Origin of the sequence: Halomicrococcus pelagicus (genome assembly GCF_051917725.1) — an archaeon.
Classification (GTDB): Archaea; Halobacteriota; Halobacteria; order Halobacteriales; family Haladaptataceae; genus Halomicrococcus.
The window spans coordinates 437803-656914 of record NZ_JBQBLX010000001.1; the positions used below are offsets into that span (position 1 = coordinate 437803).

Annotated in this window: 229 protein-coding genes and 2 tRNA genes (2 of these 231 running past the window's edge); 130 read left to right on the forward strand and 101 right to left on the reverse strand. The window is 66.8% G+C overall.

Annotated elements, in window-relative coordinates:
• The 7 genes in view from ACTF4R_RS02390 to ACTF4R_RS02420 are tightly spaced (at most 2 nt apart) and all read left to right on the forward strand, a layout consistent with a single transcriptional unit that may run on beyond the window.
• Positions 1-3362: the 3' portion of a type II/IV secretion system ATPase subunit gene (locus ACTF4R_RS02390; RefSeq protein WP_440005944.1), read on the forward strand. The gene continues 133 nt to the left of window position 1, outside the view; only the last 3362 of its 3495 coding nucleotides appear in the window; the start codon falls outside the window, past its left edge; it ends in the stop codon at positions 3360-3362.
• Entirely contained in the window at positions 3359-5377 is a 2019-nt protein-coding gene (locus tag ACTF4R_RS02395) for a type II secretion system F family protein (RefSeq protein WP_440005946.1), read from the forward strand. The genes ACTF4R_RS02390 and ACTF4R_RS02395 overlap by 4 nt, the downstream gene beginning before the upstream one ends.
• 2 nt (positions 5378-5379) lie before the next feature.
• Positions 5380-5856 (forward strand): DUF7287 family protein, encoded by a 477-nt coding sequence (locus ACTF4R_RS02400; RefSeq protein ID WP_440005948.1) that lies wholly within the window; start codon positions 5380-5382, stop codon positions 5854-5856.
• Between the two features lies 1 nt (position 5857).
• Positions 5858-6445, forward strand: coding sequence for a DUF7288 family protein (locus ACTF4R_RS02405; RefSeq protein WP_440005950.1), 588 nt, complete (start codon positions 5858-5860; stop codon positions 6443-6445).
• Positions 6433-7362 (forward strand): DUF7261 family protein, encoded by a 930-nt coding sequence (locus tag ACTF4R_RS02410; RefSeq protein ID WP_440005952.1) that lies wholly within the window; start codon positions 6433-6435, stop codon positions 7360-7362. Before ACTF4R_RS02405 ends, ACTF4R_RS02410 begins: the two co-directional genes overlap by 13 nt.
• The gene (locus ACTF4R_RS02415; RefSeq protein ID WP_440005954.1) at positions 7355-7795 is read left to right on the forward strand and encodes a DUF7266 family protein; all 441 of its coding nucleotides are present in this window, start codon (positions 7355-7357) and stop codon (positions 7793-7795) included. The genes ACTF4R_RS02410 and ACTF4R_RS02415 overlap by 8 nt, the downstream gene beginning before the upstream one ends.
• On the forward strand, positions 7792-8553 hold the full coding sequence (locus ACTF4R_RS02420) for a DUF7289 family protein (protein WP_440005956.1): 762 nt from the start codon (positions 7792-7794) through the stop codon (positions 8551-8553). The genes ACTF4R_RS02415 and ACTF4R_RS02420 overlap by 4 nt, the downstream gene beginning before the upstream one ends.
• A gap of 72 nt (positions 8554-8625) precedes the next feature.
• Here ACTF4R_RS02420 and ACTF4R_RS02425 read toward each other — a convergent pair whose 3' ends face one another.
• Both ACTF4R_RS02425 and ACTF4R_RS02430 read right to left on the reverse strand, forming a co-directional pair.
• Complete coding sequence (locus ACTF4R_RS02425) at positions 8626-8949, reverse strand: EthD family reductase (RefSeq protein ID WP_440005958.1); 324 nt, start codon at positions 8947-8949, stop codon at positions 8626-8628.
• Positions 8950-8993: 44 nt separating this feature from the next.
• On the reverse strand, positions 8994-9596 hold the full coding sequence (locus ACTF4R_RS02430; RefSeq protein ID WP_440005959.1) for a YbhB/YbcL family Raf kinase inhibitor-like protein: 603 nt from the start codon (positions 9594-9596) through the stop codon (positions 8994-8996).
• Between the two features lie 154 nt (positions 9597-9750).
• Here ACTF4R_RS02430 and ACTF4R_RS02435 point away from each other — a divergent pair, with 154 nt between their 5' ends.
• Positions 9751-10608 (forward strand): HpcH/HpaI aldolase/citrate lyase family protein, encoded by an 858-nt coding sequence (locus ACTF4R_RS02435; RefSeq protein ID WP_440005961.1) that lies wholly within the window; start codon positions 9751-9753, stop codon positions 10606-10608.
• Here ACTF4R_RS02435 and gdhB read toward each other — a convergent pair whose 3' ends face one another.
• Entirely contained in the window at positions 10609-11910 is a 1302-nt protein-coding gene (gdhB, locus tag ACTF4R_RS02440) for a glutamate dehydrogenase GdhB (protein WP_440005962.1), read from the reverse strand.
• A 329-nt stretch (positions 11911-12239) separates the two neighbouring features.
• On the opposite strand from gdhB, the gene ACTF4R_RS02445 reads away from it, so the two are divergent.
• A complete protein-coding gene (locus tag ACTF4R_RS02445) occupies positions 12240-13496 on the forward strand; it encodes a Glu/Leu/Phe/Val family dehydrogenase (RefSeq protein WP_440005964.1) in 1257 nt (418 codons plus the stop codon).
• Positions 13497-13637: 141 nt separating this feature from the next.
• Entirely contained in the window at positions 13638-14177 is a 540-nt protein-coding gene (locus ACTF4R_RS02450) for a hypothetical protein (protein WP_440005965.1), read from the forward strand.
• A gap of 15 nt (positions 14178-14192) precedes the next feature.
• Here ACTF4R_RS02450 and ACTF4R_RS02455 read toward each other — a convergent pair whose 3' ends face one another.
• Together ACTF4R_RS02455 and ACTF4R_RS02460 are read right to left on the reverse strand one after the other, a co-directional pair.
• A complete protein-coding gene (locus tag ACTF4R_RS02455) occupies positions 14193-15107 on the reverse strand; it encodes an alpha/beta hydrolase (protein ID WP_440005967.1) in 915 nt (304 codons plus the stop codon).
• Positions 15108-15144: 37 nt separating this feature from the next.
• Positions 15145-15288 (reverse strand): hypothetical protein, encoded by a 144-nt coding sequence (locus ACTF4R_RS02460; protein WP_433624186.1) that lies wholly within the window; start codon positions 15286-15288, stop codon positions 15145-15147.
• A gap of 295 nt (positions 15289-15583) precedes the next feature.
• On the opposite strand from ACTF4R_RS02460, the gene ACTF4R_RS02465 reads away from it, so the two are divergent.
• Positions 15584-17146 (forward strand): S8 family serine peptidase, encoded by a 1563-nt coding sequence (locus ACTF4R_RS02465; protein ID WP_440005969.1) that lies wholly within the window; start codon positions 15584-15586, stop codon positions 17144-17146.
• An 82-nt stretch (positions 17147-17228) separates the two neighbouring features.
• Here ACTF4R_RS02465 and tgtA read toward each other — a convergent pair whose 3' ends face one another.
• From tgtA to ACTF4R_RS02480, 3 genes are all read right to left on the reverse strand, one after another.
• Positions 17229-18704: a tRNA guanosine(15) transglycosylase TgtA gene (gene tgtA, locus ACTF4R_RS02470; RefSeq protein WP_440005971.1), complete on the reverse strand. Its 1476-nt coding sequence runs from the start codon at positions 18702-18704 to the stop codon at positions 17229-17231.
• A gap of 57 nt (positions 18705-18761) precedes the next feature.
• On the reverse strand, positions 18762-19811 hold the full coding sequence (gene dph2, locus ACTF4R_RS02475; RefSeq protein WP_440005972.1) for a diphthamide biosynthesis enzyme Dph2: 1050 nt from the start codon (positions 19809-19811) through the stop codon (positions 18762-18764).
• 157 nt (positions 19812-19968) lie between these two features.
• Positions 19969-20121, reverse strand: a complete 153-nt coding sequence (locus ACTF4R_RS02480; protein ID WP_433624194.1) for an HVO_A0556 family zinc finger protein — start codon at positions 20119-20121, stop codon at positions 19969-19971.
• Positions 20122-20210: 89 nt separating this feature from the next.
• Between ACTF4R_RS02480 and msrB the strand changes: the two genes are divergently transcribed.
• The 5 genes from msrB to ACTF4R_RS02505 all read left to right on the forward strand — a co-directional run bounded on the left by msrB (position 20211) and on the right by ACTF4R_RS02505 (position 25457).
• Entirely contained in the window at positions 20211-20615 is a 405-nt protein-coding gene (gene msrB, locus ACTF4R_RS02485; protein WP_440005973.1) for a peptide-methionine (R)-S-oxide reductase MsrB, read from the forward strand.
• A 136-nt stretch (positions 20616-20751) separates the two neighbouring features.
• Positions 20752-22845, forward strand: coding sequence for a ribosome rescue protein RqcH (gene rqcH / locus ACTF4R_RS02490; RefSeq protein WP_440005974.1), 2094 nt, complete (start codon positions 20752-20754; stop codon positions 22843-22845).
• An 84-nt stretch (positions 22846-22929) separates the two neighbouring features.
• Entirely contained in the window at positions 22930-23613 is a 684-nt protein-coding gene (locus ACTF4R_RS02495; protein ID WP_440005976.1) for a helix-turn-helix domain-containing protein, read from the forward strand.
• A 35-nt stretch (positions 23614-23648) separates the two neighbouring features.
• Positions 23649-24737, forward strand: a complete 1089-nt coding sequence (locus ACTF4R_RS02500) for an mRNA surveillance protein pelota (protein WP_440005977.1) — start codon at positions 23649-23651, stop codon at positions 24735-24737.
• A 126-nt stretch (positions 24738-24863) separates the two neighbouring features.
• A complete protein-coding gene (locus ACTF4R_RS02505) occupies positions 24864-25457 on the forward strand; it encodes a hypothetical protein (protein WP_440005979.1) in 594 nt (197 codons plus the stop codon).
• Here the strand turns inward: ACTF4R_RS02505 and ACTF4R_RS02510 are convergent.
• Complete coding sequence (locus ACTF4R_RS02510; RefSeq protein ID WP_440005980.1) at positions 25454-26185, reverse strand: MBL fold metallo-hydrolase; 732 nt, start codon at positions 26183-26185, stop codon at positions 25454-25456. The genes ACTF4R_RS02505 and ACTF4R_RS02510 overlap by 4 nt on opposite strands.
• A 121-nt stretch (positions 26186-26306) precedes the next feature.
• Between ACTF4R_RS02510 and ACTF4R_RS02515 the strand changes: the two genes are divergently transcribed.
• The 5 genes from ACTF4R_RS02515 (at position 26307) to ACTF4R_RS02535 (ending at position 33269) form a co-directional block, all read left to right on the forward strand.
• The gene (locus tag ACTF4R_RS02515; RefSeq protein WP_440005982.1) at positions 26307-27122 is read left to right on the forward strand and encodes an endonuclease/exonuclease/phosphatase family protein; all 816 of its coding nucleotides are present in this window, start codon (positions 26307-26309) and stop codon (positions 27120-27122) included.
• Between the two features lie 125 nt (positions 27123-27247).
• On the forward strand, positions 27248-29989 hold the full coding sequence (locus ACTF4R_RS02520; protein WP_440005984.1) for an ATP-dependent helicase: 2742 nt from the start codon (positions 27248-27250) through the stop codon (positions 29987-29989).
• Between the two features lie 26 nt (positions 29990-30015).
• Entirely contained in the window at positions 30016-30453 is a 438-nt protein-coding gene (locus ACTF4R_RS02525) for an NUDIX domain-containing protein (protein WP_440005986.1), read from the forward strand.
• Positions 30454-30606: 153 nt separating this feature from the next.
• Entirely contained in the window at positions 30607-31554 is a 948-nt protein-coding gene (locus ACTF4R_RS02530; RefSeq protein WP_440005988.1) for an MBL fold metallo-hydrolase, read from the forward strand.
• Complete coding sequence (locus ACTF4R_RS02535; RefSeq protein WP_440005990.1) at positions 31551-33269, forward strand: adenine deaminase C-terminal domain-containing protein; 1719 nt, start codon at positions 31551-31553, stop codon at positions 33267-33269. Before ACTF4R_RS02530 ends, ACTF4R_RS02535 begins: the two co-directional genes overlap by 4 nt.
• Here the strand turns inward: ACTF4R_RS02535 and ACTF4R_RS02540 are convergent, their stop codons facing one another.
• The gene (locus ACTF4R_RS02540) at positions 33270-33509 is read right to left on the reverse strand and encodes a hypothetical protein (RefSeq protein WP_440005991.1); all 240 of its coding nucleotides are present in this window, start codon (positions 33507-33509) and stop codon (positions 33270-33272) included.
• A gap of 147 nt (positions 33510-33656) precedes the next feature.
• Between ACTF4R_RS02540 and ACTF4R_RS02545 the strand changes: the two genes are divergently transcribed.
• On the forward strand, positions 33657-33935 hold the full coding sequence (locus tag ACTF4R_RS02545; protein WP_440005993.1) for an acylphosphatase: 279 nt from the start codon (positions 33657-33659) through the stop codon (positions 33933-33935).
• Positions 33936-33987: 52 nt separating this feature from the next.
• On the opposite strand, the gene ACTF4R_RS02550 is transcribed toward ACTF4R_RS02545, so the two are convergent.
• Positions 33988-34869: a DNA-3-methyladenine glycosylase family protein gene (locus ACTF4R_RS02550; protein ID WP_440005994.1), complete on the reverse strand. Its 882-nt coding sequence runs from the start codon at positions 34867-34869 to the stop codon at positions 33988-33990.
• 185 nt (positions 34870-35054) lie between these two features.
• Here ACTF4R_RS02550 and ACTF4R_RS02555 point away from each other — a divergent pair, with 185 nt between their 5' ends.
• From ACTF4R_RS02555 to ACTF4R_RS02575, 5 genes are all read left to right on the forward strand, one after another.
• On the forward strand, positions 35055-35510 hold the full coding sequence (locus ACTF4R_RS02555) for a DUF555 domain-containing protein (protein ID WP_440005995.1): 456 nt from the start codon (positions 35055-35057) through the stop codon (positions 35508-35510).
• Positions 35511-35640: 130 nt separating this feature from the next.
• Positions 35641-36348, forward strand: coding sequence for an SDR family oxidoreductase (locus ACTF4R_RS02560; RefSeq protein ID WP_440005996.1), 708 nt, complete (start codon positions 35641-35643; stop codon positions 36346-36348).
• A gap of 143 nt (positions 36349-36491) precedes the next feature.
• Positions 36492-37883: a sodium-dependent transporter gene (locus ACTF4R_RS02565; RefSeq protein WP_440005997.1), complete on the forward strand. Its 1392-nt coding sequence runs from the start codon at positions 36492-36494 to the stop codon at positions 37881-37883.
• Positions 37884-37991: 108 nt separating this feature from the next.
• The gene (locus tag ACTF4R_RS02570; protein WP_440005999.1) at positions 37992-39296 is read left to right on the forward strand and encodes a sodium-dependent transporter; all 1305 of its coding nucleotides are present in this window, start codon (positions 37992-37994) and stop codon (positions 39294-39296) included.
• Between the two features lie 168 nt (positions 39297-39464).
• Positions 39465-40781 (forward strand): sodium-dependent transporter, encoded by a 1317-nt coding sequence (locus ACTF4R_RS02575; RefSeq protein ID WP_440006000.1) that lies wholly within the window; start codon positions 39465-39467, stop codon positions 40779-40781.
• A 127-nt stretch (positions 40782-40908) separates the two neighbouring features.
• On the opposite strand, the gene ACTF4R_RS02580 is transcribed toward ACTF4R_RS02575, so the two are convergent.
• From ACTF4R_RS02580 to ACTF4R_RS02590, 3 genes are all read right to left on the reverse strand, one after another.
• Positions 40909-41970, reverse strand: a complete 1062-nt coding sequence (locus ACTF4R_RS02580) for a phytoene/squalene synthase family protein (RefSeq protein WP_440006001.1) — start codon at positions 41968-41970, stop codon at positions 40909-40911.
• A 102-nt stretch (positions 41971-42072) separates the two neighbouring features.
• Positions 42073-43032: a DUF368 domain-containing protein gene (locus tag ACTF4R_RS02585; protein WP_440006002.1), complete on the reverse strand. Its 960-nt coding sequence runs from the start codon at positions 43030-43032 to the stop codon at positions 42073-42075.
• Between the two features lie 121 nt (positions 43033-43153).
• Positions 43154-44377, reverse strand: a complete 1224-nt coding sequence (locus ACTF4R_RS02590; protein WP_440006004.1) for an HD domain-containing protein — start codon at positions 44375-44377, stop codon at positions 43154-43156.
• A 121-nt stretch (positions 44378-44498) separates the two neighbouring features.
• On the opposite strand from ACTF4R_RS02590, the gene cofD reads away from it, so the two are divergent.
• The 6 genes from cofD (at position 44499) to asd (ending at position 48988) form a co-directional block, all read left to right on the forward strand.
• Positions 44499-45494: a 2-phospho-L-lactate transferase gene (gene cofD, locus ACTF4R_RS02595; RefSeq protein WP_440006006.1), complete on the forward strand. Its 996-nt coding sequence runs from the start codon at positions 44499-44501 to the stop codon at positions 45492-45494.
• Positions 45494-46258, forward strand: a complete 765-nt coding sequence (locus ACTF4R_RS02600) for a tRNA-dihydrouridine synthase (RefSeq protein ID WP_440006008.1) — start codon at positions 45494-45496, stop codon at positions 46256-46258. Before cofD ends, ACTF4R_RS02600 begins: the two co-directional genes overlap by 1 nt.
• Complete coding sequence (locus tag ACTF4R_RS02605) at positions 46255-47091, forward strand: triphosphoribosyl-dephospho-CoA synthase (protein WP_440006009.1); 837 nt, start codon at positions 46255-46257, stop codon at positions 47089-47091. Before ACTF4R_RS02600 ends, ACTF4R_RS02605 begins: the two co-directional genes overlap by 4 nt.
• Positions 47088-47651: a DUF447 domain-containing protein gene (locus ACTF4R_RS02610; protein WP_440006011.1), complete on the forward strand. Its 564-nt coding sequence runs from the start codon at positions 47088-47090 to the stop codon at positions 47649-47651. Before ACTF4R_RS02605 ends, ACTF4R_RS02610 begins: the two co-directional genes overlap by 4 nt.
• Positions 47652-47706: 55 nt before the next feature.
• Positions 47707-47880: a 30S ribosomal protein S17e gene (locus tag ACTF4R_RS02615; protein WP_113275648.1), complete on the forward strand. Its 174-nt coding sequence runs from the start codon at positions 47707-47709 to the stop codon at positions 47878-47880.
• A 73-nt stretch (positions 47881-47953) separates the two neighbouring features.
• Positions 47954-48988: an aspartate-semialdehyde dehydrogenase gene (asd, locus tag ACTF4R_RS02620; RefSeq protein WP_440006013.1), complete on the forward strand. Its 1035-nt coding sequence runs from the start codon at positions 47954-47956 to the stop codon at positions 48986-48988.
• Here asd and ACTF4R_RS02625 read toward each other — a convergent pair whose 3' ends face one another.
• Complete coding sequence (locus tag ACTF4R_RS02625) at positions 48989-49795, reverse strand: SDR family NAD(P)-dependent oxidoreductase (RefSeq protein WP_440006015.1); 807 nt, start codon at positions 49793-49795, stop codon at positions 48989-48991.
• A gap of 154 nt (positions 49796-49949) precedes the next feature.
• Between ACTF4R_RS02625 and ACTF4R_RS02630 the strand changes: the two genes are divergently transcribed.
• From ACTF4R_RS02630 to ACTF4R_RS02645, 4 genes are all read left to right on the forward strand, one after another.
• A complete protein-coding gene (locus ACTF4R_RS02630; RefSeq protein ID WP_440006017.1) occupies positions 49950-51050 on the forward strand; it encodes a putative sulfate/molybdate transporter in 1101 nt (366 codons plus the stop codon).
• 25 nt (positions 51051-51075) lie between these two features.
• Positions 51076-52263, forward strand: coding sequence for a lactate 2-monooxygenase (locus ACTF4R_RS02635; protein WP_440006019.1), 1188 nt, complete (start codon positions 51076-51078; stop codon positions 52261-52263).
• 99 nt (positions 52264-52362) lie between these two features.
• On the forward strand, positions 52363-53310 hold the full coding sequence (locus tag ACTF4R_RS02640) for a DUF7504 family protein (protein WP_440006021.1): 948 nt from the start codon (positions 52363-52365) through the stop codon (positions 53308-53310).
• Between the two features lie 47 nt (positions 53311-53357).
• Entirely contained in the window at positions 53358-55418 is a 2061-nt protein-coding gene (locus ACTF4R_RS02645) for a hypothetical protein (protein ID WP_440006023.1), read from the forward strand.
• On the opposite strand, the gene ACTF4R_RS02650 is transcribed toward ACTF4R_RS02645, so the two are convergent.
• Positions 55415-55555: a DUF7503 family protein gene (locus ACTF4R_RS02650; RefSeq protein ID WP_440006024.1), complete on the reverse strand. Its 141-nt coding sequence runs from the start codon at positions 55553-55555 to the stop codon at positions 55415-55417. The two genes, ACTF4R_RS02645 and ACTF4R_RS02650, sit on opposite strands and share 4 nt — an antisense overlap.
• 337 nt (positions 55556-55892) lie before the next feature.
• Between ACTF4R_RS02650 and ACTF4R_RS02655 the strand changes: the two genes are divergently transcribed.
• The 5 genes from ACTF4R_RS02655 (at position 55893) to ACTF4R_RS02675 (ending at position 63528) form a co-directional block, all read left to right on the forward strand.
• A complete protein-coding gene (locus ACTF4R_RS02655) occupies positions 55893-56306 on the forward strand; it encodes a DUF7344 domain-containing protein (protein WP_440006026.1) in 414 nt (137 codons plus the stop codon).
• Between the two features lie 114 nt (positions 56307-56420).
• The gene (locus tag ACTF4R_RS02660) at positions 56421-58163 is read left to right on the forward strand and encodes an acyl-CoA carboxylase subunit beta (RefSeq protein WP_440006027.1); all 1743 of its coding nucleotides are present in this window, start codon (positions 56421-56423) and stop codon (positions 58161-58163) included.
• Positions 58164-58309: 146 nt separating this feature from the next.
• On the forward strand, positions 58310-61522 hold the full coding sequence (locus tag ACTF4R_RS02665; RefSeq protein WP_440006029.1) for a PAS domain-containing protein: 3213 nt from the start codon (positions 58310-58312) through the stop codon (positions 61520-61522).
• Positions 61523-61664: 142 nt separating this feature from the next.
• Complete coding sequence (locus ACTF4R_RS02670) at positions 61665-62354, forward strand: helix-turn-helix domain-containing protein (RefSeq protein WP_440006031.1); 690 nt, start codon at positions 61665-61667, stop codon at positions 62352-62354.
• A gap of 829 nt (positions 62355-63183) precedes the next feature.
• Positions 63184-63528, forward strand: a complete 345-nt coding sequence (locus ACTF4R_RS02675; protein WP_440006033.1) for a DUF5658 family protein — start codon at positions 63184-63186, stop codon at positions 63526-63528.
• On the opposite strand, the gene ACTF4R_RS02680 is transcribed toward ACTF4R_RS02675, so the two are convergent.
• Complete coding sequence (locus tag ACTF4R_RS02680) at positions 63481-63981, reverse strand: DoxX family protein (protein ID WP_440006035.1); 501 nt, start codon at positions 63979-63981, stop codon at positions 63481-63483. The genes ACTF4R_RS02675 and ACTF4R_RS02680 overlap by 48 nt on opposite strands.
• A gap of 53 nt (positions 63982-64034) precedes the next feature.
• Positions 64035-64544, reverse strand: coding sequence for a MaoC family dehydratase (locus ACTF4R_RS02685; RefSeq protein WP_440006036.1), 510 nt, complete (start codon positions 64542-64544; stop codon positions 64035-64037).
• Positions 64545-64711: 167 nt separating this feature from the next.
• On the opposite strand from ACTF4R_RS02685, the gene ACTF4R_RS02690 reads away from it, so the two are divergent.
• From ACTF4R_RS02690 to ACTF4R_RS02705, 4 genes are all read left to right on the forward strand, one after another.
• Entirely contained in the window at positions 64712-66103 is a 1392-nt protein-coding gene (locus ACTF4R_RS02690; RefSeq protein WP_440006037.1) for an outer membrane protein assembly factor BamB family protein, read from the forward strand.
• A 167-nt stretch (positions 66104-66270) separates the two neighbouring features.
• Positions 66271-66435 (forward strand): HEWD family protein, encoded by a 165-nt coding sequence (locus tag ACTF4R_RS02695; protein WP_440006039.1) that lies wholly within the window; start codon positions 66271-66273, stop codon positions 66433-66435.
• A gap of 1 nt (position 66436) precedes the next feature.
• Positions 66437-66739, forward strand: a complete 303-nt coding sequence (gene cutA, locus ACTF4R_RS02700; RefSeq protein WP_440006040.1) for a divalent-cation tolerance protein CutA — start codon at positions 66437-66439, stop codon at positions 66737-66739.
• On the forward strand, positions 66739-66861 hold the full coding sequence (locus ACTF4R_RS02705; protein WP_440006041.1) for a hypothetical protein: 123 nt from the start codon (positions 66739-66741) through the stop codon (positions 66859-66861). Before cutA ends, ACTF4R_RS02705 begins: the two co-directional genes overlap by 1 nt.
• A 130-nt stretch (positions 66862-66991) precedes the next feature.
• On the opposite strand, the gene ACTF4R_RS02710 is transcribed toward ACTF4R_RS02705, so the two are convergent.
• The 3 genes from ACTF4R_RS02710 to ACTF4R_RS02720 all read right to left on the reverse strand — a co-directional run bounded on the left by ACTF4R_RS02710 (position 66992) and on the right by ACTF4R_RS02720 (position 68630).
• Positions 66992-67660, reverse strand: coding sequence for a phosphoglycolate phosphatase (locus tag ACTF4R_RS02710; protein ID WP_433624285.1), 669 nt, complete (start codon positions 67658-67660; stop codon positions 66992-66994).
• A gap of 137 nt (positions 67661-67797) precedes the next feature.
• Entirely contained in the window at positions 67798-68229 is a 432-nt protein-coding gene (locus tag ACTF4R_RS02715; protein ID WP_440006043.1) for an arsenate-mycothiol transferase ArsC, read from the reverse strand.
• On the reverse strand, positions 68226-68630 hold the full coding sequence (locus ACTF4R_RS02720) for an ArsR/SmtB family transcription factor (protein ID WP_440006045.1): 405 nt from the start codon (positions 68628-68630) through the stop codon (positions 68226-68228). Before ACTF4R_RS02720 ends, ACTF4R_RS02715 begins: the two co-directional genes overlap by 4 nt.
• A 183-nt stretch (positions 68631-68813) precedes the next feature.
• Between ACTF4R_RS02720 and ACTF4R_RS02725 the strand changes: the two genes are divergently transcribed.
• From ACTF4R_RS02725 to ACTF4R_RS02740, 4 genes are all read left to right on the forward strand, one after another.
• Positions 68814-70082, forward strand: coding sequence for an MgtC/SapB family protein (locus ACTF4R_RS02725; RefSeq protein WP_440006046.1), 1269 nt, complete (start codon positions 68814-68816; stop codon positions 70080-70082).
• A 48-nt stretch (positions 70083-70130) separates the two neighbouring features.
• On the forward strand, positions 70131-71462 hold the full coding sequence (locus tag ACTF4R_RS02730) for a class-III pyridoxal-phosphate-dependent aminotransferase (protein WP_440006048.1): 1332 nt from the start codon (positions 70131-70133) through the stop codon (positions 71460-71462).
• 40 nt (positions 71463-71502) lie between these two features.
• Positions 71503-72174, forward strand: a complete 672-nt coding sequence (locus ACTF4R_RS02735; RefSeq protein ID WP_440006050.1) for a helix-turn-helix domain-containing protein — start codon at positions 71503-71505, stop codon at positions 72172-72174.
• Positions 72175-72249: 75 nt separating this feature from the next.
• Positions 72250-72624 (forward strand): DUF7344 domain-containing protein, encoded by a 375-nt coding sequence (locus ACTF4R_RS02740; RefSeq protein WP_440006052.1) that lies wholly within the window; start codon positions 72250-72252, stop codon positions 72622-72624.
• Here ACTF4R_RS02740 and ACTF4R_RS02745 read toward each other — a convergent pair.
• Together ACTF4R_RS02745 and ACTF4R_RS02750 are read right to left on the reverse strand one after the other, a co-directional pair.
• The gene (locus ACTF4R_RS02745; RefSeq protein WP_440006053.1) at positions 72621-72962 is read right to left on the reverse strand and encodes a ribbon-helix-helix protein; all 342 of its coding nucleotides are present in this window, start codon (positions 72960-72962) and stop codon (positions 72621-72623) included. The two genes, ACTF4R_RS02740 and ACTF4R_RS02745, sit on opposite strands and share 4 nt — an antisense overlap.
• 39 nt (positions 72963-73001) lie before the next feature.
• Entirely contained in the window at positions 73002-73271 is a 270-nt protein-coding gene (locus ACTF4R_RS02750) for a hypothetical protein (protein ID WP_440006055.1), read from the reverse strand.
• 201 nt (positions 73272-73472) lie between these two features.
• Between ACTF4R_RS02750 and ACTF4R_RS02755 the strand changes: the two genes are divergently transcribed.
• The 8 genes from ACTF4R_RS02755 to ACTF4R_RS02790 all read left to right on the forward strand — a co-directional run bounded on the left by ACTF4R_RS02755 (position 73473) and on the right by ACTF4R_RS02790 (position 81469).
• A complete protein-coding gene (locus tag ACTF4R_RS02755; protein WP_440006057.1) occupies positions 73473-76190 on the forward strand; it encodes a DNA-directed DNA polymerase in 2718 nt (905 codons plus the stop codon).
• Between the two features lie 399 nt (positions 76191-76589).
• The gene (locus ACTF4R_RS02760) at positions 76590-77501 is read left to right on the forward strand and encodes an ABC transporter ATP-binding protein (RefSeq protein WP_113275674.1); all 912 of its coding nucleotides are present in this window, start codon (positions 76590-76592) and stop codon (positions 77499-77501) included.
• 9 nt (positions 77502-77510) lie between these two features.
• Positions 77511-78941 (forward strand): Fe-S cluster assembly protein SufB, encoded by a 1431-nt coding sequence (sufB, locus tag ACTF4R_RS02765; protein WP_113275675.1) that lies wholly within the window; start codon positions 77511-77513, stop codon positions 78939-78941.
• A complete protein-coding gene (gene sufD, locus ACTF4R_RS02770; protein WP_433624305.1) occupies positions 78938-80161 on the forward strand; it encodes a Fe-S cluster assembly protein SufD in 1224 nt (407 codons plus the stop codon). Before sufB ends, sufD begins: the two co-directional genes overlap by 4 nt.
• A 2-nt stretch (positions 80162-80163) precedes the next feature.
• Positions 80164-80664 (forward strand): ferritin-like domain-containing protein, encoded by a 501-nt coding sequence (locus ACTF4R_RS02775; RefSeq protein ID WP_440006060.1) that lies wholly within the window; start codon positions 80164-80166, stop codon positions 80662-80664.
• A complete protein-coding gene (locus ACTF4R_RS02780; RefSeq protein WP_433624309.1) occupies positions 80661-81089 on the forward strand; it encodes a metal-dependent transcriptional regulator in 429 nt (142 codons plus the stop codon). Before ACTF4R_RS02775 ends, ACTF4R_RS02780 begins: the two co-directional genes overlap by 4 nt.
• Before the next feature lie 78 nt (positions 81090-81167).
• Positions 81168-81271, forward strand: a tRNA-Gln gene (locus ACTF4R_RS02785).
• A gap of 69 nt (positions 81272-81340) precedes the next feature.
• On the forward strand, positions 81341-81469 hold the full coding sequence (locus ACTF4R_RS02790) for a hypothetical protein (RefSeq protein ID WP_440006062.1): 129 nt from the start codon (positions 81341-81343) through the stop codon (positions 81467-81469).
• An 87-nt stretch (positions 81470-81556) separates the two neighbouring features.
• Here the strand turns inward: ACTF4R_RS02790 and ACTF4R_RS02795 are convergent, their stop codons facing one another.
• The 3 genes from ACTF4R_RS02795 to ACTF4R_RS02805 form a co-directional block, all read right to left on the reverse strand.
• Positions 81557-82165, reverse strand: coding sequence for a DUF7344 domain-containing protein (locus ACTF4R_RS02795; protein ID WP_440006064.1), 609 nt, complete (start codon positions 82163-82165; stop codon positions 81557-81559).
• Between the two features lie 126 nt (positions 82166-82291).
• Complete coding sequence (locus tag ACTF4R_RS02800; protein WP_440006066.1) at positions 82292-83692, reverse strand: alkaline phosphatase family protein; 1401 nt, start codon at positions 83690-83692, stop codon at positions 82292-82294.
• A complete protein-coding gene (locus ACTF4R_RS02805) occupies positions 83689-84897 on the reverse strand; it encodes an inositol-3-phosphate synthase (protein WP_440006068.1) in 1209 nt (402 codons plus the stop codon). The genes ACTF4R_RS02800 and ACTF4R_RS02805 overlap by 4 nt, the downstream gene beginning before the upstream one ends.
• A 170-nt stretch (positions 84898-85067) precedes the next feature.
• Between ACTF4R_RS02805 and ACTF4R_RS02810 the strand changes: the two genes are divergently transcribed.
• The 8 genes from ACTF4R_RS02810 (at position 85068) to ACTF4R_RS02845 (ending at position 101089) form a co-directional block, all read left to right on the forward strand.
• The gene (locus ACTF4R_RS02810) at positions 85068-85868 is read left to right on the forward strand and encodes a TatD family hydrolase (RefSeq protein WP_440006069.1); all 801 of its coding nucleotides are present in this window, start codon (positions 85068-85070) and stop codon (positions 85866-85868) included.
• A 9-nt stretch (positions 85869-85877) separates the two neighbouring features.
• Entirely contained in the window at positions 85878-86705 is an 828-nt protein-coding gene (locus ACTF4R_RS02815; RefSeq protein WP_440006071.1) for a sugar phosphate isomerase/epimerase family protein, read from the forward strand.
• Entirely contained in the window at positions 86696-87646 is a 951-nt protein-coding gene (locus ACTF4R_RS02820) for a UbiA family prenyltransferase (RefSeq protein ID WP_440006073.1), read from the forward strand. Before ACTF4R_RS02815 ends, ACTF4R_RS02820 begins: the two co-directional genes overlap by 10 nt.
• Before the next feature lie 123 nt (positions 87647-87769).
• Positions 87770-88618 (forward strand): sugar phosphate isomerase/epimerase family protein, encoded by an 849-nt coding sequence (locus tag ACTF4R_RS02825; protein WP_440006075.1) that lies wholly within the window; start codon positions 87770-87772, stop codon positions 88616-88618.
• Between the two features lie 665 nt (positions 88619-89283).
• Positions 89284-96420: a malectin domain-containing carbohydrate-binding protein gene (locus tag ACTF4R_RS02830; RefSeq protein WP_440006077.1), complete on the forward strand. Its 7137-nt coding sequence runs from the start codon at positions 89284-89286 to the stop codon at positions 96418-96420.
• A gap of 333 nt (positions 96421-96753) precedes the next feature.
• Positions 96754-98457 carry a PKD domain-containing protein gene (locus ACTF4R_RS02835; protein ID WP_440006079.1) on the forward strand — a complete coding sequence of 568 codons (1704 nt, stop codon included), beginning with the start codon at positions 96754-96756 and terminating at the stop codon, positions 98455-98457.
• A gap of 30 nt (positions 98458-98487) precedes the next feature.
• Positions 98488-99288: a PGF-CTERM sorting domain-containing protein gene (locus ACTF4R_RS02840; RefSeq protein ID WP_440006081.1), complete on the forward strand. Its 801-nt coding sequence runs from the start codon at positions 98488-98490 to the stop codon at positions 99286-99288.
• Positions 99289-99829: 541 nt separating this feature from the next.
• Positions 99830-101089, forward strand: a complete 1260-nt coding sequence (locus tag ACTF4R_RS02845) for an FAD-dependent monooxygenase (protein ID WP_440006082.1) — start codon at positions 99830-99832, stop codon at positions 101087-101089.
• 216 nt (positions 101090-101305) lie between these two features.
• On the opposite strand, the gene ACTF4R_RS02850 is transcribed toward ACTF4R_RS02845, so the two are convergent.
• Positions 101306-102172, reverse strand: coding sequence for an alpha/beta fold hydrolase (locus tag ACTF4R_RS02850; RefSeq protein WP_440006084.1), 867 nt, complete (start codon positions 102170-102172; stop codon positions 101306-101308).
• A gap of 216 nt (positions 102173-102388) precedes the next feature.
• Here ACTF4R_RS02850 and ACTF4R_RS02855 point away from each other — a divergent pair, with 216 nt between their 5' ends.
• Positions 102389-102721 (forward strand): hypothetical protein, encoded by a 333-nt coding sequence (locus ACTF4R_RS02855; protein WP_440006085.1) that lies wholly within the window; start codon positions 102389-102391, stop codon positions 102719-102721.
• A 125-nt stretch (positions 102722-102846) separates the two neighbouring features.
• Positions 102847-104871, forward strand: a complete 2025-nt coding sequence (locus tag ACTF4R_RS02860; RefSeq protein WP_440006086.1) for a PAS domain-containing protein — start codon at positions 102847-102849, stop codon at positions 104869-104871.
• Positions 104872-105020: 149 nt separating this feature from the next.
• Here the strand turns inward: ACTF4R_RS02860 and ACTF4R_RS02865 are convergent, their stop codons facing one another.
• A complete protein-coding gene (locus ACTF4R_RS02865; protein WP_440006087.1) occupies positions 105021-105632 on the reverse strand; it encodes a hypothetical protein in 612 nt (203 codons plus the stop codon).
• Between the two features lie 290 nt (positions 105633-105922).
• Positions 105923-106399, reverse strand: a complete 477-nt coding sequence (locus ACTF4R_RS02870; protein ID WP_440006088.1) for a hypothetical protein — start codon at positions 106397-106399, stop codon at positions 105923-105925.
• A gap of 391 nt (positions 106400-106790) precedes the next feature.
• On the opposite strand from ACTF4R_RS02870, the gene ACTF4R_RS02875 reads away from it, so the two are divergent.
• Together ACTF4R_RS02875 and ACTF4R_RS02880 are read left to right on the forward strand one after the other, a co-directional pair.
• Positions 106791-107537, forward strand: a complete 747-nt coding sequence (locus tag ACTF4R_RS02875) for an alanyl-tRNA editing protein (RefSeq protein ID WP_440006090.1) — start codon at positions 106791-106793, stop codon at positions 107535-107537.
• Between the two features lie 156 nt (positions 107538-107693).
• Positions 107694-108401 (forward strand): HD domain-containing protein, encoded by a 708-nt coding sequence (locus tag ACTF4R_RS02880; RefSeq protein ID WP_433624323.1) that lies wholly within the window; start codon positions 107694-107696, stop codon positions 108399-108401.
• 62 nt (positions 108402-108463) lie between these two features.
• On the opposite strand, the gene ACTF4R_RS02885 is transcribed toward ACTF4R_RS02880, so the two are convergent.
• The 5 genes from ACTF4R_RS02885 to ACTF4R_RS02905 form a co-directional block, all read right to left on the reverse strand.
• Positions 108464-109123, reverse strand: coding sequence for a LysE family translocator (locus ACTF4R_RS02885; protein ID WP_440006092.1), 660 nt, complete (start codon positions 109121-109123; stop codon positions 108464-108466).
• 43 nt (positions 109124-109166) lie between these two features.
• Positions 109167-109880 (reverse strand): TMEM165/GDT1 family protein, encoded by a 714-nt coding sequence (locus ACTF4R_RS02890; protein WP_440006094.1) that lies wholly within the window; start codon positions 109878-109880, stop codon positions 109167-109169.
• Positions 109881-110570, reverse strand: coding sequence for a metal-dependent transcriptional regulator (locus ACTF4R_RS02895; protein ID WP_440006096.1), 690 nt, complete (start codon positions 110568-110570; stop codon positions 109881-109883).
• A gap of 72 nt (positions 110571-110642) precedes the next feature.
• Complete coding sequence (locus ACTF4R_RS02900) at positions 110643-111068, reverse strand: FAD synthase family protein (RefSeq protein ID WP_440006098.1); 426 nt, start codon at positions 111066-111068, stop codon at positions 110643-110645.
• Positions 111065-111550, reverse strand: a complete 486-nt coding sequence (locus ACTF4R_RS02905; RefSeq protein WP_440006100.1) for a JAB/MPN domain protein-containing protein — start codon at positions 111548-111550, stop codon at positions 111065-111067. The genes ACTF4R_RS02900 and ACTF4R_RS02905 overlap by 4 nt, the downstream gene beginning before the upstream one ends.
• A gap of 153 nt (positions 111551-111703) precedes the next feature.
• Here ACTF4R_RS02905 and ACTF4R_RS02910 point away from each other — a divergent pair, with 153 nt between their 5' ends.
• Entirely contained in the window at positions 111704-113614 is a 1911-nt protein-coding gene (locus tag ACTF4R_RS02910; RefSeq protein WP_440006102.1) for a Hef-associated nuclease, read from the forward strand.
• 2 nt (positions 113615-113616) lie between these two features.
• On the opposite strand, the gene ACTF4R_RS02915 is transcribed toward ACTF4R_RS02910, so the two are convergent.
• Positions 113617-115254, reverse strand: a complete 1638-nt coding sequence (locus ACTF4R_RS02915) for a phospholipase D-like domain-containing protein (RefSeq protein WP_440006104.1) — start codon at positions 115252-115254, stop codon at positions 113617-113619.
• Between the two features lie 148 nt (positions 115255-115402).
• Here ACTF4R_RS02915 and ACTF4R_RS02920 point away from each other — a divergent pair, with 148 nt between their 5' ends.
• Positions 115403-115657 carry a hypothetical protein gene (locus tag ACTF4R_RS02920; RefSeq protein WP_433624342.1) on the forward strand — a complete coding sequence of 85 codons (255 nt, stop codon included), beginning with the start codon at positions 115403-115405 and terminating at the stop codon, positions 115655-115657.
• On the opposite strand, the gene ACTF4R_RS02925 is transcribed toward ACTF4R_RS02920, so the two are convergent.
• The 8 genes from ACTF4R_RS02925 to tfe all read right to left on the reverse strand — a co-directional run bounded on the left by ACTF4R_RS02925 (position 115642) and on the right by tfe (position 121625).
• Positions 115642-115794, reverse strand: coding sequence for a DUF7837 family putative zinc-binding protein (locus tag ACTF4R_RS02925; RefSeq protein WP_433624344.1), 153 nt, complete (start codon positions 115792-115794; stop codon positions 115642-115644). The two genes, ACTF4R_RS02920 and ACTF4R_RS02925, sit on opposite strands and share 16 nt — an antisense overlap.
• A gap of 73 nt (positions 115795-115867) precedes the next feature.
• Positions 115868-117187, reverse strand: coding sequence for a HEAT repeat domain-containing protein (locus tag ACTF4R_RS02930; RefSeq protein WP_440006107.1), 1320 nt, complete (start codon positions 117185-117187; stop codon positions 115868-115870).
• A gap of 131 nt (positions 117188-117318) precedes the next feature.
• Complete coding sequence (locus ACTF4R_RS02935; protein WP_440006109.1) at positions 117319-118014, reverse strand: protein sorting system archaetidylserine synthase; 696 nt, start codon at positions 118012-118014, stop codon at positions 117319-117321.
• A 126-nt stretch (positions 118015-118140) separates the two neighbouring features.
• Positions 118141-118563, reverse strand: coding sequence for a DUF7528 family protein (locus ACTF4R_RS02940; protein ID WP_440006670.1), 423 nt, complete (start codon positions 118561-118563; stop codon positions 118141-118143).
• A gap of 340 nt (positions 118564-118903) precedes the next feature.
• Positions 118904-119596: a competence/damage-inducible protein A gene (locus ACTF4R_RS02945; protein WP_440006111.1), complete on the reverse strand. Its 693-nt coding sequence runs from the start codon at positions 119594-119596 to the stop codon at positions 118904-118906.
• Between the two features lie 57 nt (positions 119597-119653).
• Positions 119654-120427: a DUF5803 family protein gene (locus tag ACTF4R_RS02950; RefSeq protein WP_440006113.1), complete on the reverse strand. Its 774-nt coding sequence runs from the start codon at positions 120425-120427 to the stop codon at positions 119654-119656.
• Positions 120424-121098, reverse strand: coding sequence for a DUF2110 family protein (locus ACTF4R_RS02955; RefSeq protein WP_113275708.1), 675 nt, complete (start codon positions 121096-121098; stop codon positions 120424-120426). The genes ACTF4R_RS02950 and ACTF4R_RS02955 overlap by 4 nt, the downstream gene beginning before the upstream one ends.
• The gene (tfe, locus tag ACTF4R_RS02960) at positions 121098-121625 is read right to left on the reverse strand and encodes a transcription factor E (RefSeq protein ID WP_113275709.1); all 528 of its coding nucleotides are present in this window, start codon (positions 121623-121625) and stop codon (positions 121098-121100) included. Before tfe ends, ACTF4R_RS02955 begins: the two co-directional genes overlap by 1 nt.
• Positions 121626-121939: 314 nt before the next feature.
• Here tfe and ACTF4R_RS02965 point away from each other — a divergent pair, with 314 nt between their 5' ends.
• From ACTF4R_RS02965 to ACTF4R_RS02975, 3 genes are all read left to right on the forward strand, one after another.
• The gene (locus tag ACTF4R_RS02965; RefSeq protein ID WP_433624359.1) at positions 121940-122113 is read left to right on the forward strand and encodes a hypothetical protein; all 174 of its coding nucleotides are present in this window, start codon (positions 121940-121942) and stop codon (positions 122111-122113) included.
• A 73-nt stretch (positions 122114-122186) separates the two neighbouring features.
• Complete coding sequence (gene psmB, locus ACTF4R_RS02970) at positions 122187-122921, forward strand: archaeal proteasome endopeptidase complex subunit beta (protein WP_440006115.1); 735 nt, start codon at positions 122187-122189, stop codon at positions 122919-122921.
• A gap of 93 nt (positions 122922-123014) precedes the next feature.
• On the forward strand, positions 123015-123224 hold the full coding sequence (locus ACTF4R_RS02975; RefSeq protein ID WP_113275711.1) for a ribbon-helix-helix domain-containing protein: 210 nt from the start codon (positions 123015-123017) through the stop codon (positions 123222-123224).
• On the opposite strand, the gene ACTF4R_RS02980 is transcribed toward ACTF4R_RS02975, so the two are convergent.
• On the reverse strand, positions 123216-123626 hold the full coding sequence (locus ACTF4R_RS02980; RefSeq protein ID WP_113275712.1) for a JAB/MPN domain protein-containing protein: 411 nt from the start codon (positions 123624-123626) through the stop codon (positions 123216-123218). The two genes, ACTF4R_RS02975 and ACTF4R_RS02980, sit on opposite strands and share 9 nt — an antisense overlap.
• Before the next feature lie 173 nt (positions 123627-123799).
• Between ACTF4R_RS02980 and ACTF4R_RS02985 the strand changes: the two genes are divergently transcribed.
• Entirely contained in the window at positions 123800-123931 is a 132-nt protein-coding gene (locus ACTF4R_RS02985; RefSeq protein WP_440006118.1) for a DUF7503 family protein, read from the forward strand.
• Positions 123932-123934: 3 nt separating this feature from the next.
• On the opposite strand, the gene ACTF4R_RS02990 is transcribed toward ACTF4R_RS02985, so the two are convergent.
• Positions 123935-125998 (reverse strand): hypothetical protein, encoded by a 2064-nt coding sequence (locus ACTF4R_RS02990; protein ID WP_440006119.1) that lies wholly within the window; start codon positions 125996-125998, stop codon positions 123935-123937.
• Positions 125999-126100: 102 nt separating this feature from the next.
• Entirely contained in the window at positions 126101-126778 is a 678-nt protein-coding gene (locus tag ACTF4R_RS02995) for an MBL fold metallo-hydrolase (protein WP_440006121.1), read from the reverse strand.
• A gap of 175 nt (positions 126779-126953) precedes the next feature.
• Between ACTF4R_RS02995 and ACTF4R_RS03000 the strand changes: the two genes are divergently transcribed.
• Positions 126954-127967 carry an amidohydrolase family protein gene (locus ACTF4R_RS03000; RefSeq protein WP_440006123.1) on the forward strand — a complete coding sequence of 338 codons (1014 nt, stop codon included), beginning with the start codon at positions 126954-126956 and terminating at the stop codon, positions 127965-127967.
• Positions 127968-128109: 142 nt separating this feature from the next.
• Positions 128110-128601 (forward strand): universal stress protein, encoded by a 492-nt coding sequence (locus ACTF4R_RS03005; protein ID WP_433624730.1) that lies wholly within the window; start codon positions 128110-128112, stop codon positions 128599-128601.
• A 3-nt stretch (positions 128602-128604) separates the two neighbouring features.
• Here ACTF4R_RS03005 and ACTF4R_RS03010 read toward each other — a convergent pair whose 3' ends face one another.
• Together ACTF4R_RS03010 and ACTF4R_RS03015 are read right to left on the reverse strand one after the other, a co-directional pair.
• Complete coding sequence (locus ACTF4R_RS03010) at positions 128605-129567, reverse strand: biotin--[acetyl-CoA-carboxylase] ligase (protein ID WP_440006125.1); 963 nt, start codon at positions 129565-129567, stop codon at positions 128605-128607.
• A gap of 45 nt (positions 129568-129612) precedes the next feature.
• Positions 129613-129948, reverse strand: a complete 336-nt coding sequence (locus ACTF4R_RS03015; protein WP_440006126.1) for a DUF7344 domain-containing protein — start codon at positions 129946-129948, stop codon at positions 129613-129615.
• Positions 129949-130119: 171 nt separating this feature from the next.
• Between ACTF4R_RS03015 and ACTF4R_RS03020 the strand changes: the two genes are divergently transcribed.
• On the forward strand, positions 130120-130836 hold the full coding sequence (locus ACTF4R_RS03020; protein WP_440006128.1) for a class I SAM-dependent methyltransferase: 717 nt from the start codon (positions 130120-130122) through the stop codon (positions 130834-130836).
• A gap of 6 nt (positions 130837-130842) precedes the next feature.
• Here ACTF4R_RS03020 and ACTF4R_RS03025 read toward each other — a convergent pair whose 3' ends face one another.
• Positions 130843-132678: an acetyl-CoA carboxylase biotin carboxylase subunit gene (locus ACTF4R_RS03025; protein ID WP_440006130.1), complete on the reverse strand. Its 1836-nt coding sequence runs from the start codon at positions 132676-132678 to the stop codon at positions 130843-130845.
• A gap of 423 nt (positions 132679-133101) precedes the next feature.
• Here ACTF4R_RS03025 and ACTF4R_RS03030 point away from each other — a divergent pair, with 423 nt between their 5' ends.
• Positions 133102-133923, forward strand: a complete 822-nt coding sequence (locus tag ACTF4R_RS03030) for a class I SAM-dependent methyltransferase (RefSeq protein ID WP_440006132.1) — start codon at positions 133102-133104, stop codon at positions 133921-133923.
• 34 nt (positions 133924-133957) lie between these two features.
• Here the strand turns inward: ACTF4R_RS03030 and ACTF4R_RS03035 are convergent, their stop codons facing one another.
• The 5 genes from ACTF4R_RS03035 to ACTF4R_RS03055 form a co-directional block, all read right to left on the reverse strand.
• On the reverse strand, positions 133958-134659 hold the full coding sequence (locus tag ACTF4R_RS03035; RefSeq protein WP_440006133.1) for a glycerophosphodiester phosphodiesterase: 702 nt from the start codon (positions 134657-134659) through the stop codon (positions 133958-133960).
• A gap of 40 nt (positions 134660-134699) precedes the next feature.
• Positions 134700-135395 (reverse strand): NTP transferase domain-containing protein, encoded by a 696-nt coding sequence (locus ACTF4R_RS03040; protein WP_440006135.1) that lies wholly within the window; start codon positions 135393-135395, stop codon positions 134700-134702.
• A complete protein-coding gene (locus tag ACTF4R_RS03045) occupies positions 135383-136375 on the reverse strand; it encodes a CDP-glycerol glycerophosphotransferase family protein (protein ID WP_440006137.1) in 993 nt (330 codons plus the stop codon). The genes ACTF4R_RS03040 and ACTF4R_RS03045 overlap by 13 nt, the downstream gene beginning before the upstream one ends.
• A gap of 179 nt (positions 136376-136554) precedes the next feature.
• A complete protein-coding gene (locus ACTF4R_RS03050) occupies positions 136555-136824 on the reverse strand; it encodes a DUF8022 family protein (protein WP_440006138.1) in 270 nt (89 codons plus the stop codon).
• Positions 136805-138349 (reverse strand): acyl-CoA carboxylase subunit beta, encoded by a 1545-nt coding sequence (locus ACTF4R_RS03055; protein ID WP_440006673.1) that lies wholly within the window; start codon positions 138347-138349, stop codon positions 136805-136807. Before ACTF4R_RS03055 ends, ACTF4R_RS03050 begins: the two co-directional genes overlap by 20 nt.
• Positions 138350-138572: 223 nt before the next feature.
• On the opposite strand from ACTF4R_RS03055, the gene ACTF4R_RS03060 reads away from it, so the two are divergent.
• Together ACTF4R_RS03060 and ACTF4R_RS03065 are read left to right on the forward strand one after the other, a co-directional pair.
• Positions 138573-139754 (forward strand): redox-regulated ATPase YchF, encoded by a 1182-nt coding sequence (locus ACTF4R_RS03060; RefSeq protein WP_440006140.1) that lies wholly within the window; start codon positions 138573-138575, stop codon positions 139752-139754.
• A gap of 118 nt (positions 139755-139872) precedes the next feature.
• Positions 139873-140424: a hypothetical protein gene (locus tag ACTF4R_RS03065; protein WP_440006141.1), complete on the forward strand. Its 552-nt coding sequence runs from the start codon at positions 139873-139875 to the stop codon at positions 140422-140424.
• Positions 140425-140472: 48 nt separating this feature from the next.
• Here the strand turns inward: ACTF4R_RS03065 and ACTF4R_RS03070 are convergent, their stop codons facing one another.
• From ACTF4R_RS03070 to ACTF4R_RS03090, 5 genes are all read right to left on the reverse strand, one after another.
• The gene (locus tag ACTF4R_RS03070; protein ID WP_440006142.1) at positions 140473-141366 is read right to left on the reverse strand and encodes an alpha/beta fold hydrolase; all 894 of its coding nucleotides are present in this window, start codon (positions 141364-141366) and stop codon (positions 140473-140475) included.
• Between the two features lie 74 nt (positions 141367-141440).
• Positions 141441-142292 carry a UbiA family prenyltransferase gene (locus tag ACTF4R_RS03075; RefSeq protein ID WP_440006144.1) on the reverse strand — a complete coding sequence of 284 codons (852 nt, stop codon included), beginning with the start codon at positions 142290-142292 and terminating at the stop codon, positions 141441-141443.
• Positions 142293-142358: 66 nt separating this feature from the next.
• Positions 142359-143480 carry a pyridoxal phosphate-dependent aminotransferase gene (locus ACTF4R_RS03080; protein ID WP_440006145.1) on the reverse strand — a complete coding sequence of 374 codons (1122 nt, stop codon included), beginning with the start codon at positions 143478-143480 and terminating at the stop codon, positions 142359-142361.
• Positions 143481-143550: 70 nt separating this feature from the next.
• Positions 143551-143709, reverse strand: coding sequence for a hypothetical protein (locus ACTF4R_RS03085; protein WP_440006147.1), 159 nt, complete (start codon positions 143707-143709; stop codon positions 143551-143553).
• 48 nt (positions 143710-143757) lie between these two features.
• The gene (locus tag ACTF4R_RS03090) at positions 143758-144504 is read right to left on the reverse strand and encodes a proteasome assembly chaperone family protein (RefSeq protein WP_440006148.1); all 747 of its coding nucleotides are present in this window, start codon (positions 144502-144504) and stop codon (positions 143758-143760) included.
• 114 nt (positions 144505-144618) lie between these two features.
• Here ACTF4R_RS03090 and ACTF4R_RS03095 point away from each other — a divergent pair, with 114 nt between their 5' ends.
• Positions 144619-145524 (forward strand): NOL1/NOP2/sun family putative RNA methylase, encoded by a 906-nt coding sequence (locus ACTF4R_RS03095; RefSeq protein ID WP_440006150.1) that lies wholly within the window; start codon positions 144619-144621, stop codon positions 145522-145524.
• Positions 145521-146030: a DUF7122 family protein gene (locus ACTF4R_RS03100; protein ID WP_440006152.1), complete on the forward strand. Its 510-nt coding sequence runs from the start codon at positions 145521-145523 to the stop codon at positions 146028-146030. The genes ACTF4R_RS03095 and ACTF4R_RS03100 overlap by 4 nt, the downstream gene beginning before the upstream one ends.
• On the opposite strand, the gene ACTF4R_RS03105 is transcribed toward ACTF4R_RS03100, so the two are convergent.
• On the reverse strand, positions 146027-147529 hold the full coding sequence (locus tag ACTF4R_RS03105) for a DUF790 family protein (RefSeq protein WP_440006154.1): 1503 nt from the start codon (positions 147527-147529) through the stop codon (positions 146027-146029). The two genes, ACTF4R_RS03100 and ACTF4R_RS03105, sit on opposite strands and share 4 nt — an antisense overlap.
• Positions 147530-147605: 76 nt before the next feature.
• Between ACTF4R_RS03105 and ACTF4R_RS03110 the strand changes: the two genes are divergently transcribed.
• Positions 147606-147998 carry a hypothetical protein gene (locus ACTF4R_RS03110; RefSeq protein ID WP_440006155.1) on the forward strand — a complete coding sequence of 131 codons (393 nt, stop codon included), beginning with the start codon at positions 147606-147608 and terminating at the stop codon, positions 147996-147998.
• Between the two features lie 42 nt (positions 147999-148040).
• On the opposite strand, the gene ACTF4R_RS03115 is transcribed toward ACTF4R_RS03110, so the two are convergent.
• Positions 148041-149411 carry a DEAD/DEAH box helicase family protein gene (locus ACTF4R_RS03115; RefSeq protein WP_440006157.1) on the reverse strand — a complete coding sequence of 457 codons (1371 nt, stop codon included), beginning with the start codon at positions 149409-149411 and terminating at the stop codon, positions 148041-148043.
• 24 nt (positions 149412-149435) lie between these two features.
• Positions 149436-150194, reverse strand: coding sequence for a DUF2797 domain-containing protein (locus tag ACTF4R_RS03120; protein WP_440006158.1), 759 nt, complete (start codon positions 150192-150194; stop codon positions 149436-149438).
• A 495-nt stretch (positions 150195-150689) separates the two neighbouring features.
• Between ACTF4R_RS03120 and ACTF4R_RS03125 the strand changes: the two genes are divergently transcribed.
• The 3 genes from ACTF4R_RS03125 to ACTF4R_RS03135 all read left to right on the forward strand — a co-directional run bounded on the left by ACTF4R_RS03125 (position 150690) and on the right by ACTF4R_RS03135 (position 154932).
• Positions 150690-151850, forward strand: a complete 1161-nt coding sequence (locus ACTF4R_RS03125; RefSeq protein ID WP_440006160.1) for a S8 family peptidase — start codon at positions 150690-150692, stop codon at positions 151848-151850.
• A gap of 112 nt (positions 151851-151962) precedes the next feature.
• Positions 151963-153165 carry a S8 family peptidase gene (locus ACTF4R_RS03130; protein ID WP_440006162.1) on the forward strand — a complete coding sequence of 401 codons (1203 nt, stop codon included), beginning with the start codon at positions 151963-151965 and terminating at the stop codon, positions 153163-153165.
• Positions 153166-153270: 105 nt separating this feature from the next.
• On the forward strand, positions 153271-154932 hold the full coding sequence (locus tag ACTF4R_RS03135; RefSeq protein ID WP_440006164.1) for a tRNA uridine(34) 5-carboxymethylaminomethyl modification radical SAM/GNAT enzyme Elp3: 1662 nt from the start codon (positions 153271-153273) through the stop codon (positions 154930-154932).
• Positions 154933-155095: 163 nt separating this feature from the next.
• Here ACTF4R_RS03135 and ACTF4R_RS03140 read toward each other — a convergent pair whose 3' ends face one another.
• The 6 genes from ACTF4R_RS03140 to ACTF4R_RS03165 form a co-directional block, all read right to left on the reverse strand.
• Positions 155096-157198: a DHH family phosphoesterase gene (locus ACTF4R_RS03140; RefSeq protein WP_440006166.1), complete on the reverse strand. Its 2103-nt coding sequence runs from the start codon at positions 157196-157198 to the stop codon at positions 155096-155098.
• 165 nt (positions 157199-157363) lie between these two features.
• On the reverse strand, positions 157364-157531 hold the full coding sequence (locus ACTF4R_RS03145) for a hypothetical protein (RefSeq protein ID WP_433624428.1): 168 nt from the start codon (positions 157529-157531) through the stop codon (positions 157364-157366).
• Positions 157532-157623: 92 nt separating this feature from the next.
• On the reverse strand, positions 157624-157866 hold the full coding sequence (locus ACTF4R_RS03150; RefSeq protein WP_440006169.1) for a DUF8028 family protein: 243 nt from the start codon (positions 157864-157866) through the stop codon (positions 157624-157626).
• Between the two features lie 112 nt (positions 157867-157978).
• Positions 157979-158242 (reverse strand): hypothetical protein, encoded by a 264-nt coding sequence (locus ACTF4R_RS03155; RefSeq protein WP_440006171.1) that lies wholly within the window; start codon positions 158240-158242, stop codon positions 157979-157981.
• Between the two features lie 27 nt (positions 158243-158269).
• Positions 158270-158881 carry a YIP1 family protein gene (locus ACTF4R_RS03160; RefSeq protein ID WP_440006173.1) on the reverse strand — a complete coding sequence of 204 codons (612 nt, stop codon included), beginning with the start codon at positions 158879-158881 and terminating at the stop codon, positions 158270-158272.
• 7 nt (positions 158882-158888) lie between these two features.
• On the reverse strand, positions 158889-159476 hold the full coding sequence (locus ACTF4R_RS03165; protein WP_433624436.1) for a thymidine kinase: 588 nt from the start codon (positions 159474-159476) through the stop codon (positions 158889-158891).
• Between the two features lie 186 nt (positions 159477-159662).
• Between ACTF4R_RS03165 and ACTF4R_RS03170 the strand changes: the two genes are divergently transcribed.
• Positions 159663-159899 (forward strand): ribbon-helix-helix domain-containing protein, encoded by a 237-nt coding sequence (locus ACTF4R_RS03170; RefSeq protein ID WP_440006175.1) that lies wholly within the window; start codon positions 159663-159665, stop codon positions 159897-159899.
• 87 nt (positions 159900-159986) lie between these two features.
• Here the strand turns inward: ACTF4R_RS03170 and ACTF4R_RS03175 are convergent, their stop codons facing one another.
• The 3 genes from ACTF4R_RS03175 to ACTF4R_RS03185 all read right to left on the reverse strand — a co-directional run bounded on the left by ACTF4R_RS03175 (position 159987) and on the right by ACTF4R_RS03185 (position 161908).
• Entirely contained in the window at positions 159987-160283 is a 297-nt protein-coding gene (locus ACTF4R_RS03175; RefSeq protein WP_440006176.1) for a hypothetical protein, read from the reverse strand.
• Between the two features lie 66 nt (positions 160284-160349).
• Positions 160350-160931 carry an NADPH-dependent FMN reductase gene (locus ACTF4R_RS03180; RefSeq protein ID WP_440006177.1) on the reverse strand — a complete coding sequence of 194 codons (582 nt, stop codon included), beginning with the start codon at positions 160929-160931 and terminating at the stop codon, positions 160350-160352.
• A 53-nt stretch (positions 160932-160984) separates the two neighbouring features.
• Positions 160985-161908 carry an HhH-GPD family protein gene (locus tag ACTF4R_RS03185; protein ID WP_440006178.1) on the reverse strand — a complete coding sequence of 308 codons (924 nt, stop codon included), beginning with the start codon at positions 161906-161908 and terminating at the stop codon, positions 160985-160987.
• A gap of 169 nt (positions 161909-162077) precedes the next feature.
• Between ACTF4R_RS03185 and ACTF4R_RS03190 the strand changes: the two genes are divergently transcribed.
• Positions 162078-162443 carry a DUF7522 family protein gene (locus ACTF4R_RS03190; protein ID WP_440006180.1) on the forward strand — a complete coding sequence of 122 codons (366 nt, stop codon included), beginning with the start codon at positions 162078-162080 and terminating at the stop codon, positions 162441-162443.
• A gap of 10 nt (positions 162444-162453) precedes the next feature.
• On the opposite strand, the gene ACTF4R_RS03195 is transcribed toward ACTF4R_RS03190, so the two are convergent.
• Both ACTF4R_RS03195 and ACTF4R_RS03200 read right to left on the reverse strand, forming a co-directional pair.
• The gene (locus ACTF4R_RS03195) at positions 162454-162906 is read right to left on the reverse strand and encodes a hypothetical protein (protein ID WP_440006181.1); all 453 of its coding nucleotides are present in this window, start codon (positions 162904-162906) and stop codon (positions 162454-162456) included.
• 79 nt (positions 162907-162985) lie between these two features.
• Positions 162986-163417, reverse strand: coding sequence for a DUF8147 domain-containing protein (locus ACTF4R_RS03200; protein ID WP_440006183.1), 432 nt, complete (start codon positions 163415-163417; stop codon positions 162986-162988).
• Between the two features lie 144 nt (positions 163418-163561).
• Here ACTF4R_RS03200 and ACTF4R_RS03205 point away from each other — a divergent pair, with 144 nt between their 5' ends.
• The 5 genes from ACTF4R_RS03205 to ACTF4R_RS03225 all read left to right on the forward strand — a co-directional run bounded on the left by ACTF4R_RS03205 (position 163562) and on the right by ACTF4R_RS03225 (position 168886).
• On the forward strand, positions 163562-164218 hold the full coding sequence (locus ACTF4R_RS03205) for a helix-turn-helix domain-containing protein (RefSeq protein WP_440006185.1): 657 nt from the start codon (positions 163562-163564) through the stop codon (positions 164216-164218).
• A gap of 122 nt (positions 164219-164340) precedes the next feature.
• Positions 164341-165009: a helix-turn-helix domain-containing protein gene (locus tag ACTF4R_RS03210; protein ID WP_440006187.1), complete on the forward strand. Its 669-nt coding sequence runs from the start codon at positions 164341-164343 to the stop codon at positions 165007-165009.
• Positions 165010-165118: 109 nt separating this feature from the next.
• A complete protein-coding gene (locus ACTF4R_RS03215) occupies positions 165119-165907 on the forward strand; it encodes an SDR family NAD(P)-dependent oxidoreductase (protein WP_440006189.1) in 789 nt (262 codons plus the stop codon).
• Between the two features lie 511 nt (positions 165908-166418).
• Positions 166419-168140 carry a hypothetical protein gene (locus ACTF4R_RS03220; protein ID WP_440006191.1) on the forward strand — a complete coding sequence of 574 codons (1722 nt, stop codon included), beginning with the start codon at positions 166419-166421 and terminating at the stop codon, positions 168138-168140.
• Complete coding sequence (locus tag ACTF4R_RS03225) at positions 168140-168886, forward strand: hypothetical protein (protein ID WP_440006193.1); 747 nt, start codon at positions 168140-168142, stop codon at positions 168884-168886. Before ACTF4R_RS03220 ends, ACTF4R_RS03225 begins: the two co-directional genes overlap by 1 nt.
• 176 nt (positions 168887-169062) lie before the next feature.
• Here ACTF4R_RS03225 and ACTF4R_RS03230 read toward each other — a convergent pair.
• Positions 169063-169134, reverse strand: a tRNA-Ala gene (locus tag ACTF4R_RS03230).
• A 305-nt stretch (positions 169135-169439) separates the two neighbouring features.
• Between ACTF4R_RS03230 and ACTF4R_RS03235 the strand changes: the two genes are divergently transcribed.
• From ACTF4R_RS03235 to ACTF4R_RS03250, 4 genes are read left to right on the forward strand one after another with little or no spacing between them, the layout of a single operon-like run.
• Positions 169440-169904 carry a 30S ribosomal protein S15 gene (locus ACTF4R_RS03235; protein ID WP_113275758.1) on the forward strand — a complete coding sequence of 155 codons (465 nt, stop codon included), beginning with the start codon at positions 169440-169442 and terminating at the stop codon, positions 169902-169904.
• Positions 169905-171062 (forward strand): exonuclease RecJ, encoded by a 1158-nt coding sequence (locus ACTF4R_RS03240; protein WP_440006195.1) that lies wholly within the window; start codon positions 169905-169907, stop codon positions 171060-171062.
• Entirely contained in the window at positions 171059-171307 is a 249-nt protein-coding gene (locus tag ACTF4R_RS03245; protein ID WP_440006197.1) for a KEOPS complex subunit Pcc1, read from the forward strand. The genes ACTF4R_RS03240 and ACTF4R_RS03245 overlap by 4 nt, the downstream gene beginning before the upstream one ends.
• Entirely contained in the window at positions 171300-171935 is a 636-nt protein-coding gene (locus ACTF4R_RS03250) for a 30S ribosomal protein S3ae (RefSeq protein WP_113275761.1), read from the forward strand. The genes ACTF4R_RS03245 and ACTF4R_RS03250 overlap by 8 nt, the downstream gene beginning before the upstream one ends.
• Positions 171936-171985: 50 nt before the next feature.
• On the opposite strand, the gene ACTF4R_RS03255 is transcribed toward ACTF4R_RS03250, so the two are convergent.
• Together ACTF4R_RS03255 and ACTF4R_RS03260 are read right to left on the reverse strand one after the other, a co-directional pair.
• Positions 171986-172420, reverse strand: coding sequence for a plastocyanin/azurin family copper-binding protein (locus tag ACTF4R_RS03255; protein WP_440006199.1), 435 nt, complete (start codon positions 172418-172420; stop codon positions 171986-171988).
• 64 nt (positions 172421-172484) lie between these two features.
• On the reverse strand, positions 172485-174032 hold the full coding sequence (locus ACTF4R_RS03260; RefSeq protein ID WP_440006201.1) for a glutamate-cysteine ligase family protein: 1548 nt from the start codon (positions 174030-174032) through the stop codon (positions 172485-172487).
• Positions 174033-174144: 112 nt separating this feature from the next.
• On the opposite strand from ACTF4R_RS03260, the gene ACTF4R_RS03265 reads away from it, so the two are divergent.
• Positions 174145-174423: a helix-turn-helix transcriptional regulator gene (locus ACTF4R_RS03265; protein ID WP_440006203.1), complete on the forward strand. Its 279-nt coding sequence runs from the start codon at positions 174145-174147 to the stop codon at positions 174421-174423.
• Between the two features lie 28 nt (positions 174424-174451).
• On the opposite strand, the gene ACTF4R_RS03270 is transcribed toward ACTF4R_RS03265, so the two are convergent.
• The 3 genes from ACTF4R_RS03270 to ACTF4R_RS03280 all read right to left on the reverse strand — a co-directional run bounded on the left by ACTF4R_RS03270 (position 174452) and on the right by ACTF4R_RS03280 (position 176413).
• Positions 174452-175594, reverse strand: a complete 1143-nt coding sequence (locus ACTF4R_RS03270; protein ID WP_440006205.1) for an acyl-CoA dehydrogenase — start codon at positions 175592-175594, stop codon at positions 174452-174454.
• An 83-nt stretch (positions 175595-175677) separates the two neighbouring features.
• Positions 175678-175935, reverse strand: coding sequence for a hypothetical protein (locus ACTF4R_RS03275; protein ID WP_440006207.1), 258 nt, complete (start codon positions 175933-175935; stop codon positions 175678-175680).
• Positions 175936-176011: 76 nt separating this feature from the next.
• Positions 176012-176413 (reverse strand): YlbF/YmcA family competence regulator, encoded by a 402-nt coding sequence (locus ACTF4R_RS03280; RefSeq protein ID WP_113275767.1) that lies wholly within the window; start codon positions 176411-176413, stop codon positions 176012-176014.
• Between the two features lie 117 nt (positions 176414-176530).
• Between ACTF4R_RS03280 and ACTF4R_RS03285 the strand changes: the two genes are divergently transcribed.
• Positions 176531-176863: a BsuPI-related putative proteinase inhibitor gene (locus tag ACTF4R_RS03285; protein WP_440006208.1), complete on the forward strand. Its 333-nt coding sequence runs from the start codon at positions 176531-176533 to the stop codon at positions 176861-176863.
• A gap of 6 nt (positions 176864-176869) precedes the next feature.
• Here ACTF4R_RS03285 and ACTF4R_RS03290 read toward each other — a convergent pair whose 3' ends face one another.
• Entirely contained in the window at positions 176870-177799 is a 930-nt protein-coding gene (locus ACTF4R_RS03290; RefSeq protein ID WP_440006210.1) for an NAD-dependent epimerase/dehydratase family protein, read from the reverse strand.
• A 166-nt stretch (positions 177800-177965) separates the two neighbouring features.
• On the opposite strand from ACTF4R_RS03290, the gene ACTF4R_RS03295 reads away from it, so the two are divergent.
• From ACTF4R_RS03295 to ACTF4R_RS03320, 6 genes are all read left to right on the forward strand, one after another.
• Positions 177966-179591: a Na+/H+ antiporter NhaC family protein gene (locus ACTF4R_RS03295; RefSeq protein WP_440006211.1), complete on the forward strand. Its 1626-nt coding sequence runs from the start codon at positions 177966-177968 to the stop codon at positions 179589-179591.
• A 41-nt stretch (positions 179592-179632) separates the two neighbouring features.
• Positions 179633-180175, forward strand: coding sequence for a tRNA (cytidine(56)-2'-O)-methyltransferase (locus tag ACTF4R_RS03300; protein ID WP_113275771.1), 543 nt, complete (start codon positions 179633-179635; stop codon positions 180173-180175).
• 209 nt (positions 180176-180384) lie between these two features.
• Positions 180385-183705, forward strand: a complete 3321-nt coding sequence (locus ACTF4R_RS03305; protein WP_440006214.1) for a PAS domain S-box protein — start codon at positions 180385-180387, stop codon at positions 183703-183705.
• A 117-nt stretch (positions 183706-183822) separates the two neighbouring features.
• On the forward strand, positions 183823-184302 hold the full coding sequence (locus ACTF4R_RS03310; RefSeq protein ID WP_440006216.1) for an Rpp14/Pop5 family protein: 480 nt from the start codon (positions 183823-183825) through the stop codon (positions 184300-184302).
• 4 nt (positions 184303-184306) lie between these two features.
• Complete coding sequence (gene psmA, locus ACTF4R_RS03315; protein WP_433624491.1) at positions 184307-185050, forward strand: archaeal proteasome endopeptidase complex subunit alpha; 744 nt, start codon at positions 184307-184309, stop codon at positions 185048-185050.
• A gap of 199 nt (positions 185051-185249) precedes the next feature.
• Complete coding sequence (locus tag ACTF4R_RS03320; protein ID WP_433624493.1) at positions 185250-185975, forward strand: ribosome assembly factor SBDS; 726 nt, start codon at positions 185250-185252, stop codon at positions 185973-185975.
• 102 nt (positions 185976-186077) lie between these two features.
• On the opposite strand, the gene ACTF4R_RS03325 is transcribed toward ACTF4R_RS03320, so the two are convergent.
• From ACTF4R_RS03325 to grxC, 3 genes are all read right to left on the reverse strand, one after another.
• Positions 186078-186317: a PRC-barrel domain containing protein gene (locus ACTF4R_RS03325; protein ID WP_440006219.1), complete on the reverse strand. Its 240-nt coding sequence runs from the start codon at positions 186315-186317 to the stop codon at positions 186078-186080.
• A 131-nt stretch (positions 186318-186448) separates the two neighbouring features.
• Positions 186449-186736 (reverse strand): DUF7545 family protein, encoded by a 288-nt coding sequence (locus ACTF4R_RS03330; RefSeq protein WP_433624497.1) that lies wholly within the window; start codon positions 186734-186736, stop codon positions 186449-186451.
• A gap of 52 nt (positions 186737-186788) precedes the next feature.
• The gene (gene grxC, locus ACTF4R_RS03335) at positions 186789-188123 is read right to left on the reverse strand and encodes a glutaredoxin 3 (protein ID WP_440006222.1); all 1335 of its coding nucleotides are present in this window, start codon (positions 188121-188123) and stop codon (positions 186789-186791) included.
• Positions 188124-188279: 156 nt separating this feature from the next.
• Here grxC and ACTF4R_RS03340 point away from each other — a divergent pair, with 156 nt between their 5' ends.
• The 5 genes from ACTF4R_RS03340 (at position 188280) to ACTF4R_RS03360 (ending at position 189943) form a co-directional block, all read left to right on the forward strand.
• Positions 188280-188564: a DUF357 domain-containing protein gene (locus tag ACTF4R_RS03340; protein WP_440006224.1), complete on the forward strand. Its 285-nt coding sequence runs from the start codon at positions 188280-188282 to the stop codon at positions 188562-188564.
• 83 nt (positions 188565-188647) lie between these two features.
• A complete protein-coding gene (locus tag ACTF4R_RS03345) occupies positions 188648-188923 on the forward strand; it encodes a winged helix-turn-helix domain-containing protein (protein WP_440006226.1) in 276 nt (91 codons plus the stop codon).
• A 55-nt stretch (positions 188924-188978) separates the two neighbouring features.
• Entirely contained in the window at positions 188979-189284 is a 306-nt protein-coding gene (locus ACTF4R_RS03350) for a DUF8036 family membrane protein (protein ID WP_113275780.1), read from the forward strand.
• A gap of 177 nt (positions 189285-189461) precedes the next feature.
• Positions 189462-189656, forward strand: coding sequence for a cold-shock protein (locus ACTF4R_RS03355; protein ID WP_113275781.1), 195 nt, complete (start codon positions 189462-189464; stop codon positions 189654-189656).
• A gap of 107 nt (positions 189657-189763) precedes the next feature.
• The gene (locus tag ACTF4R_RS03360) at positions 189764-189943 is read left to right on the forward strand and encodes a DUF7836 family putative zinc-binding protein (RefSeq protein WP_433624507.1); all 180 of its coding nucleotides are present in this window, start codon (positions 189764-189766) and stop codon (positions 189941-189943) included.
• Here ACTF4R_RS03360 and ACTF4R_RS03365 read toward each other — a convergent pair whose 3' ends face one another.
• On the reverse strand, positions 189944-190351 hold the full coding sequence (locus ACTF4R_RS03365) for a translation initiation factor IF-2 subunit beta (RefSeq protein WP_433624509.1): 408 nt from the start codon (positions 190349-190351) through the stop codon (positions 189944-189946).
• A gap of 147 nt (positions 190352-190498) precedes the next feature.
• Between ACTF4R_RS03365 and ACTF4R_RS03370 the strand changes: the two genes are divergently transcribed.
• Together ACTF4R_RS03370 and ACTF4R_RS03375 are read left to right on the forward strand one after the other, a co-directional pair.
• Positions 190499-190735, forward strand: a complete 237-nt coding sequence (locus tag ACTF4R_RS03370) for a UPF0058 family protein (RefSeq protein WP_113275784.1) — start codon at positions 190499-190501, stop codon at positions 190733-190735.
• Between the two features lie 274 nt (positions 190736-191009).
• On the forward strand, positions 191010-191609 hold the full coding sequence (locus ACTF4R_RS03375; RefSeq protein ID WP_440006229.1) for an archaellin/type IV pilin N-terminal domain-containing protein: 600 nt from the start codon (positions 191010-191012) through the stop codon (positions 191607-191609).
• Positions 191610-191616: 7 nt separating this feature from the next.
• Here ACTF4R_RS03375 and ACTF4R_RS03380 read toward each other — a convergent pair whose 3' ends face one another.
• The 4 genes from ACTF4R_RS03380 to ACTF4R_RS03395 form a co-directional block, all read right to left on the reverse strand.
• Entirely contained in the window at positions 191617-192432 is an 816-nt protein-coding gene (locus ACTF4R_RS03380; protein WP_440006231.1) for a nitrilase-related carbon-nitrogen hydrolase, read from the reverse strand.
• Positions 192429-192854 (reverse strand): SRPBCC family protein, encoded by a 426-nt coding sequence (locus ACTF4R_RS03385; protein ID WP_440006233.1) that lies wholly within the window; start codon positions 192852-192854, stop codon positions 192429-192431. Before ACTF4R_RS03385 ends, ACTF4R_RS03380 begins: the two co-directional genes overlap by 4 nt.
• A 38-nt stretch (positions 192855-192892) precedes the next feature.
• Complete coding sequence (locus tag ACTF4R_RS03390) at positions 192893-193117, reverse strand: DUF7123 family protein (protein ID WP_433624517.1); 225 nt, start codon at positions 193115-193117, stop codon at positions 192893-192895.
• A 67-nt stretch (positions 193118-193184) separates the two neighbouring features.
• Positions 193185-193373 carry a DUF7525 family protein gene (locus ACTF4R_RS03395; RefSeq protein ID WP_113275789.1) on the reverse strand — a complete coding sequence of 63 codons (189 nt, stop codon included), beginning with the start codon at positions 193371-193373 and terminating at the stop codon, positions 193185-193187.
• 107 nt (positions 193374-193480) lie between these two features.
• Here ACTF4R_RS03395 and ACTF4R_RS03400 point away from each other — a divergent pair, with 107 nt between their 5' ends.
• From ACTF4R_RS03400 to ACTF4R_RS03410, 3 genes are all read left to right on the forward strand, one after another.
• Entirely contained in the window at positions 193481-194674 is a 1194-nt protein-coding gene (locus ACTF4R_RS03400) for an LEA/WHy family protein (RefSeq protein ID WP_440006235.1), read from the forward strand.
• Between the two features lie 64 nt (positions 194675-194738).
• A complete protein-coding gene (locus ACTF4R_RS03405) occupies positions 194739-195803 on the forward strand; it encodes an ATP-NAD kinase family protein (RefSeq protein WP_440006237.1) in 1065 nt (354 codons plus the stop codon).
• A 91-nt stretch (positions 195804-195894) separates the two neighbouring features.
• Positions 195895-196923: a PhoU domain-containing protein gene (locus ACTF4R_RS03410; protein WP_440006238.1), complete on the forward strand. Its 1029-nt coding sequence runs from the start codon at positions 195895-195897 to the stop codon at positions 196921-196923.
• A 194-nt stretch (positions 196924-197117) separates the two neighbouring features.
• Here the strand turns inward: ACTF4R_RS03410 and pan1 are convergent, their stop codons facing one another.
• On the reverse strand, positions 197118-198332 hold the full coding sequence (pan1, locus tag ACTF4R_RS03415) for a proteasome-activating nucleotidase Pan1 (RefSeq protein WP_440006240.1): 1215 nt from the start codon (positions 198330-198332) through the stop codon (positions 197118-197120).
• A 197-nt stretch (positions 198333-198529) separates the two neighbouring features.
• Between pan1 and ACTF4R_RS03420 the strand changes: the two genes are divergently transcribed.
• Positions 198530-198808 (forward strand): MarR family transcriptional regulator, encoded by a 279-nt coding sequence (locus tag ACTF4R_RS03420; RefSeq protein ID WP_113275794.1) that lies wholly within the window; start codon positions 198530-198532, stop codon positions 198806-198808.
• Between the two features lie 141 nt (positions 198809-198949).
• The gene (locus tag ACTF4R_RS03425; RefSeq protein ID WP_440006242.1) at positions 198950-199243 is read left to right on the forward strand and encodes a DUF7966 family protein; all 294 of its coding nucleotides are present in this window, start codon (positions 198950-198952) and stop codon (positions 199241-199243) included.
• Here the strand turns inward: ACTF4R_RS03425 and ACTF4R_RS03430 are convergent.
• Together ACTF4R_RS03430 and ACTF4R_RS03435 are read right to left on the reverse strand one after the other, a co-directional pair.
• The gene (locus ACTF4R_RS03430; protein WP_440006243.1) at positions 199221-200303 is read right to left on the reverse strand and encodes an SDR family oxidoreductase; all 1083 of its coding nucleotides are present in this window, start codon (positions 200301-200303) and stop codon (positions 199221-199223) included. The two genes, ACTF4R_RS03425 and ACTF4R_RS03430, sit on opposite strands and share 23 nt — an antisense overlap.
• Before the next feature lie 3 nt (positions 200304-200306).
• Entirely contained in the window at positions 200307-201899 is a 1593-nt protein-coding gene (locus ACTF4R_RS03435) for a succinic semialdehyde dehydrogenase (protein ID WP_440006244.1), read from the reverse strand.
• Positions 201900-201961: 62 nt separating this feature from the next.
• Here ACTF4R_RS03435 and mre11 point away from each other — a divergent pair, with 62 nt between their 5' ends.
• The 3 genes from mre11 (at position 201962) to ACTF4R_RS03450 (ending at position 206533) form a co-directional block, all read left to right on the forward strand.
• Complete coding sequence (gene mre11, locus ACTF4R_RS03440; RefSeq protein ID WP_440006245.1) at positions 201962-203359, forward strand: DNA double-strand break repair protein Mre11; 1398 nt, start codon at positions 201962-201964, stop codon at positions 203357-203359.
• Positions 203356-206028 carry a DNA double-strand break repair ATPase Rad50 gene (gene rad50 / locus ACTF4R_RS03445; protein WP_440006246.1) on the forward strand — a complete coding sequence of 891 codons (2673 nt, stop codon included), beginning with the start codon at positions 203356-203358 and terminating at the stop codon, positions 206026-206028. Before mre11 ends, rad50 begins: the two co-directional genes overlap by 4 nt.
• An 82-nt stretch (positions 206029-206110) precedes the next feature.
• Entirely contained in the window at positions 206111-206533 is a 423-nt protein-coding gene (locus ACTF4R_RS03450) for a universal stress protein (protein WP_113275800.1), read from the forward strand.
• A gap of 91 nt (positions 206534-206624) precedes the next feature.
• Here ACTF4R_RS03450 and ACTF4R_RS03455 read toward each other — a convergent pair whose 3' ends face one another.
• From ACTF4R_RS03455 to ACTF4R_RS03465, 3 genes are all read right to left on the reverse strand, one after another.
• Entirely contained in the window at positions 206625-207083 is a 459-nt protein-coding gene (locus ACTF4R_RS03455) for a DUF7346 family protein (protein WP_440006247.1), read from the reverse strand.
• A gap of 70 nt (positions 207084-207153) precedes the next feature.
• Complete coding sequence (locus ACTF4R_RS03460) at positions 207154-207516, reverse strand: DUF7322 domain-containing protein (protein ID WP_440006248.1); 363 nt, start codon at positions 207514-207516, stop codon at positions 207154-207156.
• A 47-nt stretch (positions 207517-207563) separates the two neighbouring features.
• Positions 207564-207749 (reverse strand): DUF7331 family protein, encoded by a 186-nt coding sequence (locus ACTF4R_RS03465; protein WP_113275803.1) that lies wholly within the window; start codon positions 207747-207749, stop codon positions 207564-207566.
• 300 nt (positions 207750-208049) lie between these two features.
• Here ACTF4R_RS03465 and ACTF4R_RS03470 point away from each other — a divergent pair, with 300 nt between their 5' ends.
• Positions 208050-208478: a hypothetical protein gene (locus ACTF4R_RS03470; protein WP_440006249.1), complete on the forward strand. Its 429-nt coding sequence runs from the start codon at positions 208050-208052 to the stop codon at positions 208476-208478.
• Between the two features lies 1 nt (position 208479).
• The gene (locus tag ACTF4R_RS03475) at positions 208480-209436 is read left to right on the forward strand and encodes an alpha/beta fold hydrolase (protein WP_440006251.1); all 957 of its coding nucleotides are present in this window, start codon (positions 208480-208482) and stop codon (positions 209434-209436) included.
• 102 nt (positions 209437-209538) lie between these two features.
• Here ACTF4R_RS03475 and ACTF4R_RS03480 read toward each other — a convergent pair whose 3' ends face one another.
• From ACTF4R_RS03480 to ACTF4R_RS03495, 4 genes are read right to left on the reverse strand one after another with little or no spacing between them, the layout of a single operon-like run.
• Positions 209539-210159: a class I SAM-dependent methyltransferase gene (locus tag ACTF4R_RS03480; protein ID WP_440006253.1), complete on the reverse strand. Its 621-nt coding sequence runs from the start codon at positions 210157-210159 to the stop codon at positions 209539-209541.
• Entirely contained in the window at positions 210143-210853 is a 711-nt protein-coding gene (locus tag ACTF4R_RS03485) for an RNase P subunit p30 family protein (RefSeq protein WP_440006254.1), read from the reverse strand. The genes ACTF4R_RS03480 and ACTF4R_RS03485 overlap by 17 nt, the downstream gene beginning before the upstream one ends.
• 51 nt (positions 210854-210904) lie before the next feature.
• Positions 210905-211531, reverse strand: a complete 627-nt coding sequence (locus tag ACTF4R_RS03490) for an RAD55 family ATPase (RefSeq protein WP_113275808.1) — start codon at positions 211529-211531, stop codon at positions 210905-210907.
• Positions 211532-211554: 23 nt separating this feature from the next.
• Positions 211555-212235: a MinD/ParA family ATP-binding protein gene (locus tag ACTF4R_RS03495; RefSeq protein WP_440006256.1), complete on the reverse strand. Its 681-nt coding sequence runs from the start codon at positions 212233-212235 to the stop codon at positions 211555-211557.
• Positions 212236-212424: 189 nt separating this feature from the next.
• Between ACTF4R_RS03495 and pyrB the strand changes: the two genes are divergently transcribed.
• The 3 genes from pyrB (at position 212425) to ACTF4R_RS03510 (ending at position 214585) form a co-directional block, all read left to right on the forward strand.
• Complete coding sequence (gene pyrB / locus ACTF4R_RS03500) at positions 212425-213339, forward strand: aspartate carbamoyltransferase (protein WP_440006258.1); 915 nt, start codon at positions 212425-212427, stop codon at positions 213337-213339.
• Positions 213332-213793, forward strand: coding sequence for an aspartate carbamoyltransferase regulatory subunit (gene pyrI, locus ACTF4R_RS03505; RefSeq protein ID WP_113275811.1), 462 nt, complete (start codon positions 213332-213334; stop codon positions 213791-213793). The genes pyrB and pyrI overlap by 8 nt, the downstream gene beginning before the upstream one ends.
• Before the next feature lie 81 nt (positions 213794-213874).
• On the forward strand, positions 213875-214585 hold the full coding sequence (locus ACTF4R_RS03510; RefSeq protein WP_440006260.1) for a hypothetical protein: 711 nt from the start codon (positions 213875-213877) through the stop codon (positions 214583-214585).
• 70 nt (positions 214586-214655) lie between these two features.
• Here the strand turns inward: ACTF4R_RS03510 and ACTF4R_RS03515 are convergent, their stop codons facing one another.
• Entirely contained in the window at positions 214656-214934 is a 279-nt protein-coding gene (locus tag ACTF4R_RS03515) for a ribonuclease P protein component 4 (RefSeq protein WP_433624562.1), read from the reverse strand.
• A 269-nt stretch (positions 214935-215203) separates the two neighbouring features.
• Here ACTF4R_RS03515 and ACTF4R_RS03520 point away from each other — a divergent pair, with 269 nt between their 5' ends.
• Positions 215204-216199, forward strand: a complete 996-nt coding sequence (locus ACTF4R_RS03520; RefSeq protein WP_440006261.1) for a glycosyltransferase family 4 protein — start codon at positions 215204-215206, stop codon at positions 216197-216199.
• Positions 216200-216287: 88 nt separating this feature from the next.
• The gene (locus ACTF4R_RS03525; protein ID WP_440006262.1) at positions 216288-217394 is read left to right on the forward strand and encodes a glycosyltransferase; all 1107 of its coding nucleotides are present in this window, start codon (positions 216288-216290) and stop codon (positions 217392-217394) included.
• Between the two features lie 62 nt (positions 217395-217456).
• On the opposite strand, the gene ACTF4R_RS03530 is transcribed toward ACTF4R_RS03525, so the two are convergent.
• The gene (locus tag ACTF4R_RS03530) at positions 217457-218272 is read right to left on the reverse strand and encodes an HD domain-containing protein (RefSeq protein ID WP_440006264.1); all 816 of its coding nucleotides are present in this window, start codon (positions 218270-218272) and stop codon (positions 217457-217459) included.
• A 388-nt stretch (positions 218273-218660) separates the two neighbouring features.
• Here ACTF4R_RS03530 and ACTF4R_RS03535 point away from each other — a divergent pair, with 388 nt between their 5' ends.
• On the forward strand, positions 218661-218909 hold the full coding sequence (locus tag ACTF4R_RS03535; protein ID WP_433624570.1) for a DUF7989 family protein: 249 nt from the start codon (positions 218661-218663) through the stop codon (positions 218907-218909).
• Positions 218910-219048: 139 nt separating this feature from the next.
• On the opposite strand, the gene ACTF4R_RS03540 is transcribed toward ACTF4R_RS03535, so the two are convergent.
• A protein-coding gene (locus ACTF4R_RS03540) for a DUF7563 family protein (protein ID WP_433624572.1) crosses the window boundary here: on the reverse strand, positions 219049-219112 show its final stretch. 170 nt of this gene lie beyond the right edge of the window; the window shows 64 of its 234 coding nt (coding positions 171-234); the start codon falls outside the window, past its right edge; the stop codon is at positions 219049-219051.

Here is a 219112-nt window from a genome sequence, read left to right on the forward strand (position 1 = left end):
TCCACGAGGACGGCGGTCCCCCGACCGACTGGCGCGGGCGACCGAAACCGTTCGACCCCGAGGAGTACCTCCAGTTCGACCCCGAGGAGACGCGCGAACGCGTCGAGACGGCGGCGACGGAGGCGACAGCGCTCGCGTCGCACTTCGAAGCGTTCCTCGACCCCGAGGAGACGCCGGTCGCGCTGGGGGAGTATCTCTGGGAACATTTCCGCTACGAGTACTACTACGACGAGGACCGCGAGAAACCGAACGAGCGGCCGACCGACGAGGACGGCGAGGTGGTCGCGTTCGACCCCGAAGAGTGGCTCGGATTTCCGGAGGGGGACCTCCCCGACCGACTGTTCCGGGGCGGGTTCGCGGCCGACCGCGCGAGCGGACGGTTCGAGGAGTTCCTCGACCCGGCAACGACGCCGGTCATCGTCGGCGAGTACCGGTGGGAGCATTTCAAGTACGAGTACTACTACGAGGACACGGACGTCACCGCGCCGGAGCGCCCGCGCGACGAGGAGGGCGACGTCGTCGACTTCGAGAAGGAGGAGTGGCTCGGCTTCGAGGAGGACGACCTTCCGGACCTGCTCGCGGAGGGGGCCGCGAAGGCCGAGGAACTGCTCGCGGTGGAGGACGAGCGCACCCTCGACGTGCCCGAGGACCTCGACGAGGACGCCTTCTTCTCGACCGTCGAGGGGCACACGACGCTGGTCAACCGCTACGACCTGGAGAAGACGGTCGCGCTGCCGAAGAAGCAGCACTTCCGCGAGGTGGACCGCTACTGGGTGAACAAGCCCTACTCGTTCGTCGTCATCTTCCACTCCGAGAAGGAGAACGAGACGAAGTACTACGTCGTCGAGCCGTACCGGACGCCCATCGAGGCGGACCTGCTGGAGTTCCTGACTGGGAAGCTCCGCACGTCGATAAAGTACGCCAGCGACGACGTGGTCGTCGAGGCGGACGAGGAGGCCCGGGAAGAGGTCATCGAGCGCGAGACGCGCCGCCTGCTCGACCGCTACGACCTCTACTCGGAGGGCGACGACGACGTCGCGGAACTGCTCACCGAGACGCTCGAAAAATACGACCGAGCGCGGGAGACCTGGCGACGCTACGCGGACGAGACGGAGCAGTACGCCGACGAAGCGCGACGGTACGCCGGTGCGGCGCGCGCGGAGACGAACGACGCGCTCGCTACCGTCCGCGACCGGGTCGGACCGTACCTCGACCGCGACGGGACGGCGGACGCCGACGAGGGTGAGGACGGCGAGGAGGAATCGGACGCGACGGCCTCGGACGAGTCCGTCGCCCCGGCGGACGACGAAGGGACGGCGGCGACCGTCGCGGCCGAAGTCGAAGGGGAGGAAAACGAGGGAGACGAGGACGAAGAGGGCGAAGACGACGGCAGTCCGGCCGACGTCGAGGAGCGCGCGGAGACGGGCGAGGACTCTCCGTCGAGCGTCGACGACGGGTCGGGGCGCTGGGACGAACTCCGGGCGCAGTGGGCCGACTTCCGCGCGGACGAGAGTGTCCGAGCCAGGATTCGCGGACGCGTCGAGACGCTGATAGCGGAACACGAGGCCGACGACGACGGCGGTCTGGACGGCATCGCGGCCCGGCCGGAACCCGCGCTGATAGCGGAGGACTCGGACGACCTGACGGAGTACCAGGTCGAGAAGCTGCTGTACCTGCTCACCCGGAACTTCATCGGATACGAGCGCATCGACGGCATCAAACACGACATCAACGTCGAGGACATCTCCTGCGACGGGTACAACTCGCCCGTCTTCGTCTACCACACGGACTACGAGCAGGTCATCACGAACGTCCACCACGGCGAGACGGAACTCGACGACTTCGTGGTCAAGATGGCCCAGCGCTCCGGGAAAGGCATCAGCAAGCGCCAGCCGCAGGTGGACGCCACCCTGCCGGACGGCTCCCGGGCGCAGTTGACGCTCGGCCGGGAGGTCAGCGACCACGGGACGAACTACACCATCCGCCAGTTCAAGGACGTCCCGTTCACCCCAATCGACCTCGTGAACTGGAACACGTTCTCGCTGAAGGAGATGGCGTTCCTCTGGCTGGCCATCGAGAACCACAAGTCGCTCATCTTCGCCGGCGGGACCGCCTCGGGGAAGACGACCAGCCTGAACGCCGTCTCGCTGTTCATCCCGAGCAACACGAAGATAGTCTCCATCGAGGACACCCGCGAGGTCGAACTCCCCCAGCGCAACTGGATCGCCTCGGTCACCCGACCGTCGTTCTCCGACGACGGTCGGGGCGACGTGGACGAGTTCGACCTGCTGGAGGCGGCGCTCCGCCAGCGCCCCGACTACATCGTGATGGGCGAGATTCGCGGCGAGGAGGGTCGCACCCTCTTCCAGGTCATGTCGACGGGACACACGACCTACACGACCTTCCACGCCGACACCGTCGGCGAGGTGCTCAAGCGGTTCACCACCGAACCCATCAACGTCAGCAAGACGCTGTTCACCGCGCTCGACCTGGTCTCCATCCAGACCCAGACGCGGGTGCAGGGGAGCAAGGTGCGGCGCACGAAGTCGCTCACCGAGATCAACCACTACGACACGGAGAACGACGAGATCAACGTCCAGGACGTGTTCCAGTGGCGCGCCGAGGACGACGAACACGAGCAGATGTCGGGGTCGAACACGCTGGAAGAGATACAGTTCGACCGCGGCTGGGACAAGCAGCGTCTCGACGAGGAGATACTCAAGCGCCGGACCATCCTCGCGTACCTCATCCGCAACGGCCTGAACGAGTACCGGCAGGTCGCCGCGACCGTCCAGGCGTTCATCAACGACCCGGACACCATCCTCGCGCTGGTCGCCTCCGACCGGCTGGAGGAGAGCCTCGCCGACCTGCGGGAGATGGAGAGCGTCCACATCGACATCGAGCCGGAGAAAGAGGAGATGGTTCCGCGACCGGACCCAGACGACGACGTGTACGACCTCGCGGGCGACATCCTGTCGGAGGCCGAGGACCGCCTGTTCGACCGCTACGCCGACGTGGACGTCGACGAGGACGGCCTCGCCGTCGCGCTCGCGGAAGCCGCCGAACCGGACGACCCGGGAGACGGCGCGTCGTCGTCCCCCGCGACGGACGAGTCGGGCCCCGTGGAGGCGCTGGACGACGGCCTCCTCGACGGCGGAACCGCGGACGGGCCGGACGAGTGGAGCACCGACGCGGGCGGCTCGCCGGTCGACGCGACGGACGGAGCGGACGGCGCGCTGGCCGACGACGCGTCGGACGAGGACGACGTCCTGACCGACGCCGACGGCGAGTCGAGTAAGTCCGACGAGGCGGTCGGCTTCGGCGAGTTCGAGGAGGCGTCGTTCGAGGAGGACGACGGATGAGCCTCGGGTCGGCCCGCAGCGCGGAGACGAGCGTCGACGCGCTCGCCGACGCCTTCTACCCGCTGTACGACCGCCTGTTCGACGAGGACAGCGACTTCGTCGCCGACCTGGAGGCGAAGCTGGCGGCGGCGCGGATGGCGGACACGGCCGAACTGTACCTCTCGCGCGGGCTCGCGGTCGGGGCGCTCGTCGGCCTCGCGCTGTGGCTGGTCGGGATAGTGATGGGCTACGTCCTCTTCGTCACGGGCGTCGTCGACGTGGGCGTCCTGCTGGGCGTGCCCGTCTCCGGGTCGACCGCCGAACTGCTGAACGCGCTGAAGGTGCCGATGCTGGTCGTGACGACCGGCGTCGTCTTCGGCGCGGTCGGGTTCGGCCTCGGGTTCGCCGGCGTGGTCGCCGTCCCCTACAGCCGGGCGTCCGCGCGACGGCGCGAGATAAACATGCTGCTGCCGGACGCCGTCTCGTTCATGTACGCCCTCTCCGTGGGCGGGCTGAACCAGCTCGAGATTCTGGAGGCGATGGCGAAGGCCGACGACACGTACGGCGAGGTGGCTCGCGAGTTCCAGAGCATCGTCCAGGAGACGGAGTACTTCGACACGGACTACCGCACCGCCATCCGAAAGCGGTCGCTGGAGACGCCCAGCGACGAACTCGGTCAGTTTCTCACCGACATGCTCTCCATCGTCAACAGCGGCGGGGACATGACCGGCTTCCTCGACGACAAGAAGGACAAACACATGCGGACGGCCCAGCAGGAGCAGGAACGGACGCTCGAAACGCTGGAGCTGTTCGGCGAGATGTACATGACCCTCTCGCTGTTCCCGCTGTTGCTCATCATCATTCTCGTCATCATGAGCATGATGGGCGACGCCAAGACGAGGCTGCTGTACGGGACCGTCTACGGCCTCATCCCGTTGACCGGCGTCGGGTTCCTCGTCCTCGTCTCGACGGTGAAACGGGACGACCCCGGCGACGGGTATCTCGACCCGGACGACGGCGGGGAGCGTTCGGAGACGGCGGGGCCGGGCCTGCTCCACCTCGGACTGGTCGAGGAGTACGTCGGCGAGTTCGCCGTGTTCGACCGCATCAAGACCCGCGAGGGGACGCACGTGACCGTGGCGTTGCTGAAGCGCCCGCACGTCTTCTTCCGTGACAACCCGCTGTACGTGCTCGGGCTGACGGTGCCCGCGTCGGCGGTGCTCGTCACGAGCGCGGTGTGGACCGGCACGGTCCCGTCGTCGTTCGACGGCGTCCTCGCGAAGCCCATCTGGACGACGTTCGTCTACGTCTACGTCCCGCTGTACGTCAACGGCCTGCCGCTCGCGGTGTTCCGCGAGTGGAACGTCCGGTCGCGCCGGACCGTGACGGCGAAGCTCTCGGACAACCTCCGGAAGCTGTCGAGCGCGAACGACACGGGCCTCACCCTGCTGGAGTCCGTTCGTACGGTCGCGGACACCTCCTCGGGGAAACTCGCCGACGAGTTCGACGAGATTCACGCGAAGGTCGAGTACGGCACGAGCATGCGGGAGGCGTTCGTCGAGTTCAACAACCGGTACCACATCCCGCGGCTCGCCCGGACGGTGAAACTCATCAGCAAGGCACAGGAGGCGTCCAGCCAGATAACGGCCGTCCTCTCGACCGCGGCGCAGGCCAGCGAGAACCAGGACGACATCGAGCGCGAGCGAAAGTCGCGCGCCCGGATGCAGGTCGTCATCATCGTGATGACCTACCTCACACTGCTGGCGGTGATGGCCATCCTGAAGGTGAAGTTCCTCGACGTGATGGCCGGACTGTCCAGTCAGGCGTCGAGCGCGGGCGGGGGAGCCCAGGGGATGGAGTTCGGGACGAGCATCGACACGAACACGCTTGCGGCCCTGTTCTTCCACGCCGTCACGCTGCAGGCCATCCTCTCGGGGTTCATCGCGGGCTACATCCGGGACGCCGACCTGCTGTCGGGCGTGAAGTTCGCGGTCGTCCTCCCGACCGTCGCGCTGGCGGTGTTCGCGTTCATCTGACCATGCACGGGAAAACGAACCACCGACGCGGCCAGACGACGATAGACTTCCTCGTCGGCGCGAGCGTCTTCCTGCTGACCGTGGGATTCGTCTTCGCCTCGCTCTCCGGCATCTTCGCACCGTTCACGGGGACCGAGGCGTCGGACACGCTCGCGGCCGACCGGGGAGCGGCCACCCTCGTCGAGGACGCCCTCGCGCGCCCCGGGCAACCCGGCGTCCTGAACGCCACCTGCACCCGACAGTTCTTCGACGAAAGCCTCGCCGGCGCGTGCAGCGTCGACGACCTGGACGAAGGGATGGGCATCGACGCCCCGGACCAGGTCAACGTCACGGTCGAGGAGGACGGCTCCGTCCGCAACCTCTCCGGGAGCGAGCTACGTGCAGGCCCGCCGGTTCCCGACCGGGGCAGCGTCGTCGTCGCGCGACGGCTCGTCTTGCTGGACGGCGAGGAGAGCGACCTCTACGTGAGGACGTGGTAAGATGGACAGGGCGATGGCACACACGCTGGAGGCGTTCACGGCCGCACTGCTCGTGGTCAGCGGCGTCGTCTTCGCGCTCCAGGCGACGGCGGTGACGCCGCTGACCGCGAGCACGTCGAACCAGCACGTCGAGAACCAGCAGCAGGCGACCGCCGCGGACCTGCTCGCCGCCAGCGACGCCGAGGGGAGCCTTCGGACGGCAGTGCTGTACTGGAACGCGAGCGGCGACCGCTTCGCCGGAGCGAGCGAGGAGGGTTACCAGAACGGCGGGCCGCCGAACGCGTTCGGTGCGGCCCTGAACGAGACGTTCGGCAACCTGACCACCGGCGGTGGCCGGGTCGCCTACGACGTGTTCGTCGACTACCGGACGCCCGGCGGCGACACGCGCCGGCAGACGATGGTGTACATGGGGTCGCCGAGCGACAACGCGGTCGTCGCCACGCGGACGGTCGCGGTGTTCGACGGGGACGAACGCACCGCGCCCGGCGCGAACGGCACCGTCGCCGACGGCTTCTACGCGCCCGACGCCGCCCCGAACGCGACGCTGTACAACGTCCTGGAGGTGCACGTGGTCGTATGGAAGATGTGAGAGACGCCGACAGGGGACAGCTCATCCTCGTGACGGGGCTGGCCGTCGCGGTGGTGCTCGTGTCGCTCGTCCTGCTGCTCAACACGGTCGTCTACACGGAGAACCTCGCGACCCGCGGCGCGGACGTCGGCGGCCGCGACGCCGTCGCCTTCCGGAACGACGTCGAGTCCGGCGCGGCGCGGGTCGTCGTCACGGAGAACGCGAACGACTACGCGGACGCCGGGAACGCGAGCGAGAACGTCACGGCCGGGATTCGACGGTACGCGCGCCTGCTCGAGAGCGGCTACCTCGAACGCGGGACGCTGGCGACCGTCTCGAACGTCTCGGTGACGAACGGGACGCGGCTCGTCCACGCGAACGACTCCCGGGCGTTCACCAACGCGAGCAGCGAGGCCAACTGGACGCTGGCGACGGACGTTGGCGAGCGCGAACTCCGGCGGTTCCGGGTCGCGGTCGACCGCGGGCGTCTCGCGTCCTCCTCCTCGGACGCCTTCCAGGTCGTCGCGGACGACGGCGACGACGAGTGGCGGGCGTCCGTCTACCGGAACGGGAGCAACGTCACGGTCGACACGAGTTCGGGCACCTGCTCGGTCGACGCCGCGTCGGCGACGGTCGACCTCACGGCGGGGACGCTCGCGAACCGAACCTGCGGGTTCGCGTTCGCCGAGGGCGTCGACGGCGAGTACGCGGTCCGGTACGTTCACGGCGACCAAGCGAACGGGACCTACTCGCTCGTCGTGCGGAACGAATCCTCGGACTCGACCGTGCAGCGAGCGAACTTCACCGGTCTGACGACGGGTCAGTCGCCGTACTACGCTCGGGCCGTCTACAGCGCCACGTTCGACGTGCGCTACGAGACGCCGCGGCTGACGTACGCGACCGAGGTCCGGGTCGCCCCGGGTGAGCGCGATGAGTGACCGCGCCGTCTCCGTCACGGTGAACTACGCGCTCAACCTGGCCGTGGCGGCGGTCGTCCTCGCCGGCGTGCTCACCGCCACGGCCGGCGTGGTCGTCGACCACCGGGAGGGGGCCGGTCGCTCGGAACTGCGCGTCGTCGGCCAGCGCCTCGCCGCCGACATCGAAACCGCCGACCGGCTGGCGAACGCGGGCGGCGAGACGGTGGTGGTCACGTCGCCGCTCCCGGACCGCGTCGCGGGCGTCAGCTACACCGTCGAGGTCGAGGGGTCGACGCTCGTCCTCGACGCGAACTTCCGGGACGTGTCGGTCGAGGTGCCGTACCGGACGAACCACACCGTCGCGGCGACGACCGTTTCCGGCGGCGAACTGCGCGTCGTGCTCGCGCCCGACGCGGACGGCGACGGCCAGCGGAACCTGGAGGTGCGCCAGTGAGCCGTTCCACGAACGCGGACCGGGCGGCCACCGAGACGCTGGGATTCGTGTTCGCGTTCGTCCTCGTGACCGCGACGGTCGGCGTGGTGTACGCCGCGGGTATCGGCGGCCTGCACGACGCACAGCAGTTCGAGCAGGTGAACAACGCCCAGCGCGGGTTCGACGTCTTCGCGGAGAACGTCGAGGACGTGCGCCGCGAGGGCGCGCCGAGTCGCGCGACCGAACTCCGCCTCGGCGGCGCGACACTGGGCTACGGCGACCCCGTCACCGTCAGGGTGCAGGCGAACGACAGCGACACCGCCGCGAACGAGACGTTCGCGATGCAGCCCCAGCCGGTGGTCTACTCCGGCGTCGAGGACAGCGAGGTCGTCTACGTCGCCGGCGCGGTGTTCCGTACGGACGGCGACCGCAGCGTGATGGTGCGGGACCCCGGCTACCTGTTCGACCCCCGTCGGACGGCCGTCCCGTTCCTCGTCACCTACCCGCGCGGCGGGAGCCACAGCGTCAGCGGCGACTCGACGGTGCTGGTCGTCGCCCACCGACAGTCCACCGGGTTCGACCGCTTCCGCGCCGGTCCGGGTGCCGACGTCGAGATGAACGTCACCGTCGAATCGCCCCGGGCCGAGGCGTGGCGGCGCTACTTCGAGCGGAAGGGCCTGAACGTGACCCGTGCGAACGGCACCGTCGTCAGCGCCGAGTACGTGACGAAGCGGGTCTACGTCCCCGAGACCGTCGTCGAGTTCGAACTCCAGCGGTAGCCCGTCGGACGCCGGTCGGTCCCGGCGGTATCGACGGGCCGTTCCGGCAGCGAGAGAAGTGGCGTCGCGCGGCTAGTCGAGTTCGTCGAGCTGGACCGTCTTGTCGACGACGAGCGTCGGTCCCTCGTCCATGTTCACGAACTCCGCGGCGTCCTCCTGGACGCGTCGGCCGACGTCCGAATCGAACGCCGCCTTCATGTCGACGGTGGAGTCGAAGTACAGTTCCAGCAGGCCGTCGTAGCCCGCCTTCTCGGGGTCGTTCGGCACCGAGGTGACGTACTTCCGGAGTCCGGGGAGCTCTTTCGCGAGTTCGGAGTGCTCGCCGAGCCAGTAGTCGACGAACTCCTCGTGGCTCGTGCCGTCCTTGCGCACCAGCAGGTCGACCATCTTTATCATGGCGTTCGAACGCGCGACCCCGGGGAACTTCGCCCTGTCGATAGCTACCGTCCGAACTCGCCCGTGAACCGCTCGGTCCCGAGCGCGAGGACCTCCAGTTCGTCGAGCAGCGGGTTCCGCGACGCACCGGCACCGATCCGGGGTCGCCGTTCGAGCACGTAGAGGGTGAACCGGTAGGTGTGCGGGTCGCTCCCCTTCGGCGGGCAGGGACCGCGGTAGCCAATCTCGCCGAAGTCGTTCTCGCCCTGCTTCGCGCCGCCCAGGTCCTCCACCGCCTCGGTCGTCGGGACGTCCTTCGGAATCGTCGTCGTGTCCGGCGGGACGTCCCAGAGCAGCCAGTGGGTGAAGACGCCGGAGGGGGCGTCGGGGTCGTCGACGACGACGGCCAGCGACTCCGCCTCCCCCGTCACGCCCCCGATTTCGAGCCGCGGCGAGCGGTCCGCGCCCGCGCAGGTGTACTCCTTCGGAATCGTTCCGCCGTCCTCGAACGCCGGCGTGCCGAACCGCGTCGAACTCGTCGTCGTGGTCGCGGTCCCCGGCGGTTTGTCTGTCTCCCCGCCGAACTCCTCGGCGCACCCGGCCATCGTCGTCGCTCCGCCGGACGCGAGCGCTACCGCCGCCCGGACGAACCCCCGTCTCCCGAGCATCTCCGGGAATACGGACCGAGCGCCCTTAGAGGTTACAGCCCCGCCGGCCGAGCGTCCCCGCGCGACAGAAAGCGGACTGGGCGGACGACGGCCGGTCCGACGCGAGCGTCGCGGTTCGCCCACCGTTAAACCCTCGCGGCACGTCGCCCCGGACATGCCACGACGAAGCGTGCTGTTCACGCCGGGCGACCGCCCGGAGATGCTGCGGAAGGCACCGGACGCGGGCGCGGACGTCGTCGTCTTCGACCTCGAAGACGCCGTCGCGCCCGGACGGAAGGCGGAGGCCCGCGAGGCGGTGCGGGCGGTGCTTTCGGACCCGGAGTTCGACCCCGATTGTGAGGTCTGCGTGCGGGTCAACCCGACCGGGGTCGCTGCCGACGACGACCTCCGCGGAGTCGCCGTCGCCGACGCGGCCGCGACGCTGGACTCGGTGATGCTCCCCAAGACCGCCTCGGCCGACGAGGTGACGACGCTGGCGCGCCTGCTCGACGAACACGACTGCGACGTGCCCGTGCTCGCGCTGGTCGAGACCGCGGCGGGCGTCCTGAACGCCGCCGACGTCGCGGCGGTCGACGCGACCGACGCGCTCGTGTTCGGCGCGGAGGACCTCTCGGCGGACGTCGGGGCGACCCGAACCCGCGAGGGAACCGAGGTCCTGTACGCCCGCGAGCACGTCGTGTTGGCCGCCAGCGCGGCCGGCGTGGACGCTATCGACACGGTGTACACCGACATCGAGGACGCGGACGGACTCCGCGAGGAGACGACGTTCGCCGTCGAACTCGGCTACGACGGCAAGATGGCCATCCATCCCGCACAGGTCGACCCGATCAACGAGGCGTTCACGCCGTCCGCGGAGCGCGTCGAGTGGGCCGAGCGGGTGCTGGAAGCGAAGGCGGAGGCGGACGCCGAGGACCGGGGCGTCTTCCGGGTCGACGGCGAGATGATAGACGCGCCGCTGGTCGCACAGGCGGAACGGATACTGGAGTACGCTCGCGCCGCCGACGAGCGGTAGCTACGGCCAGAGGCCGCGGGTGCTCTTCGCCTCCGCGATGCGGGACAGCGCGACGATGTAGGCGGCGTCGCGCCAGCTCACGTCGCGCGCCTCGACCTCCGCGCGAACGTCGTTCCACGCGGACAGCATGTGGGATTCGAGTTCGTCGTTGACGCGTTCGAGCGACCACTGGCGGCGGTTGATGTCCTGCAGCCACTCGAAGTACGAGACGGTGACGCCGCCCGCGTTCGCCAGGATGTCCGGGACGACCTGGACGCCCCGCTCCTGGAGGATGGAGTCGGCGGCGAACGTGGTCGGGCCGTTCGCGCCCTCGACCACGACGTCGGCCTCGACGTCGGCCGCGTTGTCGGCCGTGATGACGTTCCCGACGGCGGCCGGCACGAGCACGTCCACGTCGAGTTCGAGAATCTTCTCGTTCGAGAGTTTCTGCGGGACGTCGTGGGTCATCACCGCTTCGGGCTCCTCCTCGTGGGACGGGACGGAGTGGGTGTCGAGCCCGTCGGGGTCGTAGATAGCGCCGTTGACGTCGCTGACGGCGACGACGTTCGCGCCCCAGTCGTCGAGCAGGCGGGCGGCGTTCGCGCCGACGCTGCCGAACCCCTGGACCGCGACCGTCGTCTCCTCGAGGTCGTAGTCGTAGTAGTCGGCCGCCTCGCGGGCGATGATGGCCACGCTCCGACCGGGGGCTTCGTCGCGGCCCTCGCTGCCGCCGACGACGGGCGGCTTGCCGGTGACGACGCCCGGAATCGTCTCGCCCTCCTGCATCGAGTAGGCGTCCATGAACCACGCCATCGTCTGGGCGTCGGTGCCCATGTCCGGCGCGGGGATGTCCTTCTTCGGACCGATGAACGGCCGAAGTTCCTCCGCGAACCGCCGCGTGAGCTTCTCCTTCTCGTCGCTACTCAGGCTCTTGGGGTCGACGACGACGCCGCCCTTGCCGCCGCCGAACGGCAGGTCCATCACGGCGCACTTCCAGGTCATCCACATCGACAGGCCGACGCACTCCTCCTCGCTCACGTGCGGGTGGAAGCGCAGGCCACCCTTGTACGGACCGCGCACGTCGTCGTGCTGGGCGCGGTAGCCCGTGAAGACCTCGACCTCGCCGTCGTCGCGCTCCAGCGGAACCGCGACCCGGTGGACCTTCGTCGGGTGTTTCAGCCGCTCGATGACGCCGGAATCGACGTCGAGGTGGGCAGCCGCGTGTTCGAGCTGTCGGCGCGCGGTTTCGAGCGCGGACTCCGGCTCCTCCGTTTTCTCGTCGCTCTCCTTCGGCTCCGTGTTTTCGACTGTTCCTGAAGACATGGTGGCGTGTGGTGTCGCTATCCCCAGATGCGCGGGGCGTCGCGGCGCGAGACACCGACCCGACGGTCCGGTGCGTGACGGTCGAACCGTACCCCCACCGAACCCGCGTCGGCGTTTCGCTGCATCGTGTGTGGGGGTCCGTGTACGAGCATAAAATATTAATGATATGGACGAGAATAAGGGCCTTATACACAATTATACATCGAGCGTGGTGTGGGGGAGAATGGAGAGGAGTGCGGCGTCCAGAAACCTGTTGGTTTTCTTCTAGCACTACGTAAAAATTACGCTTTTCCAGTAAGTTTACGGCTGTCGCCCGATTCCTTCGGACCATGGCGGAGCAAGCGAACCCATTCGAAAGCCTACAGGAGCAGATAGACGACGCGTCGGAGTACGTCGACGCCGACGCCGACGTGCTCGAACGGCTCAAGCGTCCGGAGCGGGTGCTGGAGACGAACCTCTCGGTAGAGATGGACGACGGGTCCGTCGAGGTGTTCAAGGCCTTCCGCTCCCAGTTCAACGGCGACCGCGGCCCGTACAAGGGCGGTATCCGCTACCATCCGGGCGTCAACCGCGACGAGGTGAAGGCGCTCTCGGGGTGGATGGTGTACAAGTGCGCGGTCGTCGGCATCCCCTACGGCGGCGGGAAGGGTGGCATCGTCATCGACCCCGACGACTACAGCGAGAACGAACTGGAGCGTATCACCCGGTCGTTCGCCAAGGAGCTACGGCCGTTCATCGGCGTGGACCGGGACGTCCCCGCGCCCGACGTGAACACCGGCCAGCGGGAGATGAACTGGATCAAAGACACCTACGAGACGCTGGAGAACACGACCGCGCCCGGCGTCATCACGGGGAAGGCGATCGAGTCCGGCGGGAGCGCGGGTCGCGTCGAGGCGACCGGCCGCTCGACGGTGATAACCGCCCGCGAGGCGTTCGACTACCTGGGAGAGGAGATAGACGGCGCGTCGGTCGCCGTCCAGGGCTACGGGAACGCCGGCTGGATAGCGGCCAAACTCGTCGACGAACTCGGCGCGAACGTCGTCGCCGTCTCGGACTCCAGCGGTGCTATCTACCGCGGCGACGGCTTCGACCCCCGGGACGTGAAAGACCACAAGAACGAGACCGGCAGCGTCTCCGGCTACCACGGTGCGGACGAGGAGCTGAGCAACGAGGAACTGCTCACGCTCGACGTCGACCTGCTCGTGCCGGCCGCCCTGGAGAACGCCATCGACGGCGACCTCGCGACGGACGTGGACGCCGACGTCATCGTCGAGGCCGCGAACGGCCCGCTCACGCCCGAGGCCGACGACGTGCTCGCCGAGTCGGACACGTACGTCTTCCCGGACATCCTGGCGAACGCGGGCGGCGTCACCGTCTCGTACTTCGAGTGGGTCCAGAACCGCCAGCGCTTCTACTGGTCCGAGGAACGCGTCAACGAGGAACTGGAGGGCATCATCACCACCGCCTTCGACGACCTCACGGACGCCTACGAGGAGAACGACCTGCCGAACTTCCGCACGGCGGCGTACGTCGTGGCCATCGAGCGCGTCCTCGACTCCTACGAGGAGTCCGGCAACTGGCCCTGAGCGGTCGGCGGCAGTACCCTCGTTTTCGGCGCGCTCGACGCGTCATCCGCTGGTTCCGCTCGCTCGAACGGTGTCTCCATCCCCGGCCCAACCAGCACACGCAACGACAGGGCTTTTCTTTTACTTCTGCGTACGATGACCGTGACCAGTGAAGACGTACTCGACGCGTTCCGTGAGGCCGACGATCCGGTCCTGACGACGCCCGAAGTCAGCGACGCAGCGCCGGTCCGTCGGGTAGCGTCACGACTCGAGGAACTCGCCGAATCCGGCATCCTGGCGCGCAAGACGGTCGGGGACGGCGAAACGGTGTGGTGGCTGCCCGGGCACACGGAGACGCCGGGCAACACCGACCCCGGTGTCCACGACGGTGACCAGCAGAACGCCGAGGATGGGCTCCCGCGACCCGTCGAGACCGCGATTCAGGGTCTGGACCTGCCCGACGAGGACACGGAGGCGTGTCGGACGGACGTGTACGCCGCCTGCCTGTCGGTGTACCGCGACGGGCCGGTGAGTACCGACGACCTCCGCAGGGAACTCGACGAGCCGGACCGCTGGGAGAAGTGCGTGCGCTCCGCGCTCGAGGAACTACCGTTCGTCCACCACGACGGGAATGGCTGGCGGTTCGAGGCCGAGACGGCGGCCGACTGGTCGAACGGCGAACCGGACGAGGGGTCGGCGTAAGGTTCGGGGGGACGCTCAGTCCAGGATTCGTTCGTCGAGGAACGACGACTCGTAGGCGACCACCTCGTCGAACGCCGTTCCGTACACGTCGAAGTGGTCGATGGGGAGCGAGACGAGCGTCGCGTCGGCGAACTCGTCGGCGGCAGACTCCACCGACGACGACGGGACGATGGCGTCGTCGCGGCCCGCTACGAGCAAGACGGGACAGGACACCTCCTCGGCGCTCGTCACCGGTCGATAGAAGGGAACGTCGAGGAGCACGCGCGCCGGAACGTCGTTGTCCCAGACCGGCGGGTCCGGGACGATGTCGAGCATGCCCCGTTTCGCTCCCGGCGCGTTCATCACCGCGAACTCGTCCGGGTCGGCGACGACGGGGACGCGGTACGGCGAGCGGAACGTGTACTTCCGGAGCGTGTCGCGGACCCCGGCGGCCACTCCCTTCAGCGCGTGTCCGACGCCGGCCGCCTTCGTCACGGCGCGACCGTCGAGGAGGGGTACCTGCGCGACGACGGCCGCGATGCGGTGGTCGCCCGCAGCGGCCTCGACGACGTGCCCGCCGCTGAACGAGGTCCCCCAGAGCGCTATCTGCCCGCGGTCGACGCCGTCGAGGCGACGAACGTGGTCGATGGCGGCCTCCCAGTCGGCGATCTGCTTCTCGGGGTCGACGAGACCCCGGGGTTCGCCGTCGCTGTTGCCGAAGCCGCGGTAGTCGAAGAGAAACACCGCGTAGCCGCGGGCGACGAACGCCTCGGCGTACGCTTCCAGGCCGAAGGTGCGTTCGCCCGCGAAGCCGTGGGCCATGACGACCACCGGCGGTCTCGACGCCCCCTCCGGCGTGTACAGCCATCCGGCACAGCGGGTGCCGTCGCTCTCGAAGTCGGCGTCCGTTCTCGCGTATCGTAGGTGTGATAGCCGGCTCCCCGTCTGCATCGTCCGGACGGACGCCCGCCACGGACTTAAAACCGCGTCAGAACTCGGCGAACGAGAGTTCGTCTCGCTCGCCGGTCACGGCGCGCATCATACACCCTCGGCACACCCACACCTCGTCCGTCCGGGAGACGAGTCTGGTCCCGTTGTCCTTCCGCTTCTCACAGATCTCACAGATTCGCATACTCCCTACTCGACAACCGTGACTTTCAATCTCCCGCCCGTTCGGAGCGAACGCCGCGTAGAGCCGCCACGCCGTCGACAGAACTACCACCTTCCGTATACGTGCGCTCGGTCGTTTCGGAACTTTCTATCTCCGTCCGTTCAGCGCCGACAATCGTCATAAGTCGCGCAAAAGTTGCGAACCCTCCACTTCTGTTCTACTTGTTATCTACTTATTCACTCTTTCGACCCAACAGATTTCAATACTATGGAACATTAAAATTTATATTATATAAGGTCAGTTGTTAATCTGCCGCATGGCAGACGACAACACTCGATTCGACCGACGTACATTCCTGAAAACGACTGGCGCTGTCGGGGCCGCCGCGGCGCTCGGCGGCGTCACGGCCGCGACCCCGGGCCGCGAACCGGGGCCCAAGGAGGACGAAGTCCTGGTCGGCGTGTCGGCCGGTGCCGGCGACGTCGAGAAGACCGTCGCCCAGCACGTTCCCGGCAACGCCGAAGTCGTCCACAAGAACGAGAAGCTCCGGTACGTCGCGGTGAAGTTCCCCGGAAACGAGACCGCCCGGGAGAACTTCATCGACGCCGTAACGAAGAAAGAGGGCATCAAGTACGCAGAGAAGAACGAGACGCTCGAGACCCAGTACACGCCGAGCGACCCCAAGTTCGACCAGCAGTACGCGCCCCAGCAGGTCAAGTCCGACCAGGCCTGGGACACGACGCTCGGCGACTCCAGCGTCCTCATCGCCGTCGTCGACACCGGCGCTCAGTACACCCATCCCGACCTCGAGGGTAACTACCAGTCCGACCCCGGGTACGACTTCGTCGACAACGACTCCGACCCGGCACCGGACGTCCCGTCCGACGAGTACCACGGCACGCACGTCTCCGGCTGTGCCGCGGCCGTCGTCGACAACGGCACCGGCGTCTCCGGGCAGGGCAACTCCTCGCTCATCAACGGCCGCGCGCTCGACGAGAACGGCTCGGGCTCGACGTCCGACATCGCCGACGCCGTCGAGTGGGCCGCCGACCAGGGCGCGGACGTCATCAACATGTCCCTCGGCGGCGGCGGCTACACGGACACGATGAAGAACGCCGTCTCCTACGCCTACGACAACGGCAGTCTGCTCGTCTGTGCGGCGGGCAACGACGGTACGAGCAGCGTGAGCTACCCGGCGGCCTACAGCGAGTGCATGGCCATCTCCGCGGTCGACTCCAGCGAGAACCTCGCTTCGTTCTCTAACTACGGGAGCGAAATCGAACTCTGTGCGCCCGGCGTGGACGTCCTCTCGACCACCACGGAGACCCGCGGCAGCTACGAGAAGCTGTCGGGCACCTCCATGGCGACGCCCGTCACGTCCGGCGTCGCCGGCCTGACGCTCGCCAAGTGGAGCCTCACCAACGCCGAACTCCGCAGCCACCTCAAGAACACGGCCGAGGACGTCGGCCTCTCCAGCGACCAGCAGGGCAGCGGCCAGGTCGACGCCTACGCTGCGGTCACCACCGACCCGTCCAGCGGCGGCGGCGGTGGCGACGGCGAGTCGACGAGCACGACGGTCTCCGATTCGCTCGAGGGCTACTGGGACTACGACGACTGGACGTGGGCGTGGGAGTACAGCGACCCGAGCAAGGTCGAAGTCGTCCTCGACGGCCCGAGCGACGCCGACTTCGACCTCTACATCAACACGGGCACGACGACGAACGCCTCCCCGAGCAACTACGACTACGCCTCGACCAGCACGAACAGCCAGGAGAGCATCACCATCGACAACCCCGACGACTCGACGGACATGCAGATAGACGTGGACTCCTACAGCGGGTCGGGCAGCTACGACCTGACCATCACGGAGTACAAGTAACCGCACCGTTCGATTGGTCCCCCTCCTCCGCGCGTCGAATCGGTGACCAGTGGCGACGCCGCGCGTCGCTCGCCGACAGCGGTCAGTACTCCTCGCTCAGGTCCAGCACGTCCACCTCGTCGGGGACCAGCGCTACCGCCGACGCCGGCCAGTCGTGGTGGGCGAGCGTGAACGAACAGTCGGGGTTCTCGTCGACGAGTCGGGCGACGCCGCGGGCCGCCTGCTCGTATCCGCGGGCGTCCATCCGCTCCGGCGTCTCGGCGGTCAGGGGGTAGGTCTCGGAGAGCGCCCGCGGGAACGGGCCGAACGGCGCGACGACGCGCCAGGACTCGTCGAAGTTGTCGCTGGGACTGCCCTCGGTCAGCAACACCTCGCCCTCGGGGTCGAGGCGCGAGAGTCGCTCGTGGTGGCGCACCACTTCGGGCCGCGTCGCGCTCTCCCCGGAGAGGTAGAAGAAGGAACTCTTCGAGGCGGGGTCGGACCGTTCGAGCTGACCGGCGTGGTCGGCGAGCGCGCGGTAGCCGTCGAGCATCGCGGGGTGGGCGCGGGCGCGGTTCTCGACCAGTTCGAGCAGGTTGCCGGACCGGAGCGCCTGCTTGACGGTGCGCATCTCCTCGAAGGTGACGTGGAGGTTGTGCTCGGCGAGGAGGCGCTCGCGCTCCTCGTTCCCGCGCTGCCGGAGGTCGTCGGGCGTGCGCTCGGCGCAGACGGGACACGAGCAGGGGAAGTAATCGAGGTCCGCGAGGTGTTCGGTCCCCCGGACCGTGAGGTAGCGGTCGTCGCGGGCGTAGAGGGCGTAGGCCGCCGAGTCGAAGAGGTCACAGCCCATCGCCACCGCCAGGGCGAACATCATCGGGTGGCCCGCGCCGAACAGGTGCACCGGCGCGTCCGCGCCCAGTCCCCGCTTCGCGGCGGCGACCACGTCCACCATGTCGGCGTAGCGGTACTCGTTCATCAGCGGGACGACCGCGCCGACCGGGAACACGTCGAGGTTCGTCGCCTCGGCGTGGCGGCCGGCCGCCTCGCGGAGGTCGGCGTACGTCGAGCCCTGGACCGGCGCGTTGACCAGCATCTCGCCCACGTCGACGTTCTCGGCGATTTCGAGTCGCTCCTGAGTCGTCGCGAGGTCCGACTCGGCCCGCTCGCGCGGGGCGTCCGGCGGCGTCGGGATGTCGACCGGCGTTCCGATGTCCGACCCCACCTCGTGCTGGAACCGGAGTATCTCCTCGGTCGTCACGTCGATTTCGCCGTACTCCGCGAGCTGGAACGACCCGGAGTCGGTCATGATGGCACCGTCGAACTCGAGCAGGTCGTGGAGGCCGCGGTCGAGGGCCGCCTCGCGGAAGTCGTCGCTGCCGTAGAGGATGTAGGAGTTGGTGATGAGAATCTCCGCGCCGAACTCGGATTCGAGACGCGCGGGCTCGACCGTGCGGACGTGCGGGTTGACGACCGGCAGGAGGGCAGGTGTCTCGACTGTCACGCCCGCCCGGGGCACGGTCAACTCGCCGATGCGCCCCGCGGCGTCCTGGTCGCGGATTTCGAAAGCGTCGCGTTCCATCACTCCGCGATAGCCGGACCAGGGGGGTAAGAATTGCGCTGTCGAGTCGGTGGAGGGTTACCAGGTGCCGTGGAAGGTGTCGAAGCTCAGTTCGTCGAGCGGCTTCTCGCCGATGGCGATCTCGTACTCGCCAGGGGTGAGCATCGGCTTGTGGAACTGCGGGCCGTCGTCGGTCGTGATGCGGGGACAGCCCGTGTTGACGAACGCGTCCATGTCGAAGTTCCGCAGGCGGTCGGGGGTTACCTCGTCCATCGTGATGAGGTAGGCGTCGTCGTTGTCGTCGACGATGTCCTGGGCCACCTCCCAGCGACCCTGGCCGATCTTCGTACAGAAGATGACGCCCCACTTCTCGGCGTCCATCGCCTTGTGGACCGAGGCGTAGCGCTGCTTCATGAACTGCTCCGTGTCCGCGACGGTCACGACGTTGTTGACGGGGTCGGCGATGACCACCGACTTGTCGGGGTGCTCCATCGCGAGACCGAGCGGGTGGAACTTCCCGCCGCCGACGTACAGCACCTGGTCGGCGTCGATGTCGGCGCTGGCGTAGTTGCAGCCGAGCACCTGCCCCTCGTGGGTGAGGCGGTCGTCGCCCCGGCGGGTGTGGACGTCGAATCCGCGGTCGTCGAGCCACGTCTTCATGTCCTCGAACTGGTTCATGTGCTGGGCGGTCGTGACGAGACCGACGCCGGGATTCTCGTCGGGGTCGTCGAGTTCCTCGGTGGCCTCCTCCATGATGGGGAAGACGTCCACGTTCGAGAACAGCGGGACGTAGATGACCTTGTCCGTGTTCTTCATCGGCGAGTGGCCGAAGTGGACGAACACGTCTGTCCGCTTCATCAGGTAGGTGTCGAGGTCGCAGGCGCCGTAACAGGGCTGGCCCGACATCATGACGGTCACGTCGTCGCCCAGCAGTTCCCGCAGGTCGTCTGCGACCTTCGGGCCGCGGCGCTTCAGTCCCTCGGGGAACTGCAGGCCGACGGTCTCCGCGTCGCGCTCCTCGACCGCCGAGACGATGCGGTCGAGTTCGTAGTCCCACTCCCGGTCGTGGCGTAGCGACATCCCCGTCTTCCGTAGGTCCCCCTCGCTGTACTCGCTCTGCTGGCTCATTGGAGCGTCGTAGCCGTCACGGACGGTTAACTCCCGCGGTTCGGGAGCGACCGCCGTGCGACTCGCTCCCGGTCGACGGACGACGCTCCGACGGGGGTGCCCGCCCCCGGCAGAGAGAATCACGAAGAAAGAAGAGTCGGGGACCGCGGCGAGCGCGCTACCAGATCTGGACGGCGGGCGTCTCGCAGGACTGACAGACCGCGGCCCTGTTGCCCTTGTAGGTGTCTCGCTCGAGCCGTCCGTCCTCGCACCACTGACACTGTCGACCTTCGAGGCGTCGAATGACGCTCGACTTCGTCGTCGAACTCATATCGCCCAGAACGTCACCGCCGACCCTCATCAACTTGCTGGCCTCCGCGTCGGAGGGTTCAATCCGCTCCGGCACGTATCTCCGCCGAGATGGGACAGTCAGACACCGAACTGCCCGACAGCGACGCCGAGTGGCGCGAGATTCTCTCCGAGGAGGAGTACCGCGTCCTCCGGGAGCAGGGTACCGAACCGCGGTTCAGCGGCGAGCACCTGGATCGGAAAGAGGACGGCGCGTACGTCTGTGCCGGCTGCGGGGCGAAACTGTTCGACTCGGAGACGAAGTACGAGTCCAGCTGCGGCTGGCCGAGCTTCTACGACGCCGACGACGCGAAAGTCGAACTGCGCCCCGACCACAGCCACGGGATGGAGCGGACGGAGGTCGTCTGCACGAACTGCGGCGGTCACCTCGGGCACGTCTTCGACGACGGCCCCGACCCGACCGGGAAACGCTACTGCATCAACTCGGTCGCGCTCGACTTCGAGGACGAGGAGTAACCGTACCGGGGCAGCCGACGAGGGCGAGCGCGGCCGGTTCCGTCGCGGCCGCGTAGCTCGAAACACCGTTCCGGCGGATCGTCCTGCCGTCGCGCCGAACGACACGCATTTCCGGTCGCCCCGAGAAATCGCCGGTATGGACGAAAAGCAGGAACTCTCCAGCATCGACCTCGCCGCCGTCGTGCGAGAGCTGGGAGCCTACGAGGGGGCGAAGGTCGACAAGGCCTACCTCTACGGCGACGACCTGTTGCGCCTGAAGATGCGGGACTTCGACGAGGGTCGCGTCGAACTGCTCGTGGAGGTCGGCGACGTGAAACGGGCGCACGCCGCCGCGCCCGAGCACGTCCCGGCCGCGCCGGGACGACCGCCGAACTTCGCCAAGATGCTGCGGAACCGGCTGTCGGGTGCGGACTTCGCCGGCGTCGAACAGTTCGAGTTCGACCGCATCCTCCAGTTCCACTTCAAGCGACAGGACGGCGACACCACCATCGTCGCCGAACTGTTCGGCCAGGGCAACGTCGCCGTACTCGACGAGAACGACGAGGTGGTCGACTCGCTGGACACGGTGCGGCTGAAGTCCCGGACGGTCGCTCCCGGGTCGCAGTACGAGTTCCCCGACTCGCGACTGAACCCCCTGACCATCGACTACGAGCCGTTCGCGGCGAAGATGGACGAGTCGGACACCGACCTCGTCCGGACGCTGGCGACGCAGCTGAACTTCGGCGGACTCTACGCCGAGGAGGTCTGCACGCGGGCCGGCGTCGAGAAGGAGACGGCGATTTCGGACGCCGACGAGGAGCAGTACGAGAAGCTGTACGACGCGGTCCAGCGGTTGAAGGAGCCGCTCGAGACGGGGCGGTTCGACCCGCGGGTGTACTACGAGGACGACCGTCGCGTGGACGTGACGCCGTTCCCGCTGGAGGAGTACGCCGACCTCGACTCGGAGTCGTTCGACTCGTTCAACGCCGCCGTCGACGACTACTTCACGAACCTCGACCTGACCGAGGACGAGGAGGAAACCGAGCGCCAGCGCCCGGACTTCGAGGCCCAGATAGAGAAACAGAAGCGCATCATCGAGCAACAGCAGGGAGCCATCGAGGGGTTCGAGGAGCAGGCAGAACGGGAGCGCGAGAAGGCCGAACTGCTGTACGGCAACTACGGCCTCGTCGACGAGATCCTGTCGACGGTCCGGCAGGCCCGCGAGCGGGACACCCCCTGGCAGGACATCGAGGAGCGGTTCGCCGAGGGAGCCGAGCAGGGCATCCCCGAGGCGGAAGCGGTGCAGGGCGTCGACGAGCGCGAGGGGACGGTCACGGTCGAGATAGAGGGGACGGACGTCGAACTCGACCCGGAGGCCGGCGTCGAGAAGAACGCCGACCGACTCTACACCGAGGCCAAACGCGTCGAGGAGAAGAAGGAGGGCGCGCAGGCCGCCATCGAGGACACGCGCGAGGAACTGGAGGCGGTCAAGCAGCGCCGCGAGGAGTGGGAGGCCGAACCGGACGAGACGGACGAGGAGGGCGGCGAGGAGCGGGAGGTCGACTGGCTGTCGCGGTCGTCCATCCCGATACGCGACCAGGAGCAGTGGTATGACCGGTTCCGCTGGTTCCGCACCAGCGACGGCTTCCTCGTCATCGGCGGCCGGAACGCGGACCAGAACGAGGAGATCGTCCAGAAGTACATGGACCGCCACGACCGGTTCTTCCACGCGCAGGCCCACGGCGGCCCGGTGACCGTGCTGAAGACTTCGGACCCGAGCGAACCGGCGCAGGACGTGGACGTGCCCGAAGAGAGCGAGCGGGAGGCCGCCCAGTTCGCCGTCTCCTACTCGTCGGTGTGGAAGGACGGTCGCTTCTCCGGGGACGCGTACACCGTCTCGCCGGACCAGGTGAGCAAGACGCCGGAGAGCGGCGAGTACCTGGAGAAAGGCGGGTTCGCCATCCGCGGCGACCGTAACTACTTCCGGGACGTCCCGGTCGGCGTCGCGGTGGGCATCATGGTCGAACCGCACACCCGCGTCCTCGGCGGACCGCCGTCGGCCGTCGTTCCGCGGACGGAGACGCACGTCGAGGTCGAACCGGGCCAGTACGCACAGAACGACATCGCCAAGCGTCTCTACCGGGAGTTCCGCGAGCGGTTCGCCGACACCTCCTTCGTCCGGAAGGTGGCGAGTCCCGACCGCATCCAGGAGTTCCTGCCGGCGGGCGGGAGTCGCAAGGTCGAGGAGTGAGCGTCGCCCGGCCTCGCCCGCGTCGCGAACGCCGGGAGAGCCGGCCAGTTTCTATTTAGGTCAATATTCGCATACCATCGCTCGATGGCGAAAGTTTCGGTGGAACGGTCACCGACGAGGGCCGACGTACGGGTTCCCGCGGAGACGTTCGCACTGGCGGAGACGTTCGACGAGGAACCGGAGGCGACGTTCGAGATGGCGCACGTCGCCGCCAACGGAAGCGACCGTCCGATGCCGTTCCTCCGCGTGCTGCGCGGCGAGTCCCTGACCGAACTGCTCGGGAAGGATTCGAGCGTCGACGACGCCACGGTGCTGTCGGACTGCGGACAGTGCGACCTGCTCTACGTCACGTGGAGCGACGACGTCTGTAGCGTGCTCGACACGTTGCTGGGTCGCGACGCGTCGATGCTGGCCGCGACCGGACGCGACGCCGAGTGGGAGTTCGAACTCTTCTTCCCCACTCGGGCCGCGATGTCGTCGGCGTACGACGACTGGGAGGCGGCAGGACTGTCGGTGACTGTCGAGACGATTCACGGCCGGGCGAACGCGCTCGGAGCGGCGCAGGGCGGTCTCACGGACGACCAGTACGAGACGCTCCGGGCCGCCGTCGACCGGAACTACTACGACGTGCCGCGCGGTGCGACGACGGAGGAACTCGCGGAGGAACTCGGCGTCTCCCACCAGGCCATCTCCGAACGGCTGCGACGCGGTCACGAGAACGTGGTCCAGGAGGCGGTCGACGACGACCGGGCCGAAGGTCGCGAATAGCAGGGCACTTACCGGGCGGGACCGGACGTTCGGCCATGCAAGTGAAAGACCGGACGTCCCTCGACGGGGAGCGCGAGCGCATCACGCTCGTCCCGGAGAGCCTGGACGACCTCTGGCATCTCACCTACCTGCTGGAGCCGGGCGACCGCGTGTCGGGGGACACGACGCGGCGCATCCAGCGCGACGACGACAAGACCCGCGACACGGGCGGCGAGCGCGAGCACATGCACGTCACCATCGACGTCGAGAGCGTCGAGTTCCACAAGTTCGCCAACCGGGTACGGGTCGGCGGGGTCATCACCGACTGCTCCCGGGAGGACCAGCTCGGGTTCCACCACACGCTCAACGTCGAGGAGCGCGACGAGTTGAGCGTCGAGAAGCGCTGGAAGCGCGACCAGCTCGACCGCCTGGAGGACGCCGTGGAGGCGACCGACTCGCCCGACGTGGCCATCGCCACCGTCGAGGAGGGCGAGGCCCACGTCCACACCGTCGCCCAGTACGGCACCGAGGAGTACGCCTCGCTGACGGGAACGACGGGGAAGGGCGAGTACGCACGCGGCCGCGACGAACTGTTCGACGAACTCGGCGCGGTGCTCTCGCGGCTCGACGTGGACGCCATCGTCCTCGCCGGGCCGGGATTCACGAAGCAGGACGCCGAGGACTACGTCACCGAGGAGTACCCCGACCTCGCCGACCACATCACGATGGTCGACACCAGCGCCGTCGGGGACCGGGGCGTCCACGAGGTGCTGAAACGCGGCGCGGTCGCCGAGGTCCAGGAGGAGACCCGCATCGCCGAGGAGGCCGAACTCATCGACGAACTCACGAAGCGCATCGGCGACGGCGCGAAGGTCGCGTACGGCATCGAGGAGGTCGCGGAGGCCGCGGAGTTCGGCGCGGTCGAGACGCTGCTCGTCCTCGACGAGAAACTGCGCACCGAACGCGGCGCGACCGGCGAGGAGGCGTCCGGCGAGGGCGAGTGGAGCGTGGACGTGAACGAGGTCATCAGGAGCGTCGAACAGCAGGGCGGCGAGGTAACCGTCTTCTCCGGCGAGTTCGCCCCCGGCGAGCAACTGCGGAACCTCGGCGGCATCGCGGCGCTCCTGCGCTATCGGCTGCAGTGAGCCACGGTCGATTCCACAGACCGCCGTCGAGGGTCCCCCCTCCCGACCCCGTCGGTGGACGCGCCGGCCACGTTCGCGTTTTCCGCGGCGAGAACGCTTAAGCGACGGCCTCCCGAACTTCCGGGAGTGCTGTCGTTTTACCTGCTGGCCAGGCTGGGCATCGTCGCCGGTTACTACCTGCTCCGACTCGTCCCCGTCGTCGGTATGCGGCTCTCGGACGACTACGAGAACCGGATGTTCGGGCCGCTCGTCGACGACGTGTCGGTCGCAGACGTGCGAGCGTCGTCGGCGAGCGACCTGCCGACGAACGAACAGGGAGGGGACGACCGCTCGCCGACCGACGTCGTCGTCGCGGTGACGCTCGACAACGACAGTAGCCTCGACGCCCGGGTCGCGGGCGGCCACCTCCGTCTGGGGCTCGCCGAGACGGGCGCGACCTGCCACAACTTCGTCTGGACCGAGGAGTTCGACGAGCCGCCGGCGAACGTTGCGGCCTCGAAGGTCGACGCCGAGGGCGACGGGACGCTCCGGCTCGAGTGTCGCGTCCACGACCTCCCCCCGGACGCCGACCTGTGGCTCGACGGCGAACTCGTCCTCCAGCGCCTCCTGACGGTCCGGGACCGCGAGCTACCGCTCGGGAAGGCGAGCTTCGGGATAGAGGGCGAATCGACGTCCGTCGACCGGACGGCGGGAGCGCCGGAGCCCCCCGCTGCACGTTAGATGTCGACCGACAGGAGGTCCTCCGCGAAGCGCACGTCGCCGTCGTAGCGCTCGCCGATGGAGCCGACCATCTCCTCGTGATTGCCGTCCGTGTGCGGGTAGAGGTGGGTGAGGTAGACCCGGCCGACGTCCGCGCCGGACAGCGCCTCTCCCAGTTTCGCCGGCGTCGGGTGGTTCGACACGTCGACGCCGTCGGGGAACGAGCAGTCGTGGGCGAGCACGGCACAGCCGTCGGCGAAGTTCGCCAGCCCCTCGAACGCCTCGCTGTCGCCGCTGAACGTGAACCGGTCGCCGAACCGGTAGGCGAGGCAGGGCATCGAGTGGCGCGTCTCGTACCCCTCGACGTCGAATCCGGCGACCTCGAACTCGTGCGCGCCGACCTCGCGCACCTGGAGGTCGACGCGGTCCCGGAGGTAGTCGTGGACCGCGAGCAGGTCGTCGAGCAGGGATTTCGTCCCTTCGGGGCCGACGACTTCGAGGCGTTCCTCGCCGGCCAGCCAGCGCGCCTTCAGCAGGGGGAGGAGGTCGGCGACGTGGTCGAGGTGGTGGTGCGTCAACAGGACCGTCGAGACGTTCTCGTACCCGACGCCGGCCTGCTGAAGGCGGTGGAGGACGCCGCTCCCGCAGTCGACCAGCAGGCGGCGGTCCTCGTCCGAGAGCAGGATGCCCGTCTGGAACCGCTCGCCGGTCGGCATCGCGCTACCAGTACCGAGGAACGTGACTCGCATGTGCGTATCCCCGTCCGGACCGCCGAAAACGGCTTCGGTCGCCCGGTGAAGGTAACTGCCTGGACGCGAACGCTTCGAACGAGAACGCGATGAAGCGAACGGATTCGACGGAGGGTTCGACGTGACCGTGGGGACGGACGGCGGCGACGAGACCGCCGACGGCGTGAGCAGTGGCGCCCCCGGACGGACGACGGCGTTCCGCGTCGCGACGTTCAACGTCCGGTACGACGAACCCGAGGACGGGCGAGACGCGTGGCCGAACCGGCGGGAGCGGGCAGTCGAACTGCTCTCGACCCTCGACGCCGACCTCCTCGGACTGCAGGAGGCGCTGCCGGCGCAGTTCGACTACCTCCGCCGGCACCTCCCGGAGTACGAGTGGTTCGGCGTCGGTCGACGCGGCGGGGACGAGGGCGAGCACGTTCCGGTCGCGTACCGCCCGGACCGGTTCGACCGGGTCGACGCCGGCGCGTTCTGGCTCTCGGAGACGCCCGACGAACCGAGCGTCGGGTGGGACGGTCGCTGTCCCCGCGTCGTCACCTGGGTCGACCTCGAACTGGACGGCCGGCCGCTCCGCTTTCTCAGCGTGCATCTCGACCACGCGGGGGCGGTGGCGCGGCGCGAGGGCGCGGCCTCGGTCGCGGCCCACGTCGCCGCCCTCGACGACCCCGCGGTCGTCGTCGGCGACTGCAACGCTCCGCCGGGGTCGGGCGTCCTCGACCGGTTGACGGCGGGAGAGTTGCGGTCCGCCAGGGACGTCGCAGCGAGCGTCTCCGGCCCGGAGGGGACGTTCCACGGGTTCACCGGGACGCCCGGGGAGCGAATCGACTACGTCCTCCCGACCGCCACGTTCGACGTCGAGACCGCTCTGACGGTCGAGACGGACGCTCCCCACCCCTCCGACCACTTCCCCGTCGTCGCCGACGTGCGGCGGACGTGACGCCGGTGCTGCCGTCGGCGTCGACGGTCGACGACCGGGCGGACGACGGCGGACACCGGGCCGTTCGTTTCACTTTCACTCCGGGGACACAATCCTCTTGTTCGCCGGCTTCCAACGGCAAATCGATGGATGGGAGAGCGCTGCTGGCGCGCGAGGGGTTCGACTTCGCCGAGGACGTCACCCTCCGCGACGAGGAGACGCTGGCGCTGCTCGAACCCGCGGTCAGGGAGTGGTGGGTCGAGCAGTTCGGCGAGTACGTCCCCGAGAACGGCGGCTTCTTCACGCCGCCCCAGCGCGAGGCGATTCCGCTCGTCCACGAGGGCGAGAACGCGCTCGTCGCCTCGCCGACGGGGTCGGGCAAGACCCTCGCCTCCTTCACCGCCATCCTCAACGAACTGTTCCGGCGCGAGCGCGAGGACGGCCTCGACAACTCCGTCTACTGCCTCTACGTCTCGCCGCTGAAGTCGCTCGCAAACGACATCCACCGGAACCTCGAACGACCGCTGTCGGGCATCCGCGAGCGGATGGACGAACGCGGCGAGGAGGTCAGCGAGGTGCGCCACGCCATCCGCCACGGCGACACGGAGGACAGCGAGCGCCAGCGGATGCTGAAAGAGACGCCCCACGTCCTCAACACGACGCCGGAGACGCTGGCCATCCTGCTGAACTCGCCGAAGTTCCGCGAGAAGCTCCGGACCGTCGAGTACGTCGTCGTCGACGAGATTCACAGCCTCGCGGACGGCAAGCGCGGCACCCACCTCTCGGTCAGCCTCGAACGACTGGAGGACGTCGCCGAGACGTCGCCGACCCGCATCGGCTGTTCCGCGACGGTCGAACCGCTCACGGACATCGCGGAGTTCCTCGTCGGCCGCGAGTCGCCGGGCGGCCCCAGCCGTGAGTACGAGATAGTGGACACCCGGTTCGTCCGGGAGTTCGACCTGGAACTGCAGTGTCCGACCGACGACCTCGTCCACACGCCGCGGGACGTGGTCCAGGACCGGTTCTACGAGGGGCTGGACGAACTGATCGGAGAGCACACGAACACGCTCGTGTTCACGAACACGCGGTCGGGAGCCGAACGCGTCCTCCAGAACCTCCGGGACCGCTTCGAGACCTACGACGAGGACAACTCGGGCTGTCACCACGGTAGCCTCTCGAAGGAGGCCCGCCAGGAGGTCGAGGAACGACTGAAGGCCGGCACGCTCGACGTGGTGACCACCTCGACGAGCCTCGAACTCGGCATCGACATGCCCCACGTCGACCTCGTGGTGCAGGTCGGCAGTCCGAAGTCGGTCGCCTCGCTGCTCCAGCGCGTCGGCCGCGCCGGTCACCGACTCGGCCAGACCGTCACGGGCCGGGTCGTCGCGCTCGACCGCGACGAACTCGTGGAGTGCGCCGTGATGCTGAAGAAGGCCGAGGAAGGGTTCGTCGACCGCGTGTTCGTCCCGGAGAACGCCCAGGACGTCGCGGCCCAGCACGTCTACGGCATGGCCATCAACGAGGTGCGCCGCGAGGCGGACGTGCGAGCGACGCTCCGGCGAGCGTACCCCTACCGGAACTACTCCGACGAGGAGTGGGAGTCGCTGATGCGCTATCTCACCGCCGACTACGAGGGACTGGAGGAGAAGAACGTCTACGCGAAGGTGTGGCGCGACGAGAACGACCCGCCGGACGGCGAGCACCACTACGAGGAGTTCCCGGTCGGCGAACCGCTGGTCGGCAAGCGCGGCCGCCTCGCGCGGGTCATCTACATGACGAACATCGGCACCATCCCCGACTCGTTCTCCTGCGACGTGTTCACTCGCGCGGACGACGAGTGGGTGGGCGACTTGGACGAGAACTACCTCGACACCCTGGAGAAAGGCGACGTGTTCGTCCTCGGGGGTCAGCACTTCGAATTCCGCTACCGGCGCGGGTCGAAGGTGTACGTCGACCGCACGAGCGCCCGGCCGACCGTCCCCTCGTGGTTCTCCGAGCGCCTGCCCCTCTCCTACGACCTCGGACGCGCCATCCTCGACTTCCAGGGCGAACTGCTGGCGCGCCTGACCGACCGCGGCAAGCCCGCGGTCCGGGTGTGGCTCCGGGAGTTCCCGCTGGACGAGAACAGCGTGCGAGCCATCACCCGCACGTTCGACGAGCAGGTCCGGTACGCGGGGGCGGAGAGCGTCAGCACCGCCGAACGCATCGCCGTCGAGGTGGAACTGGACCGCGACGAGTACGAGCGCCACTACTACGTCCACTCGAACTACGGCCGGAAGTTCAACGACGGCCTCTCCCGGGTCGTCGCCTACCGCTGTGCCAACGCCGCCAACACCAACGTCTCCGTCGCCGTCGCGGACAACGGCTTCACCGTCTCGATGCCCCTCAACAGGAAGGTCGACGTCGCGCGCATCCTCCGCGACGTCTCGCCAGACGAGGTGCGAAGCGACCTCCGGGCGTCGCTCGACGGCACCGAACTGCTCCAGCGGTACTTCCGCATCAACGCGACGCGGTCGCTGATGATACTCAAACGCTACAAGGGGTACGAGAAGTCCGCGAGCGAACAGCAGGTGTCGAGCGAGATGCTGCTCGGGTTCGCCCAGGACTTAGAGGAGTTCGCCGTCATCGAGGAGACGTACCGCGAGATAATCGAGGACAAACTCGCCGTCTCGGCCGTCGAGGACGTGCTCGCGGACGTTCAGTCCGGCGACGTCGATGTCGTCCAGAAGCGGGTCGACTCGCCGACGCCCCGGGCGTTCGGTCTCGCCACGCTGATGGCCAGCGACGTGGTGCTCGCCGAGGACGAGAGCGCCGTCCTCCAGGAGTTCCACCAGCGCGTCCTGAACGAGATAGAGGGAGAGGGCGACGCGCTCGTCGAGTCAGATTGAAATATTCGGGCAGGAGATAGTTCTCCGTGAATCAACGCTACGTCGTCAACGTCGAGGCGGCGGTCGTCCGGGACGGCGAGTTCCTGGTCGCGCGCCGCGCCGAGAACGAGGACCACGCCGCCGGGACGCTCTCGTTCGTCGGCGGTACGGTCGAGGGAATCGAGGAAGCAGAGGACGCTCTCGAACGCACCGCCCGCCGGGAGGTGCGCGAGGAGGTCGGGGTCGAGGTCGGCGAACTGCGCTACGTCGAGAGCGGGGCGTTCCTCGCCGACGGCGACCCCTGCGTGAACGTCGTCTTTCTCGGTCGTCACGAGTCCGGGACGGCCCGCCCCCGCGAACCGGAGGAGGTCGCCGAGGTGTTCTGGCTCACCGCCGACGAGGTGGTCGACCACCCGGACGCGCCGCCGTGGACCGAGGCGAGCGTCGAACGGGCCGAGCAGCGCCGGGCCGACCTCGGCTGGTAGTCTTCGGCCCGCGGGCGACCGGGAGGCGTCGACGACCGCCGGCTCGGGCGTCGCCGGAAGGGTCCCGTCCCGTAGCCGACGCTGGATTTCCACCCTCGGCGTCGAGCGAGACGCTTCAAAAACTGTTTTACAGCGCGGGAAGAAACGGTGCGTATGTTCACGCGGCTTTCGATTCCGACGCCGTTCGAGGTCGGACCAGTGAACGCCTATCTCGCGGGGCGGACGCTGGTCGACCCGGGGCCGGGGAGCGAGGAAGCATGGGCGACGCTGCTCGACGCGCTGGAAGAGCGGGAACTCGGCCCGACGGACGTCGAGCGAGTGCTCGTCACCCATCCCCACCCGGACCACTTCGGCCTCGCCGCGCGGCTTCGGGAAGCAGGGGCACGCGTCGTCGCCAGTCCCGGCACAGCGGAGATCATCCGGGACTTCGCCGCTCGACTGGAGTACGAACAGGAGTACTTCGTCGACTTCTTCGACCGGAACGGGATGGCTCGCACGACCGCGCAGACGGTGACCGACCTGCCGTCGGCGTACCTCTCGGTCGCGCCCGGCGTCGAGACGGACCGCGAACTCGACGACGGGGAGGTCATCGAGGTCCACGACAGCGCCGTGACGGCCGAGGCGGTACAGGGCCACGCCCACGGCGAGACCGCGTTCACGTTCGAGGACGACGGCGAGTCGACGGCCATCGTCGGCGACCACGTCCTCCCCGACATCACCCCGAACCCGCTGCTCCAGCCGCCCGCCAGCGGTGACCGCCCGCGCGTCCTCCCGGCGTACAACCGCTCGCTGGAACGGCTGCGCGAGCGCGGGTTCGACCGCCTGCTGCCGGGCCACCGCGAGATCATCGACGAGCCGACGAAGCGCATCGACGAGATACTCTCCGCCCACGAGGAGCGCACGCGAGAGGTTCGGGAACTCGTCGACGGCCCGACGACCGCGTTCGACGTGATGGAGGGGCTGTTCGGCGACCTGCCCGCGACAGAGCAGTTCCCCGCCATGAGCGAGGCGGTCGGTCATCTCGACGTGCTGGAGGAGCGCGGCGACGTCGAGCGGCGCAAGCAGGGCGGCGTCTACGTCTACGAAGAGGTGGCAGCGTGAACGACCTGCAACCCGTCGCGCTCGGCGAGGAAAACGCCGACCTCGTCGTCCGGGGCGGTCGCGTCCTCGTGCCGGAACTCGGGGAGTTCCAGGCCCGCGACGTCGCCGTCCAGAACAACCGGGTGGCAGCGCTGCCGGAGGACGCCGACGACGTCGTCGGCGAGGAGACCGAAGTCGTCAACGCCCGGGACCGCGTCGTCGCGCCGGGGTTCATCGACGCGCACACGCATCTCGACCTCCACCAGACGTTCGAGAACGCGTACCACTACGCCCTGGAGAGCGGCACGACGACCGTCGTCTCGGAGGTAACCGGATTCGGTCCCGCGTTCGGCGCGGAAGGCGTCGAAGAGCTACTGGCCGCGACCTCCTACCTGCCCATTCGGGTGGCGGCGACGGTGCCGCCACAGCCGACCATCGACACGTTCGAACCCGCCCGAGAGGACCCCGACGAACTCGCCGACTTGCTCGGCGACTCCCGCATCGTCGGCGTCGGCGAGACCGACTGGATTCACGCGGTCGGCCGGGACACGCCCGCGGAGCGGCTGTACGAGCGGGCGGCCCGCGAGGGCAAGACCGTCACCGGCCACGGTGCGGGCTGCTCGGACGAGAAACTCCAGGCGTTCGCCTCCATCGTCGACGACGACCACGAGGCCATCTCCGGCGAGGGAATCGTCGAGCGCGTCGCGAACGGCATCCACGCCATCGGGCGGTACGGCTCCATCCGCGACGACGTAGAGGCCGTCGGCGACGCCTACGAGGAGGTCGGCGCGAGCGAACTGTCGCTGTCGACCGACGGGATGTGGCCGCGGGAACTCGTTCGCGAGGGGTACATGGACGTCGTCGTCCGGCGAGCCATCGAGGAGGGCGTCGCGCCCGCCGACGCACTCCGGATGGCGACGCTGAACCCCGCCCGCCACTTCGGGCTGGCCGACCGCGGCTCGCTCGCGCCGGGTAACCTCGCAGACATCGTCGTCATCGACGACCTCGAATCGGTCAACGTCACGACGGTCGTGGCGGACGGCGAGGTCGTCTACGACAACAACGAGACGACGGTCGCGCCCCGCGCCTACGAGTACCCCGACCGGTTCTACGACAGCGTCGACGTGAGCACCGACCCCGGCCAGTTCCGGGTGCCCGCGAACGCCGCCGACGACGGCGCGGTCAGGGCAATCGAACACGACCACGGCCTCGTCTCGCTGGCGACGACCGTCGAACCGCCCCGCGAGGGCGACGACCTCGTCGCCGACCCCGAGTCCGGCCTCCTCAAGGCGGTCCTGCTCGACCGCCACCCGGACGGCGACGGCACCGGATTCGCCGGCTTCCTGACGGGGTTCGGCGCGTTCGAGGGCGCGATGGCGACCAGCGTCGTCTGGGAGGTGCCGGGCGTGCTCGCGGTCGGCAGCGGCGAAGACCTCCGGACCGCCGTCGCCCACGTCAACGAGATGGGCGGCGGCTGGGCGGTCGTCGACGACGGCGAGGTGGTCGCCGAACTGCCGGCGCGCGTCGCCGGCGTCTGCTCGGACCTCGAAGTCGAGGAGACGGCGAAGCTGTACGACGCCGTCGCGAGCGCGCTCCGGACGCTCGGCGCGACGGCCGACCGGCCGATGCTCGCGCTCCAGACGCTCACGTTCCCCGGCGTCCCGGCGCTGAAGATGTCGTTCTCGGGCTACGCCGACGTCTTCGCCCGCGAGACGGTCGGACTGACGCCCGAGTAGCTACTCCTCGCTCCCGTCGCTTCCGGATTCTTCGGTCGGCGTCTCGCTGGCCCCGTGGCTGTGCTCCCGGATGGTCCGTATCTGCTCGTACGGGAAGAAGTTCCGCCCTCCGTCCCGTGCCAGCCAGACCCCGGTTTCGTAGAACTCCACGTCGTGGCCCTCGACCGGCGAGACGATGTTCCGGTCGCCGTCGCCGCGTTCGGTCGGCACGAGGTAGACGTCGTACACTTTCTCCCCCATGGAGCGCGGTACGTCGAACGACGCCAAAACGGTGCTGGCTCGACCCCCGTCGGTCTGCGGCGTCCGTCCTGCGAGTCCGTCGCCGGCGTCGGAAGCGGTGGGCCGACCGCCCCCGGTCTTTTGGCGTTCGCGTGCGAAGCCCAGCGCATGACGGACCGGACCAGAGCGCACGTGTTCGTCTCCGGGACGGTACAGGGCGTCTACTACCGCGCGAACACCCGCGACGCGGCGAGAGAGCGGGGCGTCGACGGCTGGGTGCAGAATCTCTCGGACGGCCGCGTCGAGGCCGTCTTCGAGGGTTCCGAGGACGCTGTCGACGAGCTGGTCCAGTGGTGCGAGACCGGCAGTCCCGCCGCCGACGTCGAGGACGTCGAGGTGGAGTACGGCGACCCCGAGGGCGAGGACGGGTTCCGAATCCGTCGCTGACTCCACTCCGTCGACCGGCGAGTCCCCGACGGTTCCTCCGGGGCCGCCGCCGTCAGTTCCGCAGGTAGTGGAAGACGTAGGTCTGGGCGTAGCCGGCGTACTGGCCGCCGAACCGCTCGCGGATTGCGCGCGACGTCTCGGCGTACGACCCGCGCGCGCAGTCCGGGTAGTGTTCCTCGATTGCGGACCGAATCCACGTGTCCAGCGGGACGGCTTCGAGGTAGTCGAGCGAGAAGAGGAGGACGCAGTCGGCCACCTTGTCGCCGACGCCGACGAACTGCTTCAGCGCGTCGCGGGCGTCCTCGTATGGCAGTCCGCGCGCGTCGTCCGCGGTCGTCTCGCCGGAGGCGACCAGTTCCGCGGTTCGCCGGACGTACGGCGCGCGGTAGCCGAGGCCGAGGTCCCGCAGTTCGGATTCGGTCGCGGCGGCGAGCTGGTCCGGCGTCGGGAACGCGTGGTACGTCTCGCCGTCGAACGCGACCGCGTCGCCGTACTCGCGGGCCAGCGCGGTCTGCATGTCGTAGATGCGTTTCACGCGCATCTGTGCCGAGCAGATGAACGAGACGAGACAGGGGAAGAAGGGGTCGCGGACGAGACGCATCCCCGAGTAGGCGTCGAAGGCGGCGTCGACCAGCGAGTCGTCGGGCGTCGCGTCGACGATCGCCGCGAGGTCGTCGTCGAGGCGCAGCAGGTCGAACAGGAGCGGTTCGGCGTCGGTCGTCGCCTCCCACTCGACGACGCCGTCGCGCTGGCGGGCGCGCACTACCTCGCCGTCGACGGTGGCGTAGTACCACGCCGACCCGCCGTACGCGCCCGTCGTCTCGTACATTCGGCCGTCTTCGCGCCGCCAGACGTAGCTCTGGCCGCTCTCGACTGTCGACTGGAGGTCGAACCCGCCCGGCAGGTCGGCGACGGGAATGGAACCGGAAGCCATCGCTCTCCGAGAGACGCCGGACGGGAGCAAGTCTTTCGCTTCGGACGAGACGCCGACATAATGCGAGTGCTTCTCTCACACCCCTCGTAACGCCGTACGGCGGACGTGAGACGCCCGATTTCGACCGGCGAGTCGAATCGAGGGCCAAACTTCATACTGTTGGCGATACAACACCCGGTGGGACCATGAACTGCAGAGTCGTCGTCGAGGCCGCGATTCCGGTGTACGACGTGGAGACGCCGGACGAGGCGGTGCGGATCGCCATCTCCAAGACTGGCGAGTTGCTGAACCCGGACCTGAACTACGTCGAGATCAACATGGGCGAGCGCACCTCGCCGTCCGGCGAGGAACTCCCGCCGGCGTTCATCGCCGCGGACGAGGCGCTCGTCGCGCTCGAACTCGAGATGACGGTGTTCAACGTCGAACGGGAAGAGCACGCCTCCCGCATCGCGCGCAAGGAGATCGGCCAGCGCCTCGAGAACATCCCGCTGTCGGTCCTCGAAGTCGAGATCATCGAGGAGGACGAAACCGAGGACGAAACCGAAGACGAGAGCGAGGAGTCGGTCGACGAGTCCGACGCCTCCGACGAGTCCTCGGACGAGGACGACGTTCTCCCCGAGTTCGAAGACCTCATCGAGTGACCGCCGAGCGGACGGCCGCGGTCCGGGTCGCAGTCGTACGGGGACAGGGGTTTCCGTCTCTCTCCTGCAGTTCGAAGTGACGGCGTCTGTGGACGTGCGATTTTATCAGGCGAGCGGTCGAGGTACCCCCATGAGCGTCAGCTTCGACTTCGACGGACGGGTCGCGCTCGTCACGGGCGCGAGCGGCGCGCTCGGCAGCGCCGCGTGCGAGGCGTTCGCCGACGCGGGTGCGACCGTCTGTGCGACCGACGTGGTGGAACCGGGAGACGAGGACGCGCTGCTCGACCCGGAGACGGTCGACTTCTACCAGGGTGACCTCACCGACGAGTCGGAGGTCGAGGCGGTCGTCGAGCGAGTGGTCGACGACCACGGCGGCGTCGACGCGCTGGCGAACGTCGCCGGCACCTGGAAGGGTGGGTCGCCCGTCGAGAAGACGGACGTGGCGACGTTCGACCTCCTGTTCGACGTGAACCTGAAGACGGCGTTCCTCGCCAGCAAGCACGCCCTGCCGCACCTCCGAGAGCGTTCGGGAGCCATCGTCTCCGTCAGCGCGCGCTCCTCGCTCCGGGGCGGCGAGGGCGACGGACCCTACCGGGCGTCCAAGGCCGGCGTCCGCCTGCTCACGGAGACGCTCGCCGAGGAGAACGAGGGCGAGGTGCGGGCGAACGCCGTCATGCCGAGCGTCATCGACACCCCGGCGAACCGCGAGATGATGCCGGACGCCGACCACGAGACGTGGGTGGACCCGGCCGACATCGCCGAGGTGATGCTGTTCCTCTGCAGCGACGCGGCGAGCGTGACCAGCGGCGCGGCGGTGCCGGTGTACGGGGAGGCCTGACCCGGCCGCGCGACCCCGGCGGCGTCGCTCGATTCCTGCGTAGGTATCTTTCGGCCCGATACGGATAATCGATAGCGAACGATTCCTCCGGATAATAAATACCGAGTAGCTTATGAATCGAGGTTAGGAAGGCCCGAGCACACATGACACAGCGAGAGACGTGGACGACGCGACTGGGATTCATCCTCGCCGCGGTCGGTAGCGCAGTCGGACTCGGTAACATCTGGGGGTTCCCGTTCCAGGCCGGCAGGAACGGCGGTGCGGCGTTCCTGCTCGTCTATCTGGTCGTCGTGTTACTCGTCGGCCTGCCGGCGATGCTGATGGAGTTCGTCGTCGGACGACGGAGCAAGAAGAACCCGGTCGACGCGTTCCGGGAACTCGGCTATGGTAACTGGACGTTCGCAGGCGCGCTGACCGCGTTCATCGCCTTCTGGATACTCTCGTTCTACAGCGTCGTCGGTGGCTGGGTCATTCGCTACCTCGTCGGGAGCCTGACCGGCGCGTACTTCGGCGGAACCGAAGTCGGGAACTACTTCCTGAGCATCGCGATGGGCCCGGACGCCGTGGCGTTCCACGCGCTCTTCATGCTGCTGTCCGTCGGCATCGTCGCGCTGGGCGTCTCCGACGGCATCGAGCGGGCGACCAAACTGATGGTGCCGAGCGTCGTCGTCCTGCTCGTCGGCATCGCAGTCTGGGCTGCGACGCTGAGCAACGCGGGTGCAGGGTACGACTTCTACCTCTCGCCGGACCTCGGAGAAGTCCAGTGGGGCACGGTCATCCCGTACGCCGTCGGGCAGGCGTTCTTCACGCTGTCGCTCGGGATGGGTGCGATGATAACGTACGCGTCGTATCTCGGCGAAGACGACAGTCTGCCGGCTGACGGGGGTATCATCGCCGTGCTGAACACGCTCGTCGGCGTGCTCGCCGGTCTCGTCGTCTTCCCGGTCCTGTTCCACTACGACCCGAACATCGACCTCTCGGGTGCCGGCGGCTCCGGCACGGCGTTCACGACGCTGAGCAGCGCGTTCGCGGGCCTGGGTGGCGCCGGACGGGTGCTCGCGTCCGTGTTCTTCTTCGTCCTGCTCATCGCCGCGCTGTCCAGTTCCATCAGCCTCCTCGAGGTCGTAACCTCTTACGTCCTCGACAACACCGACTACGAGCGGTCGAGCGTCTCCGTCGGGGCCGGGTCGGCCGTCTTCCTGTTCGGCCTGCCGGCCGCGCTCGGACTGAACTGGCTCGGCCTGCAGAACGCCAGCGGCATCGATACGCTCACCTGGTACAACGACATCGCGTACAACCTCCTGTTACCGCTCTCGGTCCTCGCCGTCGCGGTGTTCGTCGGCTGGGTGTACGGCCGGGACGCGCTCGACGAGATACGCCGGGGTTCGGAGACCGGCAACTGGTTCTCCGTGACCTGGCTCTGGTTCGTCCGCCTGGTCGTCCCTGCCGGCATCCTCTTCACGCTCGTCCTCGGCGTCCAGACGTTGCTCGTGAACGCGCAGGTGCTCGCCGGTCCCGTGTTCGAGTTCGGCTGAGAGCCCGGCGTCGGCCGCGGTCGAGACGTTCTTCCATACAGGGACTATCGGGACGGATGATAGTAATCGCATTTTTTATAAGCTAGTCTTCGGTTGGGACGGATACGCATGGCACAACGTGAAACGTGGGCGTCCAGGGTCGGATTCATCCTGGCCGCCGTCGGTAGCGCAGTCGGCCTCGGAAACATCTGGCGGTTCCCGTACATGACTGCGGAGTACGGTGGCGCGGCGTTCCTGGTCGTGTACCTCATCGCCGCGTTCGGCATCGGACTTCCGGCGATGCTCGCGGAGTTCGCCATCGGACGGAAGGCGAAGAAGAACGTCATCAACGCCTTCGAGGGCATCGGATATCCAGCGTGGCAGATAATCGGCTTGCTCGGGCTGGTAACGGGGTTCTGGATACTGTCGTACTACAGCGTCGTCGGCGGCTGGGTCATCCAGTACGTCATCGGCACGGTCCAGGGCGCGTACTTCGGTAACCCCGAGGCGTACTTCGGGAGCATCTCGACCGGCACGTCGACCATCGTCTTCCACGCCGTCTTCATGGCGCTGACCGTCGGCATCGTCGCGCTCGGCGTCGAGGACGGTATCGAGGCCGCGACGAAGCTGATGGTCCCGTCCATCCTCGTCATCCTCGCCGGCCTGGCCGTCTGGGGCTCGACCCTCCCCGGCGCGATGGAGGGCTTCGAGTACTTCCTCAACCCGAACTTCGACGCGCTCATGTCGAACCTCGACACCATCATCCCGTTCGCGGTCGGGCAGGCGTTCTTCTCGCTGTCGCTCGGGATGGGCGTGATGATAACGTACGCGTCGTACCTCGGCAAGGACGACAACCTCGGCATGGACGGTAGCCTCATCGTCATCCTGAACACGTCCGTCGGCGTGCTCGCCGGCCTCGTCGTCTTCCCGCTCCTGTACGCGCAGGGCGTCGACCCGGGCAGCGCCGGTGCCGGCGCAGTGTTCATCAGCATGGCGACCGCGTTCGCGGAGCTTCCGGGAGGGACCATCATCGGGCTGATATTCTTCCTCGTCGTCCTCGTGGCGGCGCTGTCGTCGGCGATCAGCCTGCTGGAGGTCGTCGTCTCCTACGCGGTCGACAACTACGCCATCAGTCGCCTACCGGCCACCGCCGCGCTCGGCCTGGTCATCTTCCTGCTGGGCCTCCCGAGCGCGATGAGCCTCGACACCTTCGGGCTGTACGACACCGTCGCCAACAGCCTGCTGCTGCCGCTCGGCGTGACGCTCATCGTCACGTTCGTCGGCTGGGTGTTCGCCGGTGGAGCCATCGAGGAACTCCGGCAGGGCACCGACGGTCTCGGGTCGCTCGGGCCGGCGTGGCTGTGGCACGTCCGCACCGTGGTCCTGATCGCCGTCGTCGGAACGCTCGCGCTGAGTTTCATGGAGTTCCTGTAGGGTCGTCCGTCCGGGCGCGACCCTGGCGACGATTCCTAGCCGAATGCGAATTTTTCCTGCCGTATTGAATTGAATAGTAACTCTCCTGTCCCGTTCGCCGACGTTGTGCCGAGTTGACGGTTTTCAATCCCGAAACCCTCTTGGTTCGGCAGCGAGCGACAGGATGACATGACACGCGAATCGTGGACCACTCGACTCGGTTTCATCCTCGCCGCCGTCGGGAGCGCGGTGGGACTCGGTAATCTCTGGCGATTCCCCTGGATGACGGCGGAGAACGGCGGGAGCGCCTTTCTCGTCGTCTATCTCGGCATCATCCTGTTAGTCGGCGTTCCCGGACTGCTCGCGGAGTTCGTCATCGGTCGCCGTTCCAAGCGCAATCCGGCCGGCGCGCTCTACCGGCTCTCCAACGGCTCCGGCTCGTGGGGTATCGTCGGCCTGCTCGGTGTGTTCACCGCACTCGTCCTCCTCTCGTTCTACAGCGTCGTCGGCGGCTGGATACTCCGGTACGTCGGCGCGAGCGTCACCGGCGCGTACTTCGGCAACCCCGGCTACTTCGACGCCATCAGCTTCGGGGCCGAGGCGGCGGCGTTCCACGTCGCCTTCCTCGGACTGACTTCCCTCATCGTCGTCGGCGGCGTCCGGAGCGGCATCGAGAAGGCGACGACGGTGATGACGCCGCTCATCGTCGTCATGCTGGCCGCGCTGGCGGTCTGGGCCATCTCGCAGTCCGGAGCCGACGCCGGCCTCGCGTTCTACCTCGACTTCGACGCCGACTACCTGCAGGCCAATCCCATTTCGGTGCTCCAGGCCGCGGCCGGTCAGGCCCTCTTCACCCTCTCGCTCGGCGTCGGAACGATGATAACGTACGCCTCCTACCTCGGCGAGGACAACAGCCTCGCGTTCGACGGGAGCGTCATCGCCATCCTCAACACGGGCGTGGGCGTGCTCGCCGGCCTCGTCGTCTTCCCCCTGCTGTTCGCGCTCCAGGGCGGTCTCTCGGAGACGGCGGCGGGCGGCGGTCCGGGCGCGCTGTTCGTCAGCGTCGCGAGCGCCTTCCAGCAGGTTCCGTTCGGTCAACTGCTGGCGGTCGGCTTCTTCGGCGTCGTCCTCCTGGCGGCCCTCTCCAGTTCCATCAGCATGCTGGAGATACCGGTCGCCTACCTCGTCGACGAACACGACGTCTCGCGGCGGTCGGCCACGCTCGGCCTCGCCGGACTGATCCTCGTGACGGGAACCGTCTGCGCGCTCAACCCCGACCTGTTCACGACGGTCTCCGGCCCCGTGGTCGACACCCTGCTCACCGCCGGGCTGGCGGGCTTCCTCGTGTTCGCCGGCTGGGTGCTCGGCGGCGACGCGCTCGCGGAGTACGGCACCGGGTCGGGCCGGATAGCGCGGGCGCTCGGCGTTCCCTGGCTCTGGAGCATCCGTACCGTCCTGCCCGTGTTCCTCCTCGTGACGCTCGGGCTGAGCCTCGGACTGGTGTGATTCGCATCGGGACGACCGACCGTCCGTACGTTCAGACGGACCCACCCGTCGAGAACCGGTCGGCGGGAACGCGGTCGTCGCTTTCCGGTGAAGAGAGCGTCGGCAGTGGCTCACGTTCGACGGCGACTCAGGCCCGGTGGAACGGCGTCTCGGCGACCGTCGCACGGAGGTCCGCGATCGCCTCGCGCTCGACGCCGTCGGAGAGGGCGACCATCAGGGCGTGGACCTCCTCGCGGTCGACCTTGATTCCCTCGCGGCGCAGGGCGTCGCCCGGTCGGTCCTGAACCTCCCTGAGCGTCCCGACCGCGAGCAGGAACGGGATGACCCACGCGACGAGGCGGTTGCCCTTCGTCTCCGGCATCGCCTCCAGGTACGCGAGGGCGTCGTCGGCGTAGCTCTCGGCGCGTTCTGCCGTGCGCTCCACGACCGCGGCGACCGCCTCGGCGTGCTCGGGGTCACAGAGGTCGTCCTGTGGGACGCCGTGGGCCTCCAGCCACGACGCCGGGAGATAGACGTTGTTCTCCTCGTGGTAGTCGGCGTGTACGTCCTTGGCGACGTTGACGAGTTGCAGGAGGAGCGCGAACGACTCGGCCGTCTCGCGCATGCGCGCGACCTGCTCGCGGTCGGCGTCGCGAGAGACCAGGTTCGTCACGAGTTCGCCGACGGTCCCGGCGACGTAGTAGCAGTACTCTTCGAGTTCCTCGACGGTCCCGATGCGGAGACCACCGGCGTCGCTGTGCTCGTCGACGAACGTCGCCATCCCACCGACGAGTTCCCGGACCGGGGGGCGGACGGCGCTACGAACCGACGCCGGGCGCGTTTCGAACGTGGCGACGATTCGCGGCGCGTTGGCGACGACGTCCCAGTCGTCGCCGCCGTCGTCCGGAATCCACTCTTCGACGTCGGTCGAGAAGTCGGTAGCGTCGGTCGGATCGTCGGGGTCGAGCACCCGCGCGTACAGTCGGAGCAACTCGGCCTGTTCGTCCGGCGGAACGTGGCCCGCGTCCTCGATAGTGTCGGCGACTCTGCAGAGGAGGTATCCGACGCCGATAGCGTCTGCCATGGGCGCTTCCAGTAGATCGATGGTGATAGCGAACGTCCGTGAGACCCCCTGAACCGCGTCGTGACACCAGTCGAGGTCGGCGCGGTGAGCGTCGTCGAACGTCGTGGTTGATGTTCGTCCGTCCATTCGTGAGACCAAACCGCCATTTCCTTCGACGGGTTAGGATAAAACATCTGGGGCTAACGACTCCGATGTCAGTCGATGCGAACGTCCCCGGAGTCGACGCCGTCAGTAGTTCAGGTCGTCGGTGTAGTAGTCGAGGGCGAGGACGGCGAAGACCCCGACGAGAGCGGCGACGACGATGGCGGCGACGGTCGGCCCGGTCCAGCCGTCGATCAGTCCCGGATGGTCGTACGTGCCGTTCACCACGCTCGCGACCTGCTGTGCGGGGTAGCGCAGCGCGCCGACCATCAGGCTGACGAGGAAGGCGAGCGTGGCGAATCGGTAGTGCTCCAGCGCCCACGAGACGACGCGCGAGACGGTGAGGAGGCCGATTACGGCCCCGACCATGAACGTCGTGACGGGCGTCCCCAGTTCGACCACGTGCGCGAAACTCCCGCCCCCGACGAGGTCCAGCACCGCGTTCAGGAACTCGTGGAGCGTCCCCGAGAGGTACGTGTACAGACCGAACAGCATCAGCAGGAGCGCTCCCGACACGCCCGGCAGTATCATCGCACAGATGGCGATGGCACCGCCGAAGAAGACCAGCACCAGCGAGGGGGACGCGGCCTGCGTCTCGGACGCGCCGGCGACGAGGAAGGCGAGGGCGAACCCGGCGACGGCGGCGCCGATGCGGAGCGGCGTCGTTATCGCCACCTCCCGGTAGAGGACGACGGCGGACGCGAGGACGAGGCCGAAGAAGAACGCGAACATCAGCGCCGGGACCGTCTCGTCGGCGTAGTCGACCAGTCCGGTCACCGTCACCACGGCCGTGACGATGCCCGTGCCGAGCGCGAGCAGAAATCCGACGTCCATCTCCTTCAGTATCGCCCACGCCTCGGCGCGGGCGTCGGCGTCGTAGAACTGGAGGAGCGACGAGACGAGGCGGGGGTCGAACGAAGCGATGGCGGAGATGAGGCGTTCGTAGATACCCGTGATGAGCGCGATAGTGCCGCCGGAGACGCCCGGAACGGCGTCGGCAGCGCCCATGCACAGTCCCTTCAGGTAGACGGACAACCAGGCACGCATTGGCCCGGCGTTTCCGGGCCAGTCAAAAAACCGTTCCCATCTCCCGGTCGCGTCGGTGTCGTCGCTCATCGGCGCGGGAGTACGCCCGGCGTCGCTATCAGCCTTCGGCCCGATGGAGCGCTTACTCGAAGTCGTCGAGCGTCGTCCGCTGTCCGGTTCGCACCTTGCTGACGAGCGCGCCCTCCGTGTCGAGGCCCAGTACGCGCTCGGTGGCGGCGCCGACCGCCCCGGTCTCGTCGGCGGGGGCGTACGCGCCGAGCCGCCACTGGTCGTGCTGGACCTGCTGGAGCGCGCGGACGAGCGTCGACTGGCGGGCGAGCGGACGGACCTCCCCGTTGACGATGACCCGCGAGGACGACTCCTTCATGCCGGGGCGGCCCGGCACGTCGAGGACGACGTGTTCGGGGTCGACGCCCGCGTCCGCGGCGACGTCGCGCTCGAACTCCCGGATGGTCTCGTGGTCGGCGTCTACCACCTCGTCCGGCACGTCGTCCATCTCCGCCCAAACTGCGCGCTTGTAGAGGTCCCGCTGGGAGAGGCGACGGGCGTACTCGGTCGTGTCGGGGTTGGTCCGGAGCGCGACGAGCAGGTCGTGGTCGTCCATCCGGCGCAGGTCGTCGGCAGTCACGTCGGGCGCGTCGAGCAGGCGCTCGCTCGCGCGCTGGACCATCGCCTTGCTGATGCGGGTGACGTGGTGGGTGTACACGGTCGGATTCATCAGCGCGCGGGCGACGAGCAGGCTCTCTGCGGTCTGGACGTTGCCCTCCGCGAGGACGAGTTCGCCGTCGATGAACGTCAGTTCGTGGACCAGCCGTTCGTGGTCGATTGTGCCGTAGGGGACGCCGGTGTGGTGGGCGTCCCGGACGAGGTAGTCCATCCGGTCGACGTCGAGTTCGCCCGAGACGAGTTGGCCGAGTTCGCCCTCGCCGGCGATGAGGCCGGCGATGGCGTCCGGGTCGAGGTCGTGGTCGCGGAGCACGCCGCCGACCGTCGAGTCGACCAGCAGGTCCGCGACGTCGTCGTGGTACTTGCCCGTGTGCCGGTAGACGAGCTCCTCGATGGTGTGGCTGTACGGGCTGTGGCCCACGTCGTGCAGTATCGCGGCGGCGCGCACCCGCTCGGCCTGGACGCCCTCGATGCCCAGGTTGTCGAGCGCCTGGCAGGCGAGGTGGTAGACGCCGAGGCTGTGCTCGAAGCGCGTGTGGTTCGCGGAGGGGTAGACGAGACGGGCCGTCCCGAGCTGTTTGATGTGGCGCAACCGCTGTACTGCGGGCGTGTCGAGTAAGTCCCGGGCCACGCCCTCGACCTGGATGTGGTCGTGGACGCTGTCCTTGATTGTCTTCATTGTGAGTGATTTGGACCGTCCTGGTATAAAAACTGAAGGACGAGCGAGAAGCGACGTTCGTCGGGCGAACCGGACGACGAGGAGCGCAAGCGTTTACACGCCCGAACGCGCACCTCGACGTATGACGACGTTTCTCTCGGGGGGTACGGGCACCCCCAAGCTGCTCGACGGCGCGGGCGACATCTTCTCGCCCGCCGAGACGACCGTGGTCGGCAACACGGGCGACGACGTGGAACTCGGCGGCCTGCTCGTCTGCCCTGACGTCGACACCGTCCTCTTCCAGCAGGCCGGCGAACTCGACCGGGAGACGTGGTGGGGCATCGCCGACGACACGACGGCGACCCACCACGAACTCCGTCGGCTCGCCGAGTCGGCCGACCTGGCGGGCGGGCCGCGCTACCTGCCCGACGAGCGCCAGACAGCGGGCCGCCGAATCTCGCGCTGGCGGCGCTTCTCCGGCGTCGCGGAGTTCATGGAGATCGGCGACCGCGACCGCGCGGTCCACGTGACCCGGACCGGACTGCTCGACGAGGGACGCACGCTCACGGAGACCACCCGAACGCTGGCGGACGCGTTCGACGTGCCGCTCGACCTCGTGCCGATGAGCGACGACCCGGTGGCGAGCATCGTCCACACGCCCGAGGGGCCGATGCACTTCCAGGAGTTCTGGGTCGCCCGACGCGGCGACCCCGAGGTCGTGGACGTGGAGTTCCGCGGCGCGGACGAGGCCGAGCCGGCGCCACCGGTGCTCGACGCGCTCCGCGGCGAGACGGTCGTCGTCGGGCCCTCGAACCCGGTGACGAGCATCGGGCCGATGCTCGCCGTCGACGGCGTCCGCGAGGCGCTCGACGACGCGACGGTGGTCGCCGTCTCGCCGTTCGTCGAGGACCGCGTGTTCTCCGGCCCCGCGGCGGAGCTGATGGCGGCGGTGGGCTACGACCCGAGCACGGCCGGCGTCGCCGCGGCCTACCCGTTCGCGGACGCGTTCGTGCTGGACGACGCCGACGGAACGGACCTGGACCGGCCCGTCGTCCGCACCGACACCGAGATGAACGACGCCGAGGACGGCGGCCGGGTCGCGCGAGCGGTCGCCGACGCCCTCGCGGAGGTGGCGTGATGTTCGACCCCAGGGTCGCCGCCGCCAGCCTCAGCGGCGAGTCGGACGCCGAGTGGGCGCACGCCGCCGAAGCGCACGTCGGCGCGGCGTTCCTCGGCGGCATCGCGCTCGACGACCCGACGCGGGCGGCGGCCCGCGAACTCGTCGCCCGCGACCGCGAGGAGTTCCTGCCCGACGACCCCGTGGCGTTCGTCGACCGCCAGCTGGGGGCGCTCGACGACGCACCGCTCCGCCCCGGATTCAACGTCCGCGCGGCGTCGCCGGAACCGGTCGGGGCGGTCGCCGCGGTCTGTCGGCGTCACGGCGCGATGCTGGAGGTCAACGCCCACTGCCGCCAGGACGAGATGTGCGCCGCGGGCGCCGGGGAGGCGCTGCTCCGGGACCCCGACCGCCTCTGCGGACAGGTCCGGGCGGCCGCCGACGCCGGCGCGACGGTGAGCGTGAAGGTCAGGACGGAGGTCGCGGACGTCGACCTCCCCGAACTCGCCGGACGCGTCGCGGCGGCCGGCGCGGACGCCGTCCACGTGGACGCGATGGACTCCGAGGCGGTCGTCGCCGACGTGGTGGCCGCCGTCCCGGACGACTGCTTCGTCGTCGCGAACAACGGCGTCCGGGACGCCGCGACAGTCCGAGAGTACCTCGATTACGGCGCGGACGCCGTCAGCGTCGGTCGGCCGAGCGACGACCCCGCCGTGCTCGAACGGGTCCGGCGGGCGACGGCGGAGTGGTTCCAGGGCGAGGAGCGGACGGAGGCGCGACCGTGACGCCCGCCGAGAACGCCCAGCTCGCGCTCCTGCTGGAGGTCTCCGGGACGCCCAAACCGGGGAACGTGGACCGCGAGCGCGACCTGCCGGACCTCCGGTTCGAGCACTTCCTCGCGGGCGCGGTCGGCGCTGGCGCGGGCCTCCGGGCCGCCGAGTCGGGCGCGCCGGTGGGCGAGGCGTTCGAGCGCGCCGTGGCCGGGATGAGCCGGCAGGAGGGCGACAACACCCAGTTCGGCGCGCTGCTGTTGGTCGTACCGCTCGTGAGCGCCGCGAGCGAACGCGGGGCGGTGACGCCGGACGCCGCGACGGCGGTGGTGGAGGCGACGACGGTCGACGACACGGCGAACTTCTACCGGGCGTTCGAGCACGTGGACGTGTTCGTCGACGACCCGCCGGAGGACGCCGCGGACCTCGACGTGCGCCGCGGCGCGGACGCGGTGCCGGCGGTCGAGGAGCGCGGGACGACCCTGGCCGAGGTGATGGCGCTCTCCGCGCCGGAGGACGGGGTCGCCCGCGAGTGGACGACGGGGTTCGCGCGCACCTTCGACGGAGCGGAGCGTCTCGCGGAACTCGACGGCCCGCTCTCGGACCGGACGGCCCGGCTCTTCCTCGAACTGCTCGCCGACGAACCGGACACCCTCGTCGCGAAGCAAGCGGGCGAGGAGGCCGCCGAGCGCGTCAGCGAGCGAGCGGCGGCCGCCCTCGTCGGGGAGACGGACCCCGGGGAGCTCGCGGACGAACTCGTCGCGGAGGGCCTGAATCCGGGGACGACCGCCGACGTCGTCGCGGCGGCGCTGTTCGTCGCGCTGGAGCGCGGGGAGGTTTCGGTGTGACCGACTGGCCCGTCGACCTCCGCGGGGTCACCGAGTCCGTCGTCACCACGCTCGGACCGAACGGGCTGTGGAACGTCGCGGCGCTCGGACTCCACGCCGGCGACCCCGTGACCGCCCGGACGTGGGGCAACACCCGGACCCGGCGGAACTTCCACCGGCAGGGCGGCGGCGTCGTCCAGTTCGTGTCCGACGCCGTCGTCTTCGCCGACGCGGCGCTCGCCATCCGCGAGGAGCCGGAACCGGTGCTCGACGCCGCGGACGCGTGGGTCGAGGTCGAGGTGGAGCGGGTGGACTCGGGAGAGTCCGGCGACGCTCGCTGGGAGGAGTGGGAGCTTCGTCCCGTCGAATCGCGGGTCGAGCGCGAGACGGTGCCGACGACGAACCGGGGGTTCTACGCCGTAATCGAGGCGACCGTCGCGGCCTCCCGGCTGGACGTTCCGACGTACGACGCGGCGGAACTCCGGTCGCGGCTGGCGTACTTCGAGTCGGTGGTCGAGACCTGCGGCGGCGAGCGCGAGCGCGAGGCGTTCGAGCGGGTCCGAGAGTACGCCGACTGGTAGTCCCCGACGGAGCCGAACGAATGCATTTAAGGGTGACAGCGAGCAAACGACCGGTATGGCGATAAAACCGGACTACGTCAAGAAGACCGGGACCATCCTCCTGGAGCGATACCCGGACGCGTTCACGACGGACTTCGAACAGAACAAAGACAGCGTACAGAAGCTGACGAACATCGACTCGAAGGGCGTTCGCAACCGCATCGCCGGGTACGTCACCCGGAAGAAGTAGGGTTTTTCGCGACGGCGGCAGTTTCTGAGCGCGTCGAAAGCTACTTGCACGGACGTAGGTTAGACGTTCGCACATGAGTGTACGAGTCGGTATTCTCGGCGGTACGGGAGCGGTCGGACAGCGGTTCGTTCAGCTACTCGACGGCCACTCCGAGTTCGAACTGGCGACGATAACGGCGAGCGAGAACAGCGCCGGCAAACCGTACAGCGAGGCGGCCAAGTGGCGCGTCGACTCGCCCATCCCGGACGACGTCGGCGACCTCACGGTGCGCGCGACCGAACCCGAGGCGGTGCCGGACGACCTCGACCTCCTCTTCTCTTCGCTGCCCTCCGGCGTGGCCGCCGACGTCGAACCGGCGTTCGCCGAGGCGGGGTACGTCATCTCCTCGAACTCCTCGAACGCGCGGATGGCCGACGACGTCCCGCTCGTCATCCCGGAGGTCAACCACGGCCACTTAGACCTCATCGAGGTCCAGCGCGACGAGCGCGGCTGGGACGGTGCGCTCGTGAAGAACCCGAACTGCTCGACCATCGCGATGGTCCCGACGCTCTCGACGCTCGACCAGTTCGGCCTCGACCGCGTCCACGTCGCCACCCTCCAGGCCGTCTCGGGCGCGGGCTACTCCGGCGTCACGTCGATGGAGATACTCGACAACGTCGTGCCCCACATCGGCGGCGAGGAGGAGAAGATGGAGACCGAGACGCGAAAGCTCCTCGGGAGCTTCGACGGGACCGGCGTCGACCTCCACGACGTCGCGGTGTCGGCCTCCTGCAACCGCGTACCCACGCTCGACGGTCACCTGGAGAACGTCTGGGCCGAGACGAACCGGGACGTCGGTCCGACGGACGTCGAGGAGGCGTTCCGCGACGCGCCGACGCTCGACCTGCCGAGCGCGCCCGACCCGCTCATCGAGGTGTTCGACGACGAGTCGCGCCCCCAGCCGCGGCTCGACCGCACGCTCGGCGGCGGCATGGCGGTCGCCGCGGGCGGGGTTCAGGACACGCCGAGCGGGGTCCAGTACAACTGTCTCGCGCACAACACCATTCGCGGTGCCGCGGGCGCGAGCCTGCTCAACGGCGAACTGCTGGCCGAGGACGGCTGGCTCTGATCAGACGTCCGGCGACTCCATGACGTCGGGGACGCCGGCCGCTGTTATCGTCTCGCCGACGAGATAGGAGGCGGCGGGGCTGGCGAGGAACTGGACGACGTCGGCTATCTCCTCGCTGGTCCCCACGCGGCGCTCCACGTCGTCGCGCTCGATGTCGTCGGCGCTGATGCCCATCTGTGATTCGAGGCCGGGCGTGGCGACGAACCCCGGCGCGACGCAGTTCACCCGGACGCCGTCGCCCGCCCACTCGTAGGCGAGCGACCGGGTCAGGTTGACGACGCCGGCCTTCGCCGCGCCGTAGTGGCTCATGTACGGCGCGCCGTCCTGACCCGCCACGCTCGCGAGGTTGACCACCGCGCCGCCGCCCTCCTTCAGGTGCTCGCCGGCCGACTGCGTGCAGTGGTACGTGCCGGTGAGGTTGATGTCGACGACGCGCTGCCAGCCGTTCGGGGTGAGGTCGTCGAACCCGGCCATGAAACTCGCGCCGGCGTTGTTGACGAGCACGTCCACGCCCCCGAACTCCTCGACCGTCGCCTCGACGAGTGCGTCGACGGCGTCGCGGTCGGTCACGTCGCACTCGACCGCCAGCGCGCGCCCCGGGCGGTCGCTCTCCTCGATGCCGTCGGCGACGGGGTCGACGTTGCCCTGCTCGCGCGAGCAGACGACCACGTCCGCGCCGCCGGCCGCGAACTGTTCGGCGACGACGCGGCCGATGCCGCTCGACGCGCCGGTCACGATGACGCGCTCGCCCTCGACCGAGAAGCGGTTCGGCGACTCGCTGCCTGCCTCCGTATCACTCTCGTCCATGGGTGACACTACTCGAACCGACAGGAAAGTTCTTGTCGTCGCAGCGAAACTCGAACCGGCCGGCGATGTAACCGTACCCGGTTTCGAAATCCGGAGTCGGAGCCCGGTTTCGGTTACTGAGTAAACCTTTGGTAGTTGCGTCCGTTCCGCCGGCATGGCCGTCGAAGTGTCGTACGGCGAGGAGCGTCGGTTCGAACTCTCGGTCGGGGAAGTGACCGGGGCGGTCGGTGACTCCGTGACGGTGTTGCCCGTGGTGGTCGCCGTCGCCGCGCTCACCGACCTCCGACTGCCGGTCCTGTTGCTCGGGTTCGCCGCCTTCCAGGTCGTCTGGGGGTTGCGGTACGGCGTTCCCGTCTCCGTCGAACCGATGAAGGCGCTCGCGGGGCTCGTAATCGCCGGCACGCTCACGGCCGGCGAACTGCTGTCGGCGGGGCTCGTCGCTGGCGGCGTCCTGCTCGCGCTGGGCACGACGGGCGCGGTCGGGCGGCTGACGGACGCGGTCGGCGAACCGGTCGTCCGCGGCGTGCAGGTGAGCGTCGCGCTGTTGCTCGCGCGGACGGGACTCGACCTCGGCGTCGCGGCCCCCGCGACCGCGGCGGCCGCCGTCGGCGTCGCCGGCCTCGCGGTCGCGCTGGGTCACCGCCGCGCCAGCGCGCTCGCCGTGCTCACCCTCGGCGTCGTCGTCGCGGCCGTCGACGTGGGGGTTCCGACGCCCGGCGTTCCGTCGCTCTCCGCCGGCGTCCCGCTGTTCGCGGGCGGCGTGGCGGTCGCGCTCACGGACGACGCGCTCGCCGCGACCGCCGGCCAGCTCGCGATGACGGTCGGCAACGCCGCGGTGGCCACGTCGCTGCTCCTCTCGGACCTGTACGACGCCGACGTCTCGCCGGACGACCTGGCGACCAGCATGGGCGCGATGAACCTCCTCGCCGTCCCCTTCGGCGCGATGCCGATGTGCCACGGGAGCGGCGGCGTCGCCGGGAAGCACGCCTTCGGCGCGCGCAGCGCCGGCGCGAACCTGGTCCTCGGCCTGCTGTACGCGGTGGCGGCGCTGTTCGCGGCCGACCTCGTGGCCGCCTTCCCGCTCGCCGTGCTCGGCGTCGTCCTCGCGCTGGTCGCGGTCGAACTCGGACGGGCCGGGCTGGCCACGGACGACCGCTGGCTCGCCGTCGGCGTCGGCGCGCTCGGCCTCGTCACGAACGTCGGCGTGGCGTTCCTCGCCGGCACCGCGGCGTACCAGCTCCGGAGAAAGCTATAATTCCTGTCAGGTGGTCGCACCAGTCATGGACGACCCATCCGAACCGTTCGGTCCGGACCGCCAGAACGAGGTGTACGCCGCGGGAATGCTCGCCGACCAGACGCCCGACCTTCCCGCCTCGCCCGGAGAACTCGCCGACCTCGCCCGCGAGGCGCTGTCGCCGGAGGCGTACGCCTACCTCGCGGGCGGCGCTGGCGACGAGAGCACCGCCCGCGAGAACCGCCGGGCGTTCGACCGCTGGCGCATCGTCCCGCGGATGCTCCGCGACGTCGCGGAGCGGGACCTCTCCGTCGAACTGTTCGATAGCGAACTCCCCGTCCCGGTGCTGCTCGCCCCCATCGGCGTCCAGTCCATCGTCCACGAGGAGGGCGAACTCGCGACGGCGCGCGCCGCCGCCGACCTCGACGTGCCGGTCGTGTTGAGTTCCGCGTCCTCGGAGACGATGGAGGACGTGGCCGGCGAACTCGGCGACACGACGGCCTGGTTCCAGCTCTACTGGAGCGCCGACCGGGACGTGACCGCGAGCTTCCTCCGGCGGGCCGAGGAGGCGGGGTACGAGGCCGTCGTCGTCACCGTGGACACGCCGATGATGGGGTGGCGCGAACGCGACGTCGACCGGGCCTACCTTCCGTTCCTCGACGGCGAGGGCGTGGCGAACTACTTCTCCGACCCCGCCTTCCGCGACGCGCTCGACGCGCCGCCCGAAGAGGACGAAACCGCCGCCGTTTGGCACTTCACGGAGATATTCGGCGACCCGTCGCTGACGTGGGACGACCTGGACTGGCTCCGAGAGCAGACGGACCTCCCCGTCGTGCTGAAAGGCATCCTGCACCCCGCGGACGCCCGCGAGGCGCTCGACCGCGGCGTCGATGGCGTCGTCGTCTCGAACCACGGCGGTCGCCAGGTCGACGGCGCTATCGGCGCGCTGGAGGCCCTGCCGGGCGTCGTCGACGCGGTGGACGGCCGGGTTCCCGTCCTCTTCGACAGCGGCGTCCGTCGCGGCGCGGACGCGTTCCGGGCCATCGCGCTCGGCGCGGACGCCGTCCTGCTCGGCCGCCCCTACGCCTACGGCCTGGCGGTCGACGGGGAGAACGGCGTTCGTTCCGTGCTCGCGAACTTCCTCGCGGACCTCGACCTGACGCTCGCGCTCTCGGGGTACGACGCCGTGGCGGACGTGGACCGCTCTGCCGTCGTCGATACCCGGGAGCGGTGATACTGGAGGCTTCGCGTGTGGTATGTTCACTCCTGACCCAATGTTTCAAATAATCAGTGCGTTTTATACGTGACTGGGTGTTACGGGAAGTGAAAACCAATGAACCGGGACGAGGACACGGTCGACCGGACGGCTTCCGACGGCGTCCGGAAGGTCCGGAAGAGACGTTCGGACGAGGGCGGTCGAATGCTCGGGACGCTCGTCGTCGAGGCCGTCGCGGAGTCTGCGGGGGTGACGCCTCCCGAGCTGGACACGAGTCTCTACGACGTGATAGACCCCGACGCGCTCGACGCCCTGTTCGCCTCGCGGCGGAACGGGGCCGAGCGAACGGACGGTCAGGTGACGTTCTCGATACACGGCCACTACGCGACCGTCTCCGCCGACGGCGTCGTGGAGGTCGAGTCGGAACTCGCCCGGATAAAGCGCACCGGCGGGAACCTCCTCCTCACCGGCCAGGTTCCGGACGAGGTCCTCGAGGACGCGACAGTCCGATTGCTCGGTCGCGCCGGGGACCACGAACGGGTCGTCGCGCTCCACGACCGGAACGTGGGGACCGCCTACGACCGACTCGACCGCGCGGGCGCGTCGGCCGCCGGCGGGCACGTTCTCGACTACCAGGCCGAGGCCCGGTCGACGACCGCCGCGACGGCGTCGGGGACCGACTACCGGGTGACCGACGTCGACGGCGACCTCGCCGACTTCGGCGCGGCAATCGAGGAGACGCTACGGCGGATCGACTTCGAACGACGCGGACTCGCCCCGGGCGAACTCCGGTTCTGCTTCGACTCCCTCCGACCGGTCGTCGACGACGATGACGACCGCGACGTCGAACCGTTCCTGAGCGACTGTTTCGACGCCGTCGAGGACCTCTCCGGGCTGGGGTGCTACGTCCTCCCGATGGCGCGTCGCTCCGAGGCGGTGGCCGACATCGAATCCCTGTTCGACGCGACCGTCGAACTTCGCGTCGGCGAGGCCGGGCCGGAACAGCGCTGGTACCTCCAGGACACCGAGTTCACCACGGACTGGTTCGCTCTCGACGAACGCTGAACGGTGCTGCGAGACGGTCGACGAGGACGCGGCGCGGGGAGTTCAGTATGAAACCGAGATTCACTACCACCGAGCGGCCGGGCCTGGAACTGTTCGACCCGGTCCAGGACCGACGGTTCGAACTCGAGACGTCGTCGCCGGTCGATCCGACGCCGGTCGGGACCGGCCGCTTCCGGTTCCCCGTCGACGCGGCGGTCGAGGTCGCCGTCGACCGGCTCGTCCTCCCGTACGTCGTCGAGACCTACGTCCGCGACCCCGACGGATCGCCGCTGGTCGAAGCCGAACACTACGCGTACGAAGAGTTACCGCCGGACGAGTACTGCCTCGAGTTGCACGCGCCCATCAAGACGTTCGTCCGGGTCGACGGCGAGGTGACCGTCGCGTCGTCCGTCGACCGCATGGAGTTCGACTTCGGCGAGGAGACCACCGTCCGCGTCGGCGCGCGCTCCTACCACGAACGCCCGGCGGCGACGGTGAGGACGACCGCCGACCCCGAGGACTTGATGGCGGCGGTGTCGACGTTCGGGTCGGCGCTGAAGACGACGAGTCCCGAACGGTCGTTCCCGACGCTCCGGGGGCATCCCCCGACGGTCGAACTCGGCGACGACCTGGCGATTCCGGACGGACTCGACTCCCCCGACACCGGCGTCCACATCGAGGTGCCCGCGGACCGACAGTCCGTCTACGCCGTCAGCACGCTCGCGTACTACCTCGGGGCCGACGTTCGACCCGGGGAGCGACCCCGGATCGTCACCGACGACGGGTTCGAACACTCGCTCCGCACGGACCGTGGATTCGACGCGGAGGTGGCGCGCGTTCTCCAGCAGGTGTTCCTCCTGGACTGTCTGACCCGGACGGAGGGACTGTACCCGGTCGACCTCCACGAGCGTCAGGCGGTCGAGGACGACGTGTCCCTGTCGTTTCCGGACCTGTACGACGCCCCCTCGGCGGAGCGACTCGCGGCCTACCTCTCGGTCCCGTTCGACGCCGTCCGGGACGCCGTGCCGACGTGGCGACTGGCGGCGCACGTGACGCCGGACGCCGAGAACGCGACGCTGCTTCCGTACCTCGTCGACGACCTCGCGGTCGTCCGACGCGCCGACGCGCAGGGTCGACGGCGAGCGCGCTCGTCGACGCCGTCCTACGTCGACGAGTTCGTCCGGTCGGTGGACCGGGGCCGGCGAGCGGAGCGCGACGAACCGTACGTCTCGCCGCCCGAGACCGACGCGCTCGAACAGGCGTGGCTCGGCGACGGCCGCGTGTTCGGCGCCAACGAACTCCGGCGGGCCGCGTTCGAACACCGCGACCGAGCGACGACCGCGGACGACATCGACATCGACATCGTCTGTAACGACGAGCGGATGCGCGAGGAGGTCGAAGACGGTGCGCTCTACGGCGACCGCGACGACCTCCCGTTCGACGTCACCGTTCACGCGAACTGCTCGACGGGGACGCTCGCCGAACTGCTCGCGTCCGAGACGGACTTCCTCCACTACGTCGGTCACGTCGAGGCAGGAGGGTTCGTCTGTCCGGACGGCGTGCTCGACGCCGAGAGCCTCGACCGAACCGGCGCGAGGACGTTCTTCCTGAACGGCTGTAACTCCTACCGGCAGGGCGTCAGCCTCGTCGAGAACGGCAGCATCGGTGGCATCGTCACGCACGGCGACGTCGGGAACGGCGGGGCGACCGCGGTCGGACGACTCGTCGCGCGCCTGCTCAACGCCGGCTTCTCGCTCCGGTCGGCGCTGGCGGTCGTCCGGGAGCGGCGCATCGTCGCCAACCAGTACACGGTCGTCGGCGACGGCGGCGTCGAGGTGGCACAGAACGAGAGCGGCATCCCCGTCTTCTATCGCGTCCGCTCGACCGACGCGGACGGCGAGTACGGCGTCAGAATCGACACGTATCCGACGTCAGAGCGAGGGATGGGGTCGCTGTACATCCCGTACATCGGCGACGTGGAGACGCACTTCATCGCCGGGGGACCGCTCCCCGAGTTCCGTATCGGAGCCGACGAACTCGGCTACTACCTCCAGATGGAACAGTTCCCCGTCGTGCTCGACGGGAGCTTTTGCTGGTCGACCGACCTCGGCGTCGACGACCTGCGTTAGGGACCCGAGTTCACGCCGCCGACGGCGGCGGCCGCGTTTCCGGCTTCGAGCAACAGCAGGGCGAGCGTGAACGCGACGCCCATCATCCGCGGATTCTCTGCGTAGTACTTCCGTAACCGTTCGTTTTCGTCGGACATTGCAGGCGCTTCTCGTCTCGCCCTCATCTTATGTTTATCTTAAGAGTATAGCGAGGAAACCAATTGGTCTTTGCCACTTCTCGGCGAAGATTATCGAGTCGCTACCGGAAACGCGGCGAGGGTACGCCGTCGTTACCCGAAGGCGAACGAGCGATTACCCGGCGACAGAGCGAACGGGAGTTGCGGTGGCGAACGACCGTCGGCGACAACGAGGGATTTCGAGAGGAAACGGCTCCTTGACGGACGGTTCGTCGCCCACTACGATCCGGCTTCACGGATAGCCGGCCGACAACGTGTCTCAGTCTTTTGTACGTGGACGGCCTACCGTCGCCGGCAGATGTCAGGGGACGAACGCGGAGCCGGGGGATTCGAGCTGCTGGTGCGCGAGCAGGGGTCGGTGACGTCCGTCGACGACGTGCTCCGCCGGTCCGACGGCTGCTCGGTCGAGACGGTCGTGGACGTGCTCGCTCACCGGCGGCGACGGTACGTCCTCTATCACCTCCGCGAGCACGGTACGGCCGTCGCCGAGTCGCTCGCCGACCACATCGCCGAACGGGAGCGCGACGGGTCGACCGTCACGCCGGACCCGGCCCGTCGCCAACATCTCCGTACGGAACTGCTCCACACGCATTTGCCGAAACTGGACGACGCCGGCGCGATAACCTTCGAGCGGACCGGGGAGTTCGTCGAGTACGACGCGTCCGAGACGCTCGAACTGTTCGTGGAACTCGCGGCGCGAGCCGAAGCGTGACTCGGGAACGGTGACCGACCGGCCCGGGGACGGGGGGTCGGTTCGCACGCGCGAGCGACCAGGCCGTGGTCTAAAATGGAAAACGGTTTGAAATCGCTCCACGGACTGCCAGGCATGAAGGTACGCATCGCCGAGGGGGCGACCGAGGAGGAGGCCTCGGCAATCGCCAGCGCGCTCTCCCGGCACGTCGGCGACGAGGTAGAGGTGTTCGTCGGTGACGCCGACGAACCGGCGGCGACCTGGCGCGAACCGGCCGGCACGTCGGCCAGCGACGGGACGAACGCGACGGTCGGCGGAGCGGCCGAGGACGACCTCGGTCCGACCGAGCGCGAGGAACGGCTCTGGGAGGAGATAGAGGAGATAGAACTGGGCGGCCCGGAGAAGTACAAAGAACGCCTGGAGGAACAGGGGAAGCTGTTCGTCCGCGACCGTCTCGACCTCTGGTTCGGGGACGACGGACTGAAGTTCGAGGACGGCAAGTTCGCCGAGTTCGACGCCGACGACCGGTTGCCGGCGGACGGCCTGCTCACGGGCGCGGCGGAGTTCGAGGGCCGCGACGTCCACTTCATGGCGAACGACTTCACCGTGAAGGCCGGTTCGATGGCCAGCAATGGCGTCGAGAAGTTCCTCCGGATGCAACAGCGCGCGCTCCAGAGCGGCAACCCCGTCCTCTACCTGATGGACTCCTCCGGGGGACGCATCGACCAGCAGACCGGCTTCTTCGCCAACCGCGAGGGCATCGGGAAGTACTACTACAACCACTCGATGCTGTCGGGGCGCGTCCCGCAGATCTGCGTGCTCTACGGCCCCTGCATCGCGGGGGCGGCCTACACCCCCGTGTTCGCCGACTTCACCGTGATGGTCGAGGAGATGTCCGCGATGGCCATCGCCAGCCCGCGGATGGTCCAGATGGTCACCGGCGAGGACATCGACATGCAGGACCTCGGCGGCGCGGGGATGCACGCGGAACACTCCGGGAGCGCGGACCTCGTGGCCCGCGACGAGGAGCACGCCCGGCAGCTCGTGGCGGACCTCGTCACGTACCTCCCCGACAAGGCCCACGAGAAACCGCCCCGGAGCGAGCCGAGCGCCCCCGCGAAGTCGCCGGAGGGCATCGACGGCGTCGTACCCCAGAACCCGAACCGCGCCTACGACATGACCGACCTGATTGAGCGCGTGGTCGACGCCGATTCGTACTTCGAGCTCCAGTCGGAGTACGGAACGGAGATCATCACCGCGTTCGCGCGCATCGACGGCCGGCCAGTCGGCATCGTCGCCAACCAGCCCGCCCAGCGCTCGGGGGCCATCTTCCCGGACGCCGCGGAGAAGGCCGCGGAGTTCATCTGGAAGTGCGACGCGTTCGAGATTCCGCTGCTCTATCTCACCGACACGCCCGGCTTCATGGCGGGGTCGCAGGTCGAGAAGGACGCCATCCTGGAGAAGGGCAAGAAGATGATCTACGCCACCTCCTCGGCGACGGTGCCCAAGCAGTGCGTCGTCGTCCGGAAGGCGTACGGCGCGGGCATCTACGCCATGTCGGGGCCGGCCTACGACCCCCAGAGCACCATCGCGCTCCCCTCCGGCGAGATAGCCATCATGGGCCCCGAAGCGGCCATCAACGCGGTCTACGCGAACAAGCTGAACGACATCGAGGACGAGGAGGAACGCAAGCAGCGCGAGCAGGAACTCCGCGAGGAGTACCGCGAGGACATCGACGTCCACCGGATGGCCAGCGAGACCGTCATCGACGAGATCGTCCCGCCGTCGACGCTGCGCGACGAACTCGAGGCGCGCTTCGAGTTCTACGCCGACCTCGACAAGGACCTGCCGGACAAGAAGCACGGGACGATTCTGTAACGCGAATCCTCGACCGCACGGCCGTTCGTGAACGGCCGGCGATACGGTCGGAACTTCCGGGAGCGGTCTTCCGGACCGACCGGCCGGCAGACACTACGACCTGTCGCCCAACGGATTTTTACCCCCCACAGACGGAAAAAGGGCCAATGAGTTCCGGCCAGATTACTGCCGACGAGGTGCTCGCCGTCTGGGAGAACGCGGGAGCGACTCGTGAACCGCTGACGGCGGGCGAAATCGCGGAGGAACTCGGGTGTTCCTCTCGCACCGCCGCGAACAAACTCGACGAACTGGTCGAGCGCGGTGACCTCGGAAGCAAGACGGTCGGTGAACAGGGCCGCGTGTGGTGGCGGCCCGCCGACCGAGACTCGTCCGCCGACGATGCGCCCGCTCGCAATCGCTCCGACGACGTTCTCGAAACCTCGGCCGTCACGCTCGAAGGCTCCCCCTCCGACGCCACCGAGCACGAGCGCCTCGAAACCGAACTCGCGGAGGTGTTCGGGCGGATTTCGGACGCGTTCTACGCGCTCGATACCCGGTGGCAGTTCACGCACGTCAACGAGCGAGCGGAGGAACTGATCGACTACCAGGACGAAGGACTCGTCGGCAAGAACTTCTGGGAGGTGTTCGAGTGGGCGACCGACTCGAAACTCGGCGAGGAGTACCGGATCGCGATGGAGACCCAGGAGCCGACCTCCTTCGAGTTCTACTATCCCGAACCGCTCGAGGCGTGGTACGAGGTCCACGCCTACCCCTCCGAGACGGGGCTCTCCGTCTACTTCCGGGACATCACCGACCGCAAGGAGCGCGAACGGGAACTCGAGGAGTACAGGTCCCGCTACCAGAGCCTCGTCGAAAACTTCCCGAACGGTGCCGTGGCGCTGGTGAACGAAGACCTCCGCTACGTCACCTTCGGTGGCACGCCGGAAGGCGTCGTGGACGTGACGAGAGCGGATCTCGAAGGAGCCTCCCTTCGCGACGCGTTGCCACAGGAACTGGCAGACGTCGTCGTCCCGCGGTACGAAGCCGCCCTCGACGGCGAAACCGCTACGTTCGAGGCCACCGTCGGCGACAGGGTCTACCAGTTCCACTTCGCCCCAGTTCCCGACGACGACGGCGACGTGTTCGCCGCGCTCGGAATGTCACAGGACGTCACCGAGCGCAAGCGCCTCGAAACCGAACTCGAGGAGAGCGAGCGCCGCTACCGCACCCTGGCGGAGTACTTCCCGAACGGCATCGTGACGCTGTTCGACCACGACTTCGAGTACACGCTGGCGGCCGGTCGAGGGTTCGACGACATCCCCGTCGACCCCGAGGACGTGGAGGGAGAGCCGTTCCGAGAGGTGTGGGACGAGGACACCGCCGACGCGCTCGAACCCGCGTTCCAGGCCGCGCTCGACGGCGACCAGCGCTCGGTCGAACTCGAGTACGCTGGGCGCGAGTGGATCGTCCACGCGGTCCCCATCACCGACGAGCGGGGCGACGTGTTCGCCGGCATGACCATGGCCCAGGACATCACCGAGCAGAAAGAGCGCGAGCGCTACCTGCGCGACGCCAAGTCGCAGCTGGAGGCGGCGACGGAGGCTGGTGCGGTCGGGACGTGGGAGTGGCACATTCCCGAGGACGAGATGATCACGGACGCGTCGTTCGCCAGGACGTTCGGAATCGACCCGGACGCCGCCCGCGAGGGCGTCTCGCTCGACCGCTACATCTCGGCCATCCACGAGGACGACCGCGAGCGCGTGGAACGGGAAATCGAAGAAGCCATCGAGTCCTGCGGGGAGTACGAGGCGGAGTACCGCGTCTGGAACGCCGACGACGAGCTGCGTTGGGTCGTGGCCCGCGGCCACGTCGAGTGCGACGAGGACGGCGACCCGGTCACGTTCCCCGGCGCGCTCGCCGACATCACGGAACGGAAGGAAGCCGAGCGGGAACTCGAAGAGCACAGGAGACAGCTCGAAACGCTGTTCGAGGTGCTTCCGGTCGGCATCCTGGTCGGGGACGAGGACGGCCAGGTCGTCGAAGCGAACGACACCGCGAAGGATATCTGGGGCGTCGACTCGTTCGACGCGGACGACATCGGTGACTACGATCTCTACTCGGGGTGGTGGGCGGACACGGGCGAGCCGGTTTCCCCCGAGGAGTGGACGCTCGCCCGGGTGGTCCGGGGCGAGGTGGTGACCGACCCCGACATCTACGAAATCGAGACGGCCGACGGAGAGCGCAGGACCATCATGGCACACGGGATGCCGATTCGGGACGCGAGCGGCAGGGTCGTCCGCGGCGTCGCCACGCTGACGGACATCACCGAACGCCGGGAGAACCAGCGCCTGCTCGAGGAGTCCGAGCGCCGGTACCGGACGCTCGCCGAGCACTTCCCGAACGGTGCGGTCGGCATGTACGACCGCGACCTCCGGTACACGTTGACCCAGGGCGCCGTTCTGGGCGACGCGCTGCCCGACAGGGAGGGTCTCGAAGGCAGGAGGATGCCGGACGTGTTCCCCGCTGACACCGTCGACGACCTCGAACCGCTGTTCCGGGCGGCGGTCGAGGACGGACGGACCGACAGCACCACGACCGAGTTCGGTGGCCGAAACTGGCGGGTCTGGGCGACGCCCCTGCGCGACGCCGACGGCGATATCTTCGCCGGGCTGAGCTTCGCTCAGGACATCACCGAACGGGTCGAGCGCGAGCAGCGACTCGAGGAGACGGTCGAGAAACTCGAACAGTCGAACGAGCGCCTGGAGAGCTTCGCCAGCATGCTCGCCCACGAGCTCCGCAATCCCGTCACCATCGGCCAGATGTACTGTCACGAACTGCCGGACGAGGCCAACTCGGACGCGGTCGAGCACGTCAGGGAAGCGTTCGACCGCGTCGACGCCATGATCGACGTCATGCTGGCGTTGACGCGGGGCCACGAGGCGGTCGGCGAGCGAACCACCGTCTCGCTCGCGAACGTGGCGCGGGAAGCGTGGGACCAAGTCGAGACACCCGACGCGACGGTCGACATCGACGTCGACCGGACGATTCAGGCCGACGAGACGTACATTCGCCACCTGTTCCAGAATCTCTTCGAGAACGCCGTCGAACACGGAGGAGCAGACGTCGACGTCACGGTCGGCGAACTCCCGACCGGCTTCTACGTGGCCGACGACGGCCCCGGCATCCCGGCCGACGACCGTGACGCCGTGTTCGAAGCCGGATTCACGACGGCAGCCGAGAAAGGCGGTACCGGAGTAGGGCTGGCGTTCGTCCAGAAGCTGACCGAGGTGTACGGGTGGGAGTCCCGGGCGACCGAGAGCGCGGCCGGCGGGTCCCGGTTCGAGTTCACGAACGTAGACGAGGACGCACCGCGGGACTGAGCAGGTCACCCCTCCCGGGCCGTCGACCCTCGACCACGTTCACCGTGCGTGACGCACCGATTTACCGGCCGGCTTGGATGTCACCCGGTTAATCAGAAATAGACAGAAAAGGGTATAGAGAGCCCACTGTTCATTGGTCCTGATGGCAGGGACAATCGTCGAAGTGGAAATCCCGTCCGAGCAGTTCGCGCTCGAACAGACGTTGCAGCGCCTGGAGACGGTCCGGTTCGACGTCGAGCAGTTGGTCGCGTCGAAGGAGGATTTGATACTGCCGTTCGTCTGGGTGAGGACCGGGAAGCGCGACGAGATCGAAGACGCGTTCGGGGACGACGACACCGTCGACGACTTCCAGCTCGTCGCGGAGTTCGACGACGAGTACCTGTACCAACTCGAATGGAGCACGCGCATCGAAGTCCTCGTCAACATACTGGTCAAGCAGAAGGGAACCGTGCTCGCGGCATCCGGAAAGGGCGACAAGTGGAACCTTCGACTCCTGTTCGGCGACCGAGACGCGATTACGGAAACGAACGAGTACTGCGTGGAGAAAGGAATCGACCTCGAAGTTCAGAACATAAAGTCCCTCTCGGGGCACGAAGAGGGACGGTTCGGGCTCTCGCAGGAACAGCGAGACGCCCTGCAGCTCGCGTCCGACCGGGGCTACTATTCGGTGCCGCGAGAGACGAGCGCGGAAGAACTCGCCGGGGAACTTGGAATCTCCCACCAGGCGCTCTCCGAGCGACTCCGGCGGGCACACGACGCTCTCGTGACGAACACGGTAGTTCTCGGCCACGGACCGACGGCGTCGTCGACGGACGGCACCGCTGCCGATTAATCGACAGTCGGCCTTCGAAGCGATTCCGGTAGCAGCGCCGGCTTCATCGCCCTCGAAGCTTCTCCCCTCCCGTTTGTGGGACTCTTCGACTCGACGCTCCGGAGCGGGGACGTTGCTACGGGCTACGAGGACCTTTCGGTGGAGGTCGGCCGACCACGGTCCCGCCGAACGGGATTCCGGACCAACCTAACCCGATTCCGCCAGCGTAATCCCGGAGTGCGTTCGTCGTGGTCGCGGTTTACACCCGTCAGGGACGTAAGAACTAACTCGCTCCGAACCATGGTTATTGTTGGCATGGTGCAAACCAAGTCACCGTTGAAACTCCGGTTGTTTCTGTTGTTCCAGCTGCTGCTCTGGATAGTCGTCCTCTTCTTCGGGTGGATGATCGCGAGTATCGTGTTCTAGACCACCCGGCGTCGCACTCCCTTCCTGCGAGCAGACGTCGAAGGTATCCGGCTCCGACCGTCGTTCCGTACGGAGTCGTGGTGTTTTACTCATCGGTCTTCGGTGGGCTTCGGGAGAACTACCACTGGACACTCCACCGTCGACGGGGGAGACAGTATCCGCGCGCGCCTCGCCCCCGGGCAACACCGTCGTCTCTAGTCGTCGCCCCGCCGACGGTACGCGGCAGGTTCGTCGACCCTGGTCGAGCGTTACGGCCGACGGAGACGGTTCGGTGCGCGGCGACGCCGACCGACGCCGTCTCCGGCGCGAAACGGGGGACCCATCTGCGGATTTAGAGGGTGCCTAACGGCCGACAAGCCGGTTTATAATAAAGCCCGTTAGGGTCGTCGGTGGGGACGACGCGGGCCGCCCGCGTGACACACCCATGAGTCACCGACGACCCTCGACCGTTCGTCTCGGAGGCGCGGCGTGGCCCGACGTCGGACGCGTCGAGCGCATCCTCTGGCTAATCGCTGCACTCACACTCGCGGGCGACCTCCTCACCACGTACGCCGGCCTCCGCGCCGGCATGGTGGAGTCCAACCCGGTCGCGCGCTCCGCCATCGCCCAGTTCGGGTTCGTGGCGCTCTTCGGCATCAAGGCGTTCGCGGTCGGCGTCGGCGTCGCCTGTCGACCGCTGTTGCCCAGCGAGTACACGGCCGTCGTTCCCGCTGGCCTCGCGCTACCGTGGGCGGTCGCGACGCTGCTCAACCTCTCGCTGTTCCTCTGAGTCGTCGCGACGGGGGCGCTCCGACGACGGGCCGCTCCGGCCCTCCCTCTCGCTCACACTCTCGAACAGCACGGCCCACGCGAGCGCCGTCAGGCCGACGTCCCGGACGAGAACGTCCACGAAGGGGGCGTCGACGGTGAGCGCGGCGAGCGCGAGATACGCGACGGTCGCGGTGAGCGAGACGGCGACGACCGCCGCGGCGAACGCCGTGTGGCGGTCGACGAGGATTGCGAGGCCGAATCCGACCTCGAGCACGCCGTTCGCGAGCATGAACGACTGGGGAGAGACGACTAGCCACGGCGCGAGCCAGTCGACGACGTAGGCGGCCCAGGCGTCCGGCGCGAACAGTTTGTGAACCCCCGCCAGCAGTATCGTCAGGCCGAGGCCGACGCGCGCCACGGTAGTCGGGTCTGGCGCGCGCCGCGAGAGTTCCCGTTCGAGGCGTCCGAACACGGGGACGCTTCGTCCCCCGGGCACGAAACGGATGCGGTTCCGGTCGACGCTCGCTACTCGCCGTCCGCGTGTTCGCGTTTCAGCGACAGCACCGTCCGGTCGAACTCACAGACCAGCGTCTCGTCCCCGTCGTCGGACTCGTCCGACGAGCCGCCGCTCCCCGAGGACCCGTTCACCGTGAACGCCTCGACGTGCATCGTGACGACGCCGCGCTCGCCGTCGCTCGTCTCGCGCTTGTCGGTGACGGTCGACTGGGCGCGGATGGTGTCGCCGTGGAACACCGGGTTCGGGTGTTCGACGTCGTCGTACGAGAGGTTCGCGACGATAGTGCCGTCGGTCGTGTCCGGGATAGAGAGTCCGACTGCGAGGCTCATCGTGTAGAGGCCGTTGACGAGGCGCTCGCCGAACTCGGTGTCCGCGGCGAACTCGGCGTCGAGATGCAGCGGCTGCTGGTTCATCGTCATGTCGCAGAACTGCTGGTTGTCGCTCTCGCTGATGGTCCGACGCTTGCCGTGTTCGATGGTCTCGCCCACCTCGAACTCCTCGTAGTACAGACCCGTCATGAGCCGAACTGCGACACCGGCCGGAAAAATCCTGTCGGTCTGGAGCGAACAGTTCCGACCGTTGCGCGCCAGTAAGGTGTCGATACCGGCGGCTAACCGGTCCATAACAAAGTGGCAAGTATTCGAATAATCGGTCAATCAGACCGTAATCAGGTCTGTAACTACACATGAACGGGGACGACACAGAGGACACGACGGCGCGAGCGAGTGATTTCCAACCGACAGATGCCGAACGGACCGGAGACTCGAACGACAGTGATAGCGAGTTCGACACGAAGGCGGTCGCGGAGTTCCAGTTCGACCAGGTGACGCGACGCGGCGACGAACGCGTCGCCCGCAGCGTCGAGTGGTCGTTCGAGCGTAGCGAGGCGAGCGACGGTTCGGGCCACCTCGCGTCCGACGGGGGCGTGGAGAGAAACGACGCGGACGAGGGAACGACGACGACCGGGGCGGACGACGTCGCGTCGCCGTCGACCGAGGAGTTCACGCCGGGACCGCGGCGACGGTCGACGACCGGTGACGCCGGAATCGGGACCCAACGCGGGGGAGCGAGCGACGCGACGAACGAGCGCGGCGGGGACGTGACCGGTCGGGCGGCCGGACGGGTCCGCGCGACGTGGCGCACGCGGGTCGGCGGTCCGGTCGGGACGCCGCCGGTGGTCCGGGACCGGACCGTGTACGCCGGTACGGGGGACGGCAACACCGTCGCACTCGACAGGCGCGACGGCGTGAGCGAGTGGCTGTTCGAGACGCCGACCGCCGTGGGACCGACCGCGGTGACCGGCGCGGTGGTGTACGTCGGGGACCGCGACGGCGTCCTCCACGCGCTCGATGCGAGCAGCGGAGTCGAGCTGTGGCGGTTCGAGACGGACGCCGGCGTCGACGTCGCGCCAGTCCCCGTCGGTGACGACGTGTACGTGGCGAGCCGCGACGGCCGGGTGTCGGTTCTCGACGCCGCGAACGGCGACCGCCGCCGGTCGTTCCGCACCGTCGCCCGCGCGGTGAGTTCGCTCACGGTCGCGGACGACGCGGTGTACGTGACGGGACTCGACGGCGGTCTGTACGCCCACGAGTTCGACGGCACCGAACGGTTCCGCTTCCGGCCCTCGCTGGCGGTCGCGGCCGCGCCAGCGGTCGCGGACGGCGTCGCCTACGTCGGCACGGTGGACGGCGACCGCGTGTTCGCCGTCGACACGGCGACCGGGGACGCGTACTGGGAGCACCGCACCGGGGCCGGCGTCTGGTCGTCGCCGGTGTTCGCCGGCGACGCGGTGTACGCGACGAGCACGGACGGGTCGGCCTACGCCCTCGACGCTCGCTCGGGGTCGGTCCGGTGGCGGGTCGCGACGGACGCCCGCATCTGGGGCCGGCCGGCGGTCACCGACGAGGCGGTGTACGTCGCCAACGACGACGGCCTGACGTTCGCATTCGACCGCGCGACCGGACGAACGCGCTGGCGGTTCCTGGCGCAGGACGGCGTCGTCGCCGGTCCCGCGGTCGGCCGTCACGCGGCGTACGTCGGCGACGTCTCCGGGACGGTGTCGGCAATTCCGCTGTGAGCCGTACCGGTTCGAACCGCCGCGCCGGCGTCCTCGTTCGCACCGTCGGCTTCGGCCATCGGTCCTCCCTCTCGTGCGACGGTAGTGACGTTGTCATGCCCCGCTCGCGCGTGACCGTCGGGACAGGGAAGGCAAGTTAAGTGGATTCGACGCCACGTTTCGAACCGATGGTCGAACTGAACGTACCGAAACGTCGACGGTGTCTGCGCTGCGGCCGCGAGGAGGAGTTCGACGAGTCCGTTCACGGCTGGGTCGTCTCCTCGTCGGCGGGCGAAACGTACTGCATCCACGATTGGGACATCAACGGCACCCACAATCCCATCGCCGAGTGAGATGCCGACCGCGTACGTCACCGCGCCGCCGGACGCGGCCACCGACATCGCGGAGTTGCTCGTCGAGGAGCGCCTCGCGGCCTGCGTCAACCGGTTCCCCTGCCGGTCCGTCTACCGCTGGGACGGCGACGTCCACCGCGACGAGGAGGTGGTCCTGCTCGCGAAGACGACCGACGAGCGCTGGGAGGACCTCGTCGCCCGCATCGAGGACGCACATCCCTACGACGTCCCCTGCGTCGAGCGCTTCGACGAGAGCGCGACGCTCGACTCGTTCGACGACTGGGTGGACGCGGAGGTGGCGTGATGGACGAGAGAGGCCCCTGGGCGCTCGCACTGGGCGTCCTCGGCGTCGGCGTCGCCGCGTTCGCCAACGAGGTTCGACGGCGGCGGCGCGCGGACGACGAGGACGAGAACGGAGACGAGTAGCCCGGAGTCGACCCCGTTTCAGTACAGGACGGCGAGCGCGACGGCGCTGTAGGGGACGACGCTCGACAGAAAATTACGGCCCGGCGCCGAGTACGGAGAAGGGTCGGTTCGCCCGGAGGGAGTTCGCGGACTACTCCCGCAACGCTTCCAGCACGGCGAGCGTCCCCTCGGCGTACGACCCCTCGACTACGGTGTCGGCGGCCTGGCGCGCCTTGTCGTCGGCGTTCGCCACGGCGTAGGACTCCCCGGCGACGCCGAACGTCGACACGTCGTTCTCCGAGTCGCCGACGGCGACGAACTCCCCAGGGTCGCGGTCGAGCAGGCGCGCGACCGACTTCAGCCCCTGCCCCTTGCTCACGTCGGGCGGCTTGACGTGGTAGGCGTACCCCGTGTCGACGACCTCCAGACCGTGCTCGCTGGCGAGTTCCTCCAGCGGGCCGAGCGGCTGGTCGCGCCGGACCGCTATCTCGGTCTCCCGCCAGCGGTTCGTCAGGTCGGACCGCCCCCAGCCGAGGTCGTGGCCCGCCGCACGGTACTCCTCGGCGACCGCGCGAGCCGCCTCGCCGTCGCCGTTCACCGTCACCTCGTCGCGCGCGAGGACGATACCGCCGTTCTCCGCGATGACGTTCTGCGGGAGTCCGAGGAAGTGCGCGAGCGCCACCGGGTAGGGGAACGCCTTCCCCGTGGCGACGACGACGGGAGCGTCCCAGTCGGGGAGCAGGTCGAAAAATCGGGGGTCGATCGAGTCGTCGCGCCGGGTCATCGTGCCGTCGATGTCGAGGACGAGCGGCGGGTCCATGCCCGCTCGTTCGGACGAGCGATATTTAGTCTCCCCGACTCCCCGAACCGGGAACGGCGTTCCGGTCGTCGGAGGGCGGTCGAGCGGCGGGGACGACGTCGTTCGCCGCCGGGGAGGAAGCCGGTCGAGAGGAAGAGTCAGTCCGTCTCTTCCGACTGGAGTTCGTCGAACAGCGCGACGACGCGGGAGGCTATCTCGTCGCGGATCTCCCTGACCTCGTCGACGCTCTCGCCGTGGGGGTCGTCCAGGTCCCAGTCGCGGTTCTCGCCGCTCCACGTGGCCGGACACACGTCGGACGCCGAACACCCCATCGTCAGCACGTAGTCACACTCCTGCAACTCCGCCGGCGTCATCTCCCGTGGTTCGCGGTCGGAGAGGTCGATTCCCTCCTCGGCCATCGCCTCTACGACCTCGTCGTGGACCGAGTCCGCGGGGCGAGTCCCCCCGGAGCGGATTTCGAGAGTTTCGAGGCCGCGCCTCTCGCGTTCGCGCTCGGCGAACGCGGTGGCCATCTGGCTCCGTCCGGCGTTCTGCACGCAGACGAACGCGACCGTCGACGGTTCGCTCACGCGTCGCTCCCTCCGTCGTCGCGCGTGTCGTCCAGGGCGGCGAGCAGCGCCTCGGCGCGCTCGGTCGTCGCGTAGTAGCGCCACTTGCCGTCCTTCCGGCGCTCGACGAGTCCCGCCTCGGTCAGGTCCGACAGCGCGTGGCTCAGCGCGCTGTCGCCCACGTCCACGAGCGGGGCGAGTTCGCAGACGCAGAGGTCGCCGTCGGCCGCGGCGAGCAGGCGAGCGACGCGGTACCGGGTGTCGTTCGACAGCGCCGACAGGGCTCGCGTGTCGGCGGTGCTGTCGGGGACGGCGTCGGTGAGCGCCGTCAACTCCTCGCGGCGCTGCTCGACGTCCTCGTCGCAGCATTCGCCGAGTCGGTCGGCGAGGAGTCGTCGCAGCGTTCCGTCGGTTGTCGACATCGATGCGACGGTTGAACAACTGTTCAGATAACGGTTCCGATGCGGTCGCCCCCGGCGCGCGACTCGCTCCGGGAGAACACCGTCCGCTCCCGCCGTCGGCGGACCCGTCCGGGACGGTTCGGGACGGTGTCGGAGATGTCACGGCCGCTAGTCTTTAATCGAATGGGGGCAGTAGTTCGAACAGTGCCGGGAATCGAAGACGTACTCGTGTCGGCCTCGCTCGACAGCGACGTCGTTCGCGTCATACTCGCGGGCGCACTCGGACTGTTCCTCGGACTGGAGCGCGAGTGGTCACAGAAGTCCGCGGGCATACGGACGTTCACGCTCATCAGTCTGCTCGGCGCGGCGTTCACCATCGTCGACCGGGACGTCCTCCTGTTTCTCGGTGGCCTGCTCGTCATCGTCCAGGGCGTCCTGCTCGCGGTCCAGGGGCTGGTGGCCGAGGAGAACGACGGACTGTCGCTGACCACCTCCGTCTCGATGCTCGTCACCTTCGGCGTCGGCGTCCTCGTCGCCGAGGGGTACATCCTCGTCGGCGTCACCGTCGCGGTGGTGTCGTCGCTGCTGCTCGTGCTGAAGCGCGAACTCCACACGTTCGCGTGGGGGCTCTCCCGGGAGGAACTGCGTTCGGCCGCCGAGTTCGCCATCCTGGCGTTCGTCATCTACCCGCTGCTTCCGCCGGGAGACGTGCCGGTCCTGGACGTCACGGTCAGTCCGCGACTCGTCTGGCTAATGGTCGTCACCGTCGCCGGCATCGGCATCGCCAACTACGCGCTCGTCCGGAACTACGGGGGACGCGGCATCGCAGTCACGGGATTCTTCGGCGGTCTGGCGTCCTCGACGGCGGTCGTCGGGACGATGCTCGACCACGTCCGCCAGCGTCCGCAGGCCGCCTCCTACGGCGTGGCGGCCATCCTGCTCGCCGACGCCGCGATGGCGGCCCGGAACCTCGCCATCGCCATCGCGTTCACGCTCGGCAGTTCGAAGGAACCGCTGTACGGCGCGACCATCCCGCTGGGCGTCATCATCGTCGGCAGCGTCGCCATCGCCGCCTACACCGCGGACTGGTCCGAGCAGGTCGACATCGACCTCGAGAGTCCGTTCTCGCTGCGCAACGTGCTGGGGTTCGGACTCATCTTCCTGCTCGTCGTCGTGGGAGGTGCTGTCGCGAAGGCCCAGTTCGGACAGACGGGGTTCTACGTCACCGCCCTCCTCTCCGGACTGGTCTCCAGTGCGGGCGTGACCGCCTCGGCAGTCACCCTCTACAGCGGTGGCAACCTGGACCAGGGGACGGCCGTGCTCGGCATCATGCTCGCCACCGCGTCGAGCATCGCCGTCAAGGCCGCGTTGACCGCGTCCGCACCCGACCGCCAGTTCGCCTACCGGGTCACCGTCTGGAGCACCGTGCTACTCGTCGGGGCCGGCGCAGCTGCCATCGTGGCAGCGTACTAACCGATTTGTAACGAATTTTTTAAAACACGGTCTTCCGTACGGCGGTGCATGGACCGACATTCCGCAGAGCCCCAGGTCCGAGAGATACCGAGCGAGAAAGCAAAGCGATGGGTCGAGTACCATCACCAGTTCTCCGCTCCGAGCACCTACGTCTACGAGTTCGTCTGGGACATCACCGACGAGGCCGAAGGCCCGTTCTGTACGGACGTGGACGGCAACGTCCTCATGGACTTCACGAGTCACGTCGCCTCCGCACCGCTGGGGTACAACAACCCGAAGATAGTCGACAAACTCCGCGAGTTCGACCTCGTCGACCCCACCAAGATAGCCGGCCAGGACTTCTACACGTCGGGCGGCTGGCCGCCCGAAGACCCCGAGTTTCCCGGTCCAGCCCAGTTGATGGACCGGCTGACCGACGTGACGAGCCAGTACGACATGGACACCGTCTTCCTCAGCAACTCGGGCGCGGAGGCCGTCGAGAACGCCATCAAGATCTGTTACCAGAGCGGCGGCCACCGGGCGTTCACGTTCGACGGCGCGTTCCACGGTCGCACGCTCGGCGCGCTCTCGCTCAACCGCTCGAAGCGCGCTCATCGGAAGGGGTATCCCGAGATTCCCGGCGTCGTCAGCGTCCCCTACTGCTCCTGCGACGACGTCTGCGAGTGCGGTTGGAAGACCAACGGGCCGGGCGGCAACCCCATCGCGGACAAACTCGACCCCGAACAGGGCGTCATCGACCCCGAGGAGGTCGCGTTCCTCATCCTCGAATCGGTCCAGGGCGAGGGGGGCTACCGCGTCCCGAACGAGGAGTTCGTCCGGGACCTCGCCGACATCCGGGAGCGCTTCGACGTGAACGTCGTCGTCGACGAGATACAGGCCGGTATGGGCCGGACGGGCGAGATGTGGGGCGTCGACCACCTCGACCTCGAACCGGACGTCATCACGAGCGCCAAGGGACTCCGCGTCGGCGCGACCATCTCGCGGTCGGACGTGTTCCCCGAGGAGACGGGACGGCTCTCCTCGACGTGGGGAGCGGGCGACGTCGTTTCGTCGCTCCAGGGAGCGCTCACCCTCGACGCCATCGAGGAACACGACCTGCTCGGCAACGCCGTCGAACGGGGCCGGCAGGCCCGCGAGAGGATTGCGGACGCCGACCCTGCGAACGTCGTCGACGTGCGGGGTCGCGGCCTGCTGATTGCGCTGGAGTTCGACACCAAAGAGCGTCGCGAGGCCGTCGTCGAGGCGGCGCTGAAACGGGGCCTGCTCACGCTGGGTTGTGGCTACAAGACGCTGCGCGTACTCCCGCCGCTCGACGTGACCGAGCGCGAAATCGACCTCGGTATGGACCTGCTGTTCGACGCCATCGAGGACGTCGCGTAGGGGCGAGATACGTTTACGTTTCGGGAACGAAACGCACGCGATGAGCGTCATCGTGGAACTTACCATCTCGAGCCAGGAGTTCCTGCTCGGGACCGCCCTGGGAATACCGGGCCGGACTCGCGTCGAACTCGAACGAGTCGTCCCGGCCTCTCCCGACGTCCTGCCGTTCTTCTGGGTCATCTCCGACGATCCGTCGGCCTTCGAGGAGTTCGAGCGTCACGTCTCCGAGACGGAGGAAGTGAACGACCTCGTCGCGCTCGACCGGCTCGACGATCGGGTACTGTACCGCGCGAAGTGGGGCAAAGCGGTCGAGAGTCTCGTGCAGGGCATCGCGGAGTCCGGTGCGACGATTCTCGAGGCGCGGGGCAACGACGAGTGGTACTTCCGGCTCCGGTTCGCGGACCACGGCGACCTGTCGGTGTTCGACACCTACTGCGACGAACACGGCCTCGATTACCGACTCGACCGGGTCAGCACCGAGAGCGCCACGCACGACGAGTCGTACGAGTTCGACCTGACCGACGAGCAACGAGAGGCGCTCGTGATGGCCGTCGAGCGCGGCTACTTCGACGTGCCGCGGGAGGTCACGCTGGACGAACTCGCCGACGAACTCGACATCACTCAACAGGCGATGTCGGAACGTCTGCGACGCGGCGAGCAGACCGTAATGCGCACGGCGCTGTCCGAAGCCGACGGCGATACGCTGGCGTGATTCCTACCGAGCCCTCAAAAAACGGTTGTAAAAACAGGCACCGTAGATACCCCCCGAGAGTTACTGCTTTCACATGTGAAAGTTGACCACAACTCGAACGCCGGAGTGCGACCGAGCGACGGTTCCGACGGCGAACACGAACTCTCCGAGTGGGTCGCCAACGGGGAGGCGGTCGGCCTCGACGCGCTGCTCGACGTGCCCGAGGGAATCCTCGACGTGCTGGCGGAGCAGCGGCGGCGAATCGTCCTCCGGAAGTTACGCGAGGGGGACGGTCGGGCCACCGTAGCGGAACTCGCCGGAGCGGTCGCGGACGACGACGATTCGTGTCCGAGCGTCGAACTGGCGGCGGCGTCGCTCCACCACACCCACGTGCCGAAACTGGTCGACGCCGGATTCGTCGAGTGGCGTCGGGGCGGCGAAGCGATTTCGCTCGCCGTCGACCTCGATTAGAACTGGTAGCGTCGGTTGTCGTCGCCGTCCAGGCCCGTCGAGGCTCCCGTCGCGTTCACGCCGCCGGCCATCTCCTCGTAGGTCATCCCCGAGAGGTACTCGTCGTAGGTCACGTCGTAGGTGCTGCGGAGGTGGAAGTCGAGGTTGCCGGTGTCGACGGTCGACTGGAACAGCATGTGGACCGCGCGTCGAACGAGTTCGTCGGTGTCGTCGACGTCGAGGGCGGCCCCGAGCATCGCGAGTTCGTTTCTCGTCTGCCGGTCGAGTTCGACCGACAGTTCGTCGTCGAGATCCGCGTACGCAGCCTCCACGTCGTCGTTCAGGTCGTCCAGGCTCATGCCCCAGACGTCGGGCGACGACCGGATACCGCTTTCGCTCTAGAACTCGCGTTCACACACCCGGCAGGCGTCGCGGCTGACGTAGTTTCGCGTGTCGCAGTGCGGACAGACGATGTACTGGTCGGTGTCTCGCGAAAGTGCGGCGTCGTCGGTGTCGCGTCGGTGGAGCGCCGTTCCGATGCCGGCGAGGACGAACCCACAACCGAGGACGAACCAGACGAGCGGACTTCGTGCGAAAACGAGCGAAGCGAGGGGGGCGACGAGAATAACGACGCCGACGAGTAACAGCGTGGAGGGCCGCACGCGCATGTTCCCGGAAGTTACCACGATGATGGTATAAGCGTTCATGTTGCCCGCGGCCGTGCTATTGGTTCACGCTTGCGGGGCGGCGTGCTCGGGGGTCGCCGGTCGCACGAGGGCCACCTCCCTGTCCGACGAGGTGTTCGACGCTCCCGTCGCTCGCCCGTCTCGAGCGGGAGGTTTTTATCGGGAAGCGCCAAAATCACCGACATGACTCAATCCGGGCTCGACGACTTCGGGGAAGGGGACGCCGACGAGCGCCCCGCCGAGGAGGCGCGAGCCATCGCGGGCCGGGACGGCCAGACGGCCGACGCCCACGCACACGTCGACGTCGACACCGACTGGCTCCCCGACGCGCAAGGCACGCTCGAACTCGCGGTGACCCAGGTCGACTACACCGTCGAGGGCAGCAACGGCGACGAGACGCCCATCGTCCACGTCTTCGGCCGCACGCGCGACGACGACCTCGAACACGTCCGCGTCGTCGGCTTCCGGCCGTACTTCTACGCGCCGACCGACACGCTGGACGACGACAAACTCGACGACGACCGCATCACGGGCTACGAGGAGACCGACGACGACGACGGCGACCCCTACCGGAGCATCCGCGGGCAGCGGCTGACGAAGATATTCGGCCAGACGCCGCGCGACGTCGGGAACATCCGCGACCAGTTCGACCACTACGAGGCGGACATCCTCTTCCCCAACCGCTTTCTCATCGACAAGGACATCAACAGCGGCGTGCGCCTCCCGGAGCGTCGCCGCGAGGACGGTGACCTCGTCGTCCGACACGAGGAAGTAGCGCCCGCGGACGTCGAGGCGGACCTCCGCGTTCACACGTTCGACCTCGAGGTCGACGACCGCTCGGGGTTCCCCGAGGAGGGCGAGGAGCCGATAATCTGTCTCACGAGCCACGACAACTACAGCGACGAGTACGTCGCCTGGCTCTACGACGCGCCCGAGGCCACGGACGTCGCGCCCGAGGAACTCGCCGACTACGACCCGCTCCAGGAGGGTTCGGCGATAGACGTCCGCGTCTTCGACGAGGAGGAGGCGATGCTCGCGGCGTACCTCGACTACCTCGACGCGACCGACCCCGACCTGTTCACCGGCTGGAACGTCGACGACTTCGACATGCCGTACCTCATCGACCGCCTCGACGAACTCGCCGGTCGGCACCACGACCACGACCTCGACTCCGACCGCCTCTCGCGCGTGGACGAGGTGTGGCGCAGCGACTGGGGCGGTCCCACCGTCAAGGGCCGGGTGGTCTTCGACCTGCTGTACGCCTACAAGCGCACGCAGTTCAGCGAACTCGAATCGTACCGCCTCGACGCTGTCGGGGAGACGGAACTCGGCGTCGGCAAGGAGCGGTATCCCGGCGACATCGGCGACCTCTGGGAGCAGGACCCCGAGCGCCTGCTGGAGTACAACGTCAGGGACGTCGAGATCTGCGTCGAACTCGACCGCAAACAGGAGATAGTCGCGTTCTGGGAGGAGGTCGCCGCCTTCGTCGGCTGCAAGCTGGAGGACGCGACGACGCCCGGCGACGCGGTGGACGTCTACGTCCTCCACAAGGCCCACGGCGAGTTCGCGCTCCCGTCGAAGGGCCAGGTCGACAGCGAGGATTACGAGGGCGGTGCGGTGTTCGACCCCATCACGGGAGTCAGAGAGAACGTCACCGTCCTCGACCTGAAGTCGCTGTACCCGATGTCGATGGCGACGATCAACGCCAGTCCGGAGACGAAGGTCGACCCCGACGAGTACGACGGCGACACCTACCGCGCGCCGAACGGGACCCACTTCCGGAAGGACCGGAACGGCATCATCCGGGAGATAATCGACGAGACGCTCTCCGAGCGCGAGGAGAAGAAGGCGCTCCGGAACGAGCACGAACCGGAGACCGCGGAGTACGAGATATTCGACCGACAGCAGGCGGCGGTGAAGGTCATCATGAACAGCCTCTACGGCGTCCTGGGCTGGGAACGATTCCGCCTCTACGACAAGGAGATGGGAGCGGCCATCACCGCGACCGGACGGGAGGTCATCGAGTTCACCGAGACGGCGGCCCGCGAAGTGGGGTACGACGTGGCGTACGGCGACACCGACTCGGTCATGCTCGAACTGGGGAGCGAGTTCTCGAAGGAGGAGGCCATCGAGCAGTCGTTCGAGATAGAGGACCACATCAACGACCGGTACGACGAGTTCGCCCGGGAGGACCTGAACGCTGACGAGCACCGCTTCCAGATCGAGTTCGAGAAGCTCTACCGGCGGTTCTTCCAGGCGGGCAAGAAGAAACGCTACGCGGGCCACATCGTCTGGAAGGAGGGCAAGGACGTCGACGACATCGACATCACGGGCTTCGAGTACAAGCGCAGCGACATCGCACCTATCACGAAGGAGGTCCAGCGCGACGTCATCGAGATGATCGTCACCGGCGAGGACCTGGACGACGTGAAAGAGTACGTCCACGACATCATCGAGGACTTCCAGGCCGGAAACGTCGACCTGGACGACGTCGCGGTCCCGGGCGGCATCGGCAAGCGCCTCGACGACTACGACACCGACACCGCGCAGGTCCGGGGCGCGAAGTACGCCAACCTCCTGCTGGGGACGAACATCCAGCGCGGGAGCAAGCCGAAGCGTCTCTACCTGAAGAAGGTCCACCCCTCCTTCTTCGAGCGGGTGGAGAGCGAACGGGACTTCGACCCGCAGGCCGACCCCCTGTACCGCGAGTTCAAGAAGGACCCGGACGTCATCTGCTTCGAGTACGCGGACCAGATTCCCGACGAGTTCGAAATCGACTGGGACAAGATGCTCGAGAAGACGCTCAGGGGCCCGATTGCCCGCGTGCTGGAAGCGCTCGACATCTCCTGGGAGGAGGTAAAGAGCGGCCAGGAGCAGACCGGCCTGGGCAGTTTCACGTGAGCGCTCCGGCCCATCTCCGGTGAGGTCGGTGCGTGGCGTTTCCGGCCAGGTCAGCCCGGGCCATTTCACGGGAGGTCGGTCCGTCCCTTTGTCTTCGCGCGCGAAAGTATTACGTACAGAATACGAACGAAGACGGAGTGAGGTACTCGAGCACGGGAGGAACTCGGAGAACAGGAAACCGGTCGATTCCGGGCCGGAGAAGGGGAACGGGAGGGGTTCAGGGCGGGACCGTGAAGCCGCCTCTGACTGCCTCGAACGGGTTTGCCGGGAGTGATGGTACCACGCCGGATTTCACCCTTCGGAAAAGAATTTTCCCGTTCTGGAAACCGATTGCAGACGCTTGCGAAACTGTTATGGGACGACCGCCCCTTCATCAAAACGACTTAGGTGAACCTAACGATGGCAACACTGGAACTCAAAAACGTCCACGCGGAGGTCGTGGAGGAAGACGAGAAGATTCTCAACGGAGTGGACCTGGAGGTCCGCTCGGGCGAGATTCACGCGCTGATGGGACCGAACGGAAGCGGGAAGTCGACGACGGCGAAGATCGTCGCCGGCCATCCCGCCTACGAAGTAACAGAAGGGGAGGTACTCGTCCACCTCGACGACGAGGACTTCGACGACGAGATTCCGGAGGACAAGCGAACCTGGAATCTGCTGGAGATGGAGCCGAACGAGCGCGCGGCGCTCGGCGTCTTCCTCGGCTTCCAGTACCCCGCAGAGATAGAGGGGGTCACGATGGCGAACTTCCTCCGGACCGCGCTCAACGCCAAGCTCGAAGAGCGCGAAGAGCTGTTCGAGGACGAAGACGAGGCCGCCGAAGCGGACGAGGAAGAAGACGACGAGGGCTACGAGACGAGCCCGATGGAAGGTCCCGCCGACGAGGGCGAGGTCGGCGTCGCCGAGTTCCAGCAGATCCTCCAGGAGAAGATGGAACAGCTCGACATGGACGAGAAGTTCGCCCAGCGCTATCTGAACGCCGGCTTCTCCGGCGGGGAGAAGAAACAGAACGAGGTGCTGCAGGCCGCGATTCTCGAACCGTCCATCGCGGTGCTCGACGAGATCGACTCCGGTCTCGACATCGACCGCCTGCAGGACGTCTCGAAAGGCATCAACGCCCTGCGCGACGAGCAGGGGACCGGCATCCTTCAGATCACGCACTACCAGCGCATCCTCGACTACGTCGAACCCGACCACGTCCACGTGATGCTCGACGGTGAGGTCGCCATGAGCGGCGGTGCCGAACTCGCCGAGAAGCTCGAGGACAAGGGTTACGACTGGGTGCGCGACGAAGTCTACCAGACCGCATAAAGTGATATCATGAGCTCCGACCAGGATCATCTCAAAGAGACAGACACCGAGGAACGATTCGCGTTCAAGAAAGAAGAACAGGCCGCGGTCAGGTCCGACAAGGGACTGACCGAAGAGGTCGTCCGCCTCATCAGTGAGGACAAGGACGAACCCGAATGGATGCTCGAGCGCCGCCTTCGCGCGCTGGAGCACTACCAGAACATGCCCCTGCCGACGGACTGGCCCGGCCAGCCCGACCTCACGGAACTGGACATCGAGGAGATCGTCCCCTACATCCGTCCCGACGTCGACAAGCGCGAGGGAGCGGACAGCTGGGACGACCTCCCCGAGGACATCCAGGACACGTTCGAGAAACTGGGCATCCCGGAGGCCGAACGGAAGGCACTCTCCGGCGTCGGCGCCCAGTACGAGTCCGAGGTCGTCTACCAGAACATGCAGGAGCAGTGGGAGGAGAAAGGCGTGGTCTTCTGCAACATGGACGAGGCCGTCCAGGAGCACGAAGACCTCGTGAAGGAGTACTTCATGACCTCCTGCGTGCCGCCGTCGGACAACAAGTTCGCGGCGCTTCACGGCGCGGTGTGGTCCGGCGGGTCGTTCGTCTACGTGCCCGAGGACGTCACCGTCGAGATGCCCGTGCAGGCGTACTTCCGGATGAACTCCGAGGGCATGGGCCAGTTCGAGCACACCCTCATCATCGCCGAAGAGGGGAGCGAGGTCCACTACATCGAGGGCTGTTCCGCGCCGAAGTACGGCAGCCACAACCTCCACTCCGGCGGCGTCGAGGTGTTCGTCGGCGAGGACGCCCACGTCCAGTACTCGACCGTGCAGAACTGGTCGAAGAACACCTACAACCTCAACACCAAGCGCGCGCTCGTCGAGGCCGGCGGCCGCATGGAGTGGGTCTCGGGCAGCATGGGGTCGAAGGCCACCATGCTGTACCCCTGCTCCGTGCTGAAGGGTCGCGGCGCGTCCACGAACAACATCACCATCGCGTTCGCGGGCGAGGGCCAGAACATCGACACCGGCGCGAAGGTGTACCACAACGCGCCGAAGACGAACTCCACCATCGAGTCCAAGTCCATCAGCAAGGACGGCGGCCGCACCAACTACCGCGGTCTCGTCCACATCAGCGACGGTGCGGTGGACTCCTCGACCAGCGTCGAGTGTGACGCGCTGATGTTCGACAACGAGAGCACGTCGGACACCATGCCGTACATGGAGATCAACGAGGACCGCGTCGACGTCGCCCACGAGGCGACCGTCGGGAAGATCGGCGACGAGGACGTGTTCTACCTCCAGAGTCGCGGTCTCGACGACGACGACGCGAAGCAGATGATCGTCTCCGGGTTCATCGAGCCCATCACGGAGGAACTGCCCATCGAGTACGCGGTCGAACTGAACCGCCTCATCGAACTCGAAATGGAGGGGAGCCTCGGATGAGCACGCAGGTGCATCGCTCCATCTCCGAAGAGACCGTCCGCCAGATCTCCGACGAACTCGACGAGCCGGAATGGCTGCTGGAGACGCGACTGGACGCGCTGGCGGCGCTCGAGGAACTCGACATGCCCGACGTCATCCGGACGCCGGGCCGCGACTGGACGAACCTCCACGCGCTCGACTTCGAGAGCTTCGTCGATCCGTTGAACGCGGCCGAGGAGAAAGACCAGGTCGGCCCCGACGAGGCCGAGGTGCTGTCCATCGCGGACGCCGTCGACGAGCACGAAGACCTCGTTCGCGAGCACTTCGGCTCGGTCGTCGACCCGCAGGAGAACTACCTGACGGCGCTGTCGACCGCGCTCTTCAGCACTGGGACGGTCGTCTACGTCCCGGAGGGCGTCGACGCGGAGGACGTCACCATCCGGACGACGATGAACAGCCAGTCGCTTTTCAACTACACGCTCGTCGTCACCGAACGGTCGAGTTCGGTGACCATCCTCGAACGGCAGTCGACCGGCGAAAGCGAAGCCGCCGGAGTCGAGGGAGAGCGCTACTACAGCGGCCTCGTCGAAGTCGTCGCGGGCGAGAACAGCCACGTCCAGTACGGCTCCCTGCAGGAACTCGACGACGAGACGTACAACTACACGCTCAAGCGCGGTAGCGCCGACGACTACGCAACGGTCAACTGGATCGAGGGCAACCTCGGCTCGCGGCTCACGAAGTCGAGCGTCGAGACCGAACTCGACGGCGAGTCGTCCGAGACCAAGACCGTTGGCGCGTTCTTCGGCCACGACGACCAGCACTTCGACATCGCCGCGCGCGTGTGGCACAACGCTGCCCACACGACCGCCGACCTCATCACCCGAGGCGTCCTCGACGACACCGCCCGTTCCGTGTACGAGGGCGTCCAGGACGTCGGCAGCGACGCGTGGGACACCAGCTCCTACCAGCGCGAGAACACGCTGATGCTGAGCGACGGCAGCGAGGCCGACGCCTCCCCCAAGCTCATCATCAACAACCACGACACCGAAGCCAGCCACTCCGCGACCGTCGGCCAGATCGACTCGGAGGACCTGTTCTACATGACCTCCCGGGGCGTCGACGACGAGAGCGCGAGAAACATGCTCGTCGAAGGGTTCTTCGTCCCCGTCCTCGAGGAAGTCGAGGTCGAGGAACTCGAAGAGGACCTGGAGACGAAGATCGGCGAACGACTGCGGGCCTGAGGATGTCGGTCGGCGAACGCGTCTCGTCGAACCGCCAACTCGCCCGCCTGCTCCAGATAGGCGTGGTGCTCGAAGAGGTCGTCGAGGCGCGGGCCGCCCGCCACTACGAGTCACTTTCTTCGGCGGAGCGCGACGAACTGCGCGAGGACGTCCGCGAACTACTGACGGAAGCGCGCGAGGAGTCCGCGGAGCACCGCGAGCGTCTCGAAACGCTCGTCGACGAACTCGACGCGGAGTCGGTACCGTTCGAGGAGATAGAGTCGCTGGTCGAGGCCACCTACGCCCAGACGGGACCGGAGGACTTCGACGGCGTCCTCTACGACCAGCTCCACGGCGAGGAGACGGCCTACAAGTTCTACGACGACCTCATCGACGCCATCGAAGCCAGCGACGCGCAGTTCGCGCTCGACCGTGAAGAGCTACTCGCTACGTTGAAAGCGATTCGGGAGGAAGAGGCCGAGGGCGTCGAGGAAGTGACCGAGGTCATGGAGGCCCGAGAATGAACACTGCAGACCAGTATCTGAAGGCGATCTACCTCGTACAGCAGATGGAGAACGGGCCAGCCTCGACCGGCGCACTGGCCGACCGGCTCGACGTGAGTCCGGCCAGCGTCAACGAGATGATCGGCAAACTACAGGACCGTGGCCTCGCCGACCACGAGAAGTACAAGGGGGTCTCGCTGACCGACGAGGGTATCGAGCAGGCCCACGAGGCGCTCCAGACCTACTGCATCATCGAGCGCTTCCTCCACAACGTCCTCGAGGTCGAGGAGTTCCCGAGCGAGGCGAAGGCGCTCGAGAGCGTCATCGACGACACCGTCGCGGAGCGACTCGACACGATCATCGACCGCGAACCACAGTGCCCGGACTGCTTCGACGCCCGGGCCGACATGTGCGCCGAACTGGTCCGAGAAGGCGAAGCCGACTAGTACGGGTCCTTCTCGGGGCTTTCGATTGCGATACGTTCAAGTGTCTCATCGCGTTAGAATCGGGTGACGTCCCACGGAAGTCCCGTGGTGTAGCGGCCAATCATATGGGCCTTTGGACGTAACGGGTTACGAGTCGTTACGGGAGCAAGCCCATGACGGCGGTTCGAATCCGCCCGGGACTATACTAATTTTTATCATAGTCCGACGTTTATTAATTGAGGTAGCCACCTCTCAACCGGAGGTGCCGCCGCATGACGGAGTCCTGCCCACACTGCGACTCCCCCATCCTACAGGCGGTCGTTACCGGCCCCACCGTTGCCGAGGTCGTTCCCTGCGGGTGTCTCCTTCCTCCCCAGCAGGTCACCGGGGGTGAGCACTGATGGGTGCACAGAAGCCGTGCCCGCAGTGTGACGCCGTCTCGGGTCGCTGCTACCGCCGTGCAAAGATGGCCCCTGGTCGGATTCGTGTCACCAAGTCTCGCCCCGTAGTTCGGGGGGGCATTCGCGTTCGCCGAGGCGCTCATTCCGCTGGTAGTAGACGTTGACTGTGGCCGAGAAAAACACTGCTGCAGAAATGAATGCCATCCACGCGACGGCAGGAAGTCGCGAAATCAGCGTCGCGTCGAACCAGACCGCGGCAGTGAGTCCGAAACAGACTGCTCCTAACCCCAGATAATACTCGCTCCACGGGATGTCGCGATCGGGGACGACTTCGAGGTACACGTCGAGTTGTTCCGCTTCGTCAGTGAGTTCGGCCATGCCGGTACGTGGCCTGTACTCGATGATTCCCTGGTCCGCGAGTTTCGGGAGATGAATCTGCTGAAGCGAGTTGTACACTCTTTTTCGTTGTGTGGAAGTGACTGCTTCCGTTGGTATTCCGTTCTCCCATGCAGCCACCTGATCGGCGATGTCAGCGATGGAGAGGGACTCTTCGCGCTTCAGATAGTGAAGTGCGTATCGGCGCCGCCGGTTTCGGAGCAGGTGGAACGCGTCGTCACGCGAGAGTGATTGGCTTTCCTTTTCCCGTTGCTCAGTGAGTGATTGTGCTGTTCCATTGTTGACCCCCGTCTGACGCATGTCCGACTATACTGACAACTACACTATATATAAGAGTAACTTATATTTTAATCGGTGGAATCTTGGAATACATGATTTCCATCATTGAGCGAACCGCGTCAGCGGTGAGCGAGGAAAGCGGGAAAATCACGGAGACCGTGTCGGAGCGAACAGCGAAGTCGCGTCGAAATCTAACCGTGGACTACTCTCGATGCCAAGGAGGTCGAGGATGGTAGGAGCGACTGCACGTGCATCGATCGAATCGTCCAGGTAGCTGTCCGGCGCAGCGGGTCCACCAAGTCCGTAGAAGGCCAACGATTCGTCGTCGACTCGTCCGTGCGATCCACGTATCTTCGAAGGAGTGAGTGAGACGAGGCCCGATTCACCGACGAACAATTCGCACGGGTCGTACCCCGGTTTCGCGTGGATGTCCATGTCAGTCGCGTACTGTGGAGCGTCATCGTGGTCCTCCCACCAATAGTACTGGAACCAGGCGTTCGAGTCAGCGACAAGCACGAGCTCACCGGTATTTGGATGGTCGACCTGATGGTCGTCTTTACCCGATTCATCCAGCACCTGCTCGACACCTTCCAGCCCGGCAAGCATTTCACGAACCTCAGGAAGCACGTCAGCAGTGATGTACACGTGAGCGACCTGATGATCGACCATCGCGAACGCGTCGGACTGGGGAAGGTCCACCTCTTCGCCGCCGTCACCATCGTCACAGACCGAGAGAAAGCCAGCGTCGCGGAGGGCACGGTTGGGGAAGACAGGGGTATCGACACGGTGAAAGCCGTACTCGCTGACAGCATTCACGACGGTTTCGTCCCAGCGGTCGTCCTCGCGGAGAAAGTCGAGGAACGTCCCGACCGTCCTGTCGACCGTTTCGAGCGCGTCGTCGAATTCCGGGGTGTCCGGGCCGTATCGCTGCGCGTCGTAGTCCAGGTGGGGAACGTACACCCAGAGCAAGTCAGGGTCGTGCCGCTCGATCGCCTCGCGGGCGGCAGTCAGAATCCACTCGCTGCTACGTTCGTTGGCTCCTGGTCCCCAGTAGTGATGAAGCGGGAAATGACCGTATTCAGCTTCTAGCTCGTCGTAGAACTCATCTGGATTGGTCCAACAATTCATTTCTAGTAGGTTGTTGTCCTCGTCCTCAATTGGCGAAGGTGTCACCGCTACGTCGGCGTCTGTCCCGATGAGGTGCTGAAAGAACAATACCCCCGTGGTCACTCCAGCATCGCTCACAGCATCCCAGATGTGGGTGCGGTCACCACGATCGCGCTCCCAGAATGCGACCGTATCGGCATCACGGTCGTACTCACCGTTCGCTACGTCGCCGTGACTCTCCGGCGACTGCCCGGTCGCTAGCGTCGTCTGGACCGGCACCGTGACCGCTGGGAACGGCGGCCGGAGGTCAGTCGTCAACTCTTCGCTGAAGAACTCGGTCAGATTCGGTGTACGTCCAGTCCCGAGATGGTCGCGCTGCAAACCGACGATATCTAAGACGATGACGCGGCCAGCCGTACTCGGCGGGTCAGACCTGGTCATCCGAGTACCACCTCGGGCGCGTGCCGTTCGACATACTCGTCGAGGAGTTCGAACTGTCGGGAGAGGTCGTGTTCGTCGACGCCGAGTGGGGCCTTGAAAAACGACGCGAGCTGCGGCTGGAGCCCTGCCTCGTCATGCTCGTCGGCGTGTGCGAGCAGGCGAACGAGGTCCAACACGAGCGGTGCGGCGAGCGCCGAATCCGAGCCCTCCCACGTGAACTGCATCGTCATCTCGGTGTTGAGAAAGCCCTCGAAGTGAATGTAGTCCCATGCCGTCTTCCAGTCGTTTAATGAGGGGGTGTAGTCGATACGCACCCGATTGTGACCGATGTCCGGCAGAATTGAGCTGAGCACGCCACCCTTGCTTTCCAGTTTCCCTGCCTTGTTGTGGTCGTCCTCGAGGACTTTTCCGTCAGCGTTGCCGAGGATGTTGTGACCTTCCCACGACTGGACGTGGAGATTGCGTCCGCCGAACATGGGGGCGAGTGCTGACTTGACGAGCGTTTCTCCTGTCTTGGCGTCTCGCCCCATGTGAGGCACGTTTTGCTCCCGGGCGAGTTCCCGGAGTCCGCCGAGCGCTGAGCCTGTACTCGGCGTGAAGTTGACGTACGGATGGCCGTCCACGAGCGCGGCGTAGGCGTACAGCGCGCTCGCAGGGAGATCGCGATCGTCGTCGTCGATTGCGCGTTCGACTGCCTCGCGCGTCTCGTAGCGATCGGGGTCCTCTAGTGGTGGCTCGGTCGAGGCAACGTTGACCACTACCATACGGGTGAGGTCGTGGTCCTGTTCGAACGATGCGTAGTCGGCTCGTATTCGGTCGACGACGTCACCAATGGCAAGTTGGGCTTCGAGCGGTTCTTCGTCCGTGAGGTCGTCCACTGCAGTGCCACAGTTGACTGCTGTTCCGGTCTCGACTCGGTCGTCGATACGGCGGAGATCGTCCGCTACTGCATCGACGGTGGCTGGGTCGGGGACGCCGTTTGCAGAGAGTCGCTGCGCCGTTTCGAGGAGTCCGGTTTCTCGGACGTCGTGGCCGCCGAAAACGAACTCGTCGACGGCTGGAAGCGCTAGTCGCGAGTACTGGTCGCGGGCCGTCACCAGGCCGGTCGTGTCTATCTCGTCGCGTGCCAGAGCGCATGCGCCGACCATCGTCGTGGTCGCCACGTTGCCGCGTGCTCCAATCAGCCAAACTCCTGTCTGTGTCATCGGTGTGACTTTGCCTAACTATCAACTTTATTATCGTATACATAACATTATACTTCGCGCCCGAAAGCGGAGGCAGAAACCGTTCTTCTTCCGCATGTCGGGTGGCATCAGCACTGATAACACAGCTACCTTATTCATAATAAAGTATAAACTACAATATTTCAAACTCGATGCGCGTAATCGACCCCCACATGCACATGGTATCGCGGTCAAGTGACGACTACGAACGCGCCCGACGGGCAGGCATCGACTGCTGCATCGAACCAGCGTTCTGGAGCGGAACCGACAAGCAACACGCGGGCTCGTTCTTCGACTACTTCGAACACCTCATCGACTTCGAGACCGAGCGCGCCGACCGGGCCGCCGGAATGGACCACTACGTCACCATCGCCCTCGAACCGAAGGAAGCCAACTATCCGGAGATGGCCGAGACGGTGATGGAACGGCTCCCCGAGTACCTCGACCGCGAAAACGTCGTCGGCGTCGGCGAAATCGGTCTCGATCGGGGGACCGAGGAGGAAGAGTACGCATTCCGCAAGCAACTCCGGATGGCCGAAGAGCGCGAACTGCCCGTCATCGTCCACACCCCACACGAAAACAAGCCGGAAGGGACCGAGCGACTCGTCGAGATGATTCAGGAGGAGGACGTCACCGAAGAACGAATCATCATCGACCACAACACCGAAGACACCATCGACACCTCGCTTCGGACCGACTGCTGGCTCGGATTCACCCTCTATCCCGGCAAGATAGAAGACGAGACGGCCATCGACCTGCTGGAGGAGTACGGCACCGACAAGATGATTCTCAACAGCGCCGCTGACTGGGACCCCTCCGACCCCCTCGCCGTGCCGAAGGCCCGCGACAAGATGCTCGACCGTGGATGGGACCGCGAGGAGGTTCGCAAGGTCGTCTTCGACAATCCCTACGCGTTCTTCGACCAGTCGCCGAACTTCGACTACGAGCGCTGAGACCTGCCCATGCAATTTGCTTTTTCAGCCAACGCGTTCCACGAGTACAGCCCCGTCGAGACCATCGAGACCCTGGCCGCTATCGGGTACGACGGCGTCGAACTCCTGTTCGGCGGCTCCCACCTCCATCCCTCTGACACCGACGAGGACGACATTGCCGCAGTCACGAACGCACTCGACGACACTGGGCTCGACATCAGTAACTGCAACGCATTCATGATGTCGGCGGAGGACTTCCAACACCCTTCGTACATCGAGGCAGACCCCCAGTACCGCGAGCGACGCGTCGACTACACGCGTCAGGCACTCGAACTGGCGGCTGCGTTCGATGCAGACTCTATCTCCATCCAACCGGGCGGACCCATCCCCGACGGAAAGTCGTACGCGTGGGGTGTCGAGACGTTCACCGAGAGCCTGCAGACGGTCGTCCCGACGGCTGAACAGGTGGGCGTAGACATTTTGATCGAACCCGAGCCGGACTTGCTCATCGAGACTGCCGACCAGTATCTCGACATCGCGCACCGGATCGACTCCACGGCGGTCGGCTGCAACTTCGACGCTGGCCACCTCTTCTGTGTCGGTGAAGATCCCGTCCGTGCCGTCGAGAAACTCAGCGGCTCCACCCCGCACTACCACCTCGAAGATATCCCTGCCGACCGCACGCACGAACACACGCAGTTAGGCGACGGTGCGATGAACATTGACGGCTTCTTGGAGGCCGTCGAGGACACGGGCTACGATGGGTTCGTCACCGTCGAACTCTACCCGTACCAGGAGACCGCTGCCGAAACCGCCCGCGACGCGTACGCCTATCTCGACGAACACGGGTGGATCTGACTGTGGCGCTTTCCCAGCCCGGTACGCGCGGTGTGCGAGACACCGCAGCCGCGTACGCCGCGCTGGTCCGCGTCCCTAATCTCTTCACCGCACCCCCCGACGTGATAGCCGGAGCGGCCCTCGCCGTTACCGCCGGCGCACACCTCTCGACTACAGCCGTCACTGGCGTGGCCGTCGTGTCGATGCTACTCTACGCTGGCGGGACCACCCTCAACGATTATTTCGACGCGCCGGTCGACGCGACCGAGCGACCGGAACGGCCAATCCCCGCCGGCCACGTTGCGAGGCCGGTCGCTGGCATCCTCGGTGTTACCTTCCTCGTCGGTGCCGTCCTCACCGCCGCCATCATCGCCGGGACGGATGCCGGCATCGCCGCTGGCGCGGTCGCACTCGCCGTCGTAGTGTATGATGGGATTCTGAAAGGCGGACCGGCGGGCTTTCTCGCGATGGGCATAGCACGAGGGTTGAACGTCCTGCTCGGGACGACAGCCACGACCGCATCACTTTCGTCGTTGCCCTCGTGGACGCTTGCGATTCCAGTCGTCGTCACCGCGTATATCGCCGGCGTCACGTACGTGGCCGCCGCGGAGGCGACCGGTGTTGACCGGCGGGCTGTGGTGGTCGCAGGCGTCGGCGCGGCTACCGCAGGACTGGGTGCAGTGGCACTACTCGTAACCGTCGGATTCGATGCCGACTCGGTCGCGCTCCTCGTCGCGATCGCGCTCGCCGGCGGGTTTCTGCTCGTGACGGGCCGAGCACTCCGACGTGCCTACCGAGACCCGTCACCGGAGACGGTCGGACCAGTGGTCGGGACGTGCGTGCTGGCGCTCGTCGTCTTCGACGCGGCAGTCGCAGGCATCGCAGGGCTCGGCTGGACACTGACAGCAGTCGCGTTCCTCGTCCCTGCAACCCTGCTCTCGCGATTCTTCGACATATCATGACACCGAACTATAACACATGCAACTGACCCACGCCACCCCTCGAACGAGGACACGATCACCGACGGTGTATCGAGAGCGAACCCCACTCCAGAGCCCCACCGAGGGGCGTTCCAGCAATCACTCATGGTCGAATTAGCCTTCTCCACGAACGCCTACACCAAGTACACACTGCCAGAGGCTGTCCACCGAATCGCCGACCACGGCTACACTGGAGTCGAACTCCTCGGCGACGAGCCTCACGCCTACTTTCCGGCGTTCGATGACGAGGACGTCCACGCGGTGTGCGATGCCCTGGATGCGACCGGCCTGTCGGTGTCGAACATCAATGCCAACACGGCAATGGGCTACTACGACGACGCACCGCCCTCAGCGTTCTTCGAACCGAGCATCATCACCGACGAGGACGAAGACCGGGCGTGGCGGATTACGTACACGAAGCGAGCCATCGATCTTGCCGCGGCGGTCGGATCGCCGGCCGTCTGTCTCGCCACGGGACGTCCCCTTCCAGGCAATCCGCCCGAACGAGCCCACGAGTACCTCCGTGACTCCCTCCACGAGATTCTCGACTACGCAGAGGCACGCGGCGTCGACGTCGGGATCGAGTTCGAGCCGGAACTACTCGTCGAATGTACCGACGAGGTGCTCGACCTCATCGACGACGTCGGACGTGAATCGCTGGGTGTCAATCTCGATATCGGTCATGCAGCCGTGTACGGAGAAGACCTTACCGAGACGATCCATCGGAGTGCAGGCCACATCACCGGGATTCACCTGGAAGACATCGTGGGCGGACGACGAGGGAACCACTACCACCGTATCCCGGGCGAAGGAGATCTCGACTTCCGCGCAGTGTTCGACGCGCTAGACGACATCAACTACGAGGGGTTCGTCACACTCGAACTGTACACGTATCCCGACGAGCCGGACTATGCCGCCGAACGGGCCTACGAGGAACTCACGCGGTACAGTTGAGGACTTCCCGGGTCGCTTCGCCCGGAAGACTCGTTTTCCGTACGCGACGACGGACAGCCGCAGTCGACCGTGGACGAGGGAGCACACGTCTCCGTTTCAGGCGCAGGAGGGGTCGAGTACGCCGATAGAAGCGCGCCCAGTGGATGCGAGAGGGACGAGAACGATGGCGACTGCCAAGACGGTCGCGGCTGCGAACCTCTCACGCCAGATGTGACAGGGTTGGAACCAGTCTGTCGAAGACAAACAATTTTCCAGGTTATCTATCGGAATAAATTACTTATCTTGGCGGAGGTCTGGTTGGTCGATGACTTTGTTCCGTCTGCCGATTTGGTGGTCGAGTAACCGCTCCCTAGGGGCGACGTAAGATACGTTTGTGACACGTTCTGGTGCGTTCAGACTCTCACCTACCTGATTCATAATAATATGGGTAGGGGTTGGGTCACTGTTCGATGGCGTCGCAGCGACCGTTAGGACTCGCTAGCCAGACGGTACAGTCGGCTAGGCTGGCGTTTACCGCTGCCGTTCGATCGGCTAGCCCAGCCGTACGTGCGAGTGATGCGGGGGCACGAGTCCAGTGGTCGTCGACGCCAGCAGACGAGCATGAGAGTAACTATACCACAGCAGGCAGGGACAGGATGAACAGAACACGGAGAACAACACAGCTCTTGGCAGTCGTCTTCTCGGTACTGCTGGTGACGTCGGTCGCTAGCGTTGGCCTCCTGTCGAGTGTCGGAGGAGCGCAAGCACAACCAGTCGACAGTAGCGACGTACTGTATCGAGCGAACGCCGGTGGGAGCTTCACGACGGCCGACGGAGGGCAGTGGAGTTCACTCACTGACTATAAGGTCGCGGGCGAGGACCAAACCTCGACCCACGGCCAGCCGAGTACGATACATAGCTCGGTACCAGCCGGAACACCCGACCAGATCTGGGAGACGGAACGATGGGACCCCTCGAACGGCGAGGAGATGCAGTACGAGTTCTCCGTCCAGTCGGGCCAGCAGGTGGAGGTCCGACTCTACTTCTACGACGGGTACTCCGGCACCAGCAGCGTCGGTGACCGGGTCTTCGACGTGAGCGTCGAGGACCAGACCGTCGAGAACTTCGACATCATCGAACAGTACGGGGACGACACGGGCGCGATGAAGTCCTTCACCGTCACGAGCGACGGGACGATCGACGTCGACTTCGCCCACGTCACCGAGAACCCCCAGATCAACGCCATCGAGATCGTCTCGACGGAGCCACAGCCGGACACGCTCGGCGGTCCGTCGAGCGTCGACTTCGGTACGGTCGTCACCGACAACAGTGAGACCAAGACGGTCACCGTGACGAATCTCGGCGGTGACGGTGACCCCAGCATCGACGTCACTGACGTCTCCATGACCGGTGGCGACGCGAGCGCGTTCTCGGCAGGGTCGCCGTCGCAGACGACGCTCGCACCCGGCGAGTCAGCGGACATTCCGGTGACGTTCTCGCCCACGGACGCACAGGCCAAGGCCGCGACGATGGAGGTCACTCACTCGGGGAGCAACTCCCCACTCTCGATCGACCTCTCCGGAGAGGGCGCAAGTAGCGTCCCAGTTGGATTCAGCAAGTCCACTCTCCAGGGCTTCAGCGCCGGTAACCCGACGGCCATCGACTTCGGTCCCGACGGGCGCGCCTACGTGTCCACGCAGGGTGGAACGGTCTACGCGCTGAACGTCACCCGGACCGGCGAGAACAGCTACCAGGTCGTCAACGAGGTCGAGATCGACGCGATCAAACAGATTCCGAACCACGACGACAACGGCGACTACAATCCCGGCGAGAGCAACCGTCAGGTCACCGGTCTGACCGTCGGCGGGACCGCTGACCAACCGATCGTGTACGTCTCCTCGTCGGATCCGTCGATCGACGTCGGGGAAGACGACGACGATACCGACACCAACTCGGGGACGATCTCGCGGTTGACGATAACGCCGGGAGGCGACGGCGTGCTCCAGAGCGGCGAAATCGACCACGACGTGATGGTCATGGGGCTGCCGCGCTCGGAGGAGAACCACGCCACCAACGGACTAGACCTCTCCGGCGACGGGGACACGCTGTACGCCGCACAGGGCGGCAACACGAACAAGGGCGCGCCGGGCAACAACTTCGGCCACACGCCCGAGTTCGCCCTCTCGGCGGCCATCCTCGAGATCGACCTCGCGCAGATCGAGAGCAACTACCAGGCGAAGAACCTCCAGACCTACGACCCGCAGGGGAGTAGTCAGTCCTACCCGGACCTGGAGTTCTACTACGCCATCCCGACGATTCAGAACGACGACGCCACGGACGGCGACGACCTGCCGTTCGGAGGCAACGACGGGATTAACATGGCGAAGATCGTCGAGGGCGGCCCGGTCCAGGTCTACTCGCCCGGCTACCGGAACCCCTACGACCTGGTCGTGACGGAGAGCGGCCAGCTCTACGCCGCGGACCACGGCCCGAACGGGGGCTGGGGCGGCCAGCCCGTCGACGCGAACGGCAACATCGTCGCGGAGGAAGCTACCAACCACCCCAACGAGGACGGTAGCTTCTCGACGAGCGACCAGCTCGTCAAGGTCGACGAAGGCGACTACGGCGGGCACGCCGCTCCCATCCGCGCCAACCCAACGGGAGCGGACATTTACGATGCGGACGGGAACGTGATCTTCGACATCACGGAATCGAACTCTCCCGTCCCGTCGAGCATGGTCAACCCAATCGAGAGTGACTACATCCCGCCGACGAGCGGGTCGCCCGACCCGGGCGCCCCCGCTGGAAGCGCCAACACGATGGTCGACGAGAGCGGTGACCCCGTCCTCTTCGGCCCGACTGGTGCCACCGACGAGTACACCGCCTCGAACTTCGGCGGCGCGATGGAGGGCGACCTCCTGCAGGTCGAACTCGGTGGGTCGATCGATCGAGTCGAGCTGAGCGCCGACGGATCGACGGTCACGAACGTCGAGACCATCTTCAACACCGGTGGGCCGCTCGGACTCGATGCAGTCGGTGACGACGGACCGTTCCCCGGTACCGTCTGGACCGCCAACCACGGCGGGAACGACGTCACCGTCTTCGAGCCGAACGACTACGACGACAGCGGTGACGGCGGAGACCAGTGTACCGGTGCCGACGATCCGTCGCTCGACGAGGACGGCGACGGCTACGACAACGCCGACGAGATCGACGCGGGGACCGACCCCTGCTCCTCGGCGTCCACGCCCGCGGACTTCGACGACGACGGAACCTCGAACGTCAACGACCCTGACGACGACAACGACGGGCTCGACGACACCGAGGATCCGTTCGCGGTCGATCCGGCCAACGGCGTCGATACGACTCTCCCGGTCCAGCACGACCTCTCGGAACTGTCCGTGTTCGAGCAGGGCTGGACGGGCCTGATGACGAACGGACAGGACGACTACCAGGACCTCTACGACCCGACACAGATGACGGTCGGCGGTGCGGCCGAGGTCCTGACGGTCGAAGAGGTTCCGCCGGGCGACGCTCACGCGAGTACGAACACCCAGCAGTACGGGTTCCAGTTCGGCGTGAACGCGCCCGACGATCCGTTCACCGTGCACACGACGGTGAACGGCCTCCCTGCAAACCCCGAGAACTACCAGTCGCTGGGAGTGTACGTCGGCACCGGCGATCAGGACAACTACCTGAAGCTGGTGTCGGCCGCGAACGGCGGCACCGGTGGTATCGAGTTCGCCAAGGAGGTCGACGGAACGTTCACGCATCCGGGACCGAACATGGTAGATGACTCGAACGTCACTGGTCCCGACACGAATACGGATCTCTACCTGACCGTCGATCCGACGACGGATCCGAACCCGGACAACGGGCAGGACGAGGTCGCCGTCACTGCAGCGTATGCAGTCGACGGCAGTGAGAAGACCGAGGTGGCGACCGGAGCGATTCCGGCCTCGTGGCTCGACAGCTCGGACGGCTCGGGCCTTGCGGTCGGCGTCATCTCGACCTCCAACGGCGCGAGTTCGACGTTCTCCGCGACGTGGACGGACATCTCGGTCGAGTACGTGACCCCGCCCGCGAACCAGCCACCGGTGGCTGACGCGGGCGCGGACAGCACCGTCGACGAGGGCCAGCAGGTCACGCTCGACGCCTCCGGCAGCAGCGACCCGGACGGCGACCAGCTCGGCTACACGTGGACCCAGACGGCCGGTCCCGACGTCAGCCTGAGCGTGAACGACGGCGAACAGACGACGTTCACCGCACCCGAGGTCGACTCGGAGACGACGCTCACCTTCCAGGTCAGCGTCTCCGACGGAACCGCCTCGGACACGGACACCGTGAACGTCACCGTGCAGGACACGGACGCCGGCGACATGACCATCGCCGAGGCGGTCGCCAGCCAGAACCCCGACGGCGACGACGCGAAGATCGACTTCCAGGAGATCCAGACGGCGATCAACTGGTGGCAGACCGACGCCGAGGTTCCGAACACCGACGGCGAAACGATCGACTTCCAGGAGATCCAGCGTCTGAATACCCTCTGGCAGACCGACGCCACCGTCGGCGACGGTAGCGGTGGCGGCGACCAGTCGACCGGCTCGGCGCTGGTCGAGATCACGCCCGACTCGGGACTCGAGGCAACCACCTATGGTCAGGGTTCGTACCAGGTCACCAACACCGGCGAGAAGAACATCACATCGGTGTCGTTCGACCTGAGTTCGGCAACGCTGCCGGACATGGTGTTCGACCCGCAGGGCACCGCCGGTGACCCGACTGGTGAAGGACTCAACATCGTCGACGAGGGCGGTACCGGAATCGTCACCCAGCCAGGGACCGGCGAGGCGTTCTCCCAGCCGCACAACGGGCAGAACGCCGACGACGGTTACGACGTGATGACCGTCGAGTTCGACGACTTCCAGGCCGGTGAGACCGCCACCTTCTGGGCCGACAACGACCCGACCAGCATCAAAGGTGCCACGGTCGGGTCCCAGGAGGCCGGTCCCGTCTCGGGACTCGAACTCGCGCGGGCGACGGTGACGGTTACCTACGCGGACGGCACGACTCAGACCACCCAGCTGATGGGTGACGGCAGCGACGGCGGCGCGACCGCCGTCGTCGACAGTAGCGAGTCCTCCGCGCCGACCATCGGCGCGCAGGACGTGTCGCTCGACGGGAGCGTCCTCGACGACTACCACAGCGGGGCGACGGTCTCCGAGGCCGGCCAGACCATCACGGTTACCGGCGAACCTGGCGAGACGGTCACTCTCGTGCGCGTCGAGGGTGAACTCACGCTCCAGAACGTCCCGCAGCCGTACAACGACATCGAGGACCTCGAAGCCAACGACGCCGAGGCCGTCGAGTACTACACGGTCACGCTCGACTCGAACGGCGAGGCTGCGGTCCCGGTCACGCTGACCAACACCACGTCCGACGGCGACGCCAACGCCGGCTACAACTACTTCGTGGCCGCGCACGGCACGCCCTCGGGCGACGGCGACATGGGCCTCGCCTCCAACGTCGTGGTGCTGAAGTACGACGAGAGCGCCGGCGACGGCGACACCGGCCAGCCCGGTGACGTCGTCTTCGCGGTCAACGCCGGCGGCTCGGAGTACACCGCCACCGACGGGACGGTCTACCAGGCCGACACCAACTTCGACGGCGGCTCGACGTACAGCGTCTCGGAGCCCATCGAGAACACGACCGACGACGCGCTGTACCAGACCGAACGGTACGGCGGCTCGTTCGGCTACGACGTCCCGGTTTCCGAGAACGGAACGTACGAGGTCACCCTGCAGTTCGCGGAGATCTACCAGGGCGTCTCGCCGAACGACAGCCCCGATTCGTCGGGGCCCACTGACGGCACCAACGAGAACGACCGGCTCTTCAACGCGTCCATCGAGGGCCAGCAGGTCCTGACGAACTACGACATCTTCGCGGAGGTCGGCCCGCTCACCGCGACCGACAAGACGTTCACCACGGAGGTCACTGACGGCACGCTGAACGTCGACTTCAGCGTCGTCAACGACAACGCGAAGATAAGCGCGATCACGGTCACGAAGGTCGACGACGGCTCCGGTGGCTCGAACACCGCGCCGACGATCGACGCCATCGCGGATCAGACGGTCACCGAGGGCGACTCGACGACCGTCCCGGTCACCGCATCCGACGCCGACGGCGACAGCGTGTCGCTGTCGGTGAACGGTCCGGACTTCGTGAGCCTCTCGAACGGCGAGCTGACGATCGCTCCGCAGTCCGGTGACGCGGGCACGTACACGGTCGAGGTCGTCGCCGACGACGGCACGACCACGACGACCGAGTCGTTCCAGCTCACCGTCGAGGAAGCGGCCTCGGGCGGCTCCGGATCCGCCGACTTCGCGGTCAACGCGGACAGCGGCGTCGACGCGAGCACCTACGGCGGTGGCTCGTTCGAGATAACCAACACCGGCGACAAGCAGATCTCGTCGGTCACCTACGACCTGAGTTCGGCGACGTTCCCCGACGTAGTGTTCGACCCGCAGGGGACCGCCGGCGACGCGGGGTCGAAGGGCTTCACGCCCGACAGCGGCGAGAGCGCGGTCGACCCCTCGGGGTCGTTCGCAGCGCCGCACAACGGACAGAATGGCGACGACGGCTACGACGAACTGGCCGTCGACTTCGGCGACTTCGACACCGGCGAGACGTTCGCCTTCTCGACGGACATCGACCCGACCAGCATCAAGAACGCCCAGGGGACGGGCGCGGCAGGCTCCGTCTCCGGGCTGGAGCTGTCGGGCGCGACGGTGACCGTCGAGTACGCCGACGGCAGCACGCAGACGACGCAACTGTTCGGCGACGGCAGTGCCGGTGGCTCGCAGGCCACCGCGAAGGCCGACGTCGCGACCGCGCCGACGCTCGGGGCCGACGGCATCTCGCTCGATTCGAGTGCCCTCGACTCCCAGCACAGCGCGGCGACGGTCTCCGAGGCCGGACAGACCATCACGGTCTCCGGTCCGGCCGACGCGACCGTGCAGCTCCTCCACGTGGAGGGGCAGCTCGAACTCGCCAACCAGGCAGACGGCTACGACCTCGAGGAGTACGAGGCGAACACGGCCAACACCGTCGACTATCAGACGGTTCAGCTCGACAGTAACGGGCAGGCCACGGTCGACGTCACCCTCGCCAACACGTCGAGCAGCGGCGTCGAGGGCGGCTTCAACCACTTCGTCGCGGCCGTGCAGGACGGCAGCGGCGACACCGGCGCGACCTCGAACGCGGTCGTGCTGAAGTACGACCAGAACGCCGGCTCGTCGAGCGCGCAGGCCCTTCACCGGGTGAACGTGGGCGAGAGCGCGACCGTCTCGGCCACCGACGACGGTCCTGACTGGACTGGCGTCGCGGACACCAGTTCGCAGTACCTCGAATCGGTCGGCAGTACCAACGCCGGAAACTACTGTGACGGCGACGAGATTACGCCCGACAGCACGGTTCCTTCGTCAACGCCCGACGCAGTATGGGGCTGTGAGCGCTACGGAGAGATGACGTGGGAGTTCTCGGTGGATTCCGGCCAGGAGGCCGAGGTGCGACTCTACCTCGGCAACTCGTTCCCCGGCGCGAGCGAGGAAGGAGACCGTCAGTTCAACGTCTCTATCGAGGGCCAGCAGGTGCTGACCCAGTACGACCCGGTGGCCGACGTCGGCCACGCGACCGGGACGATGAAGAGCTTCACCGTCACCGACGACGGGGACGGGAGCATCACGGTCACCTTCGAGAAGGGGGCGGTCGAGAACCCCGAGGTCCGAGCCATCGAGATCGTCGAAACGGAGGACAGTTCGCAGTAGCGACGCTCGACCACTCGGACCGATGAGCGGGAATTCCGCATCTGCCGTCGTTGGCCGCCCGGGGTCGACCAGCGGGGTCGGCCGCTGCAGCGCCAACGGGGGCAGCGAGCGGACGCGGGCCGATGACGGCCCAGGTCCGACCTGGAACGTCAGTGGTCGGCGTCGACCGGCGCTCTTCGGGGGTAACCAAGCACACCGAATCGCGCCGGTTCGGCCGACCTCCCACGGCTCGAGGCCCCACTTCCCGTCCGTCGAGGCACCGGGGCTTGCCAGTCTCGGCCAGCGCATCGCGCGATAACCAACCCAACGAACCCAGTAATTCCAAAACACAGAATGAAAGACACAGCGCAGAAACGGCTCAGACAGACAACCGCCGCGCTCGCGGCACTCATGCTCGTCCTGTCGGTCCTCGGACCGGTCGGGACGATCGCGGCCGCCCCGGGCGTATCGGTCTCGAACTCGCCGTCGACGACGACGGCGACACCCGGCGAGACAGTAACGATTACGACGACAGTCAGCGCCTCCGACATCAACGGGCAGGGACTACAAGTGTTCCTCCCGGCAGGGTGGCAAGGGACGGTGACCGACGCCGACGGTGGCGCAGCGAAGCCACCGGCCGGGAGTGCGAACGTCCTGGAGGTCATCTGGCTCAGTACCGGTGACTACGAGGTCACCTACGAGGTGCAAGTCCCGGACGACGCCACGCCGGGCGACTACACCGTCACCGCCGAGGGCTCGGGAATCGACCCCGGTAACGTCGACGACCCGGACGACGACACCCGTCTCGTCGACTCGGCTCAGACCACCATTACGGTCGAGGATCCCACGGCCAACACCCCGCCCACGGCTGATGCGGGCGACGACCAGACGGTCGACGAAGGTACCTCGGTCCAGCTGGACGCCTCCGGCAGCAGCGACCCGGACGGCGACGCGCTGAGCTACTCGTGGACCCAGACCGCTGGTCCCGCGGTGAGCCTCTCGGACACCTCGTCGGCGACGCCGACGTTCACCGCGCCGGACGTCGATGCCGAGACGACGCTCACCTTCGAAGTGGAGGTCTCCGACGGGAACGGCGGCACCGCCACCGATACTGTCTCGGTCACCGTCGAGCCCGTCGCCCCGCCGAACCAGTCGCCGACGGCAGCGTTCAGCGGCCCGTCGAACGCCCAGACCGGGGAACAGGTGACTTTCGACGCCTCGGCGTCGACCGACCCCGACGGCTCCATCGCGAGCTACGAGTGGGACTTCGGCGACGGCACCACCGCCACCGGCGAGTCAGTGGTGCACACCTTCGACTCTGCGGGCGAGTACGAGGTGACGCTCACCGTCACGGACGACGACGGGGCGACGACCACGACCACGAAGACTGTCACGGTCGAGGAATCGCAGCCCACCCCCGGACCGTCGACCGCAGTGAGCCTCGCGCCGAGCGAGGACCTGGTCGGCGTCGACCAGAACAGTTCGTTCGACCTGATGGTCGAGAGCGCCGACGGCGGTGTCGGCACCTACAGCATCACGGTCGAACTTTCCAACCCGAGCGTCGCGACCATCGAAGACGTCCAGCTGAACGGCGCGAACGACGCCTTCACCGACGTTCAGATCGCCGACGACGGTTCCTCGGTGACGATCGAAGCGGTGGCCGTCGACACGAACGACACTGGAAGCGTCTCGCTCGGCACCATCACGGTGCAAGGTACCGCCGAAGGGGAGAGCGACCTGTCCCTTACGGTCAACAGCCTCGGCACTGAGAGTGGTGAAAAGTATGCCGTGACTGAGGTCACCGGCGCGTCGATCACCGTCTCCGAACTCGTGGTCGGCGACTCGCAGAACCCGGCACAGGATCTCGACGGCGACGGCGTCTACGAGGACGTCAACGGTGACGGAACGGTCGACGTCGCTGACGTCCAGACGCTGTGGGCGAACCGCAACGGGGCAACCGTGACCGGCTCGCCCGAGGCGTTCGACTTCAACGGCGACGGCACGTTCGACCTCCTCGACATCCAGACGCTGTACTACCAGATCCAGGAGAGCGCCTAACGCTCCACCACCACACTACAAGGACCAACAATGGAGGTGAAATCACTTCGCGCGGTGTTCGCGACCGAGGGATGGTATGCCATCCTCGCCATCGTCCTTCTGCTCGTCGCCCCTGTCGCTATAGCGAACGCGGCTGAGACGTCGACAGTGACACTCGACGCTACGAACGCTCGAGTCGACGCCTCGGAAACCACGACGGTCGATATCGTCGCTAACGATATCACCGGCGGCGTCGGTGCATACAGTCTGTCAGTCGAACTCACCGACCCGAGCGTTGCAACGATCACGAACGTCGAGTTCGCTGGCGACCCGAAATATAAGACGGTCGAGATCGCAAACGACGGCTCACGTGCAACGATCAGAGCCGCAGTGGCGAACACGACGGACTCCGGAAGCGCGAAAATCGTCTCGGTGACCGTCCGTGGTGACGACGACGGGTCGACGAACATCGACCTCGCAGTGTCAGTGCTTACGGACGAAGACGGCTCGAAGTACGCGACGGAGACGAACGGTGCGTCACTCACGGTGTTCCAGGCCGATGACGACGAGAGCGATGACGATGACGATACCTCGGACGACGAGGACACGACGACTACGACGACCACGGATGGCGAGGACGATGACGAGACGACGACTGACGGGACGGACGAGCCGACCTCGAGCGACGAGACGACCACGTCGACCACGGACGACGAGAACCAGCCATCCACGACGTCCACCTCGTCTCCGGCACCCACGACGAACAACGACGGCCAGCCCGGTTTCGGCGTCGTGATTGCGCTCGTCGCGCTCCTCGCTGCAGCACATCTCGTCACTCGACGAGCCTCGTAACACTCCCAATCAAGATTTTTCTTCGGCGGTCCGTGCCGACACGGGCGTCGGTCACGCGTCAGTCGACAGTTGCAGACGAGAGCGACGGAGCTCCCACACTACCGCCACTCGTGTCGAGCAGGTACTCGCCAGTGGATTCCCCGCTCCCTCCTTGCTCGATATTGGCTGCCGAATCGAAGCCTGCGTTCCTCGTCGGTGTCAAGTCCCCATTCTGGCACGGGTTCTCTCCGTAGCAGCCGTTTTTGCCCCGACTACTTGCAGTCGCGGCCATCGAGCCAGCTACTCTCGCAGTACTGCTTCTCGATCGTCCCGTCCACGAACCTGACTGATCGCCCACGCCAGTCCGAACACCGCCACAGCAGTCAGAAGGTGTTTGAGCAACGAATCCTCCCTCTCAGCGTTCTCCGTCGGTACCATCAGTTACTGTTCGATCCCTACACGGATACGTTGCACCACCCGATAGCCAGGCTGTCGGGGTGATACAGAGCCGACGCTATCGTGACGAAGTGAGCTATAACTGCCTGGTACACGAGGGAGACGTATGCCCGACCGAACTGAAGTCGCGGACGTCATCGTCGTTGGCTGCGGACCTGGCGGCGCTGTCCTCGCGTACCTCCTCGCGCGGAGCGGCGTCGACGTCGCGCTCGTCGAGCGAGCCAGGACCTTCGAGCGCGAATACCGGGGGTTCGGGTGGAATCCGGGCGTCATTCGTCTGTTCGACGAGATGGACGTCCTCGACGACGTTCTCGCGCTCGCCCACGAGACCGTCACCGAGGGCACGTTCTCGCTCTACGGCGAGCAGGTCACCGTGCTCGATTTCGACCTGCTCGACACCGACTATCCGTACGCGCTCATGATGGAGCAGCCGGCGCTCCTGGAGTGTCTCGTCGAGCACGCCAGCACGTACGACGGCTTCGCGTTCCACCCCGCCACGACCGTTACTGACCTCCAAGTCGACGACTCGGGCGCGGTTCGTGGAGCGGAGGCCCACGACCGCGAGGCCGCCGAGGACGTCAGGTTCGAGGCGCGTGCCGTGGTGGGTGCCGACGGCCGGTACTCGACCGTCCGCAAGCGTGCGGGCATCGACCCTGGATTGTTCGAGTCACCCATCGATCTCGTGTGGTTCAAGCTCCCGCAGGGCGCCGTCGACGCCAGCACCCAGGGCCACATCGACCGCGACGGCGTCCTCGTGTACTTCGGGCTGGGCGCCGGCGACCTCCAGGTCGGCTACCTCGTCCGGGACGACGAGTGGTCCGGCGTCCGAGAGGCGGGATTCGGTGCGTTCCTCCGGCGGGTCGCCGCCATCAATCCGGAGCTGGCAGCGGCCATCGACGCGCACCTGGACGGGTTCCAAGAGACGACGTTGCTGGACGTCGCACCCGGCGTCGCGGACACGTGGACCCGGGACGGGCTCGTGCTTTTGGGCGACGCCGCCCACACTGCGAGCCCCATCGGCGCACAGGGCAATCCTCTCGCCGTCGAGGACGCCGTCGTCGCCCACGATGTCCTCGTCGACGCGCTCACGTACACGGAGGGGACTCTATCCGACGAGACGCTTCGGGACTTCGAGCGTCGACGCCGGCCGACCGTCGAGCGCGTCATCTCGCTCCAGCGGCGCGCCGCGGACAACCTACGGTTCTGGCTCGACTACGGTCGGTACGTCCCGGCGTGGCTCGTCCGGGGATCGGCGGCGGCCTTCGACTGGCTGGCCCCGCACTCGCGGCTGATTCGGGGCGCGGTCGAATCGTTCGCGCTCGGCGATCAGTCCGTTTCTGTCGCCCGGTCACACTTCACGGACTGATGCCAGCCGAGCAGTGGGAGTATCGCTGGCTACCGTAACTCTGCCCCAGCCTCAGTGACGGGCGTCCCCGTTTCTCACGTCCCGAGGACGAGATGACTCGAGTCTTCGTGGTCCGAGCCTGCTTCTCGCGGTACTCTCCACCGGGAGTCAGTGCGAGAGGTATCGTGGGAGTTCTCGGGCCGACCCGGGTGACGTCTCCGAGTCGAAGGAGACCCATCACTGCCCTCCGGATTCGACGCTTCCATCGGGAACGTCCGACCCTCCGTCCGCGTGGATTCGTGCGAGGAACGTCTGGACAGCGGCGGTGAAGTAGTCGGGATTGTCGAGGTTCGAGGCGTGGCCGGCGTCCGGCACTTCGTCGACCTCCACGTCCGAGACGTGGGCCGCCAGCTCCGCTGCGTGGCGCTTGACGAACGGGAGTTCGTTCTCGCCGTACAGGACCAGCGTCGGAACCGTAATCGCCGAGAGATCGACCGACAGTTCGTGAAACCGGGTCATCGACCGAATCACCTTCGCGAACTCGTCGGTGGCCATCTTCGGTCCCGTTTCGCGGAGTCGTTCTATCTTCTCGTAATCGCCGCTGGAGCCCCCGAAGAGTCGCTCTGTCAGCCACACGTTGGCCTTCTCGACCCGTTCGTATCCGACGAGTCGAACTGGTGGAACGAAGCCGTTCATCACCAGCCGGCGCAGGAACCACTCGCCGCGAGTGAGGATTCTCGGCGTGAACGTGTCGGCGAGTATCAGCCCAGCGATGCTCTCGGGATACGTCGCTGCGTACTTCAGTGCGATCGCCCCGCCCATGGAGAGGCCACAGAGAACCGGTCGGTCGAGACCGAGTGCAGTGACGAGAGCGTGGAGGTCCTCGACAAAGAGGTCCATCGTGTACTCGGGTTCGGTCGAGCCACCCGTCCGACCGTGCCCGCGGACGTCGTAGACTATCGTCGCGTAGTCGTCGCTGAGCGCGTCCACCTGCTGTTTCCACATCGTCCGGTCGACGATGGAGGCGTGGACGAACACCAGCGGCGGGCCCTCGCCACGTCGCTCGTAGTACGTCTCGATGTCGTTCGTCTGGACCGTCGGCATGTGGTCTCTAGAAGCGCTCGATGGGGATGAACTCACGGACGGAGGGTCGTTCACGGGACACTCCGCTTCTCCGGGACCCCCTCGCTCGGTACCAGAGCGTTAGATTTGCCCTCACCGGCTCGGGCGGCTAGCTGTCACTCTCGTTGGAACCTCCGCAACCTTTATTTCTCTTCTTAGAAATATTTTTTAATACGGAACTCGTGCGTTCGCGCATCTGTGATAGAGGTTGGGGCAGACGGGACCGTCGGACAGTCGACTCCTGTCTTCTCCGTGCGACCGGCGCACGGAACCTGTCACAGAGGACCTCCGTTCCGCATCATCGACCACCGCACTATGACACACCCAAACGCCAGAGTCGACGACGGAACACCCCCAACGGGAGAACGAACGAAAGCCCTCGAACATATCGTCGACGCTCTGGACGCTGACGAGATGGACGAGACGAACTATCACCTTCGGGAAGCGCTCCAGTTACTCACGATAGAGGAGCATTCTCGGGAGAGGCCCCTCGAAGAGGACGGCGTAGCGTCCGGGGAGACGTCCCCCTGAAGGGAGGAGCCGGTGGGAGAACCCACACCGAGTTTTGGAGCATCCGTATCGAGTATCTACAGGTAAGATTATGACGAAAGTGCCGTTGGCGGAACCGTTATCACAGCCGATTACCTATGGCGACCATGACCTCCTCGGGCCCGTCTCGGGACATCTACGCCCAAACGCTGGCCGTCTTCGACCGACCCTCTCACGCGCACGAGCCGCTCACGACTACGGAAGTCGCGGAGGCACTCGACTGCACGCGGCGAACGGTCTACAAACGGCTGGACAAACTCGTCGACCGCGGTGACTTGCACACCAAGAAGGTAGGTTCCAGCGCGCGAGTCTGGTGGCGAGCGTCCGCAGACGCCGGCCATACGACGAACGACACTGGAGGGGGCACCGAAGGGGCTCTCCAGACGGAACGCGAGCGCTTCGGAGCGCTCGTACAGGCGGTCGAGGAGTACGCAATTTTCATGCTCGACCCCGACGGGCACATCCGAAGCTGGAACAGTGGCGCCGAACGCCTGAAAGGCTACACCGAAGACGAAATCCTCGGCAAGCACTTAGCGACGTTCTACACCGACGAGGACTGTGAGGCGGGCGTACCGCAAACGAACCTCGCGACCGCCGCCGAGGAGGGAGTGGTCGAGGACGAGGGATGGCGCGTTCGCAAGGACGGCACGACGTTCTGGGCGAACGCCACGATCACGGCTATCCGCGACGACGACGGCACGTTGCTGGGGTACGCGAAGGTGACCCGCGACATGACCGAGCGGCGCGAGCGCGAGCGCCAACTCCGCCGCGAGCGCGACAAACTGGAGGAAGACCTCAACGAGGTGTTCGAACGGACCACCGACGGCGTCGTGGCGATCGACGACGAGTGGCAGGTAACGTACGTGAACGAGCACGCAGAGGACCTCATCGGTCGTTCCGCGGACGAACTGGTCGGCAAAGGACTCTCGGAGCAGCTCCCGGAGGGACCCTTCCGGAATCTGCTCCACGACCAGTACCAGGAGGCGATGGAGACCCAGGAACCGGCGAACTTCGAGATGTATTCGGACCTCGTCGAGGGATGGGTCGAAGTTCACGCCTACCCCTCGCCGTCCGGTCTGTCGATCTACTTCCGGGATATCACTCGTCGTAAAGAGTACGAACAGGAGCTAGAGCAGTACCAGCGAATCGTCGAAACGGTCGACGACGGCATCTACGCGGTCGATTCGGACGCACAGTTCGTACTGGTCAACGACGCGTTCTGTGAGCTGACGGGCTACGACCGCGAGGAGTTGCTGGAAGGACACGCAACGATGATTCACGGGGAAGAAATCACTCCCAGCGCTTCCGAACTGGCCGACGAGGTGGCAGCGGGCGAGCGCGACGCGGCGACCCTCGAACTGAGTATCCACAGAAAAGACGGTGAGACGGTGCCAGTAGAGAGTCGACTGGGTCCGTTTCCGTTAGCTGACGAGAGCGGTCGGTGTGGGGTGATTCGAGATATCTCCGATCGCGTCGAACGCGAACGCGAACTCGAACAACAGAACGAGCGCCTGGAGAGTTTCGCCAGCATGCTCGCCCACGAACTCCGGAACCCCCTCACCATCGGCCAGATGTACACTCAGAACCTGCCAGCCGATACAGCGCCAGAGGCGGTAGACTACATCACGGAAGCGTTCGACCGTATCGAAGACACCATCGATATCCTGTTGGCACTGACCAAGGGCCGCGAGGCGGTCGGTGGGAATAGCGAAGTCGAACTCGCGGACACCGCGCATGCGGCGTGGGAGGAAGTGGATGCACCCAGGGCGACGGTAGCGGTGGAGATAGACGGCAGGATACAGGCGGACGGAACGTACATTCAGCATCTGTTCCGGAACATGTTCGAGAACGCCGTCGAACACGGCGGGGCGGACGTCAGCGTGACGGTCGGCGAGTTACCGACCGGATTCTACGTGGCGGACGACGGAAGTGGAATCTCCGTCGAGGACACCGAGGCCGTGTTCAAGCCCGGCTTCACCACGGCGGCCGAACTGGGCGGAACCGGGTTAGGGCTGGCGTTCGTCCGGGAGATGGCCGACGTGTACGGGTGGACGTGTACAGTAACCGAAAGCGACGCCGGCGGTGCACGATTCGAGTTCAGAAACGTCGACCGCAGCGGCGGGAGTCGCTAGTCGGTCGCTCCCGGGAGAGGTACGGACACCATCGTCCGCAACGGGGCAGTGACGAAACGGGATGCGACGTGCCCTGAATCGACCGTCTCCATCGGCCGTTCCCGGACGTCTTTCGCCGACACGGCCGCAGCGACGAACCGGGGAAACGGTCACTTCGAACCGTACTCGATGGTTCCGTTCCAGACGTCGTACTTGTCGTCGTACTTCTTGTCCTCTTCGAGCAGCAACACCTGCACCTTCAGGGTGCCGGAGTCGAACTGGCTGAGGGCGTCCGGCAGCACTTCGAGCGTGTACGTGCCGCTTTTCTTCTGCTCCCAGCGAACGTCCTTCCTGGTGATCCACGTACCGTTTATCTTGACCATGAAGTAGGGTTCGCCGTCGCTCTCGGGGTCGACGTTGTTCATCAGCGTGTCCGCGGTGACCCGGACGTCGAAATCGCTGTATCCGCCACCGCTGGCGTTCTTCTTGTCGACGAACTCGACGCTGGAGATGCGGTCGGAGAGCCTGTTTTGGAAGGGCGTCCGCGGCTCCGTCGGGCGTATCCACATCTCTGTCGTCTGCGTCGTGGTCGTCGTGCTCGTCGTCGAGGCGACGGTGGTAGTGGTCGGCGTCGAAGTACTCGTCGGCGTCGGAGTGGAGTTCGTGGTCGTTGCGGTGGTGGACGTCGCGTCCGTCCCGTCAGTCGAGCCGCCGAAGCCGGTGCAGCCGGCGAGCAGCACGGCGAAGACGAGCACGACAGCTGTGAGACGTTGGCTGTTCACAACCGATGATTGACCGAGAACAAGGTAACCCTTAGGATTGGTCAACGAGCCGATAATGACTCGACGGCCGTCTCGTCCTGTCGAGACAGCCGCTACGCTGTCTTGCGTTTCGTAAGCCGTCGTGAATTTCTCGGGAGAGAACGGGGCGCTTACTCCCGGTCGTACCGCCAGTCGGACAGACGAACCGGGCGACGCCGCACTGCCCGTCTTCGAACTCGCTTCGCCGTTCCCGGCGGCAGTCCGCCCCGGATTACGGCTCGAATCGAGAGTTCGTCGGCGTCGAAACGGCTTCAGAGACGGTCGCGTCCGCTACGGCGGGACGAACGACCGCTGGACGCGACGCCGTCCAGTTTCTCGAGTGCGGCGCGGTAGTATCGGCGAACGTCGAACCCCCTGCCCTGTCCGCCAGTCCCGTTCCGACGCGTGCCGCGGTTCGACCGCGCCCGTTTCTGGCGAGTGCCGCGACTCGAACGCGAGTCGCCGCGCGAGCGGGATTGTCCCGGGTCCGTCTCGGTTCCCAGAACTTCCCGAACTTCGTCGGGCACGAACGCCTTCTCCGGTGATAGCGCGCGTGACAGCGTCAGCATCAGCAGTGCGAGAACGACGAGGTAGTACCCGACCGTCGTGACGATGTTCGCGGAGAAGAACGCCACGTAGATGCCGTTGATGAAGAAGAACAGTCCTGTGATCTGGAGCCCCCTGTTCAGATAGTCGAATGTCGAATCTGCCGCGGGCCTGCCAAGCCCGTCGAAGCTTCTTGTACTCATCTCCCCAACCAGTCCTTCGAAGCCCGACGTAATGAAGTTCAGTCAGACACGCTTTCTCAGCTAGACCAGTCAAGATTCCGTACTATGATTCTTCGTTACAGGAAATATATAGAAAGAGGTGTTAGATATATATTTACTGCGTCAGTCCTGTGCCGTCGACGGTCCCTCTGTCACGTACGACCCGGACGGGGCCAGACGGAGGTGCCGGGGCGAGTCCGGCGAACGACCAACCGACGGCCGACGCTCGCGGCAGTGACGGACACGCGGCCGCCGGACCCGTACTGGTCCGGTTCGCCAGGCCGCAGAGCGCAGCGTCGACGACGGTCGCCGGCGAACGGAGATGGTTACCGCCAGCCAATCGATTAAGGCGCTCGACGGCCTCTGTTCGACCGTGACGGAACAGCGCTATCTCCCCGACGAAGACGACGTGACGGAGTTCGAAGCGACGGTCGAGGACGCGACCGAGGAGTACGTCGTCCTCGACGGCACGTACTTCTACCCGGAGGGCGGCGGTCAGCCGACCGACCGCGGCGTGCTCGCCTGGGACGGGGGCGCGGCGGACGTCGTGGCGGTCCGGAAGAACCACGGGGACGTCCGCCACTACGTCGAGAACGTCGACGGCGACCTGCCCGAACCGGGAGCGACCGTCGAGGGACGAATCGACGAGGAACGCCGCCAGGCTCACCGACGGATGCACACCGCCCAGCACGTCGTCTCGCGGGTCGTACTGGACGAGTACGGCGCGGAGACGGCGGGAAACCAGATTCACGAAGACCGGTCGCGCATCGACTTCGAGCCCGCGGACTTCTCCGACGAGGACGTCCGAGCCATCGAGCGCGCGACGAACGAGGCTATCGAACGCGACCTCGCGGTTACGAAGGCCGAACATCCCCGCGAGGAGGTCGAGGAGCGCGTCGACGAGGGCCGTTCGCTCCTCCACCTCATCCCGGACCACGTCGACCCGCTCCGTGTGGTCGCGGTCGAGGAGTTCGACTACTGTCCCTGCGGCGGGACTCACGTCGACAGCCTCGGCGAAATCGGTCGCGTCAAAATCACGAATCGGGAGTCGAAGGGGCGGGACACCGAGCGCATCGAGTTCGAACTGCGAGCGTCGGAGACCGCCGAGGCTAGCGAGTGAAGGTACCGTAATTTACCTGTTTCTCCCTGAACGAAACGAAGCGTTCTCCAGTCCGAGCGAAAACGCGCTGTGACGTCTCCTCGTCGTAACGCTAAAGAGCGAATCGTCCGTTTGTATCAGTAATGAGTACGTACGTCGAACAGCGGAGGTGGTTCTGTGGGTGTCGAAATTAAGGGCTCGCCGGTTTCTGACCAGCAGTTCGAGGAGATGAAGGAGTTCGTCTACGAGTATCTGGCCGCGAGCGTCCAGAACGAGGACGGCGGCGGTCGAATGCGGTGGTACCCCTGGCACTCTGCGGACTACCGGTACAATCACATCATCAACGTCGTCGACCTTGCAGAGACCATCGCGGAGCGGGAGGGCGCGGACGTCGACGTGGCGCGCGTCGCGGCGCTGTTCCACGACATCGCCAAACTCGACGCCGACCAGGACGTCCACGCAGAGGAGGGCGCCCGGGTGGCCCGCGAGTATCTCGAATCCCACGGCGAGTTTCCCGAGTCGTTCGTCGAGGAGGTCTGCAAGGCGGTCGAGGACCACTCCTACCAGGGTGACCTCGACAGCCTCTCGAAGGAGACCCAGTGTCTCATCGAGGCGGACATGCTGGACAAGGTAGGGGCGAACGGCACCGCCCTGATGCTGCTCCGGATGGGCTACGAGGCCCGCACGCACATGGCGGCCGCGGAGATGGTCGACCGGGTGCTCGAACGCGGCAAGGACGCCGCGAGCCGGGTCCAGAGCGACACCGCGAGCGACATCGCCCATCGCCGGCTCAAGCGCGTGAAGTGGTTCCGAGAGTGGCTCCTCGACGAAGTGCCCGAGATGGACGACGAGGAGACGGGTCCCCCGCGAGGCCACGGTCCGTAGGGCACGTCGGCGCTCGTGGCTCCGCCGCAGGGGAAGACCGCTTCGGTTTCTCGGACGCGCCGTTAGGCCAGCGTCGTCGCCGCGTCGAAGAGGAAGGACAGGCCGGCCAGCGCCAGTACCACCGCGCTGAGGTACGCGACGGCGGGGGCGAAGGAGTCCACGCGACGGCCGGCGGCGACCAGCGCGGCGGGGAAGCCGGCGATCCAGAGCGCGATACCGCCGAAGAAGCCGACGACGATGACCGGGCTGCCGGTCGTCACGGTGAGCGCGTCGCCGACGACCCCCGAGAGCAGGTCGTAGCTCCGTTCGTTCAGCAGGCCGACGCCCGCCGTGAGCCACCAGATTATCTGGTAGGGGTTCGTGATGGCCAGCGCGAACGCCTTCCGGAACCCCCTGGTATCGTCCGCGTCGCTTTCCGCGGTGAACGTTCGATTCGCGTCCCGCGCCGCGCCGTAGGCGAAGTACAGCATGAGCAGGCCGCCGACGCCGACCATCACCCCGCGCACCACCGGTGCCTCGCGGACGACGGCGACGACCCCGGCCAGTGCGAGGACGAAGAAGCAGGCGTCCGCCGTCATCGCACCGAGACCGGCGCGGAACCCGGAGTTCCAGCCGCGGAGGACGCTCTCTTCGGCGATGACGGCGTTCATCGGTCCGGGCGGTGCGGCCAGCGAGAGACCCAGGGCCGCGCCAGCCACTGCAGAGACGACGACGTCGAGCACGGTCGACGTTCGTCGCGGGACGGGAAAACTATCTCGAATCCGGTCAGACGGCGGCCGCCCCGAGTCGCGCCACGGTACGGACGGCCGTCTCCCAGACGGAGAAGCCGAACGCGAGCTGGACGAGGAAGTCGGCGGCGAAGAAGAAGAACAACGCCGCCGAGAAGAGGTGTGCCTTCCGCATGTCCACCCTGTGCGAGAACGTGTGGAAGAAGTAGGCGTTCGCGATGCTCACGGGGATGATGGCGAACATCTCGCCTAGCCAGATGGCGCCGTGAGCGCCGTACTGTGCGGCCAGGCCGATGGTGACCAGTTGCGTCTTGTCGCCGAACTCGCCGAACATCATCATCGCGAAGATGGGGACGAACGCGCCGTATCCATCGGACTCCGCGAGGTCGCTGTCCCGGAACCGTTCCGGAACGAACCCCGAGAGATTCGTTGCGCCGCCGCCGTCCGTCTCCGCGACTCCGTCGGACGTCTCCCCCTCGGGCATCGATTTGAGTAGCAACACGCCGAACAGGACGAACAGGCTCGCGGTGAGAGCGTCGAGGTAGATGCCGGGGAGTACGCGGGTGAGTGCTCCGCCGACGTACACCTCGACGGCCGTCCACAGCGCGAACGCGCTGCCGGCGGCGCTCACGACCAGCCACGGCCTGTATCGGGTCGAGAGACCGGCGATGATGAACTGTACCTTCTCGCCGGGCAACACCGCCAGCTGGGCCACGAAGGCTACTGCGACGACCTCCAGCCAGGTGGCCATCTACGCTACCTCCTCTGTGACCGCCCGGACGCGTATCGAACGGGCGACGCTCTCCGGGAGGCTCTGTTCGTCCCCGGCGTCGGCTTCGTCGCTCGCGATTCGGACGGTCACCATACCGAACGGCGCGACGTCCACGACCTCCAGTTCCGTCCCGGGCGAGATGCCGGCCCGGTCGAGATAGCGGAGTTCCTCCTCGTCGCGGTCGCTGACGCGAGCGACGACGACCCGGTCGTCGGTCTCGTGGTCGCTCAGCGGGGTCGTGTCGTCCGCCTCGATGGGGGCGAGGTCCGCGCCCGGGATGGGGTCGCCGTGCGGGTCGACCTCCGGTTCTCCGAGGACCTCGGCGACCCGGCGCTCGAACTCCTCGCTGATGTGGTGTTCGAGACGGTCGGCCTCCTCGTGGACTTCGCTCCACGAGTAGTCCAGATGTTCGGTCAGGTAGGCTTCGAGCAGGCGGTGGTGGCGTACGACCTCCAGCGCGACCGTCTCCCCCTCGTCGGTCAGTTCGACGCCCTTGTACTTCTCGCGTTCGAGCAGGCCGCGGTCCGTCAGCTTCTCCACCATGCTGGTGACGGTCGGCGGCGTCACGTCGAGGTAGTCCGCGATGTCCGAGGTCGCCACCGGGCCGTCGCTCTCCTCCTGGAGCGTGTAGATCGCCTTCAGGTAGTCCTCCATCACGTCGCTGAGCATTCGGTGACGGATTTTGGCACCTCTAATCCTTCAGTTTGTCGGGTACCCGAGAAAGGTTTCGGGGCGACGCCGTCAGCACCGGTCGTCGCAGATGCGGTCGATGATGTCGCCGGTCGAGAGCAGTTCGTCCTCGTGAGCGTCGCGCGGCGACGCGCGGCGAACGTTGCAGTCGACGCCGCGACTCGCCAGTTCCGCCTCGATGGCCTCCTCGTCGTGGTGCTGGTCGTACCCCAGCGCGATGACGTCCGGGTCGAGTTCCTCGATGGGGACGAAGATGTCCTCGCGGTGGCCGACGCGCGCGTGGTCGACCATCTCCAGCGCGGCGACCATGTCCCGACGCTGCCGGTTCGAGAGGATCGGCGGGTCCTTGTGGGTGACGTTCTCCCCGCGAGCGACGATGACCGACAGGCGGTCACCCATCGCCGCGGCGTCCCGGAGGTAGTGTGCGTGCCCTGGATGGAGGATGTCGAAGGTCCCCTGGGCGATGACGTGTGTCATTCCTGAAGCTCCGCGTCGATGTCTTCCTGGGTGAAGTCGAAGAATCCCTCGTCTTCCGGGAGCGCGACGTCCAGCACGTCGAGCTTCCGTCGGTCGCCGTTCCGGTCGAACGCGCGCCAGCTATCGCGGTCGTACGGCGCGCCGATGATGACGTGGACGTCGCCCCTGCCGAAGGTCCGGAGGTCGGCGTCGCTCGGGCGGAGCACGCCGTTCGGATGCGAGTGGACGGAGCCGACCGTCTGCACGTCGTTGGGGATGGTGCTCGACTTGACGGTCGCGCTCACGCTGTTCGACTCCGTCCCCGGCATGACGAGCACGTCGGTGATGACCGTCCCCTCGCGGTCGAGGCCGAGCGTCGACGCCGACTCGCCCCGGAAGAACCCCATGTACTCGTCCGGATGAGCGTCGCGCGACGCTTCGAGAGCGAACTCCAGCGCCCCCTCGGCGATCCCCAGTATCTCGTTCGACCGGAACAGCCGCATGGGTTACAGTTCGACCGGACGCGTTCTAAACGTTGCGAACCGCCGCCCCGGAATCGCGACGCTCGCGGACGGCAACCGGAGACGCTCGAATCGCCGACGCCCGGGTCGAAGTTGCAAAGCGTTAAAAATAGCCACCCCGAAAACACGGACAACATGACTACCTCCGATGACGGTCCCGCCGACGGGTCCGACACGCCCGTCGTGTACGACCTCGACGCGGACTGCACTCTCTCCGACGTTTCCGAGGGGAACCGATACCACGCCGAGGTCAACGGCGTCGTCGACTACGGCGTCTTCGTCGACATCTCCGATTCCGTCTCCGGTCTCGTCCACGAATCGAACCTCTCCGGGCAGTTCGACGTCGGCGACGAACTCGTCGTCGAACTCGTCGAGATCCGCGAAAACGGCGACCTGAGCTTCGACACCGCCGACCTCGACGAGTACGAGACGGTCCCGGTCGCCCACGATTACGAGGTGTCCGACACGGGTGCGCTCGCCGAACGCGTCGGCGAGTCCGTTCACGTCGAGGGCGAAGTCGTCCAGATAAAACAGACCGGCGGACCCACCATCTTCCACGTCAGCGACGAAACCGGCGTGGTCCCCTGCGCCGCGTTCGAAGAGGCGGGCGTCCGCGCCCACCCCGACATCGACATCGGCGACCTCGTCCACATCACCGGCGTCGTCGAAGAGCGCGAGGAGTCGCTGCAGGTCGAGGTGAACTCGCTCGACCGCCTCGAAGGCGACGACGCAGCGGACGTGCGCCAGCGCCTCGACGAGGCGCTAGAACAGCGGGCCGAACCGCACGACGTCGAACCCCTCGTCGAGTGGCCCGCGCTCGAGCAGATGTTCCCGGACCTCCGGGAGATCGCCAAACAGCTCCGACGAACCGTCCTCGAGAGCCGCCCGATTCGTGTCCGTCACCACGCCGACGGCGACGGGATGTGTGCGTCGATCCCCGTCGAACTCGCGCTCCGGAAGTTCATCGAGCAGACTCACCAGGACCCGGACGCGAAGCGTCACCTCTTCAAGCGCCTGCCGAGCAAGGCGCCGTTCTACGAGATGGAGGACGTCACCCGCGACCTCAACTTCGCGCTCGAAGACCAGGCCCGGCACGGTCAGAAGCTCCCGCTCCTCCTGATGCTCGACAACGGGAGTACGGCGGAGGACGTCCCCGCGTACGAGAACCTCGCTCACTACGACATCCCGATTCTCGTCGTCGACCACCACCACCCCGACCCCGAGGCCGTCGAACCGTACGTCGACGGCCACGTCAACCCGTACCTGTACGACGAGGACTACCGCATCACGACGGGGATGATGTGCGTCGAACTCGCGCGGATGATAGCGCCGGAGATAACGGACGACCTCCGCCACGTCCCCGCCGTCGCCGGCATCTCCGACCGGTCGAAGGCCGACGCGATGACCGACTACGTCGACCTCGCCAAGTCGGAGGGGTACGAGGAGTCGTTCCTCAACGACGTCGGCGAGGCGCTCGACTACGAGGCGTTCTGGCTGAAGTACGACGCCGGCCGGAACCTCATCAACGACGTGCTCAACGTCGGCTGTGACGACGAGTCGCGCCACCGGGAACTCGTCTCGTTCCTCGCGGACCGCGCCCGCGAGGACGTCGACGAGCAACTCGACGCCGCCATGCCGCACGTCGAACACGAGCGCCTGGCCAGCGAAGCCCACCTCTATCGCGTCGACGTCGAGAACCACGCCTATCGGTTCACCTACCCGCCGCCGGGCAAGACGACCGGCGAGATCCACGACCGGAAAGTCGAGGAGACCGGCGAACCGGTCATCACCATCGGCTACGGGCCGGACTTCGCGGTCCTCCGGAGTGACGGCGTCCGCCTCGACATCCCGGAGATGGTGTCGGAACTCAACGACGAGATCGTCGGCGGCGGCGTCAGCGGCGGCGGCCACCTCGTCGTCGGTTCCATCAAGTTCGTGCAGGGGATGCGCGAGCAGGTGCTCGACGCGCTCGTCGAGAAGATGGCCGACGCGGAACTCGACGAGGACCTCCAGAGCACGACCGTCGGCCACGAGAGCGACGACTAGCGCTACCGCTCCGTCGGGGCGAACCGAATTTCCTTCCGCGCTACCCAGACCGCTCCAGCGACGCCGACTGCCACCGCCGCGGCGAGACCGACCGGTAACCGCGACCCGCCACCGCTGGCTCGCCAGTCGGCGTCGAACACGCGGGCGTAGTAACTCGCCGCTTCCTCGCCGTGCAGGACGACCGCAACTTCGCGGTTCCGTCGAGCGGAGTGGTTGTTCCAGTTGAGGCTCCCGACGACGACGTGTTCGCCGTCAACGACCAGACCCTTCGCGTGGACCTTTCGATAGCCTCGCGGGTCGGCGAGCCTCGCGGTCAGCGGGAGTCCCTCCTCGTTCGCACGCTCGTTCAGCCACTCGACGAGTCGACGGTTCTCCTCCTCGACGTACCACGCGCTGCCGAGCAGGACACGGACCTCGACGCCGCGGCGAGCGGCCGAAAGCGTCGCTCGCACGAACGGCTGGCGGGGTCCGCCGGCGGTCATCTGCTGGACGCGGACGGAGTCGTTCGCCGAGCGCAACAGCGAGACGACCCCCGACTCCGCGTTGTCCGGCGCGGTCAGCACGCTCACCGACCGAACGGGGACGCTCCGCGGGCGAAACCGCGACGGATAGGTACCGTTGGCGGGCTCTGCGGGCTGGAACGACCGGCCCCGCCGGAACCGCTTCCACGGGCGGGTGTCGCGCCAGCCGGCGTCCGCGCGGAACACCTCCGCGAGTTCCGCCGCGGTCGCGTCGCTCCGGACGACGACTCCCCAGCCACGACTGGCGCGGCCGCCCGTCCCCGCTGGCTTCCAGTTCTCGGTCAGGACGAGCGCGCGGTCGTCGACGACTGCGTACTTCGCGTGGTGGAACTCGTAGCGGGCGCGCTCGCCTCCGATGACCTCGACGGGGACCCCCCGGCGGGTGATGAAGTCGAGTACGCTCGCCTCTCGTCGGGACATACCGCCGACGGGACCGTCGTCGACGAGTACCCGGACGTCGACGCCGCGCTCGCGGGCGGCCACCAGCGCGCGGGCCACGCGGCGCGAGGTGAACGAGTAGCCCGCGAGCAGGATTCGCTCGTCCGCGCCGCGGATGGTCTCGACCGGGACTCCCGGCGCGTCGGGGAGGACGAACGCGCGAGCGCGCCGGGCATCGGTCCTGACAGCCGCCCGGTCGGTCGCCCCGAGCGGCCGCCACTCGCCGGCGTCGGGACGCCACTGTGCGCCTTCGGTCGCGTCGGGATAGGTCACGGCGTCGACCGCCCGCCCGTCGCCGCTCGCCCGACGGAGGCGGACCGTCTCGCCGCCGTTAGCAAGCGAGAGGTCGTCGGCGAGCCCGAACGCCCGGTAGTCGGTCAGGTTCCGCGTTCGCGCCGGCGCGGTCGAGAACGCGATTCGGCCGCTCGTGCGTCGCTCGCTCCCGCGAGAGAGGTTCGCGGTGGTTTCGCCGTCCGAGAGCGCCCACCGAGAGAGGTTCACCTCGCGAGGAAAGGAGACGACGACGAACTCCCCGGCGTCTTCGGTCGCGACCGGGTCCGGATAGACGGCGACGATCTCCGGGGTCGCCGGCGCCGTCACGCCGGGAGCCACGCCGACGGGGAGGGCCATCGCGAGGCCGACGGCGACGACGAGACCGACGGACGCGGGGAGACGGGACACGGTCCGGAGTGGTCCCGGCCTCCGGTATAAACGTTCGTCCGTCAGCGGGGGTTCGGGATCGTTTACGACCGTTCTGAGGGCTGGTCTCTCCGGTTGTTTCCATCGGCTTACCGGTGGCTTTTTGCCGGAGACGTTCGCTCTCCCGGATATGGTCGCAATTCACGTCGTACTGGAACTGGCCGGGTACGCGCTGGGGGCGCTCGGTTCCGTTCTCGTCTTCTTCGAGTTCTTCCAGGTTCCGAACTACGTAGAGTACGACCCGGAGTTCAACGACTACACGGTCGACATCTCGCCGATGGAAGTGACCGAGCACACCTGGATCGGCCGCGTCGGCGCGTTCCTGGTGGCCGTCGCGTTCGCACTGGAGTTTCTGGCCGCGATACTCGCTCACGGCCTGGGGTGAACGATTCCCCGGCAGTCGGGACACTCGGCGAACTGCTCCGGTCCTTCGGTCGTCTCGTACTCTATGAGCAGGTAGCCACCGGGAATCGTCTCTCCACACTCTGGGCACGTTCCCAACGTCGCCGATTTGGTCGCCATTTCCTCGACTCCGCGAGAGAGTAGCGGAGCGAGGGTCTTCGTTATTGACCGGTTAGAACGTAGTAATGACTGCTTACCGGGCGTTGGCCTTCTGCGCTTCCGACTGGACGAGGTACGAGCGGTCGTCCGCGTACTCCGCCGCGGCCTCGCGGGCGTTCTCCGTTCCGATCTGGTTGAGCGCCCAGGCGGCGCTGGCGCGCACCGTGTCCGACTCGTCGTTCGCGAGCGTGTCGGCGAGCGGGTCGATCGCGCGCGTGTCGCCGATGCGGCCGAGTGCGCGGGCGGCGTGGCTGCGAACGCTCTCGTCGTCGGCCACGAGCTGGTCGGCGACCGCCTGGGTGGCCTCGTCGCTGCCGATTTCGCCGAGCGCCTTCAGCACCGTCTTCGCCATGCCGGGGTCGGCGTCGGCGTACTCGACGATGTCGTCGACCGCCTCGGCGCTGCCGATCTTGCCGACGATGCGGATGGCGTCCTTGTCCCGGCGCTCCGCGCGTTCGAGCATCGCGTCGAGCGACTCCTCGGACCCCATGCGTTCGAGCGCGTCGAGGCAGTGACGCTCCATGAAGTTCGACTGGAGGCGGTCGAGCGCGAGCAGAACCATGTCGACGCGGCCGCGCTTCTCCCAGACCTTCAGCGCGTGCCACTCCGGCGGGAAGTCCTTGCGGTGGTCGAGCACGTCGTAGTACCCCTCGGCTTCCAGCTGTTCGCGGGTTTCGAGGTCGCTCCACTCCTGGGCGCTGTCGACCGACTCCTGGAGCGACGTCGTCGCCTCGACGAGCTCGGTGATGGTCTCGGTGTCGTCGTCGGGGTGGAGGTCGGCGTCCTCGATGGCCGACGCGGCGTTATCGAGCACTTCCGCGAGGTCGTCGGTGTTGCGGGAGACGGTGACGACGAAGTCCGCGCCGAGAACCTCCTGGACGCGTTCCGCGAACTCGCCGACGGCGTCCGCGAGATCGCTGCGGCCCTCGTCGGTCCAGCGGGTGTCCGCGATGGTCGATTTCACGTCCTCGACGTCCTCGACGACGTTCTCCGCGTACGGACCGCGCTTCTCTTCGATGCCCGAGCTCAAGTCCTCGATGCGGGCCTCCAGTTTCTCGCGGGGGTCCTCGGCCTCCTCCTCGTCCTCTTCGTCTTCGTCCGGTTCCGGGAGGTCGGCCGACTCCAGCCGCTCTCTCACGTCGTCGAGTTCGGCTTCGACGACGTCCAGTTCGGCCTCGGTCTCGGCCGCGTCGAGGTCGGCCTCGATAGCGTCGAGCTCCGCGTCGATGCTCTCCGCGGTCGAGCCTCCCTGGCCGGCCGGCGCTACCTCCTCTTCCGCCTGTTCCTGCTCCGCATCGTCGACCCGTTCGTCCTCCGCCTGCTCCCGCTCCTCGGTATCCTCTTCGTCGCTCATGCGCGCACCCCCGACGACGATGTCACTCGGTTCATATAGTCGAAATTCGGGGCGTACCCATCAAGAGCGTTTCCCTTCTGTCGTGCGACGTGGTGGCGACCGTCGGCGGTTCGCGGGCGAAGCGCCACCGATTACGCCGGACGGCTCGCGGTGGTCGTCCGCCAGTAGAAGTGCGGACCGAGCAGGAGATACGCCAGCGCGAGCGTCAGCAGCGCGTAGGGGAACGTGCGACCCAGAAAGTCCGGAATCAGCACGGCCAGCGAGTGGACGACGCCCATGATGAGTGCGTCGCGGGCCAGCAGGTCGGGGTACGTTATCGTCGACACCATCAGCACCGTGAGGACGTACGCGAGGACGACGAGCGCGAGCGGGTCGGTGACCCCCACGAGCACGCCCGCGCTCAGGACGACCGACGCGAGCGTCGTCGGGACGCCCTCCGTCACGTCGTCGTCGGTGTCGTAGGCCGTGTAGAGTCCGAGTCGGACGATGGCAGCACCGACGAACAGCGCCGCCCCGAGCACCGCGACGGCCCCGCGCGGCGTGTAAAGTCCCCACGACTCGGCCACGACGGCGACGACCAGCGTCGCGGGCGCGACGCCGAAGGAGGCGACGTCGGCCAGCGAGTCGAGGTACGGCCCCGCCGCCGAGCTACCGACGTGGCGCGCGAGCACGCCGTCGAGGCCGTCCGCGACGGCCGCCAGCAGGACGAGCCGCGCGGCCAGTTCCGGGTTCGCGTCCGCCACCACGACGGCGAGGAAGCCGACGGCGGCGTTCGAGACGGTCACCGCGTCCGCCAGCGAGAGCCGTCCCACGAACCGGGGTTGCATACTCGCCGGGTGACGAGCGGCGGTCTTACGTTTTTTGCAATCCGCGTGGCTTCTTCCGGCGCGTAGTCGCCGTCACCGCCGCTAGTCGTCGGGAACGTCCGGAAAGGTCGGTCCGAGTGGCGAAGGTCAGTCGGCGCCCACCTCCGCGGGCGGTCCGTCGGAGCCGTCGACGTCGCTCGACGCGGACGCCTTCACCGCGGTCAGCGGGTTCTGGGAGCCGATCCGGCAGTCGAACGTCGGATGCTCGGCGAAGTGACGCACCAGCAGGTGTCGCCGCGACCCCGTGATGCCCGTCCGGCCGACGTCCTCGGCGGTGAACTCCTCCGGCAGGCGCTCGAACAGCCGTCGCAGGCCGTCGAACGTCTCGAACACCTTGGCGTTGCCCGAGGAGTCTGCACCCCGGCGCGACACCTCGTAACTTCCGTCCTCGCGGTGTGTGCCCGCCGTCCGGAAGAACTCGCGACGCTCCGTCAGCGCGTCGCCGACGGCGTCCTGCAGAGCCGTGGCTTCCTGTCGGGTCAGTTCGTATTCGACGTCGTCGATAGTCAGTACGACCGATTCACCGTCTCGCTGTACCGATGCGGCGCGCTCGTCATCCGAGAAGAACGCGACCAGGAGACTGGGTACTCCGTGGCATGCTTCTCACTCCCGTCTCCGGCGTAAAAACTCTGTCGACGCGACGAGAGGTCGACGGTCGCGCCCGGACGAGTTCTCAAAAGTTAAGAGAGCAGGCCGACAACCGCCGACCATGATTCCACTCGCGGAGACGTTCCCCACGAACGCGGCAGGTATCGTCGTCGGCGTCGTCGGTATCGCGATGGTCGCTGCCTGGCTGGCCTATCTCTACCGGTAGCCGGGACGTACCGTCGTTCGACCGACGTCACGGCTGCTACTGCTCGACGGCGTCGACGCGCTCGCGCAGCCACGCCGCCGCGTCCTCGACCTCGTCCTCGTCCGGACCCTGTATCGTCACGCTGACGTGATCGCCAGGGTAGCTTCCGACGGTCACGTCGAATCGCTCGCGCAGCCCGTCGATGCGGTCCAGCAGCGCACTCTCCGGTTCGTCCGCGTCGACGATGCGCCGGTGGCGCGGCTCGCCCGAGAACTCGTCGGCGACGTGGTCGAACATCGCCTTCATCTCCTCGGGGACCCCCGGAAGGACGTAGACGCCCTCTATCTCCGCGCCGGGCGCGACGCCCGCCTCGTTCGGGAGCAGACGCGCCCCTCTGGGCAGGTGGGTCGTCCCCGGCACGAGGTCGGCGTGTTCGTAGTCGCTGTACTCTTCGACCCAGGCAACGGCCTCGGGGTGTTCCTCGACCGGGACGCCGACCGCCGCGGCGACGCCCTCCATCGTCAGGTCGTCGTGCGTCGGACCGAGGCCGCCGGTGACGAGGACGGCGTCGTACTCCGCGAGCGCCTCGTTGACCTCGCGGGCGACGTCGGCGACGCGGTCCGGGACGACGACGACCCGCTCGACCGAGACCCCGCGCTCCGACAGCCGTTCGCCCAGCCACGCGGCGTTCGTGTTCACGGTGTCGCCGGAAAGAATCTCGTCCCCGACGGTGACCAGCGCGACTCGCATACCCGCAGTTGGGTTCCCGAGCGGAAAAGCCCTATCGCATCCCGGCGGAAAACGGTTCTACTGCATCCCCGGCGGCGGGCCGCCGTCGCCGATGTCGTCGTCGGACACGTCCACGTTCAGTCCCATCTCCTCGCGTTTCTCCTCCAGCCTCCGTATCTGGAACCGGAAGTACGCCAGCCCGAGCAGGGCGACGACGCCGGCGACGCCGACGATGCCCGTGAAGATGGTCTCGTCGCGCGCCAGATAGAACCGGACGGTGATGGAGTTGGCGTTCACCGGTTCGTCCCACACCAGGTGTACCCTGTCGTCGGTCCGGTGCTGTTCGTGGTTGTCCGGACTGACGTCGCTGAGCAGGAAGTTGTCCACGCGCATCCCCTTCGGAAGGACGACCTCGTAGGTCCGGTCGTCGACGTACGTGGGGACGCTGAACGTCTTCCCGCGTCGCGGTGCCGTGTACGCCAGCTTCCCCCGTTTCGCCGGCGGCTCGATTATCGTCTTCTTCTTCGTCTTCTTCACCTCGATGTGTTTCGCCCCGACGACGGTGCCGTTCCGATAGCGAAACTTGACCGACGCTATCTCGACCGGCTGTTTGCCGCCCAGCGACTCGTGCTGGTACACTTCGAGCGAGGACTTCCCGTTCATCTCGTAGATGGACCGGTAGTTACCGCTGGTGACGTTGAACGTGACGGACTGCGACGTATCCCAGTCGTAGGCGGCGTCGTCGTTCAAGCGGTCTTGACTGATCTGTCCGGGGCCGAGCACGGACGAACAGCCGGCGCTGGCGGCCATCATCCCCAGGAGCCCGAACGCGAACAGCAGCCGTCGATTCATGGAATGACGCAACGAAGTTCGGCCGGGAGGTACTCGCCGATGCTGGCGAGCAGCCCCGGCGGGTCGGTGTCTTCCTTGCAGACGATGCTCTGTTCCAGGAGACCGAGTCGTTCGACGGTGACGATGTCCTGTGCGTGACCGGCGCGGTTGACGGTCGCGCGCGCCTCGCCGCGCGTCGTGCTGTTGACGTTCACGCGACCCGCGCCGCGCGTCCAGTCGAACAGGCGGTCGCGCTCCTCGTCGGCGAGTCGGGCCGGCGCGTCCTCGCCGCCCGCCACGAACCGCAGGGGGAGGTGCTGGACGAGACCGAACCGCTCGACGATCTGCTCCGGCGTGCCGGGACCGAGGCCGAGTTCGTCGGCCGGCACTCGCACGTCCTGGCCGGCGTCGAGGACGATTCCATCGTCGTCCCACGATTCGAGCGTCCCGACGTACGTCTCGCCGGCGTCGAGTTCCGGCGTTATCTCGCCCCACTCCTCACGGAGGAGGTTGCGCGCTACCACCGCGTCCTCGCCGTCGACGGTGACGGAGACGAAGCCGTCGTGGCGTACGCCCACGTCGTACTCGACGTCGAGGTCCCCGATGGCGTTGTCGACGAGCGAGGCGAGCGCGTCGCGTGAACGTCGTTCGGCTTCGCCGCTGACGTACAGTTTGGTGGCCAGGACGACCATTATGCCTCGAGTTCCTGGACGTTGAGTTCCTCTTCGAGTGCAGAGATGCGGTCGTCCATCGAGTCGACGAGCCGAGCGTTCTCCATCGATTCGAGCGGTGACCCGCACTCGGGACACTCGAAACCGAAGTCCATCGCCTCGCCGAACTCGAAGCGAAGCGAACAGACTTCACAGAGGTAGAACTCGTGGGTGCGCTCGTACTCCCGACGCTGTCTCAGTGCGTCTAGCAGTCGGTACATCTCCTCCTCCAGGTTCTCCGGAATCTTGTCGTACTCGAACGTCCAGAGGTAGGTCAGCCATCCCGAGTCCTCGTCGCGCAGCCGGCGATAGCTGGCGAGGTCGTTCTCGTAGAGGATGAACAGCGCCCGGCGGACGTCGTTGAGTTCGAGGTCGAGTTCCTCGGCGAGTTCCTCGTCGGTGACCTCGCCGTCCGGCGGTGCGGCGGCGACCGGCATCCCCTTCGGCCCGACCAGTTCGTGGAGATACTTCTGAATCACCGGATCGCTCAGCAGGTCCTCGAAAGCCATTGATACGTTAAACGGGGGCGTTCAACCGTTTAAAACCATCGGGAGACGGTCGAACCGATTCTGTCAGATACGCGAGCGCCGCGCCCGAACTGCGCACGAGAGATTGATTATCCTCATAACTTACGCGTACAACCGGCGTTGGAAACCCCGTGCCTACGGTTTCGCCCCGTCGAACTCCCACGGAGTTGACCGTACTGCAAGCGCAGTTGAACCGCACGACTGCGCGGCCCCGAAACGTGATGTAAATTCATTATGTAAACTTTATTTCAACAATGCTTTTATACTACGATGGCCCAGCGACGGGCGAGGTTCCGATGATCGCATTCGTTCGACGCGCGATGCTGTTCGCCCTGTACCAGATGAGCATCCTGACCGGTATCGTCCTGCTTCCGGTCGCCCTGTTCGCCCGGCAGCTCGGGGTCCCCTTCCCGATCCACAGGGTCGTGGAGCGGCTCCAGGACGCCTACGAGGCCACGGAGACGGCGTAAGGACGACCCCCACGCTCCACGACGGGGTCGTGAAGGGTTGGTTTTATCAGTGCTGGCGGACTACGTTCGCCCAATGCGTACGCCAATGCACGGTTCCGAATTCTCGCGCAATATGGACCGCCTCGACGGCGGCGAAACGAGCCCCTACGAGCCCCAGATAGGATCGCTCCCGGAGAACAACTTCTCGAAGGACGACCTCGAGAACGTCAACAAGACCGGAACGACCACCATCGGCCTGGCGACGGACGAGGGCGTCGTCATGGCGACGGACATGCGCGCCAGTCTCGGCGGTCGGTTCGTCTCCAACAAGAACGTCCAGAAGGTCGAGCAGATTCATCCGAACGCGGCCCTGACGATGGCCGGGTCCGTGGGCGGTGCGCAGTCGTTCATCCAGACGATGCGCATCGAGTCGAACCTCTACGAGACGCGGCGCGGCGAACACATGAGCATGCAGGCGCTCTCGACGCTCGCCGGCAACCTCCTCCGCGGCGGCCCCTTCTTCATCGTCTCGCCCATCCTCGGCGGCCTCGACGAGGATGGTCACCACGTCTACAGCATCGACCCCGCCGGCGGCGTCATGTCCGACGACTACACCGTGACGGGCAGCGGGATGCAGCTCGCCTACGGCGTCCTCGAACAGGAGTACACCGAGGGCCTGAGCAACGAGGAAGGGAAGCAGATCGCCGCCCACGGCATCAAGAGCGCCGTCGAGCGCGACACCGGCAGCGGTGACGGCGTCTTCCTCGCCGAGATAACCGAGGAAGGCGTCGAGATTCAGGGTCACAAGGACTTCGACGACGTCCTGTAGTTCTCGGATTTCTCCTTCCGTCCGTCCGGAGTCACCGTCGAGCGACCGGACCGCTTGGAAAGGTCTAACCGGCCGGCGGCCCTCCGTTCAGTCATGACGGACTACACCACGGTTTCCATTCCGAAGGACCTCGCCGACCGCGTCGAAGACACCATCGAGGGGACGAGCTTCTCCAGCACGAGCGACCTCGTGCGCTTTCTCCTGCGAAGCATCGTCATCCAGCACCAGAAGCAGGGGAAACTCACCGACGCCGAGTTCGACGAGATAACCGATCAGCTCGAAGAGCTGGGCTACCTAGAGTAGCTCGGTCGGCGGTTCGGCGTCGACGCGGGACAGCGACTGACGGCGGCCGGAACGGTCGAACGCGGCGACGGAGTCGTCGTCCCAGGGCGGCACGGCGACGATGACGGTCTCGTGCAGGTCGTCGCTGCGCGTGACCTCGAGGGGGCCCTGCGGGTGGGAGACGAACCGACCCTGCGTCTGCCCGGCCGGAATCGAGAGGTCGATGCCGAACACGGCGGTGACCGATCCGCCCGCGTCCGGCGGATAGAAGTGGGTGAAAACGGGCGTCTCCGGCGACAGATCCACGTCGCCGCTGAGGTCGCCCGCGGGCGTGACCGCGAGCGAGATCGTCACCTTCTCCGGTTCGGCTTCGGCCGCCAGCTCCAGCAGCGCCTCTACCAGTCCCTGGGTTACGTACACCACGCCCGTGGTTCGTGTCGCCCAAACAAAACACCGTCGCTCGCGGCGACCCTGTAGAGGCCGGGGAGAGCAGACGTTGCTCCCCCTCGATATCGTCACGATGGTATTTTAACGTATTTATATGTCGAAATAGTTTAAAAAATTTGATAATAATGGCGGTGTTTCATACGAACACGATGGCAGAAAACGACCTGACCTCGTACCTCGAAGAGAATCCCCGAATGATCGGCGCGATGTTCACGATGCTGCTGCTGCTCTCGCAAGCGGGGAACACTGTGGGCATGCTTGTAGGGCCTGCGGGACCGTAATTTTCAAAATTCCGCTAGCTCGTCACTCCAAACGAACGTCCCATCAAACAGTAAGGGTATCGTGTCGAGTGCAAACAGATTCTGCAGTCTCGCCTTGTTCTGGGTAAACGACTTCAGTGGCCCAGAAGAAAGGAAATACTCATCCTCACAACCAATCTTCGGTGTTACTAATCTTCCCAGTCCTCCCTGGCTCGAGACGAAACTACGCGGAGTAAGCTCGAACTGATTTCCACTCTTTGATTCTATTTCGAGGAGAACGGGCACGGCATTTTCAGTCTGAATAATGTCGACGTTCCCGTCGCCGACGACCAGGTACTGGCCGCCGACGAGACTGCGGTCGCGCGCGACGTTCAGCGCGGCCCGGAGCGGGAAGCCGCGATTCAGCAGCCGCGACATCGCCTTGCCGACCCGGACCGCGCCGCTGTTGACGACGTCGTTCAGCGTGACGACGCCGCCGATGGCGCCGGATTCGATGAGCGCGACGCCCTGGTCGTAGGACTGGCAGGCGTTGAGGAAGAACGCCTCGACGCCGACCGAGTCGAGCGACCGGGCGTCGAGGTAGCCGTCGGCGCAGTCGAACCCGTTCTCGTCGATGTGGCCGATGTAGTGGAAGAACTGCGTCTCGCGGGCGAGCGCGTCGCGCAGTTCGCCGGTCGTGAGGTCGCTGCGAACGGTGACGTCGAACGGCAGTTCCTCGCGGGAGCCGTACACCTCGTCCGCGAGGGTTCGCTCCTCGTCCATCTTGCTGTCGTTGCAGACGACGGTAATGTCGATCTCGCCGTCGCTCGACGTCCGTTCGAGACGGTTGCGGAACGCCTCCGCGATGGCCTTGTTCGCCCCGACCGGGGCGTCGTCGCCGACCCACAGTTGCTCCTGGGCGTCGGTCAGGTCCGGTTCGACCAGCGACCGGTCCGGGGCGCTCGACTCCGTGACGCTCCGGGTGAACTCGCCGTTCCGAACGAACTCGTCGGTGGCCGACAGCTGGACGTTCGACGCGGACCGCTCGGACGCCGCGGGGGTCCGGACGACCGCGAGGTCGTCGACGACGAACGGCAGCGTCTCGACGTTCCCCGGCTCCGGCGCGACGTGGGCGGCCAGTTGCCACTCGGGGACGTGCTCTTCGAGCAGCGCGTACGGGACCTCGAGGTACGCTGCCAGCCGCTCAGCGAGCGAGGCGTCGTAGAGGTCGGCGAAGTCGATGTCCACGAGCGGTTCGACCTGCCGGCGTTCGTGGAGGTCGACGGGGTAGTACCCCTCCGTCCGGGTGACGCAGTCGAGCAGGAAGGTTCCCTTGAGGACGCGCTCGACCTCCGCCTCGAACCCGCGCGTCGTCCGAAGCGAGTGGTCGACCCCGTCGGCGACGATGCGAGGGGTGGTCCCCGGAACGAGGTCCGCGCCGAGGTAGTACGCGAGCGGCGCGGCGGGGTAGACGTAGGAGGGGTCAGGCGGAAGTTCGATGCGGACGCCGGTGTCGGGGGAGTCGAGTCCGTCCGGAATCGCCAGGTCGTCGCCGAGTTCGACCGTCGGGGGATGCCCCCGGAGCGTCGGGAACGACCGTTCGGGACTCGTCGTCTTCAGCGCCGACCCGAACGTCGACACCGCCGCCATCAAGTCCTCGGGGTCAGCGGTCGTCCTCACCGTCGCCGCCGGGCGTCGATGGTGTGACCGCGCGCCGACGAACATCTCGGTCTCGCCGTCGAACGCGAGTTCGACGCGGTCGAACGTCGCCGAGACGGAGAGCGAACTCTCGACCCGCAGGTAGAGTTTCACTGGCGTGCAGAGTTCGACGCTGTACGTCCCGGCGGGCAGTTCGCGGCTCGTGCCACACTCGGCGCTCGCGACCATCTCACCGTTCGCGTCCCGGACGTACACCGCTGCAGCCGTCGGGAGGGTTACGGCCGCGGTCCTGACCGCAACTGCGTCGTCGACGGGGAAGCAGAACGCGTCGGCGTCCGCGGACGAGGGCCGGACGACGTCGGGCGTCGCCAGCGAGGCGGTCCGTCGCTCTACCGGGTCGACGACCTCCAGTCCTGGGGGGTCCTCACGGAATCCGAACGAAAGCGTCACGCTCTCACCTCCTCGCTCCGAGACGTCGGGTCCCGGCGCACGGAGTTCATGCCTCGTCCGTGGTAGCGTATCGCCAAAAAAGTATCGTCGTTCTGAGATGCGCTACAGCGGCGAGAGCTGGCGGACGATGTCGGCGTACAGTTGCGCCGAGCGCTGTCGGGATTCACGCACGGCTTCGGCGAGCGCGCCGGTCGCGTCGTCGAACACGCCGTCGCCGTGACCGACGAGGATTCGCTCGGGCGTCAGCCCGCGAAGTTCGTCCGGCGGGAACAGGCGGAGCATCGGGTGGACGCCGAGGCGCTCGTGCTCGGTCAGGAAGTACGACGCGGTGCCGACGACGTCGCCGACGACCAGCGTTCCCGTGGACTCGTCGTACAGCGCGGCCTCCTGCCATGCCGGGTTGTCGACCAGTTTCAGGACGCGGAGGCCGGTGTCCGCGAGGGTGTCCTCGAAGCGCCGTATCGCGACGTCCGGTCCGGGGCTCCGACGGACCCACGTCGGAAGGTAGAGGGGGACGTCGTGGCGGCGCGCGACCGCCTCGGCGTCGCGCATGTGCCGGCCGAGCAACACGACCACGCCCGCCACGTCGCCGAACTCCGCGAACAGGTCGTCGACCCCCGGAGCGTCGACGGGGTCGACCACCCACACGTCGTCGTCGACCGCGAGCGCGTGGCTGGCACGCTGCATCTTCTCCCCGGGGTGGGCGAGCCAGCCGACTCCGCCGTCCCATCTGTCTATCTCCTCGAAGTCGGTCGCAGGCGTGGTCTCCTTGAGTCCCATACTGACATTCGCGTCGCGGAGTGCATAAATCGACGGGGCGACCGCGCCGATTCGAGGACGCGAGGCGTCGGTGCGGTCGCCTTCGCGTGCGTCGCCGGTCGGGGGGAGACGCCAGCCCCCTCCCGAGAAGGCGTCAATGGTGAGTTTCAAGTCCCGGTGCTGACAACCTCCACGCATGTTTCTGGAGGGTACGATACTGCGCGGCCCGCGGTTCGACCCAGTCGAGGGTCGCGTCGTCGTCGAGGACGGGGAGATAGCGGCCATCGAGGAGGCGACGGTCGATTCCGACGACGTCGTCCTCCCGGCGTTCGTCAACGCGCACACGCACGTCGGCGACTCCATCGCCAAGGAGGCCGGGGAGGGACTCTCGCTGGAGGAACTGGTCGCGCCGCCGGACGGCCTGAAACACCGGCTGCTCCGGTCGACCCCGCGCGAGGAGAAGATAGCGGCGATGCGGCGGTCGGCGCAGTTCATGCAATCGACCGGTACCGCGTCGTTCCTCGAGTTCCGCGAGGGGGGCGTCGAGGGCGTCTACGCGCTACGGGAGGCCGTCGACGGTCTCGACGTCGACCCGGTCATCCTCGGGCGGGAGACCGTGGACGCGATGGAGGCGGCCGAGGGGTTCGGCGCGAGCGGTGCGAACGACGGCGACTTCTCGCGCGAACGCTCGGCGACCGAACGCGCCGGGAAACTCTTCGGCATCCACGCCGGCGAAGCGGACGCGAGCGACGTCAACCCGGCGCTGGACCTCTCGCCGGACTTCCTCGTCCACGTCGTCCACCCGGAGCCGCTCCACCTAGACCGCATCGAGGACAGCGAGGTTCCGGTGGTCGTCTGTCCGCGCTCGAACCTCGTCACCGACGTCGGACTGCCGCCCGTGCGGGACCTGCTCGACAGGACGACGGTCGCGCTGGGCACCGACAACGTGATGTTGAACAGCCCGTCGATGTTCCGCGAGATGGAGTTCACGGCGAAGCTCACGGACGCCTCGGCCCGCGAGGTGCTTCGCATGGCGACGCTGAACGGTGCGCGCGTCGCCGGTCTCGACTGCGGCGTCGTCGAGGAGGGTCGGGACGCGAAACTGCTCGTTCTCGACGGCGATTCGGACAACCTCGCGGGCTACCGGAACGTGGTCCGGGCGGTCGTCCGCCGGGCGGGGGCCGACGACGTGAAAGACGTCGTCCTCTGAGCCGGCGGTCTCCGTCCGTCCCCCGAACTCCCGCCGTTCTCCACTCGCCCCCGTTCGTACCGTCTCGCCGACGGTGGGCCTCGCGCTGTCCTTTCGGGAAAGGGTTAAGCGGCCCCGTCCCGTGACATGCGATAACGTGTCTATGTACGACCGCATCCTCGTGCCGACGGACGGTTCCGCGGAGACGCGACGCGTCGTCGAACACGCCGCCGAACTGGCCGAGGTACACGACGCGGAACTGCGCGGACTGTACGTCGTCAACACGGCGACGTTCGCGGGACTCCCGATGGAGACCTCGTGGGAGGACGTCAACGAGGTGTTGCGCGAGGAGGGCGAGTCGGCGCTCGCGGACGTCGAGGAGTTCGCCGAACCGTACGACGTGCCCGTCAGCACTGACGTCGTCGAGGGACCGCCGAACAAGGAGATAGTCCGTCACGCCGAACGCGAGGCCTGCGACCTCGTCGTGATGGGGACGCACGGACGGGGCGGCATCGACCGACTCCTGCTCGGCAGCGTCGCAGAACGCGTCGTCCGCTCGTGCTCCGTTCCCGTGATGACCGTCCGGGTCGGCGACGAGGACGAGGAAGAACCGCCGACCGCCGACAGCGTCGGCGAGATGAAGGGAAGTTCGTAGGGCCTACGCGGGCCGCAGGTGTTCGCAGTCGCCCGCGTGGACGTGGACCCGACCCTCGTCGGTCTCGACCACCAGTGCGCCCGGGACTGTCACGTCCACGGCGTTGCCTTCGACCGTTCCGGCAGGAGTCTCGACGCGGACGCGCTGCCCGAGCGTCGCCGCGTACTCGCGCCACGCCGGCAGTACCGCGTCGGGGTCGGCACGCAACTCGTCGAACGTCTCCAGCAGTCGCTGGACGAAGACGCGTCGTTCGACCGGCCCCGACTCCTCCTGGACGCTCGTCGCCTCCGCCGGCAGGCGTTCGCCGGGGACGTTCGCGTTCACGCCGACGCCGACGACCGCCCACGAGACGCGGTCCGCCTCGCCCTCCATCTCGGTGAGGATACCGGCCAGTTTCCGGCCGACGCGCGCCGACGAGTCGCCGTCACCGTCGCCGCCGTCCGCCGGCACGACGACGTCGTTCGGCCACTTTATCTCCGCGGGAACGCCGGCCTCTCGGGCGGCGCGGGTCACGGCGACCGCCGCGGCGAGCGTCAACAGCGGCGCGTGGGACGGCGGGACGTCAGGTCGCACGAGCAGGCTCAGCCAGACGCCGCCGCTCGGACCGACCCACTCGCGGTCGAGTCGTCCGCGGCCGCCGGTCTGCTCGTCGGCCAGCACGACCACGTCGGATTCGCTCGTCGCGGCGAGTTCGCGCGCACGGTCGTTCGTGCTCGCGATGGCGTCGTGGTACTCGACGTCGAAGGGCGCTTCCAGTCCGTACTCGACCGTGGAACCGCCGAACTCCGGAACTGCGGCGAGTTCGTAGCCAGCGTCGCTGCTGTGAATCTCGAATCCAGCGTCGCGGAGCGCCTCGACGTGTTTCCAGACGGCGTTCCGCGAGACGTCGAAGCGGTCGGCGAGGTCCGGGCCGGCGACCGGTCCCTCCGCCAGGGCATCGAGGACGGCGCGGCGCGTCTCGTTCATGGAAACCCCTTCGCACACGCTCACCAAGAATGGTCCGCTCCTCGATTACGTTCGCCCTTCGTACCGGCGGGCCGCTTCGAGCGAGCGTCGCACGAGCGGCAACTCTCCGTCGAGCGCGACGGTGTCGGCGTCGCGTTCGAACGCGACGATTCCCGCGTCGGCGAGACGAGGAAGGTCCACGTGAACGAGTTCGGTCCGGACCCGCAGGCGGTCGGTCCGCCGGGGGCCGTCCACGAGTTCGTCCGCGAGTTCCCCGACCGTCGCTCGCCGCTCCTCGAAGAGGTGTTCGAGCAGCACTCGCCGTCGTCGTGCGGCGAGCGCGTCCATGGCGTCGTCGACCGATACCCCACTTGCGTCGTTGTGAACAGTGCAGCGTGTCATGGTTGCGTCGTCGCACGAACGAAACCCGCCAGGGTGAACGCTCCTTCGCGGGTTCACGTGCGACGAACGGTGGGCAATTGGCAACGGGAGGGATTGTCCGTTGTGCCGAACCAGTTGGGCCGACCGGAGTGAAAGATAGAAGCGCCTGGCCTGCGAGCGTCGACGCGAACGATGTCCGATACCGTACGAACGGCGATAGCGGACCTTCCCGTCGAGGACGCCGTCTGCCTGGAGGCCGGCGCGGGCGCGGGCAACGCTTCCGTCGCGCTCGCCGACGCCGGGGCCGAGCGCGTCTACGCCGTGACCGACGACGCCGACCACGCCGACCGCACTCGCGAGCGCGTCGACCCCGGTCGCGTCTCGGTCCTGACCGCCGACCTCGCCGCGACGCCGCTTCCCGACGACAGCGTGGACGTCGTCACCGCGCACGCGCTCGTCAACGTCGTCTCCCCCGAGACGCTGGGACCGATTCTCGCCGAACTCGCCCGGGTCGCCAGGTCAGGCGCGTGGCTGGTCGTCGACGACTACGACCCCGTTCCCGAGACGTCGGCGGCCGCGCCCGTCGCCGACCTCTTCGACGTCGAGAACGCCGCTAGCCGACTCGCGACCGGCGACCCGGCGCTGACCTTCTACCCCGAGTCCCTGGTCCGACGGCTCTGTGCCGGCTACGGCTGGCGGCCGACCCGGACGGAGACGCTGCTCGACCCCGTACCCTGGACGCCGGACCTGCTGTCCGCCCACGTGGACCTCGTTCGCGAGCACGCAGCGGAACTCCCGGCCGACCTCGGGGACGCCCTCGTCGCGCGAGCCGAAGCCGCCGAGGAGCGGGCGGGAGACGGCGTCGACACGGGACGGATGTACAGCGTCGCCTTTCGCCGAGAAGAGTAGTGTCCGTCAGTCGACGAGGACGAGCGTGTCGCCCATGTCGACGCTGTCGCCCTCGCCGATGGCGACCTGCGTGACGGTGCCGCCGCGGGAGGCGACCACGTCGTTCTCCATCTTCATCGCCTCCAGCACGCAGACCACGTCGCCGGACGAAATCTCGTCGCCCTCCTCGACCTTCACGTCGAGGATGGTGCCCTGCATCTCGGCGGTGATCTGCTCGCCCTCGCCCTCGACGACGGACTCGCCGCCGTCGTCGCTACCGCCCGCGGGCTGCGGTTTCTGGCCGCCGCCGGAGCCGGAGCCGGACCCGCCGGCCGGGATGGCCGCCGCGCCGCGCTGTTCGAGGTTCACCTCGAAGCGCTTGCCGTTGACCTCGACGGTGAACTCCTGTTCGACGACCTCCTCGTCGTCGCCGGTGGATTCGGTCTCCGTCCCCCACTTCTCCTGGGCGTCGACGAGACGCTGGTTGTCGAGGTGGTGGTCGAGGTACTTCGTCGTGTGCTTGCCCGCGACGAACCGCTCGTCGTCGAGCATCAGCCGGTGGAACGGGATGATGGTCGGGATGCCCTCGATGTCGTACTCGGCGAGCGCGCGCCGCGAGCGGGCGATACACTCCTCGCGGTCCGACGCGTGGACGATGAGCTTCGCAACCATCGAGTCGTAGTCGGTCACGAGGTCGTCGCCCTGCCGGAGCGCGTCGTCGACGCGGACGCCGATGCCGCCCGGCGGGTCGTAGGTCGTCAGCTCCCCGCCGGTCGCGGGCGAGAAGTCGTCGGCGGCGTTCTCCGCGTTGATGCGGAACTCTATCGCGTGGCCCTCCAGGTCGACGTCGTCCTGGTCGAAGTCGAACGCCTCGCCGGCGGCGACCCGAATCTGCCACTTCACGATGTCGATGTCCGTGAGCTCCTCCGTGACCGTGTGTTCGACCTGGATGCGCGTGTTCACTTCGAGGAAGTAGAAGTTCGCGTCCGGGCCGAGCAGTTCGCCGTCCTCGCGGTCCTCCTCCTCGACGAGGAACTCGAAGGTCCCGGCGTTGCGGTAGCCCGCGGCGTCGGCACCGCGCCGGGCCGCCTCGGCGATTCGCTCGCGAAGTTCGTCGGAGAGCGCGGGCGACGGCCCCTCCTCGACGACCTTCTGGTGGCGGCGCTGCAGCGAGCAGTCGCGCTCGCCGAGGTGGCGGACGTTGCCGTGGTGGTCCGCGATGATCTGGACCTCGATGTGCCGGGGGTTCTCGAGGTAGCGTTCGAGGTAGACGTTGTCGTTGTCGAAGTACGCCTCGCCCTCGCGCTTGGCGGATTCGAGCTGGTCGTCGGCCTCCTCGGGACCGCGCACGACCTTCATCCCGCGGCCGCCGCCGCCACCTTCGGCCTTGATGGCGATGGGGTAGCCGTGTTCGTCGCCGAACTCCGTCACTTCCTCGGGGTCCTCGACGGGGTCGGTCGTGCCGGGCACGATGGGCACGTCGGCCTCCTGCATCGTCTTGCGGGCGTGGGTCTTCTCGCCGAGTTGCTCCATCGAGTCGGCCGAGGGGCCGATCCACTGCACGCCCTCGGTCTCCTCGACCTTGCCCGCGAACTCCGCGTTCTCCGCGAGGAAGCCGTAGCCGGGGTGGATGGCGTCGGCGTCGGCCTTCTTCGCGGCGTCGATGACCGCCTCGTGGTCGAGGTACGAGTCCGCGGCGCGCGCCGGTCCGACGTTGTACGCCTCGTCGGCGTACCGGACGTGGCCGGCGTTGCGGTCGGCCTCGCTGTACACCGCGACAGTGTCGATACCGAGCTCTCGGCACGCTCGCATCACGCGCACCGCGATCTCCCCGCGATTTGCGACGAGAACCTTATCGAACATTCTTGCGGGTGAATATTCGGGTGGGTAACCTCATTCTATCGGTTCTCGATTGCGTCAACCACTCGTTGAACCGCCGTTGACGGCACGATACGCGGCGGAGAAACGACCGGGCGTCGTCGGCAGTTCGGCCGCCCCGGCCGCCAGCGCACGAGCGAAACCGTTATTGCCACGTAGACTGACACGTCTGTCGTGCAGCGTACCGCTCCACCCCGCGCTCGGTTCCCGAATCCGGGACCAGCGACTGCTTTCGTCGGGTGGAGCCTCGATTCTGCCGGTGGAACGGCGTCGGGGTGAAACCCGGCGATTCGGACCGCTCGCTCGCCAGCAGACCGTCTCCACCACGACAACGATGCAGTTACACACGCGATACGAACGACGCACCGACAGCGAAACGACTCGTGAGACCCTCGCGGGGGCGCGACGATGACGGACATGGACCCCCGTCGCTACTACGACGAGTTCGGGGAGAGTGAGTGGGAGCGTCTCGACCGCGACCCCGTCACTCGCATGGAGTTCGAGAACACGACCGACTACCTCGACCGATACCTGCCCGACTCGGGTCACGTCCTCGACGCCGGTGGCGCTGCGGGCCGGTACTCGCTCTGGCTCGCCGAGCGCGGCCACGACGTGACGCTCGTCGACCTCTCGGCCGAACAGGTGGCGCTCGCACGCGAGAAGGCCACGAAGCGCGGCCTCGCCGACCGCGTGACGGCGGAGCGGGGCGACGTGCGCGACCTCGAATTCGAGGACGAACGCTTCGACGCGGTCTGCTGTCTCGGCGGCCCCCTCTCGCACGTCGTCGACGACGACGAACGCGCGACGGCCGTGGCCGAACTCCGGCGGGTCGCCCGCTCCGGTCGTCCCGTCTTCGTCTCCGTCATCGGCCGACTCGCCGCGCTCCGGGACGTGGTCAAGTTCGCCCTCGACGGCTCGCACGGCCTGCTCGTGCCCGTCGCCGCCGACGGCAAGTACACCGAAGAGCGGGTCGCGGAACTGGGCGACGGCGAGGGCTGGGCGGAGTGCCATCTCTTCCGCGCCGAGGAGTTCGAGCGCGAACTGGCGGCGGCGGGACTGGAGGTCGAGCGCCTCGTCGGCCTGGAGAACGTCGCCTCGCGGATGAACGAAGAGCTGTCGGCGGCCGACGAGGAGGCCGTCGAGGACGTCCGCGAGGTCGTCAGGACGCTCCGGGAGGACCGCACCGCCGTCGACTGGTCCGAACACATGCTGGCCGTCTGCCGGGCGTAGTCCCGGTCTTCGCGTCGTAGACCGACCCCCGGACTCAGTCCGCGGCCATCGCCTCGACTTCCGCGCGCTCGCCCGTCAGCGTCCAGCTATCGGCTGTCGCGCCGTCCACGTTCGCCTCCTGGAGCGCCTCGACGGTCGCGGCGTCGTCGACGCCCCAGGCGACGACGTCCATCCCGACTTCCTGCGCGCGCTCGACAACGTCGGTCTCCAGACACAGCGTAGCGTGCGGGTGGAGGTAGTCGCAGTCGAGCGCAAGAGCGGTGTCGAGACCGGTCTCGACGCCGACGGCCTGTCCGAACAGGTAGCCCAGCGGGGCGCAGGGGTCGTGGTCGCGGACCTCGGTCAGCACCTCCGGACGGAAGGAGGTGAACCGCGCGTCGACGCGAGCGTCGGCGACGGTCGCCACCGCGTCCGCGGCGACGCCGGCCTGCTTCAGTTCGACCTGCGCTCCGACGTCCGGCGGAATCGCGGCCAGCGCTTCCGAGAGGAGCGGAATCCGTTCGCCTGAGTCGAGCACCTCGAGTTCCCGGAGGCGAGTCCAGTCCATCCCGGCGACGGAGCCGCGTCCGTCGGTCACCCGGCCTACCGTCTCGTCGTGGAAGACGACGAGTTCGCCGGACCGGCACTGCCGCACGTCCAGTTCCACGGCCGGTAGACGTCGAGAAGAGCGTTCGACCGCGCGAATCGTGTTCTCGGGATACTCCTCGGCACACCCACGATGGGCGATAATCTCCATTCGTTGCCGGTGGAACGGGACGCTTGCCGTATAAGCCTTCCTAAGACTTTCCGGCGTCCTGCTCGACCTGACGGACCAGGGGAAGCCGCTCTCGTGCGGCCTCGAGGTCGGACGGACGGTTGATCTCGATGTGGGCGTCCGGCTGGACGAACACGCGCTTGGTCGGGGTCTCGGGATAGAGATGGGGGTACCAGCCAGTGCGGTTGCCGGCGAGCACGTCAGTCGCCGCGTCGTGATGGCGGCGACTGACGATGCCGATGCCGGCGTGGCGGTGACCGCGAATCTCGCCGTAGTCGACGACGTTGCCCGCGTCGTCGCCCCGGATGGCGGTGTGTTCCTCCTGTACGCCCGGGAGACACCCCACGACGTTGTACTCGCCGTCGAGTTCCTCGTAGCGTCGAATCAGCCGGTCGAGCACCGACGGCGCGACGAGCACGTCGCCGTTTAGCACGAGCACGTCGTCGTCGACGCGTTCGAGCGCGCGACGGAGCGACTCGGCGTTGTCGTACTCGTCCCACCGGTCGAGCACCAGCGCGTCCGCCGACGAGAGGTGGTCGCGGACGGTCGTGGCCTCGTAGCCGAGGACGACCGTGATGCCGTCGACGCGGTCGGCGAGCGTCTCGCGCTGGCGGTCGTACAGCGTCCGCCCCGAGACCTCGAGGAACGCCTTCGGCGCGTCGTCGGTCACCTCGTTCATCCGACTGCCCCGACCCGCCGCCAGTATCACTCCGTGCATGCCGTCACCTCCCGTGCGGCGCGCTCGCCGGCAGAGCCGTCCATCGGGATGCCGAGGTCCGACCGGACGGCGGCCTCGCGCTCGGCCACCCGGTCGGAGTAGCCGCGCTCGTAGAGGTCGTCGACGGTCCCGAGGTCGAGGTCGTCGACGGCCGTCACGTGCCCTATCCCGGGTACCTCGCCGTCATCGGACGCGAGGTCGGTGAACTGGACGAGCGGCCGTTCGGTGTGGAGCCACTCGGTCACGATGCCCGAGTAGTCCGAGAGCAGCAGGTCCGACGCCAGCACGCTCTCGCGGGGCGTCTCGGCCTCGTCGAAGACCACGTTCGGCAGGTCCGCGATGCGCTCCCGACACTCGGTGGTCAGTGACTTCCCGGGGTCCTCCCTTCGGTCCATCGGGTGGGGCCGGAACAGGAGTTCGTACTCCGTGTCGGCGAACAGGTCGAGGACCGCCTCGGCCGTGTCGAGGTACGACCCGCCGCCGTAGTTGTGGTTGGTCGGCGCGTACAGCACGCGCCGCTCGCGGGGCGGGTCGGCCGCCACGAGGTCGTCGGCCTCGGGGATGCCGACCACCGACACGTCGACGTCCGCCGGGTACGCCTCCTCGTACCGCCGCGCCCACCGCTCTCCGGGCGCGAGTGCGACGTCCACCGCGTCGCTGGTCGTCGAAGTGGTCGTCTCGATCTCCCCCCGTCCGATGGACGCGCCGTGTCGGGCGTGGACCAGCGGATACTCCTCGTGGAACGTCGCGTCCTCGATGCGGAACCGGTGGTTGTACACCACCACGTCCGGGTCGACCTCGCGGACGTGGCGGTCGACGTCGGATACGTCGTCTACCTCGACCTCGGGAATCCGTTCGCAACAACCGACGGCTTCGGACCTGACCGCGACGTAGGCCGATTCGGCGTCGACGTGTCGGTCTATCGCCTCGAACGTCTTCCGCATGAATTCGCGCTCGATGACGTACAGTACTTTAGTCATGAAGAACACCCCCACGCGCTCCCAGAGTGAAACGAAATCTACCGGTGGTCGTCCGGATATCGACTGACGAGTCCCACGACCGTCTCCCGAGAGCGAGTAGTTGTTCGCTAGTAGTACGTTCTCGTATTTAGAGATGATTGCCAGACTGTAGACAGAACCGCAGGCCGGAGGCGATGCGGTTAGAAGCGACTGGAGCGTCCGGCCGCGCTCCAGGGGTCGGTCGGCGCGTCGGTGGGGACGCGCACGTCGCGGTTCTGCAGGCGCGCGACCTTCCCCGCGAATCCCCAGCGCTTGCCCTCCCAGTCGGTCCCCGTCTCCTCGCTGGCCGCGGCCGCCGCGGCGCGCGCGCTGAGGTGCGCGCTCACGGCGGCGGCGATGGCCGCCGCCTCCGCCTCGGTGGCGTCGTCGAGGATCGACAGGTCGACGTCCTCAGAGCGGGATGTTGCCATGCTTCTTCTCCGGCTGGGACTCGCGTTTCGTTTCGAGCATCTCCAGGTCCTTCACGAGCCGCGGGCGGGTGTCCTGCGGTTCGATGACGTCGTCGACGAACCCGCGGTCCGCCGCGGTGTAGGGGTTCGCGAACTGGTCGCGGTACTCGTCGATGAGTTCGTCCCGGCGCTCGTCGGGGTCCTGGGCCGCGTCGAGTTCGTCGCTGTAGAGGACGTTCACCGCTCCCTTCGGCCCCATCACGGCGATTTCCGCGGTCGGCCACGCGTAGTTCACGTCCGCGCCGATGTGCTTGGAGGCCATCACGTCGTACGCGCCGCCGTACGCCTTCCGCGTGATGACGGTCAGTAGCGGGACCGTCGCCTCGGAGAACGCGTACAGCAGCTTCGCGCCGTGGCGGATGATGCCGCCGTGCTCCTGGTCCGTGCCGGGCATGAAGCCGGGCACGTCGACGAAGGTGACGATGGGGATGTTGAACGAGTCGCAGAACCGGACGAACCGCGAGCCCTTCTCCGACGCTTCGATGTCGAGCGTGCCGGCGTTCACCCGTGGCTGGTTGGCGACGACGCCCACCGAGCGACCGTCGAGCCGACCGAATCCGACGACGAGGTTCTTGGCGTACCCCTCCTGGACCTCGAAGAAGGAGTCCTCGTCGACGACGCCCTCGACGACCCGCGTCATGTCGTAGGGCTTCTTCGGCTGGTCGGGCACGACCGACTTCAGTTCCTCGTCGCGGCGGTCGGGGTCGTCCCAGGGCTCTACCCTCGGCGGGTCCTCGACGTTGTTCTGCGGGAGGTAGGAGAGCAGACGTCGAATGTCGTCGAGCGCCTCCTTCTCGCCGTCCTCGGCGAAGTGCGCGACGCCGCTCTCGGAGTTGTGGGTCGTCGCCCCGCCGAGTTCCTCGAAGGTGACCTCCTCGCCCGTGACGGTCTCGATGACGTCCGGGCCGGTGATGAACATGTGGCTCGTGTCCTTCACCATGAAGATGAAGTCCGTGATGGCCGGCGAGTAGACCGCGCCGCCGGCGCACGGCCCCATGATGGCCGAAATCTGGGGGATGACGCCGCTGGCCTGCTGGTTGCGGTGGAAGATGTCGGCGTAGCCCGCGAGCGAGGCGACGCCCTCCTGGATGCGCGCCCCGGCGGAGTCGTTCAGGCCGACGACCGGCGCGCCGACCTCCATCGCCTTGTCCATCACTTTGCAGACCTTCTCGGCGAACACCTCGCCGAGCGACCCGCCGAAGACGGTGAAGTCGTGGGCGAACACGAACACGGTCCGGCCGTTGACCTCGCCGTACCCCGTGACGACGCCGTCGCCGTACGCCTGCTTTTCCTCCATCCCGAAGTTGTGGCTCCGGTGGGTCCGAAGCTGGTCGAACTCGTTGAAGCTGTCGTCGTCGAGGAAGTAGTCGATGCGCTCGCGCGCCGTCATCTTCCCCTTCTCGTGTTGCTTCTCGATGCGGTCCTCGCCGCCACCTTTCTCGGCTTCCGCGCGCTTCTCTCGCAGGTCGTCGATGCTGTCGTCCATCGTCATGGTCTGGCGTCCCTCCGATGGGTTCTCATTGGGCGTTTGCAGTACGAGTGGCGGGAAAAGGTTTCCTAAACCGTCACTCCGGGTGGTACGGCGGAGATTCGGCGTTCTCGCCGGGCGTTCGCTCGTTCCCGGACTCTCGTCGGCGTCCGGCACCGCCACCGCGACCCGGACCCGGAGAACCGAAAGGCAGTTCCCCGCAACGGCGGTACCACCACGCATGATTTCCATCGCGCTGGCGGGCAAGCCCAACGCGGGCAAATCCACCTTCTACAAGGCGGCGACGATGGCCGACGTGGACGTGGCGAACTACCCGTTCACCACCATCGACGCCAATCGCGGGGTGAGTTCGGTGCGCACGGACTGTCCCTGCCTCGAACGCGACGAGCGCTGCGGCAACGAGGCCTGCCACGACGGCAAGCGATACGTTCCCGTCGAGTTGCTCGACGTGGCCGGCCTCGTCCCGGGCGCACACGAGGGCCGCGGTCTGGGCAACCAGTTCCTCGACGAACTGACGAACGCGGACGCCATCCTCAACGTCGTCGACGCCTCCGGCGGGACGAACGAGGAGGGCGAACCGGTCGAGGTCGGGAGCCACGACCCCGTCGAGGAGGTCGATTTCATCGAGGAGGAGATGAACATGTGGCTCGCGGGCATAATCGAACGCAACTGGGAGACCGTCGAGCGCCAGAGCCGGTCTCCGGGGTTCGACATCGACGACGCGCTGGCGGAGATGCTGACGGGGTTCGGCGCGACGGAGGCCGACGTGGCGGCCAGCCTCCGCGAACTGGAGTACCCCGACAATCCCCGCGACTGGACCGACGAACACCGCGAGGCGCTCGCGCGCGACGTGCGCGCACGGACGAAACCGATAATCCTCGTGGCGAACAAGGCCGACGTCGCTCCGGAGGAGAACGTCGAGCGCCTCCGGGAGACGGGCAAGCCGGTCGTCCCGGCGACCGCGGAGGGAGAACTCGCCCTCCGGCAGGCGGTCGAGGCGGGCGTGGTCGACTACGACCCCGGCGACGACGACTTCGATATCGTCGGCGACGTGAGCGACGAACAGGAGCAGGGCCTCGAACGAATCCGGGCGGTCATGCAGGAGTGGGGCGGCACGGGCGTCCAGCAGTCGCTGAACGAGGCCGTCTACGACCTCCTCGACCAGATTACGGCGTACCCCGTCCAGAACGAGTCGAAGTGGACCGACGGCCAGGGCAACGTCCTCCCGGACGCCAACCTGCTACCCCGGGGGTCGACGCCGAGGGACCTCGCGTACGCCGTCCACAGCGACATCGGCGACGGCTACCTCCACGCGGTCAACGCGAAGACGGACCGCGAGATAAGCGACTCCTACGAACTCGAAGAGGGAGACGTCGTCAAGATAGTCAGCACGGCCAAGTGACGCGGCGCCGGCCGCCGCGTACCCCTGCCGTACGTATCCCGGTACTGCTCGGTACCGCCGCGCACCTCTCGGAAACCTTACGGGGTGCTTTTGCGATTCGGCGTCGCAGTAGCGTGCCATGACATCCGTCGACACTGACCTCGTCGATGACCTGGCCCACCACGACGAGTACCTCACCCTGAGAGACCTCGTCCGATACCTCGAACGCCACCATCCAGTCGAGGGGCCGGGCGTCCCCCGCGACCTGGTCGAAGCCTACGCCGAGGAACTCGACTACGACGTAGACCGCGTGCGGACATCGTTCGAAGACCGCCTGACCGGCTCGCAGACGTGGCAACCGGGCGACCGAATCTACGAGGTCGACGACGACGACGACGTCAGCATCTACCCGGCCTCGTGGCACGAGCGACTCGCGGACACCACGGACCTCTCGGAGTTCGTGGAGGTCATGCTCGAGAGCGTGAAATCGCCGGCGGGAGTGACGGTCCAGCGAGAGCAGCTCGGCGTCTCCCAGAGCGCGCTGAAGACGGCCGTCGAAATCATCGCCGAGATGGACCGGGACGACGTCACGCAGCTCCTGCGGGACCAGCGCGTCGAGGGAAGCGTCGTGCTGTACGCGTTCCAGAACCCCGAGGAAGTCGTCCGACTGCCGGAAGAGTCCACCCGGTGACCCGCGCGTCGCGCGTCGTTCGCGACGGTACCCGGGACGCCGGCAGTCTCATTCCGCGGTCCGCAAGAACCCCGTCAGCAGCTCGTTCACGCGCTCCGGTCGGTCGTTCTGTACCCAGTGGCTCGCGTCCGGCAGGCGTTCGACTCGCAGGTCGGGCACCCACCGGTCCAGGCCCTCCGTCAACTCGGTACCGAGCGCGGGGTCCCGTTCGCCCCAGACAAGCAGCGTCGGTACGGCGACGGTGGGCGACTCGCGGCGGCCGCCGAGGAGCGCGCCGACCTCGCGTCGCACCTCGTCGCGGAACGCCGCACGGTAGTAGTTGATCGTGGCCCCGAGCGCGCCGGGCCGGCAGGCGGCCTCGCGGTAGCGCCGGAGGTCGCGTTCGTCGAAGGCGTCGGGGTTCGCCGCACTGCCGCGGAGCATCTCCGGAACCGCGGCGCAGTCGCGCGAACCGAGCAGGGCCTCCGGCAGCCACGGAACCTGGAAGGCGAACATGTACCACGACCGGCGCAACTGCTCGGGCGTGCGGACGACCTCCCGGAACCGGCCGGGGTGGGGTGCGTTCAGCGCTCCGAGTCGGTCGACTCGTTCGGGGTAGCGGATGGCGACTTCCCAGGCGACGACGCCGCCCCAGTCGTGGCCGACGACGTGGGCCGCGTCCGAACCGAAGTGGTCCAGCAGGCCGACGACGTCGCCGACGAGTTCGTCCATGCCATAAGCGGAGACGCCGTGGGGTTTCTCGGAGGCGTTGTACCCCCGCATGTCCGGCGCGACGACGTGGAATCCGGCGTCGGCGAGCGCGGGCAACTGGTCGCGCCACGAGTACCAGAACTCCGGGAACCCGTGGAGGAGGACGACGAGCGGGTCGTCGGCGTCGCCAGCCTCGACGTAGTGGAGGCGGATGCCGTCGACCGACGCTTCGCGGTGAGTCCAGGCGGCCATACCGACACCGAAGGACGTTCGACGGTTAAGCGTTGACGCCGCTCTCCCCCGGTCCGGGACGTGGCGTTCCCGCCTCAGGAGAGCGGCCGGAACCAGACCGCGAAGAGCAACAGCGCGAGGAAGACGTACGACCCGCGGACGAGCAGCATCGTCGCCAGTTCCGGGTCGGCCCGGCGGGCGACGACCGCCACGGCGGCGAACCCCAGCACTGCGAGCATCGTACTCGGCGGGAACACAGCCGCGAGGGCGAACGCCACGACCGCGACGAGCGCGAGCGCCATGAGGGCGTACGCCGTCGTGCGCGCTCGCTCCCGGCCGAGCGCGACCGCGACGGTCCGCTTCTGGATGGACCGGTCGTACTCGAAGTCCTGTGCGTCGTCGATGACCTTCACGCCCGACAGCAGCACGAGGAAGACGGCGGCGAACGCGACCGCCACGGGGGAGAGCGCACCGGCCTGGACGTAGTAGCCCCCGGCGATCGCCAGCGCGATGCCGAGCGGATAGCCCGACGTGGCGGTGACGGGGTTCGTGTCCAGTTGCGGCGCGTGGAAGTAGCCGATGAACCAGGTAGGCAGCGTGAGAGCCACGCCCCCGGGGTTCGCGAGCACCCACAGCGCGGCGAGGCAGGCGAAGAACAGGGTGGTCGCGCCGACCAGCGCGAGGACGCAACCGCGTCGGGTCAGCGGGTGGTCGTCGTCCTCGCCGCGGCCGTAGAAGTCGACGTAGCCGTCCTTGACGTGCGCCGTGTAGACGGCGCTGAAGATGGCGACCGAGTGGACGAGTCCGACGAGGAGCGACGTCTCGCCGGCGAGAAATGCACCGAACCACGAGCAGGCGACCGGCGGGAGCATGAAGACGGGATGCACCTGCGAGGCCAGCGCCTGGAGGGCGGACGACGTACCACTGCTCCGCCGGGAGATGGACATACGGACGTGTAACGGGCGCGACGGAAATAAAGTCTCAGGCGGACGCGATGGGCACCGCGGGCGGACTCAGCGAACCGCGCTCGCCGCCGCGTCCATCGCTTCCAGCGCCGCCTTTATCTGCTCCGTGTCGTTCGCGTAGGAGATGCGAGCGTAGCCCGCGCCGCGCTCGCCGAACGCCTCGCCGGGGACGACGATGACGTCGCGGTCGAGCACCTCGTCCACCCATCCCTCGGGCACCTTCGGCATCGCGTAGAACGCGCCGGAGGGCGTCGGCGTCTCCAGGCCGGCGTCGGCGAGGCCGTCGAGCAGCACGTCGCGACGCCGCTCGAACGCGTCGACCATCTCGTCGACGCAGCCCTGCGGTCCCGAGAGCGCGGCCTCGGCGGCGTACTGCGCCGGGGCGCTCGCGCACGCCTGGACGTACTGGTGGACCCGGAGCATGCGCTCGGTGCGGCGCTCGCTGGCGGCGACCCAGCCGAGTCGCCAGCCGGTCATCGAGTAGGCCTTCGAGCAGGCGTTCACGACGACGACGTTGTCCGTCTCGGCGAACTGCATCGGCGAGTAGTGCTCGCCGTCGAAGACGATGTGCTCGTACACCTCGTCGCTGATGCAGAGCACGTCGTGCTCGTCGGCGATGCGCGCGAACTCCCGCATGTCTTCCTCGCTCTGGACGGCACCGGTCGGGTTCGCCGGGCTGTTGACGACGAACGCGGCGGTGTCGTCCGTGATGGCGTCCTCGACCGTCGCGGGGTCGAGCGTGAGGTCCTCCCGGAGCGCGACGGGGTTCGGCTCGCCGCCCGCTATCCTCGTCAGGGCGTCGTAGGAGACGAAGCCGGGGTCCGGAAAGACGACCTCCTGGCCGGGGTCGACGTGCGCCTCCATCGCCAGGTGGAGCGCCTCGCTGCCGCCCGCGGTGGCGATGACGTTCTCGGGCGGGACGGCGATGTCGTTGTCGCGGTCGTGTTTGGCGCTGATGGCCTCGCGGAGCGCACGGGTGCCCTTGTTCTCCGTGTAGGCGTCCGCCTCTCCCGCCTCGATGGCTTCCCTGGCCGCCTCCCGGGCGTGGCTCGGCGTCGGAAAGTCGGGCTGGCCGATGCCGAGGTTGATGGCGTCCTCGCCCGCCGCCTCGAACACTTCTCGAATACCGCTTATGGAAACCGCTTCGACCCTGTCCGAAAAGCCTGTCATACGTCCCCGACGACGTAGCCACGGGGGATAATTGTTCGTGTGTGGTTCGGGAACGCACCGCTCGGCAGCGTCAGTCCTCGGTCCCCTCGACGGCGGCGCGGAGGTCGTTCAGCCGGTCGTCGAGCATCGACAGCGCGGCGTCGGCGTCCACGTACCCCTGGTCGTACTCGTCGTACACCGCGTCGGCGTCCTGCAGGAACTGCTCCACGGCGTCTTCGAAGTCGGTCATACCCGAAGGGAGGGGTTTCGCGGGGAAAAGTGCGCCGTCTCGCGCTCGTCACTGGAACATCTGCAGCGGTTGCGCCTGCGAACTCTCGTCGGTGTCGGCCTGCTGCATGCGCTGGGCGAGCTGCTCTTTCTGCTCTCGAATCTCCTCGGCGCGCTCGACCAGGTCGTCGGTCGGCACGTCGATGTCGGTGAGACGGGAGATGCCGTCCTCGATGAGCACCCGGGCCGCCTCGGGGTCGGGGAACCGCGGGTCGCTCTGGACGATGAGGCCGACCGCGTCGAGGTCGGCGTCGGCCGCGTCTGCGAGCAGCGCGCCAGTTGGGCCGCCGACCGCGCCGGCCTCCGGCGGCGTGCCGATGTCGTGTTCTTCGAGCAGGTCGCCGCCCGCGCCAGTGGCGACGCCGTACAGGTCCGGCACCTGTCCGGCCTCCTTCTGGTGGGGCAGACCGCTCATGAACAGCGGCGTGGCGTCGTGGTTCAGCATCCAGCTGACGGCGCAGTCGGCGAACTGCGGCGCTGTGTCGGCCGAGACGGGGACGTCGCTCTTCAGCGCCACGAGGTCGCGTTCCTCGTCGGCGTAGAGGCGCACGGGCGGTTGCAGTCTGCGGTCCCCCTCGTCGTAGACGGCGATGCGAGGCAGCCCCTCGCAGTCGAAGCTGGCGTAGTAGGTCATCTCGCACTTCTCGACGATGTGGTCGGTCGCTATCTTGCCGACCAGACCGAGGCCGGGCAGGCCTTCGACGAGCGTCGGCGAGTCCAACTCCACGTCCTCGGCGACGATGGTAACGCCACTCATGGTTCGAGATACGGTGCGTGACCGCATAAAACCGGGGTGTGTATTGGCAGGCTAGAATCCGGACCGAGCCTCCTTCCGAAACCCACAAGCGGCTCTCGACCACACGTCGGGTCGATGGACGTACTGGAGCGGTACGAACCGATAATCGACGACTTCGAGGCGTTCCGTGCAGTCTGCGAGCGCCCGCTGCCGTCCGTCGTCCGGGTGAACACCATCAAGGCCACCCCGGAGCGGGTTCGGCGGGCGTTCGACGAAGCGGGGGTCGAGTGGGAGGGTCGCGAGTGGAACGACGCGGTGCTCGAAATCGACGCGAGTCCGGGGACGACGTGGCCCTCTTTCCACGGCTGGAGCCACGGCCAGGAGGAGGTGTCGGCCATCCCACCCGTCGCGCTCGACCCGGACCCCGGCCAGCGCGTGCTCGACGCCTGCGCCGCGCCCGGGGGGAAGACGACCCAGCTCGCCGCGCTGATGGACGACGAGGGACTCGTGGTGGCCAACGACAACAACCTCGGTCGTCTGTCCGCGCTCCGGTTCAACACCGAGCGCCTCGGCGTCACCGCCGCGGCGGTCACGAACCAGGACGCCCGGAACTTCTCGCTGAAGGAGTTCCCCTTCGAGACGTTCGACGCCGCGCTCGTGGACGCCCCCTGCTCCTGCGAGGGGACGATACGGAAGAACCCCACGACGCTCGACGACTGGAGCGAAGGCCACGTCCGCAGCGTCGCCGGCGTCCAGAAGGGCATCCTCCGGCGGGCGATACAGGCCACCCGCGAGGGCGGCGAGGTCGTCTACGCGACCTGCACGTTCGCCCCCGAGGAGAACGAGGCCGTGGTCGACCACGTGCTCGACGCGGAGGACTGCCGACTCGTCGAGTTCGACGTCGGTCTCGACTCCGCCCCGGGCGTCACGGAGTGGAACGGCGAGGAGTACGACGAGAGCGTCCGGAAGGCCCGGCGGTACTACCCGCACCACAACGACACGGGCGGGTTCTTCTGTGCCAAACTGGAGGTGGGCGCGTGAGCGACCCCACGAACGACGGCCAGCAGTTCGACCGCCTGCCGGCGACGAGCGACGAACGGCGTGTCGAGGGTCGCGCAACTCGCCGGGAGGTGCTCGACTGGTGGGACGAGCGGTTCGGCATCGGCCCCGAGACGTTCGAGAACTACTCGTTCTGGGAGAAGGGCAAGGGCAAGATATGGATTCTCCGGGGCGACCTCGACTCGCCGGTTCGCGTCGAGGCGCTGGGGATGACGTTCCTGCGCACGCGCCAGGAGCACTGGAAGCCGACGACGAACGCCGTCCAGCGGTTCGGTCGGGACGCGACGAGAAACGTCGTCGAACTCGACCGCGACGCCGCACGGCGGTTCGCCCGCGGCGAGGACCAGGAGCTGGAGTGGGACGGCGACTGGGGCTACGTCGTCGCCGCGCACGAACTCGCGGGTGCGACAGAACCGCTCGGCGTGGGGCTCTACCTGCGGGGGGAACTGCAGTCGCTCGTCCCCAGCGGTCGCCAGCGGGACATCTAATCCTTCTCGCGCACCGTCCCGCCGCCCAGGCCCTCCCACTCGACGGCGTAGCCGAGTTCGGCGAGGAGCGCGCTGGCGTCGTCGATGCCGCGCTCGGCGAGCAGGGTCTCGACCTCGGAGAACGCCATTCCATCCTCCAGTTCGTCGGCGAGCGCATCGAGCAGCGCGGGCCGGACCAGCGTCCGACCGACGCGCTCGTGGTCGGGGAAGGTCTTGTCCTCGACGGCCGCCTCGCTCACGCCGTACTCCGCGGCGAGGTCGGCGACGGTCGTGGCGTCGTCGTCCGGGACGAGTTCCGCCGGGAGGTCGGCGGCGCTTTCGGCGACCAGTTCGTCCTCGTACCGGCGCAGCGCGTCGCGCACGTCCTTCACTCGAATCGTCCCGGAGTAGGGAATCGCGCGGTGGTCGCGGGCCGCTATCTCCTCGCCGACGCCGAGGCTCTCGTCGACGGCGACCAGCAGTCGCTCGTCCGTCGCGTCGAGCTGGGAGAGCTTCTTCTCGACGTACTCGGGCGTCCAGAAGCCCATCACCTCGAAGAAGACGCGGAACTCCCCGTGGGGCCAGTCGAACGCGAAGTCCGGAATCATCACGCGCGCCCCGGCTTCCAGCGGTTCGGGTTCGCGCACCAGTTCCCAGTCGAGGTCGAGCGCCTCGAACCGGGCGGCGAAGTCGGCCTCGACGCCGCTGTCGAACGAGACGCCCGCGACCGGTTCCGTGGCCGGCACGCGGACCGGGTCGGCCTCGGAGAGGACGAGTTCGCGCTCGGTGCCGTAGTCGTCGACCGTCGCCACGAGTCGCCACTCCGCCGCCTTCGCGACGGTCCGGAGCAGGCGCGCGAACCGGGTGCCGTAGCGCCGGGTCGAGCGGAACAGGGCGTCCGGCCCGGTCACGACCACCTCGCGGCCGTCCCCGGTCTTCCGTATCTCGTACATCAGCCGCAGGCGCTTGACCGCCGAGACCAGCGCCTTCGGGTCGGACGTCCGAACGCGGAGTACGGTGGCGTCGAACAGCGCCGTCTGGGCCAGCGAGAGGTTGTACTGGGCGACGAGTTCCTCGGGGTCCCAGCGGGACTCGAAGTCGGCGAGCACCTGGCGCTCGTCGAGGTCGGCGTACAGCGAGTCTTCGAGGTCGTCCGGAGACGCGTCGAGGCGGTCGGCGGCCCGCCGCAGTGCGGTCGTTCGGTCGCTCTCGGTGACGACGCCGACCGCCTCCGCGGCCTCGAAGGTCACGCGCCGGGCCCGCTCCGGCGGGACGGCAGACCGCGTCTCGAACGTCGCCTCGCGTTCGAGGAGTTTGGCGAACCCCCGGACGAGTTTGAAATCCTCGGCGTCGGACTCCAGGTCGGCGAGCGCCGCGTCCAGCGCCGACTGCGGCTCGTCGACGTGGCCCTGGTAGGTGCCGAGGACGCGGGCGGCCAGCGGACGGTGTCCGCGGTCGGCGAACTGGGGGTGGTAGCCGCCGCCGGCGCGCGACACCCGGAGCAGGTCCTTCGTCAGCACGGCGGACGGTAGGGACGGCGACTACAAAAGCAATCTGAATGAGAAGATTCATTCCGACCGAATCTCAGGGTAGGGTATGCGCCGACGCGACGCCCTCCAACGGCTCGGTCTCGTCGCCGTCCTCGGGTCGACTGGCGGCTGTGCCGCCATCCTCGAAGGCGGACAAGAGAAGAAATCCGGCGACGACGATCCGAAGCGCTCGGGAAGTCTCGAAACGATGAAGATTCTGGGACCGCGCAAAGGCGAGAACGACAATCTCGTCGTCGCGGCCGAGATCAAGAACCACGGCGAGAAGAAGTCCTCCGCCACGCTCGACGTCACCGTCGAGATAGACGACACGGTTCACAACAGGGACTACCAGGTGACGGTGCCGGGTGGCGAGCGGAAGGAGGTCGAGGTTCCCCTGGAGGTCAAGTACGCCAAGTACGAGAACGCGGACAAGCGAAGCATCAGCCTGGACCTGCAGTAGTCGCCCCCCGCCGGACCTCTCCCCACCGCCCGCCGTCTCCGTCTATCGCCGCCGTTCCGCGACCCGTTCTTCCGCCGTCTCCTCGCTCACGACCTCGTACAGCAGCGCCCGGCCGCCGTCCGTCTTCGGCCGGAGGACGCGTCCGAGCCGCTGGGTGAACTCGCGTTCGCTCCCGCTGCCGGAGAGGAGGACGGCGACGTTGGCGTCCGGCACGTCGACGCCCTCGTCCAGGACGTTCGAGGTGACCACCCGGGAGTACTCCCCCCGCCGGAACCGCTCCAGAATCTCGCGGCGCTCGGCGGTCGGCGTCTGGTGGGTGATGGCGGGGAGGAGGAACCGCTCGGAGAGCCGGTAGACGAGGTCGTTGTGCGCCGTGAAGACGATGACGCGGTCCTCGCGGTGGCTGTCCAGTATCTCCGCGAGCGTCTCGACCTTCCCCTCGCTGTTCATCATGAGGTCCCGGGCCCGCTGCTTGGCGAGGAGCGCCTCCCGGGCCTCGGGGTCGCTGCCGGAGCGCTTGACGAGTTCCTGGTAGTCGCTGCCGCTCCGCATCCGGATGTCCGAGCGCGCGAGGTAGTCCGTGAACACCTCCTGTTCGGCCTCGTACCGCTCGCGCTCCTTTTCGGTGAGTTCGACCGTCAGGCGCTTGACGTCGTACGGAGCGAGGTGGTCGCCGGCCAGTTCGTCGGCGTCGATGGCGTACACCTTCGGTCCGACGAGGTCGGCGACCACCTCGTGGGCACCGTCCGGGCGCTCGAACGTCGCGGTGAGTCCCATCCGCGCCGGGGCGGCGAGCAGGCGCGCTATCTCGCGATACCCCTCGCCGCCGAGGTGGTGGACCTCGTCGAAGACGACGAGACCGAACCGGTCGCCCACGTCGTCCGCCCGGAGGTACGCCGAGTCGTACGTCGCGACCGTCAACGGTTCGACGCGCTGTTCGCCACCGCCCATCTGACCCACCGGCACGTCGAACTCGGCTTCGAATTCGCGTCGCCACTGGTCGAGCAGGTCGAGCGTCGGGACGACGACGAGCGTCGCCGTTCCGAGGCGCTCGATGGCCTTCACGCCGATGACGGTCTTGCCGCTCCCGGTCGGCAGTTCGAGCACTCCACGGCGTGGACGCCGCGTCCCGTCGGCGTCGTCCTCCCACGCCGCGAGCGCGTCCGCCTGGTACTCCCGGAGTTCGTAGTCCGAGCGGAGGTCCGGGAGGTCGGGCGCGTCGAGCACGCGGTCGTCGAAGGCGATGCCGTTCCCACGGAGGGCGTCGCGGAGGGCGGCGTACCGAAATGCAGGAGCGCGGTAGGTCTTCGAGCGCGGGTCCGGGTCGACGAACGGCAGGTCCTCGATGGGGAGGTCGCGCTCCGCCTCGACCCGGACCGTGCCGCCCTCGAAGGCGAGTGTCACGTCGGCCACGTCGGAGAATCGACGTCGCGCGGCCTAAAAGGTGCCGAGGCTGGCCTGGAGGCTGCGGTCGGTCGCACCCGCCCGGAGTTCGTACCCCACGAGGTCGCGCATGTCGACGGCGTAGGTGGTGCCCGCGCGTTCGAGCACGAGGACCCGTCCCTGCGTGCCGACGACGGTGCCGCTGGCGAGCGTCTCCGCGACCGGTCGCGCGTCCAGGTCGAGGCCGTAGTCGAAGGCGAACGTGTCGAGGGGGGAGAAGTCGGCGAGCGCGTCGGCCCACGCGTCGTCGTCCACGTCGCGGTGGAGGGTCGCCACCTTGTCCGGTACGCGCACGCGGTCCGGAAATCGGTCGGCCAGGTCGGACTCTATCTCGCGGGCGACGCGACCGTTCGTGACGGTCCGGAGGTGGGCCGCCCGGTCGGCCCCCTGCTCGCGGAGGCGCGTGTCGAGTCGCCACTCGCGGGTGACGCCGACCTTGAACGTCGTCGGGGCGAACGCCGCGAGGTAGACGGCGTGGTCCTCGTGACAGTCCATCTCGTCTTTGAGGCAGGTGCCGGTACAGCGCGCACAGACCCACGTGCTGGCGTGGGCGTCGCAGTAGGGCGCGTCCGGTCGGTCGCAGGCGACATGGTCGTCGTCCCCGAGCGTCCCCGCACAGTGGCGCTCGCCGAGCGTGTACGACAGTTCGGTGCCGGAGTCCAGTCGCTCGCGGGAGAGCGTCCTCGCGTCGCTCACGAGCAGGGCTGGCGACCGCTCGTCCGCCGCACCGGTGTCGTACCCGACGATTTGCACGCCTCCCGGTAGGCGGCCGCGGGTAAAAAACGGTCCGCTCCCGGCGTCCCGGTGCCTTTCGACTCCGCGTCGGGATGAACGCCAGTTGAAATTGAACGCTACCGAGATAGTTGAATCAAATGAGAACGTTTTAATAAAGCGCCGTCGTCGCTGCCGACCGTGGTTTTCGATAACGAGGGCCGCGGCCGAGACGTCGACGAGGCGAGCGTCAGTTACGACGGCGAGAAGGGGGTGCGACGCGGCGCTGGCGGTGGTCGCGGTCGACCACGAGGACGTGCTGTTCGGCCAGTAGACGTCGCGCTCCGGGCGGTCGACTCGCCGGTCGGTCAGGATGTGGCAGTCGCAAACGACGACGAAGTCCGAACGCTCGGTGCCTCTCGTCCACGGGTCGAGCGACCTACGCCGACGACCGGCATCGTATTCTAGTTCATATAATAAAAATAACAAGTTTTCAAAGGAAATTTTAAGTCGGTGCGATATATTGTATCTATTGGCATGGTAGAGAAAGCCAATGGTGTTTCCCGGCGGAACGTACTGAAACTGGCAGGCGGGTCGCTGGCGACGGCGACCGCTAGCGGACTCGCGGCGGCCAAGCCCGACGACACCGTCGAGGTGAACGTCGGATTCAGCAACGAACGGGGACTCTCGGCCGCGCGGAACGAGGCGGACGACGTCGTTCGAGAGTTCGACTCCATCGACGTCGTGACGATTCGCGCTGCGAAGCGGGCGGCGACCGCGCTGGAGAACAACCCGAACGTCCGCTACGTCGAAGAGAACGGGACGATGCACGCGCTCGCGGAGACCGAACCGTGGGGCATCGACCGCGTCGACGCCGACGTCGCTCACCGCAACGGCGAGACCGGCAACGGTGCCGACATCGCCATCCTCGACACCGGCATCGACTCCGACCACCCGGACCTGCAGGCCAACCTCGGCGCGGGGAAGGCGTTCGTCAAGTGCAAGGGCGGCCCGAAGAAGTGCCGGTACAGCTGGGACGACGACAACGACCACGGCACCCACTGCGCCGGCATCGCGGACGCCGACGACAACAGCGAGGGCGTCGTCGGCGTCTCGACGGAGGCGACCCTCCACGCCGTGAAGGTACTCGACAAGAACGGTAGCGGGTCGTACTCGGACATCGCGGCCGGTATCGAGTACGTCGCCGACCAGGGGTGGGACGTCGGCTCGATGAGCCTGGGTGGCAGCTCCGGGTCGCAGGCGCTCAAAGACGCCGTCCAGTACGCCCAGGACAAGGGCGTGTTCCTCGTCGCGGCGGCCGGCAACGACGGCCCGTGTACGGACTGCGTCGGTTATCCCGCCGCGTACTCCGAGGTCGTGGCTGTCAGCTCGACCGACAGCAGCGACGCGCTCTCCGGCTTCTCCTCGACCGGTCCGGAGGTCGAGATAGCCGCGCCGGGGACGGACATCTACTCGACGATTCCCGGCGGTTACGACACGTTCTCCGGCACGTCGATGGCGTGCCCGCACGTCGCGGGTGCCGCCGGCCAGCTGATGGCCGACGGTGCCACCAACTCCGACGCCCGGAGCACGCTCAAGAACAACGCCGAGGACATCGGTCTCGCGTCGAACGAGTCCGGGTCGGGCCTGCTCGACGTGGCGGCGGCGCTCGGACTCGACTCCAGCGACGACACGTAGTTAGAGACGTTCTCCGGCCAGATAGGCCTTTATTTCTGCATTGAGCAGATTCATATATTATCTAGAATCTTGAGATAAATTTTTACTGTAAGAGTTCATTGTGGCGAGTGGCATGGTGAAGAAAGCCAATGATGTTTCGCGGCGGAACGTACTGAAACTGGCAGGCGGGTCGCTGGCAGCGGCCAGCGCGAGCGGACTCGCGGCGGCCAAGCCCGACGACACCGTCGAGGTGAACGTCGGATTCGCCAACGAGCGTGGTCGCGCTGCGGCACGGAAGCAGGCGAACGACGTGGTGCGAGAGTTCGACTCCATCGACGTCGTGACGATTCGCGCTGCGAAGCGGGCGGCGACCGAACTGGAGAACAACCCGAACGTCCGCTACGTCGAAGAGAACGGGACGATGCAGGCCCTCGGCGAGACGCTGCCGTGGGGCATCGACCGGGTGGACGCCGAGGTCGCCCACGCCAACGGCGAACTCGGTTCGGGGGCGGACGTCGCCATCATCGACACCGGCATCGACGACGACCATCCCGACCTCCAGGACTATCTCGGTTCGGGCAAGGCGTTCGTCGAGTGCGGCTCCGGCGGTCTGACGGGTAGTTGTTCGTTCTCCGGCAACAGCAACGCCTGTAACTACGCGTGGTCCGACGACAACGACCACGGCACCCACTGCGCCGGCATCGCGGCCGCCGACGACAACAGCGAGGGCGTCGTCGGCGTCGGCCCCGACATCACCCTGCACGCGGTGAAGGTGCTGGACTGCGGCGGCAGCGGGTCGTACTCGGACATCGCGGCCGGTATCGAGTACGTCGCCGACCAGGGGTGGGACGTCGGCTCGCTGAGCCTCGGCGGCTCCGCCTCCCAGACCGTCCAGGACGCCGTCGAGTACGCCTACAACAAGGGCGTCTCGCTCGTCGCGGCGGCCGGCAACGACGGCCAGTGTACGGACTGCGTCGGCTACCCCGCCGCCTACCCCGAGACCATCGCGGTGGCGTCCTCGAACCAGAGCGACCAGCAGTCCAGCTTCTCCAGCCAGGGTCCCGAAGTCGACGTCATCGCGCCCGGCACCGACATCTACTCGACGGTACCCAGCGGCTACGACACCTTCTCGGGGACGTCGATGGCGACGCCGCACGTCGCCGGGGCCGTCGGCCAGCTGATGTCGAACGGTTCGTCGGCCCGCGACGCGGAGGACACGATTCTGAGCACGGCCAAGGACCTGGGCCTCTCCAGCAACGTCCAGGGCCAGGGGCTGCTCGACGTGGCCGCCGCACTGGGGCTGGACTCCAGCGACGACACCACCAGCAACAACTGACGAGACGCCGTCTCCGCGAACCTTCCGATTACCCTGCGCTTTTTGCACTCCGACTGTCCTCCGTAGACGACACGCTTATCCGCCGGAACCGACGAACAACGACCAATGAGCACCGAGTCGCCGGACCCGACCGAAACGGAGGCGTTCGAGCAGGTCTGTTCGGAGCTGGTCGAGCGCATCCTCGCCGGGGAGATCGACCGCGACGAGGTCGAGAGCGCGAAGCTGGAGGTCTGTTCGGAACACTCGGCACCGAAGGTGCCGAAGAACTCCGAACTGCTGGACTTCGCTCCGAACGAGCGCCGCGAGGAGCTGGAGGCGGTACTCCGGCGCAAGCCCGTCCGGACCGCCTCCGGCGTCTCGCCCGTCGCCGTGATGACCAGCCCCCACCAGTGCCCGCACGGCAAGTGTCTCTACTGCCCGGGCGGTCCCGGCTCCGAGTTCTCCTCCTCGCAGAGCTACACCGGCCACGAGCCGGCCGCGGCGCGCGGCGAGCAGAACGACTACGACCCCTACGGGCAGGTGACGCTGCGGCTGGAACAGCTCCGGGAGATCGGCCACCCCGTCGACAAGGTCGAACTCATCCTGATGGGCGGGACGATGACCGCCCGGAGCCACGACTACCAGGAGTGGTTCGTCAAGCGCTGCCTCGAGGCGATGAACGACTACGACGTCGGCAAGGAGCCCGACCCCGCCGAGGGCGAGAGCTTCGCCCAGGACCCCGACGAGTACGAGTTCTCGTACCTCGAAGACGTCGTCGCCGAGAACGAGACGGGCGACGTCCGCAACATCGGGACGACGTTCGAGACGAAGCCCGACTGGTGCGACCCCGAGCAGATAGACCGGATGCTCGACCTCGGCGGTACCAAGGTCGAGGTCGGCGTCCAGACCACCTACGAGCGCATCAACCGCGAGATGCACCGCGGCCACGGCGTCCAGGCCTCCATCGACGCGAACCGGCGCCTCCGGGACGCCGCGTTCAAGGTCGGCTTCCACATGATGCCCGGCCAGCCCGGGATGAGCCAGGAGATGTGTCTCGAGGACTTCCGGCGGCTGTTCGAGGAGGAGAAGTGGCGACCGGACTACCTCAAGATCTACCCCACGCTCGTCGTCCGCGGCACCGCCACCTACGACTGGTGGCACAAGGGTGAGTTCGAGCCGCTCCAGAACGACGAAGCCGCCGAACTCGTCGCAGAGATCAAGTCGATGATTCCGAGGTACACCCGCCTCCAGCGCGTCCAGCGCGACATCCCCGCGGACTTCATCGACGCCGGCGTCTGGAAGTCCAACCTCCGCCAGCTCGCGCGCCAGCGGATGGACGACCACGGCTGGACCTGCGACTGCATCCGCTGCCGGGAGGCCGGGATGAACGACGAGGAGCCCGAGAACGTCGAACTCGACGTGATGACCTACGAGGCGGCGGGCGGCACGGAACATTTCATCTCGTTCGAGGACTTCGACCGCGACCTCCTCGTCGGCTTCTGTCGGCTCCGGTTCCCGGGGAACCCCGTGCGCCGCGAACTCGACGACGCCGCGCTCGTTCGCGAACTCCACGTGTACGGCAGCGAGGTGTCGGTCGGGGACGAGGGCGAGGCCGCCCAGCACCAGCACCGCGGCTACGGCCGCCGGCTGATGGAGACGGCCGAGGAACTCGCCGCCGACGCCGGCTTCGACAAACTGAGCGTCATCTCCGGCATCGGCGCGCGAGAGTACTACCGCCAGAAGCTCGGCTACCACCAGGACGGCCCGTACGTCAGCAAGCGACTCTGAACCGCTCCGAGAGCGAGGGCGTCTGCCGCGGACGCGACGCTGTACCGCCCCCGACGATTCCCTCCTCTGCGACTGCTCTCGGAGCCCTCGGCACGTCGATACAGCAGTTCGCAGCGCTACGCCAGTAGTTCGAAAGAAGCGTCGAGCCGCATCGACCGCGTCGTCAGTTCGAGTCGTTCAGGTACTCGCTGACGGCCTCGACGACGGCGTCGAGAGCCTCGTCGCGCTCGCCGGCGAGGAACTCGAGTTTACCGTCGCGGGTGCCGACGGGAACGATGCCGGCTTCGGGCGCCTGTTCGCGGGCCGTCTCGGCGACCTCGCGGACGTTGACGCCCTCGTTGCTCCGGACGTGGACCTCGTCGGTGGCGATGCCGAGCGTGACGTTCTGGCCGGTCGGCTGGCCGGACAAGTTGCGGTGGTGGACCGCGTCGAGCAGGACCGACTCCGGCGGGAAGTCGAAGCGGTGCGTGTACGCGTCCGTGTCGAGGATGGTGAACGTGACGCCGTTCGCGCCGCGGATGGTGAGGTTCGGTTCGACCGTGTCGAGTTCGTCCTCGAGCTTCGTGCGGAACTGCTCGCTGACGTGCTCGGCGAGGTCGCGCTTCTCGTGCTCGAACAGCAGGTCGGTGATGAGTTCGCGCTTGTCCTCGTAGGACTGGTAGTACGCCTCCAGCGCGACGGCCTCCCGGAGCGCGGTGACGTGGTCCTCGTCGTAGCCCGCGTCTTCGGCGAGGTCGACGTACCGGTCGGGGGCACCCCACCAGTAACTCACGGCGGGCAGGTGGGCCACGTCCTCGCGGACGTCGGGGTTGACGTGGGCTGCGACGTTCGCACCCAGGACGCCCGCGGTCACCCCGTCGCCGTCGTCGCCGACGTGGGGGTTGACGACCGCGTCGGCCGTCTCGGCGACGCCCTCGTCGGGGTAGTGGGTGTCGACGACTGCGTGGGGTGCGCCGTACACGTCCAGCAGTTCGAGGCCGTCGCCGGACTCGAGCGTGCTGCCGGCGTCGACGAGCACGAAGAGGGGGAGTTTCTCGTCGTGGCGCTCGCGGTTGTCCAGCATCGTCGTCACGTCCTTCGTCGCGTCCTCCATGTCGTAGTGGCCGTCCTCCAGCGGACGCCGGTCGAAGTAGTGGTACTCGGCGTCGCTGCGGGCGTGTTCGTCCCGGACGAGGGGGAGGACCGCGCGTTCGAGGGCAGCGCCGGCGGCGTACCCCTCGGCACTCGCGTTGTGCCGGACGATGACGGGGCGGGACTCCATAACCGCGCGCCGGACGAGACCGGCGGCGTCGCGGATGGACTCCTGGAGCGGTTCGACGGCGGGGTCGTCGGCGAACAGGCCGACGTCCGCGGGGCGGGCCTCGCTGGCCAGCGCCTCCTCCAGACGTTCTCGGACCGTCGTTTCCTCGTCGCCGGCGAGGGCGTCGAGGCGCTCGGTCTCGACCTGGAGTTCGTTGTTCCGGAGTTCGACCTCGCCGACGAGCCGTATCACGTCGCCGGTGTCGACTTCGGGATAGGCGCGGACGCCGGCTTCCTTGAACGCCGCGCAGTCGACGGCGGCCGTCTCGTCGCGCACCTCGAACACCGTCGGGCCGGCGGTCTGGCTCGCGCCGACGACCTCGCCCTCGATGCGAACCCGGTCGCCGACCCGCTCGGAGAGCGAGTCGATGTCGGCGCGTTCCGGGAGTTCGACCGCTTCGTCGTCCGCTCGCTCGTCGTCCGCCGACTCGTCGGTCGGCGCTTCGTCCACGTCCTCGTCCGTCGAGCCCGTCTCTGGGGCGGTCATCTTGCCGACCGCGGAGCCTGAGCCGTCGGTGGTCGCGGTGGTGTCGGGTTCGTCGTCGGTCGTCTCGCTCTCGGCGGTCGAGTCGTCGTCCGACTCATCGTCGTCGGGCAGGTACGTGCTGTCGGCGTCCTGGACGAGTTTGCCGCGGAACTCCCGCTCGGACTGTCGGATGGACCAGCCGAGGTCGACGTTGCCGTTGTCACGGATGCCGATGACCTCGACGAACACCGTGTCGCCCGGCTCCCAGTCGAGAGCGTCGAGACGACGGTCGAGTTCGCTCTTGTGGAGGAGGCCGGTGACTTCGTCGCCGACGTCGATGAAGACGCCGAAGTCGGCGAACCCGTCGACCGTACCTCTGTAGTATCGCCCGCGGGTGAGTTCGTCGGGGTTACTTCCTTCGAATTCGAAGAGGACGTCCTGCTCGTGGCTCTTGCAGATGGGGCCGTCGGCAGGCGTCCCGCAGATGACGCAGTTACCCATTTATACACGAATCCAATAGGCCCGGCCTAAAACGGTTGTCGAAATCTGACGGGAGCGCCGACGGGCCGCCGGAGTCGTCGCTCGATCACCGCCGCCGCCGCTACTGCCCGTCATCGGGGTTTTCAGGCCATTTCGACGGTTCCGCGCTCGACGGAGGGACTCCCGTCAGTAGTAGTAGAACGAGAACTCGTCACCGCAGTCGGGACAGTTCACCAGGCGGCCCTTCAGCCGGTCGTCGTCCAGACCGGGGACCTCGTCGCGACCGGTCGGAAGCGTCACGGTCCCGGAGCGGCCGCAGTGGGGACAGCCGACGGTCGGCGCTGCTTTCGACATGGTCGTCTCTGGGACAGTCGTACGTATAGTTATAGTTCGGCTAGCGGACGAGAATCGAGGCGAAGGAGGGCCGTTAACGGCTTATCAGACGGTTAAGTCCCGCCGTCGTGGCGGTGGCCGAGCAGGAGCGCGACGACGTTGAGCGCGAGCAACAGGAGAAACGTCTGGAGCTGGCTGGACGATTGGAGACCGGTGGCGAGCAACGGAACGTACATGAACGGGAGCGCGATGGCGGCCCAGAATCCGACGAACCGGACGGGTGCAGGCACCGAGCGCGTCGTCTCGGCGTCGTCCCCGTCGTCGTCCCCGTCCATCGTGTCGGTGATAGTCGACATACTCCGTACGCGAAGAGACGGTCTCCCGCGCCTTCATTATTGAGTGGTTAAAACGGTTAGAAGTAACTAACGCGGCGTCAGGTGCTCCGGAACGGCTATCGGTCGGGACGACCTACTCGAAGACCGGACTGTCGTCTTCCAGGTTCTCGATGTCGGCGGCGACCTTCCGAACCTGCTCGGGGAACAGCGCGACCTGCACCTCGTTGCCCTCGTCGTCCTCGAACACCAGTTTCACGCGCTTGTCGCCGAATTCGCGCGCTTCGGCCGTCTCCACGTCGAACAGCTTCGCCGTCCCGGTCTTGTTCGACGGGCCGACGTTCCGGATCGCGCCGTCTTTCAGTTCCACCATGAAGTCGTCGACGAGCAGGTTGAGCATACCGGCGATACGGACCGGATACTTTAATCACCACGGGACCGCCGCCGCGAGGGACGGGATGACGGTCCGCCACGCGGCCTCACCGCCGAAGCCGTAGGCGAACACGAGCGCCGCCGGGAGCGCGCCGGCCGCCACCGCGCGCGCGAACGACGTATCATGCACCTCCCACACGCCGACGACGAGCAGGACCGACCCGTAGGCCGCACAGAGGAGTCGTATCTCCGGCACCGGAACGCCGGCGAACAGGCAGGGGGCTGTCGAGTAGCCGATGACCTGCACCGTCTCGCTGACGCCCGCGCGGTCCGGGACGAGCGCCATCAACAGCAGCGTCTGTAACGCCGCCGTCAGGTGGAGGGCGGCGGGTGCGACGAACAGCCCCACGAGCGCGAGGACGAACAGCGCCGACAGCAGCGGCCCGCCGGCCAGTTCCGGCACGTCGACGTCGCCGACCGCGATGCGGGTCGCCGCCGCGACGACCGTCACGGCCACGCCGAACACCAGCCCCGGAGCCTGGTCGCCGGGCGCGACGCCAGTGCGGAAGAACCGCCGCGGGCGGACCAGCACTTCGACCCACGCGCGAGCGACCGCCACCGGACCGCGGTCCCGCCCGCCCCGCGGATTCTCGACCCACTGGGTCATACGCGAACTAGTCGGTCCGGAGGGTATGACAGTTCCGACATCGCGCCTCGTAGGACTCCTCCGCGCCGACGAGGATGGTCGGGTCGTCGACGTGGGCGGGTTCGCCGTCGATGAGTCGCTGGTTGCGCGTCGCCGGTTCGCCACACTCCGCACAGATCGCCTGGTACTTCTCGACGTACTCGGCCAGCGCGACGAGCTGGGGCAGGGGTTCGAACGGTTCGCCCCGGAACGTCTGGTCCGTTCCGGAGACGACGACCCGGCGACCGTCGTCAGCGAGGAAGTCGCAGACGGAGACGAGTTCGTCGGAGAAGAAGTTCGCCTCGTCGACGGCCACTACCTCCTCGCCGTTCAGCGCGTCGGCGATGTCCCAGACGCCGTCGCCCTCCGGTTCGACGACCGTCGCCTCCCACGACCGGCCGTTGTGCGTGCCGACCGTATCCTCGCCGTATCGGTCGTCCAGGTCCGGCTTGAACACGGCGACCGACTGGCCGGCTATCTCCGCGCGCCGGAGTCGCCGGAGCAGCTCCTCGGTCTTCCCGGAGAACATGCAACCGGTGACGACCTCGACCCACCCGCTGTTCGTTATCTTGTGCATACTCGAGTGGCGCACAGGACTCCGCCAAAAGGATTGCCGATTCGAGGCGAGCGCAGCCGTCGGGGTCTCGGGGGCCCGGGACGAACCGACCTCGTCCGCCCGCCGTCGAGGCGTCCCGGGGGCACAGTCGGTCCCGCCGACCGCGACCCCAACATTCACACCCCCGAACCGCCAACGTCACTGCGTATGTCCAAGATAGAGGTGACCCTTCCCGACCGGATCAACGACGACATCGACCGCCTCGTCGAACAGGGCGAGTTCGTGAATCGGGAGCAGGCCGTCGAAGAACTGCTCTCGATGGGCGTCTCGACCTACAACGTGACCGAAGAGACGACGACGGAGGACGAGGAACTGTTCACGCAGACCGTCGACGACCAGGACCCCGCGATGCAGGACGAGCCGAACGACGACTACGGGTTCTGAACCGCGAGTCCCGACCGTCGGCGTCGTCCGGCGCTCTCGGGGGCCGCGGCGGGACGCGATTTCGTGCGGCGCCGCCGGCCGCCCGAATCAGGCGGTGAACTGCTCCAGGGCCTCGAACACCTTCCGGCCCTTCCGCGTCGCCAGCTCCGACGGCGGCGCGGTCCGATACGCCAGCTCGGCTTCCGTCTCGTCCGACTCGGGGCGGTCCCCGACGACTGCGACGAGCATCCCGCGCGTCGTGCGGAGCTTGATACCGTCCTCCGTCTCCGTCGCACTGAGTCCCTTCAACGACCGCTGTACGCGGTCGCGAGCGTCTGCCGCGTCTATCGTGAGCGCGACCGCGGCGAACTCCGGTCGCTCCCGTACCGTTTCGAGTTCGATCATGGCTGACTGTCGACGAGGCGACGTGGGTAGGTCGACGCGATTCGTGAAAACCGTGTGGGGTGGTACCTACTCCTGGGCCCCGACGTTCTCGGTGCTCTCGAACGTCGCGGGGCAGGGTTCTATCTTCGCGTAGCGGACGGTCTGCTGGCCGAGCGTGACGACCCGGTCCCGGAGTTCCTCGTCCACGAACTCACCGCCCGAGACCGTGCTGTGCGAGCGCGGCACGGCGGCCTCGTAGGGCAGCACCCAGGCGTCGAGCGCCCGGCAGACCGACCGCAGGTGGTCCATCGCGGTGACGGGGAAGCGACCGCCGGACACCGCGAGCAGACTCACCGTCTTGTTCTCGAACTCGTCGAAGCCGCAGTAGTCCAGCGCGGTCTTCAGCACCGACGAGTAGGAGCCGTGGTACATCGGCGTCCCGAGGACGACGGCGTCGGCCTCGCGCACCCGCCTCGTGAGTTCCGGAGCGTCGCCCGCCTCGTCCTCGTCGGCGTCGAACAGCGGGAGGTCGAACTCCCGGAGGTCGAGCAGTTCTGCGGTCCCGCCCGCTTCCTCGACGCCCGCGGCGGCGTGTTCCAGTGCGGTTCGCGTGACGCTGGCGTCCCGGAGACTGCCGCAGATAGCGACGACGTGTGGCTGGTTCGGCATGGGTGGACGTGTGGGCGGTAGCCGAATATAGCTTGTCGCACGGCGTTCCGCGCCTACCGCCGGAGTCGCGCGACGGTCGCGCTCTCGCCGTCGTCCTCGCGTCGCTCGACCTCGACGAGGCCGTCCCGTTCGAGGTCCGCGAGGAGGTCCCGGAGCCACTCGGCCCCGCTGTCGCCGCCGTAGTCGACCCGGACGCGCGGTCCGAGCTTCGAGAGCGGGAGTTCGTCGTACTCCTTCAGCGCGGAGACGACGCGCCCGCGGAACTGCCGGCGACTCCCTTCGAAGGAGGGCTGGGTCGGCACGTCCGGCGCGGTGAAATCGCCCGTCTCGTAGGCGTGACACCACTCGCGCCACGGACAGGCGGCCTCGTCGCAGGCGGGCGTCTTCTCGCAGGCGACGCCGCCGAGTTCCATGACGGCGTTGTTCCACACCCGCGACTCGCCGCCGGGCATCAGTTCGCCCGCCGCCGCCTCGAACGCCGCGTCGTCGTCCGGCACGTCGAACGCACGGTAGAGCACGCGCTTGACGTTCGTGTCGACGACGGCGTCGCCCGCGTTGAACGCGAAGGAGGCGACGGCGTTGGCCGTGTAGGGACCGACGCCCTGCAGGTTCTGCAGTTCCTCGGGCGTCTCCGGAAACTCGCCGTCGTACTCCGAGACGACCTGCCCGGCGGCCTCGTGGAGATACTTCGCGCGGTTGTTGTACCCCAGCGAGTGGTCGGTCCAGAAGCCGACCACGTCGGCCCGGTCTGCGGCGGCGAGAGCCTCGACGGTCGGCCAGCGGTCGAGGAACGCCTCCCAGGCGGTGACGACCCGCCCCAGTTGGGTCTGCTGGCTCATCACCTCCGAGACGAGAATCTCGTAGGGGTCGTCGGTCTCGCGCCACGGGAACGCGCGGTGGTCGTCCTCGTACCACGAGACCAGCGCCGTCCGCACCGCGTCGCGGTCGTCCGGGAGCGACCAGTCCGCTTCGGTCATCGTCGGCGTTACGGACGGGACCGGTTTACGGATAGCGGTTCGACCGCGCTCGCCGCGAGCCGAGCGGTCGTCCGACCGGAACTGCGGGGGTGGTCGGCGGCGCGCCAGCGCGTGCGGCGTTGCTCCCCCGTCAAAACTATGAACGTCCCCGTCCCTGTTCCGGACGACCGTGGACGAAACTCGGGAGGAGTTCGTCGACGAACTGCGGTCGCGAGTCGGGCCGGCACTGCGCGGCGTCACCATCTACGACGACGGCGAGTACCGGTCGCTCTACGAGCGCGACGACGTCGAGGGACGGTACGAGTCGGCCGACCTGCGGCGGCTCCACCGCGAGTCGCTGCTGGGCGACGGGGCCCGCGAGGACGCCGAGAACGTGCTCCGAACCGGTCGCCTCAACGTCGCAATCTACGCGTTCGACCAGGCGGTGTTGCTCCAGTTCCCCGCCGAACCGGGCGCGCTGTTCGTCCACTTCGACGACGAGGCGGTGCCGCTGCTCGCCGTGGTCGAACAGTGTTCGGAGTGGCTCGACCGGTAGTCCGCCGCCCTCACCACGACCCCCCGAATCCTCCGTCGGGCAGTCGTTCGAGGAGAACGCGGTAGAACGGCTCGAACCCGCAGTAGCCGCTCGGAGCCGGGACGCAGACGGAGACGTTCGTGATTCGGTAGAGACCGTCCGGGAGGTCCCGTTCGGTCGCCCAGAGGATGCTGCGTCGCGTTCGACCGGCGCGGTATCGCACGAACAGGTATCGGTAGAGCGTCGCTCGCTCGCCGAAGCAGTCCGGCTTCGTCGGCCCGAACGTTCCCCGAACCCGCACGAGCAGTAGCACGTCGTCGACGTTCGGGTCGGGTCCGGAGGTGGTCACGTCGCAGGTATACGCGAACGCCCGTCGCGGCGTCCCGGCGTTCGTCTCGCCCGCGGCGACTCCCGGGGCCGCGAGTCCGCTCCCCGCGGCGGCTATCCGCCGGAGGACGGTTCGACGCGTGGGCGTGTCCGTCATCGGTTCCTCCGTCGCCGTTCGGACGCGGTACGGTCGACGAAGTATTAGCGATTGGGGGCCAGCCGACCGGCGAGAACCGTCACCGCGGCGCGACCGTTCCGGAACGACCGGCGTAGCTCGCACCGACCGCGGCACCGACCGCGGCCGCAATCAGTCCCACGGGGAGACCACCGAACAGCATCGCGGTGGCCAGCGGGACCGAGGCGAGGCCCAGCGCGTACGCGACGACGGGAGCGGTGACGACGAACGCAGCAGTGCCGACGACGAGCGCGCCGAGCGCGGCGACGGTGCGCGGCGAGGGCTCGCCGTATCGGGCCTGCTGTTCCCGGTAGGAGAGACCGACGTACGTCAGTCCGGTGGCGAGGACGCCCGCGACGAGCGCGACGGGGAGAGAGACCAACAGCGCCGGCCAGACGTACGGGGTGAGCAGTTCCGTGGCGACGACGAGGCCGACCAGGAACCCGACGGCCCCGACCAGCAGAGAGACGAAAGCCCTCGCGTAGGTGTTCATACGAGTACTGACGGGACCTGAAACAATATACCCGTCGGCTGGTTCTCTCGCGGCGAGAACCGCGAGGGGCCGGTGGATTATTGAACGCGACCGAGAGTGTCCTACGCATGCAGATTACGGTAGTGGCTCACACTGGTAGCGAGTATGAGCGTCGTCGCTGAACTCTTCGTCTCCGCAGACGACTTCGTGCTGGCCGACGGTCTGCGGGCGGCCCCCGAGATGGTCCTCGAGTGCGAACTCCTCGTTCCGATACGGAATCGAGAGGTTCCGTACGTCTGGGCGGAGGGCGGCGACCACGCAGCGTTCGTCGACGCGGCGAGAGACGACCCGACCGTCGAGCGCATCGAGCAGACCGCCGAACTCCAGGACGGCGCTCTCTACAGGATCTGCTGGTCCGACAACGACCTCTTTCGTGCGATAGACGGCGGTGACGCGACGATTCTCCAGGCGAAGGGGGCCGCCGACCAGTGGTTCCTCAAGGTCCGCTCCGATTCCCGGGCGTCGCTGCGGCGGTTCCAGGAGCACTGTCACGAACGGGGCATCGACTTCGAGTTGGAGCGACTCGTTCGTCTCACCGAACCCAAGATGGGACAGTACGACGTGACGCCGAAACAACGGGAGGCCATCCTCACGGCGCTCGAACTGGGGTACTTCGACACCCCGCGTACGGGAACCCTCGAAGACGTCGCGGCGGAACTGGAGATATCGAATCGCGCCGCCTCCGAGCGGTTGCGCCGCGGCCTCACCAACCTGGTCACGAACACCCTCTCGATCGGACGTCCTTCGAATTTCGACGCCTAATCTTCCGACCCTGTAAATAACAGATGCGTTCTATAAATAATTTCATAGAGCCTTAGTCGTTATAAATGCCTTCGTCTCACGAAGGGTCGATTCTATCCCCGCGATTCGAGTCATTACCGGTAATGCGCGGGACGAAAGCAGAGATGCAGGTATCGGCCGAAGAGTTCGCACTGGGGGAAACGGTACGGGAGCTTCCGGAGCTGTCGGTCGAGATCGAGCGGGTCGTCGCGCACGGCGGCGAGTGGGCGATGCCGTTCGCGTGGATGTTCGGTCACGAACAGGACGCGGTCGCGGCGACACTGGCCGACGACCCCAGTGTCGACGGGTTCGACCTGGTCGCGACGGTCGGGGACGAACAGTTCTATCGGGTGGAGTGGAGCGAGGAGGTCGAATCGTTCGTCGAAAACGCGACCGCCGAGGGAATCGTCCTGGACGTCTGGGCGACCGAGCAGCAGTGGAACTTCCGCGTGCTGTTTCCCGACCGGGAGTCGTTGTCCAGGACCTACGACCAGTGCCGGGACGCAGGATGGGGACTCGCCATCTCGACCATCTCCCCGTTCTGCGACGCTCGACAGAGTCGCTTCGGACTGACGGACGAACAGCAGCGCACGCTCGCGCTCGCGCTCCAGAGCGGCTACTACGACGTCCCGCGGGACGCCGACACCATGGTTCTCGCGGACGAACTCGGTATCTCCCACCAGGCGGTCTCCGAGCGGATGCGACGCGCCCACGAGACGCTGGTCGAGAACACGCTCTCCTCCGGCCGGGGCTTCGACGCGCCCGTCATGTGACGGCAGCGCGGCGGACGGGCGGCGTCGCTCACCGCGGTCCCACCGCACGCGCTCGGACCCGCGCGCGGACGGGGGACTTTACGACTGGAGCGCCAACTGCCGGAGAGACATGGCAACGCTGAACCCCGACTTCGCGGACCGGACGGTCGTCGTCACCGGCGGTAGCTCCGGCATCGGCCGGGCCGTCGCGCTGGCGTTCGGCGACGCCGGTGCGACCGTCGTCGTCGCCGACGTGCGCGAGGAGGCGAAAGACCCCGACGCCGCCGCACCGACGCACGAGGCCATCGCGGACGCCGGCGGGACCGCCGAGTACGTCGAAACCGACGTGTCCGACCCGCAGGACGTGGAGACGGTCGTCGCGGCCGCCCGGGAGTTCGGCGGCGTGGACGTGATGGTGAACAACGCCGGAATCTACACCAAGCGGCGGTTCCGCGAGGTGACGCCCGAGGAGTTCGACGACCTCTGGCGGGTCAACGCCAGGGGCACCTTCTTCGGCACGCAGATAGCCGCGAACGACATGATAGAGCGCGGCGAACCGGGCGTCGTCGTCAACACCTCCTCGGACACCCAGGGCCGGGCGGCGTGGGACCACGGCCACTACGCCGCCACCAAGGGCGCTGTCCGGATGGTGACCCGGAGCGCGGCGCTCGAACTCGCCCAGCACGGCGTGCGCGTCAACGCCGTCGCCCCCGGCCCCGTGGCGACCGAGATACGCGAGGGCTGGGCCGAGGAGGCCGAGGCGATGGGTCCCGACCCCGACGCGGAGACCCCCGGTCTCCCCCTTCGCGCCGGGACCCCCGACGAACTGGCCGGGGCGTACCTCTTCCTGGCGAGCGACGAGGCGTCGTACGTGACCGGCGAGACCGTCTGGGTCGACGGCGGCGGGCACATAGATTGAGACCGGGATTGGCGGGGCCAGCGTGCGTCGTCGGTCGACGGTTCACGGTCCACGGTCCACGGTCGCCCGGCGCTCCTCTCGCGCTCTCGGTTTCCCGCTCTTCGAGGGTTCCGGACCGTCCTTATCAAGAGCGGATATCTGAACGGGAAAGTTGTCCACTCTCCGCTGCGATAGTCCGATAGAGAGTGGCGATTCACCGGTGAGCAACACGATTCTGGAGAAGCTGCGGTCGGTCACGATGTGTCCGGGCTGTAACTACGTGACGACGGACGACGCCTGTCCGAAGTGCCTTCGGACGCTGCGGAGCGGAGAGCGGTAGCGGAGTTTTCGTTGGTCGACGTCTAACCGTCCTGCTGTATTCATTCTTGTCTGACAGCACTACGCTCACCCCTAGTAGAATGCAAATTCGCACACCTACACCGATATGGCCTTCCGATACGATGATATCAGTATGCACTACACCCATCTACAAATGATGACATTAATGACAGTGTAGATTTCACTTGTTTTCATGGCAGAAAACGAACCCCTCAATAGTGATCCATCCGATTTGGACTCTGCTTCTATTTTCTACCGCCCTGTACAATCCAAGGAAAGACTCCGAGAACCTGATGAACAGGTTATAAACTCACCTTCCGAATTGCGTGATGTACAGGAGCTTCTAAGATATATACAGGATAAGAAGCTCAACTACCCAATGCCGGTTTCAGATTCAAAAATGTCTGAGATAACTGGTGATAGAGTTAGAAAAATATTTGAGAGTCAGGCAGAAAACCACTTTGTCACTGATATTTTGGGCCTATTTTGTTCAAATCTTGAAGGCCGTCAGAAATCACAAGACAAATTCGCGATGCTCATCTACCTGAATGATCGATATCTTCTGGCTCACGCTAAAGCCGAGCGTGGGATGTCACTAAGGGAATCTGTGGGTGAAGATGATGTTAGGCAGATTGAATTGATTAAGCGATTCCTTGACGTAGACAATATTTTGAGTGCTGCTCTTTTTGAAAAGAATGTCGATGAGATTGTTTTCTCGCATTTCACAGACTCGGGTTCGGATTCGTTTCGGGAATTCCTTGGTGTCAATGAGCACCGTCTGAACTACCGTAGAAAAACAATACAGATTGTATGTTATTACCGGAGTCGCCGTGAATATAGCTGTAAATTTGAATTCACTACTGATGAATTTAGTGACAAATGGCTCCGTGACAATGAAATAGAATTTAGCGGTGATAAATTACGCTTCCAATCAGATGGAGGAGATAGATCACATGAGATTAAAGAAATACGATGGGGGAATACTACCTATGATTCAGTTGAAAGGTTTAAAAGCGAATTCAAAGAGGAAACTCTTGGACTGAATGTTGATAAGGATAAATACGAAACCTTGCATAGCTTCCCAGATGGAGGCGCTGAAAAGCTATCTGTATTTGATGCAGCCAAGGTAGTAGACCGCCGTAGACAAATAATTATTCACAAGGAGGATGGATCTACGGAAGCATTAAATAAGAATAATACTCCTGATAACTTGCATGTTCTCTACGCAAGTAGTAATATCCTTCTGGACTCCGGATTTGCTGACGATATTTTCGCCGATATTATCAATAAGAACGATGTGAAAATTTACCATGCCTCCGAGCATCCTGCCGCCCGAGCACTGAGCCTCGGGAGTATAACTTTCCTCAACATTGAGGACGAAAAGATATCTCCTGAGATGAGTAAATTTCTTGAAGAGACGTATAGTCATGCGGTGAACCGAGCAGGAGAAACGGTTAGAAAGTGCCTACTTAATTCAATGTTCCACGTTCTTCGAGAGCAAGTCAAACCATCTATTGGGAATGCGTTTGGACAGATTATAAATATTTATACAGGAAATCCTGCCAATGGCGCAACTGTAAGTACCAAAGAGAATGAAGCCGGCAATCTTGTCGAATATAAAAATAAGATTCATCTGGAAGGGGAAGATCCTGCTGAGGACATCTTTGAAGAAATCAAGACAGAGCAAAGGAAAGGAATTCATACGAAGGTATTTATGTGGGGTTTTACTGAACAGAACCGAGAAGTCGATGGTTTCTCATCGCAATCATGGAATGACGATAGAATATCTGGAATTGAAAAAGCGGTCTTGAGTAGGTTGTCCGATGAGGGACTTGGTCATAAAGAGTTCATGATGCAGCCGGTTCCGCTTGATAATAGGGGAGATCGAATGGCTATTACGGGGGTGTTCTTCTAATGGTGGGATTTAGTGCAAACGTTGGTAAAATCTCACGAGCATTCAAATCGGTCAATGCTCTTGTTGACACCGTTCCAGTAGTATTTGGAAATGAGAGCCTTGAAATTGATTCAGTTGACGAATTAAATATAGGGGCCGTAAGTCTCTCGCTTAACGAGGGAGCATTTCATTCATATGATGGTAATGGAACAGAAGTACACCTTGACATCGAACAGATTTGCCAATTGCTATCAAAATTCGATAGAGGGAGCCAAGCTACGATAAAATGCGATGTGGACAAATCACTTGTCAGCCTATTAGTAAGTGGTTATGAATTTGAACTCGCTACTATTCACCCTGACAGTGTACGCGGTGGGAGAAAAGCCGGGAAGGTAGATCCACCAGCTGAAGTTACTATTGAAGCCCAGGAGATACAGAAAGCTATGAGATTAGGAGATATGTTTTCTGAGGAGATTATAATGGGTATCGATGATAGTCGTGAAGTATTTTACATTAACTCTAAAGGAGATTCAGGTAATATGGCAGTCTCATATAACAGTGGAGATGATGAAATCACGTTTATAGAAAACGAGAGAGCACATGGTGTTTTTTCGCATTCGTACCTATATGAGATGACTAAGATGATTCCAGGAAACGAAGAAATATCACTAAAACTCGGTGAGGAATATCCAGCAAAGATTGAATTCAACTTCGCTGATGACGATGGTGAAATCGCTTATGGGTTGGCACCCCGTATTGTAGAGTGATATCGTAGTAACGAATATTATCAGCCAACTCTATTTTATGAAGAAATCGCATAGTACGTCAATCGTTTAGAGAGCGGTCAGTAATGGACTCGCCGGGAGTCACGCGAGCATCGCGAGCGTGACGTCGGCGAGGAAACGAACGACTGCCGGGAGCGAAGCGACCGGCAGGAAGTGAGTGGACTCGCCGGGATTTGAACCCGGGGCCTCTCCCATGCCAAGGGAGTGATCTACCACTGATCTACGAGCCCTCGTCCGCACTCCTTCTTTCCGGGGCGGTACTGATAAACCTCTCGAAATTCGGCCGCCCCGGTCCGGTTTCACGAACCGGGCGTCGACGACGAAGCCCACCGGCCTCGAACGGAATAGCAACCATTTAACTACCTCGACCGATTCCTACCGGACACGGGAACGGCACAGCCGCAAATCTGACTCGTCGCGCGACTCTCATTGCGCGGCTTGGGATTGCGGACGTGCAAGCGAGACCACCGTCTCGCGTTCGGCGCACCCCGCGCCGACTTCACGCAGCGGCTAGTGCAGTTCCTATCCTCGAACGATGGCACGAATGCACACGAGACGCCGTGGGTCGTCCGGTTCGGACCGACCTACGGACGACGAACCACCGGAGTGGAGCGACGTCGACGCGGACGACGTAGAAGAGCGCGTCGTCGAACTCGCGGAGCAGGGCCACAGCCCCAGCCAGATCGGGCTGAAGCTCCGCGACGAAGGCGTGACCGGCACCCCCGTGCCGGACGTGAAAGCGGTCACCGGCAAGAAAGTGACCGAGATTCTGGAGGAGAACGAGGCGGAACCCGACCTGCCCGAAGACCTCCGGAACCTGCTGAAGCGGGCCGTCCGCCTGCGCGAGCACATGGACGAGCACCCGCTCGACGCCCAGAACAAGCGCGCGCTCCAGAACACCCAGTCGAAGGTCCGTCGCCTGATTAGCTACTACCAGGGCGACGAGATCGACGAGGACTTCACGTACTCCTACGAGAAGGCCAAGGAACTGCTCGAATAGATGTCCACCGCCGGTCGAACCACCCCAGAGGACGACCCCGCCGCGAGCGAGGTAGCTGCGGCGCTGCGCGAGACCGCCTTCGTGCGACTGCTCGCGCGCGCCGACGGCGAGGCGCTGGCGGCGACCGGTCTCCTCGCCCGCGCGTGCTCCGACGCCGGCATCCCGTTCCAGGCGAGCGCGTCGCGGTTCCCCGAGGCGCGGTCCGGGCCGAGCGACGACTCGGACGGTTCGACGGACGAACTCGTCGTGACCGTCGGCGCGGCGGGCGGCGACGTGGTGCTCGCGGACGCGCCGACCGTCACCGCCCACGACGCGGCGGCGGAACTCGGCGCGTCGCCGGACCCGGTGCTCGCGCTGGCGGGCGTCGTCGCGGCCGGGCGAACCCCCGGCGCCGGCGACGACGCGCACCTGCTCGACGCCGCCGAGGCTCGCCTCGCGCGGCGACCGGGCGTCGCCGTCCCGACGAACGACCTCGCGGACGGCCTGGCGCACTCGACGCTCCTGCACGCCGGCTTCTCCGGCGACAGCGGCGCGGTGCAGGCCGACCTCGCGGAACTCGGTCTCCCCGCCGAACTCGACGGGGAGGCCCACCGCCGGGTGGCCTCGCTGGTCGCGCTCGCGGTCGCCGGCTCCGAGTCGGCGACCCCCCGAGCGGCCGAGGCGGTCGAGCGCGCGCTCCGCCCGTACGAACTCGCGGACGCGCCGTTCGCGACGCTCGGCGGGTACGCGGACGTGCTCGACGCGGTCGCACGCGAGCGGCCGGGAACGGCCGTCGCGCTGGCGCTCGGTCACGACGCTCGCACGTCGGCGCTCGACGCGTGGCGCGACCACGCGTCCGCGGCGCACGCGAGCCTGCGCGAAGCGACGACGGGTCGGTACGACGGCCTGTTCGTCGCCCGCACCGACGACGCGCCCGTCGAGACCGCGGCCAGACTGCTCCGGGACTTCCGGTCGCCGGAGCCGACGGCGCTCGTCGTCACGTCCGGGGAAGCGGCAGCGGCGGCCGCGCCGACCGACGACGAACGCGACCTCGGCGCGACGATGCGCGAGGCCGCGAGCGCGGTCGGCGGCGACGGCACCGGCACCGCACGGCGGGGGTACGCACGGTTCGACGCGGCGGCGAAGGAGTTCCTGACGGCGTTCCGGGAGGCACTATGAGCGGGAAACGACGCGCGACGCTCCGGACGGAGTTGGCGGACGCCGACGCCGTCGCGGCGGCGCTCGCGCCGGACAACACGCCGGAGATGTCGACCCGTGTGGAGGACGGGACGGTCGTCACGACGATCGAACGCGAGACGACCGGCGGCCTCCAGTCGACCGTCGACGACTACGTCGTGAACCTCTCGGTGGCGACCCAGGTCGTACAGACAGCCGAACGATTCCACGATACCAACCATGAGTGAACGATCAGTCTCCAAGCAAGCGACGGAGAAGCGGTGGTACACCGTGCACGCTCCCGAACAGTTCGACCGGGAGGAGCTCGGTGACACCCCCGCTGACGAACCGAACAAGGTGCTCGGACGCACCATCGAAACGACGCTCGGCGATCTCACCAACGACGCCAGCGAGAACAACACCAAGCTGACCTTCAAGATCGAAGACGTCGGCAGCGACGCGGCGTACACGGAGTTCGTCAAGCACGAACTCACCCGCGACTACCTGCGCAGTCTCGTCCGCCGCGGCGCGTCGAAGGTCGAGGCGTACGTCACGGTGCTGACAACGGACGACTACCGCGTCCAGATTCAGCCCGTGGCGTTCACGACGAAGAAGGCCGACCACAGCCAGGAGAAGGCCATCCGGCGACAGATGATCGACATGGTCCGAGAGGCCGGCGAGGAGCGCACCTTCGACGACCTCATCGACAGCATCGTCGAGGGCCGCCTCTCCAGCGCCATCTACGGCGAGGCCAAGACCATCTACCCGCTGCGCCGCGTCGAGATACAGAAGACGACGCTCGAAGCGCGTCCCGAGGAGGTCGCCGCCGAAGAGGAGACGGCCGTCGACGTGGACGAAGAAGAAGTCGAAGTCTGAACTGCGGCGGACGTCGTTTTTTCGCGGACCGGTGCCGACGAGCGACGGCGTTACTCTTCGACGATTATCTTGCCGGACATCCCGCTGGGCTCGTGTGGGACGCAGAAGTAGGCGTAGGTGCCGGGCACGTCGAAGGTGTACCCGTAGGTGTTGTTCTGCTGGACGGTGCCGCCGTAGCCGTCCACCCACGCGTCCCGGGCGGCCTGCTCGGAGTCGAACCCGCCGGAGGCGAAGTAGTCGGCCGACTCCGGAATCGCGTTCTCGTAGGCGGTGACGGTGTGGCGGCGCATGCCGGTGTTCTTCCAGACCACCGTCTCGCCGACCCGTATCGTCAGCTCGCGGGGCTTGAAGAAGCTCGACCCCATGCCGACGTCGAAGTTACCGTCCTCGGAACTCGGCGACCCCGCGCTCAGTATTCCGGCACAGCCCGACAGACTCGCGGCTCCCGCGGCCGCCGCCCCGGCCAGGAACGCTCGGCGGTTCATACCCGAGTCTCGGTGTGCCGGGCGTATATGTCTCTCGAAACGGGGGAGTCGCGAGGCGACGCGCTCACACCTCGGTCGTCCCGCGACCGACCCAGTCTGCGAAGCTCCCCTCCAGCAGCGTCTCCGACTGGTGGTCGATGTAGCTGCGCTGCACGTCGGAGATGGCGTCCGCGAAGCTCTCGCCGTCCTCGACGCGTCGTTTCACCTCGCGGTGCTTCCAGCCTGCGGGCGTGACGGCGTGGCGGGCGCGCTGGCGGAGCGGCCAGAGGTACTTCGCCGCCTCCTCTTCGGAGAGCCCCCGCGACGTGAGTCCGTCTTTCGCGTGGGCGAAGAGGTCGGTGAATATCTCTTCGGAGTCCGTCGTCTCCGCGCCGTTGTTGGCGATCCAGTAGAGGTCGGCGTCCAGTCCCTCCCGCATCGCCTCGTAGAAGTTGTCCCGGGCGATGACCCAGTCGAGGTGGCGAACGGGGTGTTCGCGTCGGAACGTACTCTCCAGCAGACCGGCGAACGCCGCCTGGAACGCGATGGCGTCCCGGACCGTCGGCTGGGCGGCGATGGGCCGGAACTCGATGCGGGCGTTGGCGGACGAGCGCGTCGCCCCGCCGAACACCGGTCGCACCCAGCGCCAGTACGTGCCGTGTTTCAGCCGGAAGTGGGCGAACTCGTCGTCGAAGCGGTCGGCGGGCGACACCGGCATCGGCACGATGGTCTCGTCGGCGGCGATGCCGTCGACGGCGTCTTCGACGGTGTCGAACTCGTCGGGGAACCGGACCTTCGCGGGCGTGTCGCCGGGCGCGTTCAGCACCGACTCGAAGACGGAGATGCGGTTCGACATCCACGCGTCGGCGAGAATCTCCTCGGGAGGCGCGTCGTCGTAGAGGTCCGGCGGGAAGAACGGCGAGTTCACGCCGAGCGCCAGCAGCGGGGCCGCGATGCGGATGGCGTACCGGAAGTACGTCGGCAGGTCGTGGGCGTGGGGAACCTGGTAGTGGGGCTGGATGGAGGTGATGAGGCTCTCCGGCATGACGGTGTCCGCCGACAGCGAGACGTGCGGCGCGTCGAGTTGCATCCCCGCCGGAGCGGTGCTGTCCTCGCCCGCGGTGTTGGCCATCGCGTGGTAGCGCACCGAGTCGCTCATGTTCGAGGCGATGCGAACGCCGTCGTCGTCGACGCTGTCGGTGAGGTAGCTGCGGGCGGTCTCGCCCTCCGGCGGGATGGTCCACATGCCGTCGCTGACCAGCACCATCCCCTCGGCGTTGGTCCGGTTCTCCGCCGCGGCGAGGCGCGCTTTCACCTCGGCCTCCTGTGCGGCCAGCCCGTAGCTGTTCAGCGGCTGCGGGCTCGTCGACATCTCGGCGTTGTGCAGGCCGAGTTCCTTCTCGAACCCGATGAGTTCGAGCAGTCGTCGGGGGACCCGAGAGAGCGCTCGCGTCTCCGCGTCGACCGCGTAGAACTCGTACTCGAACCCGACGATGGCCTGCGGGTTGTCGAAGACGCCGTCCGCGAGTCCGCGCTTGATGACCTCGGCCTCCTCCTCGACTCGACGCTGGAATCCGTCCGCGTCGACGTCCAGCACCGTCTCTACGCTCGAAGCGAGGTCATCGTCGGTCATACCCGGCCAATCGTAGTCCAGCCGTTTCAATCTACGGACTCCGGGACGGCTATCCGCGGCTCCGTCGGGCGAAACCAGAACTGACGTGGCGGACGAGTCCCTTCGCCCGCCCATGACGCGGTACCACCAGAGCGGCACGCGCCGCGACGCCTGTGCCCTGCTGTACGAGGCCGGCGAACTCCCCGGACAGAAACTGAAGACGAAGATAGAGTCCCACTACGACGCCCGGTTCGACCCAGAGCGGTTCTACGCGCTGCTGGAGAAGCTAGAGCGGAGCGGTCACGTCGAGCGGCGCGAGGCCGAACTGAAGGACCTGTACTCGCTGACCGACGCGGGCGAGCGTGCGCTGCTGGACCACTACGACTGGCTCGGCGAACGAATCGAGGAGTGAACGCCGCCGGACGGGTCGGGGCGTCGTCTCAGTCCAGCAGTTCGTTGGCGATGGTGTTGCGGAGGACCTCGCTCGTGCCCTCGTATATCTCGTTGAGCTTCGCGTCGCGGTAGTACCGCTCCACGTCGAAGTCCGTCGTGTACCCGTAGCCGCCGTGTATCTGGATGCCCTCGTTGGCGACCTCGCGGCTGATCTCGGACGCGAACAGCTTCGCCTGGGCGGCCTGCTTGATGTAGTCCTCGCCGCGCATCTTCCGGTCGGCGGCGCGGTGCATCAGCATCTTCGCGGCCTGTATCTTCGTGTCCATGTCGGCCAGCTTGTGCTGGATGGTCTGGAACTCGCTGATGGGCTGGTCGAACTGCTCGCGGTCCTGGGCGTACGTCAGGGAGTCTTCGAGCGCCGCCCGTGCGAGACCGATGGAGCGGGCGGCGATGGTGATGCGTCCGCCGTTGAGCGTCTTCAGCGCGTGGACGAACCCGCGACCCTCCTCGCCGAGCAGACGGTCCTCCGGAATGCGCATGTCCGAGAAGCGCAGTTCCGCGGTCGGACAGCCCTTGTCGCCGAGCTTGTGTTCGGTCCCCTCGACGTGGAAGCCGTCGTCCTCCTCGGGTCGAACGACGAACGAGGAGATGCCGCGGTTGCCCGCGTCGGGGTCGGTCTTGGCGAAGACGGTGACGGTGTCGGCGACCGACCCGTTCGAGATCCAGAGCTTCCCACCGTTCAGGACGTACTCGTCGCCCTCTTTCTCCGCGGTGGTCTCCATCGCCGGCACGTCGCTACCGGCACCGGGTTCCGAGAGCGCGAACGCTCCCACGTCCTCGCCCCGGTTCAGCGGCGTGAGGTACTCCCGTTTCTGGTCCTCGTCGCCGAACGCGTACAGCATGTTGCCCGCGAGGCTGGTGTGGGCGGCGACGATGGTGCCGAGGCCACCGCTCCCACGCGAAATCTCTTCGAGGCCGATAGCGTAGGAGTGGTAGTCCAGTCCGGCACCGCCGTACTCCTCGGGGAACGGCATGCCCATCAGTCCGAGGTCCGCCATCTGGTCGACGAGGTCCGCGGGGAACTCGTCGCTCTCGTCGATCTCCGCGGCGCGGGGTTTGATCTCCTCGTCGGCGAACTCCGCGACCATGTTCCGAATCTGCTTCTGCTCTGCGGAGAGGCTGAAATCCATGCACGAAATTTCGGGTAGTCAATCCTTTACTTTTCCCATCGCGGTCGCTCCGCCTCCGGACTCGGTCGTCAGTCCGACCTCGTTCAGAGCAGCTTCTTCCGGACGTCGTTGAGCGTGAGCGCGCCCTGGACGGCGTACGACAGCCCCTTGTGCCTGGGCGCGACGGACGCCGCACCGAGCAGTATCAGAGCGCGCGTCGTGTTGCCCTTCTTGAGCGCGTAGGCGGCCTGGACGACCAGCGAGACGACGTTGAGCCGGTCGAACGACTTTATTCGGACCGGAGAGGTCGACAGTAGCATCCTCGCGCCGGCTTTCGCCACGCCGAGTAGTGTTCGGAGCATCAACAGGTAAAGGGTGCTCTCGCGTGTAAGGATTCGGCTTGAGTGCGAAAGCTCGACCGAGAAGAGGAGTCGGCGGTTACTCGTCTTCGCAACAGCCGCCGGCCTGCTGACCGAAGTCGACCGCCAGCGGTGCCGAGATGGCCTCGTTCAGCTGCTCCAGCCTCGTCTCGAGTTCCTCCTGGGCGTCGAGGTACTCCTCCATGACGGGCAGGGCGTGGAGATGCTCCTGGGCCTCCTGGACTCGCTGGACGTCCTCCTGGGTCGCCTCGCCCGTCTGGCGAGCGAGCATGAACTCCTGGCGGAGCTGTTCGAACTCCTTGATGCGCTCCTGGGCCTCCTCGTCGGCCTCGACGGCCTCCTTGGTCTCCTCGAACCGCCGGTACTCGGGCGTCCGGGTGATGGCTTCGCCGAGTTCGGTCGCCATCTCCTCGACCGACTGCGATTCGTCGCCAGCCTCCGCCTGTGCGTCGATGCTCATGGACGGGGTTTCGGACCGGACGGGTTTCAACCTGCCGGACCACCTCGGGGTTGCCCGTTCCGCGTCGCGGGTCGCCCGGTCCCAAATTTTTCGTCGCGGCGCGGCGAAGCTATCCCCATGACGCTAGAAACCGACGTCACCGCGACGCCGACGGGCGACGCGGTCGCGTTCGAACTCACAGTCCGAAACGCCGGCGACGACCCCGTCGAGCTGACGTTCCGGAGCAGTCTCACGGCCGACTTTGCGGTGCTGGACGACGACGAGGAGCGGTGGCGGGCCAGCGAGGGCCGGATGTTCACGCAGGCGCTCCAGTCCGAGACCGTCGAGGCGGGCGGGGAACGTACCTATCGCGGCGGGTGGTCGGAGGCGGAGCCGGGCGAGTACACCGTGGTCGCGACGCTGAACACGGTCGACGACCGGGGCGAGGCGAGAACCGACTTCTCGGTGTGAGCGGTCTCAGCGCAGTTCGTTGTACAGTTGCCGTGTCGCCTTCCGGACGGCCTCGTCGCTGCTCGTCGGCGGCTCCCAGCCGAGCGCGGCGAGCTTCTCGATGGAGAGGCGCATCTTCGGCACGTCGCCCGTCCAGCCGCGGTCGCCGCCGGTGTACTCGTACTCGGGGTCGACGCCCATCTCCTCGCTCACGATGTCGGCGATGGCGGTGACCGACGTGGTCGTGCGCGTGCCGAGGTTGTACGTGTTGAGGTCGTCCTCGGCGCGTTCGACGACGTGACACATCGCGTCGACGCAGTCCTCGACGTGCATGTAGGACTTCTCCTGGCGGCCGTCGCCGAGGATGGTCAGCGACTCGGGGTCGGCGAGCAGCTTCTCGATGAAGTCCGGGACGACGTTGCCGCGCTGGTGCGGTCCCACGATGTTGGCGAACCGGTACATCCACACCGTGAAGTCGTGCGAGTGTGCGTACGTCGAGACGATGCCCTCGTCGGCGAGCTTGCTGGCTCCGTAGATGCTGATGGGTTCGAGCGGCGCGTAGTCCTCCGGCGTCGGGCGCGGTGCCTCGCCGTACACCGTCGAGGAGGAGGTGAAGCCGAGGTTCGTGACGCCGACCTCGTCCATGCGTTCGACGACGTTGTACGTCATCGCGCCGTTCTCCTCGAACAGCTGACGGGGGTTCTCGTAGTTCGTGTCGGTGTAGGCGGCGAAGTGGAAGACCGCGTCGAGGTCCTCGGTGACGACCTCGGCGACGTCGTCGGGGTCGGTCATGTCGGCCTGCACGAACTCGACGCCGTCGGGCACCCGCTCGCGGTCGCCCTTCGAGAGGTCGTCGGCGACGACGACGTGGTTGTCCGCGGCGAGTCGCTTCGCGAGGTGGGAACCGACGAGGCCCGCACCGCCGGTTACGAGCACTCGCTTTTCGGAGAGCTCCATGCGTCGTAGTTGCGAGCAGCGGCGGCATGTGCGTTCCGGTCCTCGTTCGCTCCTCACGACTCTGTACAGTCGTGGAAAATTATTTCGCATCGCTATAAATTATGGTGCTTATATTCCATCTTAGTGGCCAATAATGTTTATGACGTACCGTTGCCGGTGTCAGAGTATGGCGAGCGAAACATACGGAATAATCAGTCTGTTTCCGGCGCTGTTAGCCATCATCCTGACGCTCGTTTCGCGGCAGGCGCTCCTGTCGCTGTTCGCCGGTATCTGGATCGGCGCGACGATACTGGTCGGCTGGAATCCGGTCGCTGGCGCGGCCCGGAGCTTGGAGTTCGTCGTAACGAACGTCACCGCAACGTTCAACGTGAAACTGTTGCTGTTCACGTTCCTCATCGGCGCGATGCTGGGGATGATATTCCTCTCCGGCGGGATGAAGTCGGTGGCGGACGCCATCGTGAAACGCGTGAAGACGAGCCGGCAGGCCCAGCTGGGGACCTCCGTCCTCGGCATGCTGATATTCTTCGACTCCTACGCCAGCACGATGATATCCGGGTCGGTGATGCGTCCGGTCACCGACCGCTTCGACGTGAGCCGCGAGAAGCTGGCGTACATCCTCGACTCGACGACCGCACCGACCGCGAGCATCGCCGTGGTGTCGACGTGGCTCGGGTTCGAGGTCGGCCTCATCCAGCAGCAGTTCAACGCATTAGGCGTCCAGCGGAACGCCTTCCTCGTGTTCATCGAGTCCATCCCGTTCCGGTTCTACAGCCTGTTCGCGCTCGTGCTGGTGTTCACCGTCGTGCTCTCCGACTGGAACTTCGGCCCCATGGAGAAGGCCGAGCGCCGCGCACGGAACGAGGGGAAGCTGCTGCGCGACGACGCCAACCCCCTGATGGAGACGCAGGCGGGCGACATCGAGACGCCGGACCACGTCGACCCGCGCTGGTGGTACTTCGCCTCGCCCATCGTGGTGCTCGTCGCGGTCACGCTCTTCGGCCTCTGGTTCACCGGCGGCGGCGTCGCGAAGACGACCCAGGCGCTGGCCGGTGCCGGAGGGATGTTCGACTCTATCGACGCCCTCTTCGGCTCCTACGCCGACGCGCTGAAGAACGCGAACACGGCGAACGCCATCCTCTGGGCGTCGTTCGCCGGCTGTGCGACCATCCTCGCCATCCTCGTCGCCCACGCCCGCATCGAACTCGACGACGTGAGCGACTCCATCTTCGAGGGGTTCAAGATGGTCATGTTCCCCATCGCCATCCTCTCGCTGGCCTGGAGCATCGGTTCCGTCAGCGAGGCGCTCGGCGTCGGTCCGTACGTCGTCAGCGTCTCGAAGGGTATCATCACCGCGGAGCTACTGCCCGCCGTCGTCTTCCTCAGCGCGGCCGTCATCAGCTTCTGCATCGGGACCTCCTGGGGGACGATGGGCATCCTGTTCCCCGTCGCGGTCCCGCTCGCGCACACCATCGGAACGCCGCTCGCGATGGCCATCGGTGCCATCCTGACGGGGTCGCTGTTCGGCGACCACTGCTCGCCCATCAGCGACACGACGGTGCTGTCGAGCATGTTCGCGGCGAGCGACCACGTCGACCACGTCAACACCCAGATTCCCTACGCGGTACTGGCTGCGGGGGTGGCGACGCTGGCGTTCCTCGTCAGCGGCTACACGGGCGTGTCCGTCGGCGTGGTCCTCACCGTCGGCGTCGGCCTGCTGGTCGGGGCGACCTACGTCCTCTCCGAGCACGTCGGCGCGACCGAGCAGATGAACGTGGCCGAGGCCTTCGAGTAGGATTCGAAACCCCCTAACCCGCCCGTCGCCCACCTCGACGTATGCAAGACGAACCGGAGGTCGCCGTCGTCCGACTGGGCCACCGCCCGGGACGCGACGAGCGGATGACGACCCACGTCGGACTGACGGCGCGGGCGCTCGGGGCCGACCGCGTCGTCCTCCCGGACAACGCGGCGAAGTCGCGGGACACCATCGAGGACATCACGGAGCGGTTCGGCGGTCCCTTCTCGGTCGAACTCTCGGGCAGCCAGAAGGCGCTCGTTCGCGACTGGGACGGAACGGTCGTCCACCTGACGATGTACGGCGAGCGCGTCCAGGACGTCCAGGACGAGATACGGGCGGCCCACGGGGACGAACCGCTGCTCGCGGTGGTCGGCGCGGAGAAGGTCCCGTTCGACGTGTACGAGGCCGCGGACTACAACGTCGGCGTGACGAACCAGCCCCACTCCGAGGTCGCGGGGCTGGCGGTGTTCCTCGACCGACTGTTCGAGGGCCGGGAACTCGACCGGGAGTGGGTCGGCGCGCGCCAGCGCGTCGTCCCCGAGGAGACCGGGAAGACGGTTCGTCCGGTCGACGAGGAGTGACCCCGCGAGCGGTCGCTCCCGGTGGAGGGCCCCGCAGGTAGACCGTATCGGAGCCCCGAAGCGAAGACGGGTTGCGCCGGTCGCGACGAACACGGAGCCTGACCGCGGCGATTGCGAACGCTTCCTCACCTGCGCGAGCTTCGGGGACCGGGCAGTGGATTTCCTTGGAAGGAAAAGGTTATTTTCCCCCCAAACATTTTCGAATATCAATGAACTCGGAACGTGTCACGCTCGCTGACACGCTTGCAGTCTTCGAACGAGCGGGGGACGCAAACGAACCCAGGACGGCGAGCGAAATCGCGGACGAACTGGAGTGTACCCGACGGACCGCCTACAACAAACTCGACGAACTCGACGAGCGTGGCGACGTCCGAAGCAAGAAGGTGGGGGCTCGAAGCCGCGTGTGGTGGATCGAGTCCGATTCGTCCGACCGGGAACTTCGGCGCGAGCGCGACCTCATCGAGCGGATTCTCGACACCAGTCCCGTCGGCATCGCCGTCCTTACCCCCGATGGAACGATCACCCACGCGAACGAACGGGCGGAAACGCTCCTCGATATCACCTACGACGAGGAGACGGACACGTACGCGAACGCGATAGACCGTCCGGTCTACGACGCCGATGGAGACCTGCTTCCCCCCGAACGGCGTCCGTTCGCCCGCACCGCCGAGACGGGCCAGCCAGTGTACGACGAAGAGGTACAGGTCGAAACGTCCGCTGGGGACCGCCGCTGGCTCTCGGTCAACGTAACGCCGATGTTCGACGAGGACGGCGGTGTCGACCGGATAATCGCAGCCGGCAAGGACGTCACGAGCCTCAAGACGCAGGCCCGCCAGCTCGAACGCCAGCGCGACGAACTGGAGGCGGAACTCGCGGAGGTGTTAGAGCGAATCGACGACGGCTTCTTCGCTCTCGACAGCGAGTTCCGGTTCACCTACGTGAACGACCGCGCGGAAGAGCTCCTGGACTGCCCGAAGTCGGAAGCGCTCGGCCGCGACATCAGGGAGGTCATCCCCATCACCGAAACCGCCGAGACGGCCTTCACCGAGGCTCTCGAGACGCAGGACCCGGTCACCTTCGAGGACTACTACGACCCGCTCGACGCGTGGTTCGAGAACCAGGTGTCGCCCTCCGAAACCGGCATCTCCCTCTACTACCGGGACATCTCCGACCAGAAACGCCGCGAACGGCAACTCGAACGCTACGAGACCATCGTCGAGACGGTCCAAGACGGCATCTACGTCCTGAACGACGACATGGAGTTCTCGATGGTCAACACCGCCCTGACCGAGATGACCGGCTACGACCGCGAGGAACTCCTCGGCACGCCGGCCGGGGAAATCACCGACGACGTGTGGGAGACGGTCGAGAAACGGGAGGCCGAGATACGGTCCGGAGACCGCTCTTCGGCGACCGTCGAGGTCGACGTCGAGACCAGGGACGGCGACACCTTCTCGGCGGAGGCGACGTGGGTCCCTCGCTCGACCGACGACGGCTACGAGCGAGTCGGCGTGGTCCGGGACGTCACCGAACGCAAGGAACGCGAACGGGAGCTTCAGAACCGCGTCGAGCAACAGCGAGCGCTTTCCGAGTTCTCCCGGTACGCGCTCGAAGACCGGTCGCTCGACGACCTGTTCGACGAGGCGGTCGAACTCGTCGCCGACACGCTCGACCACGACTACTGCAAGGTGCTGGAACTGTTCCCCGAGGACGGCGAACTCCTGCTTCGAAACGGCGTCGGGTGGCGCGACGACATCGTGGGGTCGGCGACGGTCGTCGACGACCGCGCCTCGCAGGCGGGCTACACTCTCGTGTCCGAGGGGCCGGTGGTGGTCGAGGACCTCGAAACCGAGGACCGTTTTTCGGGCCCAGAGCTGCTCACCTCCCACGACGTGAAAGGCGGTATCAGTACGATAATCGGTACGCCAGACGACCCGTGGGGCATCCTCGGTACGCACGACACGGACGAATGGGCGTACACCGACCACGACGTGCAGTTCGTCCAGCGCACCGCCCACATCCTCTACACGGCCATCCGGCGGCGCGAGCGCGAACAACAGCTCGAACGCTACGAGACCATCGTCGAGACGGTCGAAGACGGCGTGTACGCGCTCGACTCCGACGAGCGATTCGTGATGGTCAACGAGGCGTTCCTCGACATGACCGGCTACGAGCGCGAGGAACTGCTGGGCCGACACGCCTCGCTCGTCCACACCGACGAGATAAACGAGCGGGCTGCCGCGATGAGCGATGCGGTCACCGACGAACTGGGAAGCGCCACGCTGGAGGTCGACCTCCGGTCCAAAGACGGCGGAACGATTCCGGTCGAGAGCCGATTCGGCCCGTACCGGTACGGCAGCGAGGAGTTCGCACGGACCGGCGTCGTCCGGGACATCACGGAGCGCAGGCAACTCGAGGAGACGCTCACCGCGCTCTACGTCTCGGCGCGCGAGCTGCTCGGTGCCAAGACGAAAGACGAGGTCGCCGAGATCGCCGTCGAGACCGTCACCGACATCCTCGACCTCTCGGGCGTCGTCACGTACCTGTACGACGAGGAAGCAGGTCGCCTGTATCCGGCGGCGCAGTCCAGCGAGTCCGGGTTCATGCGCGAGGAACTCCCGGCGGTTCCGCCAGACGATTCGAGCATCACCGGTCACGTCTACGCGACGGGCGACTCACGACGGTTCGACGACGTCACCGACTCGTCGTACCTGCAGGCCAACGCCACGGAGATGCGTGCCGGCGTCTTCGCCTCGATGGGCGACCACGGCGTCATCGTCGTCGGCTCACGAGCGGTCGGCGGGTTCGACGAACGGACACAGCGGCTCGTCGACCTGCTGGCGGCGAACGCCGAGGCAGCGTTCGACGCGGTCGAACGCGAGCACGAACTCGCATCGCAGAACGAACGCCTCGACGGGTTCGCGAGCATGCTCGCCCACGAACTCCGGAACCCCCTCACCATCGGCCAGATGTACTGCCACGAGCTTCCGGCGGAGGTGGATTCCGAGACGGTCGACTACATCGCGGAAGCGTTCGACCGCATCGAGAACATGATCGACGTCATGCTCGTGTTGACGCAGGGCCGCGAAGCGGTGGACGACCAGAGCCGCGTGCGACTCGCGGAGATGGCACGGGACGCGTGGGACGACGTCGACACGACCGACGCGACGCTAGACGTGTCGGTGGACGACGTGATACGGGCGGACGAGACGTACATCCGACACCTGTTCAGTAATCTCTTCGAGAACGCGGTCGAACACGGTGGGCCGGACGTCACGGTCACGGTCGGCGAGATGCCGACCGGGTTCTACGTGGCGGACACCGGGAGCGGGATTCCGCCGGGGGAGCGAGACGCCGTGTTCGAGGCCGGATACACGACGGCCGCGAAGTACGGGGGGACCGGACTGGGGCTGGCGTTCGTCCGGGAACTGGCCGAGGTGTACGGGTGGGAGTGCGCGGTGACCGAGAGCGACGCTGGCGGGGCGCGGTTCGAGTTCACGAACGTCGACCGGGACCCGGAGCGAAGCTGACCGATTCACGTCGCTTCGTTAGAACGCCACTCGCGCCGACGACCGGGAATCGAGACGGACCGACAGGTTCGGGAGCGCACCATTCAAGCCCGCGCCGCGCCAACTGCCGACCAGACGATGAAACACCTCCCGAAACATCTGCGGCCGCGCTGGCGCTACCTCGCGGTCGGCATCAAAGCGTGGCCCGACGCCGACCTGGACCGCCGGTCGTTCCAGCGGAGCGTCTGGTTCGCGGCCCAGAACCTGCTGGGCGACGCCGGCAGCGCCGACGCGGACCTGAGCCTCCTCTCCTTCGAGTTCGGGGACGGTGAAGGAGAAGCGCTGGTCCGCGCCCGTCGCGGTCACGCCGAGCGCGCCCGTGCGGCGCTGGCCTGCATCGACGAGGTGAACGGCGACCCCGTAGGGGTGTTCGTACGGGGCATAAGCGGTACGGTACGGGGTTGTGAAGAAAAGTATTTAGGTCGTCGCAGGGAACTTTCGGGGGAGAGAAGCGTCGTGTTTGCGGACGCTGAACGGGCCGCCGTCGAACGGGACGGTCTAATCGACGTACGGCTCGACGGAGCGTTCGCGGGCGCGACGGAACTCGATTTCGAGTGATACTATGCAGGGACAAGCCCAACAGCAAGCGTACGACCGAGGGATTACGATCTTCTCGCCGGACGGCCGACTCTACCAGGTCGAGTACGCCCGCGAGGCGGTCAAGCGAGGCACGCCGTGTATCGGCGTCCGAACGAACGACGGCGTCGTCCTCACGGTGGACAAGTACATCCGTTCACAGCTGATGGAACGCGAGAGCATCGAGAAGCTCCACAAGGTCGACGACCACATCGGCATCGCCAGCGCGGGGCACGTCGCCGACGCTCGTCAGCTCATCGACTTCGCGCGCCAGCAGGCCCAGGTCAACCGCCTGCGCTACGGTGAACCCGTCGGCGTCGAGACGCTGACCAAGCAGGTCACCGACCACATGCAGCAGTACACGCAGGTCGGTGGCGCACGACCGTTCGGTGCGGCGCTGCTCATCGGCGGCATCGACGACGGCGAACCCCGCCTCTACGAGACGGACCCGAGCGGCACGCCGAACGAGTGGAAGGCGAACGCCATCGGTGCCGACCGCAGCGACATCCAGGACTACCTCGAGGAGAACTACACCGACGACCTGGACCTCGACGGCGGCATCACGCTCTCGCTCGAAGCGCTCGCCCAGAGCAAGGACGAGGAACTCGACCCCGAGGGCTTCTCCGTCGCGACCATCGACGTCGAGACGGAGCGCTACGAGCGCATCGAGACGGACGAACTCGAAACGTACGTGCAGGAACTCGACTCGTTCGACGAAGACGAAGAGTAGGGCGTCCCTCTTTTCGCCTGCGTTTCCCTTCGCCGCCGAGCGTTCGGTCCGTTCCGGCCCGCCCACGTCGCGAATCGTTTCTCCGGGACCGACGTCGATTCGACGGCGGACGCCGGTCCGCCGGGGGTGGGGTACCGTCCGGGTTCGAACTCCCCTCTCGCGGGAAACACCTTTTACGCGGGCGGAACTATCGTCGGGTATGATTTCACTTGAGGAAGCCGTAACCGCTCGCCTCGAATCTCACGGCGAGCGATTCGAGGTGCTCGTCGACCCCGACGCAGCGCTCGCCATCAAGCGCGGCGAGTTCGAGGGAGAACTAGAGGACGTCATCGCCGCCGAGGACGTGTTCGAGAACGCCAGCCGCGGCGACCGCCCGGCCGAGTCTGACCTCGAGGAGGTGTTCGGTACCACCGAGCCGCTGGAGATAATCCCCCAGGTCATCGAGGAGGGGGAGATTCAGATAACGGCCGAGCAGCGCGAGGAGATGCAGGAGCAGAAACACAAACAGCTCGTCGACCGCATCACGCGCAACGCGGTCAACCCGCAGATGGACAACGCGCCGCATCCGCCCGAGCGCATCGAGACCGCGCTCGAGGAGGCCGGATTCACCGTCGACCCGATGGAACCCGTGAACCAGCAGGTCGACGACGCGCTCGAGGCGCTCCGGCCGGTCATCCCCATCCGGTTCGAGGAGGTGACGGTCGCGGTGCAGGTGCCTGCCGACTACGCCGGCAGCGCGCAGGCGCGCATCCGACAGTTCGGCGAACTCGAACGCGAGGAGTGGCAGAACGACGGCTCGTGGGTCGGCGTGCTCACGTTCCCCGCGGGGATGCAAAACGAGTTCTACGACCTGGTCAACGAACACACGAGCGGCGAGGCGGAGACCCGCATCATCAAGGACGAGGACGACCTGAAAACGCGCTGAGTTCTCCCGACCCTTCCCCGCCGGGACGAGCGGTTCGACGGAGACGGGCCGAGAGCGGTCAGCCGGGAACGCGACGGTGCTCGCATCCGAACTCGCGCGACGTTACACGCGTTCGATACGAATCTCGTCGTCGGTCACGCCGTCGATCTGCTCGTCCTGAATCGGATACGTGTCGTCGTCGATGTCGCCCCAGCCGAGCTTGGACTTCACCTTGTCGGTGATTCCGGGGTCCGGTTCGACGTACGCCTGTCCGTGGCGAACCTCGGAGACTATTCCAACTTCGTCGCCGTCGTCGTCGACGACGGTTTTACCCTCGTCGTCGTCAGTGAATTCTACGCTCATTGCAGCCTTATATAGGACGGGCTACCTCGTGTCGGAACAGGCTGCACATGCAGGACGTTTTTCAGTCGTCCGTCGACGGCGACCGCGCTGGCGCTACGGTGCCCGGAGAGAGAACGAGAACTGCGTCGGCGTCAGTGAGAGTGGCCGGTCGCCTGCTCGAACGTGATGCCGAGTCGCTGCTCGAACTGTTCGCGAGCCTGTTCTTCGATGGCCGCCACCTCGGGGTCCGGTTCGCCCTCCGCGTGGTGGACCGCGCCGTGGACCTGCTGGACGAAGGAGATGAGCGCCATGTCGCCGACGACCGTCGGGCCGCTCTCGTCTTCTTCCTGGAGCAGTTCGACCAGACCGGGCGGGAGTTCGAGGTCGTCGGTCTCGCCGTCCGGTCCTTCGATGGTGTAGGTGACAGTGTCGTCTGTCATGCACCCAGGTTCGACGTCCGGACGTAAGGGTCTGTGGTTACCGACGTGGCGTTCAGTCGTCGGAGGCCGTCACGCCCTCCTGGGCGGCGCTCGTCCCGCCGACGTCGGCGGTTTCGAGGTACTCGTCGGCGTCGATGGCCGCCTTACAGCCCATGCCGGCCGCGGTGACCGCCTGCTGGTAGTGGAAGTCGACGACGTCGCCCGCGCCGAAGATGCCCGGCGCGTCCGTCTCGGTCTGGCCGCCGCCCTTGCCGCCGTGCGTGATGATGTACCCCTCCGCGTCGAGTTCGACGTCGGTGTCCTCGAGGTAGCCCGTGTTCGGCGTGTGGCCGATGGCGAGGAACACCGCGCCCGCGTCGAAGTCGAACGTCTCGGTCTCCGGGTCGTCCGGCTTCTCGGAGGGGTAGCCCTCCGGATGCCGGACCATCGTCACGTGGTCGACGCCCTCCTCGGGCGTGCCGTGAATCTCGGTGACCTCGGTGTTCTTCATGATCTCTATCTCGTCCTCGTCGACCTTCTCCTGGACGCGCTCCTCCCAGTAGTCCTCCGCGCGGAACTCCTCGCGGCGGTGGACGAGATACACCTTCTCTGCGAACTTCGTGAGGAAGGTCGCCTCCTCGAAGGCGGCGTCGCCGCCCCCGACGACGACCATCTCCTCTCCGCGGAAGAACGCGCCGTCACAGGTCGCACAGGTCGAGACGCCGTAGCCCATCAGTTCGTCCTCTCCCGGGATAGAGAGGGTGCGTGCGCTCGCCCCGCTGGCCGCGATGAGCGCGTCGGTGGTGTACACGTCGCCGTTCGACAGTTCCACGCGGAACGGCCGCGAGTCGTCGTCGACGTCCTCGACGATTCCGTTCTTGACCTCCGCGCCGAACCGCTCGGCCTGCTCCTGCATGTTGTTGATGAGGTCCGGACCGCTGATGCCGTCCGGGAATCCCGGGTAGTTCTCCACGTCGGTCGTCAGCGTCAGCTGACCGCCGGGTTCGTCGCCCTGGAGCACGAGGGGGTCGTTGTTCGCTCGCGCGGCGTAGATGGCTGCGGTTAGCCCCGCGATGCCGCTCCCCGAGACTATCAGTCGCCGGTGTTCGGGACTGCTCTCCTCCTCACCGCCATCCGCCAGGGCGAGGTTCAGTTTCTCGTCCAGTTCGCCCGTCTCGTCCAGCGCCTTCGTGTCGTCGAACCCGCCGACGAGTTCGTCGTCGACGAACACCTCGGGAGCCGTCTTGCGACCGTTCGCGCGCTCGACCATCTCCTCGAACAGGTCGTCGTCGCCCGTCACGTTGTACGTCTCGTACTCGACGCCCTTCTCGTCGAAGAGGTCCTTCGCTTTCTCGCAGTACGGACAGTTGTCCTTGGTATATATCTCTACGTGCGGGTGTTCAGTCATGGTGCAATATCAGTGCGCGGGAGGTATTTACCTTGCGTTGTCCCGCCAGGTTTCCGGTACCGCGGACGAGGCCGCCGACCCCGCGTCGAAGGGGAATCCCCGCCCGATTCGGCGACTCTCGAAGCGTTTACCCCGCTGGTCGCCCTCCGTCCGCGCATGGCCGCAGACATCGAGGAGAAGACCGACCGCTACGAGCGTCTGCTGGCGGAGGCCGTCGACGCCGCCACGGTCGCTCCGCCCGCCGATACGCCGATGGGCGAGGCGGCGGCCGAGTGCCTGGAGATGGCCGAGTCGTATCTCGCCGACGGCCGCCACTTCCGCGAGGACGACGACCTGGTGAACGCGCTCGCCTCGTTCTCGTACGGGCACGCGTGGCTGGACGCGGGTGCACGCGTCGGTCTGTTCGACGTGCCGACCGACGGACATCTCTTCACCGTGTAGCCTGCCCCCGCAACCCCAGTCAGGGGGACGGGTATCGCCTGCAACGATGGTATTACGTCGAGCGAGTGTGTCGGTTAGTAGCAATGGAGGGCGTTCTGTGGTACGTGCTCACCGGCACCCGCGGCGGTGCCAATCGCGTACGATTGCTCCACGCGATAGACGAGCGACCGCGGAACGCCAATCAGCTGGCGGAAGAACTCGACCTGGACTACAAGACGGTGCGTCACCACCTCGACGTGCTCATGGACAACGACATCGTCGAGAACAGCGGCGACGACTACGGTGCCGTGTACCTACCGACCGACGAGGCGCGCCGTCACTGGGACACGGTCGAAGAGATAATCGAGAAGGTGGAGTGAGTATGGTCGAATCTGGGAAAGCATATAACCGACGGCGCTCGCAAGGAGAGGACGGATGGGTCTCTGGATAGACGTAGCGCGGGTCGCTACGGGGCTGAACGTGCTGTTGCTCGGCGGTCTGAGCTACGTCTGGATGCGAAACTACTGGCAGTTCCGCTCGAAGCACACCCTCGGGCTGTCGGTGTTCGCGCTCCTCCTGCTGGGGGAGAACGCGCTGGCGCTGTACTTCTACCTCGTCCATCGGATACTGTCGGCATGGTTCGCCACGGCGGTTCCGTCGATAGCGTGGAAGGCGATGATGACCCTTCACGTCCTGGAGTTCGCCGCCCTCGTGTTTCTCGCGTGGGTGACCTGGGACTGACCCACTCTCGGGTGGCGACGAGTGGGACGGCCCGGGACCGCGCCCGGTCTCTCGTGGCCGCGAGCCGACTCCCGGCCGCTACCGGCACCGATCGACCGTCTCGGGGTTTCTTTCTCCGTCATCGTCACGTCGCCAGCCGCAATTCTTATTTTCTCGTCAGTGGTCGGTTCACCTGCAATGGCGAAAGGTACGGTAACCTTCTTCAACGACACCGGCGGCTACGGGTTCATCGAGACTGACGATGCGGACGAGGACGTGTTCTTCCACATGGAGGACGTCGGCGGTCCCGACCTGGAGGAGGGGCAGGAAGTCGAGTTCGACATCGAGCAGGCCGACAAGGGCCCGCGCGCGACCAACCTCGAGCGAGTGTAGGCCGACGCCGAGGCCCGACGCTCCGGCGCGCGAGCGGTTCGAGAGCCGCCGCTCGGTTTCGCGGCGACACCAACAAGATTTTTCCGCCTCCCCTGCGACGTGCCACCATGGTAGAGACCTACGTCCGGCTGTTGTGTCCCGAATGCGGGAAGAACTGGGAGTCGAGCCCCGACGACCTACCGCTTCACGACGACCAGTTTCACTGTCCGGACTGCCACGCGACGAGACGGACGGCGGAGTTCACGCGGACGGAGCGCGACCTGGAGACGCTGAAGCAGTTGCAGTAATCAGGCGCTCGTCGACGACCGGGCGCCGCAGGCTTCACAGCGGAGCAACAACGCGCCCTGTTCTCGCTCCAGTTTCGTGTCGGGCAGACCGCACTCCGAGCAGAGCACGAAGCGCTCGGTGTACTCGTCGATGGCGTCGGCGATTCGACCCTCGTCGAACTCGCCGGTCAGCCGCGCCCGACCGCTCTCGTCGATGTGGGCGCTGGTGCCCAGTTCGTTCTGGAGGAACTTCAGGACGTGCTCGTCGTCCCTGTCCAGGCGGTCGAGGGTGTCCTGGAAGTTCTCGTAGACCGTGACGTTCCCCTCCTGGCGCACGTCGGGCGTCGGAACGTCGAACCGGTCCGTTCCTTCGTCGATGTCCGGCGTCCGTTCCAGTGCACGGTCGAGTTGTTCGTCGTAGTCTGCCATGGGCGGGACAACGGGCTTCCCGGTTAAAAACGTTTCAAACCTGCTGGAAACGGCCGCAATGAAGCCGTGAACGGCCAGTTCGGATAAGTCGTGTTAACGGGGCTCAAGATAATAATATAACCCTGCAACTGTTACTGCCGTCTTGTTATGAAGAAGCAGGAGCTCATCCATCTTCATGGACTGCTCGCGGAGGTCGGAAATCACTACGAGGAGAAGAACGACGAACAGATTACACTCGACGAGTACGACTCGCTCGGAGTACGACCAACATCCATCCACAAATCCAAAACAGACCACAAAGCCGCCGTCTTTGCGTTGTCCCACGCCATCACTTCTTCCATGGAAGCGACCGAACAGGAAAAGGTCGCACCCAAAGCCGACTGAGGTAGCTGCGACGGTCTCCGGACGTCTCGAAAACTTCCAGTGGTAACGCCGGTCTCGACTGTTCTCTCGACGACGCGGCTACGTCGACTCCAGCTCGTCCGAATCGCCCGCCTGCGCCGTTCCACACCGACGTAGCGAGCGACCGCCCGCTTTCGGTGCCACTACATCTCGGTTTTCATACCTGATAACCTACTGCTGGTTTTAATGCCCGGGCACGAGTGCTTCACACCACCGAGAGAGCGGACTCTCCCGAAAAAGCACTCTACACAGTAATATGACGGACAACGACAACGACGACCGGTCGACGGAACGGGGCCAGGTCGGTATCGGGACGCTCATCGTGTTCATCGCGATGGTGCTGGTCGCGGCAATCGCCGCGGGCGTGCTCATCAACACGGCGGGCTTCCTCCAGACCAAATCCGAACAGACCGGCGACGAGAGTACGGCACAGGTAACCAACCGCGTTCACGTCGTCAGCACGGTGGGGAACGTCACCTTCAACGAGACCGACGACCAGTACGAAGTCGACTACGTGAACCTCACCGTGATGAAAAGCTCGGGCTCGGGCGACGTCAACCTCTCGACCGCGACCATCGAGTGGCTCGGCCCGGACGACGGTCGCGTCCTCCAGAAGAGCGACGCCCCCGACGCCAGGAACTTCTCGGTCGAGACCATCCGGGACACCGGCGACACGGCACCGGTGCTCACCGAACAGGAGGACAGGTTCAGGGTCGTTCTCGACGCCGATGCCATCACCGGCGGACTGGCGGCACGCCAGGAGTTCACCGTCAAGGTGGTCACTTCCTCCGGCGCGGTGACGTACCACCACAGCATCCCGGAGACGCTGTCGGACGACACCGCGGTCTCGCTGTAACTCCTCTCTATCCTCGCCTGTCGTGCCAGGCCGGGAACTCCTCGCGCACCCGTTCGACCCGGTCGACGTCGATGTCGGTGACGACGAGGTCCGGTTCGTCGCCGGTGCTCGCGAGCGTCGTGCCCCACGGGTCGAACACCGTCGACCGACCGAGCAGCGTCGCGTCGTCGAACGACCCCGATCCGTTGACGGTGGCGACGAAGAACTGGTTCTCGATGGCGCGCGCCCGGGACAGCACCTGCCAGTGCTCGACGCGGGGGTACGGCCACGCGCTCGGGACGAAGACGAGCGTCGCGCCGGCCTCCGCTATCGACCGGTAGAGCTCCGGAAACCGGAGGTCGTAGCAGGTCGTCATCCCCACGGTCGCGCCGTCGAACTCCGCGAGACCGAGCGACTCGCCGGGGACGAGCAGTTCGGTCTCGGCGGACTCGTACCCGAACAGGTGGTGTTTGCGGTAGACCGCCTGCCGGCGGCCGTCGCGGTCGAAGAAGACGGTGGTGTTCGCCAGTCCCTCCTCGGCCGGCGGGTCGGCGTCGGGGTCGTCGGCGCTCGTCGCTTCGAGGTCCTCGACGATGCTTCCGGCGAGCACGCCGACGCCGTGTTCGGCGGCGAGGTCGCTCACCCGTGACAGCGTCGGCCCCGAGAGCGGTTCGGCGTTGCGCTGGTACGTCTCGAAGGCGAAGTAGCCGACGTTGAAAATTTCGGGCAGCGCGACGACGTCGGCTCCGCGGTCGGCCGCGGCCGCGATGGCGTCGGCAGCACGCTCGCGGTTCGCCGCCACCTGACCTCCCTCGACGTCGATCTGGGCGAGTGCGAGCCTCATGACGGAGGTTCGACCTCCCTCCGGAGCGCGGCTTCGAGGTTCGACAGCTCGTCGTTGAGATGACGTTTGAAGTACCGCTCGATGCCCGGGAGCCGGCCGTCGACGACGAAGCGGTTGACGAGTCGACAGCCGTCGTCGGTCGGTTCTATCTCGTGTTCGCCGACGACGTGCATCGCCGACGAACGCCCGACGAACTTCACGTAACGCGAGTCCTCGCGAGTGACGTCCTCCGTCTCGACGGGAATCGTCTGATTCACGAGCGGAATCGGCAGCTCGATGTGCCACGTGGCGCGGTCGCCCTCGACGTCGTAGTCGGCGACGACGCTGATCGCGTCGGCCCGACGTGCCGGGTCGGAGATGAAGTCCCAGACTTTCTCGGGGGGGACCGCGAGGTCGAACGTTCGCTCTACCCGGACAGTCATACAACTACCTTCGTCTAAGACGGTAAAAACCCGTCCACTTAGCTCGGTTCGACCTTCCAGGTGGTCGAACGAGCGCGGCCCCACTTCTCGATATCCATCTCGTCGGCTTTCTCGGCGAGTTTCGGAAGCCGCACGCCCACCTGTTTCGAGGAAAGGCCGAGATGCTCCGCGATGTTCTTGGCGCGGAAGTACCGTTCACCCTTGGCGACGCTATCGCTCAGGAACTCCAGGATGCGCCGTTCCTCGTCGGTGAAGTCAGTCATCCTCGACGGAAAATAGCACTTCACGCTATTAACCTCTGTCGCCCTGCGAGCAAGCTTCGATTTACCGTCAGTTCCAGTAGAGATGCGTCGCGCCGACGCCGAGCACGCCGGCGACCATCGCAGCGGCGAAGCCCCACGCGGCCGTCTCGGTGCCCGGACTGACGAACGTTACTGCGGCCGCGGCGACGGCGACGAGCGTGAACAGCACGACGAGGCCGAGACCCTTGTCCGACGCGACTGCCTGATTTCCTGCCATGCGTCACCGTTCCGGCACGCGGAACTTAGTTCATTCTACTCGCCGTCGACTGTCGACGAACGGAAATAGTCGAGAAAGTTTTTGGTCGGTCGGCAAACAGGCCCGGTATGGTACTGGAGAAACTCAAGGCAACGTTGTCGACCGGCAAGCGCGGGTTGGTACTCGCCGTGCTCCTGCTGGTCGCCGTGCTGGCCGCCGGATTCCTGGCCGGCGTTCTCGGCGCGCCGAAGGTTGCCGGCGTCGACAACGAGTTCGGCAACGTCAGCGCGGAGACGACCGAGATAGAGACGGCGCTCGTCGTGAACAACCCCAACCCCGTGGGCATCCGACTGGGGAAGACCTCGGTGAACTACACCGTGGCGATGAACGGCGTCGCACTCGCTCGCGGGAACGAGACGGGGCTGGGCCTGGAGAAGGGGAACACGACGCTGCGGTTCGGGACGGCGATGAACAACGAGAAGATTCCCGCCTGGTGGGTCACCCACATCCGCAACGACGAGGAGACGACGCTGAAGATCCACTCGACGGTCCGCTCTTCGCTGCTCGGGCGGTCGGTGGACGTCCCCTACCAGCAGCCGGTCGAGACCGACATCATCGGTCAGTTCAACTCCACCGAGACGCGGCCGGTGAACGCGAACGCCACGCTGGTCTCGGACCCGGTGCTGTACGTCAACGAGACGAGCGCGAACTGGGGGACGGTGACGGAGTCCGAGACGCCCATCCGGATGCAGATGCAGGTGTACAATCCGAAATCCGTCCCGTACACCGTCACCGAAATCGGGTACCGCGTGACGATGAACGACGTGCCCGTCGGAGAGGGGACGACGAAGCGACCGTACGCCATCCCGCCGGAGTCCGCGAAGACGGTGAAGATGAAGACGCGCATCCAGAACGAGGAACTCGACGAGTGGTGGGTGAGCCACCTCCGAAACGACCAGGTGACGGACCTGCAGATCACGTTCTACGCCCGCATCGAACTCCCGAGCGGGCAGACGATTCGCGTCCCGCTACGGAACCTCACCTACGAGAAGCGCATCGAGACGAACATCTTCGGGAACGACTCCGCGGAGGGCACGCTCGGCCCGTCTGCTGGAGCGAACGGAACGAGCACGGTAACGACGACGGACGGCGAGGAGACGACCGGGACCGACGGAACGCCGACGAAGAGCGAGGGGACGACGACCGGCGGTGACGGAGCGACGACCGCGGGCGACGAGACGACAGGAGCGTCGACGACGGACGGAGGAACGACGACCGACGACGGCCTCCTGGCGTTGGAGCCGACCGAAATCGCTTCCTGAGAGACCGCGTCGCTATTTTCCGCCGACCCGCACGCATTTAGCCCGGGCCATCCAAGCCCCGGTGATGCGAATCGGCGTCGTGGTCAATCCCATCGCCGGCATGGGCGGGCGAGTCGGACTGAAAGGGACCGACGACAGGGTCGAGGAGGCCCGCGAGCGCGGCGCGGAACGGCGCGCGCCTGACCGCGCCGTCGCAACGCTCGAAGCCCTCCGCGAGCGCGCCCGCGACGTCGAACTGCTGACGTACGGCGGCGAGATGGGCGCCGCCGAGGCGCGCGCCGCCGGGTTCGACCCCGTAGTGGTCGGCGAACCCGCGGACGAGGAGACGACCGCGGCGGACACCCGGGAGGCGGTCCGCCGCCTCCTCGCGGAGGACGTCGACCTCCTGCTCTTCGTCGGCGGCGACGGTACCGCCGTCGACGTGGCCGAGACGCTCGAAGACGGCGACGCGTCGGTCCCGATTCTCGGGGTCCCGGCCGGCGTGAAGATCTACTCGTCGGTGTTCGCGGTGACGCCGGAGACGGCCGGGCGCATCGCGGCGGGATTCGACCGGGTCGAGGAGCGCGAGGTCAACGACATCGACGAGGACGCCTACCGCGAGGGCGAGGTCCACGCCGAACTGAAGGCCATCGCTCGCGTGCCGGTCGCCGACGGACTCCAGTCGAGCAAGCAACTCGGCGGCGGCACCGTCGAGAGCCTCGCCGCCGGCGTCGCCGACGACGTGGAGGAGGGCGTCACGTACGTGTTCGGTCCGGGCAGCACGGTGGGCGCCATCGAGTCCGAACTCGGCTTCGAGGGGTCGCCGCTGGGCGTCGACGTCTGGCGCGACGGGACGGTGCTCGTCCGCGACGCGAGCGAAGCGGAGATTCTCGAACACCTCGGCGACCGCAACGTGGTCGTCGTCTCCCCCATCGGCGGCCAGGGGTTCGTCTTCGGCCGGGGCAACGACCAGGTGTCGCCGGCCGTGCTCCGTCAGTCGGAGGTGACGGTCGTCGCCTCGAAGGCGAAACTCGACGGCGTCGGCGTGCTCCGCGTGGACACGGGCGACGAGGCGGTCGACGAGTCACTGCGGGGCTGGCGTAAGGTCAGGGTGGGGCGGTTCGAGCGCCGGATGATGAAGGTCGTGTGACCCACCCGTCTGAAACCGAGCGAACACGATAGGTTCCTGCCATATAGTGACATAGGGAGAGGTTTAAGGTAGTAGCGAAGAATCAAAGGACATGGAAACGCGTAAGGTGCAGCGACTCGGTCCGTCGACGCTGGCGATGACTCTGCCGGCGGAGTGGGCCAGCGAACACGACGTCGAGAAGGGAGACGAGGTCTCGCTGCGGTTCAGCGAGAAGGGGTCGTTGACGGTGCTGCCGGAGTCGGCCCACGGCGAGGAGACCGAGGCGAAGATTCACACCGAGAACCTGGACGCCGCCGCCGTCGAGCGGGCCATCGTCGCACAGTACGTCCTCGGTCGGCGGGTCATCCACGTCGAGAGCGACGGGACGCTCGACAGCAGCCACATCAACGCCGTCTACAACGCCGAGACCCAGCTCATGGGCCTGGGCGTCATCGAGGAGACGCCGGACAGCATCGCCATCCGGTGTTCGGTCGACCCCGAGGACTTCGACCTGGACAACCTGCTCGAGCGCCTGGAGAACACGGGCAGCACGATGCGCGGCGAGGCGGTGAAGGCGCTCGCCCACGGTAACCCCGACCTCGCCCAGCGTGCGCTCAACCGCGAGCGCCAGGCGAACAAGATATTCGTCCTCCTGCTGCGACTCATCTTCACCGCCCACGAGAATCCGACGCTCGCTCGCGCGATCGGTCTCGACACCGGTTTCCCGCTCATCGGCTACCGGTCCATCGCCAAGAACCTCGAACTCACGGCCGACAACGCGGAGGACATCGCGGACATCGTCCTCGAAGCCGAGGGACACACGCTGGATATCGACAGTTCGACGATGCGTCGCATCCGGGAGTTCACCGACCAGGTCGACGACATCACCGCGCTGGCGGTGCAGGCCGCGGTCGAGCGCGACTACGATCTGACCCTGGAGGTGCGTCGGCAGTTCCACGAACTCGGCGACCGGGAGAGCGACATCCTCGGCGACCTGCCCGAGATGGAGAACGAGCGCCTGCTACGCGTGCGCGACGTGCTCGTCAGCCTCCAGCAGACCGCCCAGTACGCGATGCGGAACGCCGAGATCGCCGCGAACCTCGCGCTCAACGAGGAGAGCGCGCACACGACCATCAACTGAGAAGACCGCCGACGTCGGTCGTCGACGTCCCCGCTTCCGGCCGATCGCTTCAGGCCGACCGCTCTTCGACGAACTGACCGGCCGATCCGTCTTCCGGGACGACCGGCGAAGACTCTCGGGGAAACACGCACAGAGAATCGGACGAGGGGAACGAGCGTGGAGAACGTCGACCCCAGAACGGAGAGAACTCTAGATCAGGCGAACGTCTTCGACACTTCCTCGTCTTCGTCTTCGTTCTCGATCTTCTCCTTCGCGTCGAGGAAGTCCTGCATCCGGATTTCGGTCCGGTCGTCGCGGATGGCGAACATGCCGGCCTCGGTGCAGATGGCCTTGATGTCCGCGCCGCTCTTGTCCTCGGTCTCGTTGGCGAGCTGGGCGTAGTCCACGTCGTCGGCGACGTTCATGTCGCGGGTGTGGATGCGGTAGATCTGCTCGCGACCCTCCTCGTTGGGGTTCGGCACTTCGATGAGGCGGTCGAAGCGGCCGGGGCGGAGGATGGCGCGGTCGAGCATGTCGAAGCGGTTGGTGGCGGCGATGATGCGGATTTCGCCGCGGTCCTCGAAGCCGTCCATCTCGCTGAGTAGTTGCATCATCGTGCGCTGGACCTCCGCGTCGCCCGACGTCTTCGAGTCGGTCCGCTTGGAGGCGATGGCGTCGATCTCGTCGATGAAGATGACCGCGGGTTCGTGCTCGCGGGCGACCTGGAAGAGGTCGCGGACGAGTTTCGCCCCCTCGCCGATGAACTTGTGGACGAGTTCGGAGCCGGCCATCTTGATGAAGGTGGCGTCGGTCTGGTTGGCGACGGCCTTCGCCAGCATCGTCTTGCCCGTCCCGGGCGGCCCGTACAGCAGCACGCCGCTCGGCGGGTCGATGCCGACTTCGCCGAACATGTCGGGGTTCTCCAGGGGCATCTCGACCGTCTCGCGGACCTCCTGCATCTGGTCCTCGAGACCGCCGATGTCCTCGTAGGTGACCTCCGGGCTCCTGGTGACCTGCATCACGCGAGCGCGGACGTCAGTCTCGTCTTCGAGGGTCTTGACTATCGACAGCGAGTTGTTCACGGCGACGCGGTCGTCGGGCTCGATGTCGTCCCGCATCTCGTCGGTCACCTCGGTGACCGCCTCCTGGTTGTTGCCGTGCTGTTTGATGATTACGCCTTCGTCGGTGAGTTCCTGCACCGTCGCGACGAACAGCGGCGACTGCTTGAGCTTCTTGTTCTCGTGGGTCAGCCGTTCCAGTTTCTGCTGGTACTTGTTGTTCTCGGCGTTCGCGTCGAGGAGCTTGTCCCGCATCTCCTCGTTCTGGGATTCGAGGACCTCGAGGCGTTCCTGGAGGGCCTCGATTTTCTCCTGCTGGGACGCGCTCTCCTCGTCGTATGGGAGATCGACGTCATCCACAGTATCAGTCATCAACATCGGATAGGGGCCTGTGTCTTAAGAGGCTTCGGGTGAGAGCAGTCGTGCGTCTGACGGCCGTAGGGTGCCGTTGGCCGTACTCGCGCTTGCTGGCCCGCGAAATGGAGCCCTCCACCGCTCGGGTCGGGATTCCTACAGGTAATAAGATGGAAGGGGAAATATTATTACCCTGTATCCAAAATGCAGTTGTGATGAGTGCTACCGAACTCTCCCGAACGGAGGAGACGAGCCTGACCGACGACGACGTAGCGGAGACCATACGCGACCTGCCGCCGAGCGCGAAGCTCGTGGCGAAGGTGCTAGAGTACGACGGAACGCTCACCCAGAGCGAACTCGCCGAAGAGACGCTGCTGCCGCCCCGGACCGTGCGGTACGCGCTGAACCGACTCGAAGACGAGGAACTCGTCGATTCCCGGTTCTCTTTCGCCGACGCGCGCAAGCGCATCTACGCTCTCGACCTCGACGACTGAGGACAGATTGCGCGGACGCCGCTACCGCCGACGGCTCGCAGAGAGACGGCCCGACTTGGCGACGAAGTCCGTTTTTCGACCGAGAACTACCGGAACCGTCGACCCGAGGGTTTAAATCGTAGAGCGCGGCCAGGGTGGTCCGTGTCTCCGGAAACGGCAAAGCGCGCGCTGGCCCGGCTCGCCCGCGACCGACCTGGTCGAGCGCGCACCGTCATCGACGAAGCGGTCGACGCGACGGAGGACGTGACCGCGGCCGCCGACTTCGCCGACCGGGTCGGCGTCGAGCGACTCGCACGGGCGGTCGACGCCGCCGCCGAGAGCGACCCGCAGCTCGCGCGCCGCGGGGACCGAGCACTGACCGCCTTCCGCCGGTTCCGGGAGGCCGCCAAAACGTCGGGTCGCACGGACGAGTCTACACCATCGCGTCGGGAGTGATATCGGGATGGTCGCGCACGAACGCCACCATCTCGTCGACGTACGACGCGAAGGGCGGACACTCGACGTCGGTGCCGGCGAGCGCGTCCCGGGTCGCCTCGCCGTCGTACCGCGTCGGGTGGTCGAAGTAGTCTATCGTCGCGGGCTCGATGCCCGTCAGACGCCGCGCGCCAGGCACCACTTCCAGCGCTCCCTTGACGGCGCACTTCGGCAGCGGGACCCGAAACACGCGGCGGTCGGTCGCGTCGGCGAGCACGTCGACCATCTCCGCGACGGTCAGGGGGTCGGGGTCGCAGAGCTGGTACACGTCCCCGACCGCGTCCTCGCGGTCGCTCAGGTGTACGATGGCGTCGACGACGAAGTCCCGCGGGACGACGTTGAGCTCGCAGTCGCTCGCCCCGAGGACCGTGTTCACGGTGGCGACCGAGGGCTGACGGAGCAGCCACCGCAGCAGGTAGTACGGTCCGTCGTACTTCTGGGTCGCGCCGGTGTCGCTGTCGCCGACGACGATGGCCGGCCGGTAGACGGTCGCGGGCAACCCGTCGGCCATCCTGTCCTGCACCTCGACTTCGGCCAGGTACTTCGTCGTCTCGTAGAAGTTGTTGAACCGCTGTCCCTCAACGAGGTCGTCCCCGGTGAACCGACCGTCGTACCGTCCGCTCACGTAGCACGTACTGACGTACTGGAACCGGTCGAGGTCACAGCCCTCTGCGAAGTCGAGGACGTTTCGAGTTCCGTCGACGTTGACGGCCATCCCGACCTCCCGGTCGACGCCGAGGTCGTAGACGGCCGCGAGGTGGAAGACCTCGTCCGTCTCGTCCTGGCGTTCCTCGTACGCCGCGCCGAGGCCCAGGTCGGCCTTCGTGATGTCGCCCTCGACCAGTTCGACGCTCCCGGAGCATTCGTCGCCGGTCGATCGCGCGATGCGCGCAGCGCGCGCCTCGGCCCTGTCGCGGTACTTCGACTGGACGAGACAGGTCACGTCCTCGCCCCGCTTCACGAGTCGCTCGACCAGTTCGGAGCCGAGGAACCCCGGGAAGCCGGTGAAGAAGACCGCCATCGCTCACCGCACCTCCGCGAGCCGCTTCAGCACGCGCAACAGTCCGGTCGTCGTCCGCGCGTACAGTCTCGTGGCGACGTCGCGGGGTACCCCGGGGACGTCCGGGGGCGCGATGGGCGGTCCGCGCTGCTCGGCGACGGTCTGGGACTGCGTGTACTTCAGGATGCCCTCGCGGCCGTGCCGGCGACCCAGCCCCGAGTCGCCCATCCCGCCCATCGGTGCGTCGACGGAGGCCCAGGCCGCGGGGTAGGGGTCGTTGACGCCGACCGTGCCGCAGTCGATTCCGGCCGCGAGTTCGCGGCCGCGCTCGCCGTCGTCGGTCCAGACGCTTGCGTTCAGGCCGTACGCCGAGTCGTTCGCCCGCTCGACCGCCTCCTCGGCGTCCGCGACGCGATGGACGGCGACGATCGGACCGAACGTCTCCTCGCGCGCCAGATCCATCTCCGGCGTCACGTCGGTCAGGACGGTCGGCTCGAAGAAGTACGGACCGACGTCCGGCCGCGCCTCGCCACCCGTGACGACCGTCGCGCCCTTCTCGACCGCGTCGGCGAGGTGCGCCTCGACCTTCTCCAGCTGGTCGCTCGACGCGAGCGACCCCACTTCGACGCCGTAGTCCAGCGCGGCCTCCAGCCCGAGTTCCCGCGTCCGCTCCGCGAACCGCCGGAGGAACCGGTCGTAGAGCGGCTCCTCGACGTAGAGGCGTTCGAAGGAGATACAGAGCTGTCCCGCGTTCGTGAACGCCCCGTGGACGGCACCCTGGACCGCCCGGTCGAGGTCGGCGTCCGCGAGCACGACCATCGGGTTCTTGCCGCCGAGTTCCAGCGAGCAGTCGACGAGGTTCTCGCCGGCCCGACGCGCGACCGCCCGGCCCGTCTCGGTGCTTCCGGTGAACGCGACGTAGTCCACGCGATCTATCAGGGCCGGCCCGACCTCGCTTCCGCGACCCGTCACGACCGAGAAGACGTCCTCCGGCAGGCCGGCCGCTTCCAGCAGTTGTGCGACGCGGAGCGCCGTGAACGGCGTCTCCTCGGCCGGTTTCAGGACCACCGCGTTGCCGGCGACGAGCGCCGGAAGGGCGTCCGAGACGGCCAGCGTGAGGGGGTAGTTCCAGGGCGATATCATCCCGACCACGCCGCGAGGGTGGCGGTGCTCTTCCGTCCTCGTGAGCAGCGGAATCGCGCCGTGGCGTCGGCGGGTGGTGAGGAACTCGTCGGCGCGACTGCCGTAGTAGCGGGCGTTCGTGGCGACGTCCAGTATCTCCTCGAACGCGTCCCGCCGGACCTTCCCGCTCTCGATGACGACGAGGTCGAGGAGTTCCTCCCGGCGGTCGAGCACGAGGTCGTGGAACCGCGAGAGGACGTCCGTTCGCCGTTCGAGCGGCCGCGAGGCCCACTCCGCCTGGGCGGCGCGAGCGCGCTCGACGGCCGCGGTGACGTCGGCTTCGGTGGCCGCCGGCACCGTACCGATCTCCTCGCCCGTGAACGGCGCTTCGACGGCGATGGCGTCGCGGGCGTCGACGGCGTCGTCGGCCAGCGAGACCTCGCCGGTGAGTCCTCCCAGGGTTTCCGGTCGTACGCGGTCGGTCCAGAGCGTCATACGTTCGGACGACGGTATCGGCACGGAAATGATTTAAGAGCAGAGCGCCAACTCACGAATCAATGACACGGGTGATTCACACGGGCGACACCCACGTCGGGTACCGACAGTACCACTCGCCCGAGAGACGCGACGACTTCCTCGCCGCCTTCGAACGGGTCGTCGACGACGCCGTCGAGGAGGGAGTCGACGCCGTCGTCCACGCGGGCGACCTCTTTCACGACCGCCGTCCCGACCTCGTCGACCTCCACGGAACCATCTCCGTCCTGCGGAAACTCGACCGCGCCGACGTTCCGTTCCTCGCCGTCGTCGGCAACCACGAGAGCACGCGGGGAGAGCAGTGGCTCGACCTGCTCGAGACGCTGGGGCTGGCGACACGTCTCGGCGACGAACCCGAGGTCGTCGGTGAGACGGCGTTCTACGGCCTCGACCACGTGCCGCTGTCGAAGCGCGACGACCTCGACTACGAGTTCGCGGACCACGACGCCGAACGGGCCGCCCTCGTCTCCCACGGGCTGTTCCAGCCGTTCGAGTTCGGCAACTGGGACGCCGAGGAGGTGCTCACGGAGACGTCCGTCGAGTTCGACGCGATGCTGCTCGGCGACAACCACGACCCGGGCAAGAAACGCGTCGCCGACGCCTGGGTCACCTACTGCGGGTCGACCGAGCGCGCGAGCGCCGACGAGCGCGAGGACCGCGGCTACAACATCGTCGAGTTCGACGACGAGGTGTCGATACGCCGTCGGGGCATCCCGACCCGAGACTTCGCGTTCGTCACCGTCGACCTCGGGGAGAACGAGGGCGTCGACCGCGTGCGCGAGACGATTCGCGAGCACGCGCTGGAGGACGCGGTCGCCCTGATCTCCATCGAAGGCGAGGGCGAGGACGTGACGCCGGCCCGCGTCGAGGAGTTTGCGCTCGAGCAGGGCGCGCTCGTCGCCCGGGTGAACGACCGACGGGAGGTGGCCGCCGACGAGGACGCCACCGACGTCTCCTTCGCCGACCCGGACGAGGCGGTCCGCGAGCGGGTCCGCGAGATGGGCCTGAGCGACGCCGCCCGCGAACTCGACGAGACGGTGCGGGCGAGCAAACTCGCCGACTCGAACGTCCGTGACGCCGTCGAGAATCGGGTCGCCGATCTCGTCGACGACGAAATCGACGCGTTCGAACCGGCACCCGACGACGGAGCCGAGGCCGGGGAGCCGGACGAAACGTCCGCCGGCGAGTCCCCCGACGGTGCCGACGAGGCGGCCGGCGTCGACGCCGACGACGCGGCGAGCGAACCGCCGGAACCTGGCGACGCGTCCGGCGAGCGGCCGGACGAACGGGACGGTGACGGAACTGCCGGAGAACCGGAGACCGGGACGCCGCCGGAGACGACGGTCACCGCCGACCCGGCCGGCGAGACTGACGACGCAGACGACGCCGACGACCAGGTGTCGATGGAGGACTTCCTGTGAAATTCGACCGCATCCGCCTCTCGAACTTCAAGTGCTACGGCGACACCGACCTCACGCTCGACAGCGGCGTGACGGTCATCCACGGGCTGAACGGCAGCGGGAAGTCGTCGCTGCTGGAAGCCTGCTTTTTCGCGCTGTACGGCTCGACGGCCCTCGACCGCACGCTGGACGACGTGGTGACCATCGGCGAGGAGGACGCGGAAGTCGAACTCTGGTTCACTCATCGTGGTGGTGAGTACCACGTCCACCGGCGGATTCGCGCGACGGGCGAGCGCGCCCGGACCGCGAAGTGCGTCCTCGAAACGCCCGAGGGGAGCGTCGACGGCGCGGAGGACGTACGAAACCACGTCGTGGGCCTGTTCCGGATGGACGCCGAGGCGTTCGTCAACTGCGCGTACGTCCGGCAGGGAGAGGTGAACAAGCTCATCAACGCGACGCCGAGCCAGCGCCAGGACATGATAGACGACCTCCTGCAGCTCGGCAAACTGGAGGAGTACCGCGAACGCGCCAGCGACGCCCGCCTCGGAGTGAAGAGCGTCCTCGACGACCGGCGGGGGAGTCTGACCGAACTCCAGTCCCAGGTCGAAGGAAAGGAGGAGAAGAACCTGCACGGTCTGTTGAACGATCTCGAATCGAAGCTCGCGGAGGTCGAAAGCGAGATAGAGCGATTCGAGGGCAACCGCGAGGAGGCTCGCACGACGCTCGAGGAAGCGCGGGCCGTGCTGGAGAGCTACGAGGAGAAGCGCGAGGAACTGGACGACGTAGAGGAGGATATCGAGACGCTGCAGTCGGAGATAACGGAGACGGAACGCGAGCGCGACGACCTCCGCGAGCGCATCGGTGACCTCCGTGAGCGCGTCGATGCGCTCGAGTCGGACGTCGACGACCTGCTCGCGGAGACCGACGTGGACGTCGCCGACGAGGACGCAATCGAGGCGCGACTGGCGGAACTCGACGCGGCCGACGACGAGGTCGCGGACGACCTCGGCGACGCGAGGACGCAGGCGCAGATGTTCGGCAATCAGGCTGACAACCTCGGCGAGCGGGCCGACGAACTCGAAGAGCGGGCCGCCGAGAAGCGCCAGCGGGCCGACGAACTCGAATCGGAGGCCGAGGACGCCGACCTCGCCGACTACCGCGAGAAACTGGAGACGCTCGGCGACCGCATCGACGCCGAGCGGGCGACCTTCGAAGACGCGTCGGTGGAGTTCGGCGAGGCCGAGACGTACCTGGAGGACTGCCGGGAGAAACGGGACGCGCTCGTCGAGCGCGAGCAGGAACTGACCGCCGAACGAAAGAGCCTCCGCGACGGCATCGAGGAGGCCGAACGGTTGCTCGACGCCGGGAAATGTCCGGAGTGCGGTCAGCCCGTCGACGGTTCGCCGCACGTCGACGGACTGGACGAGGACCGCGACCGACTCGCGGAACTCGACGACGAACTGGAGGCGGTCAGGGAGGACCGCGAGCGCGTCGAGAGCGACGTCGAGAGCGCCGAACGACTCCGGGAGGCCGAACGGACGGTCGCCAACCTGCGAGACAACCGCGAGAGCGTCGAACAGTTGGTCGACGACAAGGAGACGACGGTCACCGAGAAGCGGGAGGAAGCCGAGAGCCTCCGCGAGGAGGCCGACGACCTCGACTCCGAGGCCGAAGACAAACGCGAGGACGCCGAACAACTTCGGGAGAAGGCCGCCGAGCGCGAGGAACGAGTCGAGGAACTCGAAGCAGAACGCGAGGCCATCTCGGCGAAGCAGGAGCGCCTGGAGGAGATTCGGTCGGTCCGCGAGAAGCGGGACGAACTCGAAGACGAGATAGAGCGCCGCAGGGACGAGCGCACCCACCTCGCGGAGGTCAACGACGAGCGCCGGAACCGTCTCGCCGAGAAGCGCGACCGCCGCGACGACCTCCGGGAGGCGTACGACGAGGAGAGGATCGAGGCAGCCCGCGACGACGAGGAGCGTGCGGAAGGCTACCTGGAGAAGGTCGAGGACAAACTGGACGACCTCCGCGAGGACCGGGACGACCTCCAGGGTCGCATCGGCGGCGTGAAGAGCGAAATCGAGGCGCTGGAGGAGTTGCGCGACCGCCGCGACGACCTCCGCGAGCGCGTCGAAGCGCTCGAATCGCTGCGCGACGAGGCCGCCGACCTCGAGGCGATGTACGGCGACCTCCGGGCGGAGCTACGCCAGCGGAACGTCGAGAGCCTCGAACGGATGCTGAACGAGGTGTTCGACCTCGTCTACCAGAACGATTCGTACTCGCGGATCGCGCTCGACGGCGAGTACCAGCTCACCGTCTACCAGAAGGACGGCGAGCCGCTCGACCCCGGACAGCTCTCCGGCGGCGAACGAGCGCTGTTCAACCTCAGCCTGCGCTGTGCCATCTATCGACTGCTCTCGGAGGGCATCGAGGGAACCGCACCGATGCCGCCGCTCATCCTCGACGAGCCGACGGTGTTCCTCGATTCGGGCCACGTCTCGCAACTCGTCGAACTCGTGGAGTCGATGCGGGAACTCGGCGTCGAACAGATAATCGTCGTCAGTCACGACGAGGAACTGGTCGGCGCGGCCGACGACCTCGTGCGCGTCGAGAAGGACGCGACGACGAACCGGTCGCACGTCGAACGCGGTGCGACCGTGTTCGAGGCGAGCGCCGGCGCGGACGACTGAGGACGGAGGGACGACCCCTTCGTTCGACCGCAGCGGGCGAGTCAGGACAGGGTATTAGTCGTTTCCGGCACTTGTTCGCGCCGTGTACGACGTGATTCTCATTCCGACGGACGGGAGCGAGGCGGCGATGGACGCGGCGAAGCACGCGTTCAGCCTCGCCGAGCGGTACGAGGCGACCGTTCACGTGCTGTCGGTCGTCGAACAGAGCGAGAGCGCCTCCATCGTGGGCCGGGGCGACGAGAAGCTAGAGACGCTCCGCGAGGAGGGCACCGACTCGACCAAGCACATCGTCGAAGAGGCCCTCTCCCGGGATGTCGACGCGGTCGGAGCCGTGGAGGTCGGGAACCCCGACCGTACGATCCTCGACTATGCGGACGAGCACGACGTCGATATCATCGTGATGAGCACGCACGGACGGTCCGGCGTCGGACGATTCCTCATGGGGAGCGTCACCGAAGGGGTCCTCCGCGACGGCAAAACGCCCGTTCTCGCGGTACAGCGCTGATTATCGTCTCGGCCGTGGGCAGCGGGCCCATCGAAGAGCGCAACATCGCTCGCGTCCGCATCTGCATCCCGCAAGCTGCGGCCCGCGCCGCTCAGGGAGCGTCGTCTTGCCCTCCGGACGCGTCGCGCGAACGGGTCAGCGAAGCGAGCGCGTCCGCGGCCGCGTCGGTGGTCGCGTACCCGCGTTCGCCGGCGACGCGACGCTCTTCGAGCAGGCCGGCCGCGCGAAACTCGGCGAGCAGTCCGTGCAGGTCGCTCTCGCACAGGTCGGTCGCGTCGAGCAGTTCGCGGACGGGAAGCGGACCGCGGTCGTCCAGCGCGACCAGCAGGCCGAGCGCGCGCTCGTTCGGCACGGCGGTCAGCACCTGGCGGACGGCGGACGGCACTGCGAGCGCTGCCGTCTCCAGCACGGCGTCGTCGTCGGCGAGTTCGAGACGGTCGTTGTCGAGGTACGTCTCCTCGCCGGAGCGGGGGTCGCGGACGAGGCTGGACTCGTCGGACCGCTTGAGGAGCAGATAGACGTCGCCGGACTCGTCCCGGACTGTTCGCATGCGTCGGCGTAGCCCGCGCTCGCGGTTAGTCCTTGCGACGGGGTCCACGGCCGCGAATCTCGGGGTCGTATCAGTCCTCGTCAGACTCGTCCTCGTCGGACTCCTCCGCGTCGGCCTGGAAGGCCCGGTACCGGTGGTAGCCGCGGGCGAACGCGAACAGTCCGACGAGGACGAGCCCCCCACCGAGCTTCAAGCGCCCCTCGAAACCGACGAACATCAGTCCGAGACTGACCGCGAACAGCGCGACGTTGAAGAGGATGACCTGCGCCCAGAACTCGTTGCGTAGGTCGCGTGGCGCGTCCACCTCGCTGTAGTCGCGCACCTGGGGGGCGCTGGGAACGAGGTCCTCGGAGGGGTCGTCTATCTGACCCGGCATGTCGGTCGTCCCCTGTTCGCCGAGGTCGGACGACCGCTCGTCGTCTCTGTCGAGCACGGATTCGACACGTCTACGGGCGGCAGGAAAAACGTTCGGAGTCGCGCTCAGACGTGGTCTTCGAGCGTCACTGTGGCCGATGCCTTGAGCCATCCGAGCGGATTTCGGGCGTCGTAGAATACGACGCCGTCGTCCGTCTCGTACGTCTCGATAGAGTCCGTCGGCTCGGCGGGTGCCGGGAGTTCGCTTTCGGCACGGTCCAACCTTCCGTCTTCGGTGGCGTTGTCGGACATCGGCTTGACCTCTCGCTGTGCTAAGCGTTAACACATTAAATTCCTTTCGTTCCCGGCACTGTTTCGGAGACGGGACGGGCGTCACGGGCAGCGGTCCCCGAAATCGAGGGGACCGGAAGCCGGGGTCGACCGTCGTCCTACCGTACCTGACGACCGACTCACGTTCCGAACGGCCGTTTCAGTTCGAACGACGGCCGAAAGCCGAGCGGGCGAGACGATTTCGGCTCCGTACGTATCGACGGCTAACCGAGCCCTATTATTATGATAGTCGGCGACGTCGTTCGTCGGGGAGGGGGAGAGATGAACGAACTGGACCTTGCCAGCCACGAGTGGTGGGAACGCTACAAAGAAACCGTGAACGACGACCCCGAGATGCAGGTTCGGGGCCACGACAAGTTCGACGACAACTTCTACGTCGAGATCGGAGACGAACGCTTTCTCGTCGAGATGGACGGCGGTAAAGTGCAGGAGGTGGTCCCGAATCCGACGCTGAACGACCGCTGGTCGTTCGGCGTGGAGGGCGACCGAGAGGCGTGGGAGGAGTTCGTTCGGGAGACGCCGCCGGCGTTCAACCACGAGATAATCGCCTCTCACTATCGCACCGCGGTCAGGAACGAGGACGGGCACCTCGCGATGACCGGGAACAACAAGAAGATCTTCCAGAATCTGCGACCGTTCCAGCGCGCTCTCGACCTGATGCGCGTCGCGCACAACGACGGAGGGAGCTAACATGGCCGACGAAGGAGTCGTCGAACCGATTACGGGCAAGTACGTTCACACCGAAGTCGGGGGAGTAGACCATCGAATCTACTTCGAAGAGAACGGTCCGGAAGACGGCATTCCGCTGCTGTGCCAACACACGGCGGGCAACAACTGCCAGGAGTGGCGCCACGTCCTCACCGACGAGGAGATAACCGATGATTTCCGCGTCATCGCCCACGACCTCCCGTTCCACGGGAAATCGGTTCCGCCGACGACCCAGTCGTGGTGGGAGGAAGATTACAATCTGACGGCCGAGCAGTTCACCGAGACGCTCGTCGCGCTGGCAGACGCCCTCGAACTCGACGATCCGATTTACATGGGGTCGTCGATGGGCGGGAACGTCACGCTCGAACTCGCCGACTGGTATCCGGACAGGTTCCGCGCTCTCATCGGACTGGAGTGTGGCGCGTACAGCCCCGGCTTCTACATCGACTGGCTCGACCATCCGCACGTCAACACGACGGAGGTGAACGCCTACTCCTGCTGGGGGCTGATGGCACCACAGAGTCCGGAGCAGATGCGTCGAGAAACGATGTACCTCTACGAACAGGGGGCGACGGGCGTGTTCAAGGGCGACCTCTACTACTACTCGGTCGACCACGACTACCGAGACAAGCTAGATCAGGTCAAAGCCGACGAGTGCCCGCTGTACATCGTCAACGGCGAGTACGACTACCTCACTACGCCCGAAGACGGCAGGGAAACCGCCGAGGGTGTCGGAGACGGTGCCGTCGCCGTCGAGGCGGCCGAAATCGGTCACTTCCCGATGAGCGAACACCCCGAGTTGTTCAACGCGTATCTGAAAGAGGTCCTCGCCGACATTACCGGGGAGCGGGACGAGGCGCTGCCGGACCGACTGACGCCCGAAGACGTGGGTATCGAACTCAGTCCCCCTGCGCCCGCACGAAAGAGACAGCAGGACTGACACTCGCCTCTCACGTTCGTCCGAAACCGGATCGTAGACCGTCGCGTACGTAACGTGGTAACGGACGAAGGACGTCGACGAGAGGCCTCCGGGAGTCTCCGGTCACCCGTCGCGGCGTTCGGCGACGAGCACGCCGACCTGGTCGTGGACGCGCTCGACGGCGGTCAACGCGAATCCCTCGTCGGTCAGGGCGTCCGCGAGGTGGCCCACCGTCGAGGGGTCGTCGACCTCGGGACTGTAGAACGGTTCGTCCGGGTCGGGCGTCCCGAAGAACATCACGTCGCCCAGCACGAACGTTCGCGGGTCGAGGTCGGCGATGGCCGCGATGGCCTCGCGTTTCTCCTCGTCGCTGAGGTGGTGCATCGCGAAGTTCGAGACGACGACGTCCGCGGCGTCGACGTTCGGGTCGCGGAACCGCCCCTCGCCGAACTCGACGTCGTCCAGGCCGCGTTCGTCGGCCTTCTCTCTGGCCTTCGCCAGCATCCCGTCGCTGATGTCGCGGCCCGCCACGCGGTCGGCGTCCTCGGCCAGCGCGAGCGCGATGGCTCCCGTCCCGGTTCCGAGGTCCGCCACCACGCGGTCGTCGGACGCCCGGAGCGCCTCGCGGGCGTGTTCGACCACGAGACTGACGCAGGCGCGGTACTCTTCGCTGTCCTGGGAATCGTCGTAGTCGCTTGCGATGTCCGAGAACCGGTCGGCGTGTTCCTCAATCGTCCTCTTCATATCGGCCCCGTTTCACTCCCGGAGCAATGAACTCGTCGGACCGCCGTTCGCGGTTTCGCTCGGCGACGCGGCCCCACTCGCACAGGCCCGTCTCGACCTGCTCGCGCGAGAACCCGACCGCCTCCCCGACCGCAAGCAGTTCCCGCGGCGCGCGCAACTGGAGGTGCGAGCGGGCGTCCGCGCTGACGACGAACGGCGCGTCGTACTTCGTCACCAGTTCCCGGAGCTTCCGGAGGTCCTGGAGGGCCTGCACGCGAGGGCCGCCGTCGGTCCGGAGCACGCGCGATAGGTCGAACTCGACACGGACGCCGTTTTCCGCCGCCGCTTTCGCCAGCACGTGGTTGAAATCGCCCCGGCCGCGCATCGGATGCGCGAGCACGTCCACGCGCTCTTCCTCGACCGCGAACCGGTTCAGCGTCGTCGTCCCGCCGTGCATCAGCAGCACCGTCGTCTTCGGCCGGAAGTTGCCGACGTGGCCGCTGGCCTGCGAGGGGTCGTCGGCCTGGATTTCGAGCCCGTCGACGACGTCCACGTCGTACTCCGTCGCCACTCGTTCGAAGTCGACGCCGTCGTCGACGCGGGCGTCGCCGTGGTTTCGGACGACGACGCCGTCGAACCCGTACTCGGCCGCCGTGGCCGCCAGTCGCGCGACGGTGCTGTCTCCATCCGGGCGGGCGTGAACGGCCTCGTACATGGCGTCTCGTCTGTCGGTCCGGGTGCGTGCGACTTGGCGCTTGCGCTCTCCTCACGCGATGTCGCGGCTGGTGTCGATGGAGACGCTCTCGGCGAGTTCCAGCTTGATGGTCTCGGGGAGCGCGCGCCCGCCGCGGAACTTCGGCACCGCGAGGCGGTTCTCCACGCGGTCGCCGGCGATCTCGGTGTGTAACTGGAGGACGACGTCCGCGACGTGTTCGGTCACGTCGCGCTGGTCCGGGACGTTCCGCCCGTCGAGGCAGTGCAACACCGCCAGGCTGTCGCTCGTCTGGACGTGGTGCTGGAGGTCGTGCAGGAAGTTCCGATACCGGCTCTCGTCCTGACGCTCCAGCAAATCCACCGGGTCGACGACGAGCGTCGATTCGGCGGGAAGCCGGCGGAAGAGCCGTCGAGCGTGTTCCAGCGGCGCGTCGCCCGGAACGTATCGCACCTCCGGCGACCCCGTCCGGCCCGGCGCGCGCTCGAACGCCGCGTCGACCGCCGCCTCGTCGCGGTCGGTCGTGACGTACAGCGTCGGCCGCGCGGCGGTGAGTTCGTACAGCAGCAGCTCCGACTGGCTCGCAGGCGGGGCCGACAGCGCCACCGTGCTCCCGGCCGGGAGCCCCCCGTCGAGCTTCCGGTCGAGGACGGGAACGCCCGTCGAGAGCCGCTCTACCATACTTACGACAATTCGGAGCGCGTTCATAAGTGTTTGGACACGACCGCTGCGGCGAGACGGTCGTACGCCCGCCCCACCGCGTCCGCGGCGAGTACTCGTCGGCCCGAATTCCGACGGTCGCCGGCCGCTGTCGGGGCGTTCGCGTCGACAGCGGGGACGGTCGCCAGCACCGGACAGTCCAGCAGACGCTCGACGCCTCCCGGGTCGCGCTCGGCGCGCGTGAGTACCGCGCCGGCGACGTCGGTGTCGAGCGCACGGGCCATCGCGGCGGTCTTGGCCGCGTCGCGGAGACACGCCGGGACGGGCGTCGTCACGACGAGTACGCTATCGGCGTGCCGGAGCGGCGCTGCGGCGGCCGGCCCAGCGCCGGCGGGACAGTCCAGCAGTACGCTGTCTGCGGCGTCCGCGACGCGCGGGAGCGCCGTCGAGAGCGACGCGTCCGTGCCCGTCGCCGGCGGTGCCGGCACCACCTCGACGCCCCGCAGGTCCGGCGGCGGATGGGCGGCGCTCTCGACCGGTTTCCCGTCGGCGAGCGCGGCGAGGTTCGGTTCCGCGGGAACGTCCGCGACCACGTGCAGGTCGGGCATGTCCCGGTCCGCGTCCACGGCCAGCGTTTTACGTCCCGTCCGTCCGAGCGCTGCCCCGAGTCCGAGCGTCGTGGTCGTCTTGCCGCATCCGCCCTTGCCTCCGGCGACGGCGAGCATGCCGGGGTTGGTCCCGCCTCGGTATTTGAAGGTTCGGGGAGAGGCGCAGTCGGCGAAACGCCGCCGGGGAACTACGGTACGACGGTCCAGTACCGCACCGACGTGTACCGCTATCCCGGACCGAGTCGGTCAGTTCAGCACGAACGTGGACAGTGACATTCAAGGCGCGCGACGACCGCGTTCCAATCGATGCGGCACGACCACCTCATCGACACGAGACAGCTATCGCGGGAGGACATCGAGGCCGTCCTCGACCGCGCGGCGGAGTTCGACGACGACCCATCGTCGTTCGGGGACCGACATCCGTCTGCGCTGCTCGGACTGATGTTCTACGAGCCGAGCACGCGGACGAAGATGAGCTTCGAGACGGCGATGAAACGCCTCGGGGGCGACGTGGTCGACATGGGGCCCGTCGAGTCCTCCAGCGTGAAGAAAGGCGAGAGCCTCGCGGACACGGCCCGGGTCATCGAGGGGTACGCCGACGCGCTCGTGCTCCGCCACCCCAGCCAGGGGTCGTCGAAACTCGTCAGCGAGTTCGTCGACGTTCCCCTGCTGAACGCGGGCGACGGCGCGGGCCACCACCCGACCCAGACGCTGCTCGACCTCTACACCATCAGGGAGAACGCCGGCCTCGACGACCTCACCATCGGCATCATGGGTGACCTGAAGTACGGCAGGACGGTCCACTCGCTGGCGCACGCGCTGACGAACTTCGGCGCGAGCCAGCACTTCGTCAGCCCGGAGAGCCTCCAACTGCCCCGGAGCGTCCGCTACGACCTCCACGAGGAGGGCGCACAGGTGCGCGAGCACACCGACCTCGACGCCGTCCTGCCGAGCCTCGACGTGCTGTACGTCACGCGCATCCAGCGCGAGCGCTTCCCCGACGAGAACGAGTACCGCGAAATCGCCGGCGAGTACCAGATAGACCGGGAGACGCTGGCTTCCGCCAGCGACGACCTGACGATCATGCATCCGCTCCCCCGAGTGGACGAGATCGCACCCGAGGTGGACGACACCGAGCAGGCGAAATACTTCGAGCAGGCGCACAACGGCGTCCCGGTCCGGATGGCGCTGCTCGACCAACTACTGTCGAACGATGAGTGAACACGAACTCCGCGTCAGCAAGATACACAACGGCACCGTTATCGACCACATCACGGGCGGTCAGGCGCTGAACGTCCTCGCCATCCTCGGCATCGACGGCAGCGAGGGCGAGGCCATCAGCGTCGGGATGAACGTCCCGAGCGACCGGATGGGGAGCAAGGACATCGTGAAAGTCGAGGGGCGAGAACTCAGTCAGGACGAGGTGGACGTGCTCTCGCTCATCGCGCCCGACGCGACCATCAACATCATCCGCGAGTACGACGTGGTCGAGAAGCACCGACTCGAACGCCCCGAACGCGTCGTCGGCGTCCTCTCCTGTCCGAACCGCAACTGCATCTCCACCGCGGACGAACCCGTCGACTCGAAGTTCGAAGTGCTGCCCGACGGCGTCCGCTGTGAGTACTGCGACACCATCATCCGCGACGACCTCGCCGCGCACATCAGCGTGAAGTGAGCGGAAACGGCGGACTAACCCCGGCGGCGCGTCGAAACGGTCGGTTCGGTTTTTGGTCGTGCTCGCGGTACCCGGGCAGGTATGAGAACGAAGACTGGCGAGCGCGTCGCAGTGGCCCTGTCGGTCCTGCTCGTTCTGTCTGCGGTCGCTCCCGCGGTTGCCGGCGGACTGACGCGCACCGACGACACGTCCGACTCCGTCTCGGCGCCGACCCGAACGGTCGACGAGCCGCTTCGCCGCGGCTTCCAGTACAAGATCTCCATCGACAACGTGACCGTTCGCCGGTGGGTGCTGCGCAACACCACCATTCGGAACGGAACGGTCGAGGAGGTCGTCGTCCGCCGACTCCGGGTCCGCGGTGAGACGCGTGAGAACGTGACGCTGCAGAACGTCTCCATCGCGCAGATGAAGGTCGTAAACGGCTCGCTACTGAACGTCAGCGCCGACACGCTGGTCGTCCGCAACCGTTCCATCTGGGACGTGCCCGGCGGCGACCTGGTCGACCCCGACGTGCAAGACCAGGTCGTCGACCGTCACGTCCTCGCGAACGTGACCGTCGACGGTGCCACCCTCGACACGCTCGTCGTCGAGAACCTGTCCGTCCGTAACACGTCCGTACCGCCGCGCTCGGAGGGACCGGTCGTGAACGAGACCGTCGCCAACGCTTCGGCCGACCCGCGGCCCGACGTCGTAATCCAGAACTCGTCGGTCGAGCGCGGGCGGATTCGGAACGCGACCGTGGGGGACTGGGCCGTTAGCTCCATCGAGAACGCGTCCGCCGGGTCGACCTGAATCGAACCCCGAGAAACGACGTCTTACGCGAGAAACAGTCCGGAATACCGTCACCTACTCGGGACGGTGGTCAGGAACGGTAGGGGTACCGTGACTGGTTGCCGCAGTCGCAGGTGACGACGACGTGGCCGTCCTGCGTTCGGACGCGAGCGTTCTTGCCGGGACGGAGGTAGGCGTCGCAGGCGTCGCAGCTGAACCGCTCGAACTCCCGGGGAAGCGAGAGGCGATTTCGCTCCGCGATGCGACGCGCACGGCGGACGTACGTCCGCGCACGGTCGTCGTAACAGTCGGCGGCGGCGTCCCTGGCGAGCGACGCGAGACGCTCGATGCGCTCTTCGGCTATTGTCATCGGGAATGGGGGGGGGTGGGGGTTTCCGGGGCGAGACAGGACAAGGATAGAAGGTTCCTGTGTTGCCCCATGCGAGGCATATCCTTGCTTCAACAAATACTTTATGGTCGTTCAAGGGAGGCTTTCCGCCGTCGTTCCGGCAGGATTAATGGCCGGCCACGCAATCGCCGACCTGTGCGCACGCTCCACGATCGCGGTGACGACGTAGGCTGCGGCGACGGGCGGTCGTCCGACCGCCGCGGCGTCGGGGGATTCGACGGTGAGCACCGATGCTCGTGAGCCACTACTTCGAGTGGGAGGAGTACATCACTGGCGGTCACGCCCAGTCGGTGAAGAACCAGCGCAAGGTGATGGACCGTCGCGGTATCGAGTACACCACCGAGCCGATTCTCGACGCCGACGTCCTCCACCTCAACAACATGGGGCCGCGCTCGCTCTACTACGCCCGTCGGGCACGGGAGCGGGACTGTCGCGTGCTGATTCACACGCACCAGACCGCAGAGGACTTTCGGGAGAGCTTCGCCTTCTCGAACGCGCTGGCCCGGCCCATGAAACCGTACCTCCGGTACGCCTACTCGCTGGGCGACCACCTCGTCTGTACGTCCGAACACAACCGGGCGGTCGTCGAGGAGTACGCCCCTGCCGCCCCGAAGACCGTCATCAGCAACGGGTTCGACCCGGACCTGCTGGCGGGGTACGAGGACTTGCGCGCGGAGTACCTCGACCGGTACGACCTCGACCCGCCGGTCGTGTTCAACGTCGGCCACGTCATCAAGCGGAAGGGCCTGGAGTCGTTCGTCGAGACCGCCCGCGCCATGCCGGAACTGGACTTCGTCTGGTTCGGCTATCTCAACCCGACGGGCGGCAAACTCGACCGACTGCTCAGGAGTCGGGAGACGACGGAACTGGTCGAGAGCGCGCCCGACAACTGCACGTTCACCGGGTACGTCGACGACATCCGCGGCGCGTACGCCGCCGGCGACGTGTTCTTCTGGCCGAGCAAGAACGAGAACGAAGGCATCGCGCTGCTGGAGGCGATGAGCTGTGGCAAACCGCTCGTCGTCCGTGACATCGACACCTACCGCTGGCTGGAGGACGGCCACCACTGCCTGAAAGCCGAGCGCGACTTCGCGCCGCAACTCGACGCGCTGAAAGACCCCGACCGCCGGGAGCGACTGGGACGCAACGCGAAGGAGAAAAGCGAGGAGTTCACCATCGAGCGCGTCGGCGACGACCTGGAAGCGCTGTACCGGAGCCTGGCGTGAGTCCCCGGTTACGCCCGCCCTACGGCGGCGGTAGGGGTTCGATTCGACTCCGCAAGGCCTTAACTACCGGTTCACAAAGGACCGAGTAATGCGACGGGTCGCCGCGTTCACCGACAGCTATCTGCCGACCGTCAACGGCGTCACGTACACCATCAAGTCGTGGCGCGACTGCTGGGAGCGCGACGGCGGTCGGATGGAGGTTGTCTACCCCCGCGCCGACGGATACCGGCCGGAGCCGGGTGAACATCCCGTCAGGAGCCTTCCGTTTCCGTTCTACGAGGGCTACCACCTCGGCGCGCCGTACATCCCCGCCGGCGTCGCCGACGTGGACGTGGACGTCGTCCACTCTCACACCCCGTTCGGCATCGGCGTCGGGGGTCTCCGGCTCGCCCGCAAGCGCGACCGCCCGTTCGTGACCTCCTATCACACGCCGACGAGCGAGTACGCCGACTACCTCGTTCCCTCCGACTCCGTCGCGAGGGTCATCGAGCGAACCTCCGAGGCGTACGAGCGCTGGTTCTTCGACCACTCCGACGCCGTCCTCGCGCCGAGCGAGGCGACGCGCGACCACGTCGAGGAACTCGGCGTCGACGCGCCGGTCCGGGTCGTCCCGAACGGCGTCGACGTCGAACGCTTCCGACCGGTCGACGCCGACGCGTTCCGTCGGAAGTACGACGTCGACGGCGACCGTCCGCTGGTGGGGTACACGGGCCGACACGGGTTCGAGAAGCGCCTCTCGGAGCTGGTGGCCGCCGCGGACGGGATGGACGTGACCGTGCTCTTCGGCGGCGACGGCCCGGCTCGCGAGTCGCTAGAAACCCAGGCCCGGGCCGTCGACGCGGACGTCCGGTTCCTCGGCTTTCTCGACCGCGAGGAGTTGCCGGCGTTCTACTCCGCGCTCGACGTGTTCGCGTTCCCGAGTCCGGTCGAGACGCAGGGGCTCGTCGCACTGGAGGCGAACGCCTGCGGGACGCCCGTCGTGGGTGCAGACGCGGGCGCGCTCTCCAACACCGTCGACGACGGCGAAACCGGCTACCACTTCGAGAGCGGCGACGTCGATGGGTTCCGGACGGCCATCCGGCGGGCGCTGGACGAGCGCGAGCGACTGCGGGAGGCCTGTCTCGCCCGCCGCGAGGCGGTGAGCGTCGAGCGCGCCGTCGAGAAGCTCACGGACGTGTACGCGACCGTCGAGTGAGCCGACGTCTGGGCCGCGGTCGACCTCCCGCCACGGGAACGCGGAGACGCCGGCGGCAGCGTCTACAGTTCGACGCGCTCGACGAGCTGGTCGCCGCCCTCGCGGATGTTCAGTGCGACGATGCGGATGTCGTCTTCGAGTCGGGAGTTGTGGAGTTTCGCCTTGAGCAGGTTGTCGACCTGGAACACGCCGGCCGCGTTCAGCATCTCTATCTCGACGAGTACGGGGACCGATTCGCCCTGCTGGAGACTCACTTTCCGGATGGCCTGGCTGGAGACCGTGTTGATACCCCGGCCGCCCTTCTCGTACGGCATGCGCGAGCGACCGTGCTCCATGTCGAGACCGTCCGAGACGCGAATGACCCCCGCCTCCGTCGTGAGCGGGTCCTCCTCGGTGTGGTGACAGAGGATGGCGTGGAGTATCTCGCCTTTCATCCGGACGGTCTCCTCGGTGTCGTAGAAGTTGGGCAGGACGCGGTCGAGGATGTCGGCGGCGAGCGGAATCGAGTAGTACGTGTGGTCGTCGCGGTGGACGACGTGGCCGATGTCGTGTAGCGTCGCCGCGAACGCGATGATGACGCTCTCGTCTTCCTCTTCGAGGCCCTCGTCGCTCGCGCCGTTGAATTCGACGCCGCCGCGCTTCAGGAGGTCGTAGAGGATGAGCGCCCGGTTGAGGACGATCTCGATGTGTTTGGCGCCGTGGTCGTTGTACCCCTTCCGCGTGACGGCGTTCACGTTCTGGGCCCTGAGGTAGGTCTGAATCTCGGTGTCGTCGTCGATGAACGACAGCACCTCGTTCAGCTTCTCGTCCGGGAATGCGTGGTCTTCGTCCGGGTCGTACCGCCGTTGCTGCTCGTCGTCCATTTCCGTCGCATCCATGGCTGAACGCTGGCGGGCCGAGGCAAAAAGCCCTCGGGCAATTCCAGTCGCCTGACCTGTCGTCTGCGTGCCCCGTTCGCTACAGCCGACGCGAAAAGCGGGGGACGAGTCGACGACACTCGAGCCCAACGTCGCCGGAATCGACCGTCGACGGCAGCTCGCCCGACGCGCCGCAATAGTTGTTGCGTACACAACTGTTATATCGGTGCGGCCATTGAGAACACACTACCATGCGACAGTCACCCACCCGGTCGCGCTCTCCCGTCGCGAGCGGTAGTGCTGTCGGCGCTGTCCTCATTGTAGGGGCCTGAGCCCCTACCCATCACCACCTCAGTCCCGACGCGCACCGACCTTCGACCGACAGCCGACCGTATCCCGACACAACGCGATGACACGACCGAACCGACAGCACCCGACCGAATCGACCGAGAACCAGCGAACGATGAGAGACGTGAGCCACACGCATCCCTACACCGACCGCGGAGCGACAACGGACCTGTTCACGCGGGGACCGCGCGTGGCGACCGACGGCGGCCGGAGCCGACGTCGTCCCACCATGGCGGACGTCGACCACACGCCGCCTCGCGGGGCGCCCGACGCGAACGGCGTGTTCGAGCGCGGCAACGAGGGCAAGTAGGACCGACGCGCCGAGAACTCGCCGTAGCACGGCTACGACACGAGCCCGCTCCTACCCGTCCCTCCTCGACTCGCTCTTCTCACCGCAAAAGGAAAACCACAACCGTTCGTCGGCTTCCACTCCTCGAAAGTACCGGATTTCAGCGGAGCGGTTCGCGTCCCCCGATGAGCTGTGTCGTGTCGACCTCCTCGGCGCGCGCTCCC

What these genes read in the sequence shown, in the direction of transcription:
- ACTF4R_RS03330 (WP_433624497.1), bottom strand. Translation starts at nt 186,736, where the DNA reads ATGACAGACGACACTGTCACCTACACCATCGAAGGACCGGACGGCGAG.
- ACTF4R_RS03130 (WP_440006162.1), top strand. Translation starts at nt 151,963, where the DNA reads ATGGTGAAGAAAGCCAATGATGTTTCGCGGCGGAACGTACTGAAACTG.
- ACTF4R_RS03475 (WP_440006251.1), top strand. Translation starts at nt 208,480, where the DNA reads ATGGCCGACGAAGGAGTCGTCGAACCGATTACGGGCAAGTACGTTCAC.
- ACTF4R_RS02780 (WP_433624309.1), top strand. Translation starts at nt 80,661, where the DNA reads ATGAACACTGCAGACCAGTATCTGAAGGCGATCTACCTCGTACAGCAG.
- ACTF4R_RS03160 (WP_440006173.1), bottom strand. Translation starts at nt 158,881, where the DNA reads ATGACCCAGTGGGTCGAGAATCCGCGGGGCGGGCGGGACCGCGGTCCG.
- ACTF4R_RS03325 (WP_440006219.1), bottom strand. Translation starts at nt 186,317, where the DNA reads ATGAGCGTAGAATTCACTGACGACGACGAGGGTAAAACCGTCGTCGAC.
- ACTF4R_RS02540 (WP_440005991.1), bottom strand. Translation starts at nt 33,509, where the DNA reads ATGGGGGAGAAAGTGTACGACGTCTACCTCGTGCCGACCGAACGCGGC.
- tgtA (WP_440005971.1), bottom strand. Translation starts at nt 18,704, where the DNA reads ATGGAACGCGACGCTTTCGAAATCCGCGACCAGGACGCCGCGGGGCGC.
- cofD (WP_440006006.1), top strand. Translation starts at nt 44,499, where the DNA reads ATGACGACGTTTCTCTCGGGGGGTACGGGCACCCCCAAGCTGCTCGAC.
- ACTF4R_RS03510 (WP_440006260.1), top strand. Translation starts at nt 213,875, where the DNA reads ATGAGAACGAAGACTGGCGAGCGCGTCGCAGTGGCCCTGTCGGTCCTG.
- ACTF4R_RS02950 (WP_440006113.1), bottom strand. Translation starts at nt 120,427, where the DNA reads ATGAATCGACGGCTGCTGTTCGCGTTCGGGCTCCTGGGGATGATGGCC.
- ACTF4R_RS03135 (WP_440006164.1), top strand. Translation starts at nt 153,271, where the DNA reads ATGAGCACCGAGTCGCCGGACCCGACCGAAACGGAGGCGTTCGAGCAG.
- ACTF4R_RS03050 (WP_440006138.1), bottom strand. Translation starts at nt 136,824, where the DNA reads ATGGCAACATCCCGCTCTGAGGACGTCGACCTGTCGATCCTCGACGAC.
- ACTF4R_RS03355 (WP_113275781.1), top strand. Translation starts at nt 189,462, where the DNA reads ATGGCGAAAGGTACGGTAACCTTCTTCAACGACACCGGCGGCTACGGG.
- ACTF4R_RS02460 (WP_433624186.1), bottom strand. Translation starts at nt 15,288, where the DNA reads ATGCGAATCTGTGAGATCTGTGAGAAGCGGAAGGACAACGGGACCAGA.
- ACTF4R_RS03195 (WP_440006181.1), bottom strand. Translation starts at nt 162,906, where the DNA reads ATGACGGACACGCCCACGCGTCGAACCGTCCTCCGGCGGATAGCCGCC.
- tfe (WP_113275709.1), bottom strand. Translation starts at nt 121,625, where the DNA reads ATGGCTTTCGAGGACCTGCTGAGCGATCCGGTGATTCAGAAGTATCTC.
- ACTF4R_RS03085 (WP_440006147.1), bottom strand. Translation starts at nt 143,709, where the DNA reads ATGACCGACTTCGAAGACGCCGTGGAGCAGTTCCTGCAGGACGCCGAC.
- ACTF4R_RS03255 (WP_440006199.1), bottom strand. Translation starts at nt 172,420, where the DNA reads ATGAACCGCCGAGCGTTCCTGGCCGGGGCGGCGGCCGCGGGAGCCGCG.
- ACTF4R_RS03455 (WP_440006247.1), bottom strand. Translation starts at nt 207,083, where the DNA reads ATGCGAACAGTCCGGGACGAGTCCGGCGACGTCTATCTGCTCCTCAAG.
- ACTF4R_RS02815 (WP_440006071.1), top strand. Translation starts at nt 85,878, where the DNA reads ATGCAATTTGCTTTTTCAGCCAACGCGTTCCACGAGTACAGCCCCGTC.
- ACTF4R_RS03520 (WP_440006261.1), top strand. Translation starts at nt 215,204, where the DNA reads ATGCTCGTGAGCCACTACTTCGAGTGGGAGGAGTACATCACTGGCGGT.
- ACTF4R_RS02710 (WP_433624285.1), bottom strand. Translation starts at nt 67,660, where the DNA reads ATGGACCCGCCGCTCGTCCTCGACATCGACGGCACGATGACCCGGCGC.
- dph2 (WP_440005972.1), bottom strand. Translation starts at nt 19,811, where the DNA reads ATGAGCCAGCAGAGCGAGTACAGCGAGGGGGACCTACGGAAGACGGGG.
- ACTF4R_RS02660 (WP_440006027.1), top strand. Translation starts at nt 56,421, where the DNA reads ATGAAGGTACGCATCGCCGAGGGGGCGACCGAGGAGGAGGCCTCGGCA.
- ACTF4R_RS02615 (WP_113275648.1), top strand. Translation starts at nt 47,707, where the DNA reads ATGGCGATAAAACCGGACTACGTCAAGAAGACCGGGACCATCCTCCTG.
- rqcH (WP_440005974.1), top strand. Translation starts at nt 20,752, where the DNA reads ATGGACGAAAAGCAGGAACTCTCCAGCATCGACCTCGCCGCCGTCGTG.
- ACTF4R_RS02850 (WP_440006084.1), bottom strand. Translation starts at nt 102,172, where the DNA reads ATGCCGACGGTCCAGACGAACGACATCGAGACGTACTACGAGCGACGT.
- psmB (WP_440006115.1), top strand. Translation starts at nt 122,187, where the DNA reads ATGCGTACGCCAATGCACGGTTCCGAATTCTCGCGCAATATGGACCGC.
- ACTF4R_RS03390 (WP_433624517.1), bottom strand. Translation starts at nt 193,117, where the DNA reads ATGACTGACTTCACCGACGAGGAACGGCGCATCCTGGAGTTCCTGAGC.
- ACTF4R_RS03005 (WP_433624730.1), top strand. Translation starts at nt 128,110, where the DNA reads ATGTACGACCGCATCCTCGTGCCGACGGACGGTTCCGCGGAGACGCGA.
- gdhB (WP_440005962.1), bottom strand. Translation starts at nt 11,910, where the DNA reads ATGTCTTCAGGAACAGTCGAAAACACGGAGCCGAAGGAGAGCGACGAG.
- ACTF4R_RS03010 (WP_440006125.1), bottom strand. Translation starts at nt 129,567, where the DNA reads ATGAACGAGACGCGCCGCGCCGTCCTCGATGCCCTGGCGGAGGGACCG.
- ACTF4R_RS02975 (WP_113275711.1), top strand. Translation starts at nt 123,015, where the DNA reads ATGACGGACTACACCACGGTTTCCATTCCGAAGGACCTCGCCGACCGC.
- ACTF4R_RS03150 (WP_440006169.1), bottom strand. Translation starts at nt 157,866, where the DNA reads ATGTCGACTATCACCGACACGATGGACGGGGACGACGACGGGGACGAC.
- ACTF4R_RS03320 (WP_433624493.1), top strand. Translation starts at nt 185,250, where the DNA reads ATGATTTCACTTGAGGAAGCCGTAACCGCTCGCCTCGAATCTCACGGC.
- ACTF4R_RS02500 (WP_440005977.1), top strand. Translation starts at nt 23,649, where the DNA reads ATGCAAGTGAAAGACCGGACGTCCCTCGACGGGGAGCGCGAGCGCATC.
- ACTF4R_RS02910 (WP_440006102.1), top strand. Translation starts at nt 111,704, where the DNA reads ATGACTACCTCCGATGACGGTCCCGCCGACGGGTCCGACACGCCCGTC.
- ACTF4R_RS03495 (WP_440006256.1), bottom strand. Translation starts at nt 212,235, where the DNA reads ATGCTCGCCGTCGCCGGAGGCAAGGGCGGATGCGGCAAGACGACCACG.
- ACTF4R_RS03185 (WP_440006178.1), bottom strand. Translation starts at nt 161,908, where the DNA reads ATGACCGAAGCGGACTGGTCGCTCCCGGACGACCGCGACGCGGTGCGG.
- ACTF4R_RS02650 (WP_440006024.1), bottom strand. Translation starts at nt 55,555, where the DNA reads ATGTCCGACGAAAACGAACGGTTACGGAAGTACTACGCAGAGAATCCG.
- ACTF4R_RS03270 (WP_440006205.1), bottom strand. Translation starts at nt 175,594, where the DNA reads ATGGATTTCAGCCTCTCCGCAGAGCAGAAGCAGATTCGGAACATGGTC.
- ACTF4R_RS02750 (WP_440006055.1), bottom strand. Translation starts at nt 73,271, where the DNA reads ATGCGCGTGCGGCCCTCCACGCTGTTACTCGTCGGCGTCGTTATTCTC.
- ACTF4R_RS03285 (WP_440006208.1), top strand. Translation starts at nt 176,531, where the DNA reads ATGACGCTAGAAACCGACGTCACCGCGACGCCGACGGGCGACGCGGTC.
- ACTF4R_RS03525 (WP_440006262.1), top strand. Translation starts at nt 216,288, where the DNA reads ATGCGACGGGTCGCCGCGTTCACCGACAGCTATCTGCCGACCGTCAAC.
- ACTF4R_RS03290 (WP_440006210.1), bottom strand. Translation starts at nt 177,799, where the DNA reads ATGGAGCTCTCCGAAAAGCGAGTGCTCGTAACCGGCGGTGCGGGCCTC.
- ACTF4R_RS02800 (WP_440006066.1), bottom strand. Translation starts at nt 83,692, where the DNA reads ATGACCAGGTCTGACCCGCCGAGTACGGCTGGCCGCGTCATCGTCTTA.
- ACTF4R_RS02400 (WP_440005948.1), top strand. Translation starts at nt 5,380, where the DNA reads ATGCACGGGAAAACGAACCACCGACGCGGCCAGACGACGATAGACTTC.
- ACTF4R_RS02685 (WP_440006036.1), bottom strand. Translation starts at nt 64,544, where the DNA reads ATGACGGGTCTGTACTACGAGGAGTTCGAGGTGGGCGAGACCATCGAA.
- ACTF4R_RS03060 (WP_440006140.1), top strand. Translation starts at nt 138,573, where the DNA reads ATGATTTCCATCGCGCTGGCGGGCAAGCCCAACGCGGGCAAATCCACC.
- ACTF4R_RS03430 (WP_440006243.1), bottom strand. Translation starts at nt 200,303, where the DNA reads ATGGCGGTCTTCTTCACCGGCTTCCCGGGGTTCCTCGGCTCCGAACTG.
- ACTF4R_RS03530 (WP_440006264.1), bottom strand. Translation starts at nt 218,272, where the DNA reads ATGGATGCGACGGAAATGGACGACGAGCAGCAACGGCGGTACGACCCG.
- ACTF4R_RS02845 (WP_440006082.1), top strand. Translation starts at nt 99,830, where the DNA reads ATGCCCGACCGAACTGAAGTCGCGGACGTCATCGTCGTTGGCTGCGGA.
- ACTF4R_RS02920 (WP_433624342.1), top strand. Translation starts at nt 115,403, where the DNA reads ATGGTCGCAATTCACGTCGTACTGGAACTGGCCGGGTACGCGCTGGGG.
- ACTF4R_RS03095 (WP_440006150.1), top strand. Translation starts at nt 144,619, where the DNA reads ATGGACGTACTGGAGCGGTACGAACCGATAATCGACGACTTCGAGGCG.
- pyrB (WP_440006258.1), top strand. Translation starts at nt 212,425, where the DNA reads ATGCGGCACGACCACCTCATCGACACGAGACAGCTATCGCGGGAGGAC.
- ACTF4R_RS03155 (WP_440006171.1), bottom strand. Translation starts at nt 158,242, where the DNA reads ATGCTCAACCTGCTCGTCGACGACTTCATGGTGGAACTGAAAGACGGC.
- ACTF4R_RS02935 (WP_440006109.1), bottom strand. Translation starts at nt 118,014, where the DNA reads ATGCAACCCCGGTTCGTGGGACGGCTCTCGCTGGCGGACGCGGTGACC.
- ACTF4R_RS03535 (WP_433624570.1), top strand. Translation starts at nt 218,661, where the DNA reads ATGACACGACCGAACCGACAGCACCCGACCGAATCGACCGAGAACCAG.
- ACTF4R_RS03310 (WP_440006216.1), top strand. Translation starts at nt 183,823, where the DNA reads ATGAAACACCTCCCGAAACATCTGCGGCCGCGCTGGCGCTACCTCGCG.
- ACTF4R_RS02585 (WP_440006002.1), bottom strand. Translation starts at nt 43,032, where the DNA reads ATGCGTGCCTGGTTGTCCGTCTACCTGAAGGGACTGTGCATGGGCGCT.
- ACTF4R_RS03000 (WP_440006123.1), top strand. Translation starts at nt 126,954, where the DNA reads ATGTTTCTGGAGGGTACGATACTGCGCGGCCCGCGGTTCGACCCAGTC.
- ACTF4R_RS03365 (WP_433624509.1), bottom strand. Translation starts at nt 190,351, where the DNA reads ATGGCAGACTACGACGAACAACTCGACCGTGCACTGGAACGGACGCCG.
- ACTF4R_RS02590 (WP_440006004.1), bottom strand. Translation starts at nt 44,377, where the DNA reads ATGAAGACAATCAAGGACAGCGTCCACGACCACATCCAGGTCGAGGGC.
- ACTF4R_RS02890 (WP_440006094.1), bottom strand. Translation starts at nt 109,880, where the DNA reads ATGGCCACCTGGCTGGAGGTCGTCGCAGTAGCCTTCGTGGCCCAGCTG.
- ACTF4R_RS03180 (WP_440006177.1), bottom strand. Translation starts at nt 160,931, where the DNA reads ATGCCGAACCAGCCACACGTCGTCGCTATCTGCGGCAGTCTCCGGGAC.
- ACTF4R_RS03295 (WP_440006211.1), top strand. Translation starts at nt 177,966, where the DNA reads ATGGCGAGCGAAACATACGGAATAATCAGTCTGTTTCCGGCGCTGTTA.
- ACTF4R_RS02835 (WP_440006079.1), top strand. Translation starts at nt 96,754, where the DNA reads ATGAAAGACACAGCGCAGAAACGGCTCAGACAGACAACCGCCGCGCTC.
- ACTF4R_RS03260 (WP_440006201.1), bottom strand. Translation starts at nt 174,032, where the DNA reads ATGACCGACGATGACCTCGCTTCGAGCGTAGAGACGGTGCTGGACGTC.
- mre11 (WP_440006245.1), top strand. Translation starts at nt 201,962, where the DNA reads ATGACACGGGTGATTCACACGGGCGACACCCACGTCGGGTACCGACAG.
- ACTF4R_RS03235 (WP_113275758.1), top strand. Translation starts at nt 169,440, where the DNA reads ATGGCACGAATGCACACGAGACGCCGTGGGTCGTCCGGTTCGGACCGA.
- ACTF4R_RS03145 (WP_433624428.1), bottom strand. Translation starts at nt 157,531, where the DNA reads ATGTCGAAAGCAGCGCCGACCGTCGGCTGTCCCCACTGCGGCCGCTCC.
- ACTF4R_RS02635 (WP_440006019.1), top strand. Translation starts at nt 51,076, where the DNA reads ATGGACGACCCATCCGAACCGTTCGGTCCGGACCGCCAGAACGAGGTG.
- ACTF4R_RS02410 (WP_440005952.1), top strand. Translation starts at nt 6,433, where the DNA reads ATGGAAGATGTGAGAGACGCCGACAGGGGACAGCTCATCCTCGTGACG.
- ACTF4R_RS03015 (WP_440006126.1), bottom strand. Translation starts at nt 129,948, where the DNA reads ATGACACGCTGCACTGTTCACAACGACGCAAGTGGGGTATCGGTCGAC.
- ACTF4R_RS03215 (WP_440006189.1), top strand. Translation starts at nt 165,119, where the DNA reads ATGGCAACGCTGAACCCCGACTTCGCGGACCGGACGGTCGTCGTCACC.
- ACTF4R_RS03490 (WP_113275808.1), bottom strand. Translation starts at nt 211,531, where the DNA reads ATGGTAGAGCGGCTCTCGACGGGCGTTCCCGTCCTCGACCGGAAGCTC.
- ACTF4R_RS02560 (WP_440005996.1), top strand. Translation starts at nt 35,641, where the DNA reads ATGAGCGTCAGCTTCGACTTCGACGGACGGGTCGCGCTCGTCACGGGC.
- ACTF4R_RS02735 (WP_440006050.1), top strand. Translation starts at nt 71,503, where the DNA reads ATGAGCGTCATCGTGGAACTTACCATCTCGAGCCAGGAGTTCCTGCTC.
- ACTF4R_RS03175 (WP_440006176.1), bottom strand. Translation starts at nt 160,283, where the DNA reads ATGATCGAACTCGAAACGGTACGGGAGCGACCGGAGTTCGCCGCGGTC.
- ACTF4R_RS03040 (WP_440006135.1), bottom strand. Translation starts at nt 135,395, where the DNA reads ATGCACGGAGTGATACTGGCGGCGGGTCGGGGCAGTCGGATGAACGAG.
- ACTF4R_RS02825 (WP_440006075.1), top strand. Translation starts at nt 87,770, where the DNA reads ATGGTCGAATTAGCCTTCTCCACGAACGCCTACACCAAGTACACACTG.
- psmA (WP_433624491.1), top strand. Translation starts at nt 184,307, where the DNA reads ATGCAGGGACAAGCCCAACAGCAAGCGTACGACCGAGGGATTACGATC.
- ACTF4R_RS02550 (WP_440005994.1), bottom strand. Translation starts at nt 34,869, where the DNA reads ATGGCTTCCGGTTCCATTCCCGTCGCCGACCTGCCGGGCGGGTTCGAC.
- ACTF4R_RS02905 (WP_440006100.1), bottom strand. Translation starts at nt 111,550, where the DNA reads ATGCGGCTGTTCCGGTCGAACGAGATACTGGGGATCGCCGAGGGGGCG.
- ACTF4R_RS02425 (WP_440005958.1), bottom strand. Translation starts at nt 8,949, where the DNA reads ATGATAAAGATGGTCGACCTGCTGGTGCGCAAGGACGGCACGAGCCAC.
- ACTF4R_RS03465 (WP_113275803.1), bottom strand. Translation starts at nt 207,749, where the DNA reads ATGTCCGACAACGCCACCGAAGACGGAAGGTTGGACCGTGCCGAAAGC.
- ACTF4R_RS03410 (WP_440006238.1), top strand. Translation starts at nt 195,895, where the DNA reads ATGGAAACGCGTAAGGTGCAGCGACTCGGTCCGTCGACGCTGGCGATG.
- pyrI (WP_113275811.1), top strand. Translation starts at nt 213,332, where the DNA reads ATGAGTGAACACGAACTCCGCGTCAGCAAGATACACAACGGCACCGTT.
- ACTF4R_RS03070 (WP_440006142.1), bottom strand. Translation starts at nt 141,366, where the DNA reads ATGGCCGCCTGGACTCACCGCGAAGCGTCGGTCGACGGCATCCGCCTC.
- ACTF4R_RS03275 (WP_440006207.1), bottom strand. Translation starts at nt 175,935, where the DNA reads ATGCTCCGAACACTACTCGGCGTGGCGAAAGCCGGCGCGAGGATGCTA.
- ACTF4R_RS02545 (WP_440005993.1), top strand. Translation starts at nt 33,657, where the DNA reads ATGACGGACCGGACCAGAGCGCACGTGTTCGTCTCCGGGACGGTACAG.
- ACTF4R_RS03370 (WP_113275784.1), top strand. Translation starts at nt 190,499, where the DNA reads ATGAAGAAGCAGGAGCTCATCCATCTTCATGGACTGCTCGCGGAGGTC.
- ACTF4R_RS02775 (WP_440006060.1), top strand. Translation starts at nt 80,164, where the DNA reads ATGTCGGTCGGCGAACGCGTCTCGTCGAACCGCCAACTCGCCCGCCTG.
- ACTF4R_RS03205 (WP_440006185.1), top strand. Translation starts at nt 163,562, where the DNA reads ATGAGCGTCGTCGCTGAACTCTTCGTCTCCGCAGACGACTTCGTGCTG.
- ACTF4R_RS03345 (WP_440006226.1), top strand. Translation starts at nt 188,648, where the DNA reads ATGGAGGGCGTTCTGTGGTACGTGCTCACCGGCACCCGCGGCGGTGCC.
- ACTF4R_RS03480 (WP_440006253.1), bottom strand. Translation starts at nt 210,159, where the DNA reads ATGAAGAGGACGATTGAGGAACACGCCGACCGGTTCTCGGACATCGCA.
- ACTF4R_RS02690 (WP_440006037.1), top strand. Translation starts at nt 64,712, where the DNA reads ATGAACGGGGACGACACAGAGGACACGACGGCGCGAGCGAGTGATTTC.
- ACTF4R_RS03140 (WP_440006166.1), bottom strand. Translation starts at nt 157,198, where the DNA reads ATGGGTAACTGCGTCATCTGCGGGACGCCTGCCGACGGCCCCATCTGC.
- ACTF4R_RS02575 (WP_440006000.1), top strand. Translation starts at nt 39,465, where the DNA reads ATGACACGCGAATCGTGGACCACTCGACTCGGTTTCATCCTCGCCGCC.
- ACTF4R_RS03245 (WP_440006197.1), top strand. Translation starts at nt 171,059, where the DNA reads ATGAGCGGGAAACGACGCGCGACGCTCCGGACGGAGTTGGCGGACGCC.
- ACTF4R_RS03240 (WP_440006195.1), top strand. Translation starts at nt 169,905, where the DNA reads ATGTCCACCGCCGGTCGAACCACCCCAGAGGACGACCCCGCCGCGAGC.
- ACTF4R_RS03110 (WP_440006155.1), top strand. Translation starts at nt 147,606, where the DNA reads ATGCGCCGACGCGACGCCCTCCAACGGCTCGGTCTCGTCGCCGTCCTC.
- ACTF4R_RS03385 (WP_440006233.1), bottom strand. Translation starts at nt 192,854, where the DNA reads ATGACTGTCCGGGTAGAGCGAACGTTCGACCTCGCGGTCCCCCCCGAG.
- ACTF4R_RS02745 (WP_440006053.1), bottom strand. Translation starts at nt 72,962, where the DNA reads ATGAGCCTGGACGACCTGAACGACGACGTGGAGGCTGCGTACGCGGAT.
- ACTF4R_RS03265 (WP_440006203.1), top strand. Translation starts at nt 174,145, where the DNA reads ATGACGCGGTACCACCAGAGCGGCACGCGCCGCGACGCCTGTGCCCTG.
- ACTF4R_RS02445 (WP_440005964.1), top strand. Translation starts at nt 12,240, where the DNA reads ATGGCGGAGCAAGCGAACCCATTCGAAAGCCTACAGGAGCAGATAGAC.
- ACTF4R_RS02640 (WP_440006021.1), top strand. Translation starts at nt 52,363, where the DNA reads ATGAACCGGGACGAGGACACGGTCGACCGGACGGCTTCCGACGGCGTC.
- ACTF4R_RS03375 (WP_440006229.1), top strand. Translation starts at nt 191,010, where the DNA reads ATGACGGACAACGACAACGACGACCGGTCGACGGAACGGGGCCAGGTC.
- ACTF4R_RS02405 (WP_440005950.1), top strand. Translation starts at nt 5,858, where the DNA reads ATGGACAGGGCGATGGCACACACGCTGGAGGCGTTCACGGCCGCACTG.
- ACTF4R_RS02900 (WP_440006098.1), bottom strand. Translation starts at nt 111,068, where the DNA reads ATGACACACGTCATCGCCCAGGGGACCTTCGACATCCTCCATCCAGGG.
- ACTF4R_RS02600 (WP_440006008.1), top strand. Translation starts at nt 45,494, where the DNA reads ATGTTCGACCCCAGGGTCGCCGCCGCCAGCCTCAGCGGCGAGTCGGAC.
- ACTF4R_RS02695 (WP_440006039.1), top strand. Translation starts at nt 66,271, where the DNA reads ATGGTCGAACTGAACGTACCGAAACGTCGACGGTGTCTGCGCTGCGGC.
- ACTF4R_RS02810 (WP_440006069.1), top strand. Translation starts at nt 85,068, where the DNA reads ATGCGCGTAATCGACCCCCACATGCACATGGTATCGCGGTCAAGTGAC.
- ACTF4R_RS03065 (WP_440006141.1), top strand. Translation starts at nt 139,873, where the DNA reads ATGACATCCGTCGACACTGACCTCGTCGATGACCTGGCCCACCACGAC.
- ACTF4R_RS03250 (WP_113275761.1), top strand. Translation starts at nt 171,300, where the DNA reads ATGAGTGAACGATCAGTCTCCAAGCAAGCGACGGAGAAGCGGTGGTAC.
- ACTF4R_RS02580 (WP_440006001.1), bottom strand. Translation starts at nt 41,970, where the DNA reads ATGGACGGACGAACATCAACCACGACGTTCGACGACGCTCACCGCGCC.
- ACTF4R_RS02530 (WP_440005988.1), top strand. Translation starts at nt 30,607, where the DNA reads ATGTTCACGCGGCTTTCGATTCCGACGCCGTTCGAGGTCGGACCAGTG.
- ACTF4R_RS02925 (WP_433624344.1), bottom strand. Translation starts at nt 115,794, where the DNA reads ATGGCGACCAAATCGGCGACGTTGGGAACGTGCCCAGAGTGTGGAGAG.
- ACTF4R_RS02675 (WP_440006033.1), top strand. Translation starts at nt 63,184, where the DNA reads ATGAGTCACCGACGACCCTCGACCGTTCGTCTCGGAGGCGCGGCGTGG.
- ACTF4R_RS03075 (WP_440006144.1), bottom strand. Translation starts at nt 142,292, where the DNA reads ATGTCCATCTCCCGGCGGAGCAGTGGTACGTCGTCCGCCCTCCAGGCG.
- ACTF4R_RS03225 (WP_440006193.1), top strand. Translation starts at nt 168,140, where the DNA reads ATGGTGGGATTTAGTGCAAACGTTGGTAAAATCTCACGAGCATTCAAA.
- ACTF4R_RS02430 (WP_440005959.1), bottom strand. Translation starts at nt 9,596, where the DNA reads ATGCTCGGGAGACGGGGGTTCGTCCGGGCGGCGGTAGCGCTCGCGTCC.
- ACTF4R_RS03395 (WP_113275789.1), bottom strand. Translation starts at nt 193,373, where the DNA reads ATGGCAGGAAATCAGGCAGTCGCGTCGGACAAGGGTCTCGGCCTCGTC.
- ACTF4R_RS03170 (WP_440006175.1), top strand. Translation starts at nt 159,663, where the DNA reads ATGTCCAAGATAGAGGTGACCCTTCCCGACCGGATCAACGACGACATC.
- ACTF4R_RS02930 (WP_440006107.1), bottom strand. Translation starts at nt 117,187, where the DNA reads ATGAGCGACGAAGAGGATACCGAGGAGCGGGAGCAGGCGGAGGACGAA.
- ACTF4R_RS03470 (WP_440006249.1), top strand. Translation starts at nt 208,050, where the DNA reads ATGAACGAACTGGACCTTGCCAGCCACGAGTGGTGGGAACGCTACAAA.
- ACTF4R_RS03035 (WP_440006133.1), bottom strand. Translation starts at nt 134,659, where the DNA reads ATGGAGATTATCGCCCATCGTGGGTGTGCCGAGGAGTATCCCGAGAAC.
- ACTF4R_RS02495 (WP_440005976.1), top strand. Translation starts at nt 22,930, where the DNA reads ATGGCGAAAGTTTCGGTGGAACGGTCACCGACGAGGGCCGACGTACGG.
- ACTF4R_RS03030 (WP_440006132.1), top strand. Translation starts at nt 133,102, where the DNA reads ATGACGGACATGGACCCCCGTCGCTACTACGACGAGTTCGGGGAGAGT.
- ACTF4R_RS03305 (WP_440006214.1), top strand. Translation starts at nt 180,385, where the DNA reads ATGAACTCGGAACGTGTCACGCTCGCTGACACGCTTGCAGTCTTCGAA.
- msrB (WP_440005973.1), top strand. Translation starts at nt 20,211, where the DNA reads ATGGGACAGTCAGACACCGAACTGCCCGACAGCGACGCCGAGTGGCGC.
- ACTF4R_RS02860 (WP_440006086.1), top strand. Translation starts at nt 102,847, where the DNA reads ATGACCTCCTCGGGCCCGTCTCGGGACATCTACGCCCAAACGCTGGCC.
- ACTF4R_RS02730 (WP_440006048.1), top strand. Translation starts at nt 70,131, where the DNA reads ATGGACCGACATTCCGCAGAGCCCCAGGTCCGAGAGATACCGAGCGAG.
- ACTF4R_RS03125 (WP_440006160.1), top strand. Translation starts at nt 150,690, where the DNA reads ATGGTAGAGAAAGCCAATGGTGTTTCCCGGCGGAACGTACTGAAACTG.
- ACTF4R_RS02790 (WP_440006062.1), top strand. Translation starts at nt 81,341, where the DNA reads ATGACGGAGTCCTGCCCACACTGCGACTCCCCCATCCTACAGGCGGTC.
- ACTF4R_RS03090 (WP_440006148.1), bottom strand. Translation starts at nt 144,504, where the DNA reads ATGAGTGGCGTTACCATCGTCGCCGAGGACGTGGAGTTGGACTCGCCG.
- ACTF4R_RS03350 (WP_113275780.1), top strand. Translation starts at nt 188,979, where the DNA reads ATGGGTCTCTGGATAGACGTAGCGCGGGTCGCTACGGGGCTGAACGTG.
- ACTF4R_RS02565 (WP_440005997.1), top strand. Translation starts at nt 36,492, where the DNA reads ATGACACAGCGAGAGACGTGGACGACGCGACTGGGATTCATCCTCGCC.
- ACTF4R_RS02795 (WP_440006064.1), bottom strand. Translation starts at nt 82,165, where the DNA reads ATGCGTCAGACGGGGGTCAACAATGGAACAGCACAATCACTCACTGAG.
- ACTF4R_RS03280 (WP_113275767.1), bottom strand. Translation starts at nt 176,413, where the DNA reads ATGAGCATCGACGCACAGGCGGAGGCTGGCGACGAATCGCAGTCGGTC.
- ACTF4R_RS03020 (WP_440006128.1), top strand. Translation starts at nt 130,120, where the DNA reads ATGTCCGATACCGTACGAACGGCGATAGCGGACCTTCCCGTCGAGGAC.
- ACTF4R_RS03400 (WP_440006235.1), top strand. Translation starts at nt 193,481, where the DNA reads ATGGTACTGGAGAAACTCAAGGCAACGTTGTCGACCGGCAAGCGCGGG.
- ACTF4R_RS03055 (WP_440006673.1), bottom strand. Translation starts at nt 138,349, where the DNA reads ATGGACGACAGCATCGACGACCTGCGAGAGAAGCGCGCGGAAGCCGAG.
- ACTF4R_RS02895 (WP_440006096.1), bottom strand. Translation starts at nt 110,570, where the DNA reads ATGCTCAGCGACGTGATGGAGGACTACCTGAAGGCGATCTACACGCTC.
- ACTF4R_RS03380 (WP_440006231.1), bottom strand. Translation starts at nt 192,432, where the DNA reads ATGAGGCTCGCACTCGCCCAGATCGACGTCGAGGGAGGTCAGGTGGCG.
- ACTF4R_RS03165 (WP_433624436.1), bottom strand. Translation starts at nt 159,476, where the DNA reads ATGCACAAGATAACGAACAGCGGGTGGGTCGAGGTCGTCACCGGTTGC.
- ACTF4R_RS02435 (WP_440005961.1), top strand. Translation starts at nt 9,751, where the DNA reads ATGCCACGACGAAGCGTGCTGTTCACGCCGGGCGACCGCCCGGAGATG.
- ACTF4R_RS02510 (WP_440005980.1), bottom strand. Translation starts at nt 26,185, where the DNA reads ATGCGAGTCACGTTCCTCGGTACTGGTAGCGCGATGCCGACCGGCGAG.
- ACTF4R_RS03360 (WP_433624507.1), top strand. Translation starts at nt 189,764, where the DNA reads ATGGTAGAGACCTACGTCCGGCTGTTGTGTCCCGAATGCGGGAAGAAC.
- ACTF4R_RS03420 (WP_113275794.1), top strand. Translation starts at nt 198,530, where the DNA reads ATGAGTGCTACCGAACTCTCCCGAACGGAGGAGACGAGCCTGACCGAC.
- ACTF4R_RS03220 (WP_440006191.1), top strand. Translation starts at nt 166,419, where the DNA reads ATGGCAGAAAACGAACCCCTCAATAGTGATCCATCCGATTTGGACTCT.
- ACTF4R_RS03485 (WP_440006254.1), bottom strand. Translation starts at nt 210,853, where the DNA reads ATGTACGAGGCCGTTCACGCCCGCCCGGATGGAGACAGCACCGTCGCG.
- ACTF4R_RS02840 (WP_440006081.1), top strand. Translation starts at nt 98,488, where the DNA reads ATGGAGGTGAAATCACTTCGCGCGGTGTTCGCGACCGAGGGATGGTAT.
- ACTF4R_RS03435 (WP_440006244.1), bottom strand. Translation starts at nt 201,899, where the DNA reads ATGACGCTCTGGACCGACCGCGTACGACCGGAAACCCTGGGAGGACTC.
- sufD (WP_433624305.1), top strand. Translation starts at nt 78,938, where the DNA reads ATGAGCACGCAGGTGCATCGCTCCATCTCCGAAGAGACCGTCCGCCAG.
- ACTF4R_RS02665 (WP_440006029.1), top strand. Translation starts at nt 58,310, where the DNA reads ATGAGTTCCGGCCAGATTACTGCCGACGAGGTGCTCGCCGTCTGGGAG.
- ACTF4R_RS02555 (WP_440005995.1), top strand. Translation starts at nt 35,055, where the DNA reads ATGAACTGCAGAGTCGTCGTCGAGGCCGCGATTCCGGTGTACGACGTG.
- ACTF4R_RS03045 (WP_440006137.1), bottom strand. Translation starts at nt 136,375, where the DNA reads ATGACTAAAGTACTGTACGTCATCGAGCGCGAATTCATGCGGAAGACG.
- ACTF4R_RS02805 (WP_440006068.1), bottom strand. Translation starts at nt 84,897, where the DNA reads ATGACACAGACAGGAGTTTGGCTGATTGGAGCACGCGGCAACGTGGCG.
- asd (WP_440006013.1), top strand. Translation starts at nt 47,954, where the DNA reads ATGAGTGTACGAGTCGGTATTCTCGGCGGTACGGGAGCGGTCGGACAG.
- sufB (WP_113275675.1), top strand. Translation starts at nt 77,511, where the DNA reads ATGAGCTCCGACCAGGATCATCTCAAAGAGACAGACACCGAGGAACGA.
- ACTF4R_RS03405 (WP_440006237.1), top strand. Translation starts at nt 194,739, where the DNA reads ATGCGAATCGGCGTCGTGGTCAATCCCATCGCCGGCATGGGCGGGCGA.
- ACTF4R_RS02625 (WP_440006015.1), bottom strand. Translation starts at nt 49,795, where the DNA reads ATGGACGAGAGTGATACGGAGGCAGGCAGCGAGTCGCCGAACCGCTTC.
- ACTF4R_RS02465 (WP_440005969.1), top strand. Translation starts at nt 15,584, where the DNA reads ATGGCAGACGACAACACTCGATTCGACCGACGTACATTCCTGAAAACG.
- cutA (WP_440006040.1), top strand. Translation starts at nt 66,437, where the DNA reads ATGCCGACCGCGTACGTCACCGCGCCGCCGGACGCGGCCACCGACATC.
- ACTF4R_RS03340 (WP_440006224.1), top strand. Translation starts at nt 188,280, where the DNA reads ATGGCCGCAGACATCGAGGAGAAGACCGACCGCTACGAGCGTCTGCTG.
- ACTF4R_RS02655 (WP_440006026.1), top strand. Translation starts at nt 55,893, where the DNA reads ATGTCAGGGGACGAACGCGGAGCCGGGGGATTCGAGCTGCTGGTGCGC.
- ACTF4R_RS03515 (WP_433624562.1), bottom strand. Translation starts at nt 214,934, where the DNA reads ATGACAATAGCCGAAGAGCGCATCGAGCGTCTCGCGTCGCTCGCCAGG.
- ACTF4R_RS02995 (WP_440006121.1), bottom strand. Translation starts at nt 126,778, where the DNA reads ATGGGACTCAAGGAGACCACGCCTGCGACCGACTTCGAGGAGATAGAC.
- ACTF4R_RS03300 (WP_113275771.1), top strand. Translation starts at nt 179,633, where the DNA reads ATGCAAGACGAACCGGAGGTCGCCGTCGTCCGACTGGGCCACCGCCCG.
- ACTF4R_RS03025 (WP_440006130.1), bottom strand. Translation starts at nt 132,678, where the DNA reads ATGTTCGATAAGGTTCTCGTCGCAAATCGCGGGGAGATCGCGGTGCGC.
- ACTF4R_RS03200 (WP_440006183.1), bottom strand. Translation starts at nt 163,417, where the DNA reads ATGAACACCTACGCGAGGGCTTTCGTCTCTCTGCTGGTCGGGGCCGTC.
- ACTF4R_RS02570 (WP_440005999.1), top strand. Translation starts at nt 37,992, where the DNA reads ATGGCACAACGTGAAACGTGGGCGTCCAGGGTCGGATTCATCCTGGCC.
- ACTF4R_RS02870 (WP_440006088.1), bottom strand. Translation starts at nt 106,399, where the DNA reads ATGAGTACAAGAAGCTTCGACGGGCTTGGCAGGCCCGCGGCAGATTCG.
- ACTF4R_RS02705 (WP_440006041.1), top strand. Translation starts at nt 66,739, where the DNA reads ATGGACGAGAGAGGCCCCTGGGCGCTCGCACTGGGCGTCCTCGGCGTC.
- ACTF4R_RS02630 (WP_440006017.1), top strand. Translation starts at nt 49,950, where the DNA reads ATGGCCGTCGAAGTGTCGTACGGCGAGGAGCGTCGGTTCGAACTCTCG.
- ACTF4R_RS02945 (WP_440006111.1), bottom strand. Translation starts at nt 119,596, where the DNA reads ATGCGAGTCGCGCTGGTCACCGTCGGGGACGAGATTCTTTCCGGCGAC.
- ACTF4R_RS02645 (WP_440006023.1), top strand. Translation starts at nt 53,358, where the DNA reads ATGAAACCGAGATTCACTACCACCGAGCGGCCGGGCCTGGAACTGTTC.
- ACTF4R_RS03210 (WP_440006187.1), top strand. Translation starts at nt 164,341, where the DNA reads ATGCGCGGGACGAAAGCAGAGATGCAGGTATCGGCCGAAGAGTTCGCA.
- grxC (WP_440006222.1), bottom strand. Translation starts at nt 188,123, where the DNA reads ATGACTGAACACCCGCACGTAGAGATATATACCAAGGACAACTGTCCG.
- ACTF4R_RS02985 (WP_440006118.1), top strand. Translation starts at nt 123,800, where the DNA reads ATGGCAGAAAACGACCTGACCTCGTACCTCGAAGAGAATCCCCGAATG.
- ACTF4R_RS02670 (WP_440006031.1), top strand. Translation starts at nt 61,665, where the DNA reads ATGGCAGGGACAATCGTCGAAGTGGAAATCCCGTCCGAGCAGTTCGCG.
- ACTF4R_RS02720 (WP_440006045.1), bottom strand. Translation starts at nt 68,630, where the DNA reads ATGTCGACAACCGACGGAACGCTGCGACGACTCCTCGCCGACCGACTC.
- ACTF4R_RS03080 (WP_440006145.1), bottom strand. Translation starts at nt 143,480, where the DNA reads ATGACAGGCTTTTCGGACAGGGTCGAAGCGGTTTCCATAAGCGGTATT.
- pan1 (WP_440006240.1), bottom strand. Translation starts at nt 198,332, where the DNA reads ATGACTGATACTGTGGATGACGTCGATCTCCCATACGACGAGGAGAGC.
- ACTF4R_RS02760 (WP_113275674.1), top strand. Translation starts at nt 76,590, where the DNA reads ATGGCAACACTGGAACTCAAAAACGTCCACGCGGAGGTCGTGGAGGAA.
- ACTF4R_RS02455 (WP_440005967.1), bottom strand. Translation starts at nt 15,107, where the DNA reads ATGCAGACGGGGAGCCGGCTATCACACCTACGATACGCGAGAACGGAC.
- ACTF4R_RS02480 (WP_433624194.1), bottom strand. Translation starts at nt 20,121, where the DNA reads ATGAGTTCGACGACGAAGTCGAGCGTCATTCGACGCCTCGAAGGTCGA.
- ACTF4R_RS02395 (WP_440005946.1), top strand. Translation starts at nt 3,359, where the DNA reads ATGAGCCTCGGGTCGGCCCGCAGCGCGGAGACGAGCGTCGACGCGCTC.
- ACTF4R_RS02755 (WP_440006057.1), top strand. Translation starts at nt 73,473, where the DNA reads ATGACTCAATCCGGGCTCGACGACTTCGGGGAAGGGGACGCCGACGAG.
- ACTF4R_RS02415 (WP_440005954.1), top strand. Translation starts at nt 7,355, where the DNA reads ATGAGTGACCGCGCCGTCTCCGTCACGGTGAACTACGCGCTCAACCTG.
- ACTF4R_RS02520 (WP_440005984.1), top strand. Translation starts at nt 27,248, where the DNA reads ATGGATGGGAGAGCGCTGCTGGCGCGCGAGGGGTTCGACTTCGCCGAG.
- ACTF4R_RS02965 (WP_433624359.1), top strand. Translation starts at nt 121,940, where the DNA reads ATGATCGCATTCGTTCGACGCGCGATGCTGTTCGCCCTGTACCAGATG.
- ACTF4R_RS02955 (WP_113275708.1), bottom strand. Translation starts at nt 121,098, where the DNA reads ATGGTCGTCCTGGCCACCAAACTGTACGTCAGCGGCGAAGCCGAACGA.